At 73.1% G+C, this 230,686-nt stretch carries 173 protein-coding genes, 2 tRNA genes and 1 pseudogene (2 of these 176 cut by a window edge); 109 read left to right on the top strand and 67 right to left on the bottom strand.

All coding sequences use genetic code 11. From position 1 onward, the window contains the following. Both NX794_RS01420 and NX794_RS01415 read right to left on the bottom strand, forming a co-directional pair. Positions 1-225: the start of a carbohydrate binding domain-containing protein gene (locus NX794_RS01420; RefSeq protein WP_258776140.1), read on the bottom strand. It extends 1,461 nt beyond the left edge of the window; 225 of the gene's 1,686 nt are visible here — the first part of the coding sequence; its start codon is at positions 223-225; its stop codon lies beyond the left edge, outside the window. Positions 226-413: 188 nt separating this feature from the next. Further along, positions 414-1,529: an ATP-grasp domain-containing protein gene (locus NX794_RS01415; protein ID WP_258776139.1), complete on the bottom strand. Its 1,116-nt coding sequence runs from the start codon at positions 1,527-1,529 to the stop codon at positions 414-416. A 343-nt stretch (positions 1,530-1,872) separates the two neighbouring features. Here NX794_RS01415 and NX794_RS01410 point away from each other — a divergent pair, with 343 nt between their 5' ends. Both NX794_RS01410 and NX794_RS01405 read left to right on the top strand, forming a co-directional pair. Beyond that, positions 1,873-2,778, top strand: a complete 906-nt coding sequence (locus tag NX794_RS01410; RefSeq protein ID WP_258776138.1) for a metallophosphoesterase family protein — start codon at positions 1,873-1,875, stop codon at positions 2,776-2,778. Further along, on the top strand, positions 2,726-3,418 hold the full coding sequence (locus NX794_RS01405) for a 4'-phosphopantetheinyl transferase family protein (protein ID WP_258776136.1): 693 nt from the start codon (positions 2,726-2,728) through the stop codon (positions 3,416-3,418). Before NX794_RS01410 ends, NX794_RS01405 begins: the two co-directional genes overlap by 53 nt. Positions 3,419-3,432: 14 nt before the next feature. Here the strand turns inward: NX794_RS01405 and NX794_RS01400 are convergent, their stop codons facing one another. Together NX794_RS01400 and NX794_RS01395 are read right to left on the bottom strand one after the other, a co-directional pair. Further along, positions 3,433-3,660 carry a hypothetical protein gene (locus NX794_RS01400; RefSeq protein ID WP_258776133.1) on the bottom strand — a complete coding sequence of 76 codons (228 nt, stop codon included), beginning with the start codon at positions 3,658-3,660 and terminating at the stop codon, positions 3,433-3,435. A gap of 394 nt (positions 3,661-4,054) precedes the next feature. Then, positions 4,055-4,711 carry a helix-turn-helix domain-containing protein gene (locus tag NX794_RS01395; RefSeq protein ID WP_258776132.1) on the bottom strand — a complete coding sequence of 219 codons (657 nt, stop codon included), beginning with the start codon at positions 4,709-4,711 and terminating at the stop codon, positions 4,055-4,057. 235 nt (positions 4,712-4,946) lie between these two features. On the opposite strand from NX794_RS01395, the gene NX794_RS01390 reads away from it, so the two are divergent. The 9 genes from NX794_RS01390 (at position 4,947) to NX794_RS01350 (ending at position 17,177) form a co-directional block, all read left to right on the top strand. After that, on the top strand, positions 4,947-5,615 hold the full coding sequence (locus NX794_RS01390; protein WP_258776131.1) for an MmyB family transcriptional regulator: 669 nt from the start codon (positions 4,947-4,949) through the stop codon (positions 5,613-5,615). A 210-nt stretch (positions 5,616-5,825) separates the two neighbouring features. Next, complete coding sequence (locus tag NX794_RS01385) at positions 5,826-6,824, top strand: LacI family DNA-binding transcriptional regulator (RefSeq protein WP_258776129.1); 999 nt, start codon at positions 5,826-5,828, stop codon at positions 6,822-6,824. Positions 6,825-6,956: 132 nt separating this feature from the next. Then, positions 6,957-8,309: an ABC transporter substrate-binding protein gene (locus NX794_RS01380; protein WP_258776128.1), complete on the top strand. Its 1,353-nt coding sequence runs from the start codon at positions 6,957-6,959 to the stop codon at positions 8,307-8,309. Between the two features lie 5 nt (positions 8,310-8,314). Then, complete coding sequence (locus NX794_RS01375; RefSeq protein WP_258776127.1) at positions 8,315-9,268, top strand: carbohydrate ABC transporter permease; 954 nt, start codon at positions 8,315-8,317, stop codon at positions 9,266-9,268. Further along, positions 9,265-10,146 carry a carbohydrate ABC transporter permease gene (locus tag NX794_RS01370; RefSeq protein ID WP_258776126.1) on the top strand — a complete coding sequence of 294 codons (882 nt, stop codon included), beginning with the start codon at positions 9,265-9,267 and terminating at the stop codon, positions 10,144-10,146. Before NX794_RS01375 ends, NX794_RS01370 begins: the two co-directional genes overlap by 4 nt. A 33-nt stretch (positions 10,147-10,179) precedes the next feature. Continuing rightward, positions 10,180-11,787 (top strand): glycoside hydrolase family 13 protein, encoded by a 1,608-nt coding sequence (locus tag NX794_RS01365; RefSeq protein WP_258776125.1) that lies wholly within the window; start codon positions 10,180-10,182, stop codon positions 11,785-11,787. Positions 11,788-11,839: 52 nt separating this feature from the next. Continuing rightward, entirely contained in the window at positions 11,840-14,023 is a 2,184-nt protein-coding gene (locus NX794_RS01360; RefSeq protein ID WP_258776124.1) for a discoidin domain-containing protein, read from the top strand. Positions 14,024-14,288: 265 nt separating this feature from the next. Continuing rightward, positions 14,289-16,337, top strand: coding sequence for a phosphocholine-specific phospholipase C (locus tag NX794_RS01355; RefSeq protein ID WP_258776122.1), 2,049 nt, complete (start codon positions 14,289-14,291; stop codon positions 16,335-16,337). 69 nt (positions 16,338-16,406) lie between these two features. Then, positions 16,407-17,177: an LURP-one-related family protein gene (locus tag NX794_RS01350; protein WP_258776119.1), complete on the top strand. Its 771-nt coding sequence runs from the start codon at positions 16,407-16,409 to the stop codon at positions 17,175-17,177. A gap of 74 nt (positions 17,178-17,251) precedes the next feature. Here NX794_RS01350 and NX794_RS01345 read toward each other — a convergent pair whose 3' ends face one another. Then, positions 17,252-18,211 carry a hypothetical protein gene (locus NX794_RS01345; protein WP_258776118.1) on the bottom strand — a complete coding sequence of 320 codons (960 nt, stop codon included), beginning with the start codon at positions 18,209-18,211 and terminating at the stop codon, positions 17,252-17,254. Then, positions 18,208-19,008, bottom strand: coding sequence for a phosphatase PAP2 family protein (locus NX794_RS01340; RefSeq protein WP_258776117.1), 801 nt, complete (start codon positions 19,006-19,008; stop codon positions 18,208-18,210). The genes NX794_RS01345 and NX794_RS01340 overlap by 4 nt, the downstream gene beginning before the upstream one ends. Positions 19,009-19,188: 180 nt before the next feature. Between NX794_RS01340 and NX794_RS01335 the strand changes: the two genes are divergently transcribed. Further along, positions 19,189-19,833 carry a TetR/AcrR family transcriptional regulator gene (locus NX794_RS01335; RefSeq protein WP_258776393.1) on the top strand — a complete coding sequence of 215 codons (645 nt, stop codon included), beginning with the start codon at positions 19,189-19,191 and terminating at the stop codon, positions 19,831-19,833. 118 nt (positions 19,834-19,951) lie between these two features. Here the strand turns inward: NX794_RS01335 and NX794_RS01330 are convergent, their stop codons facing one another. The 3 genes from NX794_RS01330 to NX794_RS01320 all read right to left on the bottom strand — a co-directional run bounded on the left by NX794_RS01330 (position 19,952) and on the right by NX794_RS01320 (position 23,559). Then, entirely contained in the window at positions 19,952-20,986 is a 1,035-nt protein-coding gene (locus NX794_RS01330; protein WP_258776116.1) for a DUF2510 domain-containing protein, read from the bottom strand. Between the two features lie 110 nt (positions 20,987-21,096). Continuing rightward, positions 21,097-22,266, bottom strand: a complete 1,170-nt coding sequence (locus NX794_RS01325; RefSeq protein ID WP_258776115.1) for an anhydro-N-acetylmuramic acid kinase — start codon at positions 22,264-22,266, stop codon at positions 21,097-21,099. Positions 22,267-22,269: 3 nt separating this feature from the next. After that, entirely contained in the window at positions 22,270-23,559 is a 1,290-nt protein-coding gene (locus tag NX794_RS01320) for an MFS transporter (RefSeq protein WP_258776113.1), read from the bottom strand. A 172-nt stretch (positions 23,560-23,731) separates the two neighbouring features. Between NX794_RS01320 and NX794_RS01315 the strand changes: the two genes are divergently transcribed. Continuing rightward, entirely contained in the window at positions 23,732-26,422 is a 2,691-nt protein-coding gene (locus NX794_RS01315; RefSeq protein WP_258776112.1) for an ATP-binding protein, read from the top strand. Here the strand turns inward: NX794_RS01315 and NX794_RS01310 are convergent. Beyond that, the gene (locus NX794_RS01310; protein WP_258776111.1) at positions 26,419-27,435 is read right to left on the bottom strand and encodes a DUF3048 domain-containing protein; all 1,017 of its coding nucleotides are present in this window, start codon (positions 27,433-27,435) and stop codon (positions 26,419-26,421) included. The two genes, NX794_RS01315 and NX794_RS01310, sit on opposite strands and share 4 nt — an antisense overlap. 187 nt (positions 27,436-27,622) lie before the next feature. Between NX794_RS01310 and NX794_RS01305 the strand changes: the two genes are divergently transcribed. After that, entirely contained in the window at positions 27,623-28,813 is a 1,191-nt protein-coding gene (locus NX794_RS01305) for a zinc-dependent alcohol dehydrogenase (RefSeq protein ID WP_258776110.1), read from the top strand. Between the two features lie 24 nt (positions 28,814-28,837). On the opposite strand, the gene NX794_RS01300 is transcribed toward NX794_RS01305, so the two are convergent. Further along, positions 28,838-29,905: an ATP-dependent DNA ligase gene (locus NX794_RS01300; RefSeq protein WP_258776109.1), complete on the bottom strand. Its 1,068-nt coding sequence runs from the start codon at positions 29,903-29,905 to the stop codon at positions 28,838-28,840. Positions 29,906-29,978: 73 nt separating this feature from the next. Here NX794_RS01300 and ligD point away from each other — a divergent pair, with 73 nt between their 5' ends. Beyond that, positions 29,979-30,998 carry a non-homologous end-joining DNA ligase gene (gene ligD / locus NX794_RS01295; protein WP_258776108.1) on the top strand — a complete coding sequence of 340 codons (1,020 nt, stop codon included), beginning with the start codon at positions 29,979-29,981 and terminating at the stop codon, positions 30,996-30,998. A 68-nt stretch (positions 30,999-31,066) separates the two neighbouring features. Continuing rightward, entirely contained in the window at positions 31,067-32,149 is a 1,083-nt protein-coding gene (locus NX794_RS01290; protein ID WP_258776107.1) for a LacI family DNA-binding transcriptional regulator, read from the top strand. Positions 32,150-32,153: 4 nt separating this feature from the next. On the opposite strand, the gene NX794_RS01285 is transcribed toward NX794_RS01290, so the two are convergent. Continuing rightward, a complete protein-coding gene (locus NX794_RS01285; RefSeq protein WP_258776106.1) occupies positions 32,154-32,945 on the bottom strand; it encodes a VOC family protein in 792 nt (263 codons plus the stop codon). A gap of 260 nt (positions 32,946-33,205) precedes the next feature. Between NX794_RS01285 and NX794_RS01280 the strand changes: the two genes are divergently transcribed. After that, positions 33,206-33,451, top strand: a complete 246-nt coding sequence (locus tag NX794_RS01280) for a WhiB family transcriptional regulator (RefSeq protein WP_258776105.1) — start codon at positions 33,206-33,208, stop codon at positions 33,449-33,451. A 46-nt stretch (positions 33,452-33,497) separates the two neighbouring features. Here NX794_RS01280 and NX794_RS01275 read toward each other — a convergent pair whose 3' ends face one another. The 3 genes from NX794_RS01275 to NX794_RS01265 form a co-directional block, all read right to left on the bottom strand. Continuing rightward, the gene (locus NX794_RS01275; protein ID WP_258776104.1) at positions 33,498-34,472 is read right to left on the bottom strand and encodes an acyl-ACP desaturase; all 975 of its coding nucleotides are present in this window, start codon (positions 34,470-34,472) and stop codon (positions 33,498-33,500) included. A 223-nt stretch (positions 34,473-34,695) separates the two neighbouring features. Continuing rightward, entirely contained in the window at positions 34,696-35,472 is a 777-nt protein-coding gene (ddaH, locus tag NX794_RS01270; RefSeq protein ID WP_258776103.1) for a dimethylargininase, read from the bottom strand. 150 nt (positions 35,473-35,622) lie between these two features. Next, positions 35,623-37,239 carry an ABC-F family ATP-binding cassette domain-containing protein gene (locus NX794_RS01265; protein ID WP_258776102.1) on the bottom strand — a complete coding sequence of 539 codons (1,617 nt, stop codon included), beginning with the start codon at positions 37,237-37,239 and terminating at the stop codon, positions 35,623-35,625. Positions 37,240-37,585: 346 nt separating this feature from the next. Here NX794_RS01265 and NX794_RS01260 point away from each other — a divergent pair, with 346 nt between their 5' ends. Further along, the gene (locus tag NX794_RS01260) at positions 37,586-38,410 is read left to right on the top strand and encodes an isocitrate lyase/PEP mutase family protein (RefSeq protein WP_258776101.1); all 825 of its coding nucleotides are present in this window, start codon (positions 37,586-37,588) and stop codon (positions 38,408-38,410) included. A gap of 13 nt (positions 38,411-38,423) precedes the next feature. Here NX794_RS01260 and ssgD read toward each other — a convergent pair whose 3' ends face one another. After that, positions 38,424-38,840: a spore wall synthesis regulator SsgD gene (gene ssgD / locus NX794_RS01255; RefSeq protein WP_258776099.1), complete on the bottom strand. Its 417-nt coding sequence runs from the start codon at positions 38,838-38,840 to the stop codon at positions 38,424-38,426. A gap of 231 nt (positions 38,841-39,071) precedes the next feature. Here ssgD and NX794_RS01250 point away from each other — a divergent pair, with 231 nt between their 5' ends. Together NX794_RS01250 and NX794_RS01245 are read left to right on the top strand one after the other, a co-directional pair. Beyond that, positions 39,072-40,202, top strand: coding sequence for a WD40/YVTN/BNR-like repeat-containing protein (locus tag NX794_RS01250; protein ID WP_428985828.1), 1,131 nt, complete (start codon positions 39,072-39,074; stop codon positions 40,200-40,202). 79 nt (positions 40,203-40,281) lie between these two features. Further along, positions 40,282-40,620: a plasmid stabilization protein gene (locus tag NX794_RS01245; RefSeq protein ID WP_258776097.1), complete on the top strand. Its 339-nt coding sequence runs from the start codon at positions 40,282-40,284 to the stop codon at positions 40,618-40,620. Between the two features lie 10 nt (positions 40,621-40,630). On the opposite strand, the gene NX794_RS01240 is transcribed toward NX794_RS01245, so the two are convergent. Further along, entirely contained in the window at positions 40,631-40,927 is a 297-nt protein-coding gene (locus tag NX794_RS01240; RefSeq protein WP_258776096.1) for a YciI family protein, read from the bottom strand. A gap of 61 nt (positions 40,928-40,988) precedes the next feature. Between NX794_RS01240 and NX794_RS01235 the strand changes: the two genes are divergently transcribed. Then, positions 40,989-41,756, top strand: a complete 768-nt coding sequence (locus NX794_RS01235) for an endonuclease V (RefSeq protein WP_258776094.1) — start codon at positions 40,989-40,991, stop codon at positions 41,754-41,756. On the opposite strand, the gene NX794_RS01230 is transcribed toward NX794_RS01235, so the two are convergent. Further along, a complete protein-coding gene (locus NX794_RS01230; protein ID WP_258776093.1) occupies positions 41,696-41,908 on the bottom strand; it encodes a hypothetical protein in 213 nt (70 codons plus the stop codon). The genes NX794_RS01235 and NX794_RS01230 overlap by 61 nt on opposite strands. A gap of 88 nt (positions 41,909-41,996) precedes the next feature. Then, entirely contained in the window at positions 41,997-43,187 is a 1,191-nt protein-coding gene (locus NX794_RS01225) for a saccharopine dehydrogenase family protein (protein ID WP_258776092.1), read from the bottom strand. 232 nt (positions 43,188-43,419) lie between these two features. Between NX794_RS01225 and NX794_RS01220 the strand changes: the two genes are divergently transcribed. The 3 genes from NX794_RS01220 to NX794_RS01210 are packed head-to-tail and all read left to right on the top strand — an operon-like array spanning position 43,420 to position 48,061. After that, entirely contained in the window at positions 43,420-44,580 is a 1,161-nt protein-coding gene (locus NX794_RS01220; protein WP_258776091.1) for a CaiB/BaiF CoA transferase family protein, read from the top strand. 41 nt (positions 44,581-44,621) lie between these two features. Then, positions 44,622-45,836 carry an acetyl-CoA C-acetyltransferase gene (locus NX794_RS01215; protein ID WP_258776090.1) on the top strand — a complete coding sequence of 405 codons (1,215 nt, stop codon included), beginning with the start codon at positions 44,622-44,624 and terminating at the stop codon, positions 45,834-45,836. Between the two features lie 41 nt (positions 45,837-45,877). Then, a complete protein-coding gene (locus NX794_RS01210) occupies positions 45,878-48,061 on the top strand; it encodes a 3-hydroxyacyl-CoA dehydrogenase NAD-binding domain-containing protein (protein ID WP_258776089.1) in 2,184 nt (727 codons plus the stop codon). Here the strand turns inward: NX794_RS01210 and NX794_RS01205 are convergent. Next, a complete protein-coding gene (locus NX794_RS01205) occupies positions 48,047-48,763 on the bottom strand; it encodes a MerR family transcriptional regulator (protein ID WP_258776088.1) in 717 nt (238 codons plus the stop codon). The two genes, NX794_RS01210 and NX794_RS01205, sit on opposite strands and share 15 nt — an antisense overlap. A 235-nt stretch (positions 48,764-48,998) precedes the next feature. Between NX794_RS01205 and NX794_RS01200 the strand changes: the two genes are divergently transcribed. Continuing rightward, the gene (locus tag NX794_RS01200) at positions 48,999-50,462 is read left to right on the top strand and encodes an amino acid permease (RefSeq protein ID WP_258776087.1); all 1,464 of its coding nucleotides are present in this window, start codon (positions 48,999-49,001) and stop codon (positions 50,460-50,462) included. Between the two features lie 260 nt (positions 50,463-50,722). Here NX794_RS01200 and NX794_RS01195 read toward each other — a convergent pair whose 3' ends face one another. Beyond that, positions 50,723-52,216 (bottom strand): M1 family metallopeptidase, encoded by a 1,494-nt coding sequence (locus NX794_RS01195; protein ID WP_258776086.1) that lies wholly within the window; start codon positions 52,214-52,216, stop codon positions 50,723-50,725. Between the two features lie 187 nt (positions 52,217-52,403). Here NX794_RS01195 and NX794_RS01190 point away from each other — a divergent pair, with 187 nt between their 5' ends. After that, a complete protein-coding gene (locus NX794_RS01190) occupies positions 52,404-54,356 on the top strand; it encodes a Xaa-Pro dipeptidyl-peptidase (protein ID WP_258776085.1) in 1,953 nt (650 codons plus the stop codon). Positions 54,357-54,438: 82 nt separating this feature from the next. Here the strand turns inward: NX794_RS01190 and NX794_RS01185 are convergent, their stop codons facing one another. Beyond that, positions 54,439-55,401 (bottom strand): FAD-dependent oxidoreductase, encoded by a 963-nt coding sequence (locus NX794_RS01185; protein ID WP_258776084.1) that lies wholly within the window; start codon positions 55,399-55,401, stop codon positions 54,439-54,441. 178 nt (positions 55,402-55,579) lie between these two features. On the opposite strand from NX794_RS01185, the gene NX794_RS01180 reads away from it, so the two are divergent. Continuing rightward, positions 55,580-57,220: an ABC-F family ATP-binding cassette domain-containing protein gene (locus tag NX794_RS01180; protein WP_258776083.1), complete on the top strand. Its 1,641-nt coding sequence runs from the start codon at positions 55,580-55,582 to the stop codon at positions 57,218-57,220. A gap of 77 nt (positions 57,221-57,297) precedes the next feature. Here the strand turns inward: NX794_RS01180 and NX794_RS01175 are convergent, their stop codons facing one another. Further along, the gene (locus tag NX794_RS01175) at positions 57,298-59,715 is read right to left on the bottom strand and encodes a Tex family protein (protein WP_258776082.1); all 2,418 of its coding nucleotides are present in this window, start codon (positions 59,713-59,715) and stop codon (positions 57,298-57,300) included. Between the two features lie 252 nt (positions 59,716-59,967). Here NX794_RS01175 and NX794_RS01170 point away from each other — a divergent pair, with 252 nt between their 5' ends. Both NX794_RS01170 and NX794_RS01165 read left to right on the top strand, forming a co-directional pair. Then, entirely contained in the window at positions 59,968-60,963 is a 996-nt protein-coding gene (locus NX794_RS01170) for a GlxA family transcriptional regulator (protein ID WP_258776081.1), read from the top strand. 21 nt (positions 60,964-60,984) lie between these two features. Further along, positions 60,985-61,620: a DJ-1/PfpI family protein gene (locus NX794_RS01165; RefSeq protein ID WP_258776080.1), complete on the top strand. Its 636-nt coding sequence runs from the start codon at positions 60,985-60,987 to the stop codon at positions 61,618-61,620. On the opposite strand, the gene NX794_RS01160 is transcribed toward NX794_RS01165, so the two are convergent. Next, the gene (locus tag NX794_RS01160) at positions 61,607-62,365 is read right to left on the bottom strand and encodes an enoyl-CoA hydratase/isomerase family protein (RefSeq protein WP_258776079.1); all 759 of its coding nucleotides are present in this window, start codon (positions 62,363-62,365) and stop codon (positions 61,607-61,609) included. The two genes, NX794_RS01165 and NX794_RS01160, sit on opposite strands and share 14 nt — an antisense overlap. A gap of 133 nt (positions 62,366-62,498) precedes the next feature. Between NX794_RS01160 and NX794_RS01155 the strand changes: the two genes are divergently transcribed. Both NX794_RS01155 and NX794_RS01150 read left to right on the top strand, forming a co-directional pair. After that, on the top strand, positions 62,499-63,074 hold the full coding sequence (locus NX794_RS01155) for an HdeD family acid-resistance protein (RefSeq protein WP_258776077.1): 576 nt from the start codon (positions 62,499-62,501) through the stop codon (positions 63,072-63,074). Between the two features lie 175 nt (positions 63,075-63,249). Further along, positions 63,250-63,747 carry an ATP-binding protein gene (locus NX794_RS01150; protein ID WP_258776391.1) on the top strand — a complete coding sequence of 166 codons (498 nt, stop codon included), beginning with the start codon at positions 63,250-63,252 and terminating at the stop codon, positions 63,745-63,747. A 97-nt stretch (positions 63,748-63,844) separates the two neighbouring features. Here NX794_RS01150 and idi read toward each other — a convergent pair whose 3' ends face one another. From idi to galE, 3 genes are all read right to left on the bottom strand, one after another. Continuing rightward, positions 63,845-64,438, bottom strand: a complete 594-nt coding sequence (gene idi / locus NX794_RS01145; RefSeq protein WP_258776076.1) for an isopentenyl-diphosphate Delta-isomerase — start codon at positions 64,436-64,438, stop codon at positions 63,845-63,847. A 150-nt stretch (positions 64,439-64,588) separates the two neighbouring features. Continuing rightward, positions 64,589-65,530, bottom strand: coding sequence for a cation diffusion facilitator family transporter (locus NX794_RS01140; RefSeq protein ID WP_258776075.1), 942 nt, complete (start codon positions 65,528-65,530; stop codon positions 64,589-64,591). A 156-nt stretch (positions 65,531-65,686) separates the two neighbouring features. Beyond that, positions 65,687-66,658, bottom strand: coding sequence for a UDP-glucose 4-epimerase GalE (gene galE, locus NX794_RS01135; protein WP_258776074.1), 972 nt, complete (start codon positions 66,656-66,658; stop codon positions 65,687-65,689). A gap of 263 nt (positions 66,659-66,921) precedes the next feature. Here galE and NX794_RS01130 point away from each other — a divergent pair, with 263 nt between their 5' ends. The 18 genes from NX794_RS01130 to NX794_RS01050 all read left to right on the top strand — a co-directional run bounded on the left by NX794_RS01130 (position 66,922) and on the right by NX794_RS01050 (position 87,188). Further along, positions 66,922-68,721, top strand: a complete 1,800-nt coding sequence (locus NX794_RS01130; RefSeq protein WP_258776073.1) for a DUF5941 domain-containing protein — start codon at positions 66,922-66,924, stop codon at positions 68,719-68,721. Next, positions 68,718-69,470, top strand: coding sequence for a phosphocholine cytidylyltransferase family protein (locus NX794_RS01125; RefSeq protein WP_258776072.1), 753 nt, complete (start codon positions 68,718-68,720; stop codon positions 69,468-69,470). Before NX794_RS01130 ends, NX794_RS01125 begins: the two co-directional genes overlap by 4 nt. Beyond that, positions 69,458-70,519, top strand: a complete 1,062-nt coding sequence (locus NX794_RS01120) for an iron-containing alcohol dehydrogenase family protein (protein ID WP_258776070.1) — start codon at positions 69,458-69,460, stop codon at positions 70,517-70,519. The genes NX794_RS01125 and NX794_RS01120 overlap by 13 nt, the downstream gene beginning before the upstream one ends. Continuing rightward, on the top strand, positions 70,497-71,282 hold the full coding sequence (locus NX794_RS01115) for a CDP-alcohol phosphatidyltransferase family protein (RefSeq protein ID WP_258776069.1): 786 nt from the start codon (positions 70,497-70,499) through the stop codon (positions 71,280-71,282). The genes NX794_RS01120 and NX794_RS01115 overlap by 23 nt, the downstream gene beginning before the upstream one ends. 5 nt (positions 71,283-71,287) lie before the next feature. Continuing rightward, positions 71,288-72,160: a glycosyltransferase family 2 protein gene (locus tag NX794_RS01110; RefSeq protein ID WP_258776390.1), complete on the top strand. Its 873-nt coding sequence runs from the start codon at positions 71,288-71,290 to the stop codon at positions 72,158-72,160. Between the two features lie 102 nt (positions 72,161-72,262). Beyond that, entirely contained in the window at positions 72,263-73,192 is a 930-nt protein-coding gene (locus tag NX794_RS01105) for an ABC transporter permease (protein ID WP_258776067.1), read from the top strand. Then, a complete protein-coding gene (locus NX794_RS01100) occupies positions 73,185-73,976 on the top strand; it encodes an ABC transporter ATP-binding protein (RefSeq protein WP_258776066.1) in 792 nt (263 codons plus the stop codon). Before NX794_RS01105 ends, NX794_RS01100 begins: the two co-directional genes overlap by 8 nt. A 364-nt stretch (positions 73,977-74,340) precedes the next feature. Next, positions 74,341-75,237: a squalene synthase HpnC gene (hpnC, locus tag NX794_RS01095; RefSeq protein ID WP_258776065.1), complete on the top strand. Its 897-nt coding sequence runs from the start codon at positions 74,341-74,343 to the stop codon at positions 75,235-75,237. Further along, positions 75,234-76,184, top strand: coding sequence for a presqualene diphosphate synthase HpnD (gene hpnD, locus NX794_RS01090; protein ID WP_258776064.1), 951 nt, complete (start codon positions 75,234-75,236; stop codon positions 76,182-76,184). The genes hpnC and hpnD overlap by 4 nt, the downstream gene beginning before the upstream one ends. Then, positions 76,184-76,315, top strand: a complete 132-nt coding sequence (locus NX794_RS36005; protein ID WP_428985827.1) for a DUF6380 family protein — start codon at positions 76,184-76,186, stop codon at positions 76,313-76,315. The genes hpnD and NX794_RS36005 overlap by 1 nt, the downstream gene beginning before the upstream one ends. Beyond that, positions 76,312-77,739 carry a hydroxysqualene dehydroxylase HpnE gene (hpnE, locus tag NX794_RS01085; protein ID WP_258776063.1) on the top strand — a complete coding sequence of 476 codons (1,428 nt, stop codon included), beginning with the start codon at positions 76,312-76,314 and terminating at the stop codon, positions 77,737-77,739. Before NX794_RS36005 ends, hpnE begins: the two co-directional genes overlap by 4 nt. Then, complete coding sequence (locus NX794_RS01080; protein ID WP_258776062.1) at positions 77,739-78,872, top strand: polyprenyl synthetase family protein; 1,134 nt, start codon at positions 77,739-77,741, stop codon at positions 78,870-78,872. Before hpnE ends, NX794_RS01080 begins: the two co-directional genes overlap by 1 nt. Positions 78,873-79,025: 153 nt before the next feature. After that, complete coding sequence (gene shc / locus NX794_RS01075) at positions 79,026-81,080, top strand: squalene--hopene cyclase (RefSeq protein WP_258776061.1); 2,055 nt, start codon at positions 79,026-79,028, stop codon at positions 81,078-81,080. A gap of 1 nt (position 81,081) precedes the next feature. Next, complete coding sequence (locus tag NX794_RS01070) at positions 81,082-81,723, top strand: phosphorylase family protein (RefSeq protein WP_258776058.1); 642 nt, start codon at positions 81,082-81,084, stop codon at positions 81,721-81,723. Positions 81,724-81,728: 5 nt separating this feature from the next. Next, on the top strand, positions 81,729-82,751 hold the full coding sequence (hpnH, locus tag NX794_RS01065; protein WP_258776057.1) for an adenosyl-hopene transferase HpnH: 1,023 nt from the start codon (positions 81,729-81,731) through the stop codon (positions 82,749-82,751). Between the two features lie 4 nt (positions 82,752-82,755). Next, positions 82,756-83,871, top strand: a complete 1,116-nt coding sequence (gene ispG, locus NX794_RS01060; RefSeq protein ID WP_258776056.1) for a flavodoxin-dependent (E)-4-hydroxy-3-methylbut-2-enyl-diphosphate synthase — start codon at positions 82,756-82,758, stop codon at positions 83,869-83,871. A gap of 36 nt (positions 83,872-83,907) precedes the next feature. Beyond that, positions 83,908-85,806 (top strand): 1-deoxy-D-xylulose-5-phosphate synthase, encoded by a 1,899-nt coding sequence (gene dxs / locus NX794_RS01055; RefSeq protein WP_258776055.1) that lies wholly within the window; start codon positions 83,908-83,910, stop codon positions 85,804-85,806. Beyond that, positions 85,803-87,188, top strand: coding sequence for an aspartate aminotransferase family protein (locus NX794_RS01050; RefSeq protein ID WP_258776053.1), 1,386 nt, complete (start codon positions 85,803-85,805; stop codon positions 87,186-87,188). The genes dxs and NX794_RS01050 overlap by 4 nt, the downstream gene beginning before the upstream one ends. Before the next feature lie 51 nt (positions 87,189-87,239). On the opposite strand, the gene NX794_RS01045 is transcribed toward NX794_RS01050, so the two are convergent. Next, positions 87,240-87,527 (bottom strand): hypothetical protein, encoded by a 288-nt coding sequence (locus NX794_RS01045; RefSeq protein WP_258776052.1) that lies wholly within the window; start codon positions 87,525-87,527, stop codon positions 87,240-87,242. A gap of 131 nt (positions 87,528-87,658) precedes the next feature. On the opposite strand from NX794_RS01045, the gene NX794_RS01040 reads away from it, so the two are divergent. Next, positions 87,659-88,285: a helix-turn-helix domain-containing protein gene (locus tag NX794_RS01040; protein ID WP_258776050.1), complete on the top strand. Its 627-nt coding sequence runs from the start codon at positions 87,659-87,661 to the stop codon at positions 88,283-88,285. Beyond that, positions 88,282-88,404 (top strand): DUF6126 family protein, encoded by a 123-nt coding sequence (locus tag NX794_RS01035; RefSeq protein WP_258776049.1) that lies wholly within the window; start codon positions 88,282-88,284, stop codon positions 88,402-88,404. Before NX794_RS01040 ends, NX794_RS01035 begins: the two co-directional genes overlap by 4 nt. 5 nt (positions 88,405-88,409) lie before the next feature. Here NX794_RS01035 and NX794_RS01030 read toward each other — a convergent pair whose 3' ends face one another. Next, positions 88,410-89,207 carry a tyrosine-protein phosphatase gene (locus NX794_RS01030; protein ID WP_258776048.1) on the bottom strand — a complete coding sequence of 266 codons (798 nt, stop codon included), beginning with the start codon at positions 89,205-89,207 and terminating at the stop codon, positions 88,410-88,412. A 525-nt stretch (positions 89,208-89,732) separates the two neighbouring features. On the opposite strand from NX794_RS01030, the gene NX794_RS01025 reads away from it, so the two are divergent. Beyond that, positions 89,733-90,653: a M23 family metallopeptidase gene (locus NX794_RS01025; protein WP_258776047.1), complete on the top strand. Its 921-nt coding sequence runs from the start codon at positions 89,733-89,735 to the stop codon at positions 90,651-90,653. 179 nt (positions 90,654-90,832) lie between these two features. After that, positions 90,833-91,618, top strand: coding sequence for an SGNH/GDSL hydrolase family protein (locus NX794_RS01020; protein WP_258776388.1), 786 nt, complete (start codon positions 90,833-90,835; stop codon positions 91,616-91,618). Positions 91,619-91,687: 69 nt separating this feature from the next. On the opposite strand, the gene NX794_RS01015 is transcribed toward NX794_RS01020, so the two are convergent. Together NX794_RS01015 and NX794_RS01010 are read right to left on the bottom strand one after the other, a co-directional pair. Beyond that, complete coding sequence (locus NX794_RS01015) at positions 91,688-92,308, bottom strand: TetR/AcrR family transcriptional regulator (RefSeq protein ID WP_258776046.1); 621 nt, start codon at positions 92,306-92,308, stop codon at positions 91,688-91,690. A gap of 65 nt (positions 92,309-92,373) precedes the next feature. Continuing rightward, positions 92,374-93,558 (bottom strand): glutamate dehydrogenase, encoded by a 1,185-nt coding sequence (locus NX794_RS01010; RefSeq protein WP_258776045.1) that lies wholly within the window; start codon positions 93,556-93,558, stop codon positions 92,374-92,376. A 196-nt stretch (positions 93,559-93,754) separates the two neighbouring features. Here NX794_RS01010 and NX794_RS01005 point away from each other — a divergent pair, with 196 nt between their 5' ends. The 11 genes from NX794_RS01005 (at position 93,755) to NX794_RS00955 (ending at position 104,830) form a co-directional block, all read left to right on the top strand. Continuing rightward, positions 93,755-94,921, top strand: a complete 1,167-nt coding sequence (locus NX794_RS01005) for an MBL fold metallo-hydrolase (RefSeq protein ID WP_258776043.1) — start codon at positions 93,755-93,757, stop codon at positions 94,919-94,921. 413 nt (positions 94,922-95,334) lie between these two features. Then, a complete protein-coding gene (locus NX794_RS01000) occupies positions 95,335-97,302 on the top strand; it encodes a sensor histidine kinase (RefSeq protein WP_258776042.1) in 1,968 nt (655 codons plus the stop codon). A 108-nt stretch (positions 97,303-97,410) separates the two neighbouring features. Next, positions 97,411-97,845 carry a roadblock/LC7 domain-containing protein gene (locus tag NX794_RS00995; RefSeq protein ID WP_258776041.1) on the top strand — a complete coding sequence of 145 codons (435 nt, stop codon included), beginning with the start codon at positions 97,411-97,413 and terminating at the stop codon, positions 97,843-97,845. A gap of 2 nt (positions 97,846-97,847) precedes the next feature. After that, positions 97,848-98,219: a DUF742 domain-containing protein gene (locus tag NX794_RS00990; RefSeq protein ID WP_258776039.1), complete on the top strand. Its 372-nt coding sequence runs from the start codon at positions 97,848-97,850 to the stop codon at positions 98,217-98,219. Further along, a complete protein-coding gene (locus NX794_RS00985; protein WP_258776037.1) occupies positions 98,197-98,796 on the top strand; it encodes a GTP-binding protein in 600 nt (199 codons plus the stop codon). Before NX794_RS00990 ends, NX794_RS00985 begins: the two co-directional genes overlap by 23 nt. A gap of 72 nt (positions 98,797-98,868) precedes the next feature. Then, entirely contained in the window at positions 98,869-99,444 is a 576-nt protein-coding gene (locus NX794_RS00980) for a GAF domain-containing protein (RefSeq protein ID WP_258776036.1), read from the top strand. 172 nt (positions 99,445-99,616) lie between these two features. Continuing rightward, entirely contained in the window at positions 99,617-100,645 is a 1,029-nt protein-coding gene (tdh, locus tag NX794_RS00975) for an L-threonine 3-dehydrogenase (protein ID WP_258776034.1), read from the top strand. Between the two features lie 53 nt (positions 100,646-100,698). Continuing rightward, the gene (locus NX794_RS00970; RefSeq protein ID WP_258776032.1) at positions 100,699-101,898 is read left to right on the top strand and encodes a glycine C-acetyltransferase; all 1,200 of its coding nucleotides are present in this window, start codon (positions 100,699-100,701) and stop codon (positions 101,896-101,898) included. A 68-nt stretch (positions 101,899-101,966) separates the two neighbouring features. Continuing rightward, entirely contained in the window at positions 101,967-102,881 is a 915-nt protein-coding gene (locus NX794_RS00965; protein WP_258776031.1) for a LysR family transcriptional regulator, read from the top strand. 208 nt (positions 102,882-103,089) lie between these two features. Further along, a complete protein-coding gene (locus NX794_RS00960; protein WP_258776030.1) occupies positions 103,090-103,449 on the top strand; it encodes an MmcQ/YjbR family DNA-binding protein in 360 nt (119 codons plus the stop codon). A gap of 82 nt (positions 103,450-103,531) precedes the next feature. Further along, entirely contained in the window at positions 103,532-104,830 is a 1,299-nt protein-coding gene (locus NX794_RS00955; RefSeq protein WP_258776029.1) for an MFS transporter, read from the top strand. Between the two features lie 17 nt (positions 104,831-104,847). On the opposite strand, the gene NX794_RS00950 is transcribed toward NX794_RS00955, so the two are convergent. Both NX794_RS00950 and NX794_RS00945 read right to left on the bottom strand, forming a co-directional pair. Next, entirely contained in the window at positions 104,848-105,771 is a 924-nt protein-coding gene (locus NX794_RS00950) for a transketolase family protein (RefSeq protein WP_258776028.1), read from the bottom strand. A 64-nt stretch (positions 105,772-105,835) separates the two neighbouring features. Beyond that, positions 105,836-106,543 (bottom strand): thiamine pyrophosphate-dependent enzyme, encoded by a 708-nt coding sequence (locus NX794_RS00945; RefSeq protein ID WP_258776027.1) that lies wholly within the window; start codon positions 106,541-106,543, stop codon positions 105,836-105,838. A gap of 212 nt (positions 106,544-106,755) precedes the next feature. Between NX794_RS00945 and NX794_RS00940 the strand changes: the two genes are divergently transcribed. Beyond that, positions 106,756-106,829, top strand: a tRNA-Pro gene (locus NX794_RS00940). A 56-nt stretch (positions 106,830-106,885) separates the two neighbouring features. On the opposite strand, the gene NX794_RS00935 is transcribed toward NX794_RS00940, so the two are convergent. Together NX794_RS00935 and NX794_RS00930 are read right to left on the bottom strand one after the other, a co-directional pair. After that, positions 106,886-107,110: a tyrosine-type recombinase/integrase gene (locus tag NX794_RS00935; protein WP_258776387.1), complete on the bottom strand. Its 225-nt coding sequence runs from the start codon at positions 107,108-107,110 to the stop codon at positions 106,886-106,888. After that, positions 107,023-108,183, bottom strand: coding sequence for a YML083C domain-containing protein (locus NX794_RS00930; protein WP_258776414.1), 1,161 nt, complete (start codon positions 108,181-108,183; stop codon positions 107,023-107,025). The genes NX794_RS00935 and NX794_RS00930 overlap by 88 nt, the downstream gene beginning before the upstream one ends. A 972-nt stretch (positions 108,184-109,155) precedes the next feature. Between NX794_RS00930 and NX794_RS00925 the strand changes: the two genes are divergently transcribed. Continuing rightward, on the top strand, positions 109,156-109,953 hold the full coding sequence (locus tag NX794_RS00925; protein ID WP_258776026.1) for a helix-turn-helix domain-containing protein: 798 nt from the start codon (positions 109,156-109,158) through the stop codon (positions 109,951-109,953). 36 nt (positions 109,954-109,989) lie between these two features. Then, the gene (locus tag NX794_RS36000) at positions 109,990-111,501 is read left to right on the top strand and encodes a CHAP domain-containing protein (protein WP_428985826.1); all 1,512 of its coding nucleotides are present in this window, start codon (positions 109,990-109,992) and stop codon (positions 111,499-111,501) included. A 585-nt stretch (positions 111,502-112,086) separates the two neighbouring features. Here NX794_RS36000 and NX794_RS00910 read toward each other — a convergent pair. Both NX794_RS00910 and NX794_RS00905 read right to left on the bottom strand, forming a co-directional pair. Further along, positions 112,087-112,968, bottom strand: coding sequence for a barstar family protein (locus NX794_RS00910; protein WP_258776025.1), 882 nt, complete (start codon positions 112,966-112,968; stop codon positions 112,087-112,089). A gap of 98 nt (positions 112,969-113,066) precedes the next feature. Further along, a complete protein-coding gene (locus NX794_RS00905; RefSeq protein WP_258776024.1) occupies positions 113,067-114,014 on the bottom strand; it encodes a methionyl-tRNA formyltransferase in 948 nt (315 codons plus the stop codon). 259 nt (positions 114,015-114,273) lie between these two features. On the opposite strand from NX794_RS00905, the gene NX794_RS00900 reads away from it, so the two are divergent. The 8 genes from NX794_RS00900 to NX794_RS00865 all read left to right on the top strand — a co-directional run bounded on the left by NX794_RS00900 (position 114,274) and on the right by NX794_RS00865 (position 134,574). Next, positions 114,274-115,641, top strand: coding sequence for a lysine N(6)-hydroxylase/L-ornithine N(5)-oxygenase family protein (locus tag NX794_RS00900; protein ID WP_258776022.1), 1,368 nt, complete (start codon positions 114,274-114,276; stop codon positions 115,639-115,641). A 209-nt stretch (positions 115,642-115,850) separates the two neighbouring features. Continuing rightward, on the top strand, positions 115,851-116,909 hold the full coding sequence (locus NX794_RS00895) for a FecCD family ABC transporter permease (protein ID WP_258776021.1): 1,059 nt from the start codon (positions 115,851-115,853) through the stop codon (positions 116,907-116,909). Next, positions 116,906-117,967 carry a FecCD family ABC transporter permease gene (locus tag NX794_RS00890; RefSeq protein ID WP_258776020.1) on the top strand — a complete coding sequence of 354 codons (1,062 nt, stop codon included), beginning with the start codon at positions 116,906-116,908 and terminating at the stop codon, positions 117,965-117,967. Before NX794_RS00895 ends, NX794_RS00890 begins: the two co-directional genes overlap by 4 nt. 125 nt (positions 117,968-118,092) lie before the next feature. Beyond that, complete coding sequence (locus NX794_RS00885; RefSeq protein WP_258776019.1) at positions 118,093-118,962, top strand: ABC transporter ATP-binding protein; 870 nt, start codon at positions 118,093-118,095, stop codon at positions 118,960-118,962. 86 nt (positions 118,963-119,048) lie between these two features. Continuing rightward, positions 119,049-120,107 carry an iron-siderophore ABC transporter substrate-binding protein gene (locus NX794_RS00880; RefSeq protein WP_258776018.1) on the top strand — a complete coding sequence of 353 codons (1,059 nt, stop codon included), beginning with the start codon at positions 119,049-119,051 and terminating at the stop codon, positions 120,105-120,107. A 2-nt stretch (positions 120,108-120,109) separates the two neighbouring features. Continuing rightward, positions 120,110-121,897 (top strand): ABC transporter ATP-binding protein, encoded by a 1,788-nt coding sequence (locus NX794_RS00875; protein WP_258776017.1) that lies wholly within the window; start codon positions 120,110-120,112, stop codon positions 121,895-121,897. A gap of 55 nt (positions 121,898-121,952) precedes the next feature. Beyond that, entirely contained in the window at positions 121,953-132,884 is a 10,932-nt protein-coding gene (locus NX794_RS00870; protein ID WP_258776016.1) for a non-ribosomal peptide synthetase, read from the top strand. Continuing rightward, positions 132,871-134,574 (top strand): ABC transporter ATP-binding protein, encoded by a 1,704-nt coding sequence (locus NX794_RS00865; protein WP_258776015.1) that lies wholly within the window; start codon positions 132,871-132,873, stop codon positions 134,572-134,574. The genes NX794_RS00870 and NX794_RS00865 overlap by 14 nt, the downstream gene beginning before the upstream one ends. A 74-nt stretch (positions 134,575-134,648) precedes the next feature. On the opposite strand, the gene NX794_RS00860 is transcribed toward NX794_RS00865, so the two are convergent. Next, positions 134,649-135,779, bottom strand: coding sequence for an alpha/beta fold hydrolase (locus tag NX794_RS00860; protein ID WP_258776014.1), 1,131 nt, complete (start codon positions 135,777-135,779; stop codon positions 134,649-134,651). 121 nt (positions 135,780-135,900) lie between these two features. On the opposite strand from NX794_RS00860, the gene NX794_RS00855 reads away from it, so the two are divergent. Beyond that, positions 135,901-136,113, top strand: coding sequence for an MbtH family protein (locus tag NX794_RS00855; RefSeq protein ID WP_258776012.1), 213 nt, complete (start codon positions 135,901-135,903; stop codon positions 136,111-136,113). A gap of 159 nt (positions 136,114-136,272) precedes the next feature. Beyond that, a complete protein-coding gene (locus tag NX794_RS00850; protein WP_428985825.1) occupies positions 136,273-136,797 on the top strand; it encodes a GNAT family N-acetyltransferase in 525 nt (174 codons plus the stop codon). A gap of 64 nt (positions 136,798-136,861) precedes the next feature. On the opposite strand, the gene NX794_RS00845 is transcribed toward NX794_RS00850, so the two are convergent. The 5 genes from NX794_RS00845 to NX794_RS00825 form a co-directional block, all read right to left on the bottom strand. Continuing rightward, a complete protein-coding gene (locus tag NX794_RS00845) occupies positions 136,862-138,055 on the bottom strand; it encodes an acetylornithine transaminase (protein ID WP_258776009.1) in 1,194 nt (397 codons plus the stop codon). Continuing rightward, the gene (gene argB / locus NX794_RS00840; RefSeq protein ID WP_309505950.1) at positions 138,052-138,993 is read right to left on the bottom strand and encodes an acetylglutamate kinase; all 942 of its coding nucleotides are present in this window, start codon (positions 138,991-138,993) and stop codon (positions 138,052-138,054) included. Before argB ends, NX794_RS00845 begins: the two co-directional genes overlap by 4 nt. Before the next feature lie 11 nt (positions 138,994-139,004). Further along, positions 139,005-140,156: a bifunctional glutamate N-acetyltransferase/amino-acid acetyltransferase ArgJ gene (gene argJ, locus NX794_RS00835; protein WP_258776008.1), complete on the bottom strand. Its 1,152-nt coding sequence runs from the start codon at positions 140,154-140,156 to the stop codon at positions 139,005-139,007. Further along, positions 140,153-141,193, bottom strand: coding sequence for an N-acetyl-gamma-glutamyl-phosphate reductase (gene argC / locus NX794_RS00830; protein ID WP_258776006.1), 1,041 nt, complete (start codon positions 141,191-141,193; stop codon positions 140,153-140,155). The genes argJ and argC overlap by 4 nt, the downstream gene beginning before the upstream one ends. A 294-nt stretch (positions 141,194-141,487) precedes the next feature. After that, positions 141,488-142,300, bottom strand: coding sequence for a sulfite exporter TauE/SafE family protein (locus tag NX794_RS00825; protein ID WP_258776005.1), 813 nt, complete (start codon positions 142,298-142,300; stop codon positions 141,488-141,490). 93 nt (positions 142,301-142,393) lie between these two features. Between NX794_RS00825 and NX794_RS00820 the strand changes: the two genes are divergently transcribed. Further along, complete coding sequence (locus tag NX794_RS00820; protein WP_258776004.1) at positions 142,394-143,158, top strand: AraC family transcriptional regulator; 765 nt, start codon at positions 142,394-142,396, stop codon at positions 143,156-143,158. 71 nt (positions 143,159-143,229) lie between these two features. Here NX794_RS00820 and NX794_RS00815 read toward each other — a convergent pair whose 3' ends face one another. Then, on the bottom strand, positions 143,230-144,033 hold the full coding sequence (locus tag NX794_RS00815) for a LysR family transcriptional regulator (protein WP_258776003.1): 804 nt from the start codon (positions 144,031-144,033) through the stop codon (positions 143,230-143,232). On the opposite strand from NX794_RS00815, the gene NX794_RS00810 reads away from it, so the two are divergent. Then, positions 144,034-144,963, top strand: coding sequence for an ABC transporter substrate-binding protein (locus tag NX794_RS00810; RefSeq protein ID WP_258776002.1), 930 nt, complete (start codon positions 144,034-144,036; stop codon positions 144,961-144,963). A gap of 65 nt (positions 144,964-145,028) precedes the next feature. Here NX794_RS00810 and NX794_RS00805 read toward each other — a convergent pair whose 3' ends face one another. Continuing rightward, positions 145,029-146,105, bottom strand: coding sequence for a mannose-binding protein (locus tag NX794_RS00805; RefSeq protein ID WP_258776001.1), 1,077 nt, complete (start codon positions 146,103-146,105; stop codon positions 145,029-145,031). 472 nt (positions 146,106-146,577) lie between these two features. Here NX794_RS00805 and NX794_RS00800 point away from each other — a divergent pair, with 472 nt between their 5' ends. From NX794_RS00800 to NX794_RS00785, 4 genes are all read left to right on the top strand, one after another. Beyond that, positions 146,578-147,303, top strand: coding sequence for a type VII secretion system-associated protein (locus tag NX794_RS00800; RefSeq protein WP_258775999.1), 726 nt, complete (start codon positions 146,578-146,580; stop codon positions 147,301-147,303). Next, a complete protein-coding gene (locus NX794_RS00795) occupies positions 147,300-148,556 on the top strand; it encodes a ricin-type beta-trefoil lectin domain protein (protein ID WP_258775997.1) in 1,257 nt (418 codons plus the stop codon). Before NX794_RS00800 ends, NX794_RS00795 begins: the two co-directional genes overlap by 4 nt. Before the next feature lie 143 nt (positions 148,557-148,699). Further along, positions 148,700-152,011: a right-handed parallel beta-helix repeat-containing protein gene (locus NX794_RS00790; protein ID WP_258775996.1), complete on the top strand. Its 3,312-nt coding sequence runs from the start codon at positions 148,700-148,702 to the stop codon at positions 152,009-152,011. 128 nt (positions 152,012-152,139) lie between these two features. Beyond that, positions 152,140-153,321: a S8 family serine peptidase gene (locus NX794_RS00785; protein ID WP_428985834.1), complete on the top strand. Its 1,182-nt coding sequence runs from the start codon at positions 152,140-152,142 to the stop codon at positions 153,319-153,321. 91 nt (positions 153,322-153,412) lie between these two features. On the opposite strand, the gene eccCa is transcribed toward NX794_RS00785, so the two are convergent. Continuing rightward, the gene (gene eccCa / locus NX794_RS00780) at positions 153,413-157,411 is read right to left on the bottom strand and encodes a type VII secretion protein EccCa (protein ID WP_258775990.1); all 3,999 of its coding nucleotides are present in this window, start codon (positions 157,409-157,411) and stop codon (positions 153,413-153,415) included. Between the two features lie 451 nt (positions 157,412-157,862). Between eccCa and eccD the strand changes: the two genes are divergently transcribed. The 10 genes from eccD to NX794_RS00730 all read left to right on the top strand — a co-directional run bounded on the left by eccD (position 157,863) and on the right by NX794_RS00730 (position 196,235). Beyond that, positions 157,863-159,269 (top strand): type VII secretion integral membrane protein EccD, encoded by a 1,407-nt coding sequence (gene eccD / locus NX794_RS00775; RefSeq protein WP_258775988.1) that lies wholly within the window; start codon positions 157,863-157,865, stop codon positions 159,267-159,269. Between the two features lie 76 nt (positions 159,270-159,345). After that, the gene (gene eccB, locus NX794_RS00770; protein WP_258775987.1) at positions 159,346-160,911 is read left to right on the top strand and encodes a type VII secretion protein EccB; all 1,566 of its coding nucleotides are present in this window, start codon (positions 159,346-159,348) and stop codon (positions 160,909-160,911) included. Positions 160,912-161,348: 437 nt separating this feature from the next. After that, a complete protein-coding gene (locus NX794_RS00765; RefSeq protein WP_258775985.1) occupies positions 161,349-161,684 on the top strand; it encodes a hypothetical protein in 336 nt (111 codons plus the stop codon). A gap of 94 nt (positions 161,685-161,778) precedes the next feature. Beyond that, positions 161,779-162,087, top strand: coding sequence for a WXG100 family type VII secretion target (locus NX794_RS00760; RefSeq protein WP_258775983.1), 309 nt, complete (start codon positions 161,779-161,781; stop codon positions 162,085-162,087). A 137-nt stretch (positions 162,088-162,224) separates the two neighbouring features. Then, positions 162,225-162,698: a type VII secretion system-associated protein gene (locus NX794_RS00755; protein ID WP_258775981.1), complete on the top strand. Its 474-nt coding sequence runs from the start codon at positions 162,225-162,227 to the stop codon at positions 162,696-162,698. Between the two features lie 120 nt (positions 162,699-162,818). Then, positions 162,819-166,403, top strand: a complete 3,585-nt coding sequence (locus tag NX794_RS00750; protein ID WP_258775979.1) for an AAWKG family protein — start codon at positions 162,819-162,821, stop codon at positions 166,401-166,403. 157 nt (positions 166,404-166,560) lie between these two features. Then, entirely contained in the window at positions 166,561-167,016 is a 456-nt protein-coding gene (locus tag NX794_RS00745; protein WP_258775978.1) for a YbaB/EbfC family nucleoid-associated protein, read from the top strand. A 3-nt stretch (positions 167,017-167,019) separates the two neighbouring features. Beyond that, positions 167,020-167,400: a hypothetical protein gene (locus tag NX794_RS00740; protein ID WP_258775977.1), complete on the top strand. Its 381-nt coding sequence runs from the start codon at positions 167,020-167,022 to the stop codon at positions 167,398-167,400. A 27-nt stretch (positions 167,401-167,427) separates the two neighbouring features. Beyond that, positions 167,428-195,585 (top strand): lonely Cys domain-containing protein, encoded by a 28,158-nt coding sequence (locus NX794_RS00735; RefSeq protein ID WP_428985824.1) that lies wholly within the window; start codon positions 167,428-167,430, stop codon positions 195,583-195,585. Further along, on the top strand, positions 195,582-196,235 hold the full coding sequence (locus NX794_RS00730; RefSeq protein WP_258775976.1) for a type VII secretion system-associated protein: 654 nt from the start codon (positions 195,582-195,584) through the stop codon (positions 196,233-196,235). Before NX794_RS00735 ends, NX794_RS00730 begins: the two co-directional genes overlap by 4 nt. Positions 196,236-196,298: 63 nt before the next feature. On the opposite strand, the gene NX794_RS00725 is transcribed toward NX794_RS00730, so the two are convergent. The 4 genes from NX794_RS00725 to NX794_RS00710 are packed head-to-tail and all read right to left on the bottom strand — an operon-like array spanning position 196,299 to position 200,278. After that, positions 196,299-196,826, bottom strand: coding sequence for an NUDIX hydrolase family protein (locus NX794_RS00725; RefSeq protein WP_258776383.1), 528 nt, complete (start codon positions 196,824-196,826; stop codon positions 196,299-196,301). Between the two features lie 16 nt (positions 196,827-196,842). Then, positions 196,843-198,021: an amidohydrolase family protein gene (locus NX794_RS00720; protein ID WP_258775975.1), complete on the bottom strand. Its 1,179-nt coding sequence runs from the start codon at positions 198,019-198,021 to the stop codon at positions 196,843-196,845. A 2-nt stretch (positions 198,022-198,023) separates the two neighbouring features. Beyond that, on the bottom strand, positions 198,024-199,427 hold the full coding sequence (locus NX794_RS00715) for a type I glutamate--ammonia ligase (protein WP_258775972.1): 1,404 nt from the start codon (positions 199,425-199,427) through the stop codon (positions 198,024-198,026). Positions 199,428-199,468: 41 nt separating this feature from the next. After that, positions 199,469-200,278, bottom strand: a complete 810-nt coding sequence (locus tag NX794_RS00710) for an SAM-dependent methyltransferase (RefSeq protein WP_258775970.1) — start codon at positions 200,276-200,278, stop codon at positions 199,469-199,471. A gap of 182 nt (positions 200,279-200,460) precedes the next feature. Here NX794_RS00710 and NX794_RS00705 point away from each other — a divergent pair, with 182 nt between their 5' ends. Beyond that, positions 200,461-201,315 carry a Cof-type HAD-IIB family hydrolase gene (locus NX794_RS00705; RefSeq protein WP_258775969.1) on the top strand — a complete coding sequence of 285 codons (855 nt, stop codon included), beginning with the start codon at positions 200,461-200,463 and terminating at the stop codon, positions 201,313-201,315. Between the two features lie 30 nt (positions 201,316-201,345). Here the strand turns inward: NX794_RS00705 and NX794_RS00700 are convergent, their stop codons facing one another. From NX794_RS00700 to NX794_RS00680, 5 genes are all read right to left on the bottom strand, one after another. Next, the gene (locus tag NX794_RS00700; protein WP_258775968.1) at positions 201,346-202,143 is read right to left on the bottom strand and encodes an SAM-dependent methyltransferase; all 798 of its coding nucleotides are present in this window, start codon (positions 202,141-202,143) and stop codon (positions 201,346-201,348) included. Between the two features lie 69 nt (positions 202,144-202,212). Further along, positions 202,213-202,860, bottom strand: a complete 648-nt coding sequence (locus NX794_RS00695) for an endonuclease (protein ID WP_258775967.1) — start codon at positions 202,858-202,860, stop codon at positions 202,213-202,215. A gap of 10 nt (positions 202,861-202,870) precedes the next feature. Further along, positions 202,871-203,215, bottom strand: a complete 345-nt coding sequence (locus tag NX794_RS00690) for a DUF3140 domain-containing protein (RefSeq protein ID WP_258775966.1) — start codon at positions 203,213-203,215, stop codon at positions 202,871-202,873. A gap of 71 nt (positions 203,216-203,286) precedes the next feature. Beyond that, positions 203,287-203,775, bottom strand: coding sequence for a Dps family protein (locus tag NX794_RS00685; protein ID WP_258775965.1), 489 nt, complete (start codon positions 203,773-203,775; stop codon positions 203,287-203,289). A gap of 112 nt (positions 203,776-203,887) precedes the next feature. Further along, positions 203,888-204,694 carry an alpha/beta hydrolase gene (locus NX794_RS00680; RefSeq protein WP_258775964.1) on the bottom strand — a complete coding sequence of 269 codons (807 nt, stop codon included), beginning with the start codon at positions 204,692-204,694 and terminating at the stop codon, positions 203,888-203,890. Between the two features lie 181 nt (positions 204,695-204,875). Here NX794_RS00680 and NX794_RS00675 point away from each other — a divergent pair, with 181 nt between their 5' ends. The 3 genes from NX794_RS00675 to NX794_RS00665 all read left to right on the top strand — a co-directional run bounded on the left by NX794_RS00675 (position 204,876) and on the right by NX794_RS00665 (position 208,494). Continuing rightward, a complete protein-coding gene (locus NX794_RS00675; protein ID WP_258775963.1) occupies positions 204,876-206,063 on the top strand; it encodes a thiolase family protein in 1,188 nt (395 codons plus the stop codon). A 96-nt stretch (positions 206,064-206,159) separates the two neighbouring features. Next, the gene (locus NX794_RS00670) at positions 206,160-207,671 is read left to right on the top strand and encodes a long-chain-fatty-acid--CoA ligase (RefSeq protein ID WP_258775962.1); all 1,512 of its coding nucleotides are present in this window, start codon (positions 206,160-206,162) and stop codon (positions 207,669-207,671) included. A gap of 49 nt (positions 207,672-207,720) precedes the next feature. Continuing rightward, positions 207,721-208,494, top strand: a complete 774-nt coding sequence (locus NX794_RS00665; RefSeq protein WP_258775960.1) for a sulfite exporter TauE/SafE family protein — start codon at positions 207,721-207,723, stop codon at positions 208,492-208,494. A gap of 75 nt (positions 208,495-208,569) precedes the next feature. On the opposite strand, the gene cobF is transcribed toward NX794_RS00665, so the two are convergent. Both cobF and NX794_RS00655 read right to left on the bottom strand, forming a co-directional pair. After that, positions 208,570-209,343: a precorrin-6A synthase (deacetylating) gene (cobF, locus tag NX794_RS00660; protein WP_258775958.1), complete on the bottom strand. Its 774-nt coding sequence runs from the start codon at positions 209,341-209,343 to the stop codon at positions 208,570-208,572. A 54-nt stretch (positions 209,344-209,397) separates the two neighbouring features. Beyond that, entirely contained in the window at positions 209,398-209,901 is a 504-nt protein-coding gene (locus tag NX794_RS00655) for a DUF309 domain-containing protein (protein WP_258775956.1), read from the bottom strand. A 103-nt stretch (positions 209,902-210,004) separates the two neighbouring features. On the opposite strand from NX794_RS00655, the gene NX794_RS00650 reads away from it, so the two are divergent. Further along, a tRNA-Pro gene (locus NX794_RS00650) sits at positions 210,005-210,078 on the top strand. Positions 210,079-210,134: 56 nt separating this feature from the next. Here NX794_RS00650 and NX794_RS00645 read toward each other — a convergent pair. Continuing rightward, positions 210,135-210,500, bottom strand: coding sequence for a site-specific integrase (locus NX794_RS00645; RefSeq protein ID WP_258775954.1), 366 nt, complete (start codon positions 210,498-210,500; stop codon positions 210,135-210,137). A gap of 493 nt (positions 210,501-210,993) precedes the next feature. Between NX794_RS00645 and NX794_RS00640 the strand changes: the two genes are divergently transcribed. Together NX794_RS00640 and NX794_RS00635 are read left to right on the top strand one after the other, a co-directional pair. Continuing rightward, positions 210,994-211,602 (top strand): hypothetical protein, encoded by a 609-nt coding sequence (locus NX794_RS00640; RefSeq protein WP_309505949.1) that lies wholly within the window; start codon positions 210,994-210,996, stop codon positions 211,600-211,602. A 466-nt stretch (positions 211,603-212,068) separates the two neighbouring features. Then, positions 212,069-212,815, top strand: a complete 747-nt coding sequence (locus tag NX794_RS00635) for a hypothetical protein (RefSeq protein WP_258775953.1) — start codon at positions 212,069-212,071, stop codon at positions 212,813-212,815. A gap of 505 nt (positions 212,816-213,320) precedes the next feature. On the opposite strand, the gene NX794_RS00630 is transcribed toward NX794_RS00635, so the two are convergent. Both NX794_RS00630 and NX794_RS00625 read right to left on the bottom strand, forming a co-directional pair. After that, positions 213,321-213,710 (bottom strand): YciI family protein, encoded by a 390-nt coding sequence (locus NX794_RS00630; RefSeq protein WP_258775952.1) that lies wholly within the window; start codon positions 213,708-213,710, stop codon positions 213,321-213,323. 258 nt (positions 213,711-213,968) lie between these two features. Further along, complete coding sequence (locus tag NX794_RS00625) at positions 213,969-214,688, bottom strand: site-specific integrase (protein ID WP_258775951.1); 720 nt, start codon at positions 214,686-214,688, stop codon at positions 213,969-213,971. Positions 214,689-214,727: 39 nt separating this feature from the next. On the opposite strand from NX794_RS00625, the gene NX794_RS00620 reads away from it, so the two are divergent. Both NX794_RS00620 and NX794_RS00615 read left to right on the top strand, forming a co-directional pair. Beyond that, positions 214,728-214,883 (top strand): SAM-dependent methyltransferase, encoded by a 156-nt coding sequence (locus NX794_RS00620; RefSeq protein WP_258775946.1) that lies wholly within the window; start codon positions 214,728-214,730, stop codon positions 214,881-214,883. A 326-nt stretch (positions 214,884-215,209) separates the two neighbouring features. After that, positions 215,210-216,190 (top strand): LysR family transcriptional regulator, encoded by a 981-nt coding sequence (locus tag NX794_RS00615; RefSeq protein ID WP_258775945.1) that lies wholly within the window; start codon positions 215,210-215,212, stop codon positions 216,188-216,190. A gap of 39 nt (positions 216,191-216,229) precedes the next feature. On the opposite strand, the gene NX794_RS00610 is transcribed toward NX794_RS00615, so the two are convergent. Then, complete coding sequence (locus NX794_RS00610) at positions 216,230-217,237, bottom strand: LysR family transcriptional regulator (RefSeq protein WP_258775944.1); 1,008 nt, start codon at positions 217,235-217,237, stop codon at positions 216,230-216,232. 135 nt (positions 217,238-217,372) lie between these two features. On the opposite strand from NX794_RS00610, the gene NX794_RS00605 reads away from it, so the two are divergent. The 3 genes and pseudogenes from NX794_RS00605 (at position 217,373) to NX794_RS00595 (ending at position 219,477) form a co-directional block, all read left to right on the top strand. Continuing rightward, positions 217,373-218,221: a S1 family peptidase gene (locus NX794_RS00605; RefSeq protein WP_258775943.1), complete on the top strand. Its 849-nt coding sequence runs from the start codon at positions 217,373-217,375 to the stop codon at positions 218,219-218,221. 388 nt (positions 218,222-218,609) lie between these two features. Continuing rightward, a pseudogene (locus NX794_RS00600) lies at positions 218,610-219,197 on the top strand (hypothetical protein); the annotation flags it as partial. 112 nt (positions 219,198-219,309) lie between these two features. Beyond that, positions 219,310-219,477, top strand: coding sequence for a hypothetical protein (locus tag NX794_RS00595; protein ID WP_258775942.1), 168 nt, complete (start codon positions 219,310-219,312; stop codon positions 219,475-219,477). A gap of 21 nt (positions 219,478-219,498) precedes the next feature. Here NX794_RS00595 and NX794_RS00590 read toward each other — a convergent pair whose 3' ends face one another. The 5 genes from NX794_RS00590 to NX794_RS00570 form a co-directional block, all read right to left on the bottom strand. Then, positions 219,499-220,677 carry a GTP-binding protein gene (locus NX794_RS00590; RefSeq protein ID WP_258775941.1) on the bottom strand — a complete coding sequence of 393 codons (1,179 nt, stop codon included), beginning with the start codon at positions 220,675-220,677 and terminating at the stop codon, positions 219,499-219,501. 6 nt (positions 220,678-220,683) lie between these two features. Further along, positions 220,684-220,854, bottom strand: a complete 171-nt coding sequence (gene rpmF, locus NX794_RS00585) for a 50S ribosomal protein L32 (RefSeq protein ID WP_258775940.1) — start codon at positions 220,852-220,854, stop codon at positions 220,684-220,686. A gap of 100 nt (positions 220,855-220,954) precedes the next feature. Beyond that, a complete protein-coding gene (locus tag NX794_RS00580; RefSeq protein ID WP_258775939.1) occupies positions 220,955-222,001 on the bottom strand; it encodes an FAD-dependent monooxygenase in 1,047 nt (348 codons plus the stop codon). A 100-nt stretch (positions 222,002-222,101) separates the two neighbouring features. After that, on the bottom strand, positions 222,102-223,721 hold the full coding sequence (locus NX794_RS00575; RefSeq protein WP_258775938.1) for a GMC family oxidoreductase: 1,620 nt from the start codon (positions 223,719-223,721) through the stop codon (positions 222,102-222,104). Then, complete coding sequence (locus NX794_RS00570; RefSeq protein ID WP_258775937.1) at positions 223,718-225,220, bottom strand: aldehyde dehydrogenase family protein; 1,503 nt, start codon at positions 225,218-225,220, stop codon at positions 223,718-223,720. The genes NX794_RS00575 and NX794_RS00570 overlap by 4 nt, the downstream gene beginning before the upstream one ends. Before the next feature lie 142 nt (positions 225,221-225,362). Here NX794_RS00570 and NX794_RS00565 point away from each other — a divergent pair, with 142 nt between their 5' ends. After that, positions 225,363-226,397 carry a helix-turn-helix transcriptional regulator gene (locus NX794_RS00565; protein WP_258775934.1) on the top strand — a complete coding sequence of 345 codons (1,035 nt, stop codon included), beginning with the start codon at positions 225,363-225,365 and terminating at the stop codon, positions 226,395-226,397. 9 nt (positions 226,398-226,406) lie between these two features. On the opposite strand, the gene NX794_RS00560 is transcribed toward NX794_RS00565, so the two are convergent. Next, complete coding sequence (locus NX794_RS00560) at positions 226,407-227,870, bottom strand: cellulase family glycosylhydrolase (RefSeq protein WP_258775933.1); 1,464 nt, start codon at positions 227,868-227,870, stop codon at positions 226,407-226,409. A 225-nt stretch (positions 227,871-228,095) separates the two neighbouring features. Between NX794_RS00560 and NX794_RS00555 the strand changes: the two genes are divergently transcribed. The 3 genes in view from NX794_RS00555 to NX794_RS00545 are tightly spaced (at most 3 nt apart) and all read left to right on the top strand, a layout consistent with a single transcriptional unit that may run on beyond the window. Then, positions 228,096-229,115 (top strand): sugar ABC transporter substrate-binding protein, encoded by a 1,020-nt coding sequence (locus NX794_RS00555; RefSeq protein WP_258775932.1) that lies wholly within the window; start codon positions 228,096-228,098, stop codon positions 229,113-229,115. Then, positions 229,115-230,191 carry an ABC transporter permease gene (locus NX794_RS00550; protein WP_258775931.1) on the top strand — a complete coding sequence of 359 codons (1,077 nt, stop codon included), beginning with the start codon at positions 229,115-229,117 and terminating at the stop codon, positions 230,189-230,191. The genes NX794_RS00555 and NX794_RS00550 overlap by 1 nt, the downstream gene beginning before the upstream one ends. Positions 230,192-230,194: 3 nt before the next feature. Next, positions 230,195-230,686 carry the 5' portion of an ATP-binding cassette domain-containing protein gene (locus tag NX794_RS00545; RefSeq protein ID WP_258775929.1) on the top strand. Its footprint extends 417 nt past the window's final position, so 492 of the gene's 909 nt are visible here — the first part of the coding sequence; the start codon lies at positions 230,195-230,197; the stop codon falls past the right edge of the window.

Below are 230,686 nucleotides of genomic sequence, written 5' to 3'. Positions count from 1 at the left end.
GCCCTGGAGCGCCTTGGCGCCGCCGTGCACGGGGGAGGAGACGACCGAGCCGAGGTTGCCGGAACAGGTCCAGGGGGAGAGGCCGCCGGACTCGAACCCGGCGTTGCCGAGGATGTTGGCGGCCTGGGCGGTACCGGGCAGGGCGACGGCCCCGCCCAGCGCGAGGGCCGCGGTGGCGAGCAGGGCGAGAAGCCGGCGTCTGGGACGCCCGAGGAGGTGACGCACGCGATCTCCCTGTGGGGACAGAGGTGTTGGGGAGTGCGGGGAAGTGCGAAACGGATGCGCCACTGAATTTGGTATGGACCAATCACGCTGTCAAGACGGCCAACAGAACGTGTCGGCACCGGTGAGGGTCCGAAGGGGCGCGGGGAACTGCGCGAGCGACCACGACGAACCCGCACCCGCCCCCCGGCCTACAAGGGCAGGGCCTCCGCCGCCGAAGCCGCCTGCAAAGGCACGGCCGGCAACAGCACCTCCGCCAGCTCCACCCGCTGCCGGGGCAGGACCGCCGGAAGCAGCGGGCGCGGTCCCGGCACCACCGTGTAGTCCTGGCCGAGGAACGGCGGTTCGACCACCCCCGGGTCCTCGCCCAGCGCCAGCCGTACCGCCGCCCAGGGCGCGTTCACCCCGCACAGCGACAGCTGGTGCAGCCCGCCGGCGGGCCGGGTGTTGACGTCGAGCAGCACCGGCTGGTCGCCGTACATCCGGAACTGGATGTTGGACAGGTAGTGCAGCCCGAAGCCGCCGGCGATCAGCCGGGCCGGCGCCAGGCAGCGTTCGTCCAGGGTGAAGCCCCGGCGGCGGCCGTTCTTGGTGCGGCCCACCGCGAGCCGCACCCGGTTGTCCGGCCCGGTCAGGCAGTCGACGGACACCTCGGGCTGTTCGAGCCGGGGCATCACCAGCCAGTCCACCGTTTCCTCGGCCCGGGTCAACGCGGCCAGCACCAGGTCCAGTTGCACATGCGGGCCGGGGAAGCCGGAGAGGTGGGACAGTGAGAAGGGGGCGCGGGTGATCACCCGGAAGCCGGCCCCACCCGCTCCGGCGGCCGGCTTGAAGCAGGCCTTGTGCCCGGCCTCCTCCAACTCCTCGACAGCCGCCAGGAGTTGCTCCGGTGTGCGGACCCGCCACCAGGGCGGTACCGGGACACCGACCGAGCGGACCGCCTCGTACGCGGTCGCCTTGTCCTCGAAGACGGCGACCGCCTCGGGCGTCGGCGCCAGCAGGGCCGTACCCACCGCCGCGAACTCGGCGCGGTGGGCGACGATCGCCGCCTGGTGCAGCCGGGGCACGAACACGTCGATGCCGCGCCGGACGCACTGGTCGAGGGCGTACTCGACGTAGCCGGCCGGGGACAGGCCCTCCGGCTCCAGGTCGGCGGTGTCGGCGGCGGCCAGCACGGGGGAGTCGGGGTCGCCGTGCGTGGCGTGGATCTCCACCGCGCGATCACCGGGATTTCTCCGCAGCTGATCCATGAAGAACACGTTCTCCGCGTACGTGCGGTTGAGCCAGACGCGTACGCGAGAGAGCATGCGGGCCGCCTTTCAGGGGGCGCCCGGGCAGGGCTGAGCCGCCCGTGCCCGGGCCGGAGGAAGGAAGGGACGCCAAACGGCCCCGTGCGGGGGAGATGAGGGGCGCTGACGTTGGCGCGATCATACGACTTTCAAAGGTCTCCGCGTGCAACGCGCGTGTTACGGATCCCCCGGCACCGGAAGGCGACCGGGTGCACGTCCGGTGTGCGCCGGTGGGCGGCCGGGTGCACGTCCGGGGCGGCCGCACCGGCGGCCCCCGACATGGCTCTGAAGCCACTTGTCCGCCGTCCCCGAATATGCTCAGGTGGAGTCCGCGAGCCGATGATCGGAAAAGGGGTACGGGGTGGAGTCGACGGCCGGGGCCGGACAGCTGCTGGCCATCAGCGACCTGCACATCGGCTATGCCGAGAACCGCGCCCTGGTCGAGGCGATGCGCCCCACCAGTGACGAGGACTGGCTGATCGTGGCCGGTGACGTGGCCGAGACCGTCGCCGACATCCGCTGGGCACTCGCCACCCTCGCCGGCCGGTTCCGCAAGGTGCTGTGGGCGCCCGGCAACCACGAGCTGTGGACCCACCCGAAGGACGAGGTCACCCTGCGCGGCGTCGCCCGCTACGAGCACCTGGTCGAGGTGTGCCGGGAACTGGGCGTGGTCACTCCCGAGGACCCGTACCCGGTGTGGGAGGGCCCCGGCGGCCCGGTCGCCGTCGCCCCGCTCTTCCTGCTGTACGACTACTCGTACCTGCCGGCCGGCCGCACCACCAAGGCCGAGGGCCTGGCCTACGCGGAGAGCACCGGCATCGTCTGCAACGACGAGTACCTGCTGCACCCCGACCCCTACCCGACCCGGGAGGACTGGTGCCGGGCCCGGGTCGCCGCGACCGAGCGCAGGCTCGCCGAGCTGCCCGCCGGCCTGCCCGCCGTGCTCGTCAACCACTACCCGCTGGACCGGCACCCCACCGAGGTCCTGTGGCACCCCGAGTTCGCCATGTGGTGCGGAACCACGCTGACCGCCGACTGGCACCGCCGGTTCGACGTCGCCACGATGGTCTACGGCCATCTGCACATCCCCCGCACCACCTGGCGCGACGGAGTCCGCTTCGAGGAGGTCTCCGTCGGTTATCCGCGAGAATGGCGCAAGCGCCCCGGACCGCCCGGGACACTGCGCCGCATCCTGCCTGTGGAGGTCGAAGCCGGTGATCGAGGAGTTGCTCCCGGAGTCGGTCGTGGTCGTGGAGGCACACCGTGACGACCCGCTGTGGGACACCCCGCTGTACCCGGCGGAGGAGGCGCTCGTCGCCCGGGCGGTGACCAAACGCCGCCGCGAGTTCGCCGCCGTACGCGGCTGTGCCCGGCGCGCCATGGAGAAGCTCGGCGTGCCCGCGCAGGCCGTCCTCAGCGGCGAGCGGGGCGCCCCGCGCTGGCCGGCCGGCCTGGCCGGCAGCATGACCCACTGCGACGGCTACGGCGCCGCCGCCCTGGTCCGCCGCACCGACCTGGCCTCCCTCGGCATCGACGCCGAACCGCACGCGCCCCTGCCGGAGGGCGTCGGCCGCTCCGTCTTCCTGCCCGCGGAGACCGAGCGGCTCGACCTGCTCGCCGCGCGGCGGCCCGCCGTGCACTGGGACCGCCTGCTGTTCAGCGCGAAGGAGTCCGTCTACAAGGCCTGGTTCCCGCTCACCGGCAAGTGGCTGGACTTCTCCGAGGCCGACATCACCCTGCGCCCGCACCCGGACGGCACGGCGACCGGCACCCTGCGGGCCGAACTCCTCGTCCCCGGCCCGCTGGTCGGCGGGCGGCGGGTGCGGGGCTTCGACGGCCGCTGGGCGGTACGCGACGGGCTGCTGGCCACCGCGATCGCCGTACCGCACGCCGCACCGCAGGCCTGACGGCTCCGCCGCGGTCAGAGCGCGGAGCACCACGCGCGCAGCAGCCGGAAGAACTCCTCCTCGTTGCCCGCGAGGCCCGCCCGCTCCAGTGCCGCCTCCGCCTCGGCGAGCACGGCGGGCGGGACGAGGGCGGGCCGGCCGCCGTCCGGTGGTCCGTCGAAGGCGGCGCGCACCGTGTGCACCAGCCGCAGGTAGGCCTGGACAGCGGTGCGCTCACGGTCGGTCAGTACGGCGGTGGGCATCGGTCGGCTCTCCCCGAACAGTCGTCACGGTCGGCGCCCGGCGGCGCCGCGCGCCGTGTCCTACGACGCACACCCCCAGCTTGCCGCCCACCACTGACAACGCCGTCCGGCTCCACTCCGGTTCGCCCGCTCAGCGGAGGCACAAGCGCCTGTCAGGACGAGCGCGCGCCGGTCGCCTCCGGGTTCCGCGAGCGCGCGGTACGCGACGGCCCGGCCGACCGCGCCGCCCGGTCCTGACCCGGCCCTGACCCGGTCCTGAGACGTCACGATTCGTGGCGGATCACCAACGGGCGCTCGGGGGCGGTCCATTCCCCCTGCGAGGCCACGGCCGACGAGATCCGGCCACACTCGGCCCGCCGCACCGGACTCCCGCCGTGGGCCGCCGCCACCGCCCTCACGCCTCGGGTCGTTTGACGCTCTCCAGCAGCATGTCGAGCCACTCCGCGACCTTGTCCCGGTGCTGGTCGGTCGGCAACTGGGCGGCGCGCCAGGCGATCCCGCGCACCCCGTGATCCTGCAGCAGCCGCTCCAGCGGGTCCTCGGCGGTCGCGGCGGCGGCCCGCTCCCGGTCGGCGAGCTTCTGCAACAGCTCCTGCTCGGTGCGCTGCAAGGCGCCCGCCAGCGCCTCGGCGTCCTCCGCGGTGAGGAAGCCGGCGTGCACCCGGAAGAACCGCTGGAGCGCGTCGCAGTGCTCCATCGTGGGCCGGCGGTCGCCGTTGATGAGCGCACCGGCCTGCTGCCGGGACATGCCGGCGCCGTCGGCGATCTCCTGCTGGGTGTACCTGCGGCCGTTCGGCTTCAGGCGGGTGCGGCGCAGCAGGTCCAGGCGTTGCAGGAACCGCGCCTGGACGTCCGGTTCGCCCGCCGGCCGTCCGCTGAGCAGGGCCTTGACCACCGGCTCGGGTACCCCGCAGGCGGTGCAGAGCCGCCCCACGTGGAAGACCTCGGCGTGCGGCACACCGAGCCGGTCGGCGAGCGCGGTGACGCGGGCGACGACGGCCGGCAGGTCGGCGGTCGCCGCGGCGTCCGGATCCTCGTAGCCATCCGTCACCGACAGAACTCCTACGTCTCTCGACTGGCTTCGGAGGCGTGCGCGCTTCTCGCAAGCCGTGAACTTCCCGGAGAGTAGCGGGTGCGTCGAACTCACATCCAGGTCTCGCCACAACTGTGGCGAATTTCAGCCGTCAACCGACAGGAAATGCCACGATAGTTGACATCGCTTGCCCGCGGGCAGCAGGATCGCATCGCCGCGTGAAGGCCGCAGAGGCAAGAGGGGTGACCTCCCGATGGCACATCAGGCAGGAGGGCAGCGGCCGGCACCGCGGCCCGTCCCCACGACCTGCGACACCCAGGCATACCTCCAGGACTACGCCACGCTGCTGGAGGCGTCGTCCTTCCCGTCGATGGTGATCGACCATCGCTGGGGCGTCGTCATGGCCAACGGCGCGTTCGCGACGCTCTTCCAGGGCGTGCGCCCGCATCCCACGGCCATGCCCGGCGACAACTTCCTCAGGTTCGTCCTGTTCCACCCCGACGCGGCCGGTCTCCTCGGCGAGCACGAGCCCGGCTGGTGCCTGCCGATGCTGGCGCACCTGCGCGGCGCCCTGGAGGCGTACGGCCACGACCACGAACTCCAGGCCATCCGGCGGGACATCACCCAGGACGCGCTGATGGAGGCCGCCTACCGGCAGGGGCTGCCGCACTGGATCCGGGCCGTCGGAGACGCCGCGACCCGGATCGACGGTGCCGTACGGCTGCTGCTCCACCCCGACCCGCGCAGGGGCGCCGTGGAGTGCCGCATCGTGGAGGAGACTCCCGAGACCCTGCGGGGACTCGGGTACCGCCGCCTGACGATGATCCTGCGCGACCCCCGCCCGGCGGCTCCGGCCCGCCGCTCCCGCCGCCCCCGCGTGGGCGGCACCCACCTCGCGGTCGTCCCGGCCCCCGAGAGCTGACCCGGCACCGCCGGTGTTCAGGTCACCGGCGGCGCCGGGTCGACGCCCCCGCACCCGGGTGCCGACGTCCCCGCACCCGGTGCCGACGTCCCCCGCGCCCGGCCGACAGCGCCCTGCCACCGCCCGGCGCTCTGAGCCGGCCGTACTGGGCTGCCCCCTCATGCATCCGCTACGCAAGCGGCTTGCGTAAGTTGCGCTAGTCTTGCGCGCATGACGCGACGACTTGCGGAAGTGGCGAAGAAGGTCGGGGTCAGTGAGGCCACGGTCAGCCGGGTGCTGAACGGCAAGCCCGGGGTCTCCGAAGCCACCCGGCAGGCGGTGCTGTCCGCCCTGGACGTCCTCGGCTACGAGCGCCCCACGCAGCTGCGCGGCGAACGCGCCCGCCTCGTCGGCCTGGTGCTGCCGGAACTCCAGAACCCCATCTTCCCGGCGTTCGCCGAGGTCATCGGCGGTGCCCTGGCGCAGCTCGGGCTGACCCCGGTGCTGTGCACGCAGACCAAGGGAGGCGTCTCCGAGGCGGACTACGTCGCGCTGCTCCTGCAACAGCAGGTCTCCGGTGTCGTCTTCGCCGGCGGTCTGTACGCCCAGGCCGACGCCCCGCACGACCACTACCGCCGGCTCGCCGACCGCAAGATCCCCGTCGTGCTGGTCAACGCGGCCATCGAGGACCTCGGTTTCCCCGGTGTGTCCTGCGACGACGCGGTGGCCGTGGAGCAGGCCTGGCGGCATCTGGCCTCCCTCGGCCATGAGCGCATCGGCCTCGTCCTCGGCCCCGGCGACCACGTGCCCTCGGCCCGCAAACTCGCCGCGGCCCGGGCCCTCGCCGGTGAGCTGCCCGAGGAGTTCGTGGCCCGCGCGATCTTCTCCATCGAGGGCGGCCACGCGGCCGCCTCCCGGCTCATCGACCGCGGGGTCACCGGCATCATCTGCGCCAGCGACCCGCTCGCGCTCGGCGCCGTGCGCGCGGCGCGCCGCAAGGGGTACGACGTCCCGGGCCGGATCTCCGTCGTCGGCTACGACGACTCCGCCTTCATGAACTGCACGGAGCCCCCTCTGACCACCGTCCGCCAGCCCATCGAGGCCATGGGCCGCGCGGCCGTGGAGCTGCTGAACGCGCAGATCGGCGGCACCGCCGTACCCGCCGAGGAGTTGCTGTTCGAGCCCGAGCTGGTGGTGCGCGGGTCCACCGGACAAGCCTCCCGCGACTGAGGCCCGGCATCGCGCCGGAGCGCTTCCACGCGACTGTCGAATAATTACAGATTACGCGCGACATCTTGCGTCCGAGTGTCGCCGGTGCTTGAGTGTGCGGCGCCCACCGCTCCTGCCATGAGGGGTCCACCGATGAGAAGCACCGGGTTCCGCCGTACCGCCGTCGCGATCGGCGTCTGTTCGTCCCTCGTCCTGGCCGCCACCGCCTGCGGCTCGGACGACGACGACTCGGCGAGCGGCAAGACGCGCATCACCGTCAACTGCGAGCCGCCCAAGAGCGCCAAGACCGACCGGAAGTTCTTCGAGGAGGACATCGCCTCCTTCGAGCGGGCCAACCCGGACATCGACGTCGTCGCGCACGACGCCTTCCCCTGCCAGGACCCGAAGACCTTCGACGCCAAGCTGGCCGGCGGACAGATGGAGGACGTCTTCTACACGTACTTCACCGACGCCAGGCACGTCGTCGACATCCACCAGGCCGCCGACCTCACGCCGTACCTGAAGGAACTCAAGAGCTACGGCACCCTCCAGAAGCAGCTCCGCGACATCTACACCGTCGACGGCAAGGTCTACGGCATCCCGCGCACCGGCTACAGCATGGGCCTGATCTACAACCGCAAGCTCTTCCAGAAGGCCGGACTCGACCCCGACAAGCCCCCGGCGACCTGGGACGAGGTCCGCGCCGCCGCCAAGAAGATCGCCGCACTGGGCGACGGCACCGTCGGATACGCCGACTACAGCGCCCAGAACCAGGGCGGCTGGCACTTCACCGCCGAGCTGTACTCCCAGGGCGGCGACGTCGTCAGCGCCGACGGCAAGAAGGCCACCGTCGACACCCCCGAGGGCCACGCCGTCCTGAAGAACCTGCACGACATGCGGTGGACCGACGACTCCATGGGCAGCAAGCAACTCCTCGTCATCAACGACGTCCAGCAGCTGATGGGTTCGGGCAAGCTCGGCATGTACCTCTCCGCCCCGGACAACATCCCGATCCTGGTCAAGGAGAAGGGCGGCGACTACAAGGACCTCGCCCTCGCCCCCATGCCCGGGGGCCAGGGCACCCTCATCGGCGGCGACGGCTACATGTTCGGCAAGAAGGACAGCCCCGCCCAGATCCGCGCCGGCCTCAAGTGGCTCGACCACATGTTCCTCACCCCCGGCAAGGGCTTCCTCGGCGACTACGCCCGCGCCAGGAAGAACGACGCCCCCGTCGGCCTGCCCGAGCCGCGCCTGTTCACCGGCGCCGCCGACGCCAAGGACCAGCAGGCCAAGAAGGCCGACGCCAACGTCCCGGTGGAGAACTACCAGGCCTTCCTCGACGGCAACCAGAAGCTGCGGATGAAGATCGAACCGCCGAACGCCCAGCAGATCTACTCGGTGCTCGACGGCGTCGTCTCCGCCGTCCTCACCAAGAAGGACGCCGACATCGACCAGCTCCTCACGGAGGCGTCCGGCAAGATCGACAGCATTCTGGCCCGGAGCTGACCGCCATGACCAAGACGGCCGAGCGGCGGATCCCGGCACGGCCGGCCGCCCACCCGGTCCCGGCGCCGTCCCCGGCAGGGGACCGGGGGCGGCGCCGCCTCACCGACCAGCTCCGCGCCTACGGCTTCCTCCTCGGCGGCCTGATCTGCTTCGCCCTGTTCTCCTGGTACCCGGCGATCCGCGCCGTCGTGATCGCCTTCCAGAAGTACACGCCCGGCTCGCCGCCCGAGTGGGTCGGCACCGCCAACTTCAGCCGGGTCTGGCACGATCCCGAGTTCAGCGCGGCCTGGCGCAACACCCTGACCTTCACCCTGCTGGCCCTGCTCGTCGGCTTCGCGATCCCCTTCGTACTGGCCCTCGTCCTCAATGAACTCCGGCACGCCAAGGCGTTCTTCCGCGTGGTGGTCTACCTGCCCGTGATGATCCCGCCGGTGGTCAGCGCCCTGCTGTGGAAGTGGTTCTACGACCCCGGGGCCGGCCTCGCCAACGAGACGCTGCGCTTCCTGCACCTGCCCACCTCGAACTGGTCCAACGGCGCCGACACCGCGCTGATCTCCCTCGTGATCGTCGCCACCTGGGCCAACATGGGCGGCACCGTCCTGATCTACCTCGCCGCCCTCCAGTCCATCCCGGGCGAGCTGTACGAGGCCGCCGAACTCGACGGCGCCAACCTGCTCCAGCGCGTCCGGCACGTCACGGTCCCGCAGACCCGGTTCGTCATCCTGATGCTGATGCTCCTTCAGATCATCGCCACCATGCAGGTGTTCACCGAACCGTTCGTCATCACCGGCGGCGGCCCCGAGAACGCGACCGTCACCGTGCTCTACCTGATCTACAAGTACGCCTTCCTCTACAACGACTTCGGCGGCGCCTGCGCCCTGAGCGTGATGCTCCTCGTCCTGCTCGGTGCCTTCTCCGCCCTCTACCTGCGGTTCACCCGCTCCGAGGGGGACGCATGAGCGGCGCGACCCGCACCCTGATCTCCCCGGCCACCCTCGCCCGGCCCCGCGGCAAGATCCTGTACTGGACGGTGTTCACCGCCGTCGTCCTCCTCTTCACGTTGGCCTTCCTCTTCCCGGTCTACTGGATGGTGACCGGCGCCCTGAAGTCCCCGGACGAGGTGGCCCGGACCCCGCCCACCCTGGTGCCGGAGCACGGGCACCTGAGCGGCTACACCGACGCCTGGGACCTGATGCAGCTCCCGCGGCACCTGTGGAACACCGTCGTCCAGGCCGCCGGCGCCTGGGCCTTCCAGCTCGTGTTCTGCACGGCCGCCGCCTACGCCCTGTCCAAGCTGAAGCCGGCCTTCGGCAAGGTGATCCTCGGCGGCATCCTCGCCACCCTCATGGTCCCGGCGCAGGCACTCGTCGTCCCCAAGTACCTCACCGCCGCCGACCTGCCCCTGATCCACACCAGCCTGCTCAACGACCCGCTCGGCATCTGGCTGCCGGCCGTCGCCAACGCCTTCAACCTGTACCTGCTCAAGCGGTTCTTCGACCAACTGCCCCGGGACGTGCTGGAGGCCGCCGAGATCGACGGCGCCGGCAAGCTGCGCGTCCTGTGGTCCGTCGTGCTGCCGATGTCCCGGCCGGTGCTCGGCGTGGTGTCCATCTTCGCGCTGGTCGCCGTCTGGCAGGACTTCCTGTGGCCGCTGATGGTCTTCTCCGACACCGACGAACAGCCCATCAGCGTGGCACTCGTCCAGTTGTCGCAGAACATCCAGCTCACCGTGCTCATCGCCGCGATGGTGATCGCCAGCATCCCGATGGTGGCGCTGTTCCTCGTCTTCCAGCGGCACATCATCGCCGGGATCAGCGCGGGCAGCACCAAGGGCTGACGCCCGGAACCCGTCTACCGAAAGGCCTGCTCCGTGGGACAGCCCACCCATGCCCCGAAGGACCGCGACTGGTGGCGCTCCGCCGTCATCTACCAGGTGTACGTCCGCAGCTTCGCGGACGGCGACGGCGACGGCACCGGCGACCTCGCCGGCGTCCGCGCCCGGCTGCCGTACCTCGCCGAACTCGGCGTCGACGCCCTGTGGTTCAACCCCTGGTATCTGTCGCCCATGAAGGACGGCGGCTACGACGTCGCCGACTACCGTGCCGTCGACCCCGCGTTCGGCACCCTCGCCGAGGCGGAGAAACTCATCGCCGAGGCACGCGAGCTGGGCATCCGCACCATCGTCGACATCGTGCCCAACCACGTCTCCGACCAGCACCCCTGGTTCCGGGCCGCGCTCGCCGCCGGCCCCGGCAGCCCCGAACGCGAGCTGTTCCACTTCCGGCCCGGACGCGGCGAGCGGGGCGAACTCCCGCCCAACGATTGGCCGTCCCAGTTCGTCGGCTCCACCGAACCGGTGTGGACCCGGCTGCCCGACGGCGACTGGTACCTGCACCTGTTCACGCCCGAACAGCCCGACCTCAACTGGGCGCACCCGGCCGTCCGCCAGGAACACGAGGACGTCCTGCGGTTCTGGTTCGAGCGCGGGGTCGCGGGCGTCCGCATCGACTCCGCCGCCCTGCTCGTCAAGGACCCGGACCTGCCCGACCTGGCCGGCCGCCCCGAACCCCACCCGTTCGTGGACCGCGACGAACTCCACGCCGTCTACCGCTCCTGGCGCGCCGTCGCCGACGCCTACGACGGGGTCTTCGTCGGCGAGGTCTGGCTGCCCGACGCCGAACGCTTCGCCCGCTACCTGCGCCCCGACGAACTCCACACCGCCTTCAACTTCGCCTTCCTGTCCTGCCCCTGGGACGCCGGCCGGCTGCGCACCGCCATCGACAGCACCCTCGCCGAACACGCCCCCGTCGGCGCCCCCGCCACCTGGGTGCTGTGCAACCACGACATCACCCGCACCGTCACCCGCTACGGCCGCGCCGACACCGGATTCGACTTCGCCACCAAGGCCTTCGGCACCCCGGCCGACCTCGCGCTCGGCACCCGCAGGGCCCGCGCCGCCGCCCTGCTCTCACTGGCGCTGCCCGGCTCGGTCTACCTCTACCAGGGCGAGGAACTGGGGCTGCCCGAGGCCGAGATCCCGCGCGAGCGCATCCAGGACCCGATGCACTTCCGCTCCGGAGGCACCGATCCGGGGCGCGACGGCTGCCGGGTGCCGCTGCCCTGGTCCGCCGAGCTGCCGTACGCGGGCTTCGGCTCCCGGGAGGAGCCCTGGCTGCCGCAGCCCGCCGGCTGGGCGTCGTACGCCGTCGACCGGCAGCGCGACGACCCGCACTCCCCGCTCTCCCTCTACCGCGCGGCCATCGCCGCCAGGCCGGCCTTCGGCGACGGGCCCCTCACCTGGCTGCCGGCCCCCGAGGGCGTGCTCGCCTTCGCCCGCGCGGACGGCGCGCTGTGTGTGGTGAACCTCGCCGCCACCCCCGCGGAACTGCCCGCGCACTCCCGACTCCTGCTTGGCAGCGGCCCATTGGACGACACCGGCCGGCTGCCGCAGGACACGGCGGTCTGGCTGCTGGCCTGAGCCGACCGCACGCACCGCTGTCCCACGCACCCCACCACGAAGGGATCAGCACATGCACAGCAGCAGCACCGCCAGACACCTCCTGCGGATGTCGGCCATCGGGGCGGCCGTCGCCCTCGCCGCCGGCATGCTCGTCACCCTCGCCCCGGCCGCCGCCCACGCGGCCCCGGGCGCCACGCTCCCCTTCACCTCGGTGGAGGCGGAGTCGGCGACCACGAACGGCACGAAGATCGGCCCCGATTACACCCAGGGCACCCTCGCCTCGGAGGCCTCCGGACGGCAAGCTGTCCGCATTTCCTCCGGGCAGCGAGTGGAGTTCACCGTGCCGCGGGCCGCCAACGCCGTGAACGTCGCCTACAGCGTCCCGGACGGCCAGTCCGGCTCGCTGAACGTGTACGTCAACGGCACGAAGATCAGCAAGACCCTCCCGGTGACCTCCAAGTACTCGTACGTGGACACTGGTTGGATCGCCGGCGCCAAGACGCACCACTTCTTCGACAACGCCCGGCTGCTGCTGGGCCAGAACGTGCAGGCCGGCGACAAGGTGGCCGTCGAGTCCACCGGCACCCAGGTCACCGTGGACGTCGCCGACTTCGAGCAGGTCGCCGCGGCGGCGAGCCAGCCGGCCGGCTCGGTGTCCGTCGTCTCCAAGGGCGCCGACCCCAGCGGCAACGGCGACTCCACCCAGGCCTTCCGGGACGCCATCTCCGCCGCACAGGGCGGGACGGTGTGGATCCCGCCCGGCGACTACCGGATCACGTCCTCCCTCAGCGGCGTGCAGAACGTCACCCTCCAGGGCGCCGGCAGCTGGTACTCGGTCGTGCACACCTCCCGCTTCATCGACCAGACCAGCTCCTCCGGGAACGTCCACATCAAGGACTTCGCGGTGATCGGCGAGGTCACCGAGCGCGTCGACTCCAACCCGGACAACTTCGTCAACGGCTCGCTCGGTCCCAACTCGTCCGTCTCCGGCATGTGGATCCAGCACCTGAAGGTCGGCCTGTGGCTGACGGGCAACAACGACAACCTGGTGGTGGAGAACAGCCGCATCCTCGACACCACCGCCGACGGCCTCAACCTCAACGGCAACGCCAGAGGCGTCCGGGTCCGGAACAACTTCCTGCGCAACCAGGGCGACGACTCCCTCGCCATGTGGTCGTTGTACGCCGCGGACACGAACTCCAGCTTCGAGAACAACACCATCTCGCAGCCCAACCTCGCCAACGGCATCGCCGTCTACGGCGGCACCGACATCTCCGTGAAGAACAACCTGGTCTCCGACACCAACGCCCTCGGCAGCGGCATCGCCATCTCCAACCAGAAGTTCCTCGACCCCTTCTCCCCGCTGTCCGGCACCATCACGGTCGACGGCAACACCCTGGTGCGGGCCGGCGCGCTCAACCCCAACTGGAACCATCCGATGGGCGCGCTGCGGGTCGACTCCTACGACAGCGCGATCAACGCCACCGTCAACATCACCAACACGACCATCACCGACAGCCCCTACAGCGCCTTCGAGTTCGTCTCCGGCGGCGGCCAGGGCTACCCGGTACGCAACGTCAACGTGACCGGCGCGACCGTGAAGAACACCGGCACGGTCGTCGTCCAGGCGGAGGCGCAGGGAGCGGCCACCTTCAAGAACGTCACCGCCACCCAGGTCGGCGCCGCCGGCGTCTACAACTGCCCCTACCCGGCCAACTCCGGCTCTTTCACGCTCACCGACGGCGGCGGCAACTCCGGCTGGGCCGGCACCTGGGCGGACTGCTCCAGCTGGCCCCAGCCCGGCCAGGGCAACCCCGACCCCGATCCGAACCGCAACCTGGCCAAAGGCCGCCCGGCCTCCGCGACCGGCTCCCAGGACGTCTACACCCCGGGCAAGGCGGTCGACGGCGACGCCAGCTCGTACTGGGAGTCGGCCAACAACACCTTCCCGCAGTCGCTGACGGTCGACCTCGGCTCGTCCTACGCGGTACGCCGCCTGGTGCTGAAGCTGCCCCCGTCCCCGGCCTGGGGCGCCCGCACCCAGACCGTCACCGTGCTCGGCAGCACCGACGGCTCGACCTACTCCACGGTGGTGGGCTCCCAGGGCTACCGCTTCGACCCGGCCACCGGCAACACCGCCACCGTCTCCCTCCCCAGCACCACCAACCTCCGCTACCTCCGCCTGACCGTCACCGCCAACACGGGCTGGCCGGCGGGCCAGTTCAGCGAGGTGGAGGCGTACCTCGGCTCCTGACCCACTCCTTCGACGACCGCGTCCCGGGGCCGGGTCACCGGTCCCGGGACGCGGTGCCCGTCATCACCGTCCTCCACCTGATCCATCCATGGATATGCGGACTTGGTCGCATAAAACTCCCATACGGCACCGCCCGGACCGCCGAGTTTCACATCGGCGCCACCGGACCCTTCCCTGACGTTTGCTGCTCTTGGAACACTCGCTGCGCGCAGATTCCGTCATCCGGCGGCGGGGTCGCGCGTGTCAGGACGGAGGATCCTCACTCATGCCCGAGGTCAACAGGCGGCGCTTTCTCCAACTCGCGGGTGCCACCACGGCGTTCACCGCGCTGTCCAGCAGCATCCAGCGTGCGGCGGCCCTGCCCGCCCACCACCGCACGGGTTCGGTGGACGACGTGGAGCACATCGTCGTCCTGATGCAGGAGAACCGTTCTTTCGATCACTACTTCGGCTCGATGCGAGGAGTCCGGGGCTTCGGCGACCCGCGTTCCGTCACCCAGAACGGCCGGTCCGTCTGGAAGCAGTCCGACGGCACCAAGGACGTGCTGCCCTTCCACCCGGACGCCGACGACCTGGGCCTGGCCTTCATCCAGGACCTGCCGCACGGCTGGAACGACGGGCACACCGCCGTCAACGGCGGCAAGTACGACAAGTGGGTGCCCGCCAAGTCCGCGACGACGATGGCCTACCTGACGCGCGGGGACATCCCGTTCCACTACGCGCTCGCCGACGCCTTCACGGTCTGCGACGCCTACCACTGCTCGTTCATCGGCTCCACCGACCCCAACCGCTACTACATGTGGACCGGGTACACCGGCAACGACGGCCAGGGCGGCGGCCCGGTGCTCGGCAACGACGAGAAGGGCTACGGCTGGACGACGTACCCCGAGCGCCTGGAGCGGGCCGGGGTCTCCTGGAAGATCTACCAGGACGTCGGCGACGGCCTCGACGCGCACGGCGGCTGGGGCTGGATCAACGACGCCTACCGCGGCAACTACGGCGACAACTCCCTGCTGTACTTCAACCAGTACCGCGACGCCAAGCCCGGCGATCCGCTGTACGACAAGGCGCGCACCGGCACCGACGCGAGCAAGGGCGAGGGCTTCTTCGACCGGCTGCGGGCCGACGTCCAGGCGGACAAGCTGCCGCAGGTGTCCTGGATAGCCGCCCCGGAGGCGTTCACCGAACACCCCAACTGGCCCGCGAACTACGGCGCCTGGTACATCTCCCAGGTCCTGGACGCGCTCACCTCCAACCCCGACGTGTGGGCGAAGACCGCGCTGTTCCTCACCTACGACGAGAACGACGGCTTCTTCGACCACGTGATCCCGCCCTTCCCGGCCGCCTCCGCCGCCCAGGGCAAGTCGACCGTGGACCCCGCGCTGGACCTGTTCAAGGGCGGCTCCGGCTACTCGGCCGGCCCCTACGGCCTCGGCCAGCGGGTGCCGATGCTGGTGGTCTCCCCGTGGAGCAAGGGAGGTTACGTCTGCTCCGAGACGTACGACCACACCTCGATCATCCGGTTCATCGAGAACCGCTTCGGGGTGCGCGAGCCGAACATCTCGCCCTGGCGGCGCGCCGTGTGCGGTGACCTGACCGGCGCCTTCGACTTCTCCCGCAAGGACACCAAGCCGGTCACCCTGCCGTCCACGGCCGGCTACCAGCCGCCCGACCACAACCGGCACCCCGACTACGTCCCCACCCCGCCCGCCAACCCCGCCCTGCCCCGCCAGGAGCGCGGCAGCCGGCCCACCCGCCCGCTCAAGTACGCCCCGCTGGTGGATGGTTCGGCGGACACGGCGGCCGGGAAGTTCACCCTCTCGTTCGCCTCGGGCGCTCAGGCCGGCGCGGTCTTCCTCGTCACCTCGAACAACCGCACCGACGGCCCCTGGACCTACACCACCGAGGCCGGCAAGTCGCTCTCCGACACCTGGAACTCGGCCTACTCCGGCGGTTCCTACGATCTCGCCGTACACGGCCCCAACGGTTTCCAGCGCGTCTTCAAGGGCCGCAACAAGGTCGCCGGCCCAGAGGTCACCGCCCGGCAGTCCGGGGACCGCGTCGAGCTGACCTTCACCAACCGGGGCACCGGCACGGTGACCCTGAAGGTCACGAGCGGCTACGGCGGCAGCCCCCGTAAGGTCACCGTGCGGGCCGGCGCGACGGTCCGGCAGAGCTTCGATCTCACGGCGAGCAAGCGCTGGTACGACCTGACCGTCACCAGCGACGCCGATCCGGCGTTCACCCGCGGCTTCGCCGGACACGTCGAGAACGGGCAGCCCGGCGTCAGCGACCCGGCCATCGCCACGGGGTGACCGGGAGGTGAGGACGGCTCCGTGCGCACGGGTCAGGTGGTACCGGTCACGGCGGGGTAGTGTGCCCCGGTGACCACGCAATCGAACACACCTGCTGGCTGGTACCCGGACCCGCACGGAGCGGTCCAGACGCTCCGCTACTGGGACGGCGCGCAGTGGACCGAGCACACCAACCCGGCGCAGCAGGGCGCCGGGCAGGTTCCGCCGCAGCAGGCCGGTGCCGCGGCCGGCGCCGGCGGCGGCACGCTCTTCACCGAGCCCGTCCTGGTGGTGAACCAGAAGGCCAAGCTGATCGAGCTGACCAACGAGTACAAGGTCATGGACCAGCACGGCCGTGAGCTCGGCTCGGTGACCGAGGTCGGGCAGAGCCCGCTGAAGAAGATCCTGCGCTTCGTCTCCAGCCTCGACCAGTTCATGACCCACAGGCTGGAGATCCGCGACGCCCAGGGGCAGCCGCAGCTGGTGCTGACCCGGCCCGCGAAGATCTTCAAGTCCCGGGTCGTCGTGACCCGTCCGGACGGCTCGCCGGTCGGCGAGATCGTCCAGAAGAACATGATCGGGAAGATCAACTTCGCGATGACCGTGAACGGCCAGGAGGTCGGCGCGATCAAGGCGGAGAACTGGCGGGCCTGGAACTTCGCGATCGTCGACCACACGGACACCGAGGTCGCCCGGATCACGAAGACCTGGGAGGGCCTCGCGAAGACCCTCTTCACGACCGCGGACAACTACGTCCTGCAGATCCACCGGCAGCTCCCCGAGCCGCTGCTGAGCCTCGTCGTGGCGACGGCCCTCACCGTCGACACCGCGCTCAAGCAGGACTCGCGGGGTCTGGGCTGACCGGCCCCTCACGACGGCACGGCGGCGGCCGGTGCGCGCGGGACTTCCGCCGCACCGGCCGCCGCCGTCCGCGCTCAGAGCGCGGTGAGATGCCCCGGCTGGTCCGGCTGGCGCGGTACCAGCGCCGGTTCCGCCGTCGCCGTACCCGGCTCAAGGGCGAGTACCGCGGCCACCGGGTGCGGGTCCTCGGCGGCCCCGACGGCGGGGACCGGTGCGGAGGTCACGCGGGTCAGCGTGAGCACGCCCCCGGCGGCCACCCCGGCGCCCGCGAGCGCCAGCAGCACCCCGGCGGCCCCGCCCTGGAGGCCCTGTCCGAGCAGGGTCAGCCCGATCACCGCCGCCGCCACCGGGTTGGCCAGGGTGACCACGGCCAGAGGTGCGCCGAGGCCGCCGCGGTAGGCGGTCTGCGACAGCAGCAGCCCGCCCACGGCGAACGCGGCGACGAGCACGGCGACGACGATCACCTCGGCCCCGAGCACCGGCCCGGAGCGGTCCGTGGCCGCCACCGTCACCGTCTGGGTCAGCGCCGAGGCGACACCCGAGGCGAACCCGGACGCGGTCGCGTGCCGCAGCCCCGGTCGGGCGCCGGGCCGGGACAGCAGGCCGATCGCGGCGGCGGTGCCGCCGGCGACGGCCAGCGCCTCGGTCAGCGACAGCACCCGCGCCGGCGCCGGACCCGAGGCCGTGACCAGCAGGGCGGCGAGCCCGAGCAGGGTCAGCGCGGTACCGCGCCACTCCGCCGCGCTGACCCGCCGGCCGGCCGCCCGCGCCCCGAGCGGCACGGCCGCGACCAGGGTGAGCGCGCCCAGCGGCTGGACGACGGTGAGCGGGCCGTACTTGAGGGCGACGACGTGCAGCAGGGCCGCCGCCGCGTTCAGACCGACCGCCGACCACCAGGCACCGGTGCCCAGCAGCCGCAGCAGTCCGGTTCCGTTGCCGCGCGAGGCGAGGCGCTCCTGGGCCACCGCGGCCAGCGCGTAGGCGACGGCCGAGACCAGCGACAGGCCCACGGCGACCAGGACGGCGGCGCTCATCGGCCCGCTCCGACCAGGACGGGCGCGGGCGCGGGTACCCGGTCCGGGCTCCGCCGCGCGGTGCCGGCCGTCGGCCGGGGCGGGCGGATGACCGCCAGCGCGAGACCCAGCATGGCCGTCGCGGCCAGCGCGTCCAGCCAGTAGTGGTTGGCCGTGCCCACGATCACCAGCAGCGTGACCAGCGGGTGCGCGAGCCACAGCCAGCGCCGGCGGGAGCGGGTGGCGGCGATCAGTCCGACCGCCACCATCAGCGCCCAGCCGAAGTGCAGCGAGGGCATCGCCGCGAACTGGTTGGAGAGGTGGTCGCCGGCCGGCGGGCCGTACACCGAGGGGCCGTAGACCCGGGCGGTGTCCACCAGGCCGGTACCGGCCAGCATCCGCGGCGGGGCCAGCGGGAACGTGAACGGCAGCACCAGGGCGGCGGCGGTGACGACCGCGAGCACCCGGCGGGCCCACACGTAGTGCGCGGGGCGCCGGACGTACAGCCAGACCAGGAAGGCCAGCGTGGCCGGGAAGTGGACGGTCGCGTAGTAGGTGTTGGCGAGATGGACGAGGGTCTGCCCGTGCAGCAGCGCGGACTGCACGGAGACCTCGTCGGGCAGGTGCGCGACGCGTTCGAGGTGCCAGACGCGGTGTGCGTTGCGGAAGGCCTCGGCGGTGTGGCCGGTGGCCAGCTGCCGGCCGAGTTTGTAGACCAGGAAGAGCCCTGCGACCAGCAGGAACTCGCGTATCAGAGGCGGTCGCTGGTGGGCGTCCGGCTCACCTGGTGCCGCTGCGGGCTCGCTTCGGGCATGCATCCCCCGGCCCCTTCGCTGACGGTGGTGCGTGTGGTGACGCGTGTGGTGGTACGGCGGAGCGCGGGCGGTGCCCGCACTCATCGATACGTTTCCGTACCGATACGACAGTGTACCGATACGCTCGGGTACCGGTACACTGGCGTATCGATTGATGTGCGCCACACTGGAGGGATGACCGGCATGACGTCGCAGGCCGCGGACGAACCGGAGACGGTCGCCGCCTCGCGCCGCTCCAAGATCACGCCCGAGCGTGAGCGGGAGTTCTTCGACGCCGTACTGGAACAGATCCGCGAGTGCGGCTACGAGTCCGTGACCATGGAGGGCGTCGCCGCCAGCACCCGGTGCAGCAAGTCCACGCTCTACCGGCAGTGGAAGACCAAGCCGCAGTTCGTCGCGGCGGCGCTGCGCGCCAACCGGCGGGTGCGGTTCGCCGGCATCGACACCGGGACCCTCGCCGAGGACCTGCGGGAAGCCGCGCGGGCCGCGGGCGACTGGTCGAAGAAGGACGCCCGGCTCATGCAGGCGCTCGGGCACGCGGTCACGGCCGACCACGAACTGGCCCAGGCGCTGCGCGAGGCCCTCGTGCTGCCCGAGATCGCCGCGCTCCAAGAGATCCTGGCGCGCGGTGTGCAGCGGGGTGAAGTGGCCGCCGACCACCCCGCGCTGGAGTTCGTCCCCGTCATGATGTTCGGCGTGCTGCGGGTGCGGCCCGTGCTCAGCGGTCAGTACGCCGACGCCGACTACCTCGTCCGGTTCGTGGAGGCCACCGTGCTGCCCGCGCTCGGACTCGACCAAGGACCAGGCCGCCGTTCACGGGATGACTGAACGGTGACCTGCTCGCGCCGCACCGTGGGGACGGGGGCGGCGCGCACCCCCCGGCCGGGTGGGGTTCCCCTTGAGCGGAGGGGCGCCCCACCCGGCCGACTGCTTGACGCGACGGCGGTCAGACGTCCTGGCCGCTGCCGCCGCCCGACGACACCTTGATGCCCTTGAGGATCTCGTCCACCACCGACAGCGACCGGCCGACGTCCACGCCGAACCGCACCAGCACGAGCTGCTTGGGGTCATTGGGGGAGGGGAAGGCGACCGACTCGACGTAGCCGTCGGCGCCCTTGCTGGTGACCGCCTTCCAGCGCACCATGTACCCGCGCTGCCCGGCCACCGTCACCGCGCCCGAGGCCAGCACCTTGTGCGAGGTGATGCTGCCGTAGGTGCTGCCGCCGTAGGACTCCTTGGCGTTGGCCGCGATGTCCGCCTTGGCGGCCTTCTCGGCGGTGTCCGCGGTGATCCCCAGGGCCGCGGCCGGCGCGGTGTAGGCGCCGCCTGGTGTGCACCGCAGGGAGCTGTCGCCCGGGCACTTGTAGCCGTCGTCGGAGGTGACCTGCGCGCCGGCGCTGATCGTCTCCCCGGTCCACCCCTTCGGCACCCGCAGGCTGAGCCCGTTGACCTGGTCCGCCACGGTGCCGCCGCCCGGGACCTTGGGCGCCTGCGACTGCCCGGGCGCGGGCGAGTCACCACCCGAGCCACCCGAGCCGCCCGAACCCCCGGAACCGCCGGAGTCACCGGGGCCGCCCGAGCCCCCGGACCCGCCCGAGCCGCCCGGCCCGCCGAAGCCTCCGGACCCGCCGGACCCGCCGAACGGGCCGCCCTCCTGGCCCTGTGGCGGCTGGCCCTGCTGCGACCCGGCGCGCTGGTCGTCGCCGCTGTCCGGCTTGCCGAGGACGTACACGCCCACGCCGATGCTCGCCAGCACCGCGACCGCCGCCGCGACGGCTATGCCGGTGCGCAGACCGCGCCGGGGCGCCGTCGGAGGCTGGGCCGGGTAGGCCGGATACCCCGGAGGACCCCAGGCGGCGGCCGTCCCAGCGGGGCGGGTCTGGTCCGTCCAGGCCGTGCCGTCCCACCAGCGCTCGGTGGGCGGACCGTCATTCGTCTGCCCGGGGTCGGGGTACCACCCGGGAGGAGTCACCTGCGTCATGTCCCCACGGTAAGAGGCGTCGGTGAAAGCGGGATGAGAGGATCCGCCGCCCAGTACGCGGACCGGGACATATCGACGAGGATTTCTCCCGTCATCCCGGCTCCCCTCACCTACGGCCGCCCCGCCGGCCCCGCCACCACCAGCCGCTCCGGCCCGCGTGCACCGGCCGGCGGCAGCCGGAACCCGTGCCGTCCCGGGGTCAGCGAGCCCAGCACCGCCGCCCGCCGGGCGCCCGTGGCGCGCGGATCGGTGCCCGGCAGACCGTGCGCGGTCAGGAAGCCGAGGACCGCGAAGGCGTAGGCCTCCTTCGCCGCCCCGGGCAGCCCCCACTCGTCCGAGGCCCGTACCGGGACACCGGCCAGCAGCCGGCGCAGCGCCCCGGTCAGCACCGGGTTGCGCAGGCCGCCGCCGGACCCGATCACCTCGGTGGCGCCGACCGCGCGCACCGCGTCCGCGACCGTCCGCGCCGTCAGCTCCGTGAGCGTGGCCAGCACGTCCTCGGGCCGGTGCCCGTCCAGCAGCCCGGCCGCCGCGAGATACCCCGCGTGGAACAGCTCCTTGCCGGTCGTCTTCGGCGCCGGCAGCGCGTAGTACGGCTCCCCGAGCAGCCGCTCCAGCAGCACCGGGTCCGGCCGGCCCCGCGCGGCCAGGGTGCCGTCCGCGTCGTACGCCAGGCGCCCGCCGCTGAACTCCCGGGCCGCCGCGTCCAGCAGCGCGCAGCCGGGGCCGGTGTCGAAGGCCGTCCCGTCCGGTGCCGTCAGGTTGGCGATGCCGCCGATGTTCAGCGCGACCGGCCGGCCCGGCCTGCCCCGCAGCCACAGCAGATCCACCAGGCTCACCAGCGGCGCGCCCTGGCCGCCGGCCGCGACGTCCCGGGCCCGGAAGTCGGCGACCACCGGGAGCCCGGTCGCCTCCGCGATCCAGGCCGGCTGCCCGAGTTGGAGCGTGCCGCGTACCCGGCCGTCCGCCACCCAGTGGAACACCGTCTGCCCGTGCGAGGCCACCAACTCCGCCCGCCTGTCGCACAGTTCACGGTCGGCGCGGACGGCCGCCGCGGCGAACGCCCGCCCGATGCCGGTGTCCAGCCGGCAGACCGTTTCGAGCGGTACGGCGGCCGGGGGCAGCGCCGCCGTGAGCGCGCCGCGCAGCCCGTCGTCGTAGGGGGTGCTCACCATGCCGAGTGGGCGCAGGGTCAACGTGCCGTTCTCCAGCAGGAGTTCGGCCGCCGCCGCGTCGACCGCGTCGTACGACGTCCCCGACATCAGCCCGATCACCAGCATCCGTCATCTCTCCTTCTCTTCCCGGCCCGAAGGCCGTGCCAGCAGCGCGCCGGCGCTGAGCGCGCAGGCCGCCGCCGCGTAGTAGGCGGGCACGTCCGGGTTGCCGGTGCGGCGTACCGCCTCGGTGACGAGCAGACCCGCGCATCCGGAGAACAGGGCGTTCGACAGGGCGTAGGCGAGGCCGAGCCCCGTCCAGCGCACCCGGGCCGGGAAGGTCTCGGCCAGCAGCGCGGGACCCGGGCCGGCCATCAGCCCCACCACCGCCCCGGCCCCGGCCAGGGCGCACGCCTTCGCGGCGGCCGGGACGCCGGGGTCGCGCAGCAGGGCGAACAGCGGCAGCGAGACCACCATCACCAGCACGGCGCCCGCGAGCAGCACCGGGCGCCGGCCCACCCGGTCGCTGAGCAGGCCCGCCGGCAGGATGGCCGCCGCGAAACCGGCGTTGGCCGGCACCGCGGCGAGCAGCGCCTGCCGGGCGTCCGCGTGCAGCGCCACCTGGAGGTACGACGGCAGCACCACCAGGAACGTGTACCCGGCCGCCGCCCAGCCCGCCACCCGCGCCGCCGCCAGCACCAGCGCACCCGCGCCGAGCCGGACGGCCGCCCGCTCCCCGGCCCGCGAGGCGGGCGACGTCTCCGGCAGCCCCGACCGCAGCCACAAGGCCGCCAGACCGAGCGGCAGCGCCAGCAGGAACGGCAACCGCCAGCCCCAGTCGGCCAGTTGATCTGCGGTGAGCAGCGTCGCCGTCAGCGCGGTCACGCCCGCCCCGCCGAGCAGCCCCAGCGCCACCGTGAACGACTGCCACGCCCCGTACAGCCCCCGCCGGCCCGGCGGCGCGCTCTCGGTCAGCACCGTCACCGCGCCGCCGAACTCGCCGCCCGCCGCCAGGCCCTGCACCACCCGCAGCGCGGTCAGCAGCCAGGGCGCGAGGGCGCCGGCGGTGTCGTACGCCGGCAGCGCGCCGATCAGCGTGGTCGCGCCCGACATCAGCGCCACCACCCCGATCAGCACCGGCCGCCGCCCCAGCCGGTCGCCCAGCCGGCCGAACAGCAGCGCGCCGAGCGGCCGGAAGAAGAAGGCCAGCGCGAACGCGGCGTAGGTCCGCACCAGCGCGTCGGCCGGGCCACCGCCCGCCGGGGCGAAGAACCGCTCCGCCAGCACCGTGGCCAGGAAGCCGTAGACCCCGAATTCGTACCACTCCACGAGGTTCCCCACCGACCCCGCGGCCACCGCCCGCACCGCCGGGCCGCGCGGCACCGCGCGGCTGCCCGGAACCGCCCTCGCACCAGACATGGTTGACGCTCCGTCCGTCATCGGCCGCCTGGTCGGGCCGGGGTGCGCGTCGACCCGCCGCACCCGCTGTCACCCGGCGGGGCAACAGGTGTCCCGACCGGCCACCACACATCCCACCCGACGGCTACGCTCGGGTCTGTACGTCATTCGGGCGACCTGGGGAGGTAACGGGATGACGGAGGGACGGCCACCGGAGGCCGCCTCGGCTTCCCTGTGGGAGCGGGACGCCGAGATCGCCACCGTCGCGCAGGCACTCGACGTGCTGTGCGCCGACGAGTCGTCCGCAGGCGGCCTGCTCGTCTTCCGCGGCGAGGCGGGGCTCGGCAAGACGGCGCTGCTCGCCGAGACCCGGCGGATCGCCGAACGCCGCGGCTGCCGGGTCTGGTCGGCCCGCGCCGCCGAGACCCTGCGGTCTGTGCCGTTCACCGTGGTGCGGCAACTGCTCCAGCCCGCCCTGCTGTCCCTCATGCCCGAGGAGGCCCGCGAGTACCTAGGCGACTGGTACGAGATCGCCGGCCCCGCCCTCGGCCTGCTCGAACCGCGGGAGGCCAACCCCGACCCGCGGTACGTGTGCGACGGACTCGTCGCCGCCGTGCGCCGGCTCGCCCGCCGGGAGTGGCCGCTCGTGCTCATCGTGGACGACGCGCACTGGGCCGACCAGGAGACGCTGCGCTGGCTCGCCGCGTTCACCGAACAGCTCCAGGAGGTCTCCGTCCTCGTCGTGGTCGCCCGCAGGCCCGGTGAGGTCACCGGCGAGAGCGCCCGGCACCTGGACACGGTGGCCGAGGCGGCGGCCCGCCCGGTCAGCACCCTCAGCGCCCTCACCCCGGACGCCACCGCGGGCCTCACCCGGGCCACCGTCGGCCGGCACGCGGACGACGCGTTCTGCCGCGAGGTGTGGGCCGTCACCGCGGGTAACCTCTACTACACCGTCGAACTCCTCGCCAAGGTGCGGGACAGCGAACTCCCGCCGGTCGAGGCGCACGCCGCGGAACTGCGTGCCCTCAACCGCGCCGCGCGTGGCGGCGGACTCGTCGACCGGCTCAAGGGCCTCGGTCTTGAGGCCACCCGGTTCGCCTGGGCGGCGGCCATCCTCGGCACCCACATCACCGTCGCCAAGGTCGCCCGCCTGGCCACCATGGACGACGACATCGCCGCCCACTGCGCCGAACTGCTGTCCAACGCGCGCATCCTGACCCGGCCCCAGCACCCGGCCGGCGACCGACGGATGGCGATCGAGCTGGAGTTCGTCCACCCGCTCATCTCCACGGCCGTCTACGACTCGATCCCGCCCGCCGTGTGCACCGCCATGCACGGCGTCGCCGCCCAGATCATCGCCGAGCTGGGCGGCGGTGCCGCCGAGGCCGCCCCGCACCTGCTCAAGATCCACCCGGACGACGACGAGGAACTCGTCCGGCAACTGCGCGAGGCCGCCCGCGAACACCTCGCCGTCGGTTCGCCCGACGCGGCCCGCCGCTGTCTGGAACGCGCCCTGGAGGAACCGCCCCGCCCGGAGGTCCACGCGCAGGTCCGCTACGAGCTGGGCCGCGCCACCCTGCTGACCGCGCCCGCCGTCACCATCGACCACCTCCAGACCGCGCTCGCCATGCCCGGCCTGGACGACGAGGACCGGGTCGACGCGGTGGTCCGGCTCTCCCAGGCGCTGCTGCACAACGACCAGGTGGAGGAGGCCGTCCGCACCGTCGAGGCGGAGGCGGCCCGGCACGAGGCCGGTCCCGTCCGCCGGCGGCTCCAGGCCTACCGGTTCATGTGGGAGAGCATCCACGGCGAGACCGTCTCGCCCGACCGCTCAAGGAACCTCGCCGACCTCGCCCGTACCTGCGCGGGACGGGACAACTCCGAGCGCGCCCTGCTGATCCTGCGCGGCTTCGACGCGATGACGCACGGCGAGAGCGCCGAGGAGGTGGTCGAGCTGTGCGACCGCGCCCTCGTCAACGGCCGCCTCGCGCCCGGCCTCGGCTGGACCGACCTCGAATGGGGCATGGAGCTGCTGTTCATGCTGGGCAGCGCGTACGCCTACGCCGACCGGCTCGACCGCGCCGAGAACCTCTTCGCCGAGGCCCGCCGCGTCTACGCCGGTGCCGGCTGGCACGGCGGTCACCTCTCGCTGGCCAACGCCTACCTCGGGCTCGCCTACCGCAGGCAGGGCCGTCTCAAGGACGCCGAGGACACCCTGCGCGAGGGACTCGCCCTCGCCGAGCGGGTCGGCCGGGGGCTGCCGCTGTACTGGTCCTCGACCTGCGGCCTGGTCGACACCCTGCTGGCCCGCGGCCAGGTCGAGGAGGCGTGGTCGATCGCCGAGCGGTACGGCTTCGCGCCGCCGTACCCCTCCACGATCGTGCTGCCCGACATCCGCTCCGTGCGCGGCCGACTGCTGCTCGCCGTCGGCCGGGTCGAGGAGGGCGTCCACGAACTGGAGGCCGCCGAGAAGACCGCCGCCTCGCGCGGCGGGTACAACCCGGTGCTCGCGCCCTGGGCCCTCGACCTGGCCAGGGCCGTCGCCGGCGAGGACCCGGCACGTGCTCGGCGGCTCGCGGGCGAGGCCCGACGGCAGGCCGAGCGCTTCGGCACCGACACGGCCATCGGCGAGGCCCTGCGCTGCGCCGCCGCCCTGGAGACCGGACAGCGCCGGGTACGGCTGGCCGCGCAGGCCGTCACCTATCTGGAGGCCTCGCCCTGCCAGTACGAGCACGCGGCGGCCCGCGTCGAGTACGGCATCGCCGCCGGCTCGGTCACGGAACTCGAACGCGGCCTGGACCTCGCCCGCGCCAGCGGAGCCGACGGCCTGGCGGCCCGGGCCCGGGAGGAGCTGGCGGCACTCGCGGCGCGGGAGCCGAGCTAGTCGGGCGCGGCCGCGAACACCACCCGCACCTGGCCCTTCGCGAAGTCCAGCGGGCTCCCGGCGGCCGTCGTGAAGGTGGTGCCGTCGGTCGCCGCGGGCCGCGACCAGGTGGCGTCGAAGGAGCGTCCGTCGCGCAGCACCCGTGCCCTCCCCGAGCCGACGGTCCCGGTGTACGGGGTGGGGTTGCCGAGGACGTCGTGGTAGCCGGACTCGCGCACCGTCACGTACTGCACGACGACCGTCGGCGGGGCGAGCCGCCCGCCGTCCGTGGTCACCGCGGGGGTGCCGTCCATCGTGACCAGCCGGCCCGCGCGGCCGGCGGACCAGGTGAAGGTGAAGCGGGCGGCCGGGTAGCGCACCGTGGACGACGCGGTGGGGGTGCCCCCGGCCGGTGCCGGGCCGTAGCGGAAGCCGGTGGTCAGCGCCTGCTCGCCCGGTGCGGTGGGCAGCAGCTCGGCGGGGTGCGGGTACAGGTTGTGCGGTGCGGCCCGGGCGGTGTCCCGGACGTAGGCGCCGGGCGCCCGCTCGGGCGGCTCGGCCCGCAGCGGCGCGCCGTCGACGAGCGGCAGCAGCCGGCGCTGCGCACCGGAGAAGGCGAGGGTCGGCCGGGCGAACTGGCGCAGCAGCTCCAGGTCGGACTCGCGGGCGCTGCGCACCGGCCCGACCGTCTTCGGCAGGCGGGTCGCGTACACCGCCATCAGCCGGCTCAGACCGCCCTCCACCTGCTCGGCGTAGACCACGTCGGCCGCGTCGAGGCCGGTCGCCGGGCGGGCCGCGGTGACGTTGTCGATCTCCACGGCCAAGGGGGAGCGGCCGGGTGCGGCCGAGGCGCTCGGCGGCGGCGCCGGGGTGTCGTGCCGTCCGCTGCCGGCGCCCGAGCCGGTGCGGCCCGTGGTGAGGGGCAGCGACAGGGCGGCGGCCAGCAGAGCCGCCGTGGGTATGGCGCGTCGTGTGCGCGCCCCGCTCCGTAGGTCCATCGCCACCCCGTTCTTGTGCACCGATTGTGCGCTCATCTGGTCATCGACGGCCCTGCCCGATCGTTCGCGCGCACGGCCGCCGAGCCGGGATGTTCGGGGCAGGGCGGCCCGGGTACCCGGCGGCCATCGCGGACGAAATCGGACACAGACCGACACACCGCGTGCCGGACGCGCCGGGTCGGACCGGTGGCCGGTGTGCGGGCGACACGAGGGAGCGCGAGGCATGAAGGCAGTCACCTGGCAGGGCAGGCGGGACGTCCGCGTCGAGGACGTCCCCGACCCGAGGATCGAGGAGCCCACGGACGCCGTCATCCGCATCACCTCCAGCGGACTGTGCGGATCCGACCTGCACCTCTACGAGGTGCTCACGCCCTTCATGTCGCCGGGCGACATCCTCGGCCACGAACCCATGGGCATCGTGGAGGAGGTCGGCGCCGAGGTGACCGACCTGCGGCCCGGTGACCGGGTCGTGGTGCCGTTCCAGATCGCCTGCGGGCACTGCTTCATGTGCGACTCCGGGCTGCCCACCCAGTGCGAGACCACCCAGGTCACCGGCGAGGGCATGGGCGCCGCCCTGTTCGGCTACACCCGCCTGTACGGCGCCGTCCCCGGGGCGCAGGCCGAGTACCTGCGCGTCCCGCAGGCGCAGTTCGGGCCGATCAAGGTGCCCGAGGGGCCCTCGGACGACCGGTTCGTCTACCTCTCCGACGTGCTGCCCACCGCCTGGCAGGCCGTCGAGTACGCGGCGATCCCGCCCGGCGGCACCGTCGCCGTCCTCGGCCTCGGCCCCGTCGGCGACATGGCCTGCCGCATCGCGCTGGCCCGGGGCGCCGAGCGCGTCTTCGGCGTCGACCTCGTGCCCGAGCGGCTCGCCCGGGCCGGCCGGCGCGGTGTGCAGACGTACGACCTGCGGGCCTTCGACGACGAGAAGGCGCTGGTCGACGCGATCCGCGACGCGACCGGCGGCCGGGGCCCGGACGCCGTGATCGACGCCGTCGGCACCGAGGCGCACGGCAGCGCCGCCGCCAGGCTGGCCCAGACGGCCACCGCGCTGATGCCGCGCAAGCTCAGCGGGCCCCTCGCCGAGCGCTTCAGCATCGACCGGCTCGGCGCCCTCCACATGGCCATCGACCTGGTCCGGCGCGGCGGCACCATCTCGCTCAGCGGTGTCTACGGCGGCATGGCCGACCCGATGCCGATGCTCACCCTGTTCGACAAGCAGATCCAGCTGCGCATGGGGCAGGCCAACGTCCGCCGCTGGAGCGACCAGATCCTGCCCTACCTCACGGACGAGGACCCGCTCGGCGTCGACGACTTCGCCACGCACCGGGTGCCGCTCGCCGAGGCGCCGCACGCCTACGAGATGTTCCAGCGCAAGCAGGACGGCGCGGTCAAGATCCTGATGAAGCCGTAAAGCCGAGAGGGCGGCCCGGCGCCCTCACCGCTCACCCAGGATCTCCGCGAGGTCGTAGCGCACCGGCTCCTCCAACTGGCCGTAGGTGCAGCTCTCCGGCGTCCGGTCCGGGCGCCAGCGGCGGAACCGGGCCGTGTGCCGGAAGCGCTGGGCGTTCTCCATGTGGTCGTAGGCCACCTCGGCCACCCGCTCCGGGCGCAGCGGCACCCACGACAGGTCCTTCTTGCCCGACCAGCGGCTCGGCGCCCCCGGCAGCCGGGCCGTCTCGTGGGCGGCCTCGTCCGACCAGGCCGCCCACGGGTGTCCGGCCACGTCGGCCATCCGCAGCGGCTCCAGCTCCTCGACCAGCTCGGCCCGCCGCTTCATCGGGAACGCGGCCGACACTCCCACGTGCTGGAGCCGGCCCCCCGCGTCGTACAGGCCCAGCAGCAGCGAGCCCACCACCGGGCCGCTCTTGTGCAGGCGGTATCCGGCCACCACGACGTCCGCCGTCCGCTCGTGCTTGACCTTGAACATGGCCCGCTCGTCCTGCCGGTAGGGCAGAGTGAGGGGCTTCGCCACAATGCCGTCGAGGCCGGCGCCCTCGTACTGCTCGAACCAGTGCCGGGCCACCTCGATGTCGGTCGTCGCGGGCGCCACGTGCACCGGGGGCGTGGCGTCGGCCAGTGCCCGTTCCAGCAGGGCGCGCCGGTCGGTCAGCGGCGCGTCGAGCAGCGCCTCGCCGTCCAGCGCCAGCAGGTCGAACGCGACGAACGACGCCGGGGTCCGCTCGGCCAGCGTCCGCACCCGCGAGGCCGCCGGATGGATGCGTTCGGTCAGCGCGTCGAAGTCCAGCCGGCCCTCCCGCGCGATGACGATCTCCCCGTCCAGCACGCACCGCTCGGGCACCCGCTCCGTGAGCGCGTCGACCACCTCGGGGAAGTACCTGGTCAACGGCTTGCCGGTACGGCTGCCCAGCTCGACCTCACCGCCGTCCCGGAACACGATCGCCCGGAACCCGTCCCACTTGGCCTCGTAGTGCATACCCGGCGGGATGCTCGCCACGGACTTGGCGAGCATCGGCTTCACGGGCGGCATCACCGGCAGGTCCATGGTCCGATTCTGCGCGCGGACCCCCCGCCCCGCCCGGTGTGCGAGCTGTCCGGGGTGCGCCTACGGTGGCCGCATGGGCGATGCGGTGGAGCTGGAGGTGGCCGGGCGGACCGTCAGACTGTCCAGCCCGGACAAGGTCTTCTTCCCCGAGCGCGGCTTCACCAAGCTGGACGTCGCCCGGTACTACGCCGCCGTCGCCCCCGGCATCCTGCGCGCCCTGCGCAACCGGCCCACCACCCTGGAGCGGTACCCGGACGGCGTCGGCGGCGAGTGGTTCTACCAGAAGCGCGCCCCCAAGGGCATGCCCGACTGGATCCCGACCGCCCACATCACCTTCCCCAGCGGGCGCAGCGCCGACGAGATGTGCCCCACCGAGGAGGCCGCCGCGGTGTGGGCCGCCCAGTACGGCACCCTCACCTTCCACCCCTGGCCGGTACGCGCCGGCGACGTCGACCATCCCGACGAGCTGCGCGTCGACCTCGACCCGCAGCCCGGCACCGACTACGCCGACGCGGTCCGCGCCGCCCACGAACTGCGCGCCGTACTGGACGAGTTCGGCGGCCTGCGCGGCTGGCCCAAGACCTCCGGCGGCCGGGGCCTGCACGTGTTCGTGCCCATCGAACCGCGCTGGACCTTCACCCAGGTACGCCGTGCCGCCATCGCCGTCGGCCGCGAGATGGCCCGCCGGATGCCGGAGCACGTGACCATCAAGTGGTGGAAGGAGGAACGCGGGCGCCGCATCTTCCTGGACTACAACCAGACGGCCCGCGACCGCACCATCGCCTCCGCCTACTCCCTGCGCCCCCGCCCCCAGGCGCCCGTCTCGGCCCCGCTGCGCTGGGAGGAGGTCGGCACCGCCCAGCCCGCCGACTTCGACCTGGCCACCATGCCGGCCCGCTTCGCCGAACTCGGCGACGTGCACGCCGACATGGACGACCACGCCTACTCCCTGGACGCCCTCCTGGAACTGGCCCGCCGCGACGAACACGACCACGGCCTCGGCGACCTCCCCTACCCGCCGGAATACCCGAAGATGCCCGGCGAACCCAAACGCGTCCAGCCCAGCCGCGCCCGCCCCGAGCCGACCGCTTAGGACAGCCCTCCCGCCGCCTTTCCAGACGCGGATATCCTGGCCCGCAGCCGGTGATGAGGAGATCCGAAGTGACCGAGGCAGTGTCGCGTCCCACGCTGGAGGCGGTGGCCGCGCGGGCCGGGGTGTCACGGGCGACCGTGTCCCGGGTCGTGAACGGCGGGGACGGGGTGCGGGAGTCCTTGGCCGAGCGGGTCCGGCAGGCCGTGGCGGACCTGGGATACGTGCCCAACCAGGCGGCGCGCAGCCTCGTCACCCGGCGGCACGACGCCGTCGCCGTGGTCATCGCCGAACCGGAGAGCCGGGTCTTCGCCGACCCCTTCTTCGCGCTCCAACTGCGCGGCATCAGCAAGGAGTTGACCGCCCACGACAACCAGCTGGTGCTGCTGCTCACCGAGGGCCGCGACGACCACGCGCGGGTGGCCCGCTACCTCGCCGGCGGCCATGTCGACGGCGCGCTCGTGTTCTCCCTGCACCTGGACGACCCGCTGCCCGGGCTCATCCGGGCCGCCGCCGTGCCCACGGTGTTCGGCGGCCGGCCGCACGGCTCCGCGCCCGGCGGTGCCGGGGTGGCGTACGTCGACTGCGACAACCGGGGCGGCGCCCGCACCGCCGTACGGCACCTCGTGGACCTCGGCAGAAGACGCGTCGCGCACATCACCGGCGCCCTCGACCAGACCTCGGCCGTGGACCGGCTCGACGGGTACCGGGACGTCATGGCCGACGTGCTCGGCGGCGCCGATCCCGGGCTGGTCGTGCAGAGCGACTTCACGCCGGCCGGCGGCGAACGCGCGATGCGGGAACTCCTCGACCGCTGCCCGGACGTGGACGGCGTCTTCGCGGCCAACGACCTCACCGCGCTCGGCGCCCTGCGCGTGCTGCGCGAGAGCGGCCGGCGGGTGCCGCAGGACGTGGCCGTCATCGGCTTCGACGACATGGTGCCGGTCGCCGAGCAGACCGACCCGCCCCTGACGACGGTCCGCCAGGACATCGAGGAGATGGGCCGTCTGATGGCCCGCCTCCTGCTGAGCGGCCTGCCGGGCGGCCGGGGCCGGGGCCGGGGCACGGCACGGACACCCGCACCGGACGCGCGTGCGGCCCCCGACGGGGGAGTGATCCTGCCGACCACGCTCGTCCGCCGGGCGACCGCCTAGCCGGCTAGTCCGGAGCCTGCGGGCCGGTGATCACCGCGAACCGTACGCCGTCCGGGTCCGCCAGCTTCGCCATCCGGCCCACCCCCGCCACGGTCGTGGCCGGCGTGCGCACCGTCCCGCCGAGCCGCTGGGCCCGTTCCACCGTGGCGTCGGTGTCCGCCACCGCGAAGTACGGCAGCCAGTAGGGGCCGGCCGTCGTCTCGTCCGGCGCCGCCGCCAGCGGGACCATGCCGCCGAACATCGCGTCCGCGCCGCCGTCGGCCGGGTTGACGCAGGTGTAGGTCCCGCCGGGGAACGGCACACCGGAGGTCTCCAGGCCGAGCACCTTGCGGTAGAAGGCCGCTGCCGCCGCGATGTCCTTCGTGTACAGCTCCACCCAGCACAGCGCGCCCGGCTCGTCCGCCACGTCCACGCCCCGGGTCCGGCCGGGCTGCCAGATCCCGAACGGGACGCCCGCCTGGTCGGCCAGGAGTGCCATACGGCCCTCGCCCATCACGTCCGTCGGCCCGAACAGGACGCTGCCGTGCGCCCGTTCGGCCGTCTCGGCGGTGGCCTGCGCGTCGGCGCTCTGGAAGTAGACCGTCCAGGCCGGCGGACCCTGCCCGGGGTCGCTCCGCATGCCGCCCGCGACGGTCCGGCCGGCCAGCTGGAAGAAGCCGTACCCGCCGGCGTCGGGCCCGGCCGACCGGAACTCCCAGCCGAACAGGCCGCCGTAGAAGGCCTCGGCGCGGTCGAGGTCGGGCGTGCCGATGTCGAGCCAGTTCGGGGCGCCGTCGACGAAACGGGTGGTGAGCATGGTCGCCCTCCTCGGAAGGGATCCCGTCCTGTGCACTGCCGAGTCTGGCACCGCCCACCGGCGGGCGCCGCCGGAGCGGCGCACGGGGCCCTCCCTCACCCAGGGTGACGGGACACGTCCTCACGGTTTCGCCAGGACTCCGCGCGCCGCCGTGCGCGAGCGCGCGTCCAAGGAGCATCATCGGGACGGCCGGAGGCCTTGACGCGGACGTTGACCCGGCGTTGATCGAACGTTTTTCGCCGCCCGGCACGATCCATGCCATGCACTTCGAAACCATCACCCCGGCGGACGACACCTGGCAGGCACAGGCCCTGTGCGCGCAGACCGGGCCGGACTTCTTCTTCCCGGAGCCGGGCAGCTCGGTGCGCGAGGCCAAGCGGATCTGCGCCCTGTGCGAGCTGCGCCCGGCCTGCCTGGACTACGCGCTCGCCCACGACGAGCGGTTCGGCGTCTGGGGCGGGCTGTCGGAGAAGGAGCGCCTGGCCATCAGGCGCACCGCCCGCTGACTCGGGCCCGCTGACTCCGGCCCGGGGCCGGCCCCGGCGGGTGCCGTCAGCCGGCGGCGCGGGCCGCCATGCGGGCCTTGCGGGCCGCCAGCTTCTCGTCGAACTTCAGGGCCTCCGCGTCCAGACCGCCCAGGAACAGGCCGAGTTCCTCCTGCGCCTTGCTGCCCTCGGGGCCGAGCCCGTCGATCTCCATGACCTTCAGGAAGCGCAGCACCGGCTGGAGCACGTCGTCGTGGTGGATGCGCAGGTTGTACACCTCGCCGATCGCCATCTGCGCGGCGGCCCGCTCGAAGCCGGGGATGCCGTGGCCGGGCATCCGGAAGTCGACGACGACGTCCCGGACCGCCTGCATGGTCAGGTCGGGGGCGATCTCGAACGCGGCCTTCAGCAGGTTGCGGTAGAAGACCATGTGCAGGTTCTCGTCGGTCGCGATGCGCGCCAGCATGCGGTCGCAGACCGGGTCCCCGGACTGGTGGCCGGTGTTGCGGTGCGAGATCCGGGTGGCCAGCTCCTGGAAGGCGACGTAGGCGACCGAGTGCAGCATCGAGTGCCGGTTGTCGGACTCGAAGCCCTCGCTCATGTGGGCCATGCGGAACCGCTCCAGCTTGTCCGGGTCCACCGCGCGCGAGGCGAGCAGGTAGTCGCGCATCACGATGCCGTGCCGGCCCTCCTCCGCCGTCCAGCGGTGCACCCAGGTGCCCCAGGCGCCGTCGCGGCCGAACAGCGAGGCGATCTCGTGGTGGTAGCTGGGCAGGTTGTCCTCGGTGAGCAGGTTGACGACGAGCGCGGTCCGCCCGATCTCCGTCACCTTGGAGTGCTCCTTCTGCCACGCCTCGCCGTCCTCGAAGAGGCCCGGGAAGTTACGGCCGTCGCTCCACGGCACGTACTCGTGCGGCATCCAGTCCTTGGCCACCTTCAGATGCCGGTTCAGCTCCCGCTCGACCACTTCCTCCAGCGCGTACAGCAGGCGCGCGTCGGTCCACGCGGACGGGCTGCCGAGGTGAGGGGAAGTGAGGGTCACGGGAACTCCAGGGGACGCCGAGCGGGGGAGCGAAAGGACGGTCCGGCGAGCGGTGCCGGGAAACCTACGTGATCGTAAGCTACGAATCCGTAGGTTACGAAACCGTAGGTTAAGAGCGTCGTAAAGAGCGCTGATCAGCGAGGATGGCGCGCCGGACACGGGAACGCGGGACAGCCCGGGGACCCGCAGGTCCCGGGACTGTCCGGCGAAGACGTCCACCCCCTCAGACGTACAGCTCCCGCATCCGCACCGAGAGGCAGGTCACACATCCCTCCAGCTTCTCGAACTCGCCGATGTCCACGGTGACGACGTCGTGGCCGAGGTCGGTCAGCAGTTCGGCCGTCTTGGGGGCGCTCGCCGCCATCAGCAGCTTGCCGCCGCCCAGCAGCACCACGTGCGCGCCCGCCTCCTCGGGCACCGACAGGAAGCCCGGGAACAGCGAGGGCCGGTCGACCTTCGGGATGTGCCCGATCACCGTGCCGTCCGGCAGCGCGGTCACCGCCGACTTCAGGTGCAGCACCTTGCTCACCGGGACGGCCACCACCCGGGCGCCCAGCGGTTCGAACGCGGCCCGCACCTGCTGCACCCCGGCCGCGTTGGTCCGGCCGCCCCGGCCGACGTACACCGTGTCGCCGACCTTCAGGACGTCACTGCCCTCCAGCGTGCCCGGCTCCCATATCCAGTTCACCGAGCAGCCGAGCCGGGCCACCGCCTCCTCGACGCCGGCCGTCTCCGGCCGCCGGGACTCGGCGCCGGGCCGGGTGATCAGCGCCACGTTCCGGTACATGACCACGGTGTCCTCCACGAACACCGAGTCCGGGCAGTCGTCGGCCGGTTCGACCTCCACGGTCTCCCAACCGTGCGCCCGCAGCGCCTCGACGTAGGCCTCCCACTGCTCGACGGCGAGCCCGACGTCGATCTCCTCCCGCTCCAGGTGCGTCACCAGGCCTTCGGCGAGGCGGGGACTGGGGCGGCGGACCAGGGCCTTCTTGCTGGGCACGAGGGGCCTTTCACATCGGTGGTGGTGCGGACGCGCGGCGGCGCCGGTGGTACGGCGCCGGTCCGCCATCATGCAGCCCGCCCCGGCGAGGACGAAACCCCGGCCCGCCGCCTGTGGCCGTCCTGAGACGCGCCCACGGGACCGGCCGGGTCAGCCGATGTCCCGCGCCGTGATCTCCCGCAGTTCCCCTCCCTCCATCAGCAGCCAGCGGGTGATGCCCACCGACTCCAGGAACGGCAGGTCGTGGCTGGCCACGAGCAGCGCGCCCTGGTACGACTCCAGGGCCGAGGTCAGCCGGCCGACACTGGCCATGTCGAGGTTGTTGGTCGGTTCGTCGAGCAGCAGCAACTGGGGCGCGGGTTCCGCGAGCATCAGCGCGGCCAGGGCCGCCCGGAAGCGTTCACCGCCCGACAGCGTGGCCGCCTTCTGGTCGGCGCGCGCACCCCGGAACAGGAAGCGGGCCAGCCGCGCTCGGACCCGGTTGTCGGTCGCGCCCGGCGCGAACCGGGCCACGTTCTCGGCCACCGTCAGCTCGTCGTCCAGCACGTCCAGACGCTGCGGCAGGAAGCGCAGCGGTACGTGCGCCGACGCCTGCCCCGACACCGGGTCCAGTTCCCCGGCGACGGTCCGCAGCAGCGTGGTCTTGCCCGCGCCGTTGCGGCCGACCAGCGCGATCCGCTCCGGGCCGCGCAGATCGAGGACGCCGTCGGCGCGCGTGCCGTGCGCCAGGACCAGGTTCTCCAGGGTGAGCACCTGCCGGCCGGGCGGTACGGCCGTGTACGGCAGGTCGACGCGGATCTCGTCGTCGTCCCGTACCGCCTCCGCCGCCTCGTCCATCCGCTCCCTGGCCTCGGCGAGCCGCTCCTCGTGCAGGATGCGGTGCTTGCCCGCGGACTCCTGGGCGGCCCGCTTGCGGGCCCCCATGACGATCTTCGGCTCGCGCTTGGAGTCCCACATCTTCTGCCCGTACCGCTTGCGGCGGGCCAGTTTCATGTGGGCGTCGGAGAGTTCGCGCCGCTGTTTGCGCACATCGGCCTCGGCGACGCGCAGCATCCGCTCGGCGGCCTCCTGCTCCACGGCCAGCGCCGCCTCGTAGGCCGAGAAGTTGCCGCCGTACCAGGCGACCTCACCGGAGCGCAGGTCCGCGATCTGGTCGACCAGGTCGAGCAGTTCCCGGTCGTGGCTGACCACGACCAGCACGCCGGGCCAGGCCGCGACCGCCCGGTACAGCCGGCGGCGCGCGTACAGGTCGAGGTTGTTGGTGGGCTCGTCCAGCAGCAGCACGTCCGGACGGCCGAGCAGCAGCGCGGCGAGCCGCAGCAGCACCGACTCGCCGCCGGACACCTCGCCGACGGTGCGGTCGAGACCGAGGTGGCCGAGGCCGAGTTCGCCGAGGGTGGCCAGGGCGCGCTCCTCGACGTCCCAGTCGTCGCCGACGGTCTCGAAGTGCCGCTCGCTCGCGTCGCCCGCCTCGATGGCGTGCAGCGCGGCCCGCCGCTCGGCGATCCCGAGGACCTGGTCGACGCGGAGCGCGGTGTCCAGCGTGACGTTCTGCGGGAGGAGACCGACGTCGCCGGCCACCTTGACCGTGCCGTCGGCCGGGACGAGCGTGCCGGCCAGCAGCTTCAACAGGGTCGACTTTCCGGACCCGTTGACGCCGACGAGCCCGGTTCTGCCGGGGCCGAAGGCGATGTCGAGTCCGTCGAACACGGTGGTGCCGTCGGGCCAGGAGAAGGACAGGGAGGTGGCGCTGAGGGAAGCTGACATGAGGGCCTCGCGGTGGGGTGGGTGCGGTCGGGAAACGCGTGTCGAGACACCGCGAGGCGAGAAACCGGGGATCCGGCACCAGAAGGGCCGCTCGAAGAGAAGGGGCCTGTGCCGGGGGACGGCTCGAACGCCGAGGTCGTACGCCACGCACACCTCACCGGTGTGACGCGGTGCCTCAGGACCTCAGACGAGCAACGTCCTACTCCGATCGACGACAACAGAACCGTCGAACACGGTAGGGAGGGTGCGGCGCGGGTGTCAACGCGATTAACGCGCGCTCATCGCGGCGACGCTGATGTCGGATTCCCGCCAGCGTGCGACGGGCGCCGGATGCTTGGCTCGGTCCATGACCACACCACACCCCCTGCACGCGTCCGCCCTCGCCTTCCGGGCCCTGCACGTGCCCGGCGACCCGCTCGTCCTGCCCAACGCCTGGGACGCGGGCAGCGCCGCCGTCGTCGCCGGGGCGGGCGCGCCGGCCGTCGCCACCACCAGCGCCGGACTCGCCTGGGCGCTCGGCGCCGCCGACGGTGACCGCCTGGACCGGGAGGGCGCCCTCGCCGCCGTGGCCCGGATCGCCGCCGCCGTGCGGGTCCCGGTCAGCGCGGACATCGAGGCCGGGTACGCCGAGGACCCCGCCGGGGTCGCGGACACGGTCCGGGCGGTGCTGGCCGCGGGCGCGGTCGGCGTCAACATCGAGGACGCCCAACACCGGTCGGACGCTGAGCCGCTGCGGCCCGTCGCCGAGCAGGCGGAGCGGATCGCCGCCGCCCGCGCGGCGGCCGACCGGGCCGGTGTGCCGCTGTTCGTCAACGCGCGCGTCGACACGTTCCTGCGCGGCGCCGGGGGAGTGGACCTCACCCTGGAGCGGGCGGCGGCCTTCCGCGCGGCGGGTGCCGACGGGATCTTCGTGCCCGGGGTGACCGATCCGGCCACGGTCAAGGCGCTCGTCGCGGGCGTCGACGGCCCGCTCAACGTGCTGGTGGGCCCCGGCGCGCCGTCCGTCGCCGAACTGGCCGCGCTCGGCGTGGCCCGGGTCAGCGCCGGCTCCGCCCTCGCCCAGGCCGCCCACGCCCTGGCGCGCCGCGCGGCCCGGGAACTGCTGGAGCGGGGGACGTACGGGGCGCTGGCCGACGGGTACGACTACGGGGAGCTGAACGCCCTCTTCTGAACCGGCCGTTCCGTCAGCAGGCGTCCCGCATCAATTCGGCCAGGCCGTTGTCCAGATCGAGCTGGAGGTGTTCGAGACCGGCCGGGACCAGCTCGCCGGTCGCCGCCAGGAACCGCCGTATCTCGCCCGAGCGGACGTGCACGACCGCGGTGCCCTCGGGGGCGTGGAACTCCAGCACCGTGCGGTCGTAGCCGTACGGCCGCACGCGCACGTCACCGTGGCCCTCGGGGCCCTCCAGGCCGGCGGTCAGCAGCTCGCGGGCGAAGGTCCAGCACACCTCGACGCCCTCAAGGGTGGCGGGCGCCGGGAAGGTCATGCGGACGGCGAAGGGGTCGCTCCGGTCGTAGCGCAGCGTGGCGGGAATGTTCGGCATACGCGGTGCGGCGGCGACGAGACGCGCCTCTACGGGCTGCTCGATGACGGTGGACAACACCTTGCTCCCTCGTGACGGCTGGACTACGCCCGGGTGTGCCACCCCGGCAATGGAAGAGACGACAGAATCGGCCAAGGCGTGCACACGAGGAACGAGTGACCTCGGTCACCGCCTCCATGCCTGCCCGAGGCTGGATCTTTGCGCTCGCGGTGATCGGCCCGCCCGTGAACGGGCCCTGCGGGAAGGCCCCCTGGACGGCGCCCGGGGCATGGACTAGCTTCGCCCGCCATGAGGCGCATGGGGAGCACGCGACGCGGGGGACGGGCCGGGCGGCGGACGGGCAGGCTCGTGGCGGCGGGGGTGGCCTGCGGGGCGGCGCTGGCCGCGCTCACGGTCCCGGCGGCCGGGGCCGGGCCGCTCGGTACGGCGGGCGCGGGACCGGGCGGTGTGCACTGGGCGCCGAAGGACACCGGCACCCCGCAGGTCCGCTTCCGGGGGCTCGCGGCCGTCGACCGGCGCACCGCCTGGCTCGCCGGCACCGGCGGCACGGTGCTGCGCACCACCGACGGCGGCGCGCGCTGGCGGAACGTCTCCCCGCCGGGCGCGGCCGGGCTGGAGTTCCGGGACGTGCGGGCCTTCGACGCCCGCCGGGCCGTGGTGCTGGCCATCGGCGCGGGCGAGGACTCCCGCGTCTACCGCACCGAGGACGGCGGCGCGAGCTGGACCGAGTCCTTCCGCAACACCGACCCGAAGGCGTTCTACGACTGCCTCGGCTTCTTCGACCGCCGCCACGGCCTCGCCCTGAGCGATCCGGTCGACGGGAAGTTCCGCGTCCTGTCCACCGCCGACGGTGGCCGGAACTGGCGGGTGCTGCCCAGTGCCGGCATGCCGCCCGCGTCGGCGGGTGAGGCCGGCTTCGCCGCGAGCGGCCAGTGCCTGGTCACCTCCGGGGCGCGGGACGCGTGGGTGGCCACCGGCGGCGGCGCCCACGCGCGCGTGCTGCACTCCGCCGACCGGGGTCTGACCTGGACGGCCACCGAGACCCCCGTACCGGCGGGCGACCCGGCCAAGGGCGTCTTCGCGCTCGCCTTCCGCGACCGCGCGCACGGCATCGCCGTCGGCGGCGACTACCGTGCCGACCAGCCCTCCCCGAAGGCCGCCGCCGTCACCGCCGACGGGGGCCGCACCTGGCGGCCCGCCGCCACACCGCCGCCCGCCTACCGCTCCGGCGCGGCCTGGCTCCCGCACAGCCGCACCGCCGCCCTCGCCGTCGGCCCCACCGGCACCGACCTCACCACCGACGGCGGACGCACCTGGCGGACCATCGACACCGGCTCCTACGACACCGTCGACTGCACCCCCGACCTCGGCTGCTGGGCCGCCGGCGAACAGGGCCGGGTGGCCCGGCTGGAACGGTGAGATGAGCCGACGGATCCCGGGTACCCGTTCCCTGCCGCAAAGGCCACCGCCAGAGGAACGCCGGAGGAAGGGAGCGATCATGACTGCCGGTTCCAGCCCCAAGCGCGAACGCCAGTACGAGCACATCAAGGAGAGCGCTCAGGACCGGGGCGAGAGCGCCGGCCGCGCCAAGGAGATCGCCGCGCGGACGGTGAACAAGGAACGCGCCCGCTCCGGCGAGTCCGAGACCGCCAGCCGCAGCTCGCTCCAGGACATGTCGTCGAGCAAGCGCGGCGGGCAGCGCTCGGGCAACCGGGCCGGCCCCCAGGGCCCGACCCGCGACCAGCTCTACAACGAGGCGAAGCAGCGCGGCATCGAGGGCCGCTCGCACATGAACAAGGACCAGCTCCAGCGCGCCCTGGACCGCAAGAAGGGCTGACGCCCGCGGCTCAGGCCGAAGGCTGCCGGTACCGCGCCAGCTCCGGGACCGCCTTCGTGGCCGCGAACTCCACGACCCGGTACGCGCAGACACCGCCGACGGTGAAGGGGTCGCCGGCGATGACCTCCTCGATCCGGGCCCGGTCCGCCGCGACGGCGATGATCACCCCGCCGTCGCGGGGGTTCTTGCGCCCGGACGCGAGGAAGATCCCCTGGTCGTACTGCTCCTCCAGCCAGGCCACGTGGTCCGCCAGCAGGGCGTCCACGGCGTCGAGCGGGGCGGTGTAGGTCAGCTCCAGAACGAACATGATCGCGAGCCTACCCCCGTGCGCCGAGGGCCCCGCGCCGGGCCGTACAGTCGGGGCCACGATGAGGATCACCGGTGTACCGGCGGGCTGGCCCGCGACCGAGGCGGCGGCCCGCGCCGTCCAGGACGAGCTGCGCGGGCGGGTGGTCCTGGACGAACCCGGACCGCCGCCCGGGACGGGCCGGGTGACCGGCGTCGACGTCGCCTACGACGACGCGCGGGACCTGGTCGCCGCGGCGGCCGTGGTCCTGGACGCCGCCACCCTGGACGTCGTCGCCGAGGCGACGGCCGTCGGCCGGGTGTCCTTCCCGTACGTCCCCGGACTGCTCGCGTTCCGCGAGATCCCCGCCGTGCTGGCCGCCCTGGAGGCGCTGCCGAGCCCGCCGGGCCTGGTGGTGTGCGACGGCTACGGCCTCGCCCACCCGCGCCGCTTCGGCCTCGCGAGCCACCTCGGCGTCCTCACCGGCCTGCCGAGCATCGGCGTCGCCAAGAACCCGTTCACCTTCACCCACGACGACCCGCCCCGCGCGCGGGGCACCTCCGCGCCGCTGCGCGCGGGCGGCGAGGAGGTGGGACGGGCGCTGCGCACGCGGGACGGGACCAGACCGGTGTACGTCTCGGTCGGCCACCGGGTGAGCCTGGACAACGCCCTCGCGCACACCCTGGCGCTCACCCCGCGCCACCGGCTCCCGGAGACCACCCGCCGGGCCGACGCCCTGTGCCGCCGGGCCCTGCGGGAGGCGGCACAGGGGCAGTTCGCAGGGCCGGGTCAGGACTCCTCGACGGACCCTTCGCCGGACTCCTCCACGCGCCAGGCGCCCACCTCCTGATACGCCGAGTCGTACACGGCCGAACCGTCGCCGGGCGCCAGCTCGTAGTGGCGCAGATTGCCGCCCCAGTAGCGCAGGATGCGCTCCAGCTCTCCCACCCGGTCCCGCGCCACCGCGCCGTCGTCCACGGTCACTTCGAGCACGAACTTCACGTCTGCGCCGCCTCCTCGGGTCCCTGCCTGAAAGGTCGGCCATCGTCCCACCCCGTGCGCGCGGGGGCGCCGGATCCGGCCACCGTGCTCAGCGGGCCGCCGCCACCCGGAAGCCGATGCCGGCCGCGCGCAGCCGCCCGGTCAGGGCGTCGCCCATCGCCTGTGCCGTGGTGACCTGGCCGGCCGTCGGCGGCAGGTCGTCCAGGGCGAGCGCGAGGGCCGCCTCGGCGAACATCTTCGCCGTCTCGTCATAGCCCGGGTCGCCGCCCGAGACCTCCGTGAACACCCGCCGTCCGCCGCCCTCGCCGACGAAGCGCACCGCGAACCGGCTCCGCGCCCGCTTCTCCGCGCTGGGCCCGTCCCCGGGCTTGAGCAGGTCCGACAACCGGCGCCGGACGGGCGGCAGCTGGGCCGCGGCGAGCACCGCGCCGACGGCGGCCGCTCCGCCGACGGCCACCGGGAGATGCCGTACGGCGGCGTAGTGGCGGTAGCGGAAGTCGGGGCCGTAGCGCTCCAGTGCCCGCGCCGAGCGGCTCACGACCCGCGGGTCGATGGTCGGCAGCGGCAGCGCCCACGCGCCGACCTCCCCGGCGAAGCGGGGCGTACCGGCCGGTGCGGACACCCGGCGTCCCACCATGCGCGGCTCGTGCCGGGCCCGCTCGCGCGCCGCCGCCAGCATCCGCCGGCCGCGCGCCGCCTGGTTGAGGGCGGAGGCGAAGGTGCCGCCGGAGAAGGCCGCGTCGACGCTGACGAACCCGTCGACGGTGAGCGGCACACCCTCGGGGAGCTGCCCGACCGTGAAGTGGACGCCCAGGTCGTGCGGTACGGAGTCGAAGCCGCACGCGTGCACCAGGCGGGCGCCGGTCTCCCGCGCGCGCGTGTCGTGCCGGACGTACATCAGGTCCACGAACTCCGGCTCCCCGGTCAGGTCCAGGTAGTCGGTGCCGCTGTCGGCGCAGGCGGCGACCAGCTCCTCGCCGTACAGCACGTACGGGCCCACGGTCGTGGCCAGCACGCGCGCCTGCCCGGCGAGGGCGCGCAGCGAGGCGGGTTCGGCCACGTCGGCCCGCAGCACGCCGATGTCCGCGCCGCCCGGCAGCCGTTCGCGCAACCGCTCCAGCTTCGCCCGGTCGCGGCCGGCGACCGCCCAGCGCAGCTCCCTCGGCGCGTGCGCGGCCAGGTACGCGGCGGTGAGCGCCCCGACGAAGCCGGTCGCGCCGAAGAGCACGAGGTCGTACGGACGGTCGGTCGGACGAGCGGTCGTTTTCAGCCTGCTCATGACACCCCTTGCCTGCTCATGACACCCCTTGGCCGTGCAGCCGTCGTGCGGCCGGTCGTGCAGCCCGCGCCGTTGTCGCCGGCCGAGGCTAGCGTGAAAGGCGCACCCTCCGCCGGGCGATCCGGGCACTTGGCTAAGCGCTTGCTCGTTCAGGTCTTGTGTCCGGTGGAACGTGTTCCTAGCATCACCGGTGTTACATCAGTTGTGTCATACGCGCTTGGGGGCTTGAGGCATGACGACGGCAGGGACGCCGACGACGCCGGGCAGCGGCCCGCTCTCCGGCGTGCGCGTGCTGGAGCTGGCCGGCATCGGGCCCGGCCCGTTCGCCGCCATGCTCCTGGCCGACCTCGGCGCCGACGTGGTCCGGGTGGACCGGCCCGGCGGCCCGGGACTGGGCATCGACCCGGCGTCCGACGTCACCAACCGCAACAAGCGCTCGGTCGTCGTCGACCTCAAGGCCGAGGGCGGCCCCGCCCGCGTCCTCGACCTCGCCGAGCGCGCCGACGTCCTGATCGAGGGCTACCGCCCCGGCGTCGCCGAGCGCCTCGGCATCGGCCCCGCCGACTGCCACGCCCGCAACCCCCGCCTGGTGTACGGCCGGATGACCGGCTGGGGCCAGCACGGCCCGCTCGCCCCGCGCGCCGGCCACGACGCCACCTACCTCGCGCTCACCGGCACCCTCGGCATGATCGGCCGCCCCGGCGAGCCCCCGCCCCCGCCCGCCAACCTCCTCGGCGACTACGCGGGCGGCTCCCTCTACCTGGCCGTCGGCGTCCTGGCCGCCCTGCACCACGCGCGCGCCACCGGCACCGGCCAGGTGGTCGACGCCGCCATCGTGGACGGCACCGCCCACCTCTCGGCGATGATCCACGGCATGCTGGCCGCCGGCGCCTGGCAGGACCGGCGCGCCGCCAACCTCCTCGACGGCGGCTGCCCCTACTACGGCACCTACGAGACCGCCGACGGCGGCCACATGGCGGTCGGCGCCCTGGAGTACCGGTTCTACGAGGAGTTCCTGGACCTGCTCGGCCTGCCGGAGCTGGCACCGGCCCACGCCGACTGGTCCCGCTGGGGCGAGGTGCGCGAGCGGGTCACCGCCCGCTTCAAGGCCCGTACCCGCGAGGAGTGGACGGCCGTCTTCGCGGACTCCGACGCGTGCGTGGCCCCCGTGCTGTCCCTGCGCGAGGCCCCGCACCACCCGCACCTGGCCGCCCGCGGCACCTTCACCGACCACGGCGGCATCACCCAGCCCGCCCCCGCCCCCCGCTTCTCCGCCACCCCCACCACGATCCGCACCGGCCCCGCCCTGCCCGGCGCGGACACCGAGGCGGTGACCCGGGACTGGGGCCTGCCCGCACCCGCGGACCACGCCCCGGCCGCCGACGGCGACTGACCCGGCCCCTGCCCGGCCCGACCCTCCCGAAAGGCACCCCAGTGAGCACCGAAGCGTACGTGTACGACGCGATCCGCACCCCGCGCGGCCGCGGCAAGGCCGACGGCGCCCTGCACGGCACGAAGCCCGTCGACCTGGTCGTCGGCCTCATCCACGAGATCCGCGCCCGCTTCCCCGGCCTCGACCCGGCCGCCGTCGACGACATCGTGCTCGGCGTCGTCGGACCGGTCGGCGACCAGGGCTCCGACATCGCCCGGATCGCCGCGATCGCCGCCGGACTGCCGGACACGGTCGCGGGCGTCCAGGAGAACCGCTTCTGCGCCTCGGGCCTGGAGGCCGTCAACCTGGCCGCCGCCAAGATCCGCTCGGGCTGGGAGGACCTCGTCCTCGCGGGCGGCGTCGAGTCCATGTCCCGCGTCCCGATGGCCTCCGACGGCGGCGCCTGGTTCAACGACCCGATGACCAACCTGGCGACCGACTTCGTGCCGCAGGGCATCGGCGCCGACCTCATCGCCACCATCGAGGGCTTCACCCGCCGGGACGTGGACGAGTACGCGGCCCTGTCCCAGGAGCGCGCCGCCACCGCCTGGAAGGAGGGCCGCTTCGCGCGCTCCGTGGTCCCGGTGAAGGACCGCGCCGGCCTGGTCGTCCTCGACCACGACGAGCACCCGCGCCCCGGCACCACCGCCGACTCCCTGGCCCGGCTCAAGCCCTCCTTCGCGGACATCGGCGAACTGGGCGGCTTCGACGCCGTGGCGCTCCAGAAGTACCACTGGGTGGAGAAGATCGACCACGTCCACCACGCGGGCAACTCCTCCGGCATCGTGGACGGCGCCTCGCTCGTCGCGATCGGCTCCCGGGAGGTCGGCGAGCGGCACGGCCTCACCCCGCGCGCGCGGATCGTCTCCGCCGCCGTCTCCGGCTCCGAGCCCACCATCATGCTCACCGGCCCCGCCCCCGCCACCCGCAAGGCCCTCGCCAAGGCCGGCCTCACCATCGACGACATCGACCTGGTCGAGATCAACGAGGCGTTCGCCGCCGTCGTGCTCCGCTTCGCCAGGGACATGGGCCTGTCCCTGGACAAGATCAACGTCAACGGCGGCGCCATCGCCCTCGGCCACCCGCTCGGCGCGACCGGCGCCATGATCCTCGGCACCCTGGTGGACGAACTGGAGCGCCAGGACAAGCGCTACGGCCTCGCCACCCTGTGCGTCGGCGGCGGCATGGGCATCGCCACCATCATCGAGCGCGTCTGAACTCCCCGCGGTACCGAGCGACTTCAACGGAGACGACTGTCATGACCGAGAGCACCACGATCCGCTGGGAGCAGGACGACACCGGTGTCGTCACCCTCGTCCTGGACGACCCGGACCAGTCCGCGAACACCATGAACCAGGCGTTCCGCGCCTCCCTGGCCGCGGTCACCGACCGCCTGGAGGCCGAGAAGGACGCCATCCGCGGCATCATCCTCACCTCCGCCAAGAAGACCTTCTTCGCCGGCGGCGACCTGCGCGACCTGATCCGCGTCACCCCCGAGACCGCGCGGGAGCTGTTCGAGGGCGGCCTCGCCATCAAGCGCGACCTGCGCCGCATCGAGACCCTCGGCAAGCCGGTCGTCGCCGCGATCAACGGCGCCGCCCTCGGCGGCGGCTTCGAACTCGCCCTCGCCTGCCACCACCGCGTCGCCCTCGACACCCCCGGCACCCGCGTCGGCTGCCCCGAGGTCACCCTCGGCCTGCTCCCGGGCGGCGGCGGAGTCGTGCGCACCGTACGGCTGCTGGGCATCGCGGACGCCCTGCTGAAGGTGCTGCTCCAGGGACAGCAGTACAACGCCCGGCGCGCCCAGGAGAACGGCCTCGTCCACGAGGTCGCCGGCACACCGGAGGACCTGCTCGCCAAGGCCCGCGCCTACATCGACGCCCACCCCGAGTCGCGCCAGCCCTGGGACGTGCCCGGCTACCGCATCCCCGGCGGCACCCCGGCCCACCCGAAGTTCGCCGCCAACCTGCCCGCCTTCCCGGCCAACCTGCGCAAGCAGACCAACGGCGCCCCCTACCCGGCGCCCCGCAACATCCTCGCCGCCGCCGTCGAGGGCTCCCAGGTCGACTTCGAGACCGCCCAGGTCATCGAGGCCCGCTACTTCGTGGAGCTGGCCGCCGGGCAGACCTCGAAGAACATGATCCAGGCGTTCTTCTTCGACCTCCAGGCCGTCAACTCCGGCGCCAACCGCCCCCAGGGCATCGAGCCCCGCCAGGTCCGCAAGGTCGCCGTCCTCGGCGCCGGCATGATGGGCGCCGGCATCGCCTACTCCTGCGCCCGCGCCGGCATCGAGGTCGTCCTCAAGGACGTCTCCCTGGAGGCGGCCGTCAAGGGCAAGGGCTACTCCGAGAAGCTGTGCGCCAAGGCCGTCGCCAAGGGCCGTACCAGCCAGGAGAAGGCCGACGCGCTGCTCGCCCGCATCACGCCCAGCGCCGAGGCGGCCGACTTGGCCGGCTGCGACGCGGTCATCGAGGCCGTCTTCGAAAACACCGCGCTCAAGCACAAGGTGTTCCAGGAGATCGAGTCGGTCGTCGCGCCCGACGCGCTGCTGTGCTCCAACACCTCCACGCTGCCCATCACCGCGCTCGCCGAGGGCGTGCAGCGCCAGGGCGACTTCATCGGGCTGCACTTCTTCTCGCCCGTCGACAAGATGCCGCTGGTCGAGATCATCAAGGGCGAGCGCACCGGCGAGGAGGCCCTCGCGCGCGCCTTCGACCTGGTCCGGCAGATCAACAAGACGCCGATCGTCGTCAACGACTCGCGCGGCTTCTTCACCTCCCGGGTGATCGGCCAGTTCATCAACGAGGGCGTCGCCATGGTCGGCGAGGGCGTCGAGCCCGCCTCCGTCGAACAGGCCGCCGCCCAGGCCGGCTACCCGGCCAAGGTGCTCTCCCTGATGGACGAGCTGACGCTCACCCTGCCGCGCAAGATCCGCGAGGAGACCCGGCGGGCCGTGGAGGAAGCCGGCGGCACCTGGACCGCGCACCCCGCCGACGCCGTCATCGACCGCCTGGTCGACGAGTTCGGCCGCACCGGCCGCAGCGGCGGCGCCGGCTTCTACGACTACACCGAGGACGGCAAGCGCGCCGGACTCTGGCCGGGGCTGCGCGAGCACTTCACCCGGGCCGGCCACGAGATCCCGTTCCGGGACATGCGGGAGCGCATGCTCTTCGCCGAGGCGCTCGACACCGTGCGCCTGCTGGAGGAGGGGGTGCTGACCTCCGTCGCCGACGCCAACATCGGCTCGATCCTCGGCATCGGCTTCCCCGGCTGGACCGGCGGCGTGCTCCAGTACGTCAACGGCTACGACGGCGGCCTGCCCGGCTTCGTGGCCCGCGCCCGGGAACTCGCCGAGCGCTACGGCGAGCGCTTCACCCCGCCCGCGCTGCTGGTCGAGAAGGCGGAGAAGGGGGAGCGGTTCACCGACTCAGTCCGTCCCTGACCCGCCCAGCCACTCGCCCAGCTCCTCCCGCAGCGAGCGCTGGAACGTGGTCAGCAGGGCCTGCACCACCAGCGGGTGCATATGGGCCGACAGCGACCGCACGTCCTGGGCGGCACGCTCCGCGACCTCGCCGCGGAAGAGCCGGGACAGCTCGCGGGCCGCGGCGCGCGAGTGCTCCATGAGCACCTCGCGCGCCGCCAGGATCACCTCCTGCGACAGCGGTACGTCGAGCAGCTGGACGCCGAGCCGGAGCAGCCCGGCGTCCACCCGGAAGGCGCCCCCGTCGCCCCCCTCGTCCGCCGTGACGACGTTCATCGCCGCCAGCCGCTCCAGGTCCCCGGCGGACAGCGGCCGGCCCGCCCGCCGCTCCAGCTCCCGGCGCGGCACCGTCTCCACCGCGTCCGGCGCCCAGGACGCCACGACGGCGCGGTGGATGGCCAGCTCGTGCGCGGTGAGGCCGGCCGGCAGCTGGTGCAGATAGCGCTCGATGGCCGCCAGCGTCATGCCCTGCCGCTGCAACTCCTCGATCAGCGCCAGCCGCGCCACGTGCTCCGGGCCGTAGTGTCCGACCCGGCGGGCACCGATCACCGGCGGCGGCAGCAGGCCCTTGCCGCCGTAGAAGCGCACGGTGCGGACCGTGACGCCCGCCCGGGCGGCCAGCTCGTCGACGGTGAGGGTCGGCTCCTCGGCATCGGTCGTCATGTGCAGCAGTATCGCTGTCCCACCTCTGCTGTGACACCACTGATGTACATCGGGTGGACGCTGAGTGGATCGTGTGAGAAGCAACGCTCTGTGACGTGGACCACCGTGTATCCGGCGATCCATCTGGGAAGCTGCTGCCTTGGTCTGTACCGCGACTCGACTGGGTGGTGCGGGCCATGACCTGCACGTCCCCCGGACCCCCGAGGCCCGGGCGCACCAGGAAGTGAAACCACCCGTGAGCAAGGACGCCGTGGAATCGGCACAGGCGGTCGCCCCCGAGGCGCCCGCGACACCCGCGGACGCGGGCGACGCCGGCTACAGCAAGGACCTCAAGGCCCGCCACGTCAACATGATCGCCATCGGCGGGGCCATCGGCACCGGCCTCTTCCTGGGCGCCGGCGGCCGTCTGCACAACGCGGGACCGGCCCTGGCCCTGGCCTACCTCGTCTGCGGCGTCTTCGCCTTCTTCGTGGTCCGCGCCCTCGGCGAGCTGGTCCTGTACAGACCCTCCTCCGGCTCGTTCGTCAGCTACGCGCGCGAGTTCCTCGGCGAGAAGGGCGCCTACGTCGCCGGCTGGATGTACTTCCTGAACTGGTCGACCACCGGTATCGCCGACATCACCGCGATCGCGCTCTACACGCACTACTGGAGTTTCTTCACCTCCATCCCGCAGTGGGTGCTGGCGCTGATCGCCCTCGCGGTGGTCCTCGCCGTGAACCTGATCTCGGTGAAGATCTTCGGCGAGATGGAGTTCTGGTTCGCGATCATCAAGGTCGCCACCCTGGTCGGCTTCATGCTGATCGGCATCTTCCTGCTGGCCACCCAGCACGACGTCGACGGCACCAAGCCGGGCCTGAGCGTCATCAGCGACCACGGCGGCATCTTCCCGCACGGCATGATGCCGGTCGTCCTCGTCATGCAGGGCGTGATCTTCGCCTACGCCGCCCTGGAGCTGGTCGGCGTCGCCGCCGGTGAGACCGCCGAGCCGGAGAAGGTCGTCCCGCGCGCGGTGAACTCGATCATGTGGCGGGTCGCCATCTTCTACGTCGGCTCCGTGGTGCTGCTCGCGCTGCTGCTTCCGGGCTCGGTGTACTCCGCCGACCAGAGCCCGTTCGTCACGGTCCTGTCCAAGATCGGCGTGCCGGCGGCCGGCGACGTGATGAACCTCGTCGTGCTGACCGCGGCGATGTCCTCGCTGAACTCCGGCCTGTACTCCACCGGCCGCATCCTGCGCTCGATGGCCACGGCCGGCTCGGCGCCGAAGTTCACCGCCCGCATGAACCGCAGCCAGGTGCCCTACGGCGGCATCCTGCTGACCTGCGGCGTCTGCGTGCTCGGCGTCGTCCTGAACTACCTGGTGCCGAGCCAGGCCTTCGAGATCGTGCTGAACGTCGCCTCCCTCGGCATCATCAGCACCTGGGTGATCATCATGGTCTGCCACCTGATCTTCGTCCGCCGCGCCCGCGAGGGCCTGGTGACCCGCCCCCACTTCCAGCTGAAGTTCAGCCCCGTCACCGAGATCACCACGATCGTCTTCCTGCTGGTCTGCCTCGGCATGATGTGGAACGACCACGAGGTGGGCCGCAAGACCCTCCTCCTGATCCCGGTGATCGCCGTCATGCTCGTCGCCGGCTGGTACGGCGTCCGCCGCCGGGTCGCCGCCGACACCAGCCGGAACCCCTCCGAGCTGCGGAAGTAGCGCCCCGCCGGCACCGCCGGTGGCATGCGCAGGGTGGCGTCACCCCCGAGACCGTCTCGGCCCGGGGTGACGCCACCAGTGGTTTCCGGCGTGCGGCACGGACCCGCGCCCGAAGGGGCGCGGGGAACTGCGCGACCGGCCACGGACGTCCTGTGGACGCCACGCGGGGCGAGCCCACCGGGCGGTGCGCGACACGGTGACGGGGCCGACGGAGGCCCGGGGGACGCGGCGACCGCCGGCCGGCCGAGCCCCCGGAGGGACTACTCGCCGTGGACGGAGTTCGTCGCCTCGATCTTCTTCCAGGACCTCGGCTGGGCCACGGCCTTGGCCGGGCTCTTCACCAGGGACCGGGCGGCGGCCGAGGCCGCCGGCTTCACGGGCTGGAACAGCCAGGTGTCGAACAGGGCCGCCAGCGGCTTGCCGGAGACCTGCTCGGCGTACTTCTGGAAATCGGCCACCGAGGCGTTGCCGTACGCGTGCTTCTTCGGCCAGCCCTTCAGGATCGCGAAGAACGCGTCGTCGCCGATCTCATCGCGCAGCGCCTGGATCGCCACCGCCCCCCGGTCGTACACGGCCGCGTCGAACTGGTGGTCCGCCCCCGGGTCACCGGGCGCCACCGTCCAGAACGCGTCGTCGGCCGGATGCGAGGCGTACACGTAGTCGGCCAGCTCCTGGGCCGTGCCCTCGCCCTCGTGCTCCGACCACAGCCACTGCGCGTACCGCGCGAAGCCCTCGTTGATCCAGATGTCCTTCCAGCGCTTGAGCGACACGTCGTCGCCGTACCACTGGTGCGCCAGCTCGTGCACGACCACCGACGTGTTGGAGCCGCTCGCGAACTGCTTCGGGCTGTAGTAGACCCGCGTCTGCGTCTCCAGGGCGTACCCGGTGGTGGTGTTCGGCACGTACCCGCCGGCCGAGCTGAACGGATACGGCCCGAAGTAGCCGCTCAGCCAGTCCACGATCTCCCCGGTGCGCTCCACGCTCGCCCGCGCCGCCCCGTCGTTGTCCCCGAGGTCCTTGCTGTAGGCGTTGACGACCGGGACGCCCCCGTCGGAGGTGCCGGTCGTGATGTCGAACTTCCCGAGCGCCAGCGTGGCCAGATAGGTCGCCTGCGGCTTGTCCTGCCGCCAGCCGTAACGGGTCCAGCCCAGCTTCGAACTCGTCGACTGGAGCGTGCCGTTGGAGATGGCCTGGGTGCCGTCGGGCACCGCCACGGACACGTCGTAGGTCGCCTTGTCGCTCGGGTGGTCGTTGCTCGGGAACCACCACCACGCGGCCTCGGGCTCGTCGGCCGCGACCGCCCCGTCCGGTGTGCGGTGCCAGGCGGTGAAGCCGTACGCGCTCTTCGTGGACGGCACCCCGCGATAGCGGACCACCACCGTCAGCTGCGTGCCCTTGGCCAGCGGCTTCTTCGGTGTGACGACCAGCTCGTGCTCACCGGTGTGCGTGAAGCCGGCCTGGCTGCCGTTGACCCGCACCTCGCTGACGTCCAGCAGGAAGTCCAGGTCGAAGCTGGACAGATCCTGGGTGGTCTTCGCCAGGATCGTCGCGGTGCCCTGCAACTCGTCCGTCGTCGGCTGGTACTGCAGCCTCAGGTCGTAGTGCGAGACGTCGTAGCCGCCGTTGCCGTAGTTCGGGTAGTAGGGGTCGCCGATGCCCGGCGCGCCGGGGGAGTAGCTCGCGGCCGATGCCGGGATCGCCAGCAGCAGGGAGGCCGCGGCGAGAGCGCCCGGGGCGATGATTCTGCGGTGCACGTCAGCTCCAAGTCGTCGGGACCGAAGGTCCGTTCGGAGAAGTCTGTTCGCAGCCTATTCAGTCCCTGTGGTCCCTGACCTGTCCATGGCCACTGCTGTCACACGATCGCCATTCGGCCGTCACGAGCCCGGCGTGTCACTCAGCTGCCCTCTTCTGCGCGGGAGTTGACCGGAGTACCGTCCGCGCATGCCGAAACGTACGCGCTTCACGATCGGGAGAACGCTCGCGGCGGTGGTCGCCGCCGTCCTGACCGCGCTCTTCCTCGCCCCGGCCGCCGCCCACGCCGCGCCCCCGCGCGAGAGCCGGCCCGTCTACTCCTACGCCGACGCCGTCCGCGAGTCCGTCTGGGTGGACACCGGTCTCGACGGGGACGGCGACGGCCGCACCGACCGGGTCGCCGCCGACATCGTCCGCCCCGCCGAACCGGCCCGCGAGGGCCGCAGGGTGCCGGTCATCATGGACGCCAGTCCCTACTACTCCTGCTGCGGGCGCGGCAACGAGAGCCAGGTCAAGACGTACGACGCGAACGGCCGCGTCGTCCAGATGCCGCTCTTCTACGACAACTACTTCGTGCCGCGCGGCTACGCCGTCGTCGGCGTCGACCTCACCGGCACCAACCGCTCCGACGGCTGCGTGGACGTCGGCGGCCGGGGCGAGATCCAGTCGGCCAAGGCCGTGATCGACTGGCTGAACGGCCGCGCCAAGGCCTACAGCAGCCGCACCGGCGGCAGCCGGGTGACGGCCGGCTGGTCCAACGGCCGCACCGGCATGATCGGCAAGAGCTGGGACGGCACGATCGCCAACGGCGTGGCCGCGACCGGCGTCCGCGGGCTGAAGACCATCGTCCCGATCAGCGGCATCTCCTCCTGGTACGACTACTACTTCGCCCAGGGCGCCGCGCTCTACGACGGCGGCCCCGACGAACTCGCCGGCTACGTCGAGAGCGACGACGCCCACGCCCACTGCGCCGCCGTACGGAAGGAACTGGCCGACGGCAGCCCGCCGAGCGGCGACTGGACGAAGCTGTGGACCGAGCGGGACTACGTCAAGGACGCGGCGAAGGTGCGCGCCAGCGTCTTCCTCGTGCACGGCATGCAGGACCTCAACGTGCGCACCAAGCACGTCGGCCAGTGGTGGGACGCGCTCGCGAAGCACGGCGTCGAGCGCAAGATCTGGCTGTCCCAGACCGGCCACGTCGACCCCTTCGACTACCGGCGCGGCGCCTGGGTCGACACCCTGCACCGCTGGTTCGACCACGAACTCCTCGGCTATGACAACGGCATCGACCGCGAGCCGATGGCCGACATCGAGCGCCACCCCGACCAGTGGGTCACCTCCCCGGTCTGGCCGCCGCGGGCCACCCGCCCCACCACCCTCCACCCGGCCGCCGGCACCCTGCCCGGCGTCGGCACGCTCGGGCTGCGCCGCGCCTCCGGCACCGAGACCTTCACCGACGACCCGAAGCTGAGCGAGACCGACTGGGCCGCCCACCTGACCGCGTCCACCCCCGAGAAGGCCGGCTTCCTCACCGCCCCGCTCACCCGTGACCTGCGCCTGTCCGGCTCCGCCCGGGTCACGGTCACCGCCACCCCGAGCACCTCATCGGCCCACCTGTCCGCCGTCCTGGTGGACCTCGGCCCCGACACCATCCGCGACTACGCCGACGCCGCCGAGGGCATCACCACCCTCACCCAGCGCACCTGCTGGGGCGCGAGCACGGCCGGTGACAGCGCCTGCTTCAAGGAGACGAAGGCCAAGACGGCCGACGTCGACTACACGGTGTTCAGCCGGGGCTGGGCCGACCTCGGCCACCACGCCTCCCTCGCCAAGGGCGTCCCGCTCACCCCCGGCAAGCGGTACACGATGACCCTCGACCTGGCCGCCACCGACCACGTCGTCCCCAAGGGCCACCGCCTGGCCCTGATCGTCGCCGGCACGGACAAGGACCTCATCGACCCGCCGTCCACCAAGCCGGCCCTCACCCTCTCCCTGTCCGGCACCAGCGCCACCCTGCCCCTGGTCGGCGGTCCGGCGGCCTTCACCCGGGCCACCTCCGGCACCGCCAGCGCCCCACGGCCCCCGGCCGCCCTGAACGGCATCCGCGCCCGGGACACGGCCCGGCACCTGCCGACCGCCTGACGCGAGACGGCGGCCGGACTCCGCGTCCGGCCGCCGCGATCGTCGAGCCGCCTCGCGCCTCTCTTCAGTCGCCCGGGCTTTGTCAGCAGCCCCGCACCGCCAGCGCCGCCGCCTCCCGGGCGCAGCCCCACGCCACCGTGATCCCGGCGCCGCCGTGGCCGTAGTTGTGGACGAGGGTGCGGCCGTCGGGCAGGGGCTGCCGGGTCAGCCGTACGGCGTCGCGTGCCGGTCGCAGGCCGACCCGGTGGGCCAGTACCCGCGCGCCGGCCAGTTCCGGGCGGACCCGCGCGCAGCGGGCGACGATCGCCTTGGCGGTGGCCGGGTCGGGTTCCAGGGACCAGTCGTCCTCCTCGGCCGTGCCGCCCAGCAGCAGACCGCCCGGCTGCGGAATGAAGTAGGTGGAGGCCGTCGAGGCGTGGTCGACCGAGGTGAACCACGTGGTGATGCCCGGGTTGGCGACCACCACCAGCTGCCCCCGCACCGGACGCACCGCCGGGTCCGGCACCAGCGAACGCGCGCCCAGGCCCGTGCAGTTGACCACCACGCCGGCCGGCACCGCGGCCAGGTCGGTCACCTCGCGCTCCGTCACCGTGCCGCCCGCCCGCAGCAGCCGTCGCCGCAGCCACGCCAGATGGACCGGCATGTCGATCACCGGCAGCCGCGCCGCCAGACCGTCCGCCACCGCCCGCAGCCCCGGCACCCGGCCCGCCCACTCGCCCAGTCCGCCGAGCCGCGCCCCCTGGTGCACCCCGTCCACCAGCCGTACGCCCGTCTCCTCCGAACGCGCCGCCAACCCCTCGTACACCGCGAGGGATTCCAGCGCCCAGGCGCCCACCAGCGGCTCCGGCTCGATGCGGTACGGCCACCACAGGCCGCCGGCGACCGCCGAGGTGGTCCGCGCGGCCGGCTCCCGCGTCCACACCCGCACCCGCCGCCCCGACTCGGCCAGCACCACGGCCGTCGTCAGCCCGGCGATCCCGCCCCCGACCACGATCACGTCGGCGGTCACTTCGTCACGCGGTCCGCTGCTCGCTTCGCTGTCCATCCGAGGACGATAGGGCCGCCTGGCCGCACACGGCAGACCTCGGCCGGCCGCACACGGCAGGCTCCGCCCGGCCGTCCGGTCGTACACCGCAGACCCCGCCCGGCCGCACACAACAACCCCTGTCCAGTCCCCGGGCGGCGCCCGGCCCACCGGCGGGCCGTCTAAAATCTGCCTCCTGATGACTGCCACCCTCGTCGCCAAAAACCTCGCCGCCGGCCACGGCGACCGCGCCCTGTTCTCCGGACTCGACCTCGTCGTCGCGCCCGGAGACGTGATCGGTCTCGTCGGTGCCAACGGCGCCGGCAAGTCCACCCTGCTGCGCTTGCTCGCGGGGCTGACCGCGCCCGAACAGGGCGAGCTGCGGCTGTCCCCGCCGACCGCCACCGTCGGCCACCTGCCGCAGGAACCCGAACGCCGGCCGGGGGAGTCCGTCCGCGCCTTCCTGGCCCGCCGCACCGGCGTCGCCGAGGCCCAGCGCGTGATGGACGAGGCGACGCAGGCCCTGGTCGACGGCGCGCCCGGCGCCGACGACGCCTACGCCGCCGCGCTGGAGCGCTGGCTCGACCTCGGCGGCGCCGACCTGGAGGAGCGGTCCGAGGAGGTCGCCGACTCCCTCGGCCTCGCCGTCGACCTCGACCAGCCGATGACCGCGCTGTCCGGCGGCCAGGCCGCCCGCGCGGGCCTCGCCTCCCTCCTGCTGTCCCGCTACGACGTCTTCCTCCTCGACGAGCCCACCAACGACCTCGACCTCGACGGCCTCGAACGCCTGGAGCGCTTCGTCACCGGCCTGCGCGCGGGCACGGTCGTCGTCAGCCACGACCGCGAGTTCCTCACCCGCACCGTCACCAAGGTCCTCGAACTCGACCTGGCGCAGGGGCGGATCAACCTCTACGGCGGCGGCTACGACGCCTATCTCGAAGAGCGCGAGACGGCCCGCCGGCACGCCCGCGAGGACTACGAGGAGTACGAGGACAAGAAGACCGCCCTGGAGGAGCGCGGCCGGACGCAGCGCTCCTGGATGGACAAGGGCGTCAAGAACGCCCGGCGCAAGGCCGGCAACGACAACGACAAGATCGGCCGCAAGTTCCGCAGCGAGGCCAGCGAGAAGCAGGCCGCCAAGGCCCGCCAGACCCAGCGCATGATCGAGCGCCTGGACGTGGTCGAGGAACCGCGCAAGGAGTGGGACCTGCGCATGGAGATCGCCGCCGCCCCGCGCTCGGGCGCGGTCGTCGCCACCCTGCGGGACGCCGAGATCCGGCGCGGTGACTTCACCTTCGGCCCGGTCTCCCTCCAGATCGACTGGGCCGACCGGGTCGCCGTCACCGGGGCCAACGGCGCCGGCAAGTCCACCCTGCTGGCCGCGCTGCTCGGCCGGGCCCCGCTGGACGCCGGACACGCCGCGCTCGGCTCCGGCGTCCTGGTCGGCGAGGTAGACCAGGCCCGCGGCCTCTTCCACGGCCCGGAGACACTGCTCGACGCCTTCCGCGCCGCCGTCCCGGACACCGAGCCCGTCGAGATCCGCACCCTGCTCGCCAAGTTCGGCCTCAAGACCGACCACGTGCTGCGCCCGGCCGCGACCCTCTCACCGGGCGAACGCACCCGCGCCGCCCTCGCCCTGCTCCAGGGCCGGGGCGTCAACCTCCTGGTGCTGGACGAGCCGACGAACCACCTCGACCTGCCGGCCATCGAACAGCTGGAGTCGGCCCTTGACGCCTACGAGGGCACCCTCCTGCTGGTCACCCACGACCGCCGCATGCTGGACGCGGTCCACGTGACGCGCCGCCTGGAGGTGGCGGCCGGCAAGGTGACGGAGCGCTGACCCCGGATCGGTACTCCGTGCGACGCCGTAGGGGCCGGAGTCATGGACCCCGGCCCCCGGTCAGCACTTCCTCCGGCTCAGCGCTTCTTCGGGTCCAGCAGCCCCGCGCGGCGCAGCGCGTCCGCCATCGCGCTGTTGGACGGGGCCGGGGTCTGCCGGGCACCCCGGTCGCCACCGCCGCCCCCGCGCTCGCCCCGGTCGCCACCGGAACGCCCCTGCCGCCGGTCGCCGCCGCCCTGCCGCTGCTGCGGCGGACGGGCGCCGCCGCGCCGCTGCTGCCGGTCCGCGCCGGACCCCTGCGGGGCGGCCTCGTCGTCCAGGCGCAGGGTCAGCGCGATCCGCTTGCGCGGAATGTCCACGTCGAGGACCTTCACCTTGACGATGACACCCGGCTTGGCGACGTCCCGCGGATCCTTGACGAACGTCTTCGACATCGCGGAGACGTGCACCAGCCCGTCCTGGTGGACGCCGATGTCCACGAACGCGCCGAACGCGGCCACGTTGGTGACCACGCCCTCCAGGACCATCCCGGCGGACAGGTCGGAGATCTTCTCCACGCCCTCCTTGAAGGTGGCCGTCTTGAACGCCGGACGCGGGTCGCGTCCCGGCTTCTCCAGCTCCTTCAGGATGTCCGTCACCGTCGGCAGACCGAACGTGTCGTCCACGAAGTCGGCGGGCCGCAGCGAGCGCAGCACGCCCGTGTTGCCGACGAGCGAGGCCACTTCCTGACCGGTGGTCTTCACCATCCGGCGCACCACCGGGTACGCCTCGGGGTGCACGCTGGAGGAGTCCAGCGGGTCCGTGCCGCCGCGGATGCGCAGGAAGCCCGCGCACTGCTCGTACGCCTTCGGACCGAGCCGGGCCACCTTCTTCAGCTCCGTACGGGAGGCGAACGGCCCGTTGGTGTCCCGGTGCGCCACGATGTTCTCCGCCAGCCCGGCGGAGATGCCCGACACCCGTGAGAGCAGCGGCACGGACGCGGTGTTGACGTCCACGCCGACGCCGTTCACACAGTCCTCGACCACCGCGTCCAGCGAGCGCGACAGCTTCACCTCGGACAGGTCGTGCTGGTACTGGCCGACCCCGATGGACTTCGGGTCGATCTTCACCAGCTCGGCCAGCGGGTCCTGCAGGCGCCGGGCGATGGACACGGCGCCGCGCAGCGACACGTCCATGTCGGGCAGCTCCCGCGAGGCGTACGCCGACGCCGAGTACACCGACGCGCCCGCCTCCGACACCATCACCTTGGTGAGCTGCAACTCCGGGTGCTTGGCGATGAGTTCGGTGGCGAGTTTGTCGGTCTCGCGGGACGCGGTGCCGTTGCCGATCGCGACCAGGTCGACCGCGTGCTCCTTGGCGAGCCGCGCCAGCTTGGCCAGCGCCTCGTCCCACTTGTTCGCCGGGACGTGCGGGTAGATGACGTCCGTGGCGACGACCTTGCCGGTGGCGTCGACCACGGCGACCTTCACGCCGGTCCGGAAACCGGGGTCGAGGCCCAGCGTGGCGCGGGTGCCGGCCGGGGCCGCGAGCAGCAGGTCGCGCAGGTTGGCGGCGAACACGTTCACCGCCTCGTCCTCGGCGGCCGTGCGCAGCCGGAGCCGCAGGTCGATCCCGAGGTGCACCAGGATGCGGGTGCGCCAGGCCCAGCGGACCGTGTCCGTCAGCCACTTGTCGGCGGGCCGGCCCCGGTCGGCGATCCCGAACCGGTGGGCGACGATCCCCTCGTACGAGGACGGGCCCTCGACGGGCTCCTCCGGCTCCAGGACGAGGTCCAGGGCCTCTTCCTTCTCGCCGCGCAGCATCGCCAGGATCCGGTGCGAGGGCAGTTCGGTGAACGGCTCGGCGAAGTCGAAGTAGTCGGCGAACTTGGCGCCCGCCTCCTCCTTGCCCTCGCGCACCTTCGCGGCCAGCCGCCCGCGCCCCCACATCCGCTCGCGCAGCTCACCGATCAGGTCGGCGTCCTCCGAGAACCGCTCGGTGAGGATCGCCCGCGCGCCCTCCAGGGCCGCCGCCGGATCGGCGACGCCCTTGTCCGCGTCGACGAACGCCGAAGCGGCGGCCACCGGGTCCACGCCCGGATCGCCCAACAGCCCCTCCGCGAGCGGCTCAAGACCCGCCTCGCGGGCGATCTGCGCCTTGGTGCGCCGCTTGGGCTTGTACGGCAGGTAGACGTCCTCAAGACGCGCCTTGGTCTCGGCGCCGCGGATCCGCGCCTCCAGCTCCGCGGTGAGCTTGCCCTGCTCGCGTACCGACTCCAGGATCGCGGTCCGCCGCTCCTCCAGCTCCCGCAGATAGCGCAGCCGCTCCTCGACCGCGCGCAGCTGCGCGTCGTCGAGCATCTCGGTCGCTTCCTTGCGGTAGCGGGCGATGAAGGGCACCGTGGAGCCGCCGTCGAGCAGCTCCACCGCGGCCTTCACCTGCCGCTCCCGTACGCCGAGTTCCCCGGCGATCCTGCCTTCGATGGATCCTGCTTCGATGGACCCGGGTGTCGTCACGATCCCGTACCGCCTTCTCCACTGAGGTTGCGCGGCAATTGTGGCAGGTGACGCCGTCGGCCGGGGAGCGGGGCGCCGCGCGGCGGGGCGGCGCGCCCCTCAGGTCAGGCGCGGCTGCCGCGCGCGGTGGACGACGTCCCGCCGAACAGCCGGGACCGGATACCTCCGCGGGGCGGCCAAGAAGCGCCGATGGCAGAAAAGGTGGGAAACGCGTCGTTGCGGCCATCGCGCGGGCCGCCAAGAATCGGGGGCATGGCGCAGCGAACCCTTCTGATCGCCCTCTTCGACGGCGTCCAGAGCCTCGACGTCACCGGCCCCCTGGAGGTCTTCAGCGGCGCCGAGAGGCACCGCCCCGGCTCCTACCGCATCCGCACCGGGTCCCTGGACGGCCGCCCGGTCCGCACCTCCAGCGGGCTCGGCCTCACCCCGGACGGCGCCCTGCCGGACACGGCCGAGGACGCCCCGCACACCCTCGTGGTGCCCGGCGGCGAAGGCACCCGCCGCCCCGACCCGCCGCTGGTGGAGTGGCTGCGGACGCACGGCCCGCGTGCCCGGCGCCTGGTCTCCGTCTGCACCGGGGCCCTGCTCCTCGCCGGTGCCGGGCTGCTGGACGGACGCCGGGCCACCACCCACTGGGCGTACAGCGACCGGCTCGCGCGGGAGCACCCCGAGGTCCGGGTGGACCCCGACCCGATCTTCGTGCGCGACGGTGACGTGGCCACCTCGGCCGGCGTCACCGCGGGCATCGACCTCGCGCTCGCGCTGGTCGAGGAGGATCTCGGCCGGGACGTGGCGCTGAGTGTCGCCCGCCACCTGGTGGTGTTCCTGCGCCGACCGGGCAACCAGGCCCAGTTCAGCGCCCAGCTCGCCGCCCAGACCGCCCGGCGCGCACCGCTCCGGGACGTCCAGCAGTGGATCACCGAGCACCCGGACGCCGACCTCGGCGTCGAGGCGCTGGCCGCCCGCGCCGCCCTGTCCCCGCGCCACTTCGCCCGCGCCTTCCAGGCCGAGACCGGCATGCCCCCCGGCCGCTACGTCGACCGGGTACGCCTCGAACACGCCCGCCGGCTGCTGGAGGACACCGCTGCCGGCATCGAGGAGGTCTCCCGGGCCAGCGGCTACGGCACCCCCGAGGCCATGCGCCGCGCCTTCACCCGCACCCTCGGCACCTCCCCGGCCGAATACCGCCACCGCTTCCACCCGGGGCCTGCCCCCGCCCCGTCCGCCACGGCCCGCCCGGGCCCCTGAACCGCCACCCCGGAGGAAACCATGGACATCGCCATCGTCCTGTTCGACCGCTTCACGGCCCTGGACGCCGTAGGCCCCTACGAGACCCTCGGCCGGCTTCCCGGTGCGCGGACCACCTTCGTCGCCGAGCAGGCCGGGCCGGTGCGCAGTGACACCGGGAACCTGGCGCTCGTCGCCGACCGGGCCCTCGCCGACGTGCCGTCCCCGGACCTCGTCGTCGTGCCCGGCGGTCCTGGGCAGCACGCCGTCATGGCGCACGTGCCCCTGCTGGACTGGCTGCGCGCCGCCGACGCCGGCTCCACCTGGACCACCTCGGTGTGCACCGGCTCGCTGCTGCTGGGCGCCGCCGGACTGCTGCGCGGCCGACGCGCCACCACGCACTGGCTCGGTCTCGACACCCTGGCCGAGTACGGCGCCACGCCCACCGGCGAGCGCGTCGTGTTCGACGGCAAGTACGTCACCGCGGCCGGTGTCTCCTCGGGCATCGACATGGGCCTCGCGCTGCTCGGCCGGATCGCCGGCGACGAGGTCGCCCAGTCCGTGCAGCTCGCCACCGAGTACGACCCGCAGCCGCCCTACGACGCCGGTTCACCGGAGAAGGCCCCGGCCCACCTGGTCGCCCGCATGCGCGAGAACAGCCGGTTCATGCTGACGTAGACACGCTCCAGGAGAAGCGCGGCGCCCGGCGCTGAAGGAACGCGGACACCCCCTCCGCGGTCTCCCCGGCACCCAGCCGCGCCTGCTCCGCCCAGTGGCCGTCCCGGTCGGTACGGCCCCCGGCGAACTCCTTCGCGGCGGCCTGCGTGAGCTGCGAGCGCGTGGCCAGGATCCGGGTCAGCTCGGCGACCCGCTTGTCCAGCTCGCCCGCCGGCAGCACCTCGTCCACGAGCCCGGTGCGCAGCGCCCGCTCCGCGTCGATCAACTCGGCTGTGAAGAGCAGGTACTTGGCGGTCGCCGGACCCACCAGCGACACCAGCCGCCGGGTCGAGGAGGAGGGGTAGACGATGCCGAGCCGGGCCGGGGTCACGCCGAACAGCGCGCCCTCCTCGGCGAGCCGCAGATCGCAGGCCGCCGCGAGCTGCGCGCCGCCGCCCACGCAGTGCCCGCGCACCGCCGCGAGCGTCGGCTTCGGGAACGCGGCCAGCGCCTCCTCGGCGGCCACCGCGAGCCCCTGCGCCTCCTGCGGCGAGCCCCGCAGCGTGCCGATGTCGGCGCCCGCGCAGAAGGTCCCGCCCTCGCCGGTCAGCACCAACGCGCGGACCTCCGCGTCCCGCGCGAAGCGCTCCAGCAGCGGCGGCAGCGCCCGCCACATCGCGGCGGTCATGGCGTTGCGCTTGGCCGGATGGCGGATGACCACGGTGGCGACGGAGTCGGCGACCTGGTGAGACAGCTGGGGCTCCATGGCGTGGATGGTATGCACCGCGCCCGCCCCGACCAAGGCCGCCCGCCCCACGGCACCCGTTACGGAACCGCACGCGGGGGGACATGGAGGGGAAGGAGAACCGCGAAACCGGGGTCGGTCCCAGGAGGCGCAGATGGCCAGGTTCGGCAAGCCCCCCACAGATCAGGCGACCCATCTGCGCCGAGGTTTCGGCTGGCTCGCGGCACTCGGCCTGATCCTCGTCCTCGCCGGGATCGTCGGCCTCGTCTACACCGGCGTCGCCACGCTCACCTCGATGCTGCTCTTCGGCTGGCTGCTGCTGATCGGCGGACTCGTCGGCCTGCTGCACGCCGTGCAGGCCCGCGGCACCCCCTACTTCTGGCTCGGCGTCATCGTCGCCGCCCTGAACATCGCGGCCGGCGTCGTCGTCATCCGGCTGCCGCACGCGGCCGCCGCCGCGCTGACCATGTTCGCCGCCCTGCTCTTCCTCACCGCCGGGCTGTTCCGGCTGGTCGGCAGCCTGGTGGTGCGCGGCCCGCAGTTCGGCTGGACCCTGCTGCTGGGCGCCTTCGACCTGCTGCTCGGCATCCTGGTCCTGGCCTCCTGGCCCGGCAGCAGCCAGTACGTGATCGGCGCCTTCTTCTCGCTCGCCCTGCTCTTCGACGGCCTCGGCCTGCTGGCCACCGGCTACGGCGGCCGCCGGGTCGTCGGCCTCGTACAACCCGAATAGTTCGCGAACCGGCGCCGGGTGAGCCCGAAACGCTCCGACACGTGACCAGGTCATACGTACTCGGTCAGAAAGCGCTCGATACCAGCTGACTTCTGTTCAGTCCGACGGACTTCAGCGCATTGTTACCAACACTCGACGTGTGGTGACAATCGAGCGCGAGGGTGGCGACCGGACGATGGACAACCACGGGCGCGGAGACGGCCCGCGCCCAGCGGGGGGCGCCGAGCGCCCGCCCGATCCCCTGCCGTACGAGGGCGTCTGGCGGTTCACCGCCCCGGCCGTGGACGCCTCGGTCCCGCAGGCGCGCCGCGCGGTCCGCGACCTGCTGCTGCGCCAGGGCGTACCGGTCTCCGACGACCTGGAGTACGGCCTGCTGCTGATCGTCTCCGAACTGGTCACCAACGCGGTCAAACACGCGGCCCTGCTGTCGCCGGTGCTGGCCGTGGAGGTGGCCGTCGGGGCCGAGTGGGTGCGGGTGTCCGTGGAGGACAACCACCCCTACCGCCCGACCGCCCTGGAGGCCGACCACGGCCGGACCGGCGGCCGGGGCCTGCTGCTGGTCAGCGAGGTGGCCCGGGAGGCCGGCGGAGCCGTCGACGTCGAGCACACGGCGAGCGGCGGCAAGGTCATCTGGGCCGCCCTGCCCCTCAAACCGGCGACACCGACGGCGTAGGCCTGGCGCACCGGCGCGGGGCCCGTCACATCCCCGCGGGCGGAGACACGACCGCGGGCGGAAACATCCCCGCCCGCGGTCCCACCCCCTGCCGCCGCTACCAGCCGGCCGACTGCCCCGTCAGCTCCCGGACGGCCGGCCGCGCGGCGTCCAGCACCGTCATGAACCAGGCGGAGAACGGGTCCCGGGCGTGCCGCTCGGCCAGCTCGGCCGCCGTCACGTAGGCGGTCGAGGCGACCTCCTCCGGGTCCGGCGCGAGCGGCGCCTGCACCAGGCCCACGAACAGGTGGTTGAACTCCTGCTCCACCAGGCCCGAGGCCGGGTCCGGGTGGTTGTAGCGGACCGTGCCCGCCTCCGCCATCAGCGACGGCGAGACCCCCAGCTCCTCGTAGGTGCGCCGGGCCGCCGCCGCGAACGGCGACTCGCCGGGGTAGGGGTGCCCGCAGCAGGTGTTGGACCAGACACCGGGGGAGTGGTACTTGCCGAGCGCCCGCTGCTGGAGCAGCAGCCGGCCCTGTTCGTCGAAGAGGAACACCGAGAACGCGCGGTGCAGCAGTCCCGGCGGCTGGTGGGCGGCGAGCTTCTCCGCCGTACCGGTCGTCACACCCTTCTCGTCGACCAGTTCCAGCAAAATCGCCTCTGCGGTGCCGTCCGACGCGCTCTGCGCCGCGGTGGCAGGTGTGATCGGCATACCCATCCTTCGCCTCGGTCTTCGCACCCCAAGTCTGCCGTACGAATCCGGCACTCCCGGCACTTGCCGCCCCGTCCGCGCGCGGCGCCGTACCCGAGCACGGACCCCGCCGATCATCGTGCCCGGCGTTTGCCGCCGGGAATCGCGGGGTCAGTGGCAGAGCCGGGCCTCGTGCTCCGCGTGCCCGCCCGGTTCCAGCTGGAAGGTGCAGTGCTCCACGTCGAAGTGGTCGCCGAGGCAGCCCTGCAACTCGTGCAGCATCTTCTCGTGGCCGATGGCGTTCAGTACCTCGGAGCTGACCACGACGTGCGCCGACAGCACCGGCATGCCCGAGGTGATGGTCCAGGCGTGCAGGTCGTGGACGTCCTCCACGCCGTCGAGCGCCAGGATGTGCTCCCGGACCTCCGCCATGTCGACGTCCTTGGGCGCCGCCTCCAGCAGCACGTCCAGCGTCTCGCGCAGCAGCTTCAGCGTGCGCGGCACGATCATCAGGCCGATCACCAGCGAGGCGATGGGGTCGGCCGGCTGCCAGCCCGTGGTCAGGATGACGGCCGCCGAGATCAGCACCGCCACCGAGCCCAGCGCGTCCGCGGCCACCTCCAGGAAGGCCCCGCGCACGTTGAGGCTCTCCTTCTGCCCGCGCATCAGCAGCGTCAGCGAGACCGAGTTGGCGGCGAGGCCGATCAGACCGAACACGATCATCTGGCCGCCGTGCGTGTCCGCGGGCGTGACGAACCGCTCGACCGCCTCGAAGAGGACATAGCCGCCCACGCCGAGCAGCAGCAGGCAGTTGGCCAGTGCGGCCAGGATCTCGGCGCGGGCGTAGCCGAAGGTGCGGTTGGCGCTCGCCGGGCGGTTCGCGAAGTGGATCGCCAGCAACGCCATGACGAGGCCCACCGCGTCGGTCGCCATGTGCGCCGCGTCCGCGATCAGCGCGAGCGAGTCGGCCACCAGGCCGCCGACGACCTCGACGACCATCACCAGCAGCGTGATGCCCAGCGCCACCCGCAGCCGGCCCCGGTACGCCGCCGCGGCCGTACCCGTCGGCGGCGCGTGCGAGTGCGTGTGCCCGTGGTCGTGCCCTGCCCCCATGCCTACCGCCCTTCCGAGTGCCGTCAGGCAGCCCAGTCAACTACGGGTGGGGGGTATCGGGCAACGCGGCACTGAACACCGTTGTCATGTGCCCTGACCTGCGGAAACGTTCCGCAGGTCAGACGGGTGACAGGCCCCGTGCGACGGCCGCGCGGTTCACATCCCGTGGTGCGGCCGCCAGCCCCGCCAGGCCGAGTCGACCATCTCGCGCACCCCGCGCGTGGCCCGCCAGCCCAGTTCCGCCGCGGCGCGCTCGGCCGAGGCCACCGCGCGCGGCGCGTCCCCCGGCCTGCGCCCCTCGACCACGGCCGGCCGGCGGTCCCCGGTGACCTCGCCGATCACGTCGATCAGCTCCCGCACCGAGACGCCCTCGCCGCGGCCGATGTTCAGTGTGAGATCACCGCTCGCGGCACCGTCCGCGAGCCGCCGGGCCGCCGCCAGATGGGCCTCGGCGAGGTCGGCCACGTGGATGTAGTCCCGCACGCAGGTGCCGTCCGGCGTCGGGTAGTCCGCGCCGAAGATCCGCGGGGCCTCGGCACGGGTGAGCCGGTCGAAGACCATCGGCACGATGTTGAACACCCCGGTGTCCGCCAGCTCCGGTGCCGCCGCGCCCGCCACGTTGAAGTAGCGCAGGCACACCGTGGCGATGCCGTGCGCCCGCCCGGCCGCCCGCACCAGCCACTCGCCGGCCAGCTTGGTCTCGCCGTAGGGGTTCACCGGGGCGCACGGGGTGTCCTCGGTGATGAGGTCCACGTCCGGGTTGCCGTACACGGCCGCCGACGAGGAGAACACCAGGCGGCCGACGCCCGCTCCGGCCATCGCGTCCAGCAGGGTGGCCAGGCCGCCGACGTTCTCCCGGTAGTAGCGGGTCGGCCGCTCGACCGACTCGGCGACCTGCTTGCGCGCCGCGAGATGCACCACACCGGTCACGCCGTGCTCGGTGAGGACCCGCGCCAGCAGGTCCCCGTCCAGTGTCGAGCCCGGCACCAGCGGCACCTCGGCGGGCAGCCGTTCGGGCACGGCGGCCGACAGGTCGTCCAGCGCCACGACGCTCTCCCCGGCGCCGGCCATGGCCCGAGCCACATGCGCCCCGATGTATCCGGCTCCGCCGGTGATCAGCCACGTCATGGTCGCCCACCCTATGCCGGGCCGGCGGGGTGTCCCGGATGCCCGGGTCTGCGCCCGCGGGTTTGTGGGGCGGGCCCCGGATCACCGATGATGATCGCGGCAAAGGCCGGGTCAGCCCCCGTGGGCCGGGCCGTGAACGGCCGGTGAACGCGGGTTCGCGCCCATCCGATACCCTCTGCCGACATGCCGCCCGGGAGCCGCAGCCGGGAGTCCCACCACGTGCAAGACCGGCCCGCAGGCCGGCACCCAGGGAGTGAGTTCGGTTGCCGACCGCCATCGTCACCGGTCCGCCGGTCCCCGGCTCGTCGCTCGACAGCGATCTGCGGTCGCTGGGCTTCGACGTACGTCCGGCCGCCGACGCCGCCGAGGCCGAGACCCTGCTCGCCGCCACCCCCGCCACCGAGCGCGTCGCCCTGGTCGACGGCCGCTTCGTCGGCCACCCGCACGCCCTGCGCCTCGGCCTGACCGACCCGCGCTTCCCGCTCGCCGCCGTCCCCGGCGCCGTCACCGCCCAGCCGGCCGCCCGGCAGGCGCTGACCCGGGCCGTGGCCCGCGAGACCTCCGCCGGCGGCGGCACCACGCTCGCCGTGGACAGCCTCGCCGACCGCGTGGTCACCGCCCTCGACGCCGAGGGCAGCGCGGTGCACCGGCCCGAGCTGGGCAGCCTGGTCGCCGCCGTCCCCGCCGACCCGCAGACCCGCAACGAGGCCCGGCAGGCCGTCGCCGCCGTGGACGACGAGGCGATCCGCCTGAAGTCGGCCGTCAAGTCCCGCGACGGTTTCTTCACCACCTACTGCGTCAGCCCCTACTCGCGCTACCTCGCCCGCTGGTGCGCCCGCCGGGGCCTGACCCCTAACCAGGTCACCACGGCCTCGCTGCTCACCGCCCTGATCGCGGCCGGCTGCGCGGCCACCGGCACCCGCGGCGGCTTCGTCGCGGCCGGCGTGCTGCTGATCGCCTCCTTCGTGCTGGACTGCACCGACGGCCAGCTCGCCCGCTACGCCCTGAAGTACTCCACGCTCGGCGCCTGGCTCGACGCCACCTTCGACCGCGCCAAGGAGTACGCCTACTACGCCGGCCTCGCCCTCGGCGCGGCCCGCGGCGGCGACGACGTGTGGGCCCTCGCCCTCGGCGCGATGATCCTCCAGACCTGCCGGCACGTGGTCGACTTCTCCTTCAACGAGGCCAACCACGACGCCACCGCCAACACCAGCCCCACCGCCGCCCTCTCCGACCGGCTCGACAGCGTCGGCTGGACGGTCTGGCTGCGCCGCATGATCGTGCTGCCGATCGGGGAGCGCTGGGCGCTGATAGCGGTCCTGACGGCGCTCACCACCCCGCGCGTCACCTTCGTCGTGCTGCTGATCGGCTGCGCCTTCGCCGCCACCTACACCACCGCCGGCCGGGTGCTGCGCTCCCTGACCCGCAAGGCCCGCCGCACCGACCGCGCGGCGGCGGCCCTCGCCGACCTCGCCGACTCCGGCCCGCTCGCCCAGGCCGCCGGCCGCCTCGCCAAGCGCGGCCTGCCCGGTCTCGCCGTACCCGCCGTCGCCCTGCTGGGCGGTGCCGCCGTGGTCGCCTGCTCGGCCCTGCCCGGCTACGGCTCCGTACTCCCGCTGCTCGGCGCCGTCGGCTATGTCCTCACCTCGGCGCTCGCCGTCGCGCGCCCCCTCAAGGGCGCCCTCGACTGGCTCGTCCCGCCCTTCTTCCGGGCCGCCGAGTACGGCACCGTGCTCGCCCTCGCCGGCAAAGCGGGGGTGAACGGAGCCCTTCCCGCGGCTTTCGGCCTGGTGGCGGCCGTCGCCTACCATCACTACGACACGGTGTACCGCATCCGCGGCGACGCCGGGGCGCCCCCGTCCTGGCTGGTGCGCGCCATCGGGGGGCACGAGGGGCGGACGCTGCTCGTCACCGCCCTGGCCGCGCTGCTCACCGCCTCGCAGTTCACGGTCGCGCTCACGGTCCTCGCCGTGGCCGTCGCCCTCGTGGTGCTCGTCGAGAGCATCCGCTTCTGGGTCTCCGCAGGGGCCCCAGCCGTACACGACGAAGGAGAAACCGCATGATCGGCCTCGTGCTCGCGGCCGGCGCCGGACGGCGTCTGCGCCCCTACACCGACAGCCTTCCCAAGGCTCTGGTGCCGGTGGGCCCCGCGGGCATAGAGGGCGAACCGACGGTCCTCGACCTCACCCTCGGCAACTTCGCCGAGATCGGTCTGACCGAGGTCGCGGTCATCGTCGGCTACCGCAAGGAGGCCGTCTACGCGCGCAAGGCGGCCCTGGAGGAGAAGTACGGCCTCAAGCTCACCCTGATCGACAACGACAAGGCCGAGGAGTGGAACAACGCCTACTCCCTGTGGTGCGGCCGTGACGCCCTCAAGGACGGCGTGATCCTCGCCAACGGCGACACCGTGCACCCGGTCTCCGTCGAGAAGACCCTGCTGGCCGCGCGCGGCGAGGGCCGGCGGATCATCCTCGCCCTGGACACGGTCAAGGACCTCGCCGACGAGGAGATGAAGGTCGTCGTCGACCCCGCGAAGGGTATGACGAAGATCACCAAGCTGATGGACCCGGCCGAGGCGACCGGCGAGTACATCGGCGTCACGCTGATCGAGGGCGACGCCGCACCCGAGCTGGCCGACGCGCTGAAGACCGTCTGGGAGACCGACCCGCAGCAGTTCTACGAGCACGGCTACCAGGAGCTGGTCGACCGCGGCTTCCGGATCGACGTGGCACCGATCGGTGACGTCGCGTGGGTCGAGATCGACAACCACGACGACCTCGCCCGCGGACGGGAGATCGCGTGCCAGTACTGACCCGGCTCATCCCCTCGCCGGTCGTCGTGGACATCCGCCCGGGTGCCCTGGACGACCTGGCCGGGGTCCTCGCCGACGAGCGGATCTCGCAGTCCGGCCGGCTCGCCATCGCCGTCAGCGGCGGCTCCGGAGCGCGGCTGCGCGAGCGCGTCGCCCCCTCGCTGCCGGGTGCCACCTGGTACGAGGTGGGCGGCGGCACGATCGACGACGCCGTCCGGCTGGCCGGTGACATAAAGGCCGGCCACTACGACGCGGTCGTGGGCCTCGGCGGCGGGAAGATCATCGACTGCGCCAAATTCGCGGCGGCCCGGGTCGGCCTGCCGCTGGTCGCCGTCGCCACCAACCTCGCCCACGACGGCCTGTGCTCGCCGGTCGCCACCCTCGACAACGACGCGGGCCGCGGCTCCTACGGCGTGCCGAACCCGATCGCGGTGGTCATCGACCTCAATGTGATCCGCGAGGCGCCCGTGCGGTTCGTGCGCTCCGGGATCGGCGACGCCATCTCCAACATCTCCGCGGTCGCGGACTGGGAGCTGGCCAACCGCGTCAACGGCGAGAAGATCGACGGCCTGGCCGCCGCCATGGCCCGGCAGGCCGGCGAGGCGGTGCTCAGGCACCCGGGCGGGGTCGGCGACGACGGCTTCCTCCAGGTGCTGGCCGAGGCGCTGGTCCTCACCGGTATCGCCATGTCCGTGTCGGGCGACTCCCGCCCGTCCTCCGGCGCCTGCCACGAGATCAACCACGCGTTCGACCTGCTCTACCCCAAGCGTGCCGCGGCCCACGGCGAGCAGTGCGGCCTCGGCGCGGCCTTCGCGATGTACCTGCGCGGAGCACACGAGGAGTCGGCGTACATGGCCGAGGTGCTGCGCCGGCACGGGCTCCCGGTGCTGCCGGAGGAGATCGGCTTCACGGTGGACGAGTTCGTCCGCGCGGTGGAGTTCGCTCCGGAGACCAGGCCCGGCCGCTACACGATCCTCGAACACCTCGACCTCAAGACGAACCAGATCAAGGACACGTACGCCGACTATGTCAAGGCCATCGGTAGCTGAACTCCGTCCGGTCGTCCACCCCGCGGGGGTGAAGGACCGGCGCAGCGGTGAGCACTGGGGGGGACGCCTCTACATGCGAGAGGTGTCCCTGCGCGTCGACCGCTACCTGGTCAACACCAGGGTGACGCCCAACCAGCTCACGTACCTGATGACCGTCTGCGGCGTGCTCGCGGCCCCGGCCCTGCTGGTGCCGGGGATCGCGGGCGCCGTGCTCGGCATCGTCGCCACCCAGCTCTACCTGCTGCTGGACTGCGTCGACGGTGAGATCGCGCGCTGGCGCAAGCAGTACTCGCTCGGCGGCGTCTACCTGGACCGGGTCGGGGCCTACCTGACCGACGCGGCCGTGCTGGTCGGCCTCGGGCTGCGCGCCGCCGACCTGTGGGGAAGCGGCCGTATCGACTGGCTGTGGGCCTTCCTCGGCACCCTCGCCGCGCTCGGCGCGATCCTGATCAAGGCCGAGACCGACCTGGTCGGCGTGGCCCGGCACCAGGCCGGCATGCCGCCGGTCAAGGACGCCGAGTCGGTCGTCCGGCCGCGCTCCGCCGGCATGGCGCTGGCCCGCCGGGCCGCCTCGGCGCTGCGCTTCCACCGGCTCATCCTCGGCATCGAGGCCTCGCTGCTGATCCTGCTCCTCGCCATCGCGGACCAGATCCACGGCGACCTGTTCTTCACCCGGCTCGGCACCGCCGTCCTCGCCGGGATCGCCCTGCTGCAGACCGTGCTGCACCTGGTGTCCATCCTGGCGTCGAGCAGGCTGAGGTGAGCGGGATGAAGGTCGGCGCCGTCGTCATCACCATGGGCAACCGGCCCGAGGAACTGCGGGCCCTGCTGGACTCCGTCGCCAAGCAGGACGGCGACCGGGTCGAGGTCGTCGTCGTCGGCAACGGCTCGCCCGTGCCCGACGTGCCCGAGGGCGTGCGCACCGTGGAGCTGCCGGAGAACCTCGGCATCCCCGGCGGACGCAACGTCGGCATCGAGGCCTTCGGCCCCGGCGGCCAGGATGTCGACATATTGCTCTTCCTGGACGACGACGGCCTGCTCGCCCGCAACGACACCGCCGAGCTGTGCCGGGAGGCCTTCGCCGCCGACCCGGAACTCGGCATCGTCAGCTTCCGCATCGCCGACCCCGAGACCGGTGAGACCCAGCGCCGGCACGTGCCCCGGCTGCGCGCCTCCGACCCGATGCGCTCCTCCCGGGTGACCACCTTCCTCGGCGGCGCCAACGCCGTACGCACCAAGGTCTTCGCGCAGGTCGGCGGCCTGCCCGACGCGTTCTTCTACGCCCACGAGGAGACCGACCTGGCCTGGCGGGCCCTCGACGCCGGCTGGATGATCGACTACCGGTCCGACATGGTGCTCTACCACCCGACGACCGCACCCTCGCGGCACGCGGTCTACCACCGCATGGTCGCCCGCAACCGCGTCTGGCTGGCCCGCCGCAACCTCCCCGCCCCGCTGGTCCCGGTCTACCTCGGCGTCTGGCTGCTGCTCACCCTGCTGCGCCGCCCCTCCGGACCGGCCCTGAAGGCCTGGTTCGGCGGCTTCCGGGAAGGCTGGGGCACGCCCTGCGGCCCGCGCCGCCCGATGCGCTGGCGCACGGTGTGGCGGCTCACCCGGCTGGGCCGGCCCCCGGTGATCTGACAAGCTCGACCTGAGAGGCCCCCGGTCGCCGCCCGGCGCGCCCGCGCGCCCGGCGGGGCAGCGGCCCCGACGCAGATGTACCCGAAGACGAAAGTTTCCCCTGTGAGTGAGACCACGCACGACGGCACGGTCGCGGTGACCGCCGCCCCGGCGCCCGACGAGGGACTGACGCCGGCCGAGCTGGCCGCCCGGTACGGGCTCTCCGTGAGCGGCGCCCGGCCCTCGCTCGGGGAGTACGTCCGTCAGCTGTGGAGCCGGCGCCACTTCGTCCTCGCCTTCTCCCAGGCCAAGCTCACCGCCCAGTACAGCCAGGCCAAGCTCGGCCAGCTCTGGCAGGTGGCCACCCCGCTGCTGAACGCGGCCGTGTACTACTTCATCTTCGGCCTGATCCTCAAGGCCAGCCGGGGCATGTCCCACGACGTGTACATTCCGTTCCTGGTCACCGGCGTCTTCGTGTTCACCTTCACGCAGAGCTCGGTGATGTCGGGCGTGCGCGCCATCTCCGGCAACCTGGGCCTGGTGCGCGCCCTGCACTTCCCGCGCGCCGCGCTGCCCGTCTCCTTCTCGCTCCAGCAGCTCCAGCAGCTGCTGTTCTCGATGATCGTGCTGTTCGTCGTCGCGATCGGCTTCGGCAGCTACCCGGGCGTGTCCTGGCTGCTGATCGTGCCTGTGCTGGCGCTCCAGTTCCTGTTCAACACCGGGCTCGCCATGATCGTGGCCCGGCTGGGCGCCAAGACGCCGGACCTCGCGCAGCTCATGCCGTTCCTGCTGCGCACCTGGATGTACGCCTCCGGTGTCATGTTCTCGATCAGCACGATGCTCCAGGGGCGGCCCGAGTGGATCACGCGGGTGCTCCAGTTCAACCCCGCCGCCGTCTACATGGACCTGATGCGCTTCGCGCTCATCGACGGGTACGGTTCCTCGAACCTGCCGCCGCACGTGTGGGCCGTCGCCCTGTTCTGGGCCGTGGCCGCCTTCGCCGGCGGATTCGTGTACTTCTGGAAGGCGGAGGAGCGGTACGGCCGTGGCTGAGCAGAACGCTGGGGAGCACACCCGGGACCGGCGCCCGACGGTCATCGCCGACGACCTGCACATCGTCTACCGGGTCAACGGCGCCAAGACCGGCAAGGGCAGCGCGACGGCCGCCCTCAGCCGCATCCTGAAGCGGGGCGAGGAGCGCGGGGTGCGCAAGGTGCACGCCGTGCGCGGGGTCTCCTTCGTCGCCTACCGGGGCGAGGCCATCGGCCTGATCGGCTCCAACGGCTCCGGCAAGTCCACCCTGCTGCGCGCCATCGCCGGCCTGCTCCCCGCCGAGAAGGGCAAGGTCTTCACCGACGGCCAGCCCTCCCTGCTCGGCGTCAACGCGGCCCTGATGAACGACCTCACCGGCGAGCGCAACGTGATCCTGGGCGGTCTGGCCATGGGGATGTCGCGGGAGCAGATCAAGGAGCGCTACCAGGGCATCGTCGACTTCTCGGGCATCAACGAGAAGGGCGACTTCATCACCCTGCCGATGCGCACCTACTCCTCCGGCATGGCGGCCCGGCTGCGGTTCTCCATCGCCGCCGCCAAGGACCACGACGTCCTCATGATCGACGAGGCCCTGGCCACCGGTGACCGCAAGTTCCAGAAGCGCTCCGAGGAACGCATCCGGGAACTGCGCAAGGAGGCCGGAACGGTATTTCTGGTCAGCCACAACAACAAGTCCATCCGCGACACCTGCGACCGCGTGCTGTGGCTGGAACGCGGCGAGCTGCGCATGGACGGACCCACCGACGAGGTCCTGAAGGAATACGAGAAGTTCACGGGTAAGTAGCCCGATTTCGGCCAGGGCCCCGCCGTGAACCTCGCGGCGGGGTCCCGCGTCCTTAAAGGAAGCGTCAACTCCGGCCAGCGGCAGGAATCTTGGTGCCGATCGGTGCGTTCTTGTGATCCACAGGACACCCCGGGGAACCTTGCTGCGTTGTACAACGTAAGCTGTACCGGTCCCGGAAAGCGGCAAGTGGGGCGATAATGCGCGACACCCTCCGACGGGCAGGCCTCGCGCATTGCCGGGCGGCGTGTCCGAAATAGTGTGTATTGGGTCGGCAGTGTAGAACGGGAGATGTGACGGCAATGGCTACGGAGACTCCCCGGCTCAACGCAGCATGTGCCGCCCCCGCCGCCCCGGGCAGCGCCCGATGACGGCCCCCCACCCGGCGACCGACCCGGAACGCGCCACCCTGGACAAGGCCGCGAGCGAGAACTTCCCCGTGGCCCCCTTCTTCCTGCCCCGCGACTGGCGCGACGACCTCATGGCCGTCTACGGCTTCGCCCGCCTCGTCGACGACATCGGCGACGGCGACCTCGCCCCCGGCGGCGCCGACGCCCGGCTGCTCGGCGTGTCGGCCACCGAGGCGGAGGACCGCCTGCTGCTCCTCGACGCCTTCGAGGCGGACCTGCGCCGGGTCTTCGACGGCACCCCCCGCCACCCCCTGCTGCGCCGCCTGGCGCCCACCGTCCGCCGCCGCTCGCTCACCCCCGAGCCGTTCCTCGGCCTGATCGCCGCCAACCGCCAGGACCAGCTCGTCACCCGGTACGAGACCTACGACGACCTCCTCGCCTACTGCGAACTCTCCGCCAACCCCGTCGGCCGCCTCGTCCTCGGCGTCACCGGCACCGCCACCCCCGAGCGGATCCGGCTCTCCGACGCGATCTGCACCGCCCTGCAGATCGTCGAGCACCTCCAGGACGTCGCCGAGGACCTCGGCCGCGACCGCGTCTACCTGCCCGCCGAGGACATGAAGCGTTTCCACGTCCAGGAAACCGACCTCGCGGCGAGAACCGCCGGCGCGTCGGTGCGCGCCCTGGTCGCGTACGAAGCGCAACGCGCCCGCGATCTGCTGAATGAAGGCGCCCCCCTGGTGGGTAGCGTCCACGGCAGGTTGAAGCTGCTGCTCGCGGGGTTCGTGGCGGGAGGAAGGGCGGCGATCCGGGCGATCGCCGCCGCCGAACACGACGTACTTCCCGGCCCGCCCCGACCCGGCAAGGTCCAGTTGCTGCGTGAGGCGGGCGTGATCCTGCGAGGAAAGGGGTGATCCGGACCGTGGATTCTCCGCCACACGTGTCCGCTCCGGTACTCGCCGCCTACAGTTACTGCGAGGCCGTCACCGGGCAGCAGGCCCGCAACTTCGCGTACGGTATCCGGCTGCTGCCGACGGCCAAGCGACGCGCCATGTCGGCGCTGTACGCGTTCTCCCGGCGCGTGGACGACATCGGCGACGGCGCGTTGCCCGACGACGTCAAGCTGGCCCGGCTCACCGACACCCGGGCCCTGCTCGACCGCGTCCGGGACGGCAAGGTCGAGGAGGACGACACCGACCCGGTGGCCGTCGCCCTCACCCACGCCGCGCGGGCCTTCCCGATCCCGCTCGGCGGCCTGGACGAGCTGATCGACGGCGTCCAGCAGGACGTGCGCGGCGAAACCTACGAGACCTGGGACGACCTGAAGGTCTACTGCCGGTGTGTCGCCGGTGCCATCGGCCGCCTCTCGCTCGGCGTGTTCGGCACCGAACCCGGCGCGCGCGGCGCCGAGCGGGCATCCGAGTACGCCGACACGCTCGGTCTCGCCCTCCAGCTCACCAACATCCTCCGGGACGTCCGCGAGGACGCCCAGGGCGGCCGCACCTACCTGCCCGCCGACGACCTCGCCAAGTTCGGCTGCTCGGCCGGGTTCGAGGCGCCCACCCCGCCGGAGGGCTCCGACTTCGCCGGCCTGGTCCACTTCGAGGTGCGCCGCGCCCGCGCCCTGTTCGCCGAGGGCTACCGGCTGCTGCCCATGCTCGACCGGCGCAGCGGCGCCTGCGTCGCGGCCATGGCCGGCATCTACCGCCGGCTGCTGGACCGTATCGAGCGCGACCCGGAGGCCGTGCTGCGCGGCCGGGTCTCGCTGCCCGGCCACGAGAAGGCCTACGTCGCCGTCCGCGGCCTGTCCGGCCTGGACACCCGGCACGTCACCCGGCGCACCGTCAGGAGGCGCGCCTGATGGAGCGGCCAGAACCGGCCGATATGCGGCAGGCAACCCTCCGCTGCGGCGTGGCGTCCCTGACGGCGACGACCGTGCGTGCACCGTTCAACCAGCACGCCCGGCCCGCACGGAAGGACGCACCACGATGAGCGACGGCTCCCGCCCCGCACCGGAGCACCCGGCCACCGCGCAGGCGGTGGGCCGGAGCGCCGTCGTGGTCGGCGGCGGACTGGCCGGCATCACCGCGGCGCTCGCGCTCGCCGACGCGGGCGTCCGCGTCACCCTGCTCGAAGGCAGGCCCAGGCTGGGCGGCCTCGCCTTCTCCTTCCAGCGCGGCGACCTGACCGTCGACAACGGCCAGCACGTGTACCTGCGCTGCTGCACCGCCTACCGCTGGTTCCTCGACCGGATCGAGGGCGCGGCGCTGGCACCGCTGCAGGACCGCCTGGACGTGCCCGTCGTGGACGTCGCCAAGCCCGAGGGCAGGCGGCTCGGCCGGCTGCGGCGCGACCCGCTGCCCGTCCCCCTCCACCTGGGGCGGGGCCTGGCCGGCTATCCGCACCTCTCGCTCGCCGAGCGCGCCGCGGTCGGGCGGGCCGCGCTCGCGCTGAAGGCACTCGACCTCACCGATCCGGCCCTGGACGACCAGGACTTCGGCGGCTGGCTGACCGCGCACGGCCAGTCGGCGCGCGCCGTCGAGGCCCTGTGGGACCTGGTCGGGGTCGCCACCCTCAACGCGGTCGCGGGCGACGCCTCGCTGGGGCTCGCCGCGATGGTGTTCAAGACCGGTCTGCTGTCCGACCCGGGCGCGGCCGACATCGGCTGGGCCCATGTCCCGCTGGGCGAACTGCACGACCGGCTGGCCCGCAAGGCGCTCGACTCCGCGGGCGTCCGTACCGAGGTCCGTACACGCGTCACCTCCGTCTCCCTCAACGAGAACGGACGCTGGAGCGTTCAGGTTCCCGGCGAGACGCTCGAAACCGACGCCGTCGTGCTCGCCGTACCCCAGCGCGAGACCCACGACCTGCTGCCGCCCGGCGCCCTCGACGCCCCCGAGCGGCTGCTCGCGATCGGCACCGCGCCGATCCTCAACGTCCACGTCGTGTACGACCGCACGGTGCTGGCCGCCCCCTTCGTCGCGGCCGTCGGAAGCCCCCTGCAATGGGTGTTCGACCGCACCGCCGCCTCCGGACTGCGCTCCGGCCAGTACCTCGCCGTGTCCCAGTCGGCCGCCCAGGACGAGATCGACCTCCCGGTCGCCGACCTGCGCGCCCGCTACCTGCCCGAGCTGGCCCGACTGATCCCCGGAGCGCGGACCGCCGGGGTACGGGACTTCTTCGTCACCCGGGAGCGCACCGCCACGTTCGCCCCCGCCCCCGGCGTCGGCCGGCTGCGGCCCGGCGCCCGCACCAAGGCCCCCGGCCTGTACCTGGCCGGAGCGTGGACCGCCACCGGGTGGCCCGCGACCATGGAGAGCGCGGTCCGCAGTGGAGTGAGCGCGGCCGACGCCGCGCTGAGCGCCCTGGGCCGGCCCCGCCCGAGCCGCCTCTTCGCGTTCGAGGAGGCGGCCTGATGCTCGACCAGCGCGCGGGGGTCCCCCGCACCCCCGGTACCGCAACAAGAGGAGAGACTGTGCCCACTGTGCCCCCGGCCTCGACGCCCGATCCACGGGCCGCGGTGGACGTCGCCGCGCTGCTGGAGCGCGGGCGGACCCTGGCCACCCCGGTCCTGCGCGCGGCCGTCGACCGCCTGGCGCCTCCCATGGACACGGTCGCCGCCTACCACTTCGGCTGGATCGACGCCGCGGGCAACCCGGCCGACGCCGACGGCGGCAAGGCCGTGCGCCCCGCGCTGGCCGTGCTCTCCGCCGAGGTCACCGGCGCCGCCCCCGAGACGGGCGTGCCCGGCGCCGTCGCCGTGGAGCTGGTGCACAACTTCTCGCTGCTGCACGACGACCTGATGGACGGCGACGAGCAGCGCCGGCACCGCGACACCGTCTGGAAGGTGCACGGCCCCGCCCAGGCCATCCTGGTCGGCGACGCCCTGTTCGCCCTCGCCAACGAGGTCCTGCTGGAACTCGGCACCGTCGCGGCCGGCCGCGCCACCCGCCGGCTGACCTCCGCCACCCGCGCCCTCATCGACGGCCAGGCGCAGGACATCTCCTACGAGCACCGCGACCGGGTCAGCGTCGAGGAGTGCCTGGAGATGGAGGGCAACAAGACCGGCGCCCTGCTGGCCTGCGCCTCCTCCATCGGCGCGGTCCTCGGCGGCGCGGACGACGCCACCGCCGACGCGCTGGAGCGCTACGGCCACCACCTGGGCCTGTCCTTCCAGGCGGTGGACGACCTGCTCGGCATCTGGGGCGACCCGGAGGCCACCGGCAAGCAGACCTGGAGCGACCTGCGCCAGCGCAAGAAGTCCCTGCCGGTGGTCGCGGCCCTCGCGGCCGGCGGCCCCGCCTCCGAGCAACTGGCGGAGATCCTCGCCGCCGACGCCAAGAGCAGCGACTTCGAGAACTTCTCCGAGGAGGAGTTCGCGGCCCGCGCGGCCCTCATCGACCAGGCCGGCGGCCGCGAGTGGACGGCCGAGGAAGCGCGCCGCCAGTACACCATCGCCCTCCAAGCCCTGGACGCCGTCACGATGCCCGACCGGGTGCGGGACTCCTTCACGGCGCTCGCCGACTTCGTCGTCGTACGAAAGAGATGAGCCTTATCGGACCCACACACCTCGCGTAGTCGCCGGCCGGTTTCCGCCCCGGGTGCTCGGAACTCTCCCGAGCGGACGGAGCACAGGGACAGGACACCGGCCGACGGCGGACCCGTAGCAGCACGACTCGCACGACTGCACGAAGGGGAAGCCATGACAGCGACGACCGACGGAAGCACCGGGGCGGCCTTGCCGGCCCGCGCTGCCGCGGCCAGCGACACCACCACCGCGACTCTCACCACCCCCGAGGCGGCCGGGGTACCGGAAGCCGCCGCCCGCGCCGCACGGCGCGCCACCGATGTCCTGCTCGCCGCCCAGGACGACCAGGGCTGGTGGAAGGGCGACCTGGAGACGAACGTCACCATGGACGCCGAGGACCTGCTGCTCCGCCAGTTCCTGGGCATCCTCGACGAGACGACCACCGAGGCCGCCGCCCGCTTCATCCGCGGCGAGCAGCGCCCGGACGGCACCTGGGCCACCTTCTACGGCGGGCCCGGCGACCTGTCCGCCACCATCGAGGCCTACGTCGCCCTCCGGCTGGCCGGCGACGCGCCCGACGCCCCGCACATGGCGAAGGCGTCCGCCTGGGTCCGTGAGCGCGGCGGCATCGCGGCCGCCCGTGTCTTCACCCGGATCTGGCTCGCCTTGTTCGGCTGGTGGAAGTGGGCGGACCTGCCCGAACTGCCGCCGGAACTGATCTGGTTCCCGAGCTGGATGCCGCTCAACATCTACGACTTCGGGTGCTGGGCCCGGCAGACCATCGTGCCGCTCACGATCGTCTCGGCCAAGCGCCCGGTCCGCCCGGCCCCCTTCCCGCTGGACGAGCTGCACACCGACCCCGAGCGGCCCAACCCGGTCAAGCCCCTGGCACCGGTGGCCAGTTGGGACGGCGCCTTCCAGCGTCTGGACAAGGCGCTGCACCAGTTCCGCAAGGTCGCCCCGCGCAGGCTCCGCAGGGCCGCGATGAACGCCGCCGCCCGCTGGATCATCGAACGGCAGGAGAACGACGGCTGCTGGGGCGGCATCCAGCCCCCGGCGGTGTACTCGGTCATCGCCCTGCACCTGCTCGGCTACGACCTCCAGCACCCGGTGATGCGCGAGGGCCTGGCCTCGCTGGACCGGTTCGCCGTCTGGCGCGCGGACGGCGCCCGGATGATCGAGGCCTGCCAGTCCCCGGTGTGGGACACCTGCCTCGCCACCATCGCGCTCGTCGACGCCGGACTCCCGGTCGACCACCCGCAACTGGTCAAGGCGGCCGACTGGATGCTCGGCGAGGAGATCGTCCGGCCCGGCGACTGGGCCGTCAAGCGCCCTCAACTCCCGCCGGGAGGCTGGGCGTTCGAGTTCCACAACGACAACTACCCGGACATCGACGACACCGCCGAGGTCGCCCTGGCGCTGCGCCGGGTCAGGCACCACGACCCCGAGCGCGTGGACCGGGCGATCGGCCGGGCGGTGCGCTGGAACCTGGGCATGCAGTCGAGGAACGGCGCGTGGGGCGCCTTCGACGTCGACAACACCAGCCCGTTCCCGAACCGGCTGCCGTTCTGCGACTTCGGCGAGGTCATCGACCCGCCGTCCGCCGACGTCACCGCGCACGTGGTCGAGATGCTCGCCGCCGAGGGCCTCGCCCACGACCCGCGCACCCGGCGCGGCATCGCCTGGCTGCTCGCCGAACAGGAGCCGAACGGCTCGTGGTTCGGCCGCTGGGGTGTCAACTACCTCTACGGCACCGGCTCGGTGGTACCCGCCCTCACCGCGGCCGGCCTGCCCGTCTCCCACCCCGCGATCCGGCGGGCGGTCACCTGGCTGGAGTCGGTCCAGAACGACGACGGCGGCTGGGGCGAGGACCTGCGCTCCTACCAGCACGTCAAGGAGTGGAGCGGCCGCGGCGCCTCCACCGCCTCGCAGACCGCGTGGGCGCTGATGGCGCTGCTCGCCGCGGGGGAGCGGGACTCCGGGGCCGTCGAGCGCGGGGTGCGGTGGCTGGCCGACACCCAGCGGGCGGACGGCACCTGGGACGAGCCGTACTTCACCGGGACCGGCTTCCCCTGGGACTTCTCCATCAACTACCACCTGTACCGGCAGGTGTTCCCGCTCACCGCGCTCGGCCGGTACCTGCACGGCGACCCCTTCGAGCGCAACCTGCTCGCCCGCCCCGACCGGACCGCCCGGCGGGCCGCCGCCCCGCAGGCCGCGGGGGGCTGACGTGGCCACCCCGTCCGCTCCGGCCCCGCTGCTGATCGCCTGCGCGCTCGGCATCGAGCACCTCGCCCTGCGCACCGGCGACCGCGGCGGTGCCGGCGGGCCGTACACCCTCCTCCGCACGGGCATGGGGCCCCGGGCGGCGGAACGCTCCGTCACCGGCCGGCTCCGGGCCCCGGCACTCGCCGGGGCCGCCGTGCTGGCCACCGGCTTCTGCGCCGGACTCGCACCCGGGATGCACCCCGGCGACCTGGTCGTCGCCGAGGAGACCCGGGACCCGCGCGGGACCGTCCCGTGCGTGCGCACCGACCTGCTCGTCAAGGAACTCTCGCGTATCCTGCCCGGCCGCACCGTGCACACCGGCCCGCTCACCGGCTCCGACCACGTGGTCCGGGGTCCGGAGCGGTCCGGCCTGCTCGCGACGGGCGCGATCGCCGCCGACATGGAGTCGGCGGCCACCCTGCTGACGGCGCTGCGGACGGGCGAACGCCCGGTCGCGGCCGTCCGGGTGGTCGTCGACGCCCCGGAGCACGAACTCGTCCGGATCGGCACCGTGCGCGGAGGAATATCAGCCTTCCGCGTCCTTCGCTCCCTTCTTCCCGCGTTCTTCGAATGGCACCGTTCTTCGTCGCTCCCCCGGAGGTGAGCCAGATGGCCATGCCGTTGCGTCAGTCCATCAAGGTCGCTACATACCTGGCCGAACAGAAGCTCCGCAAGCGGGACAAGTTCCCGCTGATCGTGGAACTGGAGCCGCTGTTCGCCTGCAACCTCAAGTGCGAGGGCTGCGGCAAGATCCAGCACCCGGCGGGCGTGCTCAAGCAGCGCATGCCGGTCGCCCAGGCCGTGGGCGCGGTACTGGAGTCCGGCGCGCCGATGGTCTCCATCGCCGGCGGCGAGCCCCTGATGCACCCTCAGATCGACGAGATCGTCCGGCAGTTGGTGGCCAAACGCAAATACGTCTTCCTGTGCACCAACGCGATGCTGCTGCGCAAGAAGATGGACAAGTTCACGCCCTCGCCGTACTTCGCCTTCGCGGTGCACATCGACGGCCTGCGCGAGCGGCACGACGAGTCCGTCGCGAAGGAAGGCGTGTTCGACGAGGCGGTGGAGGCCATCAAGGAGGCCAAGCGGCGCGGCTTCCGGGTGACCACCAACTCCACCTTCTTCAACACCGACACCCCGCAGACCATCATCGAGGTGCTCAACTTCCTCAACGACGACCTCCGGGTCGACGAGATGATGATCTCGCCCGCCTACGCCTACGAGAAGGCCCCCGACCAGGAGCACTTCCTCGGCGTCGAGCAGACCCGCGAGCTGTTCAAGAAGGCGTTCGCCGGCGGCAACCGCAGGAAGTGGCGGCTCAACCACTCCCCGCTCTTCCTGGACTTCCTGGAGGGCAGGGTCGACTTCCCGTGCACCGCGTGGGCGATCCCCAACTACTCCCTGTTCGGCTGGCAGCGCCCCTGCTACCTGATGAGCGACGGGTACGTGCCGACGTACCGCGAACTCGTCGAGGAGACCGACTGGGACAAGTACGGCCGCGGCAAGGACCCGCGCTGCGCCAACTGCATGGCGCACTGCGGCTACGAGCCCACCGCCGTCCTCGCCACCATGGGCTCCCTGAAGGAGTCCCTGCGGGCCATGCGCGAGACCGTCTCCGGAAACCGGGAGTGACCCCGTGACCGCCGTTCCCTTGGGCGTTCCCGAGGTGCCGGCCCGCCCCGTCGCACCGCGTCGCCGGTCGCGCCGGATCCAGGTGGGGCCGGTGGCGGTCGGGGGCGGAGCCCCGGTCTCGGTGCAGTCGATGACGACGACCCGTACGTCCGACATCGGCGCCACCCTCCAGCAGATCGCGGAACTCACCGCGTCCGGCTGCCAGATCGTCCGCGTCGCCTGCCCCACTCAGGACGACGCGGACGCCCTGGCCACCATCGCCCGCAAGTCCCAGATCCCGGTCATCGCCGACATCCACTTCCAGCCCAAGTACGTCTTCGCGGCCATCGAGGCCGGCTGCGCGGCCGTCCGCGTGAACCCCGGCAACATCAAGCAGTTCGACGACCAGGTCAAGGAGATCGCGCGTGCCGCCAGGGACCACGGCACCCCGGTCCGGATCGGCGTCAACGCCGGTTCCCTGGACCGCCGCCTGTTGAAGAAGTACGGCAGGGCGACCCCGGAGGCACTGGTCGAGAGCGCGCTGTGGGAGGCGTCGCTCTTCGAGGAGCACGATTTCCGGGACATCAAGATCTCGGTCAAGCACAACGACCCGGTCGTGATGATCGAGGCCTACCGGCAGCTCGCCGAGAGCTGCGACTACCCCCTGCACCTCGGGGTCACCGAGGCGGGCCCGGCGTTCCAGGGCACCGTCAAGTCCGCCGTCGCCTTCGGGGCGCTGCTCTCCGAAGGCATCGGCGACACCATCCGCGTCTCCCTGTCGGCCCCGCCCGCCGAGGAGGTCAAGGTCGGCATCCAGATCCTCCAGTCGCTCGGGCTGAGGGAACGGCGCCTGGAGATCGTCTCCTGTCCGTCCTGCGGACGCGCCCAGGTGGACGTCTACAAGCTCGCCGAGGAGGTCACCGCCGGCCTGGACGGGATGGAGGTGCCGCTGCGGGTCGCGGTGATGGGGTGCGTGGTCAACGGACCCGGCGAGGCCCGTGAGGCCGACCTCGGCGTGGCCTCCGGCAACGGCAAGGGACAGATCTTCGTCAAGGGCGAGGTCGTCAAGACCGTGCCCGAGTCCAAGATCGTGGAGACCCTCATCGAGGAGGCCCTGAGGATCGCCGAACAGGCCAAGTGAGTCGGGACAGGGAACGGACCGAGAGGGGGCCCGAGCGTGACCATTCTGGAGACGATCCGCGGACCACGGGAACTGAAGGCGCTGTCCGCGGCACAGCTCGGCGAACTGACCGAGGAGATACGCGAGTTCCTGGTGCACGCGGTGTCGAGGACCGGGGGACACCTCGGCCCCAACCTGGGCGTGGTGGAACTGACCGTCGCCCTGCACCGGGTCTTCGCGTCACCGGTCGACCGCATCCTGTGGGACACCGGCCACCAGAGCTATGTGCACAAGCTGCTGACGGGGCGTCAGGACTTCTCCAAGCTGCGCGGCAAGGGCGGCCTGTCCGGCTACCCCTCGCGCGAGGAGTCCGAGCACGACGTCATCGAGAACAGCCACGCCTCCACCGCGCTCGGCTGGGCCGACGGCCTCGCCAAGGCACGCCAGGTACGGGGCGAGGAGGGCCACGTCGTCGCGGTCATCGGCGACGGCGCGCTGACCGGCGGCATGGCCTGGGAGGCGCTGAACAACATCGCCGCGGCCCGGGACCGGCCGCTGATCATCGTCGTCAACGACAACGAGCGCTCCTACGCGCCGACCATCGGCGGCCTCGCCAACCACCTGGCCACCCTGCGCACCACCGACGGCTACGAGCGCTTCCTCGCCTGGGGCAAGGAGATGCTCCAGCGCACCCCGGTCGTCGGCGGCACGCTCTACGAGTCCCTGCACGGCGCGAAGAAGGGCTTCAAGGACGCCTTCGCCCCGCAGGGCATGTTCGAGGACCTGGGCCTGAAGTACCTCGGCCCGATCGACGGCCACGACATCGGCGCCGTCGAGTCGGCGCTGCGCCGGGCGAAACGCTTCCACGGGCCCGTCCTGGTCCACTGCCTCACCGAGAAGGGCCGCGGCTACCAGCCCGCCCTCGCCCACGAGGAGGACCGCTTCCACACCGTGGGCGTGATGGACCCGCTCACCTGCGCGCCCCTCACCCCGGCCGGCGGACCCTCCTGGACCTCGGTGTTCGGCGACGAGATCGTGCGGATCGGGGAGGAGCGGGCGGACGTCGTCGCCCTCACCGCCGCCATGCTGCACCCGGTGGGCCTCGGCCCGTTCGCCGAGCGCTTCCCCGACCGGGTCTGGGACGTCGGCATCGCCGAGCAGCACGCCGCCGTGTCCGCCGCCGGCCTCGCCACCGGGGGCCTGCACCCGGTCGTCGCCGTCTACGCCACCTTCCTCAACCGCGCCTTCGACCAACTGCTGATGGACGTGGCCCTGCACCGCTGCGGGGTGACCTTCGTGCTCGACCGGGCCGGCGTCACCGGCGTCGACGGCGCCTCCCACAACGGCATGTGGGACATGTCGGTGCTCCAGGTCGTGCCGGGCCTGAGGATCGCCGCCCCGCGCGACGCCGACCAACTGCGGGCGCAGCTGCGGGAGGCGGTCGCCGTGGACGACGCGCCGACCCTGGTGCGCTTCCCGAAGGAGTCCGTCGGCCCCCGCGTCCCGGCCGTCGGCCAGGTGGGCGGCATGGACGTCCTGCACCGCGACGAGCGCCCCGAGGTGCTGCTGGTCGCCGTCGGCGTGATGGCCCCGGTCTGCCTGCGGGCCGCCGAACTGCTCGCCGCCCGGGGCGTCGGCTGCACGGTCGTCGACCCGCGGTGGGTCAAGCCCGTCGACCCCGCGCTGCCCGGACTCGCCGCCGGACACCGGCTGGTGGCCGTGGTCGAGGACAACAGCCGTGCGGCGGGGGTCGGTTCGGCCGTCGCCCTGGCCCTCGGCGACGCCGACGTGGACGTGCCGGTCCGGCGCTTCGGCATCCCCGACCAGTTCCTCGCGCACGCCAAACGCGCCGAGGTACTGGCCGACATCGGCCTCACGCCCGTCGAGATCGCCGGGCGGATCAGCGCGAGCCTGGCCGTGAAGGACGCGGGCGGCACAGCCAAGGAGAGTGAATGACCACGGAGTTCGACCTCGGCGCCCTGCTCGCCGAGCGCGGAGCCGAACGCTACGAGCTGCACGCCCGCTACCTCAATCCGCAGCTCCCGCGCATGCTGCACACCATCGGCTTCGACAGGGTCTACGAGCGTGCCGAGGGCGCCCACTTCTTCGACGCGGACGGCAACGACTACCTGGACATGCTCGCCGGGTTCGGGGTGATGGGCCTGGGCCGCCACCACCCGGTCGTCCGCAAGGCGCTGCACGACGTGCTGGACCTGGATCTCGCCGACCTCACCCGCTTCGACTGCCAGCCGCTGCCCGGCCTGCTCGCCGAGCGGCTGCTCGCCCACAGCCCGCACCTGGACCGGGTGTTCTTCGGCAACAGCGGCACCGAGGCGGTCGAGACCGCCCTGAAGTTCGCCCGCTACGCCACCGGGAAGCCGCGCGTCCTGTACTGCGACCACGCCTTCCACGGCCTGACCACCGGCTCGCTGTCGGTCAACGGCGAGAGCGGCTTCCGCGACGGCTTCGCCCCGCTGCTGCCCGACACCGCCGTACCCCTCGGTGATCTCGACGCCCTGGCACGGGAGTTGCGCAAGGGCGATGTCGCCGCACTGATCGTGGAGCCGATCCAGGGCAAGGGCGTGCACGAGGCACCGCCCGGTTATCTGCGCGCCGCCCAGGAGTTGCTGCACCGGCACAAGGCGCTGCTCATCGCGGACGAGGTGCAGACCGGGCTCGGCCGCACCGGGGACTTCTACGCCTACCAGCACGAGGAGGGCGTCGAACCGGACCTGGTCTGCGTGGCCAAGGCGCTCTCCGGAGGGTACGTCCCGGTGGGCGCCACCCTCGGCCGGGACTGGATCTTCAAGAAGGTCTACTCGTCCATGGACCGCGTCCTGGTCCACTCGGCGAGCTTCGGCTCGGGCGCCCAGGCCATGGCGTGCGGTCTCGCCGTGCTGTCGGTCATGGAGAACGAGCAGATCGTCGCGGGCGTGCGCACCACGGGCGAGCTGCTCAAGTCCCGGCTGACCGCGCTGATCGGGAAGTACGAGCTGCTGGCCGACGTGCGCGGCCGGGGCCTGATGATCGGCATCGAGTTCGGCCGGCCCGCCTCGCTGAAGCTGCGCAGCCGCTGGACCATGCTCCAGGCGGCGCGCAAGGGCCTGTTCGCGCAGATGGTCGTCGTCCCGCTGCTCCAGAAGCACCGGATCCTCACCCAGGTCTCCGGCGACCATCTGGAGGTGATCAAGCTGATCCCGCCGCTGGTCCTGGACGAGGCGGACGTGGACCGGTTCGTGGACGCCTTCACGGCCGTGATGGACGACGCGCACAGTGGCGGCGGCCTGATGTGGGACTTCGGCAAGACGCTGATCAAGCAGGCGGTCGCGAACCGCTGAGACACGCGAGGCCCCGCACCGGCCGGGTGCGGGGCCCTCGGTGTGCCCCGTTCAGCCGGCGAGCACGACGAAGTAGAGGAAGCAGGTCACCAGCCCGGTGAGTCCCAGGGCGGTCCCGACGACGGCCGTCCACAACCGGCCGACGCCCTGCTCGGCGTAGTAGACCCCCATGGCACCGAAGGCGACGGCGAGCCCGGCCGCCAGGAGTGACCAGGGGAGCAGCAGGAACATGAGTGTCGGCCACGCACCCGCGGCGGCCACCAGGCCGAGTACGGCGGCGAGCGGGCCGAGCGCGACGGCCGGTGAGTCGTCCCGATGAGCCGAGCCACGGTCGGTCATGACCGTTCCCCCTCTATTTGAACGTGTTCAAATACTAGGCTCGACCGTAGCACGAAGGATCACATCCGGTCGGGATTTGCCTCACAGGCAAGAAAATTGCCGCTCAGGCAATAATGCGGCTGAATGGAGGCATGAACGCCTCAGACGCCGTGCCACCGGCGGCGGGTCACGGCGAGGAGTTGCCGGCCGTCGCCCCGCAGCTGCGGGCGCTGCGCCGGCGCGCCGGCCTCACCCTGGAGGCCGCCGCCCGCAGCGCCGGGCTCTCGCCGGCCCATCTCTCCCGGCTGGAGACCGGCAACCGGCAGCCCTCGCTGCCCATGCTGCTCGCCCTCGCGCGCATCTACGGTACGACGGTCTCCGAACTGCTCGGCGAGACGGTCGCCGACCGGGACGCGATCGTCCGGGCCGCCGACATGGAGCCGACCCGGGCCGGCGGCTGGATCTACACCCAGGCCGGGTCCTCGGGCCGCGGCATGCAGGCCCTGCGCGTCCGCGTGCCCTACGGCTCGCAGGGCGACATCGTGCGCGTCCACCCGGGCGAGGAGTGGCTCTACGTCCTCAAGGGGCGGCTGCGGCTGCGCCTCGGCGACGCCGCGCACCTGCTCGCGCCCGGGGACAGCGCGCACTTCGACTCACTCACCCCGCACCGCCTCGCCGCCGAGGACCACGACGGCGTGGAACTGCTGTTCGTCCACACCCTGCTGCAGAGCCCCACGGCCACCCTGTGCCTGGGACCGTCGACCGGAGAGCTGCCATGAGCAACTTCGAGACCAAGTTCCCCCGTTCCCTGTGGGTCCGGCTGATCATCTACATCGCCCTCGGCCATGTCCTGGCCGCCTTCCTCTACCTGCTGTTCGCGCTGGGCGGCAAGGGCTGACCGGCTCAGTCCAGCAGGCGTCCGCGCAGCCGGTCCCGGTGCTCGGCGGTGACCCCGAGGCCGCGCTCCAGATAGCCGTCGACGTCCCCCCAGGTCTCCTCGATGCTCGCGAAGGCCGCCTCCAGGTACTCGGCGCGGGCGTCGAAGAGCGGGCCGAGCAGCTCCATCACCTCGGGCGTGTACGCCGAGTCCGCGCCGCCGTTACGGCGGACCCGGTAGCGCCGGTGCTTGGCGTTGGACTCCAGGTAGTCGGCCACGATGGCGTCCCGCTCCACGCCGAGCGCGAGCAGCGTGACCGCTATGGAGATGCCCGCGCGGTCCTTGCCGGCCGCGCAGTGCATCAGCGCGGGCACGCTGTCCTCGATCAGCGCGTGCAGCACCCGGGAGTGCTCGGCGGTGCGCTCGGTGACGATCGTCCGGTACGAGGCGACCATCCGGGCGACGCCCTTGCCGTCGTCCAGGACCGCGCGCAGCTGGTCGAGGTCGCCGTCGCGCACCATCTTCCAGAACTCGGCGCCGTCCGCCGGGTCGCTCAGCGGCAGGTTCACGTTCCGTACGCCGGGCAGCTCGACGTCCGGGCCCTCCAGCTTCTGGTCGGCCGCGTTGCGGAAGTCGAAGATCGTGTGCAGGTCCAGGGAGGCGAGGAAGGCCGCGTCCTCGGCGGTCGCGTGCGCCAGGTGGCCGCTGCGGAACAGCACGCCCTGCCGCACCCGGCGTCCGTCCACCGTGGGCAGCCCGCCCACGTCGCGGAAATTGCGCACACCGGCCAGCTCCGGCTCGGTCGACGGGACCTGCTGCGTCACGGAGGGCTCCTCCCGGTCGGCCCCGCCGGCGCGGCTCGACGACGGGCACTGCGACGACGATACGACATCGGTCACCTGGGGCAACGGGTTGCCCGGCGATGATCCGCGAATGCCGCAAAACGGTCGAAGCCCGAATTGGCGCTTTTCTCTCAACTCCATGCGAAATAAGGCTGTGTATCGCGGTGGTGCGTGAGGAGCGTCATAGCGGTGACCCAGCGTTGTAAGTCATGCCCACGTAATCCGGCTGGGAAAAAGGGAAATTGAAAGAACCGGAGCGGCAGACATCCACGGAAAGTCACCGGACATTCCCACCGTCGATCTTCGAAAACGCCAACGACAGGATTCGACCGCTTGTTTCGGTACGTCCCGCTCGCTTACGTTCGCCACCCATCCGGACGGAACGCCGAATCCTGCCGCCGCCCGGAATCCCCACACACTTGACCCGTGTACGGCAGGAGCGGGCGGCCGGGCAGCTCCAGTCCGCACCCGACAGCCGACCTCGCAGGCGCCGGAGAGGAATGCTCCATGCCCGCGAAGGGTAAGCACCGACGTCCCAAGGCCCCGCGTCTTTCCCGCTCCCTCGCCGTCGCCGGAACCGGTGGCGCCGCGCTGGCCCTGCCGCTCGTCGGGGCGGCCGGAGCGCATGCCGCGACCCCGGCGCAGTCCGTTTCCGGAAAGGCCGTCCAGTCCCTTCCGGTGGCCGGGAAGAAGGCCGCCTCCCAGGCGTCGCCGACCGTCCGCGGCTACACGGTCAAGTCCGGGGACTGCCTTTCGGTGATCGCCGAGACGCAGCACGTCGCCGGCGGCTGGCAGCGTCTCTACGAGGACAACCGGGGGGCCGTCGGCGCCGACCCCTCGCTGATCCACCCGGGCCTGAAGCTCACGCTCGGCAAGGAGGCCACCCAGGCCGGGACCGGTACCGGCACCGCCGCCCCGCGCCAGTCGTCGGCCGAGCCGCAGGCCGCCCCCTCCGCCCCGGCGAAGGCCGCCCCCACCGCACAGCAGGCGGACTCCGCCGACGCGCCCGCCCCCGCCGCCGACTACACCCTCCCCGTGACCGGCGCCACCATAGGCACCGGCTACCACGTGGCCGGCAGCATGTGGTCCAGCGGCTACCACACCGGCGTCGACTTCGTCGTCCCCACCGGCACCTCCCTCAAGGCCGTCGGCGCGGGCACCGTCATCTCCGCCGGCTGGGGCGGCGCCTACGGCAACCAGGTCGTCGTCAAGCTCGCCGACGGCCACTACGCCCAGTACGCCCACCTCTCCCAGCTCTCCGTCTCGGCCGGGCAGAGCGTGACCCCGGGACAGCAGATCGGCCTGTCCGGCGCCACCGGCAACGTCACCGGCCCGCACCTGCACTTCGAGATCCGCACCACGCCGGACTACGGCTCCGACATCGACCCCGTCGGCTACCTCCGGCAGCACGGCGTCACCGTCGGCTGACCACCACCGCTCCGGGCGGCACCAGCCGTCCGCGGGACCGCCTTATTCCCGGCTTGGCAATCTATTTAAGAGTGGCTCATCTCACCGTTCGTCAACCCCGCCCTACGGTCGCGTAGGTCACACCCCAAGGTGAATCATGGACCGACGTGGCAGACGATTCGAAGAGTGACAACAGATCAGTGATCGGGTCGTACGTGGCGGTGGGGGACAGCTTCACCGAGGGCGTCGGCGACCCCGGTCCCGACGGGGCGTTCGTCGGCTGGGCCGACCGGCTCGCGGTGCTCCTCGCCGACCTCCGTCCCGAGGGCGACTTCCGGTACACCAACCTCGCCGTACGCGGGAAACTGCTCGACCAGATCATGGCCGACCAGCTCCCAGCGGCCGTCGAACTCGCCCCGGACCTGGTCTCCTTCTGTGCCGGCGGCAACGACATCATCCGCCCCGGCACCGACCCCGACGAGGTCGCCGAGCGCTTCGAGCGGGCCATCGCCCAGCTCTCCGCGGCCGCCGGCACCGTCCTCGTGACGACCGGCTTCGACACCCGCGGCGTCCCGGTCCTCAAGCACCTGCGCGGCAAGATCGCCACGTACAACGGGCACGTCCGCGCGATCGCCGACCGGTACGGCTGTCCCGTGCTCGACCTGTGGTCCCTCAGGTCCGTGCAGGACCGCAGGGCCTGGGACGGCGACCGGCTCCACCTCTCGCCCGAGGGGCACACCCGGGTCGCCCTGCGCGCCGGACAGGCCCTCGGCCTTGAGATCCCGGCCGACCCCGAGCAGCCCTGGCCGGTGCTCCCGCCCCGGGGCACGCTGGAGATCCGCCGCGACGACGTCCAGTGGGCCCGCGAGTACCTGGTCCCGTGGATCGGCCGGCGGCTGCGCGGCGAGTCCTCCGGCGACCACGTGACCGCCAAGGGCACCCTGTCGCCGCACGACATCAGGATGCGCATCGCCGCGGTGGCCTGAGCCCGGCGGCCGTACCCGTGCCCCGGTCCGCGCGACCCCGCGGCCGGGGCACGGCCGTCGCCGGGCGGCTCAGCGGCCCGAGGCCGTCAAGGCCGCCCGCTCCAGACCCAGTTCACGCGCGAGCGCCTCGTCCACCCACTGCTGTGCCCGAGAGCGCGAGACCGTCCCCCGGTACGACGTGAGCTGCACCGCCAGCCCGTCCAGCAGCGCGGTCAGCCGCAGGGCGGCACCGGCCGGGTCGGCGCAGCTGAACTCGCCCGCCGCGACCCCCTCCGCGACGACCTCGGTGAGCGCGGCCTTCCATTGCCGGTCCAGATCCCGGGCGACCTCCCCGAGGGCCGGTTCGCGCAGGGCCACCGCCCAGCCCTCGATCCACAGCCGCCAGCCCTTGGCCTGACCCGTGGGCGCGTACCAGCGCACCGCCGCCCGCAGCCGGCGCACCGCCGACGTCCGGCGGCCCAGCAGCGCGCGCAGGTGGGCGAGATCGTCCTGCGCGGCGTACGCGAAGGCGGCGGCGACCAGCTTCTCCTTGGAGGAGAAGTGGTACAGCACCAGCGCGTTGCTCACCCCGAGCGTCGCGGCCACGTCGGCGATCCGCACCGCCGCCACGCCCCGCGCCTCGATCTGCTCGATGGCCGCCCGCAGCAGCTCCTCGCGCCGCTCGGCCACGCTCAACCGCACTCTCGCCATCCGGTCACCCTAAGGTGTGGGCACAGCCGGTACCGCGCGGGCCCGATCGGGCGCCCGGCACACCCTCACCGGTACCAGCCGAAACGTTCCGCGATCACCGGCAGCCGGTCGGCCACCAGGGCGTGGGCGGCCGCCCGCGGGGTCGTACCGTCGGCCTCCGCGCGGTCCAGCACCTGCCCGACCAGCGCCCGCATGGACCGCCGGACGTGCCCGAACGCCTCGTCCGCGGCCGCCCCGATGTCGCCGAACAGGGTCCACCACCACCAGGCGTTGGTCCCGGAGTTGACCACCACGTCAGGCAGCACCGTCACCCCGCGCGCGGCCAGCGCCGTCTCCGCCTCCGGCAGCACCGGCATGTTGGCCGCCTCCACGATCCAGCGGGCGCCCACCCGTTCCTGCTCGGCGGGGCCGATCGCGTACGACACGGCCGCCGGCACCAGCACCTCCGCCTCCACCGACAGCCAGGCGTCCCGGGGCAGTTCGCGGTCGCCGGGGCGCAGTGCCCGCCGGTCGACGGTGCCGTGGGCGTCCCGCGCGGCCAGCAGCGCCTCCACGTCCAGGCCCGCCGGACGGGCGACGGTGCCCCGGACGTCGGCGACCGCCACCACGGTCAGACCGGCGCGCGCGAGGAAACGCGCGGTGGCCCCGCCCATCGTGCCGAAGCCCTGCACGGCCACCCGGGTCCCGCCGTACGGCACGCCGGCCCGGTCCAGCGCCGTCAGCAGCGACTCGGCGACCCCGCAGCCGCCGGCCAGCTCGTCCAGACCGATGCCGTCCACCTCGATGGCGAAGGCGTCCGCGAGCCGCCGGCGGGCCGCGGCCTCGTCCTCCAGCAGCGGATACACCGCCTGCACGGACGACACGAGACCCGCCTCGGCCGCCGCCCGGTCCACCAGGTCCTGGGTCAGCCCCAGATCCTCGCCCGTCGTCCAGACACGCTCGATGTACGGCCGCATCGCCCGCAGGTAGCGCACCAGCAGCCCGTACGCCGCCGGGTCCCGCGGATCGCAGTCGATGCCCCCCTTGGCGCCGCCGAGCGGGACGTAACGGCTGCGCGGGTCGTAGTGCAGGGCCTCCTTCATCGACATGCCGCGGGCCAGTGCGGCCACCTCGTCGAGAGTGCAGCCGGGGCGCATCCGCAGCCCGCCGCTGGCCACGCCCCGCACCAGCCGGTCCACGACCAGGAAGCCCCGGCGCCCGGTGACGTGGTCGGTCCACACGAGGGACATCAGCGGTGCGGAGGCGGTCATCGGGGCTCCAGGCGAGGGGATCACGGGGCTCGGTTACTGAACGGGCGGTCGGTATCGGGACTCGCTCGCGACCCTGTCAACGTACTGAACCGACGGTCAGTGACACCGGTGGATGGCGGAGCGTGGACCCGGCGCCTCCGGCAACCGGGGGCGCCGACCATAATGGAGGCCCTCAGCCACTGTCTCTGGAGGTACCGTGACCGGTCTGCGTTCCCCGAGCTCCCGGCTCCGCGGCATGCGGCCCGCCGCCTTCGGCGCGGACCCGGGCGGCGAGCGCCTGGCACGCATCCGCCGCTCCCCGCACTTCGAGGACGGCGTCTTCCAGAACCCCGGCGGACCCGCCCGGACCCGGCCGTCCGGTTCCTCGCTGGACCTCGCGAAGGTGTTCCTCGACAAGGAGACCCGGCCGCTGCGCGCCCCGCAGGGCACCGTCCCGGTGTACCCCACGACCTTCGCCGACCTGGCCGGACCGCCGGCCACCGGGCTGCGGCTGACCTGGATGGGGCACTCCAGCGTCCTCGCGGAGATCGACGGCCACCGGGTGCTGTTCGACCCCGTCTGGGGCGAGCGCTGCTCCCCGTTCCCCTTCGCGGGCCCCCGGCGGCTGCACCCGGCGCCGCTGCCGCTGACCGCGCTCGGCGAGGTCGACGTGGTCGTGATCTCCCACGACCACTACGACCACCTCGACCTGCCCACCATCCGCGCCCTGGCCGGCACCGACACCGTCTTCGCCGTACCGCTCGGCGTGGGCGCCCACCTCGAACACTGGGGCGTCTCCCCGGACCGGCTGCGCGAACTGGACTGGCACGAGGCCACCAAGGTCGGCGGCATCACCCTCACGGCCACCCCGGCCCGGCACTTCTGCGGCCGGGGCCTGCGCAACACCCAGCACACCCTCTGGGCGTCCTGGGTCGTCGCCGGCGAGGAGCACCGTATCTACCACAGCGGCGACACCGGGTACTTCGACGGCTTCCGGGAGATCGGCGCCACGCACGGCCCGTTCGACGCCACGATGATCCAGATCGGGGCGTACAGCGAGTTCTGGCCCGACATCCACATGACCCCCGAGGAGGGGCTGCGGGCCCACCTCGACCTCCAGGGCGGTGCCCCGCACGGCGCGCTGCTGCCGATCCACTGGGGCACCTTCAACCTCGCCCCGCACCCCTGGGCCGAGCCGGGGGAGTGGACCAAGGAGGCGGCCGAGGAGGCCGGCCAGGCGGTCGCCCTGCCCCGCCCCGGCGAGCCGTTCGAGCCGGCGGGCAAGCTCCCCGCCGAGGCCTGGTGGCGGGGCGTCTCGGGCGAGGTCCGCCGCACCTGGCGCTCCGTCGGCGCCTTCGTGGCGGAGCCGCCGAAGCGCGGCTGACAGTCGCGCCCCTCGGCTCGGCGAGGCCGCCGAGCCAAGGCCAAGGCCGATACGCTCCGTGACCCTCGTGGTCGGGAGGCATGGTCGGCAGTTCCGTCCCCGGCGCGCGTGCGCGGGCGGACAACCGTCGGAAATCGGGCGGGTGTGTGGGTCTCGTGAAAGATGACCCTGCGCCCGCCCCTTTTCGTTTTGCGACCGGTTTCGACCAGGCTGTTTCGGTCTTTTTCGGAACGGGTGCGCCCGGACGGCCGAGTCGTCGGACTGTCGTACGAGGGTTCATACCAGAGCGGGACGCTGTGCGCGGGACTTTGTCAACTGCCCACCGCACATGATGCGCGGGCAACTACTGTGAGTGTCCGCGCGCCGCACTGCGCGACACATCCCAGGCCCGACGGACCAGTACGAGGACGCAGATGTCTCACCTCCGAGCACCGGCCGCCCGCGCCGACCGCCGCGAGGGCGGACGGCACGGGCGACCGGTCGCCCGACCCGCTCCCGCACTGCCCGAGACCCACATACGGCCCCAGCTCCTACGGCTCGCGGTGCTGCCGCCCCTCGCCGTCGCGCTCGGTGCCACGGCCGCCGTGCTCGTCAGCATCCGCTCCACCGGCGGACACACCGGACCCACCCTGTGGGCCGTCCTCGCCGGAGCGGTCGCCGTGGCCGTCGCGGGCATCCTGATCGCGGCCGTCGCCGCCGACCGCGCCGCCCGCTCCGTCACCGAACGGGTCGACGCGCTGCGCCGTACCACCGCCCGTGACGCGGCCGACCTGCACGCCCTGGTCGACGCGCTGCGCCAGGGCGAGAGCCCGCCGCAGCGCTCCGCGCGCCGCCGCCCGCCCGAGGACGCCGACGACTTCGAACTGCTCGCCGCCGACCTGGCCCGCGCCCACGACGGCGCCGTCACCGCCGTCGTGCGCGCCGCCCAGCTCTCCAGCCAGGCGGGCAGCGAACAGAAGCTGGAGGTCTTCGTCAACCTCGCGCGCCGGCTCCAGTCCCTCGTGCACCGCGAGATCTCGACGCTGGACGAGCTGGAGAACGAGATCGAGGACCCCGACCTGCTCAAGGGCCTCTTCCACGTCGATCACCTCGCCACCCGCATCCGGCGGCACGCCGAGAACCTCGCCGTGCTCGGCGGCGCCGTCTCCCGGCGCCAGTGGAGCAACCCGGTCAGCATGACCGAGGTGCTGCGCTCCGCCATCGCCGAGGTCGAGCAGTACTCCCGGGTGAAGCTGGTCCCGCCCGTCGACGGCGAACTGCGCGGCCACGCTGTCGCCGACGTCATCCACCTGCTCGCCGAACTGGTCGAGAACGCCACGGTGTTCTCCGCCCCGCAGACGCAGGTGCTGCTCCGCGCCGGCATCGTCACCTCGGGCCTCGCCGTCGAGGTCGAGGACCGCGGACTCGGCATGCCCGTCGCCGAGCAGCACCGGATGAACGCCCTGCTCGCCGACCCCGACCAGGTCAACGTGGCCAGCCTGCTGGCGGACGGGCGGATCGGCCTCTACGTCGTCTCGCAGCTCGCCCGCCGCCACGGCATCAGCGTGCGGCTGGGGACCAACATCTACGGGGGAGTGCAGGCCGTCCTCGTCGTGCCCCAGCCGCTGCTGGGGGCACCGCCGCAGGAGACGGCGCCCGTGACGGAGCCCCGGCAGGCTCCGGTGGCCCCGGTCGCCGCCGCGCCCCCCGCCCCGGTTCCGGGAGTTCGGCCAGAGTCCGGTACAGGCGGTGTTCAGGGAACCGGACGACGACGCCGTACCCCGGACGAGGGCGAGCGGCGCGACGCCGGCACCGGTGCCGGCCCCCGCGCGTCCGGCGGCGCGGGCGGTGACCGGGGCAGTGCCGCGCCGCCACCGCTCCCGGTGCGCGGCGCCCAGGGGACGCGGCCGACCCCGGCCGAGGCCGTACCCGGCGTCCGGGCCGAGGACCGGGCCGCGGTCGAGGCGCACGCGGGCGTCCTGCCCACTCCGCGCGCCGAGACCGTGCGCGGCACCATCGACAAGCCCCGACTGCCGCGCCGCCGCGCCCAGGAGCACCTCGTACCGCAACTGCGCGGCGGTCCGGCCCCGCGCCAGGACAGCGGCGGCGTCGCGGGCCACGATCCCGGTCTGATGGCCGCCTTCCAGCGCGGCATCGGACTCGCGGAGGCGCAACAGCAGTTGGAGACGAGCGCCGGGAACGAGCCGCAGTACATGGGCTCCGGTCACATGGAGCCGACGCACACGGGCTCGTGGCACCTCAGCGGCACCGGCACGGGACCCGGGCACACCGGCATGCCCTCGGATCACCCGTCCCCGCCCCCCATACTCCCCGCGCACGCCCCCGTCCCCGACGGCAGCCACCGCCCCGGCCGCACCGACGGGAGTGCCCCGGCCGGCTGACCGCAGCCGTCGTAGCCACCACCCACCGCCCCGACCACCCGTACGCCCCTCCGCATGTCCCCCCACCCGCGCTTCAGTAGATCTGCCACCCCAAGGAGTCGATCCACCATGGCGAGCGATGCGCCGACCGCCCACGCGTCCGACCTCGACTGGCTGTTGAGCGGCCTCGTGCAGCGCGTACCGCACACGGGCAGCGCGGTGCTCCTGTCGTGCGACGGGCTGGTGAAGGCCGTGCACGGTCTCGACGCCGACAGCGCCGACCACATGGCCGCCCTGGCCTCCGGGCTGTACTCGCTCGGCCGTAGCGCGGGCGTCCGGTTCGGGGACGGCGGGGACGTCCGGCAGGTCGTCGTCGAACTCGACTCGACCCTGCTGTTCGTCACCACGGCCGGTTCCGGCACCTGTCTGGCCGTACTGGCCGGCCGCGAAGCCGACGCCGCCGTGCTCGGTTACGAGATGTCGATGCTGGTCAAGAGCGTCCGCCCGTACCTCGTCACCGCGCCCCGGCAGCACGCCGCCGAGCCGTCGGCGACGAGGCCTTGAGGGTGGCGACAGCCGGTGACGGGCCTTGGCTGGACGACGCGGCCGGCCGGCTGGTGCGCCCGTTCACGGTCAGCAACGGGCGTACCGAGCCGAGCATCGCCCTCGACCTGATGTCGCAGGTCATGGCCACCGGGGTGACCCCGCTCGGCTACCTCGGGCCCGAGCACGCGCAGGCGCTCGACCTGTGCCGGGGACCCGTCTCGGTGGCCGAGATCGCCGCTCAGCTGAAACTGCCCGCAGTGGTCACCAAGGTGTTGCTCTCGGACCTGGTCGACTGCGGAGCGCTGACCACCAAGCCGCCCGCGTTCCACCACACACCCACTGACCGGTCCCTGCTGGAGGCAGTGCTCGATGGACTACGACGACAGCTCTGACCCGTTCCCCACTGCGCTCAAGATCCTTGTGGCGGGCGGATTCGGCGTCGGCAAGACCACCTTCGTGGGCGCGGTCAGCGAGATCGCGCCGCTCAGCACGGAGGAGCTGCTCACCACGGTCGGCGTCGGCACGGACAACCTCGACGGCATCGAGAACAAGATGGAGACCACGGTCGCCATGGACTTCGGCCGGATCACCCTCGATCCGGAACACGTGCTGTACCTCTTCGGCACACCTGGCCAGGAGCGGTTCTGGTTCATGTGGGACGAGCTGTCCGAGGGCGCGCTCGGCGCGGTGATCCTCGCCGACACCCGGCGGCTCCAGGACTGCTTCGCCGCCGTGGACTTCTTCGAGGAACGCGGGCTGGCCTTCATCGTCGCCGTCAACGAGTTCGACGGCGGCTTCCGCTACGACCCCGACGAGGTGCGGGCCGCCATCGACCTCGACCCGGGGGTCCCGGTCGTCCGCTGCGACGCCCGGATCTCCAGCTCCGGCGTGCAGACCCTGCTCACCCTGGTCCGCTACCTCCTGTCCCACGTCCCCGAACCGGCACCCAGCCGTGGCGCCCCCCTCTGATCCCGCCGCCCTACCGCCCTACCGCCCACGGAGCCCCCACATGAGGTACGTCCACCGCGACGGAGCCCGGCCATGAGCTATGAGCCGCCCCGGCGCGTCCGGGGACTGCTGCTCACGCCCGAGGACAAGGAGGCCCCCGCGCGTGCGGAGCGGCTGCGGCGGCTCGGCCTCGCGGACCGGCCCGACCCCGCGCTCGACGTGGTCGCCCGGCACCTGGCCGGGCACACCGGGGCGCCGTACGCCATGGTCGACTTCGTCGGCGAGGACCGGCAGTTCTTCGCGGGGCTGTGCGTCCCGCCCGTCGCGCCGTTCGTCCGGGAGGACGGCAGCGCCGCCCGCCTGGGCCGGACGCTGCCGCGCGATCACGGGTTCTGCCCCCATGTGGTGGTCCGCCGCAAGGCCCTCGTCCTGGAGGACGTGCGCGACTACCCGCGCTTCGCCGGCAACCCGGTCGTCGACGAGTACGGCATCCACGCCTATCTCGGCGCCCCGCTGACCGACAGCTCCGGCATGGTGCTCGGCACCGTGTGCGCCATGGACACCGAGCCCCGGGTGTGGGGGCGCGCGGCCCTGGAGACCGTCAAGGCGCTGGCCGCCGAACTCGTCGGACGCCTCGAACGCGGCGCGGAGGACGGGCTGTCACCGTGAGGCGGCTGGGCCGTTCGGGGGTATGTAGGAAAGCTGAGGCGCCGGTTAAGAAAAGGTCGATGGATTCCGGCCCGCGCATACGGCAGATTGCAGGGTGATTCCACCCCTCTGACCCGGTGCGGGCCGCTTCGGCATGCCCGCGGGCCGGGACCTCACCCACAGGAGCCACAGCTTGAAGGCGCTGGTCAAGGAGAAGGCGGAGCCCGGGCTCTGGCTGACGGACGTCCCGGAGCCCGAGATCGGTCCCGGGGACGTACTGATCAAGGTCATGCGGACCGGTATCTGCGGCACCGACCTGCACATCCGGGCCTGGGACGGCTGGGCGCAGCAGGCGATCAGCACCCCGCTGGTGCTCGGCCACGAGTTCGTCGGACAGGTCGTGGAGACCGGGCGCGACGTGACCGAGATCCGGATAGGAGACCGGGTCAGCGGGGAGGGCCACCTGGTGTGCGGCAAGTGCCGCAACTGCCTGGCCGGCCGCCGTCACCTGTGCCGGGCCACCGTCGGCCTCGGGGTGGGCCGCGACGGCGCCTTCGCCGAGTACGTCGCCCTGCCCGCGTCCAACGTGTGGGTGCACCGGGTCCCGGTGGACCTCGACGTCGCCGCGATCTTCGACCCCTTCGGCAACGCCGTGCACACCGCGCTGTCCTTCCCGCTGGTCGGCGAGGACGTGCTGATCACCGGCGCCGGACCGATCGGCCTGATGGCCGCCGCGGTGGCCCGGCACGCCGGTGCCCGCAACGTGGTGATCACCGACGTCAGCGAGGACCGGCTCGCCCTCGCCCGCAAGATCGGCGCGAGCCTGGCCCTGAACGTCGGCGAGACCACCATCGCCGACGGCCAGCGGGAGCTGGGACTGCGCGAGGGCTTCGACATCGGCCTGGAGATGTCCGGCCGGGCCGAGGCCATGCGGGACATGATCGCCAACATGACGCACGGCGGCCGGATCGCGATGCTCGGCCTGCCGGCGCAGGAGTTCCCCGTCGACTGGGCCCGGATCGTCACCTCGATGATCACCATCAAGGGCATCTACGGCCGGGAGATGTTCGAGACCTGGTACGCCATGTCGGTCCTGCTGGAGGGCGGCCTCGACCTCACCCCCGTGATCACCGGCCGTTACGGCTACCGCGACTTCGAGGCGGCCTTCGCGGACGCCGCGAGCGGCACGGGCGGCAAGGTCATCCTCGACTGGACCATGTGAGTCGGACTTCGCCCAACCGCCCTCGCCCGCAAGCCCCTTCAGGAGAACCCCTCATGTTCGACACCGTCCGCGGCGACCTCCGCGCCACCCTCGACGAGATCCGCGCCGCCGGCCTGCACAAGCCGGAGCGGGTCATCGACAGCCCGCAGTCCGCGACCGTCAACGTCAGCGCCGGCGGCCGCCCCGGTGAGGTCCTCAACTTCTGCGCCAACAACTACCTGGGCCTCGCCGACCACCCCGAGGTGATCGCCGCCGCCCACCAGGCGCTGGACCGCTGGGGCTACGGCATGGCCTCCGTCCGCTTCATCTGCGGCACCCAGGAGGTGCACAAGGAGCTGGAGGCCCGCCTCTCGGCCTTCCTCGGCCAGGAGGACACGATCCTCTACTCCTCCTGCTTCGACGCCAACGGCGGAGTCTTCGAGACCCTGCTCGGCGCGGAGGACGCGGTCATCTCCGACGCCCTCAACCACGCCTCCATCATCGACGGCATCCGGCTGTCCAAGGCCCGCCGCTTCCGCTACGCCAACCGCGACCTCGCCGACCTGGAGACCCAGCTCAAGGAGGCGACCGCGGGCGGCGCCCGGCGCAAGCTGATCGTCACCGACGGCGTCTTCTCCATGGACGGCTACGTCGCCCCGCTCGCCGAGATCTGCGACCTGGCCGACCGCTACGACGCGATGGTCATGGTCGACGACTCGCACGCCGTCGGCTTCGTCGGCCCCACCGGCCGCGGCACCCCCGAGCTGCACGGCGTCATGGATCGCGTCGACATCATCACCGGCACCCTCGGCAAGGCCCTCGGCGGCGCCTCCGGCGGTTACGTCGCCGCCCGCGCCGAGATCGTCGCCCTGCTGCGCCAGCGCTCGCGGCCGTACCTGTTCTCCAACACCCTCGCCCCGGTGATCGCCGCCGCCTCCCTGAAGGTCCTCGACCTGCTGGAGTCCGCCGACGACCTGCGGGTACGGCTCACCGAGAACACCGCGCTGTTCCGCCGCCGGATGACCGACGAGGGCTTCGACGTCCTGCCCGGCGACCACGCCATCGCCCCCGTCATGATCGGCGACGCGGCCGAGGCGGCCCGGATGGCCGAGCTGCTGCTGGAGCGGGGCGTGTACGTGATCGGCTTCTCCTACCCGGTCGTCCCGAAGGGCAAGGCCCGCATCCGGGTCCAGCTGTCCGCCGCGCACTCCACGGAGGACGTCGACCGCGCGGTGGACGCGTTCGTCGCCGCGCGCGCCGCACTGGCGGGCTGACCGGAACGGGACCCCGGCCGCCGCGATCGGGGTCCCGACCAGGCCGCCGTACCTGGGATAATCAAGCCATGATCGAGGCACGGCGGCTCCACATCCTCCGTGCGGTGGCCGACCACCGCACGGTCACGGCGGCGGCCGCCGCGCTCTACCTGACCCCCTCGGCCGTCTCCCAGCAGCTCACCGCCCTGGAGCAGGAGACCGGCCACCGCCTCGTCGAGCGCGGCGCCAAGGGGGTACGTCTCACCCCGGCCGGCGAGATCCTGCTCGGCCACACCAACGCGGTCCTCGCCCAGCTGGAGCGGGCCGAGGCCGAACTGGCCGCCTACGGTTCCGGCGAGGCGGGCACGGTCACCGTGGCCGCCTTCGCCACCGGCATCGCCCAGGTGGTCGCCCCGGCCGTGGCCCGCCTGGCGGCCCGCGCGCCCGGCATCGGCATCCGGGTCCAGGACGCCGAGGGCGACGCCAGCCTGCCGATGGTGCTGGACCGCCAGGTCGACGTGGCGGTGGCCGTCGAGTACCGGGGCGCTCCCGCCGCCGACGACCCCCGGCTCACCCATGTGCCGCTGTACGCCGAGCCGTTCGACGCCGTGGTTCCGGTCGGGCACCGGCTCGCCGACGCCCCCGAGGTCCCGCTCGCGGAACTGGCCAAGGACCCGTGGATCGGGCCGTACCCCGGCAACCCGTGCCACGACGTGGTCGTCCTGGCCTGCGAGAGCGCCGGTTTCCAGCCCCGCCTCGAACACTCCTCCGACGACTTCCGCGCCGTCGTCGCGCTCGCCTCGGCCGACGCCGGCGTGGCCCTCGTCCCCCGCTCCGCGCTGCGCGGCATGGACCTGTCCGGCGTCGTCGTCCGCCCGGTCGACGGCGTGGCCCCGACCCGCCGCGTCTTCGCCGCGGTCCGCCGCGGAGCCGAGAACCACCCCCTGATCCGACCGGTACTCCAGGCCCTCGACGAGGCGGCGAACGAGACGGCGGAGGCGTGAGGCTTCGGTAGCCGCTGGGTCAGCCGGCAGTACGCAGCGGAGTGAGCCGTCCCCAGAGAGGCACACCGTCAGCCCGGCCCGTCCGGTCAAGCCGAACAGCGGCACCTTCCCCGGCTACGCCCTTGCACCGCCCGGTGAAATGCGTCCCGGCACCCGGTACTTCAGCGCCGTGGCGTGACTGTCAGTGGCAGCGGCTACCGTGCGTGGCATGCCGGATGCCGAAGACGTACGCCGTATCGCCCTGTCCCTGCCGGAGACCACCGAGAAGGTCGCGTGGAACATGCCGACGTTCCGGGTGGCCGGGAAGATGTTCGCGACCGTGCCCGAGGAAGAGACGTCCATCGCCGTGCGCTGCCCCAAGGAGGAACGGGACGAACTGGTGCTGGCCGAGCCGGAGAAGTTCTGGATCGCCGGGCACGAGGCGCAGTTCGCGTGGGTGAGAGCGAGACTCGCCGCGCTGGACGACGAAGCGGAGCTGCGGGACATCCTCACCGACTCCTGGCGACAGGCCGCTCCGCCTCGACTCCTGGAATCCCACCCGGAGTTGGGGGCGCCGTCCAGGGAGTGAAAGGGGGGAGGCGGAGTGGGGCGGCGCGTGGCATGATCCCGCGCGGTGCGGCGGGAGCCGGCAGGGGAGGGGAGTACCGGGGATGACGGACACGGAAGCACGGCGCGACACCGTCGCCACCAGCGCGTTCGGGAGAGAGCGTGTCGCCCCGGCCGTGTGGTCGCGTGACTTCACGCTCTTCTTCGCCGCCCGTGCCGTGGCCCGCCTCGGCGACACCATGCTGCCCGTCGCCCTCGCCGCGGGCCTGCTGCAACACGGGTACGGCGCGGGCGCGGTCGGCCTCGCCATGGCCTCGGCGGCCGCCTCGTTCGCCGCGCTCGTCGTCTTCGGCGGGGTCATCGCCGACCGCTTCAGCACCCGGCGGCTGATGATCGGCGCCGATCTCGCGCGGCTCGGCACCCAGTCCCTCGCCGCGGTCCTGTTCTTCACCGGGCACGTGGTGCTCCGGCAGATCTGCGCGATCGGCCTCGTCAACGGCGTGGCCGGCGCCGTCTTCCAGCCCGGCGTGGCCAGCACCGTGCCCCGGCTGGCCACCGACGTCCAGGGCGCCAACGGCGCCATCCGCGTCGCCGAGTCGTCCGCGCAGCTCGCCGGGCCCGCCGTCGCCGGTCTGCTGGTCGGCTTCGCCTCGCCCGGCGGGGTGTTCGCCGGACACGCGGCCACCTACGCGATCAGCGCCGGCTGCCTGCTGCTGCTCCGACTGCCCCCGCCGCCAGCGGGCGGCCACGCCGTCACCGGACGCGGGACGCGCGCCTTCCGCACCGATCTGGTGCACGGCTGGCGGGAGTTCCGCTCCCGCACCTGGCTGTGGAGCGTCATCGCCGTCTGGTGCGTGTACATGATCGCCGTCTACGGCCCGACCGTCCCGCTGGTGGCCACCGAGATCGTGCGGCAGCACGGCCCCCGCGCCTACGGCCTGGTCAACTCCGCCCTCGGCGCGGGCACCGTCGTGGGCGGACTGCTCGCGCTCAGACTCCGCCCACGCCGCATGCTCCGGGCGGGCGCCGTCTCCCTCTTCGTCTTCTTCGGCTTCCCGGCCGCCGTCGGCGCCGGCCTCGGCGTCCCCGCCATGGCCGCCGGCGCCGCCCTGGCCGGCGCCGGGATGTCGTTCTGGGGGGTCATGTGGGCGACCAGCGTGCAGACCCAGGTCCCCGGCGAGGTCCTCAACCGCATCCACGCCTACGACGTCGCCGGCTCCCTCGCGATGATGCCGGTCGGCCAGGCCCTCGCCGGCCCGGCGGCGGACGCGCTCGGCGCCGGGCACGTACTGCTGGTGTCCGCCGTGACCAGCGTCGCGGTGGCGGCGGCCCTCCTCGCCCTCCCGGCGGTACGCGGCCTGGTCCGCGCCGACCCGGGCGTACCCGCGGCCAAGTCGCCGTAACCCTCCCCGCCCGGTGCTCAGGCCCGCGCGCTCTCCCGCCGAGGCGTGCCGGCGAACCGGCCGATCCGCTCCCGCAGACCGTGGGCGTCAAGACCGTGCGCGGCCGCGTGCTCCTCGAACGTGCCGTACCGGCGCAGCTCACGGCGGCCGACGCCGAGTCCCAGCACCCGGTGCGGCACATCGGCCAGGGCGTCGTTCACCGCGGCCACGGAGGTGCCCGCGAGATACGGCTCGACCAGCACGACGTCGGTGCCCGCCGCCTCCGTGGCCCGGCGCAGCCCCGCCGCGTCGAAGGGCCGTACGGTCGTCGCGTACAGGACGGTCGTGTCCAGGCCCTCGGTGGCCGCGAGGACGGCGTCCAGTACCGGGCCGACGGCGACCACGACGCCCGAGCGGCCTTCGCGGACGGTCAGGAAGCGCTCGCCGTCGAGGGCGGCGCCCTGCCGGTTCGACTGGACGGAGAGCCGTACGTACACCTTGTCGTCGCCCGCGGCGACCGCGCGGCGCAGCAGGGTCTCGGCCTCGTCCGGATGGCCCGGCACGTGCACGGTCCAGCCGTCCAGCGTGTCCAGCAGGGCGACGTCGCCCGGTGCCATGTGGGTGAAGCCCCCGGCCGGCCAGTCGAAGGAGGCCGCGGCGCTCACCAGGACCGCGCCCGTGTCCTGGTGCCCGAGGTCCAGCTTGACCTGTTCGAACGGCCGTTCCACGAGGAAGCTGGCGAAGGTGTGCACGACCGGCCGCAGCCCGGTCAGCGCCATCCCGGCGGCGGCCCCGACCAGGAGCTGTTCGCGGATGCCGACGTTGACGACCCGGTCGGGATGGCGGGCGATGGCCTCGCCGAAGGCGTCCTTGCCGATCTCGGCGAGGAGGACGGCGACCCGCGGGTCCTCGTCCAGCAGCCGGGTGACGACGGGTGCGAAACGGTCACGCATGGTGTCCATGGGAGTACGGCCCTTTCCGGAGCGCGCGGGGGTTTCAGGCGGGTAAGGCTCAGGCGGGGAAGGTTCAGGCGTTCTTCGGCTCGACCCGGGCGACGACCACGTGCGGCCGGCCCGGGTGCGCGGCGGTGCACGCGGCGTACAGGGCCTCGTGGTCACGGCCGTCGACAGTCACCGCCGACCAGCCCGCGGCCTCGAACCGGGCGGCGATCCCGCCGGGCAGCGCGTGGCTGGCCGAGGAGTTGTCGACCACCACCGTGTGCAGCCGCTCCAGCCCGGCCGGCCCGGCGAAGGCGATCGCCTCGTGGTTGCTGCCCTCGTCCAGCTCGGCGTCCCCGATCAGCACCCACACCGCCGGACCGGACAGCCCCTGCGCCCGCAGCCCCAGCGCGCTGCCCACGCCGATCGGCAGCCCGTGCCCGAGCGACCCGCTGGCGATCTCCGCGCCCGGCACCAGCACCCGGTCCGGATGGTGGCCGAGCGGGGAGTCGTACGAGCCGAAGCCGGGCAGCCAGTCCACCGGCAGGAAGCCCTTCGCGGCGAGCACCGCGTAGTAGGCCATCGGCCCGTGCCCCTTGCTCAGCAGAAACCGGTCCCGTCCGGTGTCGTCCCGCAGCTCGGGCGTGACCCTGAGCACCCGGTCGTAGAGCACCCACAGCACGTCGAGCGTGGAAGTGGCCGCCGGACCGTGCTTCTCGTCGCCCGTCATCAGACTCATCAGTCCGGGCAGGTCGTCGTATCCGTACGCGCGGAGTCCGTCCGCTGTGATCGTCATGCCGTCGATCGTGCAACCTCGACCGGACTTGAGGTCAAGGCATCTCAGGGGCCTGAGAAGTCGGCCAAGAGGTCCGCGCGTCTTGATCGCCGCCGGGGGTTCGGATACGCCGCCGAGGCCTGCTCGGGAGAAACGGAGGCGCGAGCACCGACCCGAGTGCGGTATGGTTTCCCTGCACGTTTCGACCAGGGAAACCCCAGGTCAGACGGCATCGGGACGTGGCGCAGCTTGGTAGCGCACTTGACTGGGGGTCAAGGGGTCGCAGGTTCAAATCCTGTCGTCCCGACTGGAGACAGTCGCAGGTTAGGGCCGGTTTCGGAGGTATCCGAGACCGGCCCTCACTCATTGTTTGGGGACCAGTTGGGGACCAGTGATCTTGTGGACGTCCGGGTGCGGGGAGCGTTGGGTGGTGGTCAGTGAGCCGTGGCGGGCGTTCCTGCGCAGGATGTGGAGGGGGACTCCGGCGTCCGCGAGCCAGGTCAGTGCGGTGTGGCGGAGATCGTGGCGGCGCAGGTGCTCGTAGCCGAGGCGGGTGACCACCTCGTCCCGGTGGGTGGCGTCGCGCAGGACCGCGGTGGAGATGCGTCCTGCGCGTGGGCCGGCGAACAGAGGCGCGTCGGGGGCTGGGCCGGCGGAGAGGATGCGCTGGCACGAGCGGGCGGATCTCCTCGATGATGGGCACTTTCCGGGCTCGCTTGCCCTTGGTGCCCTTGTCGGTGAGTCCGCCGGGGGCGGGCGGGCGTGGTCTGGCGCCGTACCGTCCAGATCCACTGGTTGGTGTCGATGTCTGCGACGCGGCACCCGGAGACGTCGCCGATCCGGGCGGCGGTGCTCGCGGCGAAGAGGCGGACGTCGCCCCGGCCTCCGTACTGGTTGTAGGAGGCGGCCACGAGGGCGTCGGCCAGTTGGACGAGGGTGTTCCAGCCGGGCAGGGCGAGGGCTCCTGGGTCGCGGAGTTCGTCCTCGGCCTGCCCGTAGAGCTTCTGCCGGCCGCTGACCCGGGCGGGGGTGACTTTGATGACGCCGTCGCGGACCGCCTGCTCCATGACGCGGACCAGAACGGCGATGGTGTTCTTGACGGTGGAGCGGCTGTGCTCGTCGACGATCCAGTTCTGCACCGCGCGGTCGACGACGCCGTTGGTGATCATCCGTACGGCGAGGTGGCCGAGCGCGGGGACTACGCGCATCCGCCATCCCGCCAGATACGGGTCGAGGGTCTTCAGTTCCAGCCCGCGAGGTGCGAGATCCATGTTCGCTTCGCCGTATTCGGCGAGCTTCATGGTGGCGAGTGACGGGGACAGTCCGGCCTGTGCGGCTTCGCTGATGTCCTCGGACAGGGTGTCCGGCGAGGTCTGCGCGGCCATCCGCGCCAGGAGTATGCACGCCTGGGGCACGAGGAGCCGGCGGGCCTTGTCCTTGAGGAGGTTCAGTACACGGCTGCGGACCGGTTCGGTGAACAGCCGGTCGGCAAGCACTCGATCGACCGACCGGGCGGACGTGTGGGGGGCGGCCAGCGAGTTGAGGAGCAGGCCACAAAAACGCAGGACGCCTTCGAGGGGGATGCGCCTCAACTGGGACTCGGTGTAGCCAGCGGGCAGCGGGAACCCGAATATCTTCTCCGGTGTGAGAAAGACCGCCATGAGATCGATCGGCGCTGGTTCCCGGAGGGAGGCGGTTGTCAGCAGCCCGCTGGAGCGTTGGTTCCAGCGAGGTACAAGGGCCGTGGCCGTCGATCCCTGCAGTACCGGGTTGCTGCACGAGGGGTCGGCCAGATGCCGGCCCGCAGGGAGGCGGGCTCGACACCGGCGAGCAACTGTCTCAGGGCCTCGATCTGCTGGGCGAGGCGGTCCCCGGCGTCCATCGGCGCTCCCGTCGTGCATGTACCCGAGGCCGTGGCGTCGGCTGCTGTTGGCGTCCTGGCCGTGCGGTCACCAGGATCGGTGCTGAAGAGGGGTGGGGCCAAGCGAATACCTGCACTGGCCAGGAATGGAGCTGGCACAACGCCTTTCGCGAGAGCTGACCGCGCATCACTGCCTCCCCCGAAACGGAAGCGCGCAGCTGGCGGCAGACGTCGCACGCCGACAGGCGTAAGCGCCCACACTCATCTCATAAACCTACGCGGCACCGAGCCCCGGGACACCGCCGGGAACAAGACCACGCCCGCTACCGCATCCACGCGCACGGCATGCCCACCCTCCCGCCCACGTATACGAGACCGGTGGGCCTGGCTGGCGATCGCCGCCTACACCCGGCTCCGGCTTGACCGGTCGCCGGCCCGGTGATCTCAGGCGCCCATGGGAGAAATTGGCTGAAGCGTTGCCGCCGCGCTGAGGGATTTCGAAGGCGACGGCAGACCGCAGGTTCCTGCTCGGATCGAGAACCGGTGTCTGAGTGAGGGCAGCACCTCCGGTGTCTGTGATACCTCTCGGCTGGGCATACCCGAGCCCAAGAATCGACCGGGTGTGCGTAAAGAACTGGCGGTCGCCGCTTGTGCTTATCTCCTCGGCTCTACAGTCGCTTGCCGGGTGGCAATCGGGGGGACATCGGTGGACGTTTACGCACAGCCTCACCCGGCGTTGCGAGAACTGGTCGAGGGTGCGTACCACGCGGGAGTGGAGACCCTCTCTCCTGGCGAGGTCATCGCGGTGCCGGCGAGTCTGTCGGTGTCGTTGAACCTGAACTTCGGCGAGCTGCCGGTGGGCGTGCCTTCGGCCTACGCGGCCGGTCCCGGTTTTCTCTACGAGTACGGTGGGGGCGGAACGTCCTCGGTGCAGGTGGCGTGGATCGGGCTGCGGCTTACTCCGCTCGGCGCATACCGGCTGATGGGAGTGTCGCTGGCCGACGTGGCCGGGCACGTCGTCGACCTGGCTGAAGTCTTCGGAACGTCGGGGCGTGTGCTGGCTGAGCGGTGTCAGGCCGCGCGCAGTCACCGGGAGCGGTTCGCCTTAGTCGATGCGTTCTTGCTGAGTCGTTCCGCCCAAGGGCTGTGGCCCAGTGCGGAGGTGGTGCGGTCGTGGCAGTTGCTCTCCCGCTCCGCAGGGCGGGCTCGGATTGCCGAGCTCGCTGCGGATGTGGGATGGAGCGGTGATCACCTTGGGCGGGTGTTCCGGCGACAGATGGGGCTGCCCCCCAAGTCCGCGGCACGGCTGATGCGGCTGATGAGCCTGCTTGCGTGTGTCGATGCGGAGCGGAAACGCTGGCCCGAGCTCGCAGCCGATCACGGATATAGCGACCAGTCTCATTTCATCCGCGAGATGAGGGAATTCACCGGTTTGACTCCCTCGGAGTATTTGTGCCGTCTGCGGCCGTGCGGCTGCCTGGGGAGTGCACAAGGCCCCCCTGGCCGGTCCGGACGATCCGCGAGAGACGCATCGGATTCGTTCAAGACTGAGGAAGCGGTGCGTTCGTAGCCTGCGATGGAGTTACCGCTCTCCACAGAGGACGCCATGCGCTTCGCACACATCAGCCCATCCCTGCACCGGTGGGGCATCGCAGTCACTGCGCTGCTCACCATGGCCTTCTACCTTGCTGCACCGGCCCCGCCGGCGAATGCGGACGTCGTGCTCGGAGACGTCCAGACCATCGCCGACATCGCGCGCGGCCAGACCCACCGCTTCGAAAGCGTCGGCGAGCCGGGGAGGGTCTGCGATCCCGGCTATCTGACGAGTTGCAGCGGCAACAAAGGACGGGGTGAGTACTGGTGCGCCGACTTCGCCCGCTGGGTCTGGGACCGGGCCGGCTTCCACACCGAGTATCTCGACCCCCGCGCCCGGAGCTTCCAGGAACAGCGGGCCAGATACGGCGGTGAGCACTCCGCGCCGCAGGTCGGTGACGCGGCCCTGTTCCACGACATTTACGGTAACGCCAAAGGCGTGGTCCACCATGTTGCCATCGTGGTCGCGGTCGACGGGGGTTCGGTGACCATCGTCAGTGGCGATGTCGGCGGCGAGGAGAACACGACAGGCCCCGAGGGCAACGAAGAGGCTCACTACGCGCACACGGCGAAGGTCCGTGAGGACACGCTCAACTCCTCACCGGGGACGATGTTCGGCAACTCCGAGGCGATCGACGGCTATGTCAGTCCCGTGCCCAAGAGCCGGCCACTGAACGGTGGTGGTGGCGGTGGAGGCGGCGGGGCCGGGAGCGGCGGCTCCGACAAGCTCTGGATAAATACCTTCGCTTCGGCTGCTGGACGCGATCACGGCGGGAAACTGTACGCCGGGCGCAATTACGTGTTCTGCCGCGAGTGGGGCACTCAGGTGGGATCAGGTAGTGCCTACAACCACTGGTGGCTGTACACCGACATGGACACCGGCGGCCGGGACTTCGTCTCCGCGTACTACCTCAGCGGCCAGGGCAACGACACGGCCAAGGACGCGAACGGCAACGACCTACCGACCTGCGATGGCACCACCACCGGCACGGGCCGCAGCGGCGGACGCACCTGGGTCAAGACCTTCGCCGCAGCCCAGGGCCGCAACGACGGGGGCACTCTCAACGCCGGGCGCAACTACGTCTTCTGCAAGGTCTGGGGCGCGCAGGTGGGCTCGGGCAGCGCCTACAACCACTGGTGGCTCGCCACCGACATGGACACCGGCGGTAAGGACTTTGTGTCCGCCTACTACCTCAGCGGCCAGGGCAACGACGTCGCCAACGACGAGAACGGCGACGACATCCCCGAGTGCGCCTCCGGAGACGACGCCGGCGGCAAGGTGTGGGTAAAGACCTTCACCACCGCTACCGGGCGCGACCACGGCGGCGCCCTCTACGCGGGCACCAACTACGTCTTCTGCAAGGTCTGGGGCGCGCAGGTGGGCTCGGGCAGCGCCTACAACCACTGGTGGCTCGCCACCGACATGGACACCGGCGGTAAGGACTTTGTGTCCGCCTACTACCTCAGTGGCCAGGGCAACGACGTCGCCAAGGACATCAACGGCCGGGACATTCACACCTGCTGACGCCTTCCATTGAGCACTGAGAGGGCGTTTAGTCTGTTTCTGATAGCGGCCCCGTCCGGGTTGGCGGACCCGGATACCGATGGGTGATTCAAACCTCTGGTTTGCAGGTTGCCGTTGCGGCGTAGACACGATGGCGAATCGCGAAGTCGAGGCCGCTGCGCCGGTCAGCGAGCGGCAGGTGGAGCGGTGGTGTCAGCCTGGGGCGAGCGCGGCGAGGGCGGGGTTCACTCGGAGGGGCTGCGGAGTCGGCTTGGGGACCAGTTGGGGACCACACGGTGTGCGCGATGGCGCGCGACGGAGCCTCCTACGCACACTATCCACCCTGATTAAGTCTGCTATATCCAGAAAATACCCTTGACCCCTACTCCTGGGGGTCAAGGGGTCGCAGGTTCAAATCCTGTCGTCCCGACTGGAGACAGTCGCCGATCAAGGGTCGATATCGGATACTTCCGAGATCTGCCCTTGACTGGCGACTTTGTGTGTGCGGGTGTCGATGCCGTCGTTCGCGTCCGTAGGGGACAGGCCGATGGGACGGCCGCACCGGTATTCGTCGTCGAGCGGGCCGTGCGTGGTCTCGCCACCCCGTCAGCGCAGGATGACGTGCACACCCTGTTCCCTGAAGATCTCCAGGAGCAGGTCGAACAGCGCTACCTCGCGATCGGCGGCGGGTACATGCTCCGCCAACCTTGCCCTGGTCTCGGTCGACGACTCCCAGTGCAAGGTGAACGGAGTGGTGGCGCCCCAGCCGCCTGTCAGGCAGTCGTTCAGAGCGTCGAGGTTCCATCCGAAGTATCCGCCGGGTCCGTTGACGGCTTCACCGATCGCGCAGTAGAAGGTGTCCCTGTCAGTGATGTGCCGGCCGTCCAGGGTGAACACCTCGCCTGCGGGAGCGTCGGGCTTCCCTTGACGCTGGTATTCCCCGGAGTGCAGCGCCACCGACAGCCACGCATGTCTGTCCTCGGGGGCGAGTTCGTGCCACATGCCGGTGCGATTGAGGTGCCCCGCGCGGATCAGGTTCCACACCTGTTCCGCTCCGTCCAGGGCGTTCTCACACCACAGCGTCACCGTGAGGTCCACGAGGCCGGCGCCGCGGGTGGAGGGCTTGACGCCGATGACGGTGACTTCGTTGACGAAGTAGGAACCCATGGTGGCGCCGTCACCGTCGAGGAGATCGAACCAGGCGTTGCCCGCCACAGCACGACGGCCGCCCACGTGGTCGATGCCCTTCAGCAGGCTTCCCTGCGGGAGGCAGCCCGCGAGGTGCACTCGGCGTGCTCCCTCCTCGTCCGGCAGTGGAGTGAACAGTCCCACGGCCTCGTGAGCGAAGGCCCAGAAGTCGCTGTCGTCCTCGGCCGAGGTCAGCGCGTACTGCTGCCGGTCACCGCCCCGCCCTGATGTTCGCATCGCACCCCCGGAGAAAGCACTGATCTGCCAGGCATTCAAGTCGAGTCCCAGGCCGTATGCCACCGCCGTGCGGACCGATGCCCCGCACGGCGGTGGACGCCGACCCCTCCGGGACCGTCCGGAGTGGGTCGGGGATCAGGGGCGGTGAGGGGCCGCCGGTGTCAGGGGCGGTTGGTGAGGTAGCCGCCCATGGCGGTGAAGTAGTCGGTCGCGGCCAGTTCGTGGCCGTCCTCGGTGCGTACGCGGGTGATGGCCAGGCCGTGGTTGCGGCCCGTGCGGGCGTCGGCGCCGGCGACGATGACCACGCCCTCGCCCTCGCGGTAGAAGACGCGGCCGGGAGTGCCGCCGTACCGGCCCTCGGAGACGACGGCGGCGAGCACCTCAAGGCGCTTGCCCTTGTGGAAGGTGAAGGCGGCCGGGTAGGGGGCCGACTGGGCGCGGACCAGGCGCTCCAGGACCTCGGCGGGCCAGTCCCAGTTGATGCGGATGTCGTCCTCGGCGCGCTTGTGGAAGAAGGTCGCCTGGGAGCGGTCCTGCTTGGTGAACTCGGTCCGGCCGGAGGCGATCGCGTCGAGGGCGCCGATGGTGACCGGGGCGATCAGGTCGACCGTCTTGTGGAAGAGGTCGGTGGCGGTGTCCGTCGGGCCGACGGCGACCGCGCGCTGGTCGACGATGTCGCCGGCGTCGAGCACCTCGTCCATCATGTGCGCCGTGACGCCGACTTCGGGCTCACCGTTGATGAGAGCCCAGATCAGCGGGGAGAAGCCGGCGTACTTGGGCAGCAGCGAGTCGTGGACGTTGAGGGTGCCGTGCCGCGGCAGGGTGTAGATGCGCGGCGGTATCCAGGTCCGCCAGTTGTTGGCGACGATGATGTCCGGATCGGCATCCTTGAGCCGCTGGAACAGTTCCTCGTCGTCGGGGCGGTTGCGGATGACGACCGGAACGCCGTGCTCCTCGGCGAGTTCCGCGACCGAGTCGCTCCAGATCTTCTCGTAGGCGTGCTCGCTCTTGGGGTGCGTCACGACCATCACGACGTCGTGCTCGGAGTCCAGGAGCGCCTTCAGGGTGCGATGGCCCCAGGTCTGATAGCCGAACATGACGACCCGCATCGGGGTTCCTCCTCAGAAGTGCGAAAAAGCCAGTGGTCAGTAAAGCAAGGCTTACCTAACAGTGCAACGAGCCCCGGTTGGAGGGTTGTTAGCCTGAGAGGTGGTGGTTTGTCTGGTTTGCCTGGTCGACAGTGGGGGAGGATCAGGTTAGCCTTGCCTAAGTTCCGCTTGGCTGCCGGTCACCGGTGTGCCTGGACTCCCCCTTATCCCCACCGACGTGACGCCTGACAGGCGGCTGTCCCGCACGAATGGGAGTGACATGTCACAGGCTCTTCCTGGCGACGCACCACTGGTCCACGATCTGATCGGTATCGGCTTCGGGCCGTCGAACGTCGCCATGGCGATCGCGCTGAGCGAGCACAACGCGCGCGTCGGAAGGCAGGAGGCGGTCACCGCTCACTTCTTCGAGCAGCAGCCCAGCTTCGGATGGCACCGCGGCATGCTGATCGACGACGCGACCATGCAAGTGTCCTTCCTCAAGGACCTGGTGACGCTTCGGAACCCGACGAGCGAGTACAGCTTCCTCTGCTATCTCCAGAGCAAGGGCCGCCTGATCGACTTCGTCAACCACAAGAACCTGTTCCCGCTGCGGGTCGAGTTCCACGACTACTTCGAGTGGGCCGCGGCGAAGGTCGACGACATGGTCTCGTACGGCCACCAGGTCGTCGCCGTCGAACCCGTGGTGCGTGACGGCGTGATCGAGTACCTCGACGTGACGGCCCGGTACGGCGACGAGACCGTCGTCCACCGCGCCCGCAACCTCGTCATCGGCACCGGACTTCGCCCGGTCATGCCGGAAGGCGTCGAGCGGACCGACCGCGTCTGGCACAACTCCGACCTGCTGGCGAAGGTGGACGGCCTGAAGGGCTCCGAGCCCAAGCGCTTCGTCGTCGTCGGCGCCGGCCAGAGCGCCGCCGAGAACGTCGCCTACCTGCACCGCCGCTTCCCCGAGGCCGAGGTGTGCGCGGTCTTCTCCCGCTACGGCTACAGCCCGGCGGACGACAGCAGCTTCGCCAACCGCATCTTCGACCCCCAGGCGGTCGACGAGTACTTCACCGCGCCGGAGGACGTCAAGCGCCGGCTGATGGACTACCACGGCAACACCAACTACTCCGTGGTCGACATCGACCTCATCGACGACCTGTACCGGCAGGCGTACTCGGAGCGCGTGCTCGGCACCGAGCGGCTGCGCTTCCTGAACGTCTCGCGCCTCACCGGCGTCGAGGAGACGCCCGACGGGGTCCGCGCCACCGTCAAGTCCCTTGTCACCGGCGAGGAGAACCGGCTGGACGCCGACGTCGTGGTCTGCGCCACCGGGTACCTGGAGGCCGACGGCCTGGGCCTGCTCGGCGACGTCGCCGGCCGGTGCCACCGTGACGACCGGGGCCGCGTCCGCGTCGAGCGCGACTACCGCGTGGCCACCGACGCCGAACTGCGCTGCGGCATCTACCTCCAGGGCGGCACCGAGCACACCCACGGCATCACCTCGTCCCTGCTCTCCAACACCGCCATACGCGTCGGCGAGATCCTGGACTCGGTCCTCGACCGCGGCCTCAAGGGCGCGCCCGACGCGGTCCGGCCGGTCGCCGGGGGAGCCGGCGGGGGAGTCCACCAGCCGACCCGCTGACCCGTACGCCCGATCCGTCGCCGTGCCCGTGGTGCGTTCGCGCCGCGCGGGCACGGCAGCGGTGCGTCCGTAGCGCACAGAAGAGCGGCAGCCATCAGAGAGGAACGTCCGTGGTCCATGGAGCCCCTCGCCGTGCCGGCGAACCGCTCCCGAGCGGGCGCGAGGTGCCCGGGCGGCCCGGCGGCGGCGCCGGGATAGCCTACGTCGACATGGGCACGAGTACAGTGGAGCGCCCGGCGCTCTCCCTGGTCACGGGGATACGGCGGCGGCGGGTCGTGGGTCTGGGCATTCTCGTCGCGGGTCTCCTGGTCGTCGCGGTGGTCTCCGTCGCCGTCGGCGCGCGCGCGTTGACGCCCGCCGAGGTGTGGCACGGGCTGTTCGCGGCACCGGGCCCGGACCAGAAGGCCACCGAGATCAGACTCATCGTGCAGACGGTACGGCTGCCCCGTACGGTGCTCGCGATCGTGGCCGGTATCGCGCTGGGCGTGAGCGGGGCGCTGATCCAGGGGTACACGCGCAACCCCATCGCGGACACCGGCCTGTTGGGAGTGAACACCGGCGCCTCGTTCGCCGTCGTGTCGGCGATCTCGCTGTTCGGGCTGACCGATCCGTTCCAGTACGTCTGGTTCGCCTTCCTGGGCGCCGCGATCGCCGGTGTCGTCGTGTTCGGGCTGTCGAGCATCGGCCGGGGCGCCGGCAATCCGCTGACGCTCGCTCTGGCCGGGCAGGGGGTCACGGTGTTCCTCGCGGCGATGACGACCGCGGTCGCCCTGTCGGACAAGGCGGCGCTGAACGCCCTGCGGTTCTGGAACGCCGGCTCGGTGGCCGGGGTGGCGTTCGGCGTCATCTGGCCGGTGACCGGGTTCATCGTCGTCGGCCTGGTGCTGGCGCTGGCCACGCTGCCCTCCGTCAACCTGCTCAACCTGGGCGACGACGTGGCACGGGGACTGGGCGTGCACGTCACGCTGATCCGGACCGTCGGCATCACCGCCATCACCCTGCTGGCCGGCGCGGCGACGGCGGCGTGCGGGCCCATCGCCTTCCTCGGACTCATGGTGGCGCACGTGGCCCGGTACCTGGCGGGCCCCGACTACCGCTGGCTGGTGCCCTACGCGGGACTGCTCGGCGCGGTCGTCCTGCTGGTCTGTGACATCGTGGGGCGCGTGGTGGTGCGGCCGGGCGAGCTGGACGCGGGTGTCCTCGTCGCCCTTCTCGGCGCCCCGTTCTTCGCGGTCCTGGTGTGGCGGGGAAAGTTCAAGAACGCATGAACGAGACAGTGGTGAAGCGGCCGGTGGCGCCGGGTGTGCGACTCGGCGGCGTGTCCTTCGTATGGCGGCCCCGGCTGGTGCTGGTCACGCTGCTGCTGGCGGCGGCGGCCTTCCTGGTGTTCTGCCTGTCCATCGCCGTGGGGGACTTCCCCCTCGGCCTGTCCCAGGTGATCGCCACGCTCTTCGGCCGGGGCGAGCGGGTGGACCAGTTCGTGATCATGGATCTGCGGATGCCGCGGGCCCTGGCCGGTCTCGTCGTGGGGTTCGCGCTGGGCGTGTCCGGGGCGATCACCCAGTCCATCGCCCGCAATCCGCTGGCCAGTCCGGACATCCTGGGCATCACCGGAGGCGCCAGCGCGGTCTCGGTGTTCCTGGTGACGGTCTCGGGCGGGGCCACCACCGCGATCGTCAGCTCCGTCGGCCTGCCCGCCGCGGCGCTGGCCGGCGGTCTCGGCACCGGGCTGCTGGTGTACTTCCTGGCGTGGCGTCAGGGGGTCGACGGCTTCCGGCTCATCCTCATCGGCATCTCGGTGAGCGCGGTGACGGAGGCGGTCACGACCTGGCTGCTGGCCACGGCCGACATCAGGGACGTCGCCCGGGCCCAGGCGTGGCTGGTCGGCTCGCTGGACAACCGGTCGTGGGGCGAGGTCCGGCCGGCGCTGTGGGGGACCCTCGCCCTCATGGCCGTCGTCGCGTGCGTCGCCTTCCAGTTCAAGCCCCTGCACTTCGGCGACGACGTGGCCGCGGGCCTGGGAGTGCGGTACGCGCTGGTACGGGCGGTCCTGCTGCTGTGCGCGGTGCTGCTGGCCGGCGTGGCGGTGAGCGCCGCGGGGCCGGTCCCGTTCGTCGCGATGGTGGCGCCCCAGGTGGCGATGCGCCTGACGAAGTCCCCGACGCCGCCCATGGTGGCGGCCGGCACGGTGGGCGCGCTGCTGCTGATCGGCGCTGACCTGGTCGCACGGACCGCGCTGCCGATCACCCTGCCCGTCGGCGTGGTCACCGCCGCGTTCGGCGGTCCCTTCCTCGTCTACCTGTTGGTGCGGGCGAACCGGCGGTAGGGCCTCTCTTCCGGACCCGGCCGGCCCCGGTCAACGGTGCCCCGCGACCCCGGCAAGGTCCGGACGAGAGGCCCTAGGTGATAGAAAGTTAGGCAAGCCTAAACAAGCCTGCTTGAGGGGGGACCTTGGTCGCTCAGGACATCACCGGGATCCAGTACGGGGCGGACGGCGTCCCACGGCTGGCAGCGAGGGGGGTCACGGTCGGGTACGGCGACCGTACCGTCATCGACGCGCTGGACGTGGCGATCCCGCCGGGTGTGGTGACCACGATCATCGGCCCCAACGGGTGCGGCAAGTCCACTCTGTTGCGAACCCTGTCGCGGTTGCTCAAGCCGGCCCGGGGCTCGGTCGTGCTGGACGGCGAGGACATCGTCAGGCTCCGGACCAGGGACGTGGCGAAGAAGCTCGGCCTGCTGCCGCAGTCGCCGGTCGCGCCGGAGGGCCTGACCGTGGCCGACCTCGTCGCCAGGGGCCGGCACCCGCACCAGGGCTGGCTGCGGCAGTGGTCCTCCGACGACGCCTCCGTGGTGGAACGGGCGTTGGCCATGACCGGGGTGGCCGACCTGGCCGACCGCCCCGTCGATTCGCTCTCCGGTGGCCAGCGCCAACGGGTCTGGATCTCGATGACGTTGGCGCAGGGCACCGACCTGCTGCTGCTCGACGAGCCCACCACCTACCTGGACCTCGCGCACGCCATCGACGTGCTCGACCTGGTCGACGACCTGCACGAGTCGGGCCGCACCGTGGTCATGGTGCTGCACGACCTCAACCTGGCCGCGCGCTACAGCGACAACCTGGTGGTGATGCAGGCGGGTTCGGTCCTGGCGCAGGGTCACCCCCGTGACGTGGTGACCGCCGAGCTGCTGGACGAGGCGTTCGGCCTGCGTGCCCGGGTGATCGACGATCCGGTGGGCGACCGGCCGCTCATCGTGCCCATCGGGCGCACTCATGTGGTCCCTGGCCAGGGCAGCCGGACCGGAACCCCCTCTACTTAGGCTAGGCTAACCTCACCGTCCCGGGCTAGGGTTTGCCTGCCTTATCTGGGGCCGGTAGTGGACAGCGCGAAAGCAAGGGAATCCGGATGCTCCTCGACAGAACGACACGTACGCAGCCCTGGCGGCGGCTGGCGGCGACCGCGTCCGCCCTGGCCGTCGGCATAGGCCTCCTCGCGGGATGCGGTTCCGGCTCGTCGGACTCGGACACGAAGGACGACAGCGCCAACTCCTCGGCTTCCGCGGGTGCGTTCCCGGTCACGGTTGAGCACGCGTTCGGCTCCACCACGGTCAAGGAGGCCCCCAAGCGGGTCGTGACCGTGGGCTACACGGACGACCAGACCGCCCTGGCCTTCGGCGTCAAGCCGGTCGGCATGGTCGACCAGTACCCGAACCCGGCGGGCAAGAGCCCCGACATCAACACCCAGTGGCCCTGGGTGAAGGACAAGTGGGGCGACACCAAGCCCGAGGTCGTCATGAACAACGGCGACTCCGGCCCCAACTACGAGAAGATCGCCGCCCTGCGACCGGACCTGATCATCGCGGTCTACTCCGAGATCGACAAGGCCGCCTACGACAAGCTCTCCCAGATCGCCCCGACGGTGGGCCGTACCAAGGCAGAGAAGGAGCCGTTCAGCGCTCCGTGGCAGGACAACGCCCTCCAGATCGCCAAGGCGCTCGGCAAGGCCGACGAGGGCAGGAAGATGGTCCAGGGCGTCCAGGACAAGCTCGCCGGAGTCAAGAAGGCGCACCCGGAGTTCGCCAAGCAGACCGCCGTCGCGCTGTCCTGGTACAAGGACTCGGTCAATCCGTTCACCACCACCGACGTCCGGGGACAGCTCCTGACGGGCATGGGCTTCAAGGGCCAGACCCAGATCGACAAGATCGCCGGTGACAAGTTCTCCGTCGCGCTCTCCCCGGAGCGCATGGACCTCGTCGACGTCGACCGCGTGTTCGTCATCAACGACAAGGCGGACACGGCCGCGTTGAAGAAGTACGACCTCTTCACCAACCTGAAGGTCGCCAAGAGCGGCAAGGTGTCGTACCTCCTCGACAGCGAGGGCCCGGCGGCCGGCGCGGCCATGTCGCAGGCCACCCTGCCCTCCCTGCCGTACGCCATCGACCAGCTCGTCAAGTCGGTCGGCTAGGTGTGAGCACCACGGACACGCGTGTCGCCCCGGCGACCCTGCGCACGACGACCGGCCGTGAGGCAGCTCGGTGGGTGGCGGCGAACTGCCGTGCCATGCCCTGGCTTTCGGCCGGTACCGTGGTCAGCACGGTGGCCGGGGCGGCGCTCCAGATGCTCCCGACCCTCCTCATCGGCCGGGTGGTCGACGGGGTGACCGGGGACGGATCGCGTTCGACCCTGGTCACGATCGGGGTGCTGATGGCGGCCGCCGCGCTGCTCGGCGCGGCGGCCACCGCCGTGTCGACCTACCTGATCGGGCGGCTCGGCGCCGACCTGCTCGCGCGGCTGCGGGAAGGCGCTGTCCGGGCCGTGCTGGGCATGCCCAGCGCCCGGGTCGAACAGGTGGGCCGCGGCGATGTGCTCTCCCGGGTCGGCGACGACGTCGCCGTCCTGTCCAAGGGCATCCGTTCGGCCCTTCCCACGGTGTTCTCCGCGGGCGTGCTGGTGACCGTCGCCACGGTCGGCATGTTCAGCCTCGACTGGCGGCTCGGCCTGGCGGGCGCCTGCGCGCTGCCCGCCTACGCGCTGGCCCTGCGCTGGTACCTGCCCCGGTCCGCCCCGCTCTACCGGAAGCAGCGGGCCGCCCAGGCCGACCGCGCGCAGGCGCTGATCAGCGGTCTGAACGGCATCGACACGGTGCGGGCGTACCGCCTGGAGGAGACGTTCCGCCAGAAGGTCGACGACGACTCGCGGCGGGTGCGGAACCTCGGGATCGAGGTGTTCCGCTTCTTCGGCCGGTTCGTCGGCCGGGAGAACCGCGCGGAGTTCATCGGCCTGGTCCTCATCCTCGTGGTCGGCTATGCCCTGTTGGAGACCGGTTCCGCCACCCTCGGCGAGGTGTCGGCGGCCCCGCTGGTCTTCCACCGCCTGTTCACCCCGCTGGGCGCCATCATGTTCACGTTCGACGAGGCGCAGAAGTCGGGCGCGAGCCTGACCCGGCTCGTCGGGGTGCTGGCGGAGTCCACACAGGAGCGGCTGGTGGGCGATTCCACCGCCGTGGCGGAGGGCGGCGCCGCGTACCCGGTGACGGTGGCAGGGCTGACGTACACCTACCCCGGCGCCGAGAATCCGGTGCTGCGGGACGTCGACCTGACGATTCCCGCGGGTGGTTCGCTGGCCCTGGTCGGTGCGACGGGTGCCGGCAAGACGACCCTGGCCGCGCTCATCGCCGGTATCGGGACCCCGCAGGCCGGGTCGGTGCGCATCGGGCAGACCGACCTCGCCGAGCTGGACGACGCCGGGGCGAGGGCGTTGGTGAGCATCCTGACCCAGGAGACGCACGTGTTCTCCGGCCCGCTCGCCGAGGACCTGAGGCTGGCGGCGCCGGAGGCGACCGACTCCGAACTGATGGACGCGCTGCGCGTCGTGGGCGCCGGCGAGTGGGTGGAAGCGCTGCCCGACGGGCTGTACACCGCGGTCGGCGAGGGCGGTGAGCGGCTGGACGGCACCAAGTCCGCCCATATCGCGCTGGCCCGGCTGGTGCTGGGCCGGGCGCCGGTGGTGGTGCTGGACGAGTCGACCGCAGAGGCGGGCAGCGAGGGCGCCGCCGAACTCGAAAGGGCCGTCCTGGCCGCCTGTTCCGGCCGCACCACGCTGTTCGTGGCGCACCGGCTGACCCAGGCGGTGTCCGCCGACCGGATCGCCGTGTTGGACGCGGGGCGGGTCGTGGAGCAGGGCACCCACGATGAGCTGGTGGCCCTGGACGGCCGCTACGCGCGGCTCTGGCGGGCCTGGCGTGAGGGTAGTTAGGCAACCCTAATTTAGGTTAGCCTTGCCTTAGTACCTGGAAGGTGTTGAGTTTTCAATGATGGAACCGAGCGCTCGTCTCGCGCTGATCTCCCCCACGCGCCTGGCCGACATACGCCGGCGCACCGGCGACCACTCCGACCGGACCATCGCCGAGGCGTGCGCGATCGGGCTGTCGTACTGGGCGACCGGCCGGAGCCCGGACGGCATCGACCTCGCCCCCGGCACGCTCTTCACGGACGTGCTCGCCTGGGCCGGCAACGGCGGCGCGGCGCCCCGTGGCTGGGAGGTCGGCGAAGCCGGCCCGGACGGTATGAGCATCGCCGTACCCGAGGGTGTCCAGCCGTCCGAGGCGCGGCTCGCGCTGGAGGACCTGGCGGACTTCCCCGACCGGCCCCTCGGTTCCATCAGCCCGACCGGCCTGGCGGAACGCCTGAAGACCCTGGCCGAATGGAACGACACCGAGGCCGAGCGGGACCGGCCGACCATCGTGGAGATGTTCCGCGAGCAGGCGCGGCTGCGGCCGGACGCGGTCGCCGTCGTGGACGAGCACCGATCGTTGACGTATCGTCAGGCTGCCGAGATGTCGGCCCAGTTGGCCCATGACCTGCTCGGCCGCGGCCTCACCGCCGAGCAGGTCGTCGGCATCTCGCTGGACCGCTCCGCCGACATGGTGATCGGCCTGCTCGGCGTGCTCCAGGCCGGCTGCGCGTTCGTACCGCTCGATCCGCAGTGGCCCGCCGCCCGCCGCGCCGTCGTCATCGCCGACGCGCGGGTCGTGGCGCAGCTCAACGCATCCGGCGAGCACGACCCCGCCGAACCGCCCGCCGTCGCCGTGGACCTCGGCGACTGGCGGTACGGCGGCCACCCCGTCGAGGGGACCGGCGTCACCGTCCACGGCGACTCCCTCGCCTACGTGATCTTCACGTCCGGTTCGACCGGCCGGCCCAAGGGCGCGATGATCCGGCACGCGGCGATCAGCGAGCGCCTGCTGTGGCAGGTGCACGAGATCCTGGGCTTCGGCCACGACGACGCGTCGCTCTTCAAGGCCCCGCTGTCCTTCGACATCTCCCTCAACGAGATCTTCCTGCCGCTGGTGTGCGGCGGCCGGCTGGTGGTCCTGCGGCCCGGCGGCGAACGCGACCCGCACCACCTGCTGAGCGTGATCGCCGAGCAGCGCGTCACCTTCACCTATCTCGTGTCGTCCATGCTGGACGTCCTGCTGGAGATGGCCGGCGACTCCGGACGGCTGGACAGCCTGCGGCACGTCTGGTGCGGCGGCGAGGTCCTCACCCCGGAGCTGTACGAACGGTTCCGCACCCGGCTCGACATCCCCATGTACCACGGCTACGGCCCGGCCGAGACCACGATCGGCGTCTCCCACGTCATCTACCGGGACGCGGCGGAACGCCTGTCGACCTCGATCGGCAAGGCCAACCCCAACACCCAGCTCTACGTCCTGGACGACGAGCTGCGCCCGGTCCCGGTCGGCGTCGGCGGCGAACTCTACGTCGGCGGCTTCCTCCTCGGCCGCGGATACGTGAACGCGCCCGGCCTGACCGCGTCCCGGTTCGTCGCGAACCCCTTCGCGGACGACGGCTCCCGGCTGTACCGGACCGGCGACCTGGCCCGCTTCGCCCCGGACGGGTCGCTGGACTTCCTCGGCCGGGCCGACAACCAGGTCAAGATCCGCGGCATGCGGCTCGAACTGGAGGACGTCGAGGCCGGCCTCGCCGAGCACCCCGGGGTGCGGCACACCTGCGTCGTCGCGAACAAGAACAGCGCCGGCGGCACCTACCTCGTCGGCTACGTCATCCCGGCCGCCGGCCACGAGGACCTGCGGGCGGACGAGGTCAAGGCGTGGGCCACCGGGCACATGGTGGAGTACATGGTGCCCGCCCACGTCGTCGTCATGCGGGAGTTCCCGCTCACCCCGAACGGCAAGCTGGACCGGCGCGCGCTGCCCGAACCCGAGATCGTGACCGGCTCGTTCGTCCGGCCCGCCACCGACGACGAACGCGCCGTGTGCGCCGCCGTCGCCTCCGTGCTGCGGCTGGAGGAGGTCGGCGTCGACCAGAACTTCTTCCAGCTCGGCGGCGACAGCATCCTCGCGATCTCCCTGCTGAGCGCGCTGCGCGAGGCCGGCCTCTACGTCACCGCCGGGCAGATCTTCGCCAGCGAAGTCCTGGGCGCGCTGGCGGCGGTGGCGAGCCGTGAGGACGTGACCCGGGCCGACCACGGCGACATCGCGACCGGTCCCGTCACCGGATCGCCCATCGTCCAGTGGCTCGGCCGGACCACCGACGCCGTCGACGGCTTCGTGCAGTCGGTCGTGCTGAACACCCCGGCGGACCTCACCGCCGACGCCCTCGACGCCGTCCTCACCGCCGTCGTCTCCCGCCACGACATGCTGCGGGCCCGGCTCGTGCGCGGCGACCGCTGGAGCTTCGACATCCCGGAGGCCGGTGCGACCCCGGCCGGCTGGCAGGAGAGCGAGGAGCCCCTCGACGCCTGCGTGGCCCTCGCCACCGAAGGCCTCGACCCGGACAACGGCGTGATGCTGCGGGCCGTGTGGCGCCGTACCGCCCGCCAACTCGTCGTCGTCGTCCACCACGTGGTCATCGACGGCGTGTCCTGGCGGGTCCTGATGGACGACCTGGCCACCGCGTGGCGCCAGTGCTCCGCGGGCGAGGCCGTCCAACTGCCCCCGGTCAGCACGTCGTTCCGGCGCTGGACCCAACTGCTGGAAAGCGCCGGGTTCCACGCGGACCGCGGCTACTACGCGCGCCCCCTGCCGGGCCCCGACGCGCCGCTGGGCCGGCGGGAGCTGTCCGCGGCCGACACCGTCGCACGCGAGCGGTCCCGGACCGTCACCGTCGGCGCCGACGTCACGGCCGCCCTGCTCGGCGAGGTCCCGGCGAAATTCCACGCCGGCGTCAACGACGTCCTGCTGACCGCGCTCGCCGTCACCCTCGCCCGGTGGCGCCGCGACCGCGGCCAGGACCAGACCTTCGCGCACATCGAACTCGAAGGCCACGGACGCGAGACCCGCCACGTGGCGGCCGCCACCGGCGTCGAGCCGGAACTGTCGCGCACCGTCGGCTGGTTCACCACGCTGTTCCCCGTCACCGTGGACCCCGGCACGGCGGACGACCTCACCGCCCCGGGGTACCTCGCCGCCGCGCTCAAGGCCGTCAAGGACGACCTCGCCCGCGTACCGGGCAACGGCATCTCCTACGGCGCCCTGCGCTACCTGGCCGACACCGAGTTCCCGGCCCCCGCACCCCAGATCCTGTTCAACTACCTGGGCCGCTTCGACGCGGGCGCCTCCGGCGACTGGCAGCTCTCGGGAGCCACCGGGCAACTGGGCGAGAAGCGCGACCCGCGGATGCGCCTGCCGCGCGCCCTGGAGTTCAACGCGATCGCCGAACCCGCCGCCGACGGGGAGTACGAACTGGTCACGACCCTCACCTGGCCCGAGGGGATGTTCACCGGCACGGACATCGAGACGATCGGCGGGTACTTCCAGGCCGCCCTCGCCGGGCTCGCCGCACTCGACCAGGGCGGCCACTCGCCCAGCGACTTCCCGCTGGTGCGGCTGACCCAGGCCGACGTGGACGCCCTCGACGGCCCCGCGCTGCGCGACATCCTGCCCCTGACCCCGCTCCAGGAAGGCCTGTACTTCCACTCGGTCTTCGACGACGACTCCGCGGGCAGCTACGTCGAACAGCAACTCCTCACCCTCGAAGGCGAGCTGGACGCCGGCCGGCTCGCGGCGGCGGCCACCCGGCTGTTCGCCCTGTACCCGAACCTGGCCGCGCGGTTCACGGCGCTCGCCGACGGCCGTGTCGTCTCCGTGCTGGAGAGCGGCGCCGAGGCGCCGTTCACCACGGTCGACCGGCCCGGCATCACCGGCGCGGAGATCCGCGACCACGCCGAGCGGGACCGCCGTGCCGGATTCGACCTGGCCACGGGACCGTTGATGCGGTTCACGCTGTTCCGCGACCCGGCGGCCGGCCGGAACGTGCTGGTGCAGACCGTGCACCACATCATCGCCGACGGCTGGTCGGTGCCGCCGATGCTCCGCGCCCTGCTCGCCGAGTACCACGCGCCGGGCACCGTGTATCCGCTGGGCGGCTTCCGCGACTACGTGGCCTGGCTCGCCGGACGCGACGCCGACGAGAGCGACCGGGTGTGGGGCGCCGAACTCGCGGGCCTGCCCGGCCCCTCGCTGGTCGCCGCCGAGCACACCCCGTCCGACCGGTTCGCCGACACCTCCCTGGAGCCGGCGACGGACATCGACGCGTCCGCCCGCTCGGCCGGCGTGACGCTGAGCGTGGCCGTGCACAGCGCTTGGGCGCTGACCCTGGGCGGCATCCTGAACTCCGGTGACGTGGTGTTCGGTTCCACCGTCTCCGGCCGCGACGCGGACGTGCCCGGCATCGGGGACATGGTCGGCCTGTTCATCAACACCGTGCCGCTGCGGGCCCGTTGGGACGCCGGCACCACGGCGCGCGAACTGCTCGCCACGGTCCGCGAACACCAGGGCGCGGTTCTGCCGCACCAGCACGTCTCCCTGGCCCGGATCGGCCGCCAGGCCGGCGTCGGCTCCCTCTTCGACACCCTCGTGGTGTTCGACGTGGCGACCGACGTCACCGCCCTGCGCCGCCCCGGCGACACGCTGTCCGTCAGCGACCTCGTGAACGAGGGGGCCCCGCACTACCCGCTGACCCTCGTCGTGGAGCGGTCCCTCGACGGGCGTCCGCGCTTCAACCTGATCTACGACGGCGCCCTGCTGCGGGAGAGCAGCGCCCAGGACATCCTGCGCCGGTTCACGCACGCCCTCACCGGCCTGCTCGACCGGCCCGACACCCCGGTCGCCGACCTGCTGCCGCGCGGCACCCGCACCCCGGCCCGTGTCACCCCGACGACCCTCGGCGGCCTGTTCGACGCCGCTGCGGACCGGAACCCGGCGGCCACCGCCGTCACCCAGTGCGCCCTCGACGGCACCACCCGGACGCTCACCTACGGCGAACTGGCGGCGGCCAAGGACGAGTTGGTCGCGACCCTGCGCGCGGCCGGGGTCCGGCGGGGCCGGCGCGTGGCCGTGGCGGTCCCGCGCTCCCTGGAGCAGGTCGTCGCCCTGGTCGCGATCGTCAGCGCGGGCGGCGCGTACGTACCGCTGGACATGTCGTACCCGGACGAGCGGCTGGAGTACATCCTCGCCGACGCGGCCCCTGAGGCCGTCCTCGTCGACCCCGGGCAGCGGGAGCGCTTCACGGCGCTGCTGGAGCGGGCGGGCGTCACGGCCCGCGTCCTCGTGCAGGGCGACGAGCCGTCGCGGGACGCCACCCCGCCCATGGCGGAAGAGGCCGACTGGCACGACCCCGCCTACGTCATCTACACCTCCGGCTCGACCGGCCGGCCCAAGGGCGTCGTCGTCCCGCACTCCAGCGTGGTGACGCTGCTCGCCAACACCCGGCCGGACATGGACGTCCGCCCGGACGACGTGTGGGTGCAGTTCCACTCCTACTCCTTCGACTTCGCGGTCTGGGAGCTGTGGGGCGCGCTGGCGCACGGCGCGGAACTGCTGGTCCCCGACTACGGGCTGACCCGCTCCACGGTCGACTTCCACCGGCTGGTCCGGGAGCGCGGCGTGACCGTGCTGAACCAGACCCCGTCGGCCTTCTACCAGTTCATCGAGGCCGACCGGCACGCCGGTGCCCCCCTTCCCGCCCTGCGCCGGGTCGTCTTCGGCGGCGAGGCACTGGACCTGGGGCGGCTGCGCGGCTGGGTCGAGCGGCACGGCACCGCCGCGCCCGAACTGGTCAACATGTACGGCATCACCGAGACCACGGTCCACGTCACCCACCGGGTGCTGACCGACGAGGACTTCGGCGCCGGCGAGGACGTGAGCCCCATCGGCGGCCCCATCCCGGGCCTGGTCACCTACCTGCTCGACGACCGACTGCGGCCGGTGCCGCCGGGCCGGGTGGGCGCCATCTACGTGGCCGGCGACCAGGTGTCCCTCGGCTACCTGGGCCGGCCGGGCCTCACCGCGGGCCGGTTCGTGGCCGACCCGTTCGCGAACGACGGCTCCCGCATGTACCACACCGGCGACCTCGCCCGCCGGACCCTCGACGGCGAGCTGGAGTTCGCCGGCCGCGCCGACGACCAGGTGCAGCTCAAGGGCTTCCGGATCGAACTCGGCGAGGTCGAGTCCGCCGTCCGGGACCTCGACGGCGTGGTCGACGTCGCCGTCACCGTCGCGGACAGCGGTGACCACCTGGTCGCCCATGTCGTGGGCCGGGTGCCCGGCGACCTCTCCGCCCTCCTCGCGGCGAAGCTCCCCGTGCACATGGTGCCGGGCCGGGTCCTGGCACTGGACGCCCTGCCGCTGACGGTCAACGGCAAGCTGGACCGCAAGGCCCTGATCGCGCGGGCCGCGCAGGACGACCCGTCGGTGACCGCCCCCGGCACCGCGTCGGCCGCCACCGACTCCGCGCTCGCCGCGCTGGTCGGCGTCTTCGCCGACACGCTGTCCCAGCCGGACGCCGACGCCGACACGGACTTCTTCGGGGCCGGCGGCGACAGCATCGTGGCCATCACTCTGGTCAACCGGGCCAGGGCGCTCGGCCTGCCGATCGCACCCCGCGACGTGTTCCTGCTGAAGACACCGCGAGCGCTCGCCGGGCTGGTGGGCACCGCGCCCGAGACCCCGGCGACCGCTCCGGCCGCGGCGCCCCCGCGTCACGAGGACGGCCCGGTGGCGCCCACGCCGATCATCCTGCGCCAGCGGGAACTGGGCGGCTCTCTCGCCCGGTTCGCCCAGGCCAGGACCCTGGAGGTGGCCGAGGGCACCGGCCTCGCGGACATCGAGCGCGCCGCGAACGCCGTACTGGCCGCCCACCCGGCCCTCAGGCTGCGGCTGACCGCCGAGTACGGCGTGTGGAGCCTGCGGACCGAACCCGGCCGCGAGGCCACCGTCGTCCGCGCGGACACGGACGACGCCACGGCCGCCGCGAACGAGGCCGCCGGACGCCTGGACCCCGAGTCCGGGGACGTCATCGCGTTCACCTGGCTCGCCGCCGGCCGCACCCTGGTGCTCACCGCGCACCACCTCGCGGTCGACGCGGTGTCCTGGCTGATCCTGCTGGACGACATGGCGGCGGCCCTGCGCGGGGAAGCCCTCGCACCGGCGACCACGTCCTACGCCGAGTACGCCGAGACGCTCACCGCGCGGGCCGCGGCGGACGCCGGCGACCTCGGCCGCTGGGTCGACACCCTCCAGGCACCTCCGCTGCTGCCCGCGACCGGCGCGCTGCGCGAGACCACCGTGCTCCTCGACCCCGCGGTCAGCGACCAGGTGACGCGCACGGCGCCCACCGCGCTCGGCGTCGCCCTCACCGAACTGCTGTGCGGCGCCCTGCGCAGCGCGCTGACCCGCATCCAGCCGTCCCCCACGGACCTCGCGATCGAGCTGGAGCGGCACGGCCGGGTCCCGGCGCTGCCGCACCACGACTACACCCGCACGGTCGGCTGGTTCACCGCCATCGCGCCCGTCCGGCTCACCGCGCACACCGACCCCGTCGCGGCGGCCCGCGAGCTGGCCGAGCGGCAGCCGGACGAGGCCGGGCACCTCGCCTACGGCCGGCTGCGCCACCTCAACCCGCAGACGGCCCCGCTGCTGACCGCCCGCCCGCAGGTGCTCTTCAACTACCTCGGCCGGGGCAGCGAGTCCCAGGCCCCGCACATCACCGGCGGCGACCAGGGCAGCCCGTACGCCGTGGAGGTCAACGCCTGGACCGACGCGGTCTCCGGCAGCCTGTACGCGACGTTCACCCTCGCCGAGGAGATCCCCGACGAGATCACCGCGCACTGGCTGCGCGCCCTGGAGGCGGTCGCGGACGCCGCCGTGACGGCCGAGCGCACCGCACCGGTCACCCCGCTCCAGCGGGGCCTGTACTTCCAGGCCCAGCTCGCGGGCGCGGCCGGGCACTACGTCGCGCAGAGCTACTTCGCCTTCGACCGGCGCCTGGACACCGACGCGCTGGCCGAGGCCATGGCCGCGGTGATCGCCCGGCACCCCGTGGTCGGCGCCGGCTTCGGCACCGACGACGACGGCAACCCGGTCCAGATCCTCAGGGCGGGCCGCCGGATCGGCGTCCGCACGGTCGCCCTGGCCACCGACATGGACGTGGCGGCCCTGCGCGACGAGGACCGCAACACCGGATTCGACCTGACCGAACCACCGCTGGTCCGGCTGACCGTGGTCCGGCGGCCCGACGGCAGCGACGGCCTGCTCCTCAGCTACCACCTGCTGCTGTGGGACGGCTGGTCCCGCGAGATCGTGCTGCGCGACCTGTTCGCCGCCTACGAGGCCGTCCTCGCCGGCGGGCGGCCGGACACCCGCCCGGCCACGCCCAGCTTCCAGGACCACGCCCGGGCACTCGCCGCCAAGGACCCGGCCGTCGCGGAGCGCTTCTGGGCCGAGCACCTGGCCGGGCTCCCGGGCGCGACCCTGCTCGCCGGACCGGCGCCGGCCCTCTCGGCGGACCTGCCGCCCGCGCTGGTGCGCACGCTCTCCGCCGAGCAGTCGGAACTGCTGCGGGACGTGGCCAGGACGCACGGCGTCACCCTGAACTCCGTCCTGACCGGCGCGTTCGGCCTGCTCCTCGGCGCCCGCACGGGCCGCGCCGACGCGGTGTTCGGCGTGACCGTCTCCGGGCGCGAGGGCGAGGGCCTGTCCGAGATCGTCGGCGTGCTGCTCAACACCGTGCCGATGTGGACGCGGGCCCGGCCGGGCGACACCGTCCGGGACTACCTGTCGGCCGTGCAGACGGCCCGGGTCGAGGCCATGGAGCACGAGCACCTCGGGCTCGGCGAGATCCAGCGGGCCAGCGGCCACGACACCCTGTTCGACAACCTGTTCGTGCTCCAGAACTTCCTGGACATGGACGCGTTCGACGAGATGAACGCCCGCCACGGCATCACGGCGGTGCGGTCCGACGACTCCACGCACTACCCGTTCACCTGGGTCGTCACACCCGGCGACCGGCTCACGGTCAAGCTGGAGCACCGCCACGGCGACAGCGACAGCGCCCGTCGCCTCCTCGACGACTACGTGCGCGTCCTGGCGGACCTCGCCCGTGCCACCGGACCCGTGGGCGCCCTGCGCGGCCTCGGGCCGGTGCCCGCGCCCGCCGCCCGGACCGACATCGGCACGGACACCGTGGTCGACCGGTTCGACCTGGCGGCCGACCGCGCCCCGGAGCGGACCGCGCTCGTCGCCCACGGCAAGAGCATGACCTTCGCCGAACTCCAGCACCGCAGCCGTGCGTTGGCGGGCGTGCTCGCCGGGCGCGGGATCGGGCCCGAGCGGACCGTGGGTCTCGCGATCCCGCGTTCCCTCGACTCGATCGTGGCGCTGTTCGCCGTACTGCGCACCGGAGCCGCGTACGTGCCGCTGGAGCTGGACCACCCGGACGAGCGGATCGCGGCGATCGTCGCCGACGCCCGCCCGGACGTGATCCTCACCGTCAGCGCCGTAGCGCCGCGGCTGACCGGCGACCTCATCGAACTGGACCGGCCCCTGCTCGCGGCCGAGCCGTTCGTGACGTTCGCGCCGGACGACCCGCACCGCCTGCGGCACCCCGCGTACACGATCTACACCTCCGGCTCGACCGGAAAGCCCAAGGGCGTCGTGACCGAGTACGCCGGCCTCACCAACATGCTGGTCAACCACCAGCGCCGGATCTTCGCGCCGGTGCTGGCCGAGCACGGGAACCGGGTCTTCCGGATCGCCCACACCGTGTCGTTCGCCTTCGACATGTCGTGGGAGGAACTGCTGTGGCTCGCCGACGGCCACGAGGTGCACATCTGCGACGAGGAGCTGCGCCGCGACGCGCCCGGCCTCGTCGAGTACTGCCGTGAGCACGGGATCGACGTCGTCAACGTGACCCCGACGTACGCGCAGCAGCTGGTGGCCGAGGGCCTGCTCGACAACCCGGCCCGGCGTCCCGCGCTGGTGCTGCTGGGCGGCGAGGCGGTCACCCCGACCCTGTGGCGGCGGCTCGCCGAGACCGAGGGCACGGTCGGCTACAACCTGTACGGACCCACCGAGTACACCATCAACACCCTGGGCGTCGGCACCTTCGAGTGCCAGGACCCGGTGGTGGGCGTGGCGATCGACAACACCGACGTGTTCGTGCTGGACCCGTGGCTGCGACCGCTGCCCGACGGCGTCCCCGGCGAGCTGTACGTCTCGGGCGTCGGCATCGCCCGGGGCTACCTCGGCCAGCCGGCCCAGACCGCGCACCGGTTCGTCGCGTCCCCGTTCGGCGAGCCCGGCGAGCGCATGTACCGCACCGGCGACCTGGTGATCCGGCGGCCCGACGGCAACCTCATGTACCTCGGCCGCACCGACCAGCAGGTCAAGATCCGCGGACACCGGGTCGAGCTGGGCGAGGTCGAGGCGGCCTTCGCGGCGCACCCGGCGGTACGGTTCACCGCCGCGGTCGCCCAGCCTGACCCGCAGGTCGACGGCGCCTACCGGCTCGCCGCCTACCTGGTGCTGGACGGCGCCGATCTGGCGGCGGTCGCCGCCGAGGTGGGCGCCGGGCTCCCGGACTTCCTGCGCCCGACGCACTACGCCCAGGTCGACGGCATCCCGCTCACGGTGAACGGGAAGGCTGACACCAAGGCATTGCCCGAGCCCAAGCCGCTGGGCGCCCTGACCACTTCGGGTGAGCGCGGCCCGGAGACCGAGACCGAGACCGTGGTCTGCGAGTTCTTCGCCGAGGCCCTGGACCTCGACGACGAGGAGGTGAGCGCGGTGAGCGACTTCGGGTCCCTCGGGGGACACTCGATGCTGGCCGTCCGCCTGGTCGGACTGCTGCGCCGCGAATTCGGCCCCGTGATCACGATCCGTGATCTGTTCACCCTGCGAACCCCGGAAGCGATTGCCCGCCACCTCGATGACAACTCCTGACGAGAACCGATCCCGCCGCCCGGGATCTGACATCCTGCGGACGGCCGTCCGCAGCAACCTCGGCGCGATGGCCTGGGGCACCCTCCTCATGGGCCTGTACCAGGCGGGCGAGACCGCCTTCCCGATCGCGCTCGGCCTGATCGTCGAGCACACCCTGCGGGAGCGGAGCCTGCCGTCGCTCGGCCTGTCGATCGCGGCGCTGGCCGTGATCATCACGACCGTGTCGCTGTCGTGGCGGTTCGGCATGCGCGTCCTGCAGAAGGCCAACACGACCGAGGCGCACCGCTGGCGGGTGCGGGTCGCGGCCTGCGGCCTCCAGCCGGTGGCCCGGGACGCCGACCTCAAGTCCGGCGAGGTGCTCACCATCGCCACCGAGGACGCCGACCAGACCGCCGACATCGTCGAGGTGGTGCCGATGCTGATCAGCTCCATGGTCTCGGTGTTGATCGCGGCGTTCGCGCTGAGCGTGGCGGACGTCCGTCTCGGCCTGCTGGTCCTGGTGGGGGCCGTCGCCATCCTGGCGGTCCTCAGCCTGATGTCCCGGCGGATCGGCAGCAGCACCAAGGAGCAGCAGGCCCGGGTGGCGCGGGCGGGTGCGAAGGTCGCCGACCTGATCACCGGCCTGCGCCCGCTGCACGGCTTCGGCGGCAACCACGCGGCGTTCCGGTCCTACCGGAAGGTCAGCACGGAGGCGCGGGAGCAGGCGGTCACCGTCGCCCGGGTGAACGGCGGCTACGCCGGCGCCGCGCTGGGCCTGAACGCGATCCTCGCCTCCGCGGTGACCCTGACGGCCGGCTGGCTGGCCATCGACGGGCAGATCGGCATCGGGGAACTGGTCATGGCCGTCGGCCTGGCGCAGTTCATCATGGAGCCGCTCAAGCTGTTCTCGGACATGCCGAAGTACGTCATGATGGCGCGCGCTTCGGCGGAGCGGATGGCCCTGGTGCTGTCCGCCCCGCCGGTGACGGCCCCGGGGACGGAGCGGCTGACGCCCGGGGGTGACCTGGAGATCGACTGCGTCCGGTACGGGTCCCTGCAGGGCGTCAAGTTCCAGGTCCCGGCGGGCGGGTTCACGGCGATCGCGGCCCACCAGCCGCGGGCGGCGGCCGAGTTGGCGTCGGTCCTTGCCATGTCCGTGCCGCCGGACGCCTACGAGGGTGAGGTGCGGGTCGGCGGCCAGCGGCTCGCCGAGCTGTCGGTCGAGTCGGTCCGCGAGCACATCCTGGTCAACCCCTACGACGGGGAGGTCTTCGCCGGCACGCTCCGCTCGAACATCGACCCGTCGGGGACGAGCCGGATGGTGCCCGAGGCGGTCGAGGCGTCCCTGCTGACCGACGTCGTCGCCCTGCACCGGCAGGGACTCGACTACGAGGTCCGCGACCGCGGTGCGAACCTCTCCGGCGGCCAGCGCCAGCGGCTGTCCCTGGCCCGGGCCCTGGCCGCCGACACCGACGTGCTCGTGCTGCACGACCCGACGACGGCCGTCGACGCCGTCACCGAGCAGCTCGTCGCCCGCAACATCGCGGAGCTGCGCCGGGGCCGTACCACCGTCGTGATCACCAGCAGTCCGGCGCTGCTGGACGCCGCCGACCGGGTCCTCGTCCTGGACGGCGGGACCGTCACCGCCCAGGGCCCACACCGCGAACTGCTGGCCACCGACGAGGCGTACCGCCTGGCGGTGACGCGCTGACCTCCGGGGGCCGGTGACGAAGGGGGCCCGGGTGCCCGGCGATCCGCCGGTGCCCGGGCCCCGTCACGTGCCGGTCAGGCCAGCGCCCAGGCGACATCCCTGAGCAGGGCCCCCCGCCAGCCCGCCCGGTCGTGGCCCGACGCCGACCGCGAGACCCGCACGCTCGCACCGCTCTCTGCCGTCAGGGCCTCGACCAGTTCGCAGTGCGGACGCATCCGGGTCTCGTGCTCGCCCAGGTCGAACGCGATCCGCAGCCCGGCGGGGGCCGGCCGCTCCCGCAGGCGCGCGGCGAGGGCGCCGCCGACCGGGCCGCCCAGCGGGTCCGGCTGCGCCAGGGCCTCCGGCGTCCACCAGAACGACCCCGACTGGCAGGCGACCCGGGACACCAGGTCCGGGAACTCCAGCGCCGCGTACAGCGCGCTCAGCCCGCCGAGGCTCTGTCCGGCGACCACCAGGCGGTCCGGGTCCGCGGGCACCCCGCTGTCCGCCACCAGCGGCAGCAGCTCGTCCCGTACCGCCTCCCACAGCTCCGGCCGGCACCCGAACTCGCCTTCCCGGTCCTTGGCCGGCACGAAGACCAGCGTGACCGGGGGCATGTCGCCGGCGGCGCAGGCCGCGTCGAACGCGGTCATGGCCGGATGCAGATGCAGCCAGTCGTCCCCGTCCAGCAGCAGGACCACCGGCCCGCCGCCGCCCACCGGATGGACGCGCACGGTGCGCCGCCCGCCCAGCCGTCCGCCGGTCCAGCGGACCCGGGTGCGGGGGAGCGGCAGCACGTCCTCGGCGCCGACGGCCGGCCAGTGCGGCTGGGCAGGGGCGTCCGGGGTGGCGAGGACGGACCGGTCGCCGCCGGCTCCGACCGGGTTGAACGGATCGGCGTACGACGCGTCGTCCGCGAGGAACCGGTAGGTCACCCGGAGCCGCGCGGGCATGCGCACCCGGGCGTACCAGCAGTCCGTGTCGCGCCACCGGACCAGCGGCACGGGGTCGGACCAGCTCTCGAACTCGATGACGGCCGGCGTGCCGCGCCACAGGAACAACGTGTCCCAGCCGCCGTCGCCCAACGGCACGGAGGCGGGAGTCGCCGCTGCCCAGAACCCGTCGGTGCCGGGCGCGCCGGTCAGACCGAACGCGGCGAAGGGGCTCTCCACGTCGCCCTCGTCCAGGGCGCCGGCCTCGTCCAGGGCCGGTTCGGCTCCACGCATCGGGGTCTCCTTGTGAGGGGAAAGGGGGAAACGTTAAGCTCTGTAATTAGGCGAGCCTAACCTAAGTGTGAGGCTCGCTTCATTTCCGAACTCCCCATCGGACTCCAGGAGGAACCACCGCATGAGCACCAACCCCTTCGACGACGCCGACGGCCGCTTCCTGGTCCTGGTGAACGACGAGGGCCAGCACTCCCTCTGGCCGTCCTTCGCGGAGGTGCCCGGAGGGTGGACGGTCGCCCTTGAGGAGACCACCCGCGACGCCTGCCTGGAGTACGTCGAGTCCCACTGGACCGACCTGCGTCCGCGCTCCCTCGCGGCGGCCGTCGACGCCTGACCGTTCGCGCGGTGCGTGGGGGCGAGTTGGCTCGTTCGAGTAGGTAAGGCTAGCCTTACTTTGGGTCGTCGGGGGTCGCGCGGCGCAACTCGCCCGCGCCCGGGCCCTGTCCGGGAGACCCCCGCGCCCGCGAACGGTGCACCCCGAGGAAGGACCGCCTTGACCACGGCCACGCTGCCCCCCGTCGCCCTCGCCGCGCTGCCGCCCCGAGCCCCCGTCACCAGACCGCACGGCACCCCCGGGTTCTCGGTGCGTCCGGCGCGCGAGGAGGACGGCCCCGCGCTCGCCGCCCTCTCCCGGCCGTTCGTCCACACGGGAGCGCTCCGTGAACGCCCCCTGGCCCTCTACCTGTCGAGGGCGTCCGACTTCCTCGTCGCCCAGGCCCCCGACGGCTCCCTCGAAGGCTGTGTCGGGCTGCGCGCACACCCCTCGGCGGGCGTGCTCTACAACTTCTGTGTCGCCGCCCACCGGCAGGGTTCGGGCATGGGCGGACGCCTGCTGCGCGCGGCGTTCGCCAGGGCGCGAAGCCGCTCACTGCCGACGCTGTTCACCGCCACGACCGGAGACGGCCGGCTCTTCCTCCGCCACGGCTTCACCCCGACCGACCCGGTCCTGGCACCGGCCACTTGGGCCCGGTCGCTGGACCCCGCCCGCGACGCACGCGTCCTGGCCATCACCCTCTAGCTGTACGACGTAGGGGCGGACCCGGCAATGGGCCCGCCCCTACGCTGTCCGCGCGGGACGCCGCTCAGGTCTCCCCGAGTGCCCTGTCGAAGATCGCCGGCAGCGCTGTCACCAGGGCGTCGGCCTGGCGCTCCGGAAGTGTCAGGGCGGGGGCCAGACGGAGGACGTCCGGTGCCGCCGCGTTCAGCAGGAACCCGGCGTGCTGCGCCGCCTGTTGGACCCGGGCGGCGACCGGCTCGGCGAGGACGATGCCCAGGAGCAGCCCCGCGCCCCGCACCTCGCGGACCAAGGGGTGCCGCAGCGCCGCGATGCCGTTGCGCAGTCGCTCGCCCAGCCGCGTGACGTGGGCGAGCAGACCCTCCTTCTCGATGGTCTCCAGAACAGCGAGGCCGGCCGCGCAGGCGACCGGGTTGCCGCCGAAGGTCGAGCCGTGCTGACCCGGGGTCAGCAGCTCGGCGGCCGGGCCGAAGGCGACCATGGCGCCGATCGGCAGACCGCCGCCGAGCCCCTTGGCCAGGGTGATCACGTCGGGGTCCACGCCCCGCTCCGCCTGGTGCGCGAACCAGTGGCCGGTACGGCCGATCCCGGTCTGCACCTCGTCCAGGACGAGCAGGGTGCCGGTGGCCCGGGTGATCTCGCGGGCGGCCCGGAGATAGCCCTCGGGCGCCGGGACGACCCCGGCCTCACCCTGGACCGGTTCGAGCACGACCGCCGCGGTGTGCTCGGTGACGGCCGCCCGGAGCGCCGCCGTGTCGCCGTAGGGCACGTGCGTCACCTCCGCGGGCAGCGGCAGGAACGGGTCGCGCTTGGCCGCCTGGCCGGTCAGGGCCAGCGCCCCCATGGTGCGCCCGTGGAACCCGCCCTCGGTCGCCACCAGATGCCGGCGACCGGTCCGCCGGGCCAGCTTGAACGCGGCCTCGACCGCCTCGGCGCCCGAGTTCGCGAAGAACACCCGGCCCGGCCGGCCCAGCAGCGCCAGCAGCCGTTCCGCCAGCGCGACCGGCGGCTCCGACACGAACAGGTTCGACACGTGCCCGAGCCGGGTCACCTGGTCCTGTACGGCCGCGGCCAGGGCCGGGTGGGCGTGCCCGAGGGCGTTGACGGCGATCCCGCCGGTGAAGTCGGTGTACGCGCGCCCCTCCTCGTCCCACACCGTGCTGCCCTCGCCCCTGACGAGGGCCAGCGGGGGCGTGCCGTAGGTGTCCATCAGCACCGCGCGCCAGCGCTCGGCGAGCGGGGTCGTACCGTCGGCGGTCACGTGCCGTCCTCCCTGCCGCCGAGCCCCTCGGGCACCGGCGCTTCGTCGGGCACCACCGTGGTGCCGGGCGCGTTCTCGGTGAAGACCCCGTGCAGCAGCGCGTGCGGTATCCGGCCGTCCACGACCTGGGCGCGGGTGACACCGCCCCGTACGGCTCGCAGGCAGCCCTCCATCTTCGGGAGCATGCCACTGGCCAACTCCGGCAGCAGCGCGTCGAGCTGATCGGCCGTCAGGCGGTCGATGACCTCGGTGCTGTGCGGCCAGTCCGCGTACAGCCCCTCGACGTCGGTCATCATCACGAGCCGGTCGGCGCCCAGCGCCACGGCCAGGGCCGACGCCGCGAGATCGGCGTTGACGTTGTAGACCGTGCCGTCCTCGCCGCGCGCGACGGGCGAGACCACGGGGATGCGGCCGTGCTCCAGCAGCGCGCCGATCGCGTCGGCCCGCACGGCCGTGATGTCGCCGACCAGGCCGATGTCCACCGGCCGGCCGGCCACCCAGGCGGGCCGCCGTACGGCGGTCATGGTGTGCGCGTCCTCGCCCGACAGGCCCACGGCGAACGGCCCGTGCGCGTTGATCGCCCCGACCAGCTCGCGCTGCACCCGGCCGGTGAGCACCATGCGCACGACGTCCATCGTCTCCGGTGTCGTCACGCGCAGACCCGCCTCGAAGCGCACCTCCAGGCCGAGCCGGTCGAGCAGTTCGCTGATCTGGGGCCCGCCGCCGTGCACGACCACGGGCCGCAGGCCCGCGTGCAGCAGCTCCACCACGTCCTGGGCGAACGTCCGGTACAGGGACGGGTCCACCATGGCGTTGCCGCCGAACTTCACGACGATCGTCCGGCCCTGCAACTGCTCCAGCCACGGCAGGTCCCGGGCGTCCGGCACCGCGTGCGTCGTCCGCGTCCCGGCCGGGTCCGCCGCCTTCGTCTCCGTCATCCCCGCCCCGCTCACGAGCTGTACGCGCTGTTCTCGTGGACGTACTCGGCCGTCAGGTCGTTGGTCCACACGACGGCGCGGGAGTCCCCGGAGCGCAGGTCCACGGTGACGGTGATCCGGCGGTCCGACAGGTCGACCTTGTCGCGCGGCTCGCCCTCGGCGCCGTCCCGGCAGACCCAGACGCCGTTGATCGCCACGTCCAGGAGGTCCGGGTCGAACACGGCCGACGTCGTACCGATCGCGGAGAGCACCCGCCCCCAGTTGGGATCCTCTCCGTGCAGCGCGCACTTGAGGAGGTTGTTGCGGGCCACCGAGCGGCCCACCTCGACGGCGTCCGCCTCCGAGGCCGCGCCGACGACGGCGACCTCGATCTCCTTGGACGCGCCCTCGGCGTCCGCGACCAACTGGCGGGCCAGGTCCTGGCACACGGCGTGCACGGCCGCGGTGAACCGCGTGGGATCGGGGACGACACCCGAGGCGCCCGAGGCGAGCAGCAGCACGGTGTCGTTGGTGGACATGCAGCCGTCGGAGTCCACCCGGTCGAAGGTGGTGCGCACCGCCTCGCGCAGGGCCGCGTCGAGGACTTCGGCACCTGCGTCGGCATCCGTGGTCAGGACGACGAGCATGGTGGCCAGGCCCGGGGCCAGCATGCCCGCGCCCTTCGCCATCCCTCCCACGGTCCAGCCGTCCCCGGCGGCCACCGCCGTCTTGTGCGCCGAGTCGGTCGTCTTGATGGCGACGGCCGCGTCCTCGCCCCCCTCGGGCGACAGCTGGTCCGCCGCGGTGGCGATGCCGGCCGTCACCCGGTCCATCGGCAGCCGGACGCCGATCAGACCGGTGGAACACACCGCGACCTCGTCGGCGGCCAAGTCCGTCTGACGCGCCGTGTGTTCGGCCATCGTCCGGGTGTCGCCGGCACCACCGGGCCCCGTGCAGGCGTTCGCGCCACCGGAGTTGAGGACGACGGCGGAGAGCCGCCCGTCGGCGAGTGCGCGGCGCGACCAGCGTACGGGCGCGGCCTGCACGCGGTTCGAGGTGAAGACACCGGCGGCGGCGCGCGACGGGCCCCGGTTCACGACCAGGGCCAGGTCCGGAGCACCGGACTCCTTGATGCCGACGGCGACTCCGCTGGCCAAAAATCCCCGGGCGGCGGTCACACTCACGGTGCCACTCCATTCGTGGGCAGGCCCAGCCGTTCCGGCAGGCCGAGGGCGATGTTCATGCTCTGCACCGCGCCACCCGCGGTGCCCTTCGTCAGGTTGTCGATGGCGCTCACGCAGATCAGCCTGCGGGCGTCCGGGTCCACGGCGAGCTGCACCTGCGCGGTGTTCGAGCCGAGGACGGCGGCGGTGGCGGGCCACCGGCCGGGCGGCAGCAGCCGCACGAACGGCTCGTCGGCGTACGCGGACTCGTAAGCGGCGCGCACGGCGTCCTCCGCCTCCGTCGCCGGCACGTCCGGGCCCAGCCGGGCTGAGCAGGTGGCGAGGATGCCCCGGGGCATGGGTGCCAGGGTCGGGGTGAAGGAGACCGTCACCCGCTCGCCGGCCGCCCGGGACAGGTTCTGCACCAGCTCCGGGGTGTGCCGGTGGCCGCCGCCGACGCCGTACGGGCTCATGGAGTTCATTACTTCGGCGCCGAGCAGGTGCGGCTTGAGCGAGCGCCCGGCGCCGGAGGTCCCGCTGGCGGCGACCACGACGGCCTCCGGTTCGACCAGGCGGGCGGTGTACGCGGGGAACAGCGCCAGCGTGACCGCGGTGGGGTAGCAGCCGGGGACCGCGATCCTGGTGGCCCCCTTCAACTCCTCGCGTGCGCCGGGCAGTTCGGGCAGGCCGTACGGCCAGGTCCCGGCGTGGGGGGAGCCGTAGAAGCGCTCCCAGGCGGCCGGGTCCCGCAGCCGGAAGTCCGCGCCGCAGTCGACGACCAGCGTCCCGGGCTCCAACTCCGCCGCGAGCGCGGCCGATTGGCCGTGGGGGAGGGCCAGGAACACCACGTCGTGGCCGCGCAGGGCCGCCGCGGAGGTGTCCAGCAGGACCCGGTCGGCGAGTTCCGGCAAGTGCGGCTGTACGGAGCCCAGCGGGCGGCCCGCGCTGGTGTGCGCCGTCACCGCGCCGATCTCCACACCGGGGTGCGAGGCCAGCAGGCGAAGCAGTTCCCCGCCGGCGTAGCCGCTGGCACCGGCCACCGCGACCCGTACGGTCATGTTCGTCCGTTCTCTTGGTTCGTATGGGGGCAGGCGGTGCGCGGGCCAAGGCCGGCGTCGGCAGCGGGGCGCGCTCACCCGTCCCGGGTCGCGGCCTGCCGGCGGGCGGAGCGGCCGGCCGGGAAACGCTGGTTCGCGGAGGAGCGGCCGGGCGGTGAGTGGCAGGAGCCGAAGTCCGGCAGACTCACCGCGTTCCCCTCCCTGACGGACCGTGAAGCGCCTGTTCCTCCGCGCGACCCTGTGCGTGATTAGCTTAGCCTAACCTAAGCCAGCCGCCGTCCCGGTGTGGGTCCCCTACGGGACCACCACTGTCATGGCCACCGCCACCACCACGAGCAGCCCGACGTACCCCCACGCGTGGACGCGGTCCGGAATGCGCGGCGGACGCCGCCGCAGCAACGCGATCACCGGCAGGGCGCCGGCCAGCAGCGCCACGGCGGACCGGACGTCGACGAGCCCCACCAGTTGCCCCCGCGCGTCCCCGGCGGCCGGCGCCGAGACGGAGACCAGGCAGACCGCGGCGGCCGGCAGCGAGACGGCCAGCGTGAGCGGGTTGGCCAGTGCCGTGGCCACGCCCATCGAATGCCCGGCGCGCCGCATCGCCGGGACGGTCATGACGCTGCCGCCCACGCCGAGGAAGGCCGCGACCGCGCCGACGGGCGCCCCGAGGAACGCCGGCAACGGCCGTGGCGTACTCCACTCCTCGTGCGGCGCGTCGCCGTGGCGCGGACGCAGGAAGCCGGGGCGCAGGAGTACATCGGCGACGGTGAGGACGACGTACCCGACGAAGGCCCAGTGCGCGAGCCCGGCCGGGGCCAGGCGCGCCGCGAGCGCACCGGCGAAAGCGCCGACGGCCAGCAGCGGGAGCAGCGGCCCGCTGCCGCGGAGCGCCGCCAGCACCCGCCGCGGTGTGACGGCCGTCGCGAACCCCGCGTTCACCACCATCACCAGCGCCGAGGTGGCCGTCGCCACCCGCATCGCCTCCGGCCCGAGCGCGGAATCCGCCCACACCACCACCGGCACCGTGACGAACCCGCCGCCGAAACCGAAGGCCACCGTCGTCAGCCCCGTCAGAAGCCCTATGCCGAGCAACACCACCACATCCATACCGTCCACCCCACCAGCCGTCCGCCCTGGCGCGCATGCGATGGTCGGCGCGATTCCTTCGCGTCCCGGCCACGCAGCCGGTACCGTGGCCGGGTGAGGAACGTGTCGCTGGGCGAGGTGGACCACGTCGAGCGGGCCGTCCTGCCGATCGGCACCGACTACCCGCACGGCCGGCTGCTGGACTGGCACGCACACCGGCGGGCGCAGTTCCTCTACGGCGCCACCGGCGTCATGGTCGTCGACACCGCCCACGGCAACTGGACCGTCCCGCCGGAGCGTGCCGTGCTGATCCCCGCCGCCACCCGGCACCGCGTGCGCATGCTCGGTGTGAGCACGCGCAGCCTGTACATCGAGCCGGACGCGGTCCCCTGGTGGCCCGGCACCTGCACGGTCGTCGACGTCCCGCCGCTGCTGCGCGAACTGCTGGCAGCGGCCGTCGAGTTCGAGGCCGACTACAGCCTCTCCGGGCGCGAGGGCGCCATCGCCACCCTCCTCGGCCACGAGATCGCCCGGCTGACCCCGCTCCCGCTGCACGTCCCAATCCCGGCCGCCGCCGACCTCGCCCGGCTCTGCCGCGCCTACCTGGCCGAGCCCGACGCCGGCACCACCAATCGCGAATGGGCCGACCGGGTGGCCATGAGCGAACGGGCCTTCACCCGGCGGTTCCGCGCGGAGGCCGGCGACAGCCCAGCGGTCTGGCGCGGTCGGGCCCGCCTGCTCGCGGCGCTACCGCTGCTGCGCACGGCATCGGTCAGCACGGTGGCCGGCCGGCTCGGCTACGCCTCTCCCGCCGCGTTCACCGCCGCCTTCACCCGGGTCGTCGGCACCCCACCGTCCCGCTTCACCGCCCGCCCCTGAGGACCGCCTTGCCGCCCCGGTGGACCTCGCGACCGCCGACTCGACGAAGTCCGAGGCCGGTACCGCGCCGATCACGTCCCAGCCGTACCGCCATGGGGCACGTCGAGCGCACCTCGCGGGGTGGTTCTCCGGGCGGGTTCCCAGCCCGCCGCGGCCATCTGGACGAAACCGCGGACGACCGGGCTGCGTTCGGTCTTGCGCCGGGCCACGACGAGGGCGCTCGCCGGGCGGTCGCGGAACGGGACGGTGACCAGGCCGGCGGGAAGGGGCTGGTCGACCGGGGCGAGTGCCGACGTCCCGTTCCACAGGGCCGCCTGCAGACACTCCTGGATCGTCCGCATGACCGGCGCCGCGTCGTCGTGTCCGCCGCCGGTCCAGTACGCGGCCCACACCGGGTCGGTGCCGGGCGGCAGCCGGACCCAGCCGCGGCCGGCGAGCGGGTCGTCGTCCCGCATGACCACGCCGACGGGCACCGGCCGCAGGACGTGCGTGCTGATGCCGGTGTCGTCGAACGGCGTGCGGGTGATCGCCACGTCGGCGAGCCCGGCGCGGAGTCCGGCCGTCGGGTCGCCGAGGTCCGCTTCGCGCACCGTGACGCGCACGTGCGGATGGCGGGCCCGGAAGAGCGGGACCAGCCGTCCGCCGACCTGCTCGGCCGCGTCCGCCAGTGTCCCGACGGTGAGGGTCGCCGTGCCCGCCGCGCCGGTCACCTTGCCGCGGATCCGGCCGGCCTGCCGCAGCAGCGCGTCCGACTCGTCGCGCAGGACCGTCCCGGCCGGGGTGAGGACGACGCCCCTGGGGGTGCGCTCGAACAGGGTGACACCCAGCTCGTCCTCCGGCTGCCGGATGGCCCGGCTGAGGGGCGGCTGTGTCATGTGCAGCCGGCTCGCCGCCCGGCCGACGTGGCGTTCACCATCGGATGTTTCCCGTACGACACGACACGCGCGCTGTTCGACGGCAGCGTGCGCGTCGCCGGTGCCGACGTCACCACGGAGACCGCGGACACCCTGCCGGAGGTCTTCGAACGGCTGATCCGGGGAGCGGAGTTCGACGTCGCCGAGCTCGGACTCACCTTCTACCTGCGGCTCCTGGAGACCGGCCTGCCGTACGTGGCGCTGCCGATCTTCCCGAACCGCGTGTTCCGGCACTCGTGCGTCTTCGTCAGCACCCGTAGCGGCATCACCGGACCCGGTGATCTCGTGGGCAGGACCATCGGTGAGTTCGGTGTCCACGGCCAGGACTCCGGGGTGTGGGCCAAGGGCATCCTGACGGACGAGTACGGCTTCCGGCCGGAGCGGAACCGGTGGGTCATCGGCGGCCTGGAACGCCCCGCGGCCCCGTTCGGCTTCATCCCGCACCCGCACCCCGAAGAGGTCGAGGTGACCACCGCGCCCCCGGGCAGGTCCCTGAGCGCGATGCTCGACGCGGGGGAGATCGACGCCCTGTTCTCGGCGAACGTCCCGCAGTGCGTGCTCGACGGCTCCCCGCACGTCTCCCGGCTGTTCCCAGACTTCGAGCCGCTGGAGCGCGACTACCACGGAGCTGGACGAGCGGCTGGCCGGGTAGGGCCCGCGGGGCGCTACCGCCGCGACCGCAGGCTGTACCAGGTCCCGACCATGGTGCCGTGGATGAACGCCCTGGTGGAGCGCAACGAGCGGGAGTTCCCCGAGGACTGGTGGCCCTACGGCATCGCCGCCAACCGCGCCACCTATCTGCGCTACCACCACGAGCAGGGGCTGTCCTCGCGGCGGTGGACGGTCGAGGACGTCTTCGCCCCGGAGTTCCGGGAACCGACCGGCGCCTGACCCGGCGGTCGGGCCCGGCGGTCGAGTCGAGCGGTCGGGTCAGGCGCCGGTCGGGTCGGCTCGGGTCAGGTCGTCCAGACCGTCTGGCCGTTGTAGACGATGGCGACCTTCGCGTCCGCGCGCAGCACCAGTCGGGCGCCGTCGCGGCCGTTCGTCTGGGAGGCCCAGATCGGACGGTTGTCGGCGTTGTAGACGACCAGGTTGCCGTCGCCCTGGAAGACGGCCCGGTGGTTCTGGCCGAAGGTCATGGTCGCCCAGAGCGCGTGCCCGTGCTCGTTGTAGACCACGAGGTTGCCGTCCGTCTGCATGACCAGGCGGATCCGGTTGGTGGTCCAGGCCTGGTTGACCTCCAGGACGCTGGTCGCCTGCACCGTCTCCGTGCTCCAGTTCGGCTTCTGGGCCGCCTTGTGCTTGGGTTTCGGCTTGGGCTTCGGCTTCGGCTTCGGCTTGGGCTTCTTCTTCTCGGCGGTGTGGCTCGGCGACGGCTTCGGCGGGGGCGGGGCGGACTGCGCGGCCACGGGCTTCGGGTCCGCGGTCTTCTTCGGCTTCTCCTTCGTCGGCGACGGGCTCGGCTTCTCCGTCACGTAGTCGCCGAGGGCGGCGGGCGTGGACTGCGGGTTCAGGACGGTGTCCGAGTCGTCCGCGGCCAGGCCGGCGGAGTGCCGGGGGCCCTCGTCGTTCCCGCTGCCGGTCAGCAGCACGGGGATCGCGACCAGGGCGGCGCCCAGCAGGGCGGCTCCCGCCAGCATCGACTTGTGCGGGCGCGCCCGGTCGACCTTGGTGTCCGTCTTGACGACCGGGGGCGTCACATCGACCGCCGCGGCCACCGCGATCGCGTCGGGGCGCGGCTCGGTGGCCTTGGAGGCGGCGGCGGGTGCGGCCGTGTTCTCTTCAGCGGAGGCGGCCGTGCCCTCCCCCTCCGGGGCGGCGGCGCTCTTCTCGGCCGGCTTCCGGGCCGGCTTCTCGGCCGACCCCTGGCCCGGCTTCTCGTCCGGCGTCGTGGCGGTGGTGGCCTCGGCCTCGGGCCCCGGCGCCGGTGTGTTCCCCTGCGGTGCGGGGGACGGCGGCGGGGAGCCGGCCTCGCCGGGGCGGGTGGCGGCCGCCTCCGTGTTCGCTCCGGGGGCGGGGTGCTGGGGGGACATGCGGTACTCCTCCTCGGTGGCGGAGCTCTCGGTGCTGGGCAGGGGTCCGTGGAACGGCCGGTCCGGGCGCACCGCGCCGGGTCCGCCGGGACTCGGGCGAGTGCCGTGCCGTAGCGAGCCGTCCGGCCCGGCCCCGTCCGGCCCTGTACGGCCCCGGCCCAGACGTCCGGCCGTGAGGTGCCGTACGTCGACGGAGCCGAAGGCACCCCCAACTTAGCCCGTCCGGGCGGCCGGGGCCGATCCTCTCGTTCCGGCGTACCGTCACTTTGTCCCACCACGCCTCACTGCTCCCGGAAAATTCTCCAAACGGGCGTACTACGGGCATGCGTTGGCCCCCAAACGGACCTGGTCGGTCCCCCCACGCGCGGGACTCGTGTGGCATCCTGAGGGCTCAGCGATCTGACCGGCGCCGACGTGCGCGTATGGCGTACGGCGCCCAACAGTTCGTACCGACCCAAGAGTTCAGGTGGAGATGCGCCCCGGAGAAAGCCGGCAGGGCGGGCAGGACGCCCGGTCCGTGGCGGCCCCGTCGATCTCCGCGCCGCCCAGGGTCCCCGAAGCGCCCGAGCCCGTCGACACCCCCGAGATCCCCGAGGCCGTGCGGGACGCCGCCCGTCGCGCGCCGGGACACTGGATCGGCGTCGTCGACCCCGAGTGGGACGGGCGGGAGACCCCGCCGGAGTGGGCGGTCGTGGGGGAGTGGCAGTCCGACGAGAGCGGGGGCGTGGGGGACTACCGCGCCAACCCGGCGTACCGCCCCTCGGCCCGCGCGCTCGGCTGGCCCGAGCCCACCGACCCGGTCGACGCCGCCGCCCAGCGGGCCGCCACCGGCTACGGCCCGGCGGACGCGGCCCTGGCCGCCCTCGCGGAGGCCGAGGTCACGGTCGTACGGGGGCCCGACGGCGCACCGCTCATCGCCGCCGGACGGGAGGGGGCGCCGGTGGTGCTGCTGTTCACCGCGCCGGCTCACGCGTTCCTGTCCGAGACACTGCACCACGACACCCTCCTGGCACGGGAGTTGGCGCGCACGCTGAGCGGCTCGGGCAGCCTGCTGATGGTCAACGCCGGCGCTGTGGCCCCGCTGCTCGTTCCGTCGGACGCCGTTCTCGAAGCCCCGGGTACGGCGGACGCCGGCACCGGGGACCGTACCGACAGCTCTCCTGAACCCTGGCCCCACACCACAGGGAGGAACCCGTGACGCGTCCGGACCAGCAGCGTCCCCCCGCCACTTCGCAGGTGGCGTCCGGTTCCGGCGGGGAGGAGACGGCCCCCACCGCCGTAGCCGCCACCGTCGGCGAACCGACGCCGAAACCGAAGCCACCGGCGTCGGCGCAGGGGGAGTCGGCGGCCGGGCCCCGCGCCGCCGAGGCCACGCGGGGGACCGCCGCGCGGGACACGCCCGAGATCTCTTCCAAGGACACTCCCGGCACACGTTCCCCCAGCACTCCCGATGCCCCCGCCGAGGCCGCGACCGCCCCCGAGTCCGCGCCGACCGCCGAGACCGACCCCGGCGCCGCCGCGGTCGCCAAGAGCCGGCTGCCCGCGCTCGTGCGGACCATGACCGCCACCGCGATCGGCCAGCCGGGGACCCGCACCGGACCGGTGGGGCGGCCCGGCAGGGCCGCGCTGGCGGGCGCCGCGCTCGGCGGGGCGCTGCTGGTGTCGGTGCCGTTCTTCCTGCTCGGCGGGAAGGACGACCACGACCGGGCGGCACCGACGGCCGCGGAGACCGTGCTCGGCGGCGACGCCGCGGAGGCGCCGGGCGACTACGCGCAGACCAAGCCGGACGCCGGCCCCTCCGACGAGCCCGCACAACAGGCGAAGAAGCCGGCCGCCTCCGGCCACGACGCGCCCGCGCCCGACCCGGAGAAGAAGCCGGCCACGCACGCGCCCGACAAGAAGCACCCGGACGCCGAGGACGCCCCGAAGCACAGCGGCGGCGGCAAGCACACCGGGAAGACCTCCGGCACCGCCAAGAAGACCGGCACCGCCGAGAAGACCAGCACCGCCAAGAAGTCCGGCAGCACCAAGAAGAAGGCCAAGAAGACCGGCACCGGGCTCATCCTCAACTTCCCCGTCTCCCTGCACAGTCACCTCTCGGGCCGCTGCGTCGACGTACCGAACGGCGACTTCGGCGACGGCAAGAAGCTGTGGGTGTGGGACTGCAACAACAGCAACGCGCAGAAGTTCCAGTTCGCCTCCGACGGCACCGTCCGCATCCAGGGCAAGTGCCTCGACGTGGCCAACGCGGACTACAACAACGGCACACCCATCCAGATCGCCTGGTGCAACGGCAACAACGCGCAGAAGTTCGCGCTGAACCCGGCCCACGACCTGGTCAACACCGTCGTCGGCAAATGTGTCGACATCCGGGACAACAACCGGGGCAACGGGGCCTGGCTGCAACTGTGGGACTGCTCCGGCACCGACAACCAGAAGTGGAGCGTCTGACCGGACGCTCGGCCGGGACCGCCGCTCCCGGCGCCCGCCCGACCCCCGGGACGAGGCATGATGGCACCTGTCGGTTCGCCGACCCGCGCCCCCGGAGAAGGGGGCGCCCGCTGAAGACGCCGCCATAGCGAGGAGGTTGGTGCGTGTCGCGCCAGGTACTGACGGTCGGTCCCGGGGACCAGGACCGCTACCGGACGATCGGTGAGGCACTCGCGGCCGCCCGGATCGGCGCGCTCATCAGCGTGCGGCCCGGGACGTACGCGGAGAACCTGGTCGTCCACACCAGGGTCACCCTCACCGCCGCCGAGGGGCGGGGCACCGTCGAGATCCGGCCGCGCACCGGCAGCGTGCTGTCGCTGCGCGCCGACGCCGTGATGCTCTCCGAACTGACCCTGCGCGGCGGCGATCCCGAGCTGCCCGCCGTGGACGTGCGGCGCGGACAGGCAGCGCTCGACGGCTGCGAGATCGTCGGCGCCGCCTGGACCGCGATGCTCGCGGGCGGCACCGGGTCGCTCGCGCTGCGCGAGTGCCGGGTGAGCAATCCGCAGGGCGCCGGCATCGTCGTCACCTCGACCACGCCCACCACGGTCGAGTCCTGCACCCTCGAACACCTCGGCACCAGCGGCCTGGTCCTCGCCGAGCAGGGCGAGGCGCGCGTACGAGGCTGCACGGTCCGGGACGCCCGCGGCAACGGCCTGCTCGCCAACGGTGACTCGCGCGGCAGCCTGGAGGACTGCGACCTCTCCTCCACCGACAAGCCGTCCCTCGCCCTGGAGGGGAACTGCTCCCTGACCGCGTCCCGCACGGTGGTGCACGACACCAGCACCGGCGTGCACCTGAGCAGCGCCGGCCGCACGACGCTGGAGGACGTCCGCGTCACCGGCGCGTCCGGCAACGGCATCACGCTGGCCCAGGGCACCGACCCGGTGCTGCGCCGCTGCCGGGTCTCGCGCACCCGCGGCCACGGCCTGCTCGTCACCGATCGGGCGCGCGGCACCTTCGAGGACTGCTGGGTGGACGGCGCCCAGGGCGCGGCGGTGCGCGTCGCCGGGGCCGCGTCCCCGGCACTGACCGGTCTGACGGTCCGCGACTGCGAGCAGACCGGCCTGCTGCTGGAGGAGGACTCCGCGGCGGAGCTGGACCGCCTGGAGGTGATCGGCTGCGCGCCCGCCGTCGCGGTGCGCGGCGGCGCCAACCCGCTGCTGCGCCGGGCCCGGCTGGTGGAACCGGCCGGGGACGGCATATCGGCCGCCAAGGAGGCCCGGGGCCGCGCCGAGGACTGCGAGATCGTCCGGCCGAACGGCGTGGGCGTGCTCGTGGCCTCCGGCAGCAGCCTCTACCTGGCCGGCGGCGGGGTGTCCGGCGCGGGCGCCGGCGGCCTGGTCGTGGAGGACGGCGGCAACGTCACCGTGCGGGACTTCCGCGTCGAGACGTCCGCCGAGGACGGCGTCGTGGTCGCCGGGGGCGGCGAACTCACCGCCAACCGCACCACCGTGCACGCCCCCAAGGGGCACGGGTTCCTGATCCGCGAGGGCGCGCTCGCCTCGCTCAGCGGCTGCGAGGCCAGCGGTGGCGCCCAGGACGGCTTCCGGGTGGAGTCCACCGCGCCGGTCTCGCTGGTCAACTGCCTGGCCCGGGAGAACGAGGGCGGCGGCCTGGTGCAGACGGCGCCCGGCGAACGCCTCGCCGTGGAGGGCCTGAAGAGCACCGGCAACGGCAAGCGGGACGCCTGGGGCACCGGCAGCGCCGAGAACACCGACCCGGCCGGCTCCGGCGCCGCGGACGGGCCCGCGCCCGACCGCGCCGACGGCCCGCTGGGCGCCCTGAACGCGCTGATCGGCCTGGAGAACGTCAAGCAGCAGGTCCGCACCCTGGTCAACCTGACCCAGCTCGCCCAGCGCCGCGAGCAACTCGGCATGCCCGCACCGCCGATGAGCCGCCATCTGATCTTCGCCGGGCCGCCGGGCACCGGCAAGACCACCGTCGCCCGCCTCTACGGCGCGATCCTCGCCGAACTCGGCTCGCTGCACAGCGGCCACCTGGTCGAGGTCTCCCGCGCCGACCTCGTCGCGCAGGTCGTCGGCGGTACGGCCATCAAGACCACCGAGACCTTCCGACGCGCCCTCGGCGGCGTCCTGTTCATCGACGAGGCGTACACACTCACCGCCGACAGCGGAAACGGCGGCGCCGACTTCGGGCGCGAGGCGGTGGACACCCTGCTGAAGCTGATGGAGGACCACCGCGACGAGGTCGTGGTCGTCGCCGCCGGGTACTCCCGCGAGATGGAGTCCTTCCTCGGCTCCAACCCGGGCCTCGCCTCCCGGTTCTCGCGGACCGTCGAGTTCGAGAACTACACCGTGCCCGAACTGGTCGCGATCATGGAGAACATGTGCGCCCAGCACCAGTACGAGCTGGGCGAGGGCACCGCGGAGGCACTGGCATCGCACTTCGGCGCGATGCCCCGGGACGCCGGGTTCGGCAACGGCCGTGCCGCGCGCGGGGTGTTCGAGGAGATGGTGGACCGGCAGGCGGTCCGGCTCGCCGAGCAGGCGCAGGTGAGCGAGCACGACCTGCGGCTGCTGCTCCCCGAGGACGTCTCCGTCGCCGCGGCGGCGCAGGCGGCCCAGAGCGCCGCCCCGGCCGACGACCCGCTGACCCGCCTCGGCGACATGATCGGCCTGGCCGAGGTGAAGCGGGACGTGGCCGACCTGGTCAACCTCATCACCACCGCACGCCACCGGGCCGCCGCCGGGCTGCCGGTGCCCAACCTCAGCCACCACCTGGTCTTCACCGGGCCGCCCGGCACCGGCAAGACCACCGTGGCCCGCCTCTACGGCGAGATCCTCACCCAGCTGGGCATCCTGGAGCGGGGCCAGCTCGTCGAGGCCGCCCGCGCCGACCTCGTCGGCCGCTACATCGGCCACACCGCCCAGCTCACCCGCGAGGTCTTCGAACGGGCCCGCGGTGGTGTGCTGTTCATCGACGAGGCGTACACCCTCACCCCGCGCGGCGAGGGCGCCGACTTCGGCCAGGAGGCGGTGGACACCCTGCTGAAGCTGATGGAGGACCACCGCGACGAGGTCGTGGTCATCGTCGCCGGCTACACCGACGAGATGGAGCGCTTCCTCGCCTCCAACCCGGGCCTGTCCTCGCGCTTCCCGCGCCGGATCGCCTTCGCCGACTACTCCTCCGAGGAACTGGTCACCATCGTGCGCTCGCAGGCCTCGGCCATGGGCTACGAGTGCGGGCCCGGTACCGGCCCGCTGCTCAAGGAGTACTTCGACGCGCTGCCCCGGGACCGCTCCTTCGGCAACGCCCGGCTGGCCCGGCAGGTGGTCGAGTCGATGGTCACCCGGCAGGCCGGGCGGCTCAGTTCGCTGGCCGCGCCCACCCTGGACGACCTGCGCATCCTCCTGCCCGAGGACGTCGCGGTGGCGAAGGCGGCCCCCCGGTGAGGCCCCCCGCCCGTCTGCTGCTGGGCGCGGGCTGCGCCACCGTCCTGCTGCTGCCCGGCGCCGCCCCGGCCCTGGCGGCCGCGCCCGCACCCGCCCTCCCGGCGTACCCGGCCCACCCGCACGCCGCCGTGCAGGCCGCCTACGGTCACGCCGCCGTGCAGACCGTCGATGGTCACACAGCGGTCCAGGCCGCCGACGGGACGAAGGGCCAGGAGCTGCCGGGCATGCCCTCCGCGCTCGACCCGCAGGACAAGGACGCGCCCTGCACGCTCGCCTCCAAGGAGACCGCGCGAAAGCAGGACTGGTCGCGCCAGCGCCTCGACCTGGACCGGGTGCACGGCCACGGCACCGGCTCGGGGGTGACCGTCGCGCTGATCGACACCGGTGTGGCTCCCGGCGCCGCCGGACTCGACGGACGGGTCACCGCGCCCGGCGACGCCGCCGACGACTGCGTCGGCCACGGCACCTTCCTGGCCGGCCTGATCGCCGGGGACGGCGGGGACAGCCCCCGGGTGGCCGGGGTCGCCCCGGGCGCGAGGATCCTCGCCCTGCGCGGCACCGACCGCTTCGGCGCGGCCGACGCGGCACGGGTGACGGCGGCGGTGCGCGCGGCGACCGACGCGCACGCCGACGTGATCGCGGTCGGCGTGGCGCTGCCGCGCCGGGACGCCCAGCTCACCCGGGCGGTCGCCGACGCCCGCCGCGCGGGCGCCGTGATCGTCGCCGCGGCCACTCCGGACCCGCCCGGGGCCGGTTCCGGAGACGTCCCCTCGCGCACCTACTGGCCGGCCGGCGAGCCCGGGGTCCTCTCGGTCGCGGACATGCTGCCCGCCGGCACCCGCCCCGACGACAGCCTGCCCACCCGGGGCATCGACCTGGCCGCGCCCGGCGCCGGGGTGGTCTCCGGCGGCCCGCGCGGCGACGGCCACTACCTCGGCGGCGGCGCCTCGGTGGCCGCCGCCTACGCCGCCGGGACCGCCGCCGTGGTCCGCGCCGCGCACCCCGACGACTCACCCGACACCGTCGTCCGCCGGCTGACCGCCACCGCCTACCCGGCCGACATCCCCCAACTGGACCCCTACGCCGCCGTCACCACCGTACTGTCCGACGCGGGCGCCCCCGCCGGGCGCGCGGCGGCCCCCGTGACCGTCCGCGACACCGCCGCCGCCGACCACGCCACCGGCCGCGCCACCCTGTTCGTCCTGCTCGGCTCCGCCGCCGTCCTCGCCGTCCTGTGGACCGGCTACGCCCTCTCCCGGGCCCGCAGACGCGGCTGGCGCCCACCGACACCGGCGATCTCCGAGGACTGAAGTCCGTGCGGCGGGGCCGGCCCGCGGGGACGTGACAGCGGCGGCGGGCCACCCCCGGGTGGCCCGCCGCCGACATGTGATCCCTCTCCGGTCAGGACTCCCGCGTCTCCTCCACCAGTGCCGTCTGCATCAGGCGGGAGCGGCGGCGGGCGATGTGGAGGGCCCGGCCGGGCGGCAGGTTGAGGGGCTTGGCGTTGCCGAACAGGCGCCCCTCCGAGGGCGGGCAGGAGAGCAGCACGGCCGGGTTGTTGGCCTCGTCCAGGCGGCGGATGAGCCCGTCGCCGAGGCCCCGGCCGGCTCCCATGGCGCTGCGGGCGACGACCACGTGCAGCCCCATCTCGAAGCCCAGCGTCAGGTGCTCGAAGAGCGCCTCGAAGGGGTTCTGGAAGGAGTTGCCGGACACCATGTCGTAGTCGTCGACCAGGATGAACAGGCGGGGTCCCGTCCACCAGTCGCACCGGCGCATCCGGGCGGGCGCGATGTCCGCGCCGGGCACCCGGGTCTTCATCGCGCGCGCCGCGCCGTCGATCGTGTCCTTGAGGTTGTCCAGCGAGATCACGTGCCCGATGCGGTACTCCTCCGGGACGGCGTCCACCAGCGTGCGGCGGTAGTCCACCACGATGATCTTCGCCTCGTTCGGGGCGTACCGGTCCGTGATGCCCTTCGTGACGCGGCGCAGCAGGTTCGTCTTGCCGCTCTCCGTGTCGCCGACCACGATCAGGTGCGGGGTGCGGCTGAAGTCGTGCCAGACCGGCTCCAGCGCGTCCTGGTCGATGCCGAGCGGCAGCCGCATGCCCCCGCCCTCGGTGCCCTCGGGCGCCGGGAGTTCGGCCAGCGGCAGCCGGTGCGGCAGCATCCGGATCTGCGGGGCGGGCTCCCCGGGCCAGTGCCGGGCCACCTCGGAGACCAGATGGGCGACGCCCTCGCCGAGATCGTCGAGGGAGCCCTTGCCGTCGAGGCGGGGCAGCCCGGCCAGGAAGTGCATCTTGCTGTCGGCGGTGATGCCCCGGCCACCGCTGCGCGGCACCGCGCGGGCCTTGCGGGTGTCCACCTCGGAGTCCATCGGGTCGCCCATCCGCAGTTCGAGGCGGGTGGCGGCCTGGTCGCGGACCTGGGCGGACAGCTCCACCCAGCGGGTGGTGGTGATGAGCAGATGGATGCCGTAGTTCAGTCCGCGCGCGGCGAGTTCGTTGAACTTCGGAATCAGGTCGTCGTAGTCCTGGCGGACCGTGGACCAGCCGTCGACCACCATGAACACGTCGCCGAACCGCTCGTCGGGGAACTCCCCGGCGGCCCGGCGGCGCCGGTAGGACTGCATGGAGTCGAGGGTGTGGTCGACGAAGAACTGCTCCCGGCGGGCGAGCAGCGTCATCACCTCGGCGACGGCCCGGTGCACCCGCTCGGGGTTGAGCCGGGGCGCGACACCGCCGACGTGCGGGAGCGCGGCCAGTTGGGAGAGGCCGCCGCCGCCGAAGTCGAGGCAGAAGAACTGGATCTCGGCCGGGGTGTGGGTGAGGGCGAGCGCCGTGATCAGCGTGCGGGCGACGGTGGACTTGCCGCTCTGCGAGCCACCCGCGATGGCGACGTGGCCGCCCGCCCCGGAGAGGTCCACGACCAGCGGGTCGCGGCGCTGCTCGAACGGCTTGTCCACCAGGCCGACCGGCACCCGCAGCCGGCCGGTGCCGGACCAGCCGGCCGCGATGAGACCCCGCTCGGGGTCGGCCGCGATGCCGGGCAGCAGGGCGTCCAGCGGCGACGGCTCGTCCAGCGGCGGCAGCCACACCTCGTGCGCGGCCGGCCCGGAGTCGCGCAGCCGGTCGAGGGCCACGTCGAGCAGGGTCTCCTCGTCACCGCTCTCCTCCGCGACCGGTTCCGGCTCCGGCGCCTCCAGCGTGCGCGGCACCACCCAGCCGCTGGTCCACTGCACCACCTGGCTGGCCACCCGCGCCTGCACCACAGCGCCGGTACGGCGCCGATAGGTGCCCGAGGAGTAGGCCGCCCGGAACCGTGTCAGCGACTCCACACCGGACTTCAGATAGCCGCTGCCGGGCTGGGCGGGCAGCTCGTAGGCGTCCGGCACCCCGAGCACACCCCGGCTCTCCATCGCGGAGAACGTGCGCAGACCGACCCGGTACGACAGATGGCTCTCCAACTGGTGCATACGGCCCTCGTCAAGCCGCTGCGAGGCGAGCAGCAGATGCACGCCCAGCGAACGGCCGAGGCGGCCGATCATCACGAACAGGTCCATGAACTCGCGGTGCGCGGAGAGCAGTTCGCTGAACTCGTCGACCACCACGAACAGGCTGGGCAGCGGCGCGAGTGCGGCCCCGGCGGCGCGGGCCCGCTCGTACTCCAGCGCGGACGTGTAGTTGCCGGCCGCGCGCAACAGCTCCTGGCGCCGGATGAGTTCGCCGTGCAGCGCGTCCTGCATGCGCTCCACCAGGGCCACCTCGTCGGCCAGGTTGGTGATGACGGCCGAGGTGTGCGGGAGTTCCTCCAGGCCGAGGAAGGTGGCGCCGCCCTTGAAGTCGACCAGGACGAAGTTCAGCGTCTCCGAGGAGTTGGTCAGGGCCAGACCGAGGACCAGGGTGCGCAGCAGCTCGCTCTTGCCGGAGCCGGTGGCGCCGATCAGCATGCCGTGCGGGCCCATGCCGCCCTGCGCGGACTCCTTGATGTCCAGCTCCACCGGGCGGCCGTCCACGCCGACCGCGATCGGCACCCGCAGCCGCCCGGTGCCGGTGTGCCGCTCGAACAGCGTCTTCGGGTCGTGCCGGTGCAGGTCCGGGATGCCGAGCAGGGTGGTCAGCTCCACGTCGGCGTCCAGCGGCTGCGCGATGTCGGTGCCCAGACTCATCCGGCGCGGCGCGAGCAGCCGGGCCAGCGACTCGGCGCCGAACAGGCCGAGCCGGTCGGGCCGGCCGAGCGGCACGGAACGCTCCTTGCGGCTGCGGTCGGTGCGCACCAGGCTCACCCGGTCGGGGCCCACCGTCAGTCGCAGCGTGTTGCGGCCGGGACGCCAGCGCAGCGCCCCGGAGAGGTCAAGGACCAGGGCGTTGCGGTAGCCGTGCCCCTCCCAGCGGTGCCCCTCGGGGACGGTCACCCCGTCCAGGACGACGACCGTGTACGGCTCGTCACGGGCCGGCCGGGCATCCGGGTCGAAACCGGGGCGCTCGGCGAACTCGGGGCCGAGCAGGTCGTCCAGCTCGGTGAGATCGGCGGTGATCCGGCGCACCTTGCCCGCGCCGTCCTCCTCGTACGGATGCAGCGCGTGCGGCAGCCACTTGACCCACTCCCAGTCGGGCCGCCGCTCGTCGCTGACGCACAGGGCGAGCCACAGCTCCTCGGGCGCGTGGAACACCGCGAGCTGACCGAGCACGGCCCGCACCAGGGCGCGTACGGCGGCGGCGCCCTCGTCCGTGCCGGGCGTGCCGGCCCCTACGGTGCCCGGCTCGTCCGGCTCCGCCTCGAAGGTGTCCTCCGGGCGCAGCAGGATCCGGGCCGAGGACCGCAGGTAGAGGCCGAGCGGCTGGTCGGGGATGGTGGAGTAGGCGCGGATGAAGCGGCGCAGCGCGTGCGCGCACAGCGGTTCCAGGTCCTCCACCGGGCGGGTGGAGACCGGGGACAGGGTGAGGGCGAGCTGCTGCTCGCCGACCGCGATCCGGACCTCGCCGAAGTCCTCGTCGGCCGGGCGCCGTTCCCACAGCCGCGTGGTGCGGGCCAGGGCGCGCAGCGAGGCCGGCTCCGGGTGCCGCCAGGCCAGCGCCCGCTGCTGCTCGGTGATGGTGGTGCGGACCCGCTTGCGGATCTGCGCCAGATAGCGGAGGTAGTCGCGGCGCTCGCCCTTCAGGCGCTGCTTGCGCTCGCTGGAGCGGCGCATCAGCTGCCCCAGCAGCATCGCACCGGCGGAGAGCGCCATCACGCCCATCGCCAGGTAGATGAAGACGCTGTTCCCGCCGCCGGTGCGCAGGAACATCAGCATCATCGACACCGACATCAGGGCCATCGGCAGATAGGTCCACACCGCCGAGGTGTCGGGCACCGTCTCCGACAGGACCGGGGGCTCCTGGAGGGTCAATTGTCCATCGGGCATCTCCGGACCGCGCCTGCGGGCCGGCCGCCGAAACAGCACCACACTCAAGGAACGAAACCTCCGGTTTCACTGGCATTCCGGCCCGTGCCGAATAGGCGTACCCGTCGCCGGGAAAGAGCGCGCCACACCCATTCTCCGGGAACCGTCCGAAGCGATGGACACCGGGTGAATATTCCGAGCGGACCAGTCAAAACGGCCAACTCGCTTGACGCGCAACTCCGTACCGGCCGACGAAACCGGACCGCAGCACGGCCGACGGGCGTAGGCAGTAGTCTGCATTCACGGAACGCGACCTGTCCACGCGGGAGATGCGGCACGGGCACCGGGACACAATTCCTCCGCCCGGCCCTCTCGTTCAGGGTCGCACCGGCCTTCCGTACTCTTCGCACGTCCCCTCTCGCGAGGGAAGCCCTCCCGCCAACGCCCCCCACGGAAGCCGAGAGTCCAGCTGATGACCGACAGCGCGGTGGCCGAACTGTGCCGCCTGACCGTACGCGCGCCGAGCGTCTCCGTCGATCTGGCCGTGCCCGCCGACGTGCCCGTCGCCGACCTCCTGCCCACCCTGCTGCGCTACGTCGGCGAGGAGGCCGAGGAGGCCGGGCTCGACCACGCCGGCTGGGTGCTCCAGCGCCTCGGTGACGCGCCCCTCGACGAGGAGACCACCCTCGCCCGGGCCGGACTCGCCGACGGCGCCGTGCTCTATCTGCGCCCGCACACCGAGGCGCTGCCCGAGGCGCGCCTCGACGACCTGGTGGACGGCATCGCCGACACCACGGGCCGGCGGCTGTCCGACTGGAGCCCGGTAGCGTCCCGCCGCGCCCTGGTGGGCGCCGTCGTGGCGACCGTGCTGGCCGCCCTCGTGCTGCTGCTGTGGCCCGGGGTGTCCGGTTCCGGCTCCGTGCGGGCCGCCGCCGCTGCCGTCACCGGGCTGCTGCTGCTCGCGGGCGCGGGCACCGCGAGCCGCGCGGTCGGCGACCGCCTGACCGCGACCGCGCTCGGCCTCATGGTCGCCCCCTGCCTGGCCCTCGCCGGCTGGCTGCTGCCCGGCGGCGACCTGACCGGCCCGGACGCGGCGCGCGTCGTGGGCGCCCGCCTGCTCGCGGCGGGCGCCGCGGGCGCGGGCGGCGCGGTCCTCGCGCTGGCCGCCACCGCGGTGGGCGCGCCCGCCCTGCTGGCCGGCGCGGTGGTGTCGGTGGCCGTCGCGGTCGCCGGCGCGCTGACCGGGTACACCGACCTGTCGGTGCCGGCCTCGACGGCACTGGTCGCGACCTTCGTCGCGCTCGGCGCCGGGACCGTCGCACCCTTCGCCTTCAAACTGGCCGGCATGCGGATGCCCGCCCTGCCGTCCTCCGCCGGACAGCTCCAGGAGGGCATCGAGCCCTACGCGGGCGACGAGGTCGCCGAGCGCACCGAACTGGCCGGCCGCTGGGTCACCGCCCTGTTCGCCGCCACCGGCACCGTCGTCGCGGCGGCGCTGGCCGTCCTCACCGTGCGTCCCGGCCTGCCCGGGGTGCTCACCTCCCTGGCCCTGAGCCTGCTGCTGCTCCTGCACGCCCGGGGCCTGGTGCACACCTGGCAGCGGCTCACCCTGACCGTGCCCGGCGTGTGGGGGCTGCTGCTGCTCGCCCGGGCCTGGGCCGTCGACAGCGACGGCACCGGCCGGGTGATCGTCTTCGCGGTGCTGCTGGCCGCCGCCGGCGCCCTCGTCATCGCCGCCTGGACCGTGCCCGGCCGGCGGATGCTGCCCTACTGGGGCCGCGTCGCCGAACTCGCCCACACCGGCTTCGCGGTGGCCCTGCTGCCGCTCACCCTGTGGGTGGCGGGGCTCTTCGGCTGGCTGCGCGGGCTGTTCGGCTGACGGCGGCCACGGCACGGCCCACGGGGACGCCGGCGCGGCCGTGCTCCGGGACATCGAGAACGAGTGAGGAGGGACTGTGCAGTCCAAGCGCGACCAGGTACACGCCCACAGTTTCATGATGGGCAGGCTCAGTTCGGGTCTGCTGATGGCCGACCCGGACGCCCCGGAGAGCCCGCTCGGGCGCACCACCCGGGGTGTCGTCTTCGGGGTCCTGGTCACCGTCCTGATCGGCGCCGGCGCCACCGTCTACGGCCTGCTGCGACCCGGCGGCAACGACGGCTGGCGCGACGGCACGCACCTGGTGGTCAACCGGGACACCGGCGCCCGTTACCTGTGGACCGGCAACGACGACGTCCTGCACCCGGTGCGCAACTACGCCTCCGCCCGGCTGATCGGCGGCTCCGGCCTGGAGACCGCCGACGTGCGCACCGCCTCCCTGCGGGACATCCCGGTGGGCTCCCCGGTCGGCCTGCCCGGCGCCCCCGACAGCGTGCCCGACGCCGGCGGGCTCGACGACGACGCCTGGCACCTGTGCGTCACCGGCCCGGACGGCGCGCTGCCGAACACGTCGGGCGTCGTGTCGGACACCGGCGTCGACAAGCCGGGCGCCACCACCGTCGTCGCCGGGGCCGCCCTGGACACCCGGGGCGTCGCCGCCGACCACGGGGTCCTGGTCGAGGGCCCCGACGACACCCAGTACCTGGTGTGGCGCGGCAGCAGGCTGGCCCTCGACCGCGCCTCCAACGCCCGTAACGCCCTGGGCTACGGCTCGCAGCGGCCGATGCGGGTGTCGGCGGCCTTCCTGGACGCCCTGGCCCCCGGGCCCGCCCTGAAGCCGCCCGCGGTGCCGGGGCGCGGCGAGGAGGGCCCCGCCATCGGCGGCGAGGCCGCCCGGATCGGCCAGGTCTTCAAGGTGAGCGTGCCGGGCGGCAGCAGCACCTATCAACTGCTGCGCCGGGACGGCCTGGTGCCGCTCACCCGGCTCGGCGCCGCTCTGGTGCTCGGCGACCCGGCCACCCAGAAGGACGCCTACCAGGGCCGTTCGCCCGAGGTGCGCACGGTCGGCGCGGACGTGCTGCGCGAGCACCGGGCCAAGGACACCTCGGGCGTCGCCTCGGCCGAACTGCCCGACGCGCCGCCCGTCCCGCAGGCCACGCCGCGCGGCAGCGCGCTGTGCGCGCAGGTCGACGGCGGCACCGGCGGGGCCCGCATCGCCTCGGTCCTGGTCTCCCTGACCGACCTGGCCCCGGCCGCCGTGTCGGAGGGCACCGCCGAGCCGCTGGAGCCGGCCTGCGTCCCGACGGACGTGACGGTGGTCCGGCCCGGGCACGGCGCGCTGGTCCGGGCGCTGAACGCCAGCGGTGCCGCGCACGCCGGGACCACCTACCTGGTGGCCGACAACGGCGTGAAGTACCGCGTCTCCGGCAAGGACGCGCTGGCCGCGCTCGGCTACGACGCCTCGGACATCGACTCCGTCCCGGCGCCCCTGCTGGCGACCCTGCCCACCGGCGCCGACCTCGACCCGGCCGCCGCCACGGGCGCCGCCCAGCCCCGGATCACGGCCCCCGCCTGTGGCCGGAAGACGGGGGAGACGGACACGGACAAGGCGGACACGGTGCGCACAGCCGACACCGCGCACTGATCACGCCAAGGTGCGCATACGGCCGTAAAGAAAGGAAAAGGCGAGGAAAGGAAGGGAAAAGGGTGGGGGAGTGGTGGCCAGCCGAAATCTCCACCCCCGGCATCGGTGGTGCGGAACCGGTGAAGTCGCTCACAGTGATGCCCGACGAAAAAGCTCAGATAAAGCTCAGATATTACGAGCCGGTTCTCCGGTGCCACGGCTACGACGGACACCCGGATACGTCCGCGATGCCCGTACAGCATGGCCGTGTGACCGTTTCCCGCCCGAGTGGCGTCCACCTCGCCGAAACGTTCGGACAACTCCCGTGCTGTACAACAATTATGACGCCGCGACGCAAGCTCAAATTTTCCCTGCTTCCGTTGCGCGGAACGCCGGGTTCTCCTTAGCCTCGGCGGACACCGGTACGACGAGATCAGCCTGAACGAAGGGAACGCGACATGGCCGACAGCGCCGCAAGGAAAGCGGACTATGCCAAGGGCTTGGGAGGCGTCTCCTCGCTGGAGTCGGCCCGGTCCCAGGTCGAGAAGATCCAGAACAACGTCGCCGAGATCGCCGCGCGCACGGGCGTCGGCGGTGACGAGGGCCAGGCCCTGCTGAAGCTCTTCCGCAGCTGGAACGGCGAGGCGCAGAAGGTCGTCGTCCAGATCAGCAAGATGGTCGACGCGCTCCAGGAGAACGTGACCTCCGCCGACCGCCTGGCGAAGGAGAACCAGGACCTGACCGAGGTTCTCAACAGCAAGACCAGCCAGGGCGTCTTCGAAGCGCTGAGCTGACCCGACCACCCGCGCGACAGCGGGCGGCGACACCGACATCCCGCCCCGCGCGTTTTCCCGGGCGCCGGCGCCCGGTCACCCGTAAGGAGACGTCATGGCCGACGGCATCATCGATGTGCAGTACCCCGTGGTCCGGCAAGCCATCGAGGAGCTGACCGAGCAGACCCAGCAGATCATCAACGCGCTGAACAACCTGGAGGACGAGCTGAAGCCGCTCGTCTCCTCCTGGGAGGGCTCGGACCAGGAGATGTACCGCACCGTCCAGGCGGAGTGGGACCAGGCCACCAAGAACATGGCCCTGCTCCTCGGCGACAGCGGCACGCTGATCCAGAGCATCCACGACAACCACTCCCGTGACGAGCGCAAGAGCGCCGACAACTGGGGTAACGTGCGGGCCCGTTAGTCCGACGGAGGTCCCCGGAGCCCGGCCCAGGGCTCCGGGGGAAGCACCGGGTGCCCCGCCCGGCCCCGGGCCGTCCCCCGGGGCCGCCCGCCCCGAACCCCGTCCCCGTCCGGCACCGAGCGGCAGGAGAGCGTCCCATGGCCGGTGACAAGGCCGACGTCAAGCACTTCGACCTCAAGCAGATGGAGAACTTCCGCGACAACGAGGTGGAGCCGGTGTACACCGCCGCGAAGAAGCACCGCGAGCAGGGCGACGGGGACCACATCCGCCCGCTCGGGAAGCTCATCGACGGGCACACCACCCCGGACAACCTCGCCCAGGACAAGCAGCTCCTGCGCATCGGCAAGATGGTCACCGAGAACCTGGTGTCGGGCCCCGAGCTGATCAAGGACATCCGCGCCGCGGCCGAGGCCATCGACAAGCTGCTCGGTGACCAGATGGACCTCTTCAAGGAGTTGAAGGAGGCCCTCACCGACACGATCGACGAGGCCAACAAGACCAAGGACAAGAACCTCGACGCGATCGACGCGCAGACGCTGCTCCAGACCTTCGAAGAGGTCGACACCCTGACGTCAGGCAGCACCGACAAGCCCGGCGAGAACGAGGACTGACCCCCAGCGGGCCGGGCGTCCCAGCCGCCCGGCACACCCCCTGACCGACGACCGGCCGCGCACCCCCACGACAGCGCGGTGCGCCGGTCCGGACGACACCCCGACCAGAAAGGGCGCCCGGTGGCCGACCGGTACGATCCCAACTCCGTCGCCAACGTCGACAAGTTCGACAACGCGGGCGACCCCTCGGACGACACCTGGGCCGCTCTGGTCAAGCACATCACCGGCTATCCGGTGCCGGACCGCGGCACCGTCTTCGACACGCTCCGCTCCGACCACGGCGGCAAGCTCTTCCGCATGGACATCAAGGAGCGCAGTCTCAGCCTGCTCGTCAAGGACTCCGGCTTCCTGGTGAACTCGGGCGAGGACTACGACATCTACTTCTTCGACAGCGGCAAGAAGCGGTCGATCATGCAGGCCCGGATCGTCTTCGAGGGCCGGGTGAAGGCCGGGGACGAGATCATCTTCGACTCCCCGGGCTCCGACAACGTCAAGGACGCCCAGGTCCGTGAGGGCAACGAGTTCACGGACTACAACAAGGACAAGATGAGCACCATCCCGCTCGCCCGGTACATGAACGGGCCGCGGGCGGCACTCCTCGCCCTGCTGGGCGGCAGCACCCAGGACGCCCGGTTCAGCAACCTGGGCGTGGCGTCGGCCGACGCCGTGGACCTCAACTCCTTCAACACCACCGGCGAGTCCTTCGACTACGCCGCCAAGTTCTTCAAGGACTACGCGCCGGTCCTGAAGGACTGGGAGGACCGCTTCGGCCGCGACGACGCGAGCTGGAAGGGCGAGGCCGCGGAGGTCTTCCGGAGCCTGCTGAAGAAGATCCGCGAGAACTACGACAGTTACGTCGAGACCTTCAACTCCTCGCCCGCCGCGGGCGACGGCACCGGCACCGGCAACACCGTCTACTCGCGCGCGCTGTCGCTGGGCCGCAAGTACCTGGAGGACGCGGCGAGCAGTCTCCTGGACGCGTGGCTCGCCTGGGCCAAGTCCCCCTACTACGACCCGCACCAGGTCCTGCGCTACGTCCTGGACGACCTCGCCCAGTGGGTCGACACCAACAACGTCGCCAAGACCGACATCAAGTCGTACACCAGCCGCTACTCCACGACCGTCACCCACAGCCCGCAGGCCGGCTTCTCCCAGACCCACCCGGAGTACGGCGACCTCAGCGACATCGCCAACTGGGGGAAGGTCGGCGACAAGGCCGCCAAGCTCTGGACCCAGGGCGTCGCGGAGTACCTCGGCAAGCCCGCAGCCCAGGTCCAGTCCGACCTGAACAACCACTTCCTCGACCTCGGCGCCGACTTCTCCGACAACGTGCCCAAGCCCAAGTCGACCGACACGGCGGCGGACGAGTACAAGGACAAGAAGGAGAAGGAGGAGCAGGAGGAGATCAAGAAGCAGAACGAGGAGAACAAGAAGTACCAGGACGACCTGCGCAACGAGCAGAACAAGCAGCGCGAGGAGGACAAGAAGTACCAGGAGGATCTGCGCAACGAGCAGAACAAGCAGCGGGAAGAGGACAAGAAGTACCAGGACCAGCTCCGCGAGGAGCAGAACAAACAGCGCGACGAGGACAAGAAGTACCAGGACGACCTGCGCAACGAGCAGAACAAGCAGCGCGACGAGGACAAGAAGTACCAGGACCAGATCCGCGAGGAGCAGCGCAAGGAGCAGGAGGACGCCAAGCGCGAGGCCGAGCAGCAGAACAAGGCCCTGACGGAGAGCCTCGGCGGACTCAACGACCCGAACGCCGTCAAGGAACAGAGCATCGACGGTCTCGACGACCTGCTCAACCAGGACAAGCCCACCACCGAGAGCCTCGGCAACATCGGTGACATCAACGGCCAGGGCGGCAACGACCAGCAGACCGTGATCCCGCCGGTCACCCAGGACCTGGGCAGCCTGGGCGGGCTCAACACCGGGCTCGGCGGCGGCTCCCTGAAGACACCGACCGGCGGCAGCACCCAGCTCCAGAACGGCAAGCTCACCACCGACTTCGCCGACGGCAGCAAGACCAGCTTCAACCCCGACGACGAGGTGCTCACCACCACCCACCCCGACGGTTCGACCACCACCACGAACCTCGGCAACGGGCTGAAGGTGACCAACCCGGACGGCTCGGTGACCTCCCTCGGGAACGACGGCAAGCTGACGACGACCTTCCCGGACGGCACCAAGCAGACCGTCGACCCCACCACCGGCCAGACCGTCACCACCAACCCCGACGGCACCACCAGCTCGACCGACCTGGGCAGCCTCGACGGCCTCAACAGCGGTGCGAACCACGGTGTGCTCGACACCCCGACCGGCGGCAGCACCCAGCTCACCAACGGCGGCGACGTGCTCACCGACTTCCCCGACGGCAGCAGCACCCAGTTCGACCCCGGCAGCCACACCCTCACGACCACGCACCCGGACGGTTCGACGACCACCTCGCATCTGGGCGACGGGCTGAAGGTGACCAACCCGGACGGCTCGGTGACCTCCCTCGGGAACGACGGCAAGCTGACGACGACCTTCCCGGACGGCACCAAGCAGACCGTCGACCCCACCACCGGCCAGAGCGTCACGACCGACCCCGACGGCACCACCCACACCCAGGACCTCGGCAACCTGGGCAACCTCAACTCCCACAACAACGTGGGAGACCTGGGCGATCTCGGCGACCTGGGCGACATCAACACCCAGTCGTCGGGCCACCTCTCGGGCTTCGCCGTCGACCACTCCGGCCTGCAGAGCCCGACCGGCAGCCACGTCAAGCTCGACGCCGGCGGCGACATCACCACCTCGTTCGACAACGGCGGCAAGTCCACGTTCCACGTGGACACCGGACAGCTCACCACCGTCGGCGCGGACGGCACCTCCAAGACCGTCGACCTCACCCACGGGGCGACGGTGACCAACCCGGACGGCTCCACCACCACCCTCGACAACGGGAAGCTCACCACCCACTTCCCCAACGGCAGCAACGAGGTCGTCGACCCGGAGACCGGCGCCACCACCCTCACGGACCCGCAGGGCCACACCGAGACACTGAACCTGCACGACCTCAACACGCCCAACAAGCTTGACAGTTCGGACATCCTCGACGGTCTGGGCGGCTCCGGCGGCGACGGCACCACCAGCAAGGACCTGTCCCTGTCCGACCTGGGCCTCGGCGGCGGCAGTGGCAGTGGCGGCGGGAGCGTCAGCGTGGGGGGCACCGGCGGCGGACTCGGCGGGTCCGGCTCCGGCTCCGCGCACGGCTTCTCCACCGGCAGCGCCGCCCCGCTCTCCGACAGTGTCGCGGCCGGGAGCAGCCCGCTCGCCGCCGCCGCCACGGCCGGCTCCGCCGGCGCGCCCGGTACGCCCGGCACCCCCGGTTCACCCGGCATGCCGATGGGCGGCGGTGCCGGCGGTATGGGCGCGGGCGGCGACAAGGGCAACGGCGAGCGGGTGCGGGCCGTCCTGGTCGACGCGGCCGAGGAGAGCGAACGCCGCAACCGCCGACGGCGCAGCCCGTGGCACCGCCAGGAGGACAGCGACACCTTCCTGACACCGGCGAACCGGGTGGCGACCACCGGCGGCGACACCCCCGAGGAGGAGGCGGAGCCGAACCGCAGGGCCACCAGCTCCGCCGACTACCTGGAGGAGGACGCGGACGTGTGGGGCACCGAGGAGGGCGGCACCCCGGCGGTCATCGGGCGCTGAGCCGGTGGTCGCCGGCACCTGACCAGCGGCCCGGAGTAACGAACGCCACCATGCCCCGACTTCCCCGGCGGGGCTCTCACCAGGCAAGATCAGTACAGCAGTTGACGGCACCGGACCGCACGGGCCGTCGTACGAGCGAAGTGAAGGGCGGAGCGGCGTGACGGAACCGCTGGAGAAGCGATTGGAGAAGGCGATGGCCGAACTCCAGGCCGCGCAGGAGGGGCTCGCGCGCACCGAGCGCGAACTGCGGCAGGCGTCCTTCGCGGTGCTCTCCTCCGACCGCGCCGTCCGCGCCACCGTCGGCCCGCAGGGCGAGCTGACCGGCATCGAGTTCCTGGAGAACAAGTACCGCGACATGTCGCCCCGGGAGCTGGCCGCCAGCGTCCTGGAGGCCGCGAGCGCCGCCCGCGTGAAGATGAACCGGCATGTGATGAAGGCGATGGCACCCTTCACCGAACCCAGCAGCGAGGTACCGGAGCTGAAGGGCTTCGAGCTGGACTGGGAGCGGATCTTCGGACCCGAGGTGCTGCGCGAGGACGACGAGGACACGGCACGCGGCGGCCGGGCGACCCCCGCCTGGCGGGACGCGCTCGGCGAGGACGGGGAGGACTGACGCATGGGTGAGCGCTACTACGTCGACCCCCAGCGCATCGAGGCCCTCTCGGGCCAGCTGGAGGAGATCGGCGGCCTGGCCAGGTCCATGACCGAGGAGTTCCTGGACGAACTGGCGCCCACCGTGAGCTGGCCCGGCACGAGCGGCGACTTCGCGGAGAAGGCCAAGCCGCAGGAGCAGAAGGAGCGGCAGGCCACCAAGGACACCATGCTGTCCATCCGTGACGCCCTGGTGGGCATCACCGACGCCACGCTCAGCCAGGTCAAGATGATGAAGGACACCCGCGACCGCAACATCGACGACATCGAGCAGGGCAACAGCCGTATCGAGACGCACGGCCTGGACGGCGACCACGGCGGCACGGGCGGGCATGGCCGGCACTGACCGCACCCGCTTCCGGAGCGCCACCCGGTGAGCATCAAGGCATCGCCCGAGGTCAACGCGATGATCTTCATCCTCACCGGGGAGAAGCTCATCGACGCCGACGAGGACCTCGCCTACGAGAGCCGCCGGCCCTACTCCGGTCTGGGCCGCAAGCTCGACCGGATGTCCTCGCTGATCCAGAAGTCCGTCCACGACATCGCCGAGTCGATGCCGGACGACCTCTCCAAGTCGTACGCCCAGGCGATGGGCATGCTCATCGACGACGGCGGCAAGAACTACCTGCGCGACTTCGCCGACCAGCTCGACAAGATCGCCGAGGGCCGGCGCAAGACCTCCATGGACATCATGGAGTCCAAGTGGCAGGTCATCGCCGAGATCATCCGGCTGCTCATCGAGATCGCCATCTACCTGGCGATGTCCTTCTTCACCGGCGGTGCCAGCGCCAGCCAGATCATGATGGCCAAGCTGCGCAGCCGGTTCGTGATCCTCACCACCCTCAGCCACCTCCTCCAGCGGCTGCACCTGGCACCCTCGCTCACCGAGGCCTTCGCCGAGGCGTTCACCACCTTCGCCGTGCGCCTGGCGATGATGAACTTCGCGCCCGACGGCCGCCGCCCCGGCGGCTTCGACTGGAGCCAGATCCTCAAGGACGGCGCGTTCGGCGCCGCCGCCGGCTTCTTCACCAGCGTCTTCGACCACTTCGCCAAGAACATCGTCAAGAGCTTCGACAACAACTTCTTGAAGAAAGGGCCGGACCTCGACTTCAAGCCCAACCCCACCCTGCGCGACCCGCACGGCCCCGGCGTCACCTACCACCCCAACCCCAAGCCGGACCCCGGCCCCGGCTCGCACTCCCCACGCGACCACACCCCGACCGACAGCCCCGGCGCCAACCCGCCGGTCACCTTCCGCGACGGCCCGCACTCCTTCCGGAACAACTCCGAGCTGTGGCGCAACAACCAGATCCTGCGCTTCAACTCCGACCGGCCCGGCGCGGTGGCCGGGCACTACGGGCTCAAGGGCACGGCCGACTTCCTCGCCGCCGGTTCCGGCGAGGCACTCGGCGAGTTCCTCATCAAGGGCGCCTTCGACGGCGACTGGTCGACCAGCTGGTCCACCTTCGTCGGCGCGGGCCTGAGCAGCCAGGTCGAGAGCAGCCTGCACGGCACCGCCCTGAACAGCGGTGCCGAACTGCGGCACGCCATCGACAAGTTGCGGAACCCGCCCACCGTGTCCGGCGGTACGACTGACTCCGGCACGCGGGGCTCCGGCGGCACCGGGCACAACCGCTCCGGTGACGGCACCGACCACACCGACGGGCCGCCGCGCACCGGCCCCTCGGGCGCGAGCGAGATCCCGACGACCACCCAACAGGCGGACGTCCAGGGCGACTTCACCGGCACCGAGGCGCCCCCGCCGTACTCCCCGGCGAACCCGCCGCCGTACACCTCCCCGGCGCCGCCGACCTACACACCGGGCCCGCTGCCCGTGACCGCCGCCGAGAACACGCTCTGGCAGCAGGTCCACCAAGGCCCCGCCGACCTGCGCGAACAGGCCCTGCACCAACTCGCCGCGCTGCGCGGGACGCCGCCGCCCGGCCCCGCCGAGGTCGGCGTCCGCGACGGACTGCACGCCCACCTCTCCCAGGTGCCCGAGGTCCGGGTCGTACCCGCCGGGAACGATCCCGCCGCCCAAGTGGACGCCGACTCGGTCCGCCGCGCCCTCGACGCGTTCGGCACACCGGTGACGGTGCAGGCGCCGCTCGGGGGGACGCCGGACGCGCAGGTCCATGGGGGTGGCGGCTCTGCCGACCTCGGCGGGTCGGCCGTACCGGGTCCTCAGGTGGGAAGCGTCGGCGGTACGACGGCAGGGGTGGGCTCCGCGACCGGGGCTGGGGCCGGGTCCGCGACCGGGGTCGGTGCCGGGTCGGGGACCGGAACTGCGGGGAATCCCGGGGTCGGGGCGCGGCCGGGAGGCGTGGCCAACTCGACTGGGAACACGGGGACTTCGCCCTCTGTCGATCCCACCCCGTCCGCCGACCTCGACACGGCTCCGCCGACGGTGGACACCACGGGCTCGCACACGGACACCGGTGGCTCGGTCACGGGCACCCATGGCTCGGTCGCGGATACCGGTGGCTCGCATACGGGCACCCATGGCTCGGTCACCGACACCGGTGGCTCGCACACGGACACCAGCGTCGACCAGGCACCCGACGGCGTCGACGCCGAGGTGAAGACGGCCCAGCCCGCCCCCACCATCGAGCCCGACCTGAAGACGGCCCAGCCCGCCCCCACCGTCGACGCCGACCTGAAGACCGCGCAGCCCGCCCCCACCGTTGACCCGGTGTCCGGCCACGCGCCGCCGCTCACCGTGCTCGTGTCGCAGACGCCACCGCCGGTCTCCGGGTCCCCGGAGGCCTCCGCGCTGCTGGACGGTGCCGGGACCGACCGAGCCGTGGTACTCGGACCCGCGACCACCCCGGACGGGGCGGGGCGTCCCGTGCGTACCGCCGTCGAGCTGACCCGGCAGGGGCCGGGCGCCCCGGTCCGGGTGCGCCCCCTCACCGGCCCGCCGCCCCTCGCGACACCGGACGGCACGGACACCACAGGCACCACTGGCACGACGGACCTGGCCTCGCCGCCCGCCGACACCGCCTTCCCCGGCGCCGACGTGCTGCTGCCGCTCGCCGACGCCCTCGGCCCGGCACCCCGGCCCGTCACGGAGAGCGGCACGACCGTCGACAGCGGGCCGGTCACGACGTCCGACGCGGAACCGTCCCCGCCGTCCCCGCCGCCCTCGCGTCCGAAGCTGATGTCGGACCCGATGCCCGTGGCGCACAGCACCGACGCCGAAGCCCCCGTCACGGCCAAGCTCGACACCCTCTCCCGGCCCTGGACCGACACGGCCACCGACCTGCGCCTGGAGTCCGGGAACACCACCGACAGCGAGACCGACGGAACCGGCGGTCACACCCCCGGCATCGGCGGCGGGCACGGCCTCGGGGACGGCGGCCCCCCGCCCCCGCCCGAGCCGCCTACGGCGGACACCGTCACCCCGGTCAGCCCCCCGCCCGCACCCCCGGCCCGGATCGTCGTACGGCCCGCCGCCGGGCCGGTCGTCACGACCCTCGACGGGCACACGGTTCCCGTGGCCCAACTGCGGCGCCTCGTATCCGACACCGCCGCCAAGCCGGTGCCGGGGCGCGCCGTGCGGACGCTGACCATCTCGCAGAGCGCGGCCGAGGACGCGACGGAGCACGGAGCGCGCCGGCGTGCCCTGATCGACCAGGACACCTACCGAGGTGTGCGCACCACCTCCGCCGACCCGGAGACCTCGCCGGCCCCGGCGGAGGAACCGCCCGAGCGCCGCACGGTGTTCACCGGGCCGCCCGCCCCGCTGCCCGGCTCCGGTACCGAGCGCGGCGCCGACTACTTCGCTGGGCACGGCACCGCGCGCACCGTCACGCTCGGCACCGACGACGCGGCACGCCCCACCGTGAAGGTCAGCGGTGTGCAGCTCGGCGAGGTGCTCAAGTCCTGGACGCGGGACGGCGATCGGGACCGGCCGCTGGTGCTGTTCTCCTGCGAGACCGGACGGCAGCCGGAGGTGGCGGGGCTGCCCGTCGCGCAGCACGTGGCGAACCGGACCGGGCGGCCGGTGTACGCGCCCACCAGCGAGGTCGGCACGGCCCGCGACCGGGACGGCGACGTCCGCGCGGTGCTCACCGAGGGACCCGACGGGCCGGGGCGCTGGCGGCTGTTCACCCCCGAGCCCGCCGGCGCCGAGCTGGACGCGCTGGCCCGTGTCGCCGGCCTGCACTCGGGACCGGAGCCCGCGGACGCCTTCGCCCGGGCCCGCACCCTCCAGCAGATCCGCACCCTGCGCGACGCCCTCGGCCCGGACGCCGAACAGCGGCCGGAGAACCACGACCTGCTGGCCGGCCTCGCCTACGCGGACGGCCTGCGCTGGCTCAGCCCGGACACCGCCGCCCGCTACGGCGACGGCCGTATGACACCGGACCTGCTGCACCGGATGACGGTCGACCGGCGCCGCGCCGGCACCGGCCCCACGCCGACCGCCGAGCCCACCGCCGAGGAGTACACCGCGTTCCTGCGGGCCGCGGCCGACCTCCGCACCACCGCCGGGCCCGACACCACCCTCGACACCCTGCTGCCCCCGCCGCCGCCCGCGCTGCCGCCCGGCACCCTCGTCTCGCCCGAGGACGTGCGGGGACTCGCCTACGCACCCGCCGCCCAGATCACCTGGTCGCTCTCCGACACCCCGCTGCCGCTGTCCGAACTGGCCCTGAGCCCCGAGGACACCGCCGAACTCGCGCGCCGCAGGCCCGACCTGGCGCCCGCGCCGAGCCGACCGGAGAGCATCGCCGAGGACCTGACCCTGCTCAGCAAGGACACCGGGACGCCCGGCCGGTCGGACCTCGTGAGCGTGGACCGTACGCTCTTCCGCCGGCTCGACACCCCCGGCGGCGGCAACTGCTTCTTCCGCGCCCTCCTCGACAGCGCCCGCAGCCAGGCCGTACCGCCCGCGTGGGCCGCGCGCAACGTCGCCGGGCTGCGCACACTGCTGCGCGACCGGATCGCCGGGTCCGAACTGGGCGCGAGAGCGGCCCAGATGACTCCGGACCCGGTGTTCGCCGTCGTCGACGACCTGCGGATGACCGCCCTCGCCGGAGTGAGCGACCCGCGTCAGCAGCAGGCCGTCACCCGGCACTGGAACCGGATCGCGCAGGAGGTCGTCACCGATGGCGACCCGCGCCGTTGGCGGCGCATCCTCCGGGACAGCGGCTACCCGTATCTGGCCACCGTGGCGCCCACCCCCGCCGCCGCGCGGGACCTGGGCACCGAGGGACTCCTGGCCGCGGCGGCCGAGCACCCCGACCTGTGGGCCTCGCCCTTCGCCGACCTGCTCTCGCAGGTGGCGGCGCACACCCTCGACCTCGATCTGCGCCTCGTCCAGCCGGACCCGCGGACACCGGGAACCACCTTCGTCAATCGCCTCCACCCGGGCGGACGCGGCGGCGTCCTGCACCTCTTCTACAACGGCGTCGACCACTACGACGCCCTGGTCCCGGCCACGGCCCCGGTCACCGCCGTACCGGACCCTGTCGGCACCACCAGCACCACGGAGCCGGCGCCGGCGACCAGCACTCCCGATCCCGCCGTCCAAGAGTCCGCCGCGCCCGACCCGTTCGGCGAGTGGCTGCGCGGCATGGGCGGGATCGACCACGTGTACGACCCCGACGCCGAGACCCCCGACCGCGGTGATCCGGTGCAGCTGGAGACCCAGCTCGAACGGCACCGCCCGGCCCGTCTGCTGACCGGGCCGGACGCCCGGCCGCCGGGTCGGGCACCGCGTACCGTCACCTTCGAGGACGGCAGCCTGCTGCCCGCCGTCCTGATCAACCCCGAGTCCGACCCGGACGCCCCGCGCCCCGACGGCACCCCGGCGACCACCGGTGGACTGCTCACCGGGCCCGGCGTGCTCACGCTGCGCTCGCCCGAGCAGGTGGCGCGGGAGATCCTCGGCCAGCTGCCGAAGAAGCTGCGCGACCGCTTCGACGAGGCGGAGCTGCTGCGCCTGCTCACTCATCAGCCCGGCGCCTTCACCGCCCCGCGCGGTGCCCGCGTCGTCGGCCGGGAGAAGTCCGGCGTCGGCCTGGAGATGACGGTCGAGGCCGTCCCGTACCACCGCTGGGAACGCTTCTCCGACGTCAACGGCGCCACCGTGCGCGTGGACACCATGCGGCGCGGCCAGGCCGGCACCGGCGGCGGGCGCAGCGTCGGCTTCGGACGCCGGGTCGCCGCCGCGCTCAGCATGGGCCCACCGCTCAACTGGCTGCTGAAGATCGGCGTTTCGCTCGGCTGGACCCGCCGGACCGACTACACGCTGGGCACCCAGGCGTACCACCAGGCCGAGCACCGCGGCTGGGAGGGCTCGCACCTCCACCTGGACGACGTGCACTACCGGGTCCGGGTGGAGCGGGTCACCGAGGCACCCGGCACCGGCGGGCGGGACGGCCGTACCGGCGCGGCGGCCACGGCGCCCCGTTGGCGGCGCACCCAGGTGCACAGCGCGCGCTTCGCCATGCGCGACGGGCTGAGCTGGCGGCTGCCCGACAACCTCACCGTGCCCTTCACGGGCCCCCGCAGGGCGCCGCAGACGCTCACCTTCCCGGACGGCGTCGAGCCCCGGGTCTCCGACATCACCGGCCTGCACCTGACGGACCCGCCGGAGGAGCTGGCGCTCGCCGTCTCCGGTGCCCGGCCCGGCAGTTCGGCCCACCGCACCCTCGTGTCGTACGTGCGGCCGGGCCGGCTGCTCGCTCTGTTCGGCCGGTTCTCCGGGCCGGTCAGCGGGCCCGAGCTGACCCGGGGGAGTGGGCGGCACCCGCTGGGGCACCTGGTCGTCGAGCGGTCCGTCCCGCACCGCGCCACCCTGGTCACCGAGTCGGTCAAGGCGGAGCTGCGCGACCTGACCCAGACCACGTACCAGAACGAGCGCGCCCACGTCCGCGAGACCCGCTTCGGCGTGCAGGTCACCTCCGGGCCCAACTACACGCTCACCGGCCCGGACACCGACGTACGCCTCCAGGGCGGCCCGGCGCTCCGCACGGACCTGGGTGTCGGCCGGGGGCACTACCTCGGCACCGACGCCGCCCGCAAGGTCACCGGCCGGATCCGCAACCAGCCGCTCGCGCTCTACCGGGTGGAGCGCACCCTGATGGTCCGCAGGGCCGGCGAGCCGTCCGCCGCGGCCCGTCCGGTACGGGTGGTCAGCCTCGACTGGATGTCCACCCAGGACGCCCGCCGCCTCGCGGGCTGGGACGGCCGCACCCCCGGACAGACGGGACCGAACCCGGACGCCGAGCCGCCGGTCCCGTGGTACCTCACCCGCGAGGACCCAGTACACCTCGGCGGCCAGGTCCGCGCCGAGGGCTTCCGCGCGGACCACCCGGCCGACACCGTGCCGAACCCGCCGACCGACGCGGTACCCAACCCGCCGATCGACACCGTGCCGAACCCGCCGGCCGACCAAGACCAGCAGAACCCGCCGGCCGACCAGAACCAGCAGGACCACCGGAATCAACAGGACCAGCAGACCCGGCAGCCCGCCCCCGCCCCCGCCACCCCCCAGGACCCCATGCGGGTCTTCGCCGACACCGTCCTGGACACCCTGCACCGCTCCTACCCGTCGCTGTTCGTCCCGCCGCTGATGCTGCGCCACCCCCGGCTGGCCAAGTTCTGGTACGGCGACGGGCGGATGCGGACCGCGCTGCACAACGACCGGCAGGTGCGCGAGGCGCTCAACCGGCCGACCCTGGCCCAGAGTCTGGACGACCTGACCACCACCGGTGTGCCCGTCACCCTCACCGAGGACGGCAAGGTGCGCCGCGGCCACCACACCCTCATCCTGCGGGCCCGGCTGACCGACCGGCGCTTCGAGTCGACCCTGAGCGAACGCTCGCTGCGCAACGCGGTGATCGGCACCGAGGTCTCCGGGCAGGGGCAGCAGGCGTCGACCACTCTGTCCGCCGGCGTCGAACTCGGCATCTCCCCGCGCGACCACGACAAGGTGCCCGGCGCCGGCCTGCCGGCCCAGACCGGCAACGTCTCCCTGGGCGCCCGGTACGCCGTCACCGACCAGAAGGCCACCCGCGCCACGGTCGCGGTCGCCCACGACCACCTCACCTTCCAGAACGGCGCCGACCTCTACAGCTACCAGGTGGAACTGGGCGCCTCCTTCGAGGGGCACCGCCGCCCGCGCGGCTGGGCCCGGCTCGCCACGTTCGGCCTGCTCGGCACCGGTCTCTTCGTCAGCAAGGTCGCCGAACGCCCGCTGTTCACGCGGGGTACCGAGACCGTCGGCCGGGTCGAGCTGGCCGTACCGGCGGCGCACGGCTCCGACCGGTACGCGCCCACCGACCCGGCGCCCACCGGCCCGGCGCCCGCCCCGGCCCCCGCACCGGTCCGGCTATCCGCCACCGAGGCGGACCAACTCCTCGACGGCACACGGCCTTTGCCGAGGACGGACGACGCCGACCGGCAGCTCGTCCGGAAGCTGCTCAGCGCCCCGCACGTGGTCCTCAGCACCGAGGGCGGCCGGCAGCGCCAGCAGCTCGTGCAGGACACCGCCGACCGCGCCTCGGGCGGCACCTGGCACGTCAGCGCGCCCGGCGCCCCCGCCCGCACGGCCCTGCGCCGGGCCATGGCCGACCTCGGTGTGGCCGGCCAACTCGGCCAGTACCTGGGCCCGTTCGGCTCCCGCATCACCGGGCTCAACGGCGCCGGGCCGCTGCGCACCCACTACCTGAAGGCCGCCGTCCGCGGCGAACTGCACGGCCTGCGCGTCCGCAGCGACCCGAAGCCGTCCACCCTGGAAGCCACCCTCGGCAACGAACACCGGATCGCCGGCAGCGCGAGCACCGGCGCCCGTACCACCCTCGGTCTCCAGGGCACCGACAGCCCGCTCCAGCAGGCCCCGGGCCACCAGCCGGTCGTCGGCTCCTACTCGACGGCCCTCCAGTACGCCTGGGGCAAGGGCCGCAGCGTCTCGGCGACCCTCACCCGGGGACGCCAGACCACGCTCGCCTTCGCCGGGCGGATGTACCTGGTCGTCGCGGACGCCGCCGAGACCGTCGCCGTACGCGACCGCTGGACGGCCGCCATGGGCACCGTCGGCACCCGCACCGGGGCCCGTATCAGCTCCGCCGCAGGCAAGATCTCCCAGGGCCTCGGCCGCGGTCTGGCCCCGCGCCGGGCCGCCGCCGCGCTCCAGCGGCTCCGCGACGCGGTGATGTTCCACCTGCCGATGCAGGACGCCATCGAGGCCGGGCTCGCCCCCGACGGCCTCGACACCGGTACCCCGCGCAACCTCGGGCGCGGCTACCGGGTGCCCGCCTTCCTGCGCGGGCGCCGCTTCGCCACCCACCCCAGCGGCCAGCTCGACGCCGGCCACGCGGCGCGGCAGCTGATGGGACGGCTGGAGAAGATCGGGGTGCCCTCGCACGACCGCGAGCAGGTCCTCCAGCGGCTCTCCCCGGACTTCCTCCGCGCCCATCTGCACGAGCTGACCACCGACGGGATGACCCTGCCGGTCCGCTACCGGACCTGGACCAGCCCCGCCCACCTGCCCGTCGGCGGCAGCCCCGGACAGATGCGCTTCAAGCTGACCCCGGTCACCACCACCGTGGAGCGGCTGCGCACCGGGTACGAGCTGGAGGACTACCGCACCACCGCCCGCGACGACGCCGACGGCTCCTCCCAGGACCGGGGCGCCGACGTCACCCTCAGCGCCGGGCAGCGCGCTGCCGAGAGCGGCGTCCTCATCGCCAACCCCTCGCTCCAGGGCACCGCGGCCAAGCAGCGCTCCAGCGGCCGTACCGAGACCACCGGCACCACCTCCATGCCGAACGTCGCCACCACCCAGGCGCACGTCGAGGTCGTCACCACCTACACCCTCACCGTCACCATGACGGACGCGACCGGGAAGGCGCTGTCGCCGCGCGCCGTCGCCCAGGTCGGCGACCTCCACGAGATGGTCCCGGCCGGCCTGCTCACCCCGGACGGCGACGGCGCCGACGGCGCGCTCACCGAGCGGGACGTGCCGGAACCGGAGCGCGCGGTGCGGATGCTGACGGCGGCTCAGGCCCGCCCCGACGGCATCGCCGCCTGGCGCACCTCCGGCTCCGCCGACACCGGCGCGGACGATTCGGACGTGCTGCCCTTCGACGACCGGATCGGCTCCGGCATCCTCGCCGTGGACATCCGCGGCGCCGCCAACGTGCAGGACGCCCTCACCCTCGCCACCGCCCGCGCCGACGGCCTCGGCGACAGCGACCTCGGCAAGCGGCACACCGGCACGTCCCTCTCCGAACGCGTCCGCATGGCCCGCCTCACCCCGCTCACCGGCCTCGGCACCGCCCCCGCCCAGGCCCAGCAGGAGGCCACCACCCAGGTCGGCCTGACCGCCGGCTTCCGCGAGGCGCTCGGCGCGCACGGCTCCGCGCTGCCCACCCAGGCCTCCGCCCGGCTCTTCGGCCAGTTCCACACCGCCGACTCCCGCCTCTACGCGAAGATGCACCGCGGCGGCGCCCGTCTGCTCGCCGTCGAGAACAAGCCGCGTATGGAGGCCATGCAGCGGCAGAAGACCTCCGACGCGCTGGAGACCGGCATCACCGACAACGTCGAGGGCGCCATCGGCACCTCGCCGCTGGCCGGCAACAGCAACGCGGGCGTCACCAATCCGGGCGCCACGGTCCCGATCGGCGGCTCCAACGACGGCACCACGCTCAAGGCCACCGCCGACACCACCTCCGGCACCCACATCAAGGTCGTCACCGACCGCACCATGCTCTTCGCCGTCCCGGTGAGCTGGCTGTCGGTGGCCGAGGTGGACCACCGGGTCACCGACAGCCGGCCGCTGCGCGCGCTCGGCAAGGCCCGGCGCGGCCCGCGCGCCGTGCAGGCCGAGACCACCGCGCTGGTGTGGCTGCGCGAGGACATCGCCCGTGACTACGGCCTGCTCGACGACAGCACCTTCCCGGAGGAGGCCGGCACCGCCTGGGACGACGTCGCCAAGGCGGCGGGCGACCTCGCCAAGGCCGACAGCTCCTACTACGACGCCCGGGCCCGGGCCCGCGAGACCTGGCTCGCGCTGAGCGACGACGAGCGGACCGCCCTCGGCGACGGCCGGCCCGACCTGCCGACGGTCCTGCCGAGGGCCCTGGCCGAGTCCCCGGCCGTCCGCGCCTGGCAGGCCGCCCGCGACGAGGTCCGGCTCTGGCAGGGGCGCACCGACACCGCCGCCGCCGAGCACCAGCGGCTGCACCTCGCCGCCTCCCGCCTCACCGCCCACCACCAGGGATCGGCCGCCGTCCCGGTGCCGGACCGGCCGCTGCCGTACACCGAGCCGGGCTGGCGCTCCGAGGCCCCCGCCCCGTACACGCTCACCGACGGCACCGGTCCCGGCCCGCGCACCCTCACCTCCCCGGACGGCGCGACCGTCCGCGAGATCCACGACGTGCCGCACGACGGCGCCTCGTTCTTCCACGCGCTGCTCGCCGCCGCCCAGGACCGCGGCCGGCTGCCGCACCTGCTGGGCGCCGACCTCGCCGCCCGGTTCACGGCCGCCCCCGGCGATCCGGCGGTCACCGCCGAGGCGATCGACACCGCCCGCAACGTTCTCGCCTGGGAGCTGGGCGAGGACGGCAACGAGGACCTCCTCGACGCCCTCGCCCTGGACGTCCAGGACACCTTCACGCAGGACGAACTCGACCGGGCGGGCATCGTGCTGACACCCGCTCAGCAGGCCGAGTTCGACACCTTCGGCCGCCTCCCGGCGACCTACTGGCCGACCGCCGATGAACGCGAGGAGCTGGCCGTCGCGGCCCTGTCCCGCCCCTTCGCGAGCGAGCCCCGGCAAGCCGCCACGGACGGCACGGGCACCACGGACGGCACGGGCACTCCGCGCACCACCCGGGACCTGGACGGCGACACGACCCCGCCCGAGCGCCGGGCCGGCGACCACGGCGGCGCCGACCTGCTGCCCGCCTTGGCCGCACGCGTCCTCGGCACCCCGCTCACCGTGGTGACCGGCGAGGGCCGCGAGCAGCTCTTCCTGCCGCCCGGCGCCGACCCGGCCGCCGTCGACCCCGCCACCGACCCGGTCCTCTTCGCCGCCGACGGCTTCTTCCACGCTGCCCTCCCGCCGGGCACCCCCGCCCCGGTCACCGCGGCGCTGCCGGCGTCGGGCAAGCCGGAAGATTCCGGTACGACCACGACGCCCACCCCGGCGCGGCCGCCCGCGCACCGCAGCCACACCATCCCGCCCTGGATGCCGCCCGCCGAGGCCGACGGCCCGCGCTACCGCCTCGCCCGGGACGGCGTCCTCACCGCACCCGACGGCGCCACCTACACCCAGGGCACCCCCACCGGGCGCGGCAACGGCTTCTTCGGCGCCCTCTCCGCGGCCCTGCACCACGCGGCCCGGCAACCCGGGGTGGACCGCCAGGAGGCGACCCGGCTCGGCGTCCGCGCCGGCCTGCCGCCCGCCCAGCTCATGCGCCTCAACGGCCTGCCCGGCGACCCGGCCCAGCACGAGGCGCTCTTCTCGCCGCCGCCCCCGCGGGTCCGCCCGGGGGAGCCCGAGCCGAGCCGGTTCGCCCGCGACAGCCAGATGCGCCGCCACCTCGCCGAGGCCCCGTGGAACTCCGGGGCCGACCGCGCGGTGGCCGAATGGGCCGCCGCCGCGACCGGCACCACCGTCACCCTCGTCGAGGAGAACGGCACCGCCCACACCTACCCCGGCCCGTCCGGCGCCGGCGGCACCCACCTCCGGCTGCGCCGCCGGGGCGGTGACTTCGTACCGCTGCTCCCACCGGCACCGGCTCCCGCACCGGCACCGGCACCGGCAGGCGACGGAACCCCGCTGCCCCCGCCGCCCGCCCAGGACACCGCCCTCCCGGTACAGGGCCGTACGACGGCCCCGGCACCGGCGGGCCCGGCCGTACCCGTCCCCCCGCCGACCGGTGCGCTCGCCGACCTGGCCGCGCTGCTGCCCGGGATGACGCCGGCCGAGCGCGCGGCGGAGCTGGCCCTGCTGCCGGCCGCCGACCGGGAACGGCTGGCGGCCGACCCCGCCCTGCGGGCGGCGCTGCGCGCGGCCTTGAGCGACGGCGAGTTCGCCGCCACGGCGGCCCAGTTGATCGTGCAGGTGGCCCCAGGCGTGGACCAGCCGGTGTCGGCCGGGCGAGAGGCCCGGGCGCGGATCGCCGCCATGCTGCACGACCCCTCCGTGGCGACGCGCCTGCTGGAGCGGGGCGCCCGGGTGCTGGTGGTACCGAAGAACGAGGCGCTCACCACGCTCAGCCCGTTCCGCGACCTCGCGGGCCGCCGGCTCTCCCCGACGGACCGGCGCACCTGGGACACGGTGCGCGGACTCGGCCAGCTCCACACGGGCATCACCGAGGAGAACCTGCTCGGCGAGACCACCGACGTGCCGGGCGCGCAGGGCTACGTGGACGGATACTCCACCACCACCCACGAGTTCGCGCACGCCATCCACCTCTACGGACTCAGCGACGCCGAGCGGCGGACCGTCGCGACCGCGTACCGCACCAAGCTCCATCCCCTCACCGGGCAGGACCCGGCCTACGTGGAGTGGCCGGACGGCCCGCGCCGGGGCGTGGACGACGGACGGCCGGTCGACAACTACGCCTCCACCGACGAGTTCGAGTACTTCGCCCAGGCTGTCAACGCCTACCTCGGCACGAACACCGGCCACGACCCGTACACCGGACAGCCCCGCAACAACGGCGCGGACTGGGTGCGGCGCCATGAGCCCGACCTGCTGCCCATCCTGGAGCGGCTGTTCGGCACCAGCCCGGGGCAGGACGGCCTCGGCCCGGCCAACCCGGTGGAGGCCACCCGCGCCGAGAACGAGGTGTACGAGGGCTTCCGCGCGCTGTGGGACCAGGCGGAGGGCGTCCACCTGGCCCAGCCGCACCCGCCCGCGCCCACGGTCCCCGTACCGCACGATCCCGGTGCGCGGCCGGGGACGGCCGAGGAGGGCCAGGCCGCGCTGCCTCCGCCGCCCGGCCGCCGCAGTGGCTGGGCGGAACCCCCGGCGGGGCTGACCGAGATGCTCGACCGGCTCCGCGCCGGCGACCCCGAGGCGGAGGCGCTGTCCCGCTTCCGGTTCACCGAGGACAGCGACAGCGACACCGGTACGGACGGCACCCCGGACGCGCTGCCGCCGACGTGGTCCGACCTGCTGTTCGGGCCCGCCGCCCGGTACGACCACGCGCCCGGGACGCTGCGCGAGGTCGCCGAGTCGCTGTCGGACCTGGCTCGCCAGGACGGGGCGACGGCGTCGGTCGCGACCAGTGACCTGGCGGGCCTGCACGACCTGGCCCGGCGGGTGCTGGGTCTCGGCCCCGACTCCTCGGTGACCCGGCGGGACCTGCTGCTCCTCGGATCCCTGGCGCTCAGCGCCTCGCCGGCGGAACGGGCCGACGAGGACGCACTCGCCGACCGCCTCGTCCGCCAGGACGCCGCCCTGACGCGCGAGACCGCGTTCGAGCCCGGGCGGGGCGCCGGACGGAACTGGACGGGCACGGGCGAGGCGCCGCCCGTGGACTCCTATGTGGCGCAGGACGAGGACGGCCGGCAGGTCGTGTGGCCCGCCCCCTGGCCGGACGCGTACGTCGTCCTGGCCCAGTCCGCCGGGGAGACCGTGGACCTGCGCCTCCCGCAGGGGACGCTGCGGGTGGCGGACCCCGCGGAGCTGGCCCGGCTGCTGGCGCGCGACCCGGCCCGGCCCGAGGGCGCCGACGTGGTGCTGGCGTTCCCGCACGACGACATCGCGTCGGTCGCCCGGCACGTGGCGGACCTGACCGGCTCCCGGGTCTGGTACTCGGAACTGGCCCCGCACCCGGCCACCGACTGGCGCACCGGCGCCGGCTATCTGACCGTGGGCTCGGCGCGCGACGGCGGCGCCGGGGCATGGACGTCCCTGCGGCCGGGCCAGGCCCCCGCCCTGGCACAGGACCTGGACACCGAGGACCGCCGAGCCGAGGACCCCCAGGCCACCGAAGGCATCGAGGCGCGCCGGGCCAGGCCGCTGACGACACGGGACTACGGCATCGTGGACCAGCGCGGCGACGGCGTGCTCTTCCGTGTCCCGGGCGACCCCGTGAACGAGTGGCTGGCGCCGAGGGCCCTCGCGGATACCGAGGACGCGCCCACGCTCTCCCTGGCCACCCAGCAGTGGACCGTGACACCGACCACCGGCCCGCCTCCCATCCGGATCTCGGCCGACCGCACACTCGCCGTCCAGGACGCCCTGGGCGGACAGCAGGTCTACGCCACCGCCCGGGCCGTCGCCGACGCGACGGCGAAGCTGGCGAGGGCGGGCCTGGCGGTACGGCTGCGGGCCGACGAGGAGCTGAGCATCGTCCTGCCCGTCCCCGGCGGCGGCAGCAGGCGGCTCTTCCAGGTCACCCCGGTCTTCCTGAACCGCTCCGGGGAGTCCACGGAAGAGGTGTGCGTGGACTTCGCCGACATGCTGGCGGACGGCGGCCGCACCTCGCACCTGATCTTCCGGGCCCCGCACGGCGGCCCGGCGCTCACCGCGCCGGTCAACGCCTCCGACGGCGCCGAGGTCACCGGCACCCACCACCTGGCCGAGGCCCTCGGCCGGGTCGCCGACGGCGAGGTGCCCACCGACGCCACCGGCCCGGCCTGGGCGGCGTCGCTGGTACGCCGGGACGACCGGCCCAGCGGCGGCGACGGCACCGGACCGCTGCCCGCCGAGGCGTACGGCAGCGCGCTGAGCCTGGCCGAGGACGACGATCCCCGGCGCGAGGCGCTCTCGGACGCGGCCCGCCGGATCGGCCTCAACGAGCACGCGTGGGCCGACGTCGGCGAGGGCTACCTCGTGCAGTCCGTCGCGGCGCCCGGTGCGCACGGCCCGAGCCTGGGGACGAACTACGCCATACCCGGCGGCGAACCCGACGGGACGTACTTCGGGTACCACTTCATCACCGTGGTCCTGGCGAGCGAGGACGGCACCCACCAGGTCTCCCTGGAGAACCACGCGCGGGTGACGCAGCGCGGCGCCCTGCACCACAGGACGATCCAGGCCAACCTCGACGCCCACGACGTGGCCGAACTGCGGGACCAGGCCGACCGGTTGCGCCGGGAGATCGCCCGGCAGGAGGAGAACGGCCTCGACGAGGACCTCAAGGAGGTACGCGACCACCTCGACCTGACGATCCTGTTCATCCGGGTGAAGCAGACCGAGGAAGTGCTGCGGGCGGCCCCCGCCGGCTCTCCGGAACGCACGGAGGCGGAACGCGCCCTGAACGGCGTCACCCGGGTCCTGGCGCAGCGCCTGGAGCGCCTGGAATCCGTCGTCCCGGGCAAGCGGCTCTGGTACATGCGGATGTTCGCGCAGCGGCCGGGCGAGTCCGCGCACGACGTCAACGCGGACCTGCTGGACGGCGACCTGGCCGCGGAGGCCAACCCGCTCACCGCCGTCGTCCTGCGCGGACAGCAGCTCGTGCCGGTGCCCGTCCACTTCGAGCCGGGCACCGAGAACACGCCCGACGGCTCGGCGTCCGCCATCCGGCACCTGGCCAAGGGGGTGGCCCGTACCGCGATGTGGAACACCGCCAACGGGCTGCCGCTGCCGGAGGTGCGGGTGACCGGCCGGCGCGGCGGCCGGCTGGGCCGGGACCTCGGGAAGATCCGTTCGCAAGCGGTCGCCCAGACGTTCCGGCAGGAGCTGGCGACGGCGCTCGCGGACCTCCAGGCCGACTCCCCGGGGCCCCGTCTGACGGCCGACCGCATCACCGTCGAACCGGTCTCGGTCCGCGACCGCCAGGCCTCCGCCGGCCAGTCAGGCGCCGACACCGTGGACATCACCGTCGACGACCGGCGCGGCGGCCCCCGGCAGATCAGCCTCCGCGGCCCCCGCGGCGGTTCACCCGACGACGGCCGCGACCCGATGGCCGAGCAGTGGCCGATCGGCCGCCCGGTCACCGTCATGCGCCCCCGCTTCGGCGAGCAGGCGCCGCCCGGGGCGCTGCCCGCGGCCGAGGCGCCCGCCGGGACCGCCACCTCCGGACAGGGCAAGGGCCCCGAGCCGTACCCGCGGCGGTGGTACCCGTACATCCGGTCCGCGAAGTCCCGCTCGGAGCCGTACCACTACGAGGTCGCCGACACCGGGCACCTGCGCCTGCCCGGGGGACAGGTGATCCCGCCGACCGGCTGGACGCGGTTCGGCGACGACTTCGTGCACCCCGAGACCGGGGCCCTGCTGCGGGGCGACAGCGGATGGCTCGGCCGGGTCGCCAACATCGACACCCTCGCCCCGGTCCTCACCGGCCTCGACCCGGACGCAGCGCCGTACCGGATCACGGTCGACTCCTCGGCTCTCCATCTGGTGCCGGTCGGCGCGGGCGACGTCGCGTTCCGCATCCCGCTGCGTGAGGGTCCCGCCCCGCGCCGCCGTCTCGACGACCGGCCGCGCGTCGTGGTGCGCTCCGCCTTCGACGTGCGCCGCATCGCCTTCGGCGGGGAGACCGTCACCGACCTGGAGGTCCGGCTCGCGCTCCGCCCGGGGGACGGGCACGGCGACCCCGAGGCCGTGCTGCGAAGGGTGCGCGAGGGCGTCGAGGAGTTCTACAACCGGCCCGGGCACCGCCTCCCCAACGGCGACCGGGTGCACGTCTCCGTCACTTTGGTGGCACCGGACGCCGACCCGCACCTGACCGTCGAGCTCGTCGGCCGGGACCAGCCGATGAACCAGCGCGCCTGGTGGGCCGACGCCGACCCGGTGGAGTTCGCGCACGAGCTGGCCCACCAGCTCTTCCTGCGGGACGAGACCCGTGGCGCGGACAATCCGGCCCGGCTGCACGCCCCCGGCAGCCTGCTCGGGCCGTTCCGCGAGCAGGCGCCCGCCGGTCTCGCGCAGAGCGGGCTGCGCGACCGGCACCTCCAGGTGTGGGCCGCGGTCGCCGGCGACCTCCCCGTGCACGTCCCGGCGGACGGGACGAGCTGGGAGCAGGCGTGGTCGGACGCGCCGGAACAGACCCGGGAACGGGTGTGGGCCGACCCGGTGTCGCTCCCCGTCCGCTCCCCGCAGACGGAAGCGGACGGCTCGGTGCCGCCGCCCCTGCCCCCGGGCACGACCCCGTCCGCCGGGGAAGCCGCCTCCGGGGCGGACCCGGACTCCGCGGACCCGGACCCCGAGAACACGGATTCCGAGGACCCGGATTCCGAGGACTCGGATTCCGAGGGCGAGGAGACGGCCGAGCCGCCGGTCTGGGCGTCTCCCGGCTGGCTGGTCCCGGTCTTCGGACCGCAGTGGAGCAGGGCCCCGCGCGCCCGGCTTCAGGAGACCTCCCAGGCGCTGTACCGGTTGGTCCAGCAGACGGCCGCCGGCCGCGCCTCGCGCGAGGGGCTGGCCGAACTCACCCGCCGGGTCCTGCACATGCCGCGCCGGGCACCGGTGACCGCCCAGGACGTGCTGGATCTCGGTTCGCTGGCGCTGGAGGCGTCGTCGGACGACCTCGCGAGCGCCGAGAACCTCGCGGTGTACTTCGTCGACCGGCAGATCGAGGTCCGGCGGGACGCCCTGGCCGACGACACCCTGCTGCGCACCCCGGACGGGAGCGCGGCCGGCCGTGACTTCACCGACACCGACGAGCCGGTGCCGGACCTGGACGCCATCCTCACCGAGCGCTCCGGCCGGGTCACCCGGCAGCCCGCGCCCTGGCGCAACCCGTACCTGTTCGTGGCGGAGGAGGCCGAGGGCGGCGGCCTCCGGATCGTCACACCCTGGCGCGCCTTCGTGGTGCGCGACGCCGTCGAGATGGCCCGGATCATCTCCTACGACTCCCGGCGCCCGCGCGGCGCGGACATCGTCCTGGTCCTCCCCGCCGCGTACGCCGCGCGGGTCGCCGACCTGGTCGCCGGTACGACGGCCCGGCCCGTCTGGTACCCGCAGGGCCCGGTCGAGATCGCCACGCACCCCCGCACCGGGGCCCGCCACCTGGTGCTGCACCAGCCCGCCGACGACCCCGGTGCCGCCTGGACCACGCCTCCGCCGCCACGGGAGGGCGGCCTGACCGGCGCCCGCGACGTCAGCAGCGACAGCAGCAGTGACAGCGATTCCGGCAGCGACGGTGACGCCGAGTTCGACCGGATGGTCGAGGAGGCCGAGAAGGAGCGCCGGATCGACGCCCTGCGCCCCCGGCCGCTGATCACCCGGGACTACCGGGTCGTCGACGAGACCGGCACCGGGGTGCTGTTCACCGAGGTGGGACCCCGGACGGTCGGTGACGTCCCGGCCGCGGCCGGTCCCGACGCGCCGGCTCTCGTCCTGCCCCGCCAGGCCGAGGGCGAGGTCCGCACCGCCGACCGGCCGCCGCTGCACATCTCCGCGGACCGGACGCTCGCGCTGCTCTCGGCCGGTACCGACACCACCGGCCGCGGCAGGCAGGTGTACGCCACCCGGGCCGCCATCGAGCGCTCCTCGGCGCTGCTGACCGCCGCCGGAGCCGGAGTGGAACTCGTCGCCGATCCCTCGGTGAGCGTGCTGCTGACCAAGGAGGACGGCTCGACCGGTGAGCCGCTGTACCGGGTGGAGCCGCGGTTCCTGACCCCCTCCGGCTCCTCCGAGCACGCCTTCACCCGCGACTTCGCCCGGATGGTCGCCGGCACCGGGGCCGCGCCGCTCACCCACATCGCCTTCCGCGGCCCGGGCGGCTCCGTGGCCACGGCCCCCGTCAACGCACTGCACGGCCGCGAGGTCACCGGCACCCACCACCTGGCCCAGGCACTGACGGAGGTCGCCGACGGCACCCGTCCCACCACCGACGTCACCCCCGGCTGGGCGGCCCGCCAGGCCGGCTCGGACCAGCGTTTCACCGGCGGCGTGCTGGGCGCGCCGACGCCCGGCGAGGAGTACGGCCGGGCCCTGAGCCAGGTCCCGGACAACACACGGCGCGGTCCGCTGACCGCCGCCGCGGCGCGCGCCGGCGTCAACGAGTTCGCCTGGGCGCAGGTCGGCGAGGGCTATCTGATCCAGTCGGTCAGCACCACGAACGACAGCGGCGCCCAGCTGTTCACGCACAACCACGCCAGGCCCGGCGACCCGGTCGGCCCGCACGCCCCCTACCACTTCGCCCAGGTGGTGCTGGCCAGCGAGGACGGCACCCACCAGATCACCCTGGAGAACGAGACCCACTCCCGTACCGAGATCCCGGCGGACCAGCTCGACGACATTGTCGACGACAACCTGGAGCGCTACGACGCGGACGAGCTGCGGCGGCTGGCGGACGACGCCGAGCGGCGCCTCGGCACGGCACTCGGTGCCGGTGACCAGGACCGGCAGCGGGGCATCGCCCGTGTCGCGCGGGCGCTCGCCGAGGTGCACGAAGCGGAGCAGGTCCTCTGGTACTTCCCGGAGGACCGCCCCGAACACCCGCTGGCGCAGCGGGACCTGGACGTGGCCCGCGCCCGCGCCCGGGACGCGATCCGGTCCGCCGCACCCGTGCCGGACGACAAGGACCTGTGGTTCTTCCGGGCCTACAGCAGGCGCCCCGGGGAATCCGCGCACGCGGTCAACGCGGCCCTGCTGTCGGAGCACGCGCCCGCCGTCGCCAACCCGCTCACGACCGTGGCCCTGCACGGCCACGCGCCGCTCTGGCACCAGCGGACGATCGCCTTCGGGCAGGAGCAGCACACCCCCTCCTCCGACGCGGACGCGACCCTGGACGCGCTGGCCCACGCGCTGGCGCGCGCCGGTCTGTGGAACCGGGCCAACGGGCTGCCGCTGCCGAAGATCACCGTCACCGGCCACGGCAACCGCTCGCAGGCCAGCGGCCGGAAGCGGGCCGAGGCCGTCCGGGACGCGCTCGGCACCCGCCTGGACCGGCTGCTGAAGGAGTTCCAGTCGGCCCTCCCCGGGCCGCACGTCACCCTCTCCGACTTCCCGGTGGCCCTGGACGCGAAGCGGGTGCGCCGCGCCACCGACCCGGACCAGGGACGGACGGTGACGGTCGGCATCGACGACCGGCGCCACACCCCCGCCGCGCCGCCGGCCCCCGACACCACCGGGCAGCCGCCCCGGCCCGAGGCCCCGGCGCCGCTCCGGCCCACCTCCGCCGACTCCTCCCCGGCCGGCGGGCGCCGCTCCGACAGCACCGGACCGGCCGGCTCCGGCAGCCGTGCCGGGTCCCGCGGGCCGCGCCGCACCGCGGACCCCAGCCCGGACCGCTCCGCCCCCGTGCCCGCGTGGGTGCGGGCGCGGATCCGCTACGCCGAGGAGTCCGCCGCCTTCGACCGACGGCTGGCCGACCACCTCGCCGAGAACGCGGCGGTCACCCGGGAGTTCCGGAAGATGGCGCGCGCCGCGTGGGAACGGGCACGGCTCCAGTACCCGAACGCCCTGAGCGCGTTCGGCAGCGAGAACCCGAGTCTGGCCGGCTCCGTGGGCCTGGAAAGGCCGGCCCTCCAGCAGGTGCTGCGCAGCGGCAACCTGCGGGAACTGGTGACCTTCCTGTTCCAGGGGATCTCCAGCGACCTGGTGCCCGAGATGCTCGGCGGCGCCGAGGAACAGCACCCGGTCATCGCCGCCGAGCGCCCCAGCCGCCGCACGGCGGAGGGCCGGGCGGCGCTGGAGCGCCGGCTCCAGGAGATCCAGCAGGACGACAGCATATCCCGCGAGGAGAAGGAGGCCGCCCTGGCGGAGGCCACGCGGCCACAGCTGGTCCAGACCGACCCGGACGACGTCCGTCCGCCGCTGAGCCGGGCGGAACGCGGGCTCGGGGTCGTCGACGGACGGCTGGCCTGGATGCCGGCCTCCTCGGTGTACGACCTCGCCATGAACTCCGGGATCCAGGGGCTGTCGGAGGACACCGGCGGCCTCGTCGCGACCGGCACCGCGGGATCGACGTACCGCTTCCTGCTGCACGCCGCCCGGATGCGGGACCAGTGGGGGATCGACCTCGACCTCGGCCTGATCCGGGCCGGGATGATCGCCATCTCCCTGTCGGCCGGCCACCACTCGTTCCACGAGGTGATGCGCGGCGCCCAGCTCGCGCTGGACGACATGCCCGGCCACGACCGGTCGCTGGACTACCAGGACAACTGGGGCCGGTACTGGAACGTCTATCCGCTCACCGAGCAGGAACTGCGCGACCACGTCGCCCGGGACGGCCGCTTCCCCGACGAGCACGCCCAGGCCCTCCTCGCCGAGCCGGCCCCGTCGTCCGCCCCGGCGACCGACGGCCGGCGCGACGACCCGGGCACCCACCGGGCGCTCCCGCACCGCCCCATCCACACCCGTCCGGCCGCCAGCCGGCCCAACCACCCGGCCCCGCACCTCCCCAACCACCCGGGAGCGCCGGGTCCCGCCCCGGCCACCGCCCCGCTCGCCCGGCCCGTCACCGACGAGGAGGCCGAACAGCACCGCGAGGCGATCCTTGACGCCCTGGACGGTCTCGGCTTCCTGGACGGCCTCGACCGGGAACGGGCCGCCGAGGGCCTGGAGCGGCTGGACCGGCTGCGCGGCGCCGACCCGGAACTGCGCGGCGGCTTCCTCGACCTGGACGCGGTGGCACGCCGCGTCCTGCTGAGCGATCCAGCCGTCCCGCTGAACGCGGCGGCCCGCGGCGCGCTGCTCCGGCTGGTCACCGACCCGGGCACCGCGACGGCCGGCAGCCTGGACGCGCTCTCCGCCCACCACCTGGTCCGGCGCGGCGCCTTCCACCCCGACTTCCGGCTCACCGACGCCCAGGGCCGCGCCCACGGCTGGAACTGGCTCGGCCGGCCGCTGCCCGGCGACTTCGACCCGCACCGCACCGGCCGGGTCTCGCGCTCACCCGACGGCACCACCGGGCACAGCGGCCCGGAGGACGCGCCGTGGCGCCCCGCCCCCGGCCGCCCCGCCCCCTACACCCTGCTGCTCACCGCGGACGCCGACGCCGTCGTGGTGCGCGGACTCGGCGGCTTCTCGCGCTCCGTACGGCCCGAGGTGCTCCGCGAACTGGTCGCCCTGGACGGGGAGTTGGCCGCGCGCCCGGCCGACGCGACGGTGCTGCTGCATGTCGAACGGAACGCCGGCGGCGGCCTGGACCTGGCGCGCTCGATCGCCGACCGGACCGGCCGGGAGGTGTGGGCGACCGCGGGGCGGGCCGGGATCGGGCAGCTCCCGAACACCCCCGGCGCCTCGATGCTGCTCCTGCTGGACGAGGTGCGCCGGGCTCCCCGGGCCCAGTGGCTCCTCAGCCCGCCCGCCGCACCGGCCGCGCCCCCGGCCGACCCGGCGGACGACCAGGTCAGCGCCGTGTCCATCGGCCACGGCGGACCCCGCTCGACCGGTTACCTCTCCATGGACCCCGCGGACTCGTCCGACGGGAACTGGTCCCGGACCCTGGCCTACAGCCGGCTGGGAGCGGTCACGGCCTACGCCTACCAGCGCAACGGCTACGGCTTCGGGCGCCCCGCGTCCAACGCGGTGCCCTGGGTCCAACTCAGCCTGCCGCAGCCGTACTTCGCCAGCAACCACGGCCTGCCGGGCACCGTGATGTGGCACACCCCGCAGGGCGAGCGCAGGGACGACGGGCCCCGGTTCGCGCGCACCCTCGCCCGCCGCCGCAGCCTGGCCTCGCTGGCCCCCGAACACCCCGTGGTCCTGCTCATCTGCTACGCGGCCACGCCCCACGGCATCGGCGAGATGCACGGCCGCCACATCGACGGCCCCCTCCCGCACGTGCCGGACCCGCTCGCGTCCGTCGCGGTCGCCCAGCACACCGCCAACGAGACGGGCCGCACGGTCTTCGCGTCCGTCCTGATGAACGCCGTCGAGCACCGCCCCACCGGCTCCGGCGAGGGGCCCGTCAACCTCCAGACCGACGCGCGGGGCCGCGCCCACGACTGGGTGATGTTCCGGCCGGAGCCCGCCGGGGACGCCCTCGACCAGCGGGCCCGCGACGCCGGACTGCACCACGGGCCGGGACCCGTCCCGCCGGAGACGGCGGAGCGGACCCTGCGGCTGGTGCGGGCGCTGCGCCGGATCTTCGGCCCCGCCGTCGACGACACCCCGCAGTACCCGGAGCTGCTGCGCGGCATGGGCGCGCTCGACCTCATGCACCAGGCCGACCCGCGCCTCAACCGGGACGGCGCGCGCCGCTTCACCATGGACCTCTACGAGCAGATCATGGTCCACCGCTCCGGCGCGGCCCTGTCGGGACCGGTCCCGTCGTTCCCACCGGACGCCCACCGCCGGCTGCTGACCGAGGCGGCCCAGCGCTGGGCAGCGGGCCACCGCGGCCCGCTGACCGACTGGATCGGCCTGCCGCACCTGGTGCGCCTGCTGGACGGCCTCGCCGCCGCGCCGCAGCGCGCGAGCCTCGCCCGCGAGGTCCTGGGCCTGGACGCCGCCGAGCCGGTCGGGGAGGCCGAGCTGTCCCGGCTGCTGTGGGCGTCGTACCGGGTCGCCGCCTTCACCGGCCAGGCGGACCGGGGCGTGTTCGCCTCCGTGGTGCTGCACCTGCCGGCCCCGGACGCGACGCGGTACGACGAAGCGGTCCTGGTGGCACGCCAGGCGGCGGCGGCCGGCCGCGACCTCTGGCAAGTCCACGAGCTGACCGCCTTCCACCTGGAGTGGCAGGGCGCGCTGGACTCCGAGCGGCTGCTGACGGACGACGACGAGGATGCCTGGGGCCGCGCCCTGGACGGCGTGAACCGCCCGGAGGGCACCTTCGACCCGGCGGTGATCACCCTGCTCGGCCGGACCCCTGACGGCTCGCTGGTGCCCGTCGGCACCGAACCCGCCCCGTGGGCAGCCGATCCGCACCGCCCCACGCCCTTCGTGTACGTCCTCGACGGGAACGCCGACGGGCTGCGCATGCCGGGCCCGGTGCCGCCCCAGGAGTTCGGCGAACTGGTCTTCCGGGACCCGGATCTCCTCGCCGAGGACGGCTACGCCGAGGTCGTCGCGGTGCTCTCGCAAGGCGGCCCCGCAGGCGGACACCCGGTACGGGGGAGCGTCCCGGGCGAGGGCGCCCGCAACTCGGCCCGCAACTGGTGGAGCACCGGTGCCCCCACCACCCTCCACCACGATCCGGCGACCGGGACGTACACCGTCGCGGTGCTGCCCGGACCGGACGGCCGGCCCCTCACCGCCGCCTCCTGGAACCGGGCCGAGCCCTCCGACGGCGACCCCGTCGGCACCACGCCCGACCCGGGACACGCCCCGGCCCCGACGGCGGCCAACTCCGCAGGCCCCGAGACCGGCACCGCGCCCGGCCCGGACACCGCCGAGACCGAGACGGCGGTCACCGCACCGGGGGCGACCGACCCCGCCGACGCCGCACCCGCGCCGAGCCGCGGAGCGAGCGGGGCGCGGTCCTCCGTCGGCGATCCCATGGAGGGCGTCGAGCCGACCTCCCTCCCGGTGCCCGCCACACCCGTGGCCGTCCGGCCGCTGGCACCGCTGCCGGCCCGGACCCTGGTGGCGTACGGACGGGACGAGACGAGCCCGTCCGCGCAGGGCGAGCGGACCATCGAGCGGCTCGCCGCCCAGGCGGCGGCCACCGGACTGCGCAACTGGCGGGCGGGCGCCGCGCTGCCGCGCGTCGAGGTCACCGGCTACGGCGCCGACGCCCGCCCCGGCGCGGGCCCTTCGAGCGGGCTCGCGATGCGGCGCGCGACCACCACGCGGGCCCGCTTCACCCGCCTGCTGACGAGGGAGCTGGAGAAACTCCAGCGGGACCTGCCGGCCGACGCCCCGCGGCTGACCGCGAAGGACTACTCGATCGCGGCGCGGGCCATGACCCGGGTGCCGGCCGACTGGGTGGCCTCCGGCGGGTTGCAGCACGTCACCCGGGCCGAGCTGGGCCGCCAGGCGACGATCGGCCTCTCCCAGAAGGCGGACGCCCAGGCGGTCCAGAAGCTGGACACCCTGCGCCGGCGCGACCGCGCTCTGCGGAACGGCCCGTTCGACGCGGACGCCCTCGCCCGCCGCATCCTGCACCTGGACGCCGGCGACACCGTCGAGCAGGAGACCCGGCAGGAGCTGTTCGCGCTGGTGGGCAGGGCGACGGCGGCCGGCCGGGCGACCACGGTGGCCGCGCTGGCCGCGTTCCACCTGTCCGAACTGGGCGTCATCGCACCGGAGCGGAAGCACCACTTCACCGTGGGCGGCCACCGGGCGGCGGGCCTGAACTGGACCGAGGACGACGTCGTCGAACTCGACACCACCCGGAGCCACCTGCTGCCGAAACCCCCGAGCAGCATGCTGACCCCCACCGCCCCCGTCCCCTGGGCGCACGGCGTCACCCCGTACGTGGTGGCCGCCGAGGGCGGGCCCGACCGGGTGGAGGCGCTGCTGCCGGACGAGACCACGCGCGAGCTGGACATCGACGAGTTCGTGGAGCTGGTCGCGGCCGACGTGGCCCGGGAGGCGCTGCCCCCCGGCACCCCCATCGTGCTGGCCGTGCCGTTCGCCGGCGACGGCTACCTGGACCTGCCCCGCAAGCTCGCCGACCGCACCGGCCGTACGGTGTGGGCGCGCAGCGGCGACATCACGGTCGACGCCGTCTCCGGCACGGCGAGCACGATCAACGTCGGCCGCGGCCAGGGCCGGCGGCACCCGCTGGGGGACTGGATCGCGAGCGAACCCGGACTGGCCCCCGACCCGGACGACGACCTGCCGGACTGGCACCGCGACGTGGTGAGCCGGCCCATCGTCAGCGCCCGGACCGGCCGTCAGATCGGCCGCGCCTCGCACCATCCCGCCGAGTTCGCGCGGGACTTCGAGGACCACGACCGCCACCTGGACCGGATGGCGACGTTCGTGCACGACTACCCCGCCACCGACCAGGTCTCCCAGGAGTACGAGCTGCCGCGCCCGGGACCGGAGGACCAGGCCTACCGACTGGACCTGCACGGTTCCCCCGGCCGCCTGATCCTGGCCCTGCGGGGCGGCGGCACCCGCAGGATCGACGAGCGCGAGGCGGGCCCCTGGCTGCGCCGCCGCAAGAGCCTGACGACCCTGCCGAAGGACCACTGGGTCGACCTGGTCGTCTGCTGGAGCGGCGCGCCCGCGGACAGCGCCGTACCCGTGCCGAGCACCGCCTCCGACGCGTACCCCGGGCCGTTCGTCCCCGATCCGCTGCGCACGGTCTCCATGGCGCAGCACGTGGCCAACTCCACGCGCCGCTGGGTGCGTCTGGCCCACAGCTCGCAGGGCACCCGCGACGCCAAGGGGCGGTACCACCGGACGCTGTTCGCCGACGCCCAGGGACGCCACCGGGCCTGGGACCTGGCCCGGCCCGAACCCGACGACGCCGAGCTGGACGTGCTGGCGGAGGTCGCCGGACTGAGCCCCGGTGACGGGGAGGTGTCCGAGGAGATGCGCACCGGGACGCTGCGCCTGGTGCGGGCGCTGCGGGCGACCTTCGGGCCGTACGTCGACGACGCGCCCGGCTACGCCGAACTGCTGCGCGGCGCGGCGGCGCTGGACCACATGTGGCGCGGCGACCCCGACTTCGACGCGGCCGGCCCGTTCACCCTCGACCTGCTCCGGCGGGTGGTCGCGGCGCACCCGGAGGCCGCCGCCGGGGTGGACCAGGAGGCCGCCCGGCGGGTGCTGGCCGCCGCCGGGCGGCAGTGGGCCCAGGATCCCGACAGCCGGCTCCAGGACGTCGTGGAACTGCCCGCCGTGCGGCTCGCCGTCGAGTGGCTGCGCGCGGGCGGTGTCGAGGACGAGGCCGCCGCCGTCCTGCGCGTCGGCACCGACGAGGTCGGCGAGGCGGAGATGTCCCGGATGTTCTGGGCACGCGTCAAGGCGGAGGAGACGCTGTCGGAACCCGGCACGGACACGGACGCGTTCATCGAACGGCTGCTCCACCTGCCGCCGGACTCGGACCTGGGCGACGAGCGGCTCGACGAGGCGCTGGACGTCCTCACCCGTGCCTTCGCGGTGGGCCGGGACGCGTCCGACCCCGACGTGGCGGCGGCGTACCGGCTGGTGGAGGCGGGCGCGTACCGCAACACCATGACGGCCGTGACGCGGGGGACGGCCGACGGAGCCGGGCGCGACTACACCGACACCCCGTCGCCGGACGTCCACCTGACCCGGTTCCGCACCCCCTCCGGGCTGACGGACGCGCCGTGGGCCGGGACCGGCGGCGGGCAGGCCGAGCCCGTCCCCTTCCTGGTGCGGGTCACCCCCGACGAGGACGACCCGGACCTGCTGGAGGTGGCGTGGGAGGGGGAGTCGTACGAGGTGAGCCTGGCCGAGTTCACGGAACTCCTGGCCGCCGACCCGGTGCTGACGCGCCTTCAGCTCTCCACGTCCGTCGTCCTGGCCTTCCCGGGCCCGGCGGCCGACGCCGGGGGACTCGCCGCCCGGGTCGCCCAGCGGCTGGGCCGCGGCGTGTGGTGGACCGGCTTCCCGGTGGACGTCTCCGGTACGGACGACTCCGGCGAGGCGGTGCTCACCCTGTGGGCCACGGCGGACGGGAACGTCCCCGGCCCCGACCCCTGGCAGCAGGCGCGCCCGGTCCACCCCGCCTCGCCGCGGGACGCGCCGCGCTCGGTCCCGGCCCCACCGACCACGTACTCCCAGCAAGCGAGGACACGATGAGTGACTCCGGCGTCAAGGCCACCTCCTCCCCACTGGACCCCCCGCCCCCGGCGGAGTTCGTCCAGGCCGCCAGGCTGGCGCCCGACCACTGGCTCTATCTGACCGATCCCGCCTGGCAGGGGGAGGGGACGCCGCCGGACTGGGCCGTGGTCGGCCAGTGGCGCTCCGACTCCGAGGGCGAGATCGTCGCGTGGGAGGACAACGAGGCGTACCGGCCGTCGCCCGAGGCGATGGGGTGGCCCGAGCCCGCCGACGAGGTGGACCGGGCGGTCCAGCTCGCCGCCACCGGATACGGTCCGGCCGACGGCATCACCGACGCGTTGGCCGGGGCCGAGGTCGCGGTACTGGTCACGGCGGACGGCGAGCCGGTGAGCGCGTCGGCGCCGGACGGCACGGCGGTGGTCCCGGTGTACACCTCCCCCCGCTATCTGCAGAGCGCCGGGCAGTTCGGGTTCGAGCGGCTGCCGCTCGTGGAGCTGCTGGCCCGGATCCCACCGGGCCACAGCCTGTCGCTCAACAGCTCGGCGCCGGTCGCCATGGTGCTGACCACGGACGGTCTCGCGCAGACGCTGGCGGAGGCGGCCTCCGCCGGCGCGGAAACCGCTGCCGGCCGGGACGTGACCGGTGGACGTCCGCCCGGCGAGGCGTGACCCGTCGCTCGGCGGCGGGAAGTCCGGGCCCCGGCGCGGGCGGCCCGCGCCGGGACCCCTGGCTCAGTACGTCAGACCCACATGCGCCAGCGCCTGCTTCAGCAGCACCCCGTGCCCGCCCGGCATCTCGCTGTGCAGGGCGACGGAGGCCGCCTCCTGCGGACTGAACCAGACCAGGTCCAGGGCGTCCTGGCGGGGCCGGCAGTCACCGGTCACCGGCACGATGTAGGCGAGGGACACCGCGTGCTGGCGCGGGTCGTGGTACGGCGTGATGCCGGCCGTCGGGAAGTACTCGGCCACCGTGAACGGCTGCAGCGAGGCCGGTACCCGGGGCAGGGCCACCGGGCCGAGGTCCTTCTCCAGGTGGCGCAGCAGGGCGTCGCGGACCCGCTCGTGGTGCAGGACGCGGCCGGACACCAGGGTGCGGTTGACGGTGCCGTCCGGGCCGATGCGCAGCAGCAGCCCGATGCTGGTGACCTCGCCGCTGTCGTCCACGCGCACCGGCACGGCCTCGACGTAGAGGATCGGCATCCGGGCCCTGGCCATCTCCAGCTCGTCCGTGGTCAGCCAGCCGGGCGTGGTCTCGGTCATGTCAGACATTGCTTGATCATACTTTCCGGGTGGGGCGTCCGCTGGGGTCGGAGGCCGGTTCGGATACGGGCGGTCCGTACAGTCGGCGGGCGTTGTCGCGGCCCGTCCAGGCCGCGATGCGCAGGGCGTCGGACAGGGTCAGCTCGTCGGCGTCCACCCGGTCCTGGAGGAGACCGGCGAGGGCGCCCCGGAAACACAGGGCGCCCAGGTGGTGGAACTCGGCCAGACCGTAGGCGTCGGAGCTGTACAGCAGTTTGCGGAACGGGGTGATCTCCAGGGCCTCCTCCAGTACCGCGCGGCAGCGGGCCGGGCCGGTGTGGTGCAGGGCGAGCCCGACGTCCAGGTACACCTGCTCGAACACCGCCGACAGATAGGCGGCCTGCCGGTGGTAGGGCCAGCAGTGCAGCAGCAGGACCGGGACGGTGCCGGAGGTCAGCCGCAGCCAGTCGGTGAGCAGGGCGGGATCGGCGTGGTGCAGACGCAGGTCGGCGTCGCCGAAGCCGGTGTGCAGTTGCAGGGGCAGCCCCAGCTCGACGGCCGTCCACAGCAGGTGCCGTACCAGGACCGGGTCCGTCAGGCGCCCGCCCGCCGTGAGCCAGCGGGCGGCGGCCTCGGTGACCTCGGCGTCGGCGGGGCGGCGCGGATCCAGGGCGAAGCCGGTGCGGTAGGCGGCCACCGACTTCACCGCGACCACGTCCGGGCGGCGCACCGCGTCCTCGGCGGCCGAGCGGAAGACGGCCGCGTACTCCCCGGGCTCCACGCCCCGGGCGGCGACCGCCTCGGCGAGCTGTTCGAGGCGCACCACCTCGAAGGCGGCGGCGCCGGCCGCGCGGGCCAGTTCGGCGGGGGAGGTCAGGGGGTGCGGGGCGTACCCGGTGTCCACGCAGAACACCTCGGCCCCGGCCGCCGTCAGGAACCGCCGCCCGGCCTCCGCGTGCCCGAGGGCCGTGCGCCGGTCCAGGTACGCCTCGGGCGGCGCGTGCCGGGGCAGGTCGAGCAGGGGCGCGCAGTGCCGCCGTACGGCCAGCCCGGCGGGCGTGTCCCAGGGGGAGACGCCCGGCCAGGCCGCGCCCTCGGTGAGCAGGGACGCGAACGCCTCGGGGGAGAGGTCGGCGGTCACCGCGCCGTGGCAGTGGTGGTCCACCAGCGGCAGTGCGGCCAGGGCCTCGTGGACCGGTCCGGTGCCGGGGGCCATCGTCAGTACACCCAGCGGTAGGCCGCCGCCACCCGCGCGTCGTCGAACCCGGCCACCGCTGCGGCCTCGCCGAGCCGTACGGCGATCACCGCGTCCGCGAGGACCGGGCCCAGCGCCGCCCGCAGCACCTCGTCCGCGCGGAACTCCTCGACGGCCTCGGGCAGCGAGCGCGGCAGCCGCCGGACGCCCCGGGCCGCCGCCTCGTCCGGGCCGTGGCGCGCCGGGTCGCCGGTGATCTCCTCGGGCAGCGACAGGCCCCGGTCCACCCCGTCCAGGCCGGCGGCGATCACACAGCCGAGGGCGAGATACGGGTTGGCGGCCAGGTCGACCGGTTTGACCTCCATGTTGGCGTCCTGGTCCGCGCGGCCGGACGTGCCCGTGACCATCCGCAGCGCGGCCTCCCGGGTCTCGTGGCCCCAGGCCGTGAACACCCCCGCCCACTGGGAGGGGCGCAGCCTGAGGTAGCTGGCGGGGCTGGGCGCGGTCACGGCCGTCAGCGCCGGCAGGCGGGCGAGCACCCCGGCCGCGAAGGACTCGGCCTCGGGCGTCATGCCGTACCGGCGCTCGCCGCCCGCGTGCAGGTTCCGCCCGTCGCGCCAGGAGGACAGGTGCAGATGGCCGCCGTTGCCGACGCCCTCGGCCGACACCGCGGGCGCGAACGACACCCGCAGGCCGTGCCGCCGGGCCACCGCCCGGATCGTCTGCCGCACCAGGACACTGCGGTCGGCCGCCGCCACCGGGTCCAGCGCCCCCACCGAGACCTCGAACTGCCCGGCGGCGTACTCGGGATGCACCTGGTCGACGGCCACGTCCTGGGCGGCGAACGCGGCCAGCAGGTCGGCGGCGCAGTCGCCCAGCTCCACCTGCCGGATCGCCCCGTACGCCGGGCCGGACACCGCCGGCACGAACTCCCCGGGCGGCGCCGAGTCCAGCCCGGCCGCCCACTCGACCTCGATCGCCGCCCGGAACGCGAGGCCGTACCGCTCGGCGGCGCGGGCGACGGTGCGGCGCAGGAAGGTCCGGGCGCAGCCGGGGTGCCGCTCGCCCTCCTGGCTGATCCGGTCCACCGGCGCCCAGGCCCAGCCGGGCTGCCCGGCCAGCACCACCAGCCGGTCGAGGTCCGGATAGAGCCGCAGGTCACCGTCCGGGCCGCCCAGCACATCCGTGGTGACGACCGAGTCGTCGGCGAGGAAGGTGTCGAACACCGGGGACATGCCCACACCCCGGGTCACGGCCGACTCCAGCCGGGCCGTCGGAACCGTCTTCACCCGGGTGACGCCCGCGGTGTCGACGTAGGCGAGCACGATGCCGCGCACGCCCCGCTCGGTCAGCTCCGCGGTGAGCGCGGCGGCCCGGCCCGGCTCGCCCGGGCGCCCGCCGGGCACGGGGTCGGCAAGGCTGGTCATCACGTCCTCCTCGGCAAGCTCGGCGGTACGGCGGTGCCGGTTCAGCGTTTCACGGCCACCGCGCCGAACTGCGGTACGGCTCCCGCGCCCGGCTCGGCGCGCCACCGCGAGCACGGCACCAGACCCGGCTCCACCAGGTCCAGGCCCGCCAGGAAGGAGGCGATCTCGGCACGGGTGCGGGCGGTGATCGGCGGGGTGGCGTGGGCGTTCCAGAACTCCATCGCCGGCACGTTGCCCTCACCGCCCACGTCCGCGTCGTACGTCGGATGGGTGAGGACCAGGTGGCTGCCCGACGGCACCGCCGCCACCAGCCTCCGCACGATCTCGCGGGCCTCGTCGGTGTCCAGCACGAAGTTCAGGATGCCCAGCAGCATCACCCCGACCGGCCGGGACAGGTCCAGCGTCTCGGCGGCGCGCTGCACGATGCCCTCCGGGTCGTGCACGTCGGCGTCGACGTAGTCGGTGACGCCCTGCGGGGAACTGGTGAGCAGCGAGCGGGCGTGCACCAGCACGATCGGGTCGTTGTCGACGTACACGATCCGGGACTCGGGCGCGAGGCGCTGGGCGATCTCGTGGGTGTTGTCCACGGTGGGCAGGCCCGTGCCGATGTCCAGGAACTGCCGGATGCCGCGCTCGGCGGTCAGGAAGCCGACCGCCCGTGCCAGGAACCCCCGGTCCGCGCGGGCCACTGCCCGGATCACCGGGAACATCCCCGCCACCTGCTCGCCGACCCGCTGGTCGACCTGGTAGTTGTCCTTGCCGCCGATCCAGTAGTTCCACACCCGGGCGTTGTGCGCCACGGACGTGTTCAGCCGGCCCGCGCCCGCCGTCGGAGGATGCCCTTCGGTCACGTCGCCGCCCCTTCCGCACACGCTGGTACGCCGTCATTGTGCCGCCCGGTGATCGACCTGTCCCGGGAAACGCGCACCACGGGCGGTTCCGGGAGCGCCGGGACGTTCCGGACCCCGGCACCGGGCGCCCCGCCCGGTCGGCGACACTGGTGCGGTACCCCGCCCCCGACCGGAAGCCGCGCATGCCCGCCACGCCCACGCCCCTGACCGACGCCGAGCACCTGCCCGCCGGGGCCGCCGACATCCGGCTGGTCGTCACCGACATGGACGGCACGCTGCTGGACGACGCGAAACGCCTACCCGAGGCGCTGTGGCCGCTGCTCGCCGAACTGCGCCGGCGCGGCGTGCTGTTCAGCCCGGCGAGCGGCCGCCAGTACGCCACGCTGGCCCGGCAGTTCGCGGACGTCGCCGAGGGCATGGTGTTCATCGCGGAGAACGGCACCTACGTGGTCCGCGACGGCGTGGAGCTGAGTTCCGACCCGCTGGAGCGGACCGTCGCGGCCGACGTCGCGCGCACGGTACGGCGGCTCGTCGCGGACGGCGTGGACGCCGGCGCCGTGGTGTGCGGCAAGCGGTCGGCGTACGTCGAGCGGGCCGACGAGGCCTTCCTCGCCGAGGTGCGCACGTACTATGCCGAGCACCGGGTCGTGGACGATGTCACCGCCGTCGAGGACGAGGTGATCAAGGTCGCGGTGTTCGACTTCGGCCCCGCCGAGCGCTCCACCGCCCCGGCACTGGCCGGCTTCGCCGCCACGCACCAGGTCGTCGTCTCCGGCGAGCACTGGGTCGACGTGATGAACAGCACCGCGAACAAGGGCACCGCCCTGCGCCGCCTCCAGCGGGCACTCGGCATCACGCCCGCGCAGACGATGGTCTTCGGCGACTACCTCAACGACCTGGAGATGCTCGACGCCGCCGACTGGTCCTTCGCCATGGCCGGCGCCCACCCGCAGGTCCTGGCCCGGGCCCGCCACCTGGCCCCGTCCAACAACGAGGAGGGCGTGCCGCGCACCATCGCCCGGGTGCTCGGCCTGTGACGGGTCAGGGCTCGCCCGGCCGCTAGCCGGTCACGGCTTGCGGCCGACCCCGCCGTACAGCGACACCGGCCCCCGCTCCGCGGTCGCCTCCCCGGGCCGCCAGCCGTCGACCGGGACGACGCCGGGGTCGAGCAGATCCAGGCCGTCGAAGAAGGCGGTGACCTCGGTGCGGGTGCGGGCCACCAGGGTGACGCCCCCGGCCGCGTAGGCGGCGACGCCCTCGCGGACGTGCTCCGGCTCGAAGTCGGCCGTCAGAGTCGACAGCACCAGGCAGCTGCCCGGGGCGAGGGCGTCGACCAGGGTGGACACCAGGGTGTGGGCGCCGTCGTCGTCGGCGACGAAGTGCAGCAGCGCGATCAGCGAGAGGGCGACCGGCCGGCCGAGGTCCAGGACGGCACCGGCGCGTTCCAGGATGGTGTCCGGGTCCCGGGCGTCGGCCTGCACGTACTCGGTCACGCCCTCCGGGGTGCCGCGCAGCAGCGCGCCCGCGTGGGCGAGCACGATGGGATCGTTGTCGACGTAGACCACGCGGGCGTCGGGCGCGGCGGACTGGGCGATCCGGTGCAGATTGGGCTCGGTGGGGATGCCGGTGCCGATGTCCAGGAACTGCCGGACGCCGTCCGCGGCCAGCGCGCGCGTGGCCCGGTGCATGAACGCCCGGTTGGCGCGCGCGGCACGGGCGGCGCCCTGGTCGATCGCCTCGATGCGGCGGCCCAGTTCCTCGTCGACGGGGTAGTTGTCCTTACCGCCGAGGAACCAGTCGTAGACCCGGGCCGGATGCGGCCGGGTGGTGTCGATGCGCTGTACTGCCGGCCGGGTCCCCGTCACCCTGCTGCTCCCTGTGTCGGACCGCTCCCGGTGGTCGGTCCGGGACGTGCGGGCAGCAGTCTGGCACGATCATGCCGCCCGGCGGAGGCAGTCTTCGGCCACCTTCTTGTCGAGCGCGGCCCGGACCAACGCGGCGGCGAGGGTGGCCGGTTGGGCGTCACCGGCCAGCGCGGTCAGCTTCTGCGGGTCCTTCGGCAGGCCGAGCCGGCCCGCCCCGGACAGCGCCTTGGCGTCCAGGTACGGGCCGACTTCCGGCCACACCTGCTGGGCCTCGCGCAGGAAGATGTCGGCACCGGCGGGCCCGACGCCCGGCTCCTCCTGCAGCAGCCGCCGCAGCTCGCCGGTGTCGCCGTCCGCCTCCTCGTGCAGCCGCCGCAGATCGCCGTGCCAGCGCTCCAGCAGCAGCTCGGCGCCGTCGCCGAGCTGGGTGGCGGTGCGTTCGTCGTAGCGCCGGTAGCCGCCCCGGCCGAGCGCGTCCACCCGCTGCTGCCATCCGGCGTCGGCCATCCGGCGCGGGCTGTCCAGGTGGTCCTCGTGCAGGGCCCGGGCGGCGGCCACCGCGACCGACGCCCGGATCCGGGCACTGAGCAGCAGGGCCAGCACCAGCAGCCGGTACAACGGCTGCGGGGTGTCCTCCAGGCGGATGCCCGCCTCCTCGGCGTACGTCCGCCCGTACTCGGACACCAGCTCCCGTACGATCCGTTCGTCGCGGTCCATGGTCTCGCCCCTACGGCTTGAGCGGGTCGTGGCCCAGCGTCATCAGCCGGTGCCGCAGCCGGGTGTCCTCGGAACTGTGCTCCGGCAGCGGCTCGTCCTCCATGTCCACCAGGTCACCGACGGTGTCCACGACCCGGTACATCACCCGGACGTCGTCGTCGGTGAGGTCGGTACGGCGCTTCTGGAGGATGGACAGGACGTGCTGCCCGGTCGGCGTGCCGGCCTCCTCGGGCAGCGGCTCACTCTCCTCGGCCGCGTCGCGGACCTTGAGCCAGGTGGCGAGTTCTGCCGAGGTCATGTTCACCACGCGGTGGAAGTCCTCCCACAGCGCGTCCATTTCCAGGGCATCGGCCACGGGTCTTTCTCCTTCCGTGCGAGCTCTTCTGTACGGGATCTTCTGTGCGGGCTCTCATGGGCTCGGGCCGGCTACTGGCTCTCCCCGCGCGGGAAGTTCTCGGCCTCGAACATCCAGCGCTGCTTCTCCAGATCGGCCGTGATGGCGATCAGCAGGTCCTGGGTGACCGGGTCGGGCTCGTCCGTCACGGCGATGCGCTCGCGCAGCCGGCCGATGGCCGCCTCCAGGGTGGACACCATCAGCTCCACCACCTCGGTGTCCCGCAGCCAGCCGTCCTTGGTGCCGGGCAGCGCGAAGGTCGCGGCGATGGTCTCCGGGCGGCCGTCCGGGGACACGCCCAGCGCCGCCGCGCGCTCGGCCACCGTGTCCGAGTGGGCGCGGGCCGTCGCGACGACCTCGTCCAACTGGAGGTGGATCGAGCGGAACCGCGGACCCACGATGTTCCAGTGCGCCTGCTTCCCGACCAGCGACAGCCCGAGCAGGTCCACCAGGGTGTCCTGAAGGGCGGTCCCGGTGACACCGAGCGCCTCCTCCGGGAGCGTGCTCTTGATCACGGTCATGGTGCGTCCGTACCCTTTCTCGGTTTTCCCGTGCCGAGAGGTTCCCTCCGCACGGTGTCGGTCACGTCCGAAAGGGCGGGTGCCCAGCGTCGCCGGGCGCAAACAGGCCTGCTCAGCGGGGCAGTACGGCCTCCAGGAAGCCGGTCAGCTCGGCGACGGCACGCGCGCGCTCCAGCTCCTGGAACACCTCGTGCCGGGCCCCGGGGAAGATCCGCTCGGTCAGCCGGCCGCCGAGCCGCTCCACGCCGGGGCGGCTGCCGGCCATCGGCACCAGCCGGTCGGCGTCCCCGTGCAGCCACAGCACCGGCAGCGCCCCCACGGCACCGCCCGCCGCGACCGTCTCCAGGGCCCGGGCGAAGGCTTCGAGCGTCGGCCGCTTCATCGGTCCGTGCCACACCAGCGGGTCGGCGGCGTAGGAGGCGCCCACCGCGGGATCGCGGGAGAGCGCGGCCGGGCTCACCGGGGTGTCCGGGATCTCCGGCAGGGCCAGCAGCCGTCCCGGCAGCGCCCAGGCGCCGATCACCGGGGCGGACAGCACCAGCGCGGCCGGCTCGGAGCCGTACCGCTGGGCGTACCGGGCCGCGACCAGGCCGCCCATCGAGTGCCCGAACAGGACGAGGGGCAGCCCGGGGTGGGCGGCGCGGGCCAGGTCCGCCACCGCGTGCAGGTCGGTGACCAGGTCCTCGAAGTCCTCGATCAGCACCCGTTCCCCGGCCGACCCGCCGTGCCCCAGATGGTCGGGCGCGTACACGGCGGCCCCCTGCCCGGTGAGGACGGCGGCGAGGGCGCCGTACCGGCCCGCGTGCTCGCCGTACCCGTGCGCGAGCAGCGCCAGGAAGCGGGGCGCCGGGTGCGGCCACTCGTGTACGGCGACGGCTCCGCGGGTGCCGTCCAGGACAGGGCGTGATGCGTGGCGCATGGCGTGGCGCATGTCTCCTCCAGCGGCGTCGGCGCGACCGGGAAGGATCTTCCCAGCGGACCGTCCGCGGGTCTATAGTCCAAAACTAGCAGTGCTAATTAAGTGCGTGCCCGTCACGCGGGGCCGTGGAAGGGAAACGGCCCCGGCTGATCCACAACGTCGTAGGTCAGGAGTCCCAGCCGTGCGTCCCGTCCACTTCGCGGCCGCCCGCCGCACCCCCATCGGCAAGCTGCGCGGGGCCCTGTCCGCCGTCCGGCCCGACGACCTCGCGGCGACCGTGATCCGCCGGCTGGTGGCCGACACGCCCGCCCTCGACCCCGCCCGCGTCGACGACGTCTACTGGGGCGCGGCCAACCAGGCCGGCGAGGACAACCGCAACGTCGCCCGGATGGCCGCCCTGCTCGCCGGACTCCCCGAGACCGTGCCCGGCGCCACCGTCAACCGGCTGTGCGCCTCCGGCCTGGAGGCCGTCACCACCGCCGCCCGCACGATCGCCGCCGGCGAGGCGGACATCGTGATCGCGGGCGGCTCCGAGTCGATGAGCCGCGCCCCCTTCGTGCTGCCCCGCCCCGACGAGGCCCTGCCGCAGCGCGTCGAGACCCACGACACCCGGCTCGGCTGGCGGCTGGTCAACCCCGCCATGAAGGACCTGCACGGCCTGCTCTCGATGGGCGAGACCGCCGAGGAGGTCGCCGAGCGCTACGGCGTCTCCCGCGAACGCCAGGACGCGTTCGCCCTGCGCAGCCACCAACTCGCCGCCGCCGCCCGCAAGGACGGCCACTTCGACGCCGAACTCCTGCCCGTGGAGCGCCCCGACGGCATCGTGGTCGAGCAGGACGAGTGCGTCCGCGAGGACACCTCACTGGAGAAACTGGCCCGTCTCAAGCCCGTCTTCCGCCAGGGCGGCACGGTCACCGCGGGCAACGCCTCGCCGATGAACGACGGCGCCGCCGGACTGCTCCTGGTCAGCGAGGACGCCCTGAACGACCTGGGTCTCGATTCCCTCGGCCGCTATGTCGCGGGCGCCTCGGCCGGCGTCCACCCCGACGTCATGGGCATCGGCCCCGTCCCGGCCACCCGCAAGGTCCTCGCCCGGGCCGGCTGGGACGTCGCCGACCTCCAAGAGGCCGAGTTCAACGAGGCGTTCGCCGCCCAGGCCCTCGCCTGCGTCGACCGACTGGGCATCGATCCCGGCCTGGTGAACCCCACCGGCGGCGCCATCGCCCTCGGCCACCCGCTCGGCTGCTCCGGCGCCCGCATCCTGACCACCCTGCTGCACCGGATGCGCCGCACCGGCGCGGGACGCGGACTGGCCACGATGTGCGTCGGCGTGGGCCAGGGCAGCGCGCTGCTGGTCGAGAGGGCATAGGCGCGCCTCGGCCGGAAGGCGCCGGCCGCGCTTCAACGGGGGCTCCCCGCACGGGGACGCGAGACACGAGCCGCAGCAAGAACGGAGCACCACCCCATGGCAACCCTGTCCGTCGCCGCCATCCTCGCCGAGAACGCCCGGCGCCGCCCCGACAAGACCGCCCTCGTCGAAGGGGACCTGCGGCTCGGCTTCGGCGAGGTGTGGCGGCGGGCGCTGGCCCGGGCGGGCGCGCTCACCGCCCTCGGCGTACGGCCGGGCGACCGGGTGGCGCTGATGGCCCCCAACACCGCCGAGTTCCCCGTCGCCTACTACGCGATCGCCGCGGCCGGCGGTGTCGTGGTCCCCGTCCACCTGCTGCTGTCCACCGAGGAGGTCGAGCACGTCCTCAAGGACAGCGGCGCCCGCCTGCTGCTGGTCCACCCGGCCCAGGCGGACACCGGCCGGGCCGCGGCCGACGCCACCGGGGTCGAGACGGTCACCCTCGGCGCGGAGTTCGACCGGCTCGCGGCGGACGCCGAGCCGCTCCCGACCCACCTCACCCGGGCCGCCGACGACCCCGCGGTGATCTTCTACACCAGCGGCACCACCGGCGTCCCCAAGGGTGCCGTGCTCAGTCACTTCAACCTGGTGATGAACGCGACCGTCAACGCCTTCGACGCCAACGACATCCGCCCCGACGACATCGCGCTCGGCGCCCTGCCCCTGTTCCACGCCTTCGGTCAGACCGTCTCCCTCAACTCCACCTGGCGGGCCGGGGCCACGCTGGTGCTGCTGCCCCGCTTCGACGCGGCCCGTGCCATCGAGCTGATGGCCGAGGAGGGCGCCAACACCTTCCACGGCGTGCCGACCATGTTCGTCGCGCTCGCGGCGGCGGCAGCGGACGCCCCGGCCCTGCCCGCACTGCGGGTGTGCGTCTCGGGCGGCGCCTCGCTGCCCGTCGCCGTCCTCGAACGCTTCGAGGCGGCGTTCGGCGCCCGGGTCCACGAGGGGTACGGGCTCTCGGAGACCTCGCCGGCCGCCGCCGTCAACCAGCCCGACTTCGGCACCAGGCCCGGCACCATCGGCCACCCGCTGTGGGGCGTCGACGTGGAGATCGCCCGCGCCGAGACCGACGACCGGATCGAGCTGCTGCCGACCGGTGAGCTGGGCGAGGTCGTCATCCGCGGCCACAACGTCTTCTCCGGCTACCTGGGCCGCCCCGAGGCCACCGCCGAGGCCCTGGTGGACGGCTGGTTCCGCACCGGCGACCTCGGCACCAAGGACGCGGACGGGTTCCTGCGCATCGTGGACCGCAAGAAGGACGTCATCATCCGCGGCGGCTACAACGTCTACCCGAGGGAGGTCGAGGAGGTGCTGACGCGCCACCCCGGCATCGCCCAGGCCGCCGTCATCGGCCTGCCCGACGACCTGCACGGCGAGGAGGTGTGCGCCGTCGTCGTCCCCGCGCCCGGCACCGCGCCCGACGCCGCCGCCGTCACCGCGTGGTCCAAGGAGCACCTCGGCCGGCACAAGTACCCGCGGCGGGTGGAGTTCACGGACGCGCTGCCGCTCGGCCCGAGCATGAAGGTCCTCAAGCGGGAGCTGCGGGCACGGTACGCGGACCGGTAGCGAGGCGTCTCGAACAGGCCGGTTGCGTGCGCATAGCATCGGTCCCCACATGAACACGATGACGCTCTGGCACATATCCGGCTGGCAGTTCGCCGCGCTCGCCCTCGCCGCGCTGCTCGTCGGCTTCTCCAAGACCGCGGTGAGCGGCGCCAACACGGTCAGCCTCGCGGTCTTCGCCGCCGTGCTGCCCGCCCGCGCCTCCACCGGCGTGCTGCTGCCCCTCCTGATCGCCGGCGACCTGCTCGCCGTCGCCACCTACCGCCGGCACGCCCACTGGCCCACCCTGTGGCGGCTGTTCCCGGCCGTCGCGGTGGGCGTGGTGGCGGGCACGCTGTTCCTGGTGTGGGCGGACGACGGGATCGTACGGGTCTCGATCGGCGTCATCCTGCTGGTGATGGCCGGCGTCACGGTGTGGCGGCGGCGCAGGGCCGAGACGGCGCCGGAACCGGACGCGGTGACCACCCGGGCGGGTCGGCTCACGGCGCGCTCCTACGGCGTGCTCGGCGGCTTCACCACCATGGTCGCCAACGCGGGCGGCCCGGTGATGTCGATGTATCTCCTCTCCGCGGGCTTCCGCAAGCTGGGCTTCCTCGGCACGTCGGCGTTCTTCTTCCTGATCGTCAACGTGGCGAAGGTGCCCTTCAGCGCCGGACTCGGCCTGATCGACGGCCACTCGCTGCTCCTGGACGCCGCGCTCGTGGTCTTCGTCGTACCGGGCGCGCTGCTCGGCACCTGGGCCGTGAACCGGATCAACCAGCGCCTGTTCGAGCAGTTGGTGATCGCGGCGACGGTCGTGGGCGGCGTACAGCTGCTACTGCGCTAGCCCCGGCAGCGCGGGCACGTCGGCGAACTCGACGCTCCGACGGAAACGACAGCGGCGCGCGCCGCCCCCTCACCGTCAGCGGTCCCCGGGATTCCTGCGCAGCAGATACGTGTCCATGATCCACCCCTTGCGCTCACGCGCCTCGGCCCGCAGCCGCTCGATGCGCGGCCCCGCCTCGGCGATCGGACCGGAGACGAGGATCTCGTCGGGGGTGCCGAGGTAGGCACCCCAGTAGATGTCCATGTCCTGGTCGGCGTACGCGCGAAAGGCCTGGTGGGCGTCCAGCATCACGATGACGTCGTCCACCCCCTCCGGAAGCCCCTCGGCCAGCCGCCGCCCGGTGGTGATCTGCACCGGGCGCGCCACCCGGTTCAGGCCCGTGCGGTGCCGGGCGGCCAGCGCCGAGACGCTGCTGATGCCGGGCACGACGTCGTACGCGAACCGCACGCCGCCGCGCTCCAGCACCTCCTGGAGGATCGCGAGCGTGCTGTCGTACAGGGCGGGGTCGCCCCACACCAGGAAGGCGCCGGTGCCGTCCTCGCCCAGCTCCTCGGCGATCAGCCGCTCGTAGATCCCGGCGCGGGCGCTGCGCCAGTCCCCGACGGCCGGCGGGTACGCCGCCCCGCCCGCCCGGCGGTCCCGCTCCGGGTCCCGGGCCGTCACGACCCGGTACGACCCCTCGGGCAGATGGGCGTCCAGGATGTCCCGGCGCAGCCGCGTCAGGTCGTCCTTCACCTCGCCCTTGTCGAGCAGGAAGAACACCTCCGTGCTCCGCAGCGCCTTGACCGCCTGCAGGGTGAGCTGGTCGGGGTCGCCCGAGCCGATGCCGATGACATGAATCCTTCGCACACCCCGAGTCTGCCGCACATCGGGTACCGACCCCGCACACGGGCCCCGGCCGCCTCACCCGAGCCGCGGCGCCTCCGCCCGGGCGTCCACCGGCCCCTCGCCGCGCTCCACCCGCCCGGCCAGCTCCCGCGCCCAGCGGCCGAGCCCGGGCAGGTCCATGCCGTAGGGCCGGTCCTCGCCCCCCACCCGAGCCCACTCCTCGACCGCGCCGGCGCCCCGCCGCAGCAGCCGCGCACCGCCGACCGTGTTGCCCCGGGCCGCGTGCGTCAGCCCCACCGCCAGCTGGGCCAGCCCCCGCCACAGCGCCCGCTCCTCGCCCGGCCCCGACTTCCAGGCGTCCTCGAACACCTCGTGCGCGTGGAACGGCTTGCCCGCCGCCAGCAGCGCCCGCGCCTCCGCGACCGTCTCCCCGGGCGTCCGGACGACCCCCTCGGGCTGACGCTCGACGCCCTCCGTGCCATAGGGCAACGGCCGCCCGAGCCCGTCCCGGGGCCGCGCACTGCGCGCCCGCCCCTCCGGGTCCCGGTCCCTGCCGTCCGCCGCGCTCGCCTTCGCCATACCCCGATTCTCCCCACCCCGCCCCGGCCCTCTTCGGCGCACCCCCGCAGGTGGGGTAAAGTTCTGTTCGCGCGATCACGCGGGTCACCGCGAGTGAGCGCACCGGGACGTGGCGCAGCTTGGTAGCGCACTTGACTGGGGGTCAAGGGGTCGCAGGTTCAAATCCTGTCGTCCCGACTCAATGGAGTCGCAGGTGAGGGGCGGTTTCGGAGGAATCCGAAACCGCCCCTCACCTATTGTTCGGGGACCAGTTGGGGACCAGCGGTACCCGCGGCTGTGATCTTGTGGACGTCCGGGTGCGGGGAGCGCTGGGTGGTGGTCAGTGAGCCGTGGCCGGCGATCCTGCGCAGGACGTGGAGGGGGACTCCGGCGTCCGCGAGCCAGGTCAGTGCGGTGTGGCGGAGGTCGTGGCGGCGCAGGTGCTCGTAGCCGAGGCGTGTGACGACCTCGTCCCGGTGGGTGGCGTCGCGTAGGACCGCGGTGGAGATGCGTCCTGCGCGTGGGCCGGCGAACAGACGCGCGTCGGGCGCTGGGCCGGACGGAGAGGATGCGCTGGGCCACGAGCGGGCGTGGTCTGGCGCCGTACCGTCCAGATCCACTGGCTGGTGTCGATGTCTGCGACGCGGCACCCGGAGACTTCGCCGATCCGGGCGGCGGTGCTCGCGGCGAAGAGGACGACGTCGCCCCGGCCTCGGTACTGGTTGTAGGAGGCGGCCACGAGGGCGTCGGCCAGTTGGACGAGGGTGTTCCAGTCGGGCAGGGCGAGGGCTCGTGGGTCGCGGAGTCCGTCCGCGGCCTGCCTGTATAGCTTCTGCCAGCCGCTGACCCGGGTGGGGTTGCTTCGATATGGAGTGCGCCGCGCCATCCTTCTGCTGGCGCGACTGACGGCCTGTGGAATCTGATACCGGTTCGAGGCAAGTGCGGTGGATCTTCGAGCGATATGGAGCACCAGACAGATGCGGGAGAAGACCGTCGGCGACGTATGACACGGCAGGCTTTGACGGCAAAGGAAGTCACCTACGCGAGCAGTTGTCAGAGCGGGCTGGGTGGTGAGGGCTGGGCCGAGCAGCGTGCCGCGCAGCTGAGCTGGCTGTGGTCGTCACCGGTCTGGTGATCGTCGCGGACTGGCTGGCGAGTCAGACGGAGGCGATCACCGCCGTCATACCGGCGCTGAGTTGGCGGGGGACGCCGGAGGAGGTTGACGAACATTGGGAGCGCGCCCGGAAGGTGGCACCGGCTTTTGTGGCGAATGCCCAGTTGGGTAGAGCCCGGTTCGGCGCCGAACGCTTTGAGGGCATGTTCCCGTTCCCGCCGAACGCGCTCCAGGCGGATCTCACCGAGCATCTGCCGGTCGTGGTGAACGGTGCCGGCCTGCTGCTTGTCACGGCGCCGACGGGGGATGGGAAAACTGAGGCGGCCCTGTGCGGGGCGTCGGTGCCGGGTCGGGCGGCACAGACTCGCGGGATGGCTTTCGCGCTGCCCACCATGTCGACGGCGGATGCCATGTATCCAAGGGTGGAAGCCTTCGCGCGCGATGCTCTCGTCGGAGATCGCGCACTGACTCTGCTGCACTCCATGGCGTGGCTCTCTCCCGTCTACAGCCCTGCCGGTCCGGTCGGCGCCGAGGCAGACTCGCTGGGGGAGTCGAGTACCGACCCGGTGACAGCGACCGAGGCGGGTGCGTGGTTGAGGGGACGTTGACGCGGGTTGCCGGCTCCGCTCAGTGTCGGCACCGTCGACCAGCCTTTGAGTGCGGTCCTTCCTCTCAACTTCAACGCCCTGCGCTTGTTCGGCCTCTCGGACAAGGTGCTCGTCGTCAACGAGGCCCATGCCTACGGTCCGTGGATGCATCAGCTGCTCATCCGCCTGCTGGAGTGGCTGGGAGCTTTCGGCGCTCCGGTCGTCCTGCTGTCCGCGACGCTGTCCTCTCCACCCCACCACTGAGCTGTGACGCCTCACTCTGACAGCTCCGCCCAGGGCGTCACGGGTCACCGACCTGGTGACGGATGCGGTCACGGCACCGGAGGCCGGGGACTCCTTCACGACGACGGTTGTGCTTCGTCGCGTCAATGCGTGTGCAGGGCGGGGATCTCGGGGTATGCGGACCGTCCGGCGTCAAGTCGGCCGGATGGCAAGGTATTTGAAGGCGAACGGGAGGGGTTCGACAGTGCGCACCAAGAGTGTGGCGGCGGCCGTGGCGGCAGCGAGTGTGTCCATCGTCCTGGTGGCGGGGTGCGGGGGTGACTCCGACGACGACAAGGCCTTCGAGGGCCAGAGCGCCGACGCCATCGCGGCCAAGGCGGTCGAGGCCACCAAGCAGGCGAAGTCCGTGCACATGAAGGGCGACACCCGCACGGAGAACGGCTCCATGGTCACCATCGACGTCTCGGCCGACCAGGACAAGAACTGTCAGGGAACCGTGGGCTCGCAGGGTGCCAAGGCCGACGTGCGGCACACCGGGGCCACGCTCTATCTGCGCGGGGACGAGAAGTACTGGCGGCAGTCCCTGAAGGGGCAGCCCGAGACGGCGCGCAAGGCGGTGCCCAAGCTCCAGGGCAAGTGGGTGAAGATGTCGGCCGGCGACGACCAGCTCTCCGGCGTCTGCGACAAGCAGGGCGTCCTCTCGGCCATGGACGAGGACAAGTCCGAGCGCAAGGGCATGAAGCGCGGCGGGACCACCGAGGTGGACGGCGAGAAGGCGATCAAGCTGACGAAGCAGGGCTCCGCCGGTGAGACGATGGAACTGTACGTCGCCACCGAGGGCAAGCCGTACATCCTCAAGACGACCACCAAGGGCGGGAAGAACCCGGGCAGCGTCACCTTCGACGACTACAACGAGCCGGTGAAGCCCGAGCAGCCGCCGGCCGGCGAGACCATCGACATGAAGGAACTGGCCGACGGCCAGCGTGCCTGACACCGCCTGCCCGTCGGGCACCCCGGGTTCCGGGCGAGCGTCGAGTTCGCTCCGGCACCGCCCGGTCCCGGGTCCATTCCCCCCGCCCGGGGCCGGGCGGAGCGGAACGCCGTCCCGCAGGCGCTGCCGTCGCACGCGCGGGTCAGCGACGATCGCGCTTCGCTCGTACAAGGCTTCGCTGGGCACCGCCCACTCCGGTCCCTTACCCACCTCAACGGCCCCCGTCCAAGATCCCCGACAGCGTCAGGCACTCATGTGGCAGAAGACGCCGTTCGGAAAGGGCGTCATGGTGGCGGCGGTTTGGAACGGCTGACGCGTCCTGGATGGGAGCTTCACCCGGAAGGCCGATAACCACGGTGACACCCGTGCTCCTCCAGGCCGATTCGAGACGACCGCTTCGGGTCCCCCGGCCTCCTGGAGCGCCCGCAGCGCAGGGGTAGCCGCACAGGCCCCGGACGGTCGTGGCCGGTGGAGGCCTGCCGCGACCGTCCGGGGCGGGCGTCGGTCAGGCGGTGGGGTCGGCGGGAATCGCGTGGATCTCGATGGGATCGTTGCACGGCGTCCCGCCCGGCCCGGGGCACGCCGAGACTCGTGCGGCGATCTCGATCGCCCGCTCCTCGCTCGCGACGTCCACGACCCAGTACCCGGCGAGGATTCCACCTTTGCGCGAGGGCCCGGCCGTGACCTGCGGTGCTCCGTCCGTGCTCGCCCGTACGGTCTTCGCCAGGCCGGGCCCGCCGAGCCCGCGGACCTCGACCATCTCGCCCGCCGCGGTCAGCTCGTCGTTGAGCGTTCCCATGTGGGCGAACATCGCCTTCGTGTCGTCCTCGCTGTAACCCGCCGTGGCGCCGTCCCAGCTGTCGGCTTCCACGTTGATCTGGATCATGTACAACATCGGGTGCTCCTCGTGTCGTTCCGTGTCGAGGTGCAGACCTCCGAGCCCGGCAGAACTCATCGGTCCCAGTCCGGGCAGTCGTGCCCGGTCACGTGTGCTTCGGGCACTTTGGGAGCGTTCGTAGTCGCGGCCGGAGACCTCCCTTGATCGTGACGGACGACTCCGCGATTCCCGGTTCCACACCCGGATCAACGCCGCCGCCCCCCACCAGGAGGCGGGCCGCCGGGCCGGGTCGCCCGTTCGGCCCAGTCCGGTGACTCAGCGCCGTGCGTCGCCGGGGGTGAGGAGGTTGGTCAGCTCCGAGATTGCCTCGTACGACGGCTTGAAGTAGCGGCGGACGTTCTCCGGCTTCTTGTGCCGGGACTTCGCCACCAGCATCAGCAGGGAAGAGCCCGGCACGCCGAGTTCGGCCAGTCCCGAGTGGCGGTACTCGTGCAAGTCCCGGCCGGTCCCGGCCACCCCGGCGAGGGCGGCGCGCTGGCCGAGCAGCGCGCGGGTTTGCCCACGCCGGCGGGGTTTGCTGCGGACGCCCTTGGCCCTGACCAGGCAGCGGCGGGCGGCGAGGTCCAGTCCCTCGATGTCCACGCCGAGGATCTCCTCCGCGCGGGCGCAGGTCTCGTAGAGCATCCGCCACAGCGTCTTCTCCCACAGCTGCACCTCGCGGCGGGCGATAAGCCGGTCCACGGCCATCGTCGAGCGAGCCGGGGTCTCGGAAGTCCGGTACCGCCGGCCGCTTCGTCCAGCCGCAACCTGCGGGCCGTCGTAGCCGTACTGCGCGCACCAGCCCAGGAAGGAGAGCACCGCCGCCCGGCAGGCGTTCCAGGTGTTGACCGCCGCGGTGCCCCACAGCAGTTCCAGGGCCTCGCCGATCTCGTCGTCCGCGACCAACCCGAGCGGGCCGGCCTCCCCGATCCGCTCGTGGTGAAGTCGGCCTTGCGTGTCGTCGGCTGACGGTCCACAACTTACCGACTCGAACAAGTGTTTGCTTCTGTGGCCGTGGGGTCAGGACCAGCAGGAATGCGGCGGGACGATACGGGAGGACGCGCCTGCACCGCGCTGGATGTGCTGCCACCGGGCGTCGTCCCCACCGCCGCCTGGCACCCTGCCCCCGACCAGCGTGAAGAACCCACGGCCGACGTGTCGGTGCGCGGCGTCGTGGTCAAGCGGGGATGACGCGGAGGGCTCGTGCAGGGGCCGATGATGTGGACCGAGGCCGCGACGAGCCGCGCGGTGGCGCCGTGTCGGTGACGCCGCACGCTACGTTCGTCGAGACGCTGTGTCCTGTGAGGAGTGCTTCACATGCCTTGGCGGCGGTGACGACGAAGTACTGGTGGCCGGTGCGTCCGTCGGCGTGCGACGTCGGGACGGTGACGAGCCACTTCACGGGGAGGCACATGCTTGAGTGTGGGTCCGCGCGGGCCGTGCTGTGATGCCCGCGAACGGTAACAGGCGCGGCCTGTCCCCCTCCGCGCCGCTCGAATCACCGGCATACTCCCGGCATGGAGCTGGAGGCGCGGCATCTTCGGTGCCTTGAGACGGTGGCGACGGCCGGCAGCCTCAACAAGGCGGCCCGCCTCATGGGCCTGTCGCAGCCGGCGCTCAGCGCCCAACTGCGCCGCATCGAGGCCCTGGTGGGCGGTCCGATCTTCGAGCGTGGGGCCTTCGGCGCGCGCCCCACACCTCTGGGCGAGGTCCTGCTGCCCTACGCGGCGGAGGTGCTGCGCGGCCTGGACGAACTGGCCCGGGCGATCAAGCGGCACCGTGCGACGGCGGGCGGCCGTCCGCTACGCCTGGGGGCGCGGACGACGCCGCTGGCCCTCATGACGTACGACGTGGCGACCGGCATCTTCCCCGGCGACGTAGCCGAACTGACGGTGCTCGACCGCTCGGCCGAGGCGATCGCCGCGCTGGTGCGTGGGGACGTCGACCTGGTGCTGCACACGGACTTCCCCGGCCGGCCGATCGTGCCGCCCGCCGGGGTGCGGATGACTGTGCTCGGCAGTGAGCCCCTCTTCATCGGACTGCCCGAGGGCCACCCGCTCGCCATTCACACCGAGATCGACCTGGCCGATCTCGCCGGGACCACCTGGCTCATGGCGGTCAACGGCGACGACGAGTTCGACCGGCATCTGATCGAGCAGTGCCGCCTGGCCGGCCACCGCACCATGGTGGTCCGCGCCGTCGAACCCCTGCTGCTGGTGCAGCTGATGCGCCGCGGGGGACCCGTCGTGCTGGCCATGAACGCGCTGAGCAGCGGGCTCACCATTCCCGCGGTGGTCCGGGAGCTGCGGGGCAGCCCGGTCCGTACCCGGCACGTCCTGCTGTGGCGTCAGGACGGCGGTCCGGCCGGCGGCGGGTTCGCCGAACGGATGCGTGCTGGACTGCTGGACGCCTACCGCGCGGCCCTGCCGCACAGCGGGCGGATACCGGGGTGGTGGGAGCGCAACCCCGGGTGGCTGGGTTCGGCCACCGGCGCCTGAGCCCCGACCGGCCCAGGGGACAACGACGAGCGCCGTCGCTCACCCGCGTGGCTGGTGGACCGCCACCGGGCTGCGTGGCGTGGTGCGCCAGTACGGGTGGCCGGCCAGCCAGGCGCAGTACGCGGGCGCCGCTTCGATGATGTCCCGCTGGGCGCGGACCAGACGCTCCCACAGGTTCCGTATCCACTCCTCGGGCAGCGGCCCGCCCGGCCGCCAGTAGAGCAGCGTGACCATGCTGAGCGGTTCGCCGCGCAGCGGCAGCAGCACCAGGTCGCGGCCGGTCCGGCTGCCCGGCATCATCGGCATCACCGCGCCGCCCTCCCGGACGAGGGCCAGAGCCGCCGCGTAGTCGGCGCCGACCAGCGCCGCCGGGTGCCCGGCCCGCCGGCAGGCCTCGGTCAGCTGGGTGCCCAGGTCGTCGTCCGATCCGGGCGGTAGGCACCACCGTTCACCAGCCAGTTCGGCGAGGTCGGCCTCGGGACCCGCGGCGAGCGGGTGCCGTGCGGAGACGCCCGCGAACAGCGGGTCCACCGCGACGACCGACCCGCGGAGCGCCCCCTCCCCGTCACCGACCGCCCTCGCGGTCTCCCCGGGCATCGGGAAGCGGGTGATCAGAGCGGCCTCGATGCGTCCGGCGGCCAGCGCCGCCAGGTGGCCGGCGGTACCGGCCGCAGTGGTGATCTGCACATCGCTGCCGGCCACCAGGGGCACCGCCACCGACAGATGGGCCACCAGCAGCCCAGGCGCACAGCCGATCCGGACCGCCGCCGGCCAGTCGCCCTTCCGGTGCCGGACCACCGCGGCGGCCATCCGCTCCATGGCGTCCAGCACGGCACGCGCGTGCCCGACGACCGCCTCGCCCAGAGAGGTGGGCACCGCGCCTCGCGAACCGCGCAGGAACAGCGGCCCGCCCACGGCGCGTTCGGCCAAGGCCAAGGACTGGGACACCGACGGCTGGGCCATGCCGAGCCGTCGTGCCGCGCCCGTCAGACTGCCCGTGTCGGCGATCGCCGCGACCACCCGCAGCTGCCGCAACTCCAGAGCCATAGGCAGACCTTAGACCTGGATGGGATTACCCGGGAGGCCGCCGGATTTCCATAGTGGGTTCACCGGACGGCCCCTGGTGCCGAGCACCGGGCAGCCGCCCTCCCCACCCCCCTCTCCCCATCACGGAGGATCCCAGTGTCTCCCCGCACCCTCATACGCGGTCTGCTCACGACCGTGCTGCTCGGCGGCGCCGCCCTGGCGGCCCCCGCCGCCACCGCACACGCCGTCCCCGCTCCCGAGACCACCGCCGCACCCGTCACCGGCGGCGTCCGGCCGATCGTCGGCGGCGGCCAGGCGAGCGAGAACTACTCGTTCATGGCCTCCCTCCAACAGCAGGGCCGCCACCACTGCGGCGGCTCCCTGATCGCCGCGCAGTGGATCGTCACCGCCGCCCACTGCGCCACAAGCCAGCAGGGCGGCCAGACCCCGGCCCAGCAGATCCAGGTGCACATCGGCTCCGCCGACTACACCCAGGGCACCACCGCCTCCGTCCAGCGGGTCATCCGCCACCCCCGCTACAGCGGCGACCCCACCGGCAACTACGACATCGCCCTGCTGCAACTGCGCACCCCCGTGCGGAACCAGCCGGTCACCATCGCCGCCGACTCACCGTCCGAAGGCACCGCCACGCGGCTGCTCGGCTGGGGCCAGACGTGTCCGCAGCAGGGGTGCTCGCAGCAGCCGCCCCGCAATCTGAAGGAGTTGGACACCCGGATCAACCCCGACCGGATGTGCGCGGGGGGCTTCAACGCCGCCAGTGAGCTGTGCGTGTACGGCACCCCGCAGGCCACCGCCTGCTACGGGGACTCCGGCGGGCCCGCCCTCGTCGGCAACTCCGGCAGCTGGCAGCTGGTCGGCGCCACCAGCCGCGCCGGGCAGGACGGCTCCACCTGCGGAACCGGCAACTCCACCATCTACACCGACGTGACCGCCTACCGGCAGTGGATCAGCCAGAACACCGGTGGAGCCCTGCTCCGGTCCTGAACCGGCACCGCCGTCCCGCTTCCGCGGTTCCCGGTTGGCGGCCACCGCAGGGAGCCGTCGGGGCGGGACCCGTACCGCGAACGCCGGCCACACCGCGTCCGGTACGAGAGCGACGGGGCGGGTGGCTCTCCGGCTCCTGTGGGGAAGCCGCCCGAGGCGCCCGCCCCGCCGCGCACGCGAAGACTCGCCGGGCAGGACCTGCCCGTGCCGAACCCCCCGTGGGGCGGGCACGACGCCACGAGCGCCGTGCCCGCCCCACGGGCTGTGACAGACGGACTCCGCGACGCCCCATCCCGCGATCAGGGCGGCGCAGGTGCGCGCGTGGCACTCACGGGGCGTCTCGTACGGGCCGGACCGCGCCGCTGACCCCGCCCAGCCCGATGCGGGTGCCGTTCGCGCCGGGGGCGGTCGCGGTGATGTCCACACGGCTCCCGACGGCGCCTCGGAATTCATCAGCCTGTCCCTGGGCCACGTGCGCGGCACCTTCATCGTTCCGCAGGTGAACATCTACGCCGGCGAAGGCTTCGAAGAGGTCGCGGAGTCGTTCTTCGGCTTCATGCTGCGCGACGGCGAGCAGCAGGGCCGGCCCTTCGAACCGCGTACCGTGCGGATGAAGTCGGAGCTGCGCGGGACGGGCCGGGTGGCGCTGCCGCTGGTGTTCCGGCGCGGCGACGACGGCCGGTGGCGCGCGAAGTGGCTGCACCTCTATCTGAAGGGCATCTCGTCGGCCAATCGCGTGGAGGAGAACCAGGTATCCGTCTCGAGGGTGGTGCGCGCCGTCGTGGAGCGCGAGCAGCTGACGGTGGGATACCTGGCCGACCTGATGTCCGGCGCCGCCACCACCGTGGACCTGTGGGACGGCGAGCCGGTCCTGGACGAGCCCGTGACGTACATCGGCCTCGAACGTCCCGAGGGACTGCATCCGGACTCACGCGTCATCACCCTCGAAAACCTGCGCGACTTGATCCCGGACTGAGTGCTAGCGTTGCCCGTGGCGAGGCCATGAAGGGGCTTCCTTCTCACCTTCCTTTCTGAAACGAGTTCCTTCGCTTTCCTCGCCGCCGACCTCGATACGGGCGCGCCGCGTGGTGAACGGCGTTCGAGTGGGGTACCTGGAGTTCGACGCGGACCTCGACGCCGAGGTGCAGGTGGAGATCGTCGCCGGGCACAGCCAGGACGCCGTACTGGAACCCCTGCCGTCCCTCGGCGGCGACCGGGCGTGGCCGGTCGGCGGGCATCCCGGTATCTCGGGTTGATCGATCTGTGGCCTGCGAGGCTCAGGTGTGCGCCACGCGTTCCGCCCGCTCGTGTGCGCAGGTGTCGTCGGCGCCGTGGACGTCCCAGGCCGGGAACGGGTCGTCGTAGGGTGCGCACTCGCCGTCCGCCAGCAGGCAGTCGGTGAGTGCGGTGGCCAGTGCCTCGGCCCGCAACCGGACGCCGATGAAGACCAGTTCCTGGCCGGGTGGGCTGTCGGCCTCGTGGACCGCGGACGGCTCGAAGCGGGCGACGGAGCCGGCCTGGGACCACAGCCCGGTCACGTGCGGGCGGCCGGCCAGGGCGAAGAACCCCTTGGAGCGCAGGATGCGTCCGTGGGCCCCGCTGTCCATCTCCCGCGTGACGAACCGCCACAGCCGCCCCGGGTGGAAGGGGCGCGGGGAGCGGAAGACGGTGGAGGAGATGCCGTACTCCTCGGTCTCCGGGACGTGGTCACCGTTGAGCTCCCTGACCCAGCCGGGGGCCTGCTGGGCCCGCTCCAGGTCGAACAGCCGGGTACCGAGGACGTCTTCGACGGCGACCCGGCCGCGCACGGCGGGCACGATCCGCGCCGCCGGGTTGAGCCGGCCGAGGGCGGCGCGGAGCCGGTCGGCGGACTCCCGGTCCACGAGGTCGAGCTTGTTGAGCACGATGACGTCGGCGAACTCGACCTGGTCCATCAGCAGGTCGCTGACGGTGCGTTCGTCGTCCTCGTACGGGGCGAGGCCGCGCTCGGAGAGTTCGTCGCCGCCCTCCAGCTCGGGCAGGAAGTTCGCGGCGTCGACGACCGTGACCATGGTGTCCAGGCGGGCGAGGTCGCCGAGGGTGGCGCCGTCGTCCCGGGCGAAGGAGAAGGTGGCGGCCACCGGCATGGGTTCGGAGATGCCGCTGGACTCGATGAGGAGGTGGTCGAACCGGCCCTCGCGGGCCAGCCGGTCCACCTCCACGAGCAGGTCGTCGCGCAGCGTGCAGCAGATGCAGCCGTTGGTCATCTCGACCAGGCGTTCCTCGGTGCGCGACAGGGCGGCCTCGCCGCCGCGCACGAGGGCCGCGTCGATGTTGACCTCGCTCATGTCGTTGACGATGACGGCGACACGCAGCCCTTCACGGTTGCCGAGCACATGGTTGAGCAGGGTCGTCTTGCCCGCGCCGAGGAAGCCAGACAGGACGGTGACGGGCAGTCGGTGTCGGTGGTCGGGCATCGGATGTCAGCCCTCGGGGCGCAGCAGGCCGCGGCGGTACGCCTTGGCCAGCCGCTGCGGCACCAGGTACGACACTCCGTCCACGGTCACCGGTACGAGCGCCGGCGTGGCCGCCTTCCACTGGGCGCGCCGGTGGCGGGTGTTGCTGCGGGACATCTTGCGTTTGGGGACGGCCATGGTCACTCCTCGTTCGGCGACGTCGGAGCCCACGCTATATGGAAATGAGTGTCATTACCAAACCGTGTGACGCGCGAGGGGCGGAGCGGCCGGTGACGTCTCAGGCGGCCATGCGCTGCGCCCCCTCCACACCCAGTTCCTGGTTCTCTGTCACATACGGGCGCATCTCGCGCTCGTAGCCCTCGAAGGCCTTGGTGTGGTCGGTGCCGGAGGCGGCGAGGTGGCGGGCCAGGGTGCTCGCGCCGATCAGGGCCTGTGAGGTGCCGAGGCCGGAGGTGGGGGAGGCGCAGTAGCCGGCGTCGCCCAGCAGGACGACCCGGCCCGCCGACCAGCGGTCCACCCGGACCTGGGCGGCGGAGAAGAAGTAGAAGTCGTCGGCGGCGGCCATGTCCTCCAGCAGGCGGGGCATGAGCCGGCCGACGTCGGCCATGCGCTCGCGGATGGCCTGTTCCTGCTCGGCGCGGCTCAGCAGGTCCAGTGCCGGGGAGTCGGTGGCGAAGAAGAGGCTGGCGGACATCCGGTCGGGATCGGCCGCGCTGTACAGGTAGGACGCCCGGCCGCCCGGGATCTGCCACAGGGCTCCCCGGTGGTCCAGGTGAAGGTGGTTCGCCGTACTGAACCCGGCGCCGGACAGGCCGAGATGGCGCACCGCGTCGGCGTGCGGGCCGAAGACCAGGCGGCGCACCACCGAGTAGATGCCGTCGGCGCCGACGACGAGGTCGTATGTGTCCGGTTCGGCCCGTTCGAAGCCGACCCGTACCCCGTCCTCGTCCTGCTCGATGCGGTTGATCGAGTCGCCGAAGACGTAACGCACCGCGTCCGCGGTGTGCTCGTGCAGGATGCGGGTCAGTTCGCGCTTGGGCACCTCCAGTTCGCCCGAGAAGACCTCGGGGGGCCATTCGCCGACCCGGTCGCCGTCGGCGTCCAGCAGGTCGGTGCCGGTGATCCCGGTGGCGTGCGCGCGCACCTCCGCCAGGATGCCCAGTTCCTCCAGCACCTCGAAGACCGTGCCCCGGAAGTCGATGGCCCAGCCGCTCCGGCGTAAGGACGGTGCGCGTTCCACCACGGTCACCCGGTGCCCGTCACGGTGCAGGAAGCGGGCCAGCGCCGGGCCCGCGACACTGGCTCCGGAGATGAGGATCTTCATGAGACGTTCTCCCACAGTCGGTCTGTGTCGATTCGTCGTCGTTGTCGGTTCGTCGTCGTTTCGTCCGTGTCCTCAGCTTCCCCCTGTCCCGGACGCGTGATCAACAGGGGTTTCGGTCATCGACGGACGGCCCGGACCCCTCGTGGACGGCGGCCGCCGGCTCGGTGGTGAGGAACCGGGCGGCCGCCTCGCCGATCATCACCGACGGCGCGTTGGTGTTGGCCGAGGTGATGGTCGGCATGACCGAGGCGTCGGCGACCCGCAGGCCCGCGATGCCGTGCACGCGGAGGCGGGCGTCCACCACGGCCTCCGGCCCGCCGCCCATGGCGCAGGTGCCGGCCGTGTGCTGGTACGGCAGGCACGCGTCCCGGAGGAACGCCCTGATCCGCCGTCCGTTCAGGGGGCCGGCCGGGGCGACCCGGCGCCGGACGAGCCCTCGGTGTGCGGGCTGGTCCGCGAGGTCGAGGCCCAGCTCGACGGCCGCCGACAGGGCGTCCACATCGGCCCGTTCGGTGAGCAGGTTCGGCTGGATCTCCAGGGGGCCGCCGGGGTCGGCCGACAGCAGCCGGAGGTGGCCGCGGCTCGCCACCCGCATCAGCCCCGGCAGGATCGAGAAGGCGTGCGGCGGGGGTGGGGGAGGAGAGACGGCGCCGATTTCCGGTGACACATGAGGGAGTTGGATGGACACGAACATGAGGTCGGGTGTCGGTGCGGTCGCTCTGCCGGGCCAGAAGGCGATGCTGCCCTCCAGGTTGTGGTCGGGGGGTGGCAGCGGCTGCCGGGTCTCGAAGCACAGGCCCGCGAGCAGCGGGTGTTCCTGGAGGTTCCGTCCCACGCCGGGCAGGTCGGCCACCGGTGCGATGCCGAGCCGGGTCAGCTCGTCGGCGGGGCCGATCCCGGACAGCATGAGCAGCCGGGGGCTGTCGACCGCGCCGGCCGACAGCACCACCTCGCCGGCCGCACGGACCCGCTGCACTCGGCCCTCCCGGGCGAACTCCACGCCCGTACAGCGGTTTCCGGAGAAGGTCAGCCGCCGCACGGTCGCCCGGGTGAGCACGGTGAGCCGGGGATGGCCGAGCAGCGGCCGGAGGTAGCCGTGCCAGGAGTTCCAGCGCCGCCCGTCGCGGACGTTCATGCTGACCGGTCCGGCGCCGAGAGGCTCGGGCACGTTGATGTCGTCCAGGTACGGCATGCCGTGGGACAGGCAGCTGTCGATCAGGGCGCCCGCGACGGGATGCAGGTCCCTGGCCCGCTCCACCCGGAGGGGGCCGCCCGCGCCGTGGTGGGCGCTCGGCCCGTCCTCCCAGTCCTCGGACGCGGTGAAGTACGGCAGCACCGAGGCGTAGTCCCACCCGGGGTTGCCGGCCGCCGCCCAGCCGTCGTAGTCCGCCGCCCGGCCGCGGGCCCACACCAGCGCGTTGACGGCACCGGAGCCGCCGACGACCTTCCCCCGGGCCAGCGGCAGCGGGCGGTTCCCGGTGTGCGGGTTCGGGGCGTAGCGGTAGTTCCAGTCGAAGGCCGAGCCGAAGTTCTCCACCCACCGCCGCGGACAGGTGAGGCTCGGGGCGTCGTCGCGTTCGCCGCCCGCCTCCAGGACCAGGACGCGCCCTTCGGTCCTGCGCAGCAGTCGCGCGGCGACGACACAGCCGGCGGAACCGGCGCCCACCACGATGTGGTCGTACTCCCGTGCCGTCGCCCTCTCCCTCTCGGCCCCGGTCATGAGCCCAGCACCAACGCGAAGGCGGCGTGGTCCGCCGGTCCGCCGGACCGGTCGACGCTGATGAACTTGGACTCGGTGTACGCGTCGAGGGCGTCCGGGCCGCCCTCGCGTCCGAGACCGCTCTGCTTCATCCCGCCGAACGGGTAGGCCGTAGGCGTGACGTGCCAGTCGTTCACGAACACCATCCCGGCGTCGATCCGCCGGGCGACGTCGAGCGCCCGCGCCTCGTCCCGGCCCCACACACCGGCGGACAGTCCGTACGCGGTGTCGTTGGCGAGAGCGACCGCCTCCTCGACCGAGTCGTAGACGAGGACCGTCAGGACCGGTCCGAACACCTCTTCGCGGGCGATGCGGGAATCGCTCGCGACCCCGGCGACGACGGTCGGCTCGATCCAGTTCCCCGTCCCGAACCGCTCGCCCTCGGGGACACCCCCGCCGCACACGACGGCCGCGCCGTCGGCACGGGCCTCCTCGACGCGGGCCAGGATCAGGTCCCGCTGCTCCCGCGTGATCACGGGGCCCAGGTCGGTCGCCGGGTCGAGCGGGTCGCCCACCCGCAGGGAGGCCGCCCGGGCGGCGAGCGCGGACACGAACCCGGCCGCGCGCTCCCGTGGCACCAGGAGCCGGCTGCCCGCCTCGCAGGCCTGCCCGTTGTTGGCCATGACCGCATACAGGGCGCCGTCCACCGCGAGATCGAGGTCGGCGTCCGGCAGGACGATGTTCGCTCCCTTGCCGCCCAGCTCCAGCGTCACCCGCCGTACCGTGTCGGCGCTCTGCCGCAGGATCGCCTTGCCCACCTCGGTGGAGCCGGTGAAGGCGGTCTTGCGGACGCCCGGGTGCCCGCTGAGGTGTGCCCCCACCGGTACGCCGTCCCCCGTGACCACGTTGAGCACACCGCGCGGCAGGCCCGCCGCCTCGAACTCCCGGGCCAGCTCCAGAGCCAGCAGCGGGGTGTGCTCGTCGGGCTTGAGGACCACGGCGTTCCCGGCCGCCAGCGCGGGGCCGACCTTCAGCGCGGTCACGGTCAGCGGAAGATTGAAGGGCACGATCGCCGCGACCACACCGAGGGGTTCCCGGCGCAGAATTCCGGTGCTGGGGAACGGGTGCATGTCGGGGCCGGGAATTTCGAAGGCGTACGACTCCGCCAGGTCCGCGAAATACCGCAGGTGCGCGATGCTCAGACCGAGGTGCAGAACACGGCTGGTGCGGATCGTCGCGCCGTTCTCCCGCGACTGGAGGACGGCGAGTTCCTCCTGGCGGCGCTCCAGCGCGTCCGCGACCGCACGGATGATCCGGGCGCGCCGACCAGGCGGTGTCCGGCGCCAGAAACCGTCCGCGTGCGCGGCGGCCGCCGCGGCGACCGCCCGGTCCACGTGCTCCGTGGTGCCCCGCGCGACGGTCGCCACCGGCTCGCCGGTGGCGGGATCGGTGAGGGTGGAATGGTCCGCGCAGTCCGTCCATTCGCCGTTCACATACAGCGGATAATGCGGAGTGTTCATTTTCCCTCGATTTCACGGATCGGATTCAGGGATCTCGAATCGGGGCGGTCGGGAATGGGATCGTGATCAGCGTAGGTTTCGCCCGCGTACCCGGAACACCCAGTAAGCTGGGGATTCGGCCGCATGTCAGGGCGGGTGCATCATGAACGCTTCCCGGCTCCAGCGGGGCCTGCGGAAACTGGCGGGACAGGGGCTGGACTCGTCCGCTTTCCGGCACGAGTCCGCGGACCGGATCGCGGCGGCGGTCGGCGCCGACGCGTACTGCTTCGCCGAGACCGACCCGGAGTCGGTGCTCGCGACCACCTACGCGACCGGCAACCTCGACCGGTCCGGCGCCGCCCTGCTGCACGTCAACGAACTCGGCCAGCGCGACTTCCTGAAACTGCACTCCCTGGCGGACGGCCCGGATCCGGCCGGTGCCCTGTCGGCGGTGACCGGGGGCCGGCTCGACCGCAGCGCGCGCCACCGGGACCTGCTCGCCCCGCTCGGCCTCGGCGACGAGATCCGGGCCGTCGCGCGGACCGACGGCCGGGTCTGGGGCTTCCTCCACCTGTTCCGCCGGGCGAGCCGGCCCGGCTTCGACCCGGCCGAGGTGGACGTCGTGGCCGCCGCGGCGCCGCTGCTGGCCGCGGGCATCCGCGACGCCGCCCTCGGCTCGCCGGCGCCCGCCCACGACCTGCGGGGCCCCGTGCTGGCACTGCTCGACGACACCAACCGGGTCGTGGAGTCGACACCCCGGGCCGACGAGGTGCTGGCCGAGCTGCGCGACCCGGACGAACCGCGGGCCGAGACCCCCGACGTCGCCCTCATGATGGCCGCCTTCGCCCGGGGCCCCGCCGCGTCATCCGCTCCCGTCGCCGCCCGGGTGCGCACGAGAGCGGGCCGCTGGTTCTCGCTGCACGCGGGTACGACCGCCATGGACGGCGGTGCCGGGCGGGTCGCCCTGATCCTGGAACCCGTCGCCGCCCCGCTGACACCGGAGACCTGGCGGGCCCGTTACGGACTGTCGGCCGGGGAGAGCGAGGTGGTCGAGAAGATGCTCGCCGGACGCTCCACCGCGCAGACGGCCGCCGAACTGATGATCTCCCCGTGGACCGTACAGGACCGGTTCACCAGCGTGTTCGCCAAGACCGGCGTACGCAGCCGCCGTGAGCTGACCGGCCTGCTGCGCCCGTAGCCGTACGCGTCACGAGCGCCGCACGGTCACGCGCACCTCGCTGCCCGGGACCGCTCGCACCCACGCCCGGCCGTCTTGGCGGTGGACGACGCGCGCGCCGCCCTCGGCCGTGATCCGCCAGTCGCCGGGCGGCAGGGAGAGGACACTCACCCGGGAGCCGTGCGGTGCCGCCCGGTAGGCCAGCCGGAACACGCCCCGCTGCGCGTCGTACGCGGCGGAGCGGACCGTACCCGCCACGCTCGGCGCGTACGGCTCGACGGTCAGCTCCTTGTTGGGGCGGAAGGCACCCGTGTCGTCCACCGCGCAGTACCCGCCGCCGTAGCACCACACATAGCCCGCCCAGCCGGAGGTGTAGCGGCTCAGCGAGGCCATCGCGTCCCGGTAGAAGCGGTTCATGTGCGGCAGCCCGCTGTCGGGCGGGCCCCATTCGCCGACCACGACCGGCACCCGGTAGCGCCGCGGGTAGGCGGTGACGGCACGCTCGTACGCCTCGATCCAGCCGGCCCCGGGGTCGTAGTCGGCGCCCGCCTCCATCGCGGTGTCGTAGAAATGCGGCGCGTACACGACGCGCGGGCCCTCGATCCGGCCGAGTCCGGTCGGCACACCCTCGCCCACGACCGGGGTGGGTTCCACGAACACCCAGGCGTCCGGGTCGGCCGAACGGACCGTCCGAGCCAGCCGGTTGTACATGGGGGTGAGCTGGTCGCGTTCGATCCGGCGGGCGGCCGTGGGGAGGTCCTCGTCCGGACGCGGCTCGCCCATCGGCTCGTTGATCAGGTCGTAGCCGAACACCGCCGGGTGGTGGGCGAAGCGGGCGGCGAGCACGCGCCACATCCGGGCCTGGGCCCGCCGGAGGTCCGGGTCGTCGTACAGGTGCGTGAAGGCGCGCTGGACGGCGGGCTCGAAGTACTCGGCGAACCAGTCGTCGGGGTGGGGGGTGAACGGCAGCCCGTCGGTGCGGGTCGCCCACTCCGGGATGCCCCGGTGGCCGAACGCGGGCCCGAACACGTCCTGGTGGGCGTCGATCACGACCTTCACGCCGTAGCGCTCGGCCCAGTCGAGGACACGTTCGATCGTGCGGAGGTAGCGCCCGCTGTAGTGGCCCGGCCGTGGCTCCAGGTCGTCCCAGAAGACCAGCAGCCGGGCGAAGCCGAAGCCGTTCGCCCGCAGGTCGCGCAAGTGGCGCTCGGTGATCGCGGACAGGGCCGCCTCGCCCCGGTGCGTCTTGTCCTCGATGTTCCAGCCGCGCAGGGTCAGGACGCGCCCGTGTCCGTCGGTGAGGCGGGGGATGTCCGGTGCGGGCGGAGGGGCGTCCGGTGTGGGCCGAGGGGCGTCCGGTGCGGGTCGGGGGCTCTCCGGCGCGGGCCGGGTGATGTCCGATGCCCGTTCGATGGCCCGGGAGGTGGCGGGGGAGGCCGCGGGGGTCAGGAGGGCGGCGAGCACCGCGCCCGCCGCCACCGTCGCACGTAACATCGGGGCATCCCACCACCGCCCGCCCGGGACTTCAAGGGTTCTGACATCGGCCCTCGGGGGCCGTGTGGAGGCGCGCCCTGTCCTTACATTCGGACCTGAGGGTGAGACTATGTCTTAACAAAGTATTGACAGCGGGCCCGGCAGGGACTTTGATCCCGTCCCAACGCGACTGCGCGCCGACGCGACTGCGTCCCTTCTCCCGTCGCACAGTGAGGTGCAGGAACGATGGACCGCTCTTCTCGCTCCCGATCCCGGGGACCGGCCCCCTACGTGGCGGTCGCCGCCGCGGCAGTCCTCGCCCTCGCCGGCTGCTCCAGCAGCTCCGGTGGCAAGAAGGCCGAGGAGTCGGCGGCCGACGCCGCCGCGGGCAAGGCCGACACCCCCCGGATGACGGTCGCGCTGATCACGCATCAGGCACCCGGCGACACCTTCTGGGACACCGTCCGCGAGGGCGCCGAGGCCGCAGCGGCCAAGGACAACGTCAAGCTCGTGTACTCCGCCGACCCGAACGCCGGCAACCAGGCCAACCTGGTGCAGAACGCGGTGGACCAGAAGGTCGACGGCATCGCGCTCACCCTGGCCAAGCCGGACGCGATGAAGGACGTCATCGGCAAGGCGCGGAGTGTCGGCATCCCGGTCGTCGGCCTCAACTCGGGACTCGCCGACTGGAAGGACCTCGGCCTGCTGGAGTTCTTCGGGCAGGACGAGAGCGTGGCCGGTGAGGCCTTCGGCAAGAAGCTGAACACCACCGGCGCCAAGAAGGTCGTCTGTGTGATCCACGAGCAGGGCAACGTGGGCCTGACCCAGCGCTGCGACGGGCTGAAGAAGACGTTCGAGGGCACCACTGAGACGCTGTACGTGAACGGCACCGACATGCCGTCCGTGAAGTCGACCATCACGGCCAAACTGAAGACGGACAGCTCCATCGACACGGTCGTCACCCTCGGCGCCCCCTTCGCCCCGACCGCGGTCCAGTCGGTGGACGACGCCGGCAGCAAGGCCAAGGTGGCCACCTTCGACCTGAACAAAGACCTGGTCAAGGCCGTCCAGAACGGCTCCGTCGAGTTCGCCGTGGACCAGCAGCCCTACCTCCAGGGCTATCTGGCGGTCGACTCCCTGTGGCTCTACAAGAACAACGGCAACTACAGCGGCGGCGGTGAGCAGCCGGTCCTGACCGGGCCGGCCTTCGTCGACAAGTCCAACGTCGACAAGATCGCCGACTACGCCGCGAAGGGCACCCGGTGATGAGCATGGCCCAGCAGGCAGAGCCGGCGGTCGGGACACCGCCGGCGCCCGGCCCGAAACAGGGCGACGGCCGCACCGCCCGGCGCCCGCTGGTGCTGCGGCTGCTGGCCCGGCCCGAGGTGGGCGTCTTCCTCGGCGCCGCGGCCGTCCTGGTCTTCTTCCTGATCGTGGCGCCCTCGGTCCGCCAGGGCAGCTCGATGGCCACGATCCTCTACCAGTCCTCGACCATCGGGATCATGGCCCTGCCGGTCGCCTTGCTGATGATCGGCGGCGAGTTCGACCTGTCCGCCGGCGTCGGCGTGATCACCTCCGCGCTCACCGCGAGCATGCTCAGCTACCAGCTCACCGTGAACGTGTGGACCGGCGTGCTCGTCGCCCTGGCCCTCTCCCTCGGGATCGGCGCCTTCAACGGCTGGATGGTGGTGCGCACCGGGCTGCCCAGCTTCCTGGTCACCCTCGGCACCTTCCTGATCCTCCAGGGCGTGAACCTCGCCGTCACCAAGTCCGTCACCGGCAACGTCGCCACCGACGACATCAGCGACATGGACGGCTTCGCCCAGGCCAAGAAGATCTTCGCCTCGTCCTTCGACGTCGGCGGCGTCCAGGTGAAGATCACCGTGGTGTGGTGGCTGGTCTTCGCCGCGATCGCCACCTGGGTGCTGCTGCGCACCAAGTACGGCAACTGGATCTTCGCCGTCGGCGGCGACCAGGACAGCGCCCGCGCGGTCGGCGTCCCGGTGAAGTTCACCAAGATCACGCTGTTCATGCTGGTCGGCTTCGGTGCCTGGTTCGTCGGCATGCACCAGTTGTTCTCCTTCAACACCGTGCAGTCCGGCGAGGGCGTCGGCCAGGAGCTGATCTACATCGCCGCGGCCGTCATCGGCGGCTGCCTGCTCACCGGCGGCTACGGTTCCGCGATCGGCACCGTGTTCGGCGCGTTCATGTTCGGCATGGTCCAGCAGGGCATCGTCTACGCCGGCTGGAACCCCGACTGGTTCAAGGCGTTCCTGGGCGTGATGCTGCTCGGCGCCGTCCTGATCAATCTATGGGTCCAGCGCACGGCGACCCGGAGGTGACCGATGACTGACCACGGAACCGGAACCCACGGCGCCGTCCGCACGGACGCCCCCGCCGCCGACGGGCCCCTCGTCGAACTGCGCGGCGCCGGCAAGTCCTACGGCAACATCCGCGCCCTGCACGGCGTCGACCTGACCGTGCGCGCGAACCGGGTGACCTGTGTGCTCGGCGACAACGGCGCCGGCAAGTCCACCCTCATCAAGATCATTTCGGGGCTGCACCAGCACACCGAGGGCGAGTTCCTCGTGGACGGGCGCCCGGTGCGGTTCGGCTCCCCGCGCGACGCCCTGGCCAAGGGCATCGCCACCGTCTACCAGGACCTGGCCACCGTCCCGCTGATGCCGGTGTGGCGCAACTTCTTCCTCGGCTCCGAGCTGACCCGGGGCCCCTGGCCCGTGCGGCGCCTCGACATCGCCGGCATGAAGGCCACCGCCGACCGCGAACTGCGCGACATGGGCATCGTCCTGGACGACCTGGAGCAGCCCATCGGCACC

Source organism: Streptomyces pyxinicus, assembly GCF_024753135.1.
GTDB lineage: Bacteria > Actinomycetota > Actinomycetes > Streptomycetales > Streptomycetaceae > Streptomyces > Streptomyces pyxinicus.
Note: the sequence above shows the minus strand (reverse complement) of the source record. Positions and strands in the feature narration are given on the sequence as shown.

Excerpts from the sequence above, each read along its gene's own strand:
- NX794_RS00670 (WP_258775962.1), top strand. The coding sequence starts at position 206,160 with ATGGCAACCCTGTCCGTCGCCGCCATCCTCGCCGAGAACGCCCGGCGC.
- ligD (WP_258776108.1), top strand. The coding sequence starts at position 29,979 with ATGGGCGATGCGGTGGAGCTGGAGGTGGCCGGGCGGACCGTCAGACTG.
- NX794_RS00895 (WP_258776021.1), top strand. The coding sequence starts at position 115,851 with ATGGGCACGAGTACAGTGGAGCGCCCGGCGCTCTCCCTGGTCACGGGG.
- NX794_RS01185 (WP_258776084.1), bottom strand. The coding sequence starts at position 55,401 with ATGGACAGCGAAGCGAGCAGCGGACCGCGTGACGAAGTGACCGCCGAC.
- NX794_RS01325 (WP_258776115.1), bottom strand. The coding sequence starts at position 22,266 with ATGCTGGTGATCGGGCTGATGTCGGGGACGTCGTACGACGCGGTCGAC.
- NX794_RS00620 (WP_258775946.1), top strand. The coding sequence starts at position 214,728 with ATGCGGCGGGACGATACGGGAGGACGCGCCTGCACCGCGCTGGATGTG.
- NX794_RS01225 (WP_258776092.1), bottom strand. The coding sequence starts at position 43,187 with ATGAGCAGGCTGAAAACGACCGCTCGTCCGACCGACCGTCCGTACGAC.
- NX794_RS01110 (WP_258776390.1), top strand. The coding sequence starts at position 71,288 with ATGAAGGTCGGCGCCGTCGTCATCACCATGGGCAACCGGCCCGAGGAA.
- NX794_RS01205 (WP_258776088.1), bottom strand. The coding sequence starts at position 48,763 with ATGACGACCGATGCCGAGGAGCCGACCCTCACCGTCGACGAGCTGGCC.
- NX794_RS01160 (WP_258776079.1), bottom strand. The coding sequence starts at position 62,365 with ATGGAGCCCCAGCTGTCTCACCAGGTCGCCGACTCCGTCGCCACCGTG.
- NX794_RS01170 (WP_258776081.1), top strand. The coding sequence starts at position 59,968 with ATGGCGCAGCGAACCCTTCTGATCGCCCTCTTCGACGGCGTCCAGAGC.
- NX794_RS00955 (WP_258776029.1), top strand. The coding sequence starts at position 103,532 with ATGACGGACACGGAAGCACGGCGCGACACCGTCGCCACCAGCGCGTTC.
- NX794_RS01315 (WP_258776112.1), top strand. The coding sequence starts at position 23,732 with ATGACGGAGGGACGGCCACCGGAGGCCGCCTCGGCTTCCCTGTGGGAG.
- NX794_RS01400 (WP_258776133.1), bottom strand. The coding sequence starts at position 3,660 with ATGCCCACCGCCGTACTGACCGACCGTGAGCGCACCGCTGTCCAGGCC.
- NX794_RS00610 (WP_258775944.1), bottom strand. The coding sequence starts at position 217,237 with ATGGCTCTGGAGTTGCGGCAGCTGCGGGTGGTCGCGGCGATCGCCGAC.
- NX794_RS36000 (WP_428985826.1), top strand. The coding sequence starts at position 109,990 with ATGCGCTTCGCACACATCAGCCCATCCCTGCACCGGTGGGGCATCGCA.
- rpmF (WP_258775940.1), bottom strand. The coding sequence starts at position 220,854 with ATGGCCGTCCCCAAACGCAAGATGTCCCGCAGCAACACCCGCCACCGG.
- NX794_RS01380 (WP_258776128.1), top strand. The coding sequence starts at position 6,957 with ATGAGAAGCACCGGGTTCCGCCGTACCGCCGTCGCGATCGGCGTCTGT.
- NX794_RS00615 (WP_258775945.1), top strand. The coding sequence starts at position 215,210 with ATGGAGCTGGAGGCGCGGCATCTTCGGTGCCTTGAGACGGTGGCGACG.
- NX794_RS01210 (WP_258776089.1), top strand. The coding sequence starts at position 45,878 with ATGACCGAGAGCACCACGATCCGCTGGGAGCAGGACGACACCGGTGTC.
- argC (WP_258776006.1), bottom strand. The coding sequence starts at position 141,193 with ATGACCGTACGGGTCGCGGTGGCCGGTGCCAGCGGCTACGCCGGCGGG.
- NX794_RS01045 (WP_258776052.1), bottom strand. The coding sequence starts at position 87,527 with ATGACCGACCGTGGCTCGGCTCATCGGGACGACTCACCGGCCGTCGCG.
- NX794_RS01180 (WP_258776083.1), top strand. The coding sequence starts at position 55,580 with ATGACTGCCACCCTCGTCGCCAAAAACCTCGCCGCCGGCCACGGCGAC.
- NX794_RS00985 (WP_258776037.1), top strand. The coding sequence starts at position 98,197 with ATGGACTACGACGACAGCTCTGACCCGTTCCCCACTGCGCTCAAGATC.
- NX794_RS01415 (WP_258776139.1), bottom strand. The coding sequence starts at position 1,529 with ATGCTCTCTCGCGTACGCGTCTGGCTCAACCGCACGTACGCGGAGAAC.
- NX794_RS01335 (WP_258776393.1), top strand. The coding sequence starts at position 19,189 with ATGACGTCGCAGGCCGCGGACGAACCGGAGACGGTCGCCGCCTCGCGC.
- NX794_RS00760 (WP_258775983.1), top strand. The coding sequence starts at position 161,779 with ATGGCCGACGGCATCATCGATGTGCAGTACCCCGTGGTCCGGCAAGCC.
- NX794_RS01245 (WP_258776097.1), top strand. The coding sequence starts at position 40,282 with ATGACTGCCGGTTCCAGCCCCAAGCGCGAACGCCAGTACGAGCACATC.
- NX794_RS01280 (WP_258776105.1), top strand. The coding sequence starts at position 33,206 with ATGCACTTCGAAACCATCACCCCGGCGGACGACACCTGGCAGGCACAG.
- NX794_RS00865 (WP_258776015.1), top strand. The coding sequence starts at position 132,871 with ATGACAACTCCTGACGAGAACCGATCCCGCCGCCCGGGATCTGACATC.
- NX794_RS01040 (WP_258776050.1), top strand. The coding sequence starts at position 87,659 with ATGAACGCCTCAGACGCCGTGCCACCGGCGGCGGGTCACGGCGAGGAG.
- NX794_RS00695 (WP_258775967.1), bottom strand. The coding sequence starts at position 202,860 with ATGGACCGCGACGAACGGATCGTACGGGAGCTGGTGTCCGAGTACGGG.
- NX794_RS01385 (WP_258776129.1), top strand. The coding sequence starts at position 5,826 with ATGACGCGACGACTTGCGGAAGTGGCGAAGAAGGTCGGGGTCAGTGAG.
- NX794_RS00825 (WP_258776005.1), bottom strand. The coding sequence starts at position 142,300 with ATGGATGTGGTGGTGTTGCTCGGCATAGGGCTTCTGACGGGGCTGACG.
- NX794_RS01330 (WP_258776116.1), bottom strand. The coding sequence starts at position 20,986 with ATGACGCAGGTGACTCCTCCCGGGTGGTACCCCGACCCCGGGCAGACG.
- NX794_RS01080 (WP_258776062.1), top strand. The coding sequence starts at position 77,739 with ATGCTCGACCAGCGCGCGGGGGTCCCCCGCACCCCCGGTACCGCAACA.
- NX794_RS00855 (WP_258776012.1), top strand. The coding sequence starts at position 135,901 with ATGAGCACCAACCCCTTCGACGACGCCGACGGCCGCTTCCTGGTCCTG.
- hpnE (WP_258776063.1), top strand. The coding sequence starts at position 76,312 with ATGAGCGACGGCTCCCGCCCCGCACCGGAGCACCCGGCCACCGCGCAG.
- eccCa (WP_258775990.1), bottom strand. The coding sequence starts at position 157,411 with ATGCCCGATGGACAATTGACCCTCCAGGAGCCCCCGGTCCTGTCGGAG.
- NX794_RS01355 (WP_258776122.1), top strand. The coding sequence starts at position 14,289 with ATGCCCGAGGTCAACAGGCGGCGCTTTCTCCAACTCGCGGGTGCCACC.
- NX794_RS00685 (WP_258775965.1), bottom strand. The coding sequence starts at position 203,775 with ATGACCGTGATCAAGAGCACGCTCCCGGAGGAGGCGCTCGGTGTCACC.
- NX794_RS00870 (WP_258776016.1), top strand. The coding sequence starts at position 121,953 with ATGATGGAACCGAGCGCTCGTCTCGCGCTGATCTCCCCCACGCGCCTG.
- NX794_RS01375 (WP_258776127.1), top strand. The coding sequence starts at position 8,315 with ATGACCAAGACGGCCGAGCGGCGGATCCCGGCACGGCCGGCCGCCCAC.
- NX794_RS01240 (WP_258776096.1), bottom strand. The coding sequence starts at position 40,927 with ATGTTCGTTCTGGAGCTGACCTACACCGCCCCGCTCGACGCCGTGGAC.
- NX794_RS00880 (WP_258776018.1), top strand. The coding sequence starts at position 119,049 with ATGCTCCTCGACAGAACGACACGTACGCAGCCCTGGCGGCGGCTGGCG.
- eccD (WP_258775988.1), top strand. The coding sequence starts at position 157,863 with ATGACCGACAGCGCGGTGGCCGAACTGTGCCGCCTGACCGTACGCGCG.
- NX794_RS01370 (WP_258776126.1), top strand. The coding sequence starts at position 9,265 with ATGAGCGGCGCGACCCGCACCCTGATCTCCCCGGCCACCCTCGCCCGG.
- NX794_RS01010 (WP_258776045.1), bottom strand. The coding sequence starts at position 93,558 with ATGACCGCCTCCGCACCGCTGATGTCCCTCGTGTGGACCGACCACGTC.
- galE (WP_258776074.1), bottom strand. The coding sequence starts at position 66,658 with ATGACGTGGCTGATCACCGGCGGAGCCGGATACATCGGGGCGCATGTG.
- NX794_RS01235 (WP_258776094.1), top strand. The coding sequence starts at position 40,989 with ATGAGGATCACCGGTGTACCGGCGGGCTGGCCCGCGACCGAGGCGGCG.
- NX794_RS00960 (WP_258776030.1), top strand. The coding sequence starts at position 103,090 with ATGCCGGATGCCGAAGACGTACGCCGTATCGCCCTGTCCCTGCCGGAG.
- NX794_RS00630 (WP_258775952.1), bottom strand. The coding sequence starts at position 213,710 with ATGTTGTACATGATCCAGATCAACGTGGAAGCCGACAGCTGGGACGGC.
- NX794_RS00970 (WP_258776032.1), top strand. The coding sequence starts at position 100,699 with ATGTTCGACACCGTCCGCGGCGACCTCCGCGCCACCCTCGACGAGATC.
- NX794_RS01140 (WP_258776075.1), bottom strand. The coding sequence starts at position 65,530 with ATGGGGGCAGGGCACGACCACGGGCACACGCACTCGCACGCGCCGCCG.
- NX794_RS01035 (WP_258776049.1), top strand. The coding sequence starts at position 88,282 with ATGAGCAACTTCGAGACCAAGTTCCCCCGTTCCCTGTGGGTCCGGCTG.
- NX794_RS01115 (WP_258776069.1), top strand. The coding sequence starts at position 70,497 with ATGTCAAGGCCATCGGTAGCTGAACTCCGTCCGGTCGTCCACCCCGCG.
- NX794_RS01300 (WP_258776109.1), bottom strand. The coding sequence starts at position 29,905 with ATGGACCTGCCGGTGATGCCGCCCGTGAAGCCGATGCTCGCCAAGTCC.
- NX794_RS01340 (WP_258776117.1), bottom strand. The coding sequence starts at position 19,008 with ATGCATGCCCGAAGCGAGCCCGCAGCGGCACCAGGTGAGCCGGACGCC.
- argB (WP_309505950.1), bottom strand. The coding sequence starts at position 138,993 with ATGACGGAGACGAAGGCGGCGGACCCGGCCGGGACGCGGACGACGCAC.
- NX794_RS00945 (WP_258776027.1), bottom strand. The coding sequence starts at position 106,543 with ATGACGATCACAGCGGACGGACTCCGCGCGTACGGATACGACGACCTG.
- NX794_RS00715 (WP_258775972.1), bottom strand. The coding sequence starts at position 199,427 with ATGACCAGCCTTGCCGACCCCGTGCCCGGCGGGCGCCCGGGCGAGCCG.
- NX794_RS00705 (WP_258775969.1), top strand. The coding sequence starts at position 200,461 with ATGCCCGCCACGCCCACGCCCCTGACCGACGCCGAGCACCTGCCCGCC.
- hpnH (WP_258776057.1), top strand. The coding sequence starts at position 81,729 with ATGGCCATGCCGTTGCGTCAGTCCATCAAGGTCGCTACATACCTGGCC.
- NX794_RS01390 (WP_258776131.1), top strand. The coding sequence starts at position 4,947 with ATGGCACATCAGGCAGGAGGGCAGCGGCCGGCACCGCGGCCCGTCCCC.
- NX794_RS00680 (WP_258775964.1), bottom strand. The coding sequence starts at position 204,694 with ATGCGCCACGCATCACGCCCTGTCCTGGACGGCACCCGCGGAGCCGTC.
- NX794_RS00665 (WP_258775960.1), top strand. The coding sequence starts at position 207,721 with ATGAACACGATGACGCTCTGGCACATATCCGGCTGGCAGTTCGCCGCG.
- NX794_RS01190 (WP_258776085.1), top strand. The coding sequence starts at position 52,404 with ATGCCGAAACGTACGCGCTTCACGATCGGGAGAACGCTCGCGGCGGTG.
- NX794_RS00720 (WP_258775975.1), bottom strand. The coding sequence starts at position 198,021 with ATGGCCCCCGGCACCGGACCGGTCCACGAGGCCCTGGCCGCACTGCCG.
- NX794_RS01025 (WP_258776047.1), top strand. The coding sequence starts at position 89,733 with ATGCCCGCGAAGGGTAAGCACCGACGTCCCAAGGCCCCGCGTCTTTCC.
- NX794_RS00570 (WP_258775937.1), bottom strand. The coding sequence starts at position 225,220 with ATGAACACTCCGCATTATCCGCTGTATGTGAACGGCGAATGGACGGAC.
- NX794_RS00560 (WP_258775933.1), bottom strand. The coding sequence starts at position 227,870 with ATGTTACGTGCGACGGTGGCGGCGGGCGCGGTGCTCGCCGCCCTCCTG.
- NX794_RS01155 (WP_258776077.1), top strand. The coding sequence starts at position 62,499 with ATGGCCAGGTTCGGCAAGCCCCCCACAGATCAGGCGACCCATCTGCGC.
- NX794_RS01285 (WP_258776106.1), bottom strand. The coding sequence starts at position 32,945 with ATGCTCACCACCCGTTTCGTCGACGGCGCCCCGAACTGGCTCGACATC.
- NX794_RS00980 (WP_258776036.1), top strand. The coding sequence starts at position 98,869 with ATGAGCTATGAGCCGCCCCGGCGCGTCCGGGGACTGCTGCTCACGCCC.
- NX794_RS01250 (WP_428985828.1), top strand. The coding sequence starts at position 39,072 with ATGAGGCGCATGGGGAGCACGCGACGCGGGGGACGGGCCGGGCGGCGG.
- NX794_RS00550 (WP_258775931.1), top strand. The coding sequence starts at position 229,115 with ATGAGCATGGCCCAGCAGGCAGAGCCGGCGGTCGGGACACCGCCGGCG.
- NX794_RS00905 (WP_258776024.1), bottom strand. The coding sequence starts at position 114,014 with ATGCGGGTCGTCATGTTCGGCTATCAGACCTGGGGCCATCGCACCCTG.
- NX794_RS00890 (WP_258776020.1), top strand. The coding sequence starts at position 116,906 with ATGAACGAGACAGTGGTGAAGCGGCCGGTGGCGCCGGGTGTGCGACTC.
- NX794_RS36005 (WP_428985827.1), top strand. The coding sequence starts at position 76,184 with ATGGAGCGGCCAGAACCGGCCGATATGCGGCAGGCAACCCTCCGCTGC.
- NX794_RS00740 (WP_258775977.1), top strand. The coding sequence starts at position 167,020 with ATGGGTGAGCGCTACTACGTCGACCCCCAGCGCATCGAGGCCCTCTCG.
- NX794_RS00965 (WP_258776031.1), top strand. The coding sequence starts at position 101,967 with ATGATCGAGGCACGGCGGCTCCACATCCTCCGTGCGGTGGCCGACCAC.
- NX794_RS00995 (WP_258776041.1), top strand. The coding sequence starts at position 97,411 with ATGGCGAGCGATGCGCCGACCGCCCACGCGTCCGACCTCGACTGGCTG.
- hpnC (WP_258776065.1), top strand. The coding sequence starts at position 74,341 with ATGACGGCCCCCCACCCGGCGACCGACCCGGAACGCGCCACCCTGGAC.
- NX794_RS01320 (WP_258776113.1), bottom strand. The coding sequence starts at position 23,559 with ATGTCTGGTGCGAGGGCGGTTCCGGGCAGCCGCGCGGTGCCGCGCGGC.
- NX794_RS00575 (WP_258775938.1), bottom strand. The coding sequence starts at position 223,721 with ATGACCGGGGCCGAGAGGGAGAGGGCGACGGCACGGGAGTACGACCAC.
- NX794_RS00860 (WP_258776014.1), bottom strand. The coding sequence starts at position 135,779 with ATGCGTGGAGCCGAACCGGCCCTGGACGAGGCCGGCGCCCTGGACGAG.
- NX794_RS00930 (WP_258776414.1), bottom strand. The coding sequence starts at position 108,183 with ATGGCGGTCTTTCTCACACCGGAGAAGATATTCGGGTTCCCGCTGCCC.
- NX794_RS01265 (WP_258776102.1), bottom strand. The coding sequence starts at position 37,239 with ATGTCAGCTTCCCTCAGCGCCACCTCCCTGTCCTTCTCCTGGCCCGAC.
- NX794_RS01310 (WP_258776111.1), bottom strand. The coding sequence starts at position 27,435 with ATGAGCGCACAATCGGTGCACAAGAACGGGGTGGCGATGGACCTACGG.
- NX794_RS01050 (WP_258776053.1), top strand. The coding sequence starts at position 85,803 with ATGACCACGGAGTTCGACCTCGGCGCCCTGCTCGCCGAGCGCGGAGCC.
- NX794_RS00800 (WP_258775999.1), top strand. The coding sequence starts at position 146,578 with ATGCGCCCCGGAGAAAGCCGGCAGGGCGGGCAGGACGCCCGGTCCGTG.
- NX794_RS01165 (WP_258776080.1), top strand. The coding sequence starts at position 60,985 with ATGGACATCGCCATCGTCCTGTTCGACCGCTTCACGGCCCTGGACGCC.
- NX794_RS00900 (WP_258776022.1), top strand. The coding sequence starts at position 114,274 with ATGTCACAGGCTCTTCCTGGCGACGCACCACTGGTCCACGATCTGATC.
- NX794_RS00580 (WP_258775939.1), bottom strand. The coding sequence starts at position 222,001 with ATGAAGATCCTCATCTCCGGAGCCAGTGTCGCGGGCCCGGCGCTGGCC.
- NX794_RS00730 (WP_258775976.1), top strand. The coding sequence starts at position 195,582 with ATGAGTGACTCCGGCGTCAAGGCCACCTCCTCCCCACTGGACCCCCCG.
- NX794_RS01220 (WP_258776091.1), top strand. The coding sequence starts at position 43,420 with ATGACGACGGCAGGGACGCCGACGACGCCGGGCAGCGGCCCGCTCTCC.
- NX794_RS00725 (WP_258776383.1), bottom strand. The coding sequence starts at position 196,826 with ATGACCGAGACCACGCCCGGCTGGCTGACCACGGACGAGCTGGAGATG.
- NX794_RS01150 (WP_258776391.1), top strand. The coding sequence starts at position 63,250 with ATGGACAACCACGGGCGCGGAGACGGCCCGCGCCCAGCGGGGGGCGCC.
- NX794_RS00655 (WP_258775956.1), bottom strand. The coding sequence starts at position 209,901 with ATGGCGAAGGCGAGCGCGGCGGACGGCAGGGACCGGGACCCGGAGGGG.
- NX794_RS01000 (WP_258776042.1), top strand. The coding sequence starts at position 95,335 with ATGTCTCACCTCCGAGCACCGGCCGCCCGCGCCGACCGCCGCGAGGGC.
- NX794_RS00765 (WP_258775985.1), top strand. The coding sequence starts at position 161,349 with ATGGCCGACAGCGCCGCAAGGAAAGCGGACTATGCCAAGGGCTTGGGA.
- NX794_RS00755 (WP_258775981.1), top strand. The coding sequence starts at position 162,225 with ATGGCCGGTGACAAGGCCGACGTCAAGCACTTCGACCTCAAGCAGATG.
- NX794_RS01260 (WP_258776101.1), top strand. The coding sequence starts at position 37,586 with ATGACCACACCACACCCCCTGCACGCGTCCGCCCTCGCCTTCCGGGCC.
- NX794_RS00555 (WP_258775932.1), top strand. The coding sequence starts at position 228,096 with ATGGACCGCTCTTCTCGCTCCCGATCCCGGGGACCGGCCCCCTACGTG.
- NX794_RS01015 (WP_258776046.1), bottom strand. The coding sequence starts at position 92,308 with ATGGCGAGAGTGCGGTTGAGCGTGGCCGAGCGGCGCGAGGAGCTGCTG.
- NX794_RS01125 (WP_258776072.1), top strand. The coding sequence starts at position 68,718 with ATGATCGGCCTCGTGCTCGCGGCCGGCGCCGGACGGCGTCTGCGCCCC.
- NX794_RS00950 (WP_258776028.1), bottom strand. The coding sequence starts at position 105,771 with ATGGACACCATGCGTGACCGTTTCGCACCCGTCGTCACCCGGCTGCTG.
- NX794_RS01360 (WP_258776124.1), top strand. The coding sequence starts at position 11,840 with ATGCACAGCAGCAGCACCGCCAGACACCTCCTGCGGATGTCGGCCATC.
- NX794_RS00565 (WP_258775934.1), top strand. The coding sequence starts at position 225,363 with ATGAACGCTTCCCGGCTCCAGCGGGGCCTGCGGAAACTGGCGGGACAG.
- shc (WP_258776061.1), top strand. The coding sequence starts at position 79,026 with ATGACAGCGACGACCGACGGAAGCACCGGGGCGGCCTTGCCGGCCCGC.
- NX794_RS01345 (WP_258776118.1), bottom strand. The coding sequence starts at position 18,211 with ATGAGCGCCGCCGTCCTGGTCGCCGTGGGCCTGTCGCTGGTCTCGGCC.
- NX794_RS00805 (WP_258776001.1), bottom strand. The coding sequence starts at position 146,105 with ATGTCCCCCCAGCACCCCGCCCCCGGAGCGAACACGGAGGCGGCCGCC.
- NX794_RS00815 (WP_258776003.1), bottom strand. The coding sequence starts at position 144,033 with ATGACACAGCCGCCCCTCAGCCGGGCCATCCGGCAGCCGGAGGACGAG.
- NX794_RS00590 (WP_258775941.1), bottom strand. The coding sequence starts at position 220,677 with ATGCCCGACCACCGACACCGACTGCCCGTCACCGTCCTGTCTGGCTTC.
- NX794_RS01305 (WP_258776110.1), top strand. The coding sequence starts at position 27,623 with ATGAAGGCAGTCACCTGGCAGGGCAGGCGGGACGTCCGCGTCGAGGAC.
- idi (WP_258776076.1), bottom strand. The coding sequence starts at position 64,438 with ATGCCGATCACACCTGCCACCGCGGCGCAGAGCGCGTCGGACGGCACC.